204 protein-coding genes, 3 tRNA genes and 4 pseudogenes (2 of these 211 only partly in view) are annotated in these 225,477 nt (G+C 72.9%); 71 read left to right on the top strand and 140 right to left on the bottom strand.

Annotated features, from left to right (window positions below; translation table 11 throughout):
- Positions 1-325: the 3' portion of a YbjQ family protein gene (locus ABTY59_RS10150; RefSeq protein ID WP_352018519.1), read on the top strand. It extends 44 nt beyond the left edge of the window; only the last 325 of its 369 coding nucleotides appear in the window; its start codon lies beyond the left edge, outside the window; its stop codon occupies positions 323-325.
- Positions 326-327: 2 nt separating this feature from the next.
- On the opposite strand, the pseudogene ABTY59_RS10145 reads toward ABTY59_RS10150, so the two are convergent.
- Positions 328-522: pseudogene (locus ABTY59_RS10145) on the bottom strand (MerR family DNA-binding transcriptional regulator); the annotation flags it as partial.
- Between the two features lie 92 nt (positions 523-614).
- Between ABTY59_RS10145 and ABTY59_RS10140 the strand changes: the two are divergent.
- Positions 615-1,889: an ion channel protein gene (locus ABTY59_RS10140; RefSeq protein WP_352018425.1), complete on the top strand. Its 1,275-nt coding sequence runs from the start codon at positions 615-617 to the stop codon at positions 1,887-1,889.
- Between the two features lie 55 nt (positions 1,890-1,944).
- Here ABTY59_RS10140 and ABTY59_RS10135 read toward each other — a convergent pair whose 3' ends face one another.
- From ABTY59_RS10135 to ABTY59_RS10105, 7 genes are all read right to left on the bottom strand, one after another.
- Positions 1,945-3,210, bottom strand: a complete 1,266-nt coding sequence (locus tag ABTY59_RS10135; protein ID WP_352018424.1) for an exo-alpha-sialidase — start codon at positions 3,208-3,210, stop codon at positions 1,945-1,947.
- A 90-nt stretch (positions 3,211-3,300) separates the two neighbouring features.
- Entirely contained in the window at positions 3,301-4,065 is a 765-nt protein-coding gene (locus ABTY59_RS10130; RefSeq protein WP_352018423.1) for an ABC transporter permease, read from the bottom strand.
- The gene (locus ABTY59_RS10125) at positions 4,062-5,012 is read right to left on the bottom strand and encodes an ATP-binding cassette domain-containing protein (RefSeq protein ID WP_352018422.1); all 951 of its coding nucleotides are present in this window, start codon (positions 5,010-5,012) and stop codon (positions 4,062-4,064) included. The genes ABTY59_RS10130 and ABTY59_RS10125 overlap by 4 nt, the downstream gene beginning before the upstream one ends.
- A gap of 102 nt (positions 5,013-5,114) precedes the next feature.
- Complete coding sequence (locus tag ABTY59_RS10120) at positions 5,115-5,729, bottom strand: PadR family transcriptional regulator (protein ID WP_352018421.1); 615 nt, start codon at positions 5,727-5,729, stop codon at positions 5,115-5,117.
- A 23-nt stretch (positions 5,730-5,752) separates the two neighbouring features.
- The gene (locus tag ABTY59_RS10115) at positions 5,753-6,295 is read right to left on the bottom strand and encodes a DinB family protein (RefSeq protein WP_352018420.1); all 543 of its coding nucleotides are present in this window, start codon (positions 6,293-6,295) and stop codon (positions 5,753-5,755) included.
- Positions 6,296-6,389: 94 nt separating this feature from the next.
- Positions 6,390-7,847 carry an aldehyde dehydrogenase family protein gene (locus ABTY59_RS10110; RefSeq protein WP_352018419.1) on the bottom strand — a complete coding sequence of 486 codons (1,458 nt, stop codon included), beginning with the start codon at positions 7,845-7,847 and terminating at the stop codon, positions 6,390-6,392.
- 62 nt (positions 7,848-7,909) lie between these two features.
- Entirely contained in the window at positions 7,910-8,782 is an 873-nt protein-coding gene (locus ABTY59_RS10105) for a Sco1979 family transcriptional regulator (RefSeq protein ID WP_352018418.1), read from the bottom strand.
- 340 nt (positions 8,783-9,122) lie between these two features.
- Here ABTY59_RS10105 and ABTY59_RS10100 point away from each other — a divergent pair, with 340 nt between their 5' ends.
- Complete coding sequence (locus ABTY59_RS10100) at positions 9,123-9,620, top strand: ATP-binding protein (protein ID WP_352018417.1); 498 nt, start codon at positions 9,123-9,125, stop codon at positions 9,618-9,620.
- Positions 9,621-9,698: 78 nt separating this feature from the next.
- Here the strand turns inward: ABTY59_RS10100 and ABTY59_RS10095 are convergent, their stop codons facing one another.
- The 7 genes from ABTY59_RS10095 to ABTY59_RS10065 all read right to left on the bottom strand — a co-directional run bounded on the left by ABTY59_RS10095 (position 9,699) and on the right by ABTY59_RS10065 (position 15,729).
- Entirely contained in the window at positions 9,699-9,911 is a 213-nt protein-coding gene (locus ABTY59_RS10095) for a DUF397 domain-containing protein (protein WP_352018518.1), read from the bottom strand.
- A gap of 229 nt (positions 9,912-10,140) precedes the next feature.
- Positions 10,141-10,305 (bottom strand): 50S ribosomal protein L33, encoded by a 165-nt coding sequence (gene rpmG, locus ABTY59_RS10090; RefSeq protein WP_352018416.1) that lies wholly within the window; start codon positions 10,303-10,305, stop codon positions 10,141-10,143.
- A gap of 71 nt (positions 10,306-10,376) precedes the next feature.
- Positions 10,377-11,090, bottom strand: a complete 714-nt coding sequence (locus tag ABTY59_RS10085) for a hypothetical protein (protein WP_352018415.1) — start codon at positions 11,088-11,090, stop codon at positions 10,377-10,379.
- Positions 11,087-11,665 (bottom strand): SigE family RNA polymerase sigma factor, encoded by a 579-nt coding sequence (locus ABTY59_RS10080; protein WP_403538523.1) that lies wholly within the window; start codon positions 11,663-11,665, stop codon positions 11,087-11,089. The genes ABTY59_RS10085 and ABTY59_RS10080 overlap by 4 nt, the downstream gene beginning before the upstream one ends.
- Positions 11,666-11,764: 99 nt before the next feature.
- Entirely contained in the window at positions 11,765-12,352 is a 588-nt protein-coding gene (locus ABTY59_RS10075; RefSeq protein ID WP_352018413.1) for a hypothetical protein, read from the bottom strand.
- A 104-nt stretch (positions 12,353-12,456) separates the two neighbouring features.
- Entirely contained in the window at positions 12,457-14,511 is a 2,055-nt protein-coding gene (locus ABTY59_RS10070; protein WP_352018412.1) for an FUSC family protein, read from the bottom strand.
- Positions 14,512-14,613: 102 nt separating this feature from the next.
- Entirely contained in the window at positions 14,614-15,729 is a 1,116-nt protein-coding gene (locus ABTY59_RS10065) for a DUF2786 domain-containing protein (RefSeq protein WP_352018411.1), read from the bottom strand.
- Between the two features lie 207 nt (positions 15,730-15,936).
- On the opposite strand from ABTY59_RS10065, the gene ABTY59_RS10060 reads away from it, so the two are divergent.
- Together ABTY59_RS10060 and ABTY59_RS10055 are read left to right on the top strand one after the other, a co-directional pair.
- Positions 15,937-16,686, top strand: coding sequence for an ABC transporter ATP-binding protein (locus ABTY59_RS10060; protein WP_352018410.1), 750 nt, complete (start codon positions 15,937-15,939; stop codon positions 16,684-16,686).
- Positions 16,680-18,779 carry an FtsX-like permease family protein gene (locus ABTY59_RS10055; RefSeq protein WP_352018409.1) on the top strand — a complete coding sequence of 700 codons (2,100 nt, stop codon included), beginning with the start codon at positions 16,680-16,682 and terminating at the stop codon, positions 18,777-18,779. Before ABTY59_RS10060 ends, ABTY59_RS10055 begins: the two co-directional genes overlap by 7 nt.
- A 179-nt stretch (positions 18,780-18,958) precedes the next feature.
- Here the strand turns inward: ABTY59_RS10055 and ABTY59_RS10050 are convergent, their stop codons facing one another.
- The gene (locus ABTY59_RS10050) at positions 18,959-19,516 is read right to left on the bottom strand and encodes a GNAT family N-acetyltransferase (protein ID WP_352018408.1); all 558 of its coding nucleotides are present in this window, start codon (positions 19,514-19,516) and stop codon (positions 18,959-18,961) included.
- A 34-nt stretch (positions 19,517-19,550) separates the two neighbouring features.
- Complete coding sequence (locus ABTY59_RS10045) at positions 19,551-20,477, bottom strand: NADP-dependent oxidoreductase (RefSeq protein WP_352018407.1); 927 nt, start codon at positions 20,475-20,477, stop codon at positions 19,551-19,553.
- A gap of 148 nt (positions 20,478-20,625) precedes the next feature.
- Here ABTY59_RS10045 and ABTY59_RS10040 point away from each other — a divergent pair, with 148 nt between their 5' ends.
- Positions 20,626-21,870, top strand: a complete 1,245-nt coding sequence (locus ABTY59_RS10040) for a LuxR C-terminal-related transcriptional regulator (protein WP_352018406.1) — start codon at positions 20,626-20,628, stop codon at positions 21,868-21,870.
- A gap of 158 nt (positions 21,871-22,028) precedes the next feature.
- Entirely contained in the window at positions 22,029-23,720 is a 1,692-nt protein-coding gene (locus tag ABTY59_RS10035; protein ID WP_352018405.1) for a bifunctional 3'-5' exonuclease/DNA polymerase, read from the top strand.
- Between the two features lie 46 nt (positions 23,721-23,766).
- Here the strand turns inward: ABTY59_RS10035 and ABTY59_RS10030 are convergent, their stop codons facing one another.
- The gene (locus tag ABTY59_RS10030) at positions 23,767-25,059 is read right to left on the bottom strand and encodes a hypothetical protein (RefSeq protein WP_352018404.1); all 1,293 of its coding nucleotides are present in this window, start codon (positions 25,057-25,059) and stop codon (positions 23,767-23,769) included.
- 48 nt (positions 25,060-25,107) lie between these two features.
- Positions 25,108-25,617, bottom strand: a complete 510-nt coding sequence (locus ABTY59_RS10025; protein WP_352018402.1) for a SigE family RNA polymerase sigma factor — start codon at positions 25,615-25,617, stop codon at positions 25,108-25,110.
- Positions 25,618-25,767: 150 nt separating this feature from the next.
- Here ABTY59_RS10025 and ABTY59_RS10020 point away from each other — a divergent pair, with 150 nt between their 5' ends.
- On the top strand, positions 25,768-26,151 hold the full coding sequence (locus ABTY59_RS10020) for a DUF6479 family protein (RefSeq protein WP_352018401.1): 384 nt from the start codon (positions 25,768-25,770) through the stop codon (positions 26,149-26,151).
- Between the two features lie 83 nt (positions 26,152-26,234).
- Here ABTY59_RS10020 and ABTY59_RS10015 read toward each other — a convergent pair whose 3' ends face one another.
- The 8 genes from ABTY59_RS10015 to ABTY59_RS09980 form a co-directional block, all read right to left on the bottom strand.
- Complete coding sequence (locus ABTY59_RS10015; RefSeq protein ID WP_352018400.1) at positions 26,235-26,939, bottom strand: pyridoxamine 5'-phosphate oxidase family protein; 705 nt, start codon at positions 26,937-26,939, stop codon at positions 26,235-26,237.
- 43 nt (positions 26,940-26,982) lie between these two features.
- Positions 26,983-28,323 (bottom strand): lysine N(6)-hydroxylase/L-ornithine N(5)-oxygenase family protein, encoded by a 1,341-nt coding sequence (locus ABTY59_RS10010; RefSeq protein ID WP_352018399.1) that lies wholly within the window; start codon positions 28,321-28,323, stop codon positions 26,983-26,985.
- Between the two features lie 28 nt (positions 28,324-28,351).
- Complete coding sequence (locus ABTY59_RS10005; RefSeq protein WP_352018398.1) at positions 28,352-29,599, bottom strand: APC family permease; 1,248 nt, start codon at positions 29,597-29,599, stop codon at positions 28,352-28,354.
- A gap of 78 nt (positions 29,600-29,677) precedes the next feature.
- Positions 29,678-31,942, bottom strand: coding sequence for an FAD-dependent oxidoreductase (locus ABTY59_RS10000; protein WP_352018397.1), 2,265 nt, complete (start codon positions 31,940-31,942; stop codon positions 29,678-29,680).
- The gene (locus tag ABTY59_RS09995; RefSeq protein WP_352018396.1) at positions 31,935-33,542 is read right to left on the bottom strand and encodes a class I tRNA ligase family protein; all 1,608 of its coding nucleotides are present in this window, start codon (positions 33,540-33,542) and stop codon (positions 31,935-31,937) included. Before ABTY59_RS09995 ends, ABTY59_RS10000 begins: the two co-directional genes overlap by 8 nt.
- Positions 33,539-33,919 carry a cupin domain-containing protein gene (locus tag ABTY59_RS09990; RefSeq protein ID WP_352018395.1) on the bottom strand — a complete coding sequence of 127 codons (381 nt, stop codon included), beginning with the start codon at positions 33,917-33,919 and terminating at the stop codon, positions 33,539-33,541. Before ABTY59_RS09990 ends, ABTY59_RS09995 begins: the two co-directional genes overlap by 4 nt.
- A gap of 152 nt (positions 33,920-34,071) precedes the next feature.
- Complete coding sequence (locus ABTY59_RS09985; RefSeq protein WP_352018394.1) at positions 34,072-34,968, bottom strand: hydroxymethylglutaryl-CoA lyase-like TIM-barrel protein; 897 nt, start codon at positions 34,966-34,968, stop codon at positions 34,072-34,074.
- 5 nt (positions 34,969-34,973) lie between these two features.
- Complete coding sequence (locus tag ABTY59_RS09980) at positions 34,974-35,174, bottom strand: hypothetical protein (protein ID WP_352018393.1); 201 nt, start codon at positions 35,172-35,174, stop codon at positions 34,974-34,976.
- 207 nt (positions 35,175-35,381) lie between these two features.
- On the opposite strand from ABTY59_RS09980, the gene ABTY59_RS09975 reads away from it, so the two are divergent.
- Complete coding sequence (locus tag ABTY59_RS09975; protein WP_352018392.1) at positions 35,382-36,647, top strand: LuxR C-terminal-related transcriptional regulator; 1,266 nt, start codon at positions 35,382-35,384, stop codon at positions 36,645-36,647.
- 110 nt (positions 36,648-36,757) lie between these two features.
- Positions 36,758-37,486 carry a signal peptidase I gene (lepB, locus tag ABTY59_RS09970; RefSeq protein ID WP_352018391.1) on the top strand — a complete coding sequence of 243 codons (729 nt, stop codon included), beginning with the start codon at positions 36,758-36,760 and terminating at the stop codon, positions 37,484-37,486.
- A 116-nt stretch (positions 37,487-37,602) separates the two neighbouring features.
- Here the strand turns inward: lepB and ABTY59_RS09965 are convergent.
- The 4 genes from ABTY59_RS09965 to ABTY59_RS09950 form a co-directional block, all read right to left on the bottom strand.
- Positions 37,603-37,676: transfer RNA gene (locus ABTY59_RS09965), tRNA-Thr, on the bottom strand.
- 79 nt (positions 37,677-37,755) lie between these two features.
- Positions 37,756-39,306: an alpha/beta hydrolase gene (locus ABTY59_RS09960; protein ID WP_352018390.1), complete on the bottom strand. Its 1,551-nt coding sequence runs from the start codon at positions 39,304-39,306 to the stop codon at positions 37,756-37,758.
- Positions 39,307-39,371: 65 nt separating this feature from the next.
- Positions 39,372-40,574, bottom strand: a complete 1,203-nt coding sequence (locus ABTY59_RS09955) for a DNA polymerase III subunit delta' (protein WP_352018389.1) — start codon at positions 40,572-40,574, stop codon at positions 39,372-39,374.
- Between the two features lie 56 nt (positions 40,575-40,630).
- The gene (locus ABTY59_RS09950; RefSeq protein ID WP_352018388.1) at positions 40,631-40,804 is read right to left on the bottom strand and encodes a hypothetical protein; all 174 of its coding nucleotides are present in this window, start codon (positions 40,802-40,804) and stop codon (positions 40,631-40,633) included.
- 164 nt (positions 40,805-40,968) lie between these two features.
- On the opposite strand from ABTY59_RS09950, the gene ABTY59_RS09945 reads away from it, so the two are divergent.
- Together ABTY59_RS09945 and ABTY59_RS09940 are read left to right on the top strand one after the other, a co-directional pair.
- Positions 40,969-42,153, top strand: coding sequence for a sensor histidine kinase (locus tag ABTY59_RS09945; RefSeq protein WP_352018387.1), 1,185 nt, complete (start codon positions 40,969-40,971; stop codon positions 42,151-42,153).
- The gene (locus tag ABTY59_RS09940) at positions 42,141-42,785 is read left to right on the top strand and encodes a response regulator (protein WP_352018386.1); all 645 of its coding nucleotides are present in this window, start codon (positions 42,141-42,143) and stop codon (positions 42,783-42,785) included. Before ABTY59_RS09945 ends, ABTY59_RS09940 begins: the two co-directional genes overlap by 13 nt.
- Here ABTY59_RS09940 and ABTY59_RS09935 read toward each other — a convergent pair.
- The 14 genes from ABTY59_RS09935 to ABTY59_RS09870 form a co-directional block, all read right to left on the bottom strand.
- Complete coding sequence (locus ABTY59_RS09935; RefSeq protein WP_352018385.1) at positions 42,775-45,192, bottom strand: FtsX-like permease family protein; 2,418 nt, start codon at positions 45,190-45,192, stop codon at positions 42,775-42,777. The genes ABTY59_RS09940 and ABTY59_RS09935 overlap by 11 nt on opposite strands.
- On the bottom strand, positions 45,189-46,076 hold the full coding sequence (locus ABTY59_RS09930) for an ABC transporter ATP-binding protein (protein ID WP_352018384.1): 888 nt from the start codon (positions 46,074-46,076) through the stop codon (positions 45,189-45,191). The genes ABTY59_RS09935 and ABTY59_RS09930 overlap by 4 nt, the downstream gene beginning before the upstream one ends.
- An 87-nt stretch (positions 46,077-46,163) precedes the next feature.
- The gene (gene tmk / locus ABTY59_RS09925; protein ID WP_352018383.1) at positions 46,164-49,613 is read right to left on the bottom strand and encodes a dTMP kinase; all 3,450 of its coding nucleotides are present in this window, start codon (positions 49,611-49,613) and stop codon (positions 46,164-46,166) included.
- Positions 49,614-49,716: 103 nt separating this feature from the next.
- On the bottom strand, positions 49,717-52,563 hold the full coding sequence (gene topA, locus ABTY59_RS09920; RefSeq protein ID WP_352018382.1) for a type I DNA topoisomerase: 2,847 nt from the start codon (positions 52,561-52,563) through the stop codon (positions 49,717-49,719).
- Positions 52,564-52,834: 271 nt separating this feature from the next.
- Positions 52,835-53,032 carry a hypothetical protein gene (locus ABTY59_RS09915; protein ID WP_352018381.1) on the bottom strand — a complete coding sequence of 66 codons (198 nt, stop codon included), beginning with the start codon at positions 53,030-53,032 and terminating at the stop codon, positions 52,835-52,837.
- A gap of 185 nt (positions 53,033-53,217) precedes the next feature.
- Complete coding sequence (locus ABTY59_RS09910) at positions 53,218-54,036, bottom strand: ABC transporter permease (RefSeq protein ID WP_352018380.1); 819 nt, start codon at positions 54,034-54,036, stop codon at positions 53,218-53,220.
- 13 nt (positions 54,037-54,049) lie between these two features.
- Complete coding sequence (locus ABTY59_RS09905) at positions 54,050-54,823, bottom strand: ABC transporter permease (RefSeq protein ID WP_352018379.1); 774 nt, start codon at positions 54,821-54,823, stop codon at positions 54,050-54,052.
- Positions 54,820-55,836, bottom strand: coding sequence for an ABC transporter ATP-binding protein (locus ABTY59_RS09900; RefSeq protein WP_352018378.1), 1,017 nt, complete (start codon positions 55,834-55,836; stop codon positions 54,820-54,822). Before ABTY59_RS09900 ends, ABTY59_RS09905 begins: the two co-directional genes overlap by 4 nt.
- Before the next feature lie 76 nt (positions 55,837-55,912).
- Positions 55,913-56,917, bottom strand: coding sequence for an ArsR/SmtB family transcription factor (locus ABTY59_RS09895; protein WP_352018377.1), 1,005 nt, complete (start codon positions 56,915-56,917; stop codon positions 55,913-55,915).
- Entirely contained in the window at positions 56,914-58,494 is a 1,581-nt protein-coding gene (locus ABTY59_RS09890; protein WP_352018376.1) for a DUF7059 domain-containing protein, read from the bottom strand. Before ABTY59_RS09890 ends, ABTY59_RS09895 begins: the two co-directional genes overlap by 4 nt.
- Before the next feature lie 176 nt (positions 58,495-58,670).
- Entirely contained in the window at positions 58,671-59,360 is a 690-nt protein-coding gene (locus ABTY59_RS09885; RefSeq protein WP_352018375.1) for a small secreted protein, read from the bottom strand.
- Between the two features lie 184 nt (positions 59,361-59,544).
- A complete protein-coding gene (locus tag ABTY59_RS09880; protein WP_352018374.1) occupies positions 59,545-61,863 on the bottom strand; it encodes a sodium-translocating pyrophosphatase in 2,319 nt (772 codons plus the stop codon).
- Between the two features lie 165 nt (positions 61,864-62,028).
- Positions 62,029-62,487, bottom strand: a complete 459-nt coding sequence (locus tag ABTY59_RS09875) for an ATP-binding protein (protein WP_352018373.1) — start codon at positions 62,485-62,487, stop codon at positions 62,029-62,031.
- Between the two features lie 15 nt (positions 62,488-62,502).
- Complete coding sequence (locus ABTY59_RS09870; RefSeq protein WP_015034520.1) at positions 62,503-62,856, bottom strand: STAS domain-containing protein; 354 nt, start codon at positions 62,854-62,856, stop codon at positions 62,503-62,505.
- Between the two features lie 80 nt (positions 62,857-62,936).
- Here ABTY59_RS09870 and ABTY59_RS09865 point away from each other — a divergent pair, with 80 nt between their 5' ends.
- Entirely contained in the window at positions 62,937-65,540 is a 2,604-nt protein-coding gene (locus ABTY59_RS09865; RefSeq protein ID WP_352018372.1) for a DEAD/DEAH box helicase, read from the top strand.
- A 40-nt stretch (positions 65,541-65,580) separates the two neighbouring features.
- Here ABTY59_RS09865 and ABTY59_RS09860 read toward each other — a convergent pair.
- From ABTY59_RS09860 to ssd, 7 genes and pseudogenes are all read right to left on the bottom strand, one after another.
- Positions 65,581-65,961: pseudogene (locus tag ABTY59_RS09860) on the bottom strand (Rv3654c family TadE-like protein); the annotation flags it as partial.
- Positions 65,958-66,314 carry a TadE family type IV pilus minor pilin gene (locus ABTY59_RS09855; protein ID WP_352018371.1) on the bottom strand — a complete coding sequence of 119 codons (357 nt, stop codon included), beginning with the start codon at positions 66,312-66,314 and terminating at the stop codon, positions 65,958-65,960. The gene ABTY59_RS09855 and the pseudogene ABTY59_RS09860, both read right to left, overlap by 4 nt.
- The gene (locus ABTY59_RS09850; protein ID WP_329855048.1) at positions 66,301-66,438 is read right to left on the bottom strand and encodes a DUF4244 domain-containing protein; all 138 of its coding nucleotides are present in this window, start codon (positions 66,436-66,438) and stop codon (positions 66,301-66,303) included. Before ABTY59_RS09850 ends, ABTY59_RS09855 begins: the two co-directional genes overlap by 14 nt.
- Before the next feature lie 244 nt (positions 66,439-66,682).
- Complete coding sequence (locus ABTY59_RS09845; RefSeq protein ID WP_352018370.1) at positions 66,683-67,474, bottom strand: type II secretion system F family protein; 792 nt, start codon at positions 67,472-67,474, stop codon at positions 66,683-66,685.
- A complete protein-coding gene (locus ABTY59_RS09840; protein WP_352018369.1) occupies positions 67,471-68,349 on the bottom strand; it encodes a type II secretion system F family protein in 879 nt (292 codons plus the stop codon). Before ABTY59_RS09840 ends, ABTY59_RS09845 begins: the two co-directional genes overlap by 4 nt.
- 29 nt (positions 68,350-68,378) lie before the next feature.
- The gene (locus ABTY59_RS09835) at positions 68,379-69,566 is read right to left on the bottom strand and encodes a TadA family conjugal transfer-associated ATPase (RefSeq protein ID WP_352018368.1); all 1,188 of its coding nucleotides are present in this window, start codon (positions 69,564-69,566) and stop codon (positions 68,379-68,381) included.
- Complete coding sequence (gene ssd / locus ABTY59_RS09830; protein WP_502995348.1) at positions 69,563-70,708, bottom strand: septum site-determining protein Ssd; 1,146 nt, start codon at positions 70,706-70,708, stop codon at positions 69,563-69,565. Before ssd ends, ABTY59_RS09835 begins: the two co-directional genes overlap by 4 nt.
- 555 nt (positions 70,709-71,263) lie before the next feature.
- Here ssd and ABTY59_RS09825 point away from each other — a divergent pair.
- Entirely contained in the window at positions 71,264-72,130 is an 867-nt protein-coding gene (locus ABTY59_RS09825; RefSeq protein WP_352018367.1) for an HAD family hydrolase, read from the top strand.
- Between the two features lie 621 nt (positions 72,131-72,751).
- Here the strand turns inward: ABTY59_RS09825 and ABTY59_RS09820 are convergent.
- Entirely contained in the window at positions 72,752-73,594 is an 843-nt protein-coding gene (locus tag ABTY59_RS09820; RefSeq protein ID WP_352018366.1) for a Fic family protein, read from the bottom strand.
- 102 nt (positions 73,595-73,696) lie between these two features.
- Between ABTY59_RS09820 and ABTY59_RS09815 the strand changes: the two genes are divergently transcribed.
- A complete protein-coding gene (locus ABTY59_RS09815; protein WP_352018365.1) occupies positions 73,697-74,683 on the top strand; it encodes an ATP-binding protein in 987 nt (328 codons plus the stop codon).
- 168 nt (positions 74,684-74,851) lie between these two features.
- Here the strand turns inward: ABTY59_RS09815 and ABTY59_RS09810 are convergent, their stop codons facing one another.
- Entirely contained in the window at positions 74,852-76,150 is a 1,299-nt protein-coding gene (locus ABTY59_RS09810) for a polysaccharide deacetylase family protein (RefSeq protein ID WP_352018364.1), read from the bottom strand.
- A 294-nt stretch (positions 76,151-76,444) separates the two neighbouring features.
- Here ABTY59_RS09810 and ABTY59_RS09805 point away from each other — a divergent pair, with 294 nt between their 5' ends.
- From ABTY59_RS09805 to ABTY59_RS09780, 6 genes are all read left to right on the top strand, one after another.
- Positions 76,445-78,868, top strand: a complete 2,424-nt coding sequence (locus tag ABTY59_RS09805) for a SulP family inorganic anion transporter (protein WP_352018363.1) — start codon at positions 76,445-76,447, stop codon at positions 78,866-78,868.
- Between the two features lie 193 nt (positions 78,869-79,061).
- Positions 79,062-81,017 carry an acetate--CoA ligase gene (acs, locus tag ABTY59_RS09800; RefSeq protein WP_403538510.1) on the top strand — a complete coding sequence of 652 codons (1,956 nt, stop codon included), beginning with the start codon at positions 79,062-79,064 and terminating at the stop codon, positions 81,015-81,017.
- 232 nt (positions 81,018-81,249) lie between these two features.
- Positions 81,250-82,638 (top strand): Na+/H+ antiporter NhaA, encoded by a 1,389-nt coding sequence (gene nhaA / locus ABTY59_RS09795; RefSeq protein WP_352018361.1) that lies wholly within the window; start codon positions 81,250-81,252, stop codon positions 82,636-82,638.
- Between the two features lie 38 nt (positions 82,639-82,676).
- A complete protein-coding gene (locus ABTY59_RS09790) occupies positions 82,677-83,162 on the top strand; it encodes a phage holin family protein (RefSeq protein WP_352018360.1) in 486 nt (161 codons plus the stop codon).
- Positions 83,159-84,094: an alpha/beta fold hydrolase gene (locus tag ABTY59_RS09785; RefSeq protein WP_352018359.1), complete on the top strand. Its 936-nt coding sequence runs from the start codon at positions 83,159-83,161 to the stop codon at positions 84,092-84,094. Before ABTY59_RS09790 ends, ABTY59_RS09785 begins: the two co-directional genes overlap by 4 nt.
- 131 nt (positions 84,095-84,225) lie before the next feature.
- On the top strand, positions 84,226-84,411 hold the full coding sequence (locus ABTY59_RS09780) for a hypothetical protein (RefSeq protein ID WP_352018358.1): 186 nt from the start codon (positions 84,226-84,228) through the stop codon (positions 84,409-84,411).
- Between the two features lie 181 nt (positions 84,412-84,592).
- Here ABTY59_RS09780 and ABTY59_RS09775 read toward each other — a convergent pair whose 3' ends face one another.
- The 3 genes from ABTY59_RS09775 to nth form a co-directional block, all read right to left on the bottom strand.
- Entirely contained in the window at positions 84,593-85,792 is a 1,200-nt protein-coding gene (locus tag ABTY59_RS09775) for a MarP family serine protease (RefSeq protein WP_352018357.1), read from the bottom strand.
- A 79-nt stretch (positions 85,793-85,871) separates the two neighbouring features.
- Positions 85,872-86,576, bottom strand: coding sequence for an NUDIX hydrolase (locus tag ABTY59_RS09770; protein ID WP_352018356.1), 705 nt, complete (start codon positions 86,574-86,576; stop codon positions 85,872-85,874).
- 174 nt (positions 86,577-86,750) lie between these two features.
- Positions 86,751-87,599 (bottom strand): endonuclease III, encoded by an 849-nt coding sequence (gene nth / locus ABTY59_RS09765; RefSeq protein ID WP_502995347.1) that lies wholly within the window; start codon positions 87,597-87,599, stop codon positions 86,751-86,753.
- Between the two features lie 230 nt (positions 87,600-87,829).
- Between nth and ABTY59_RS09760 the strand changes: the two genes are divergently transcribed.
- A complete protein-coding gene (locus ABTY59_RS09760) occupies positions 87,830-88,504 on the top strand; it encodes a Crp/Fnr family transcriptional regulator (protein WP_015034542.1) in 675 nt (224 codons plus the stop codon).
- A 122-nt stretch (positions 88,505-88,626) separates the two neighbouring features.
- Here the strand turns inward: ABTY59_RS09760 and ABTY59_RS09755 are convergent, their stop codons facing one another.
- The 5 genes from ABTY59_RS09755 to sp36 form a co-directional block, all read right to left on the bottom strand.
- Positions 88,627-89,511 (bottom strand): prohibitin family protein, encoded by an 885-nt coding sequence (locus ABTY59_RS09755; protein ID WP_352018354.1) that lies wholly within the window; start codon positions 89,509-89,511, stop codon positions 88,627-88,629.
- Positions 89,512-89,650: 139 nt separating this feature from the next.
- Positions 89,651-90,481, bottom strand: coding sequence for an MBL fold metallo-hydrolase (locus tag ABTY59_RS09750; RefSeq protein ID WP_352018353.1), 831 nt, complete (start codon positions 90,479-90,481; stop codon positions 89,651-89,653).
- Entirely contained in the window at positions 90,478-91,374 is an 897-nt protein-coding gene (locus tag ABTY59_RS09745) for an NUDIX hydrolase (protein ID WP_352018352.1), read from the bottom strand. The genes ABTY59_RS09750 and ABTY59_RS09745 overlap by 4 nt, the downstream gene beginning before the upstream one ends.
- Before the next feature lie 88 nt (positions 91,375-91,462).
- Complete coding sequence (locus ABTY59_RS09740) at positions 91,463-91,933, bottom strand: RidA family protein (protein ID WP_352018351.1); 471 nt, start codon at positions 91,931-91,933, stop codon at positions 91,463-91,465.
- Complete coding sequence (sp36, locus tag ABTY59_RS09735; protein ID WP_015034547.1) at positions 91,930-92,088, bottom strand: Sp36 family protein; 159 nt, start codon at positions 92,086-92,088, stop codon at positions 91,930-91,932. Before sp36 ends, ABTY59_RS09740 begins: the two co-directional genes overlap by 4 nt.
- A gap of 122 nt (positions 92,089-92,210) precedes the next feature.
- On the opposite strand from sp36, the gene bagA reads away from it, so the two are divergent.
- Both bagA and bagB read left to right on the top strand, forming a co-directional pair.
- Complete coding sequence (gene bagA, locus ABTY59_RS09730; RefSeq protein ID WP_352018350.1) at positions 92,211-93,173, top strand: ATPase BagA; 963 nt, start codon at positions 92,211-92,213, stop codon at positions 93,171-93,173.
- A 257-nt stretch (positions 93,174-93,430) separates the two neighbouring features.
- The gene (gene bagB / locus ABTY59_RS09725; RefSeq protein ID WP_352018516.1) at positions 93,431-94,777 is read left to right on the top strand and encodes an ATPase BagB; all 1,347 of its coding nucleotides are present in this window, start codon (positions 93,431-93,433) and stop codon (positions 94,775-94,777) included.
- 63 nt (positions 94,778-94,840) lie between these two features.
- On the opposite strand, the gene ABTY59_RS09720 is transcribed toward bagB, so the two are convergent.
- The gene (locus tag ABTY59_RS09720; protein WP_181924596.1) at positions 94,841-95,185 is read right to left on the bottom strand and encodes a WhiB family transcriptional regulator; all 345 of its coding nucleotides are present in this window, start codon (positions 95,183-95,185) and stop codon (positions 94,841-94,843) included.
- Between the two features lie 517 nt (positions 95,186-95,702).
- Here ABTY59_RS09720 and ABTY59_RS09715 point away from each other — a divergent pair.
- Positions 95,703-97,946: a transglycosylase domain-containing protein gene (locus ABTY59_RS09715; RefSeq protein WP_352018349.1), complete on the top strand. Its 2,244-nt coding sequence runs from the start codon at positions 95,703-95,705 to the stop codon at positions 97,944-97,946.
- Positions 97,947-98,120: 174 nt separating this feature from the next.
- On the opposite strand, the gene ABTY59_RS09710 is transcribed toward ABTY59_RS09715, so the two are convergent.
- Entirely contained in the window at positions 98,121-98,585 is a 465-nt protein-coding gene (locus tag ABTY59_RS09710) for a GatB/YqeY domain-containing protein (protein ID WP_352018348.1), read from the bottom strand.
- A gap of 74 nt (positions 98,586-98,659) precedes the next feature.
- Between ABTY59_RS09710 and ABTY59_RS09705 the strand changes: the two genes are divergently transcribed.
- The 3 genes from ABTY59_RS09705 (at position 98,660) to ABTY59_RS09695 (ending at position 100,614) form a co-directional block, all read left to right on the top strand.
- Positions 98,660-99,598 carry a metallophosphoesterase gene (locus ABTY59_RS09705; protein ID WP_352018347.1) on the top strand — a complete coding sequence of 313 codons (939 nt, stop codon included), beginning with the start codon at positions 98,660-98,662 and terminating at the stop codon, positions 99,596-99,598.
- A 196-nt stretch (positions 99,599-99,794) separates the two neighbouring features.
- Positions 99,795-99,868, top strand: a tRNA-Pro gene (locus tag ABTY59_RS09700).
- A 212-nt stretch (positions 99,869-100,080) separates the two neighbouring features.
- The gene (locus ABTY59_RS09695; RefSeq protein WP_352018346.1) at positions 100,081-100,614 is read left to right on the top strand and encodes an EF-hand domain-containing protein; all 534 of its coding nucleotides are present in this window, start codon (positions 100,081-100,083) and stop codon (positions 100,612-100,614) included.
- Positions 100,615-100,623: 9 nt separating this feature from the next.
- Here ABTY59_RS09695 and ABTY59_RS09690 read toward each other — a convergent pair whose 3' ends face one another.
- Entirely contained in the window at positions 100,624-101,502 is an 879-nt protein-coding gene (locus ABTY59_RS09690; RefSeq protein ID WP_352018345.1) for a glycosyltransferase family 2 protein, read from the bottom strand.
- 202 nt (positions 101,503-101,704) lie between these two features.
- Between ABTY59_RS09690 and ABTY59_RS09685 the strand changes: the two genes are divergently transcribed.
- Positions 101,705-102,838: a serine/threonine-protein kinase gene (locus tag ABTY59_RS09685; protein WP_352018344.1), complete on the top strand. Its 1,134-nt coding sequence runs from the start codon at positions 101,705-101,707 to the stop codon at positions 102,836-102,838.
- A gap of 168 nt (positions 102,839-103,006) precedes the next feature.
- On the opposite strand, the gene ABTY59_RS09680 is transcribed toward ABTY59_RS09685, so the two are convergent.
- The gene (locus ABTY59_RS09680; protein WP_352018343.1) at positions 103,007-103,288 is read right to left on the bottom strand and encodes a hypothetical protein; all 282 of its coding nucleotides are present in this window, start codon (positions 103,286-103,288) and stop codon (positions 103,007-103,009) included.
- 171 nt (positions 103,289-103,459) lie between these two features.
- Here ABTY59_RS09680 and ABTY59_RS09675 point away from each other — a divergent pair, with 171 nt between their 5' ends.
- On the top strand, positions 103,460-105,298 hold the full coding sequence (locus ABTY59_RS09675; RefSeq protein ID WP_352018342.1) for an alkyl/aryl-sulfatase: 1,839 nt from the start codon (positions 103,460-103,462) through the stop codon (positions 105,296-105,298).
- 12 nt (positions 105,299-105,310) lie between these two features.
- Here the strand turns inward: ABTY59_RS09675 and ABTY59_RS09670 are convergent, their stop codons facing one another.
- Complete coding sequence (locus ABTY59_RS09670; protein WP_352018341.1) at positions 105,311-106,318, bottom strand: YdcF family protein; 1,008 nt, start codon at positions 106,316-106,318, stop codon at positions 105,311-105,313.
- 74 nt (positions 106,319-106,392) lie between these two features.
- The gene (locus ABTY59_RS09665; RefSeq protein ID WP_352018340.1) at positions 106,393-107,784 is read right to left on the bottom strand and encodes a tetratricopeptide repeat protein; all 1,392 of its coding nucleotides are present in this window, start codon (positions 107,782-107,784) and stop codon (positions 106,393-106,395) included.
- 166 nt (positions 107,785-107,950) lie between these two features.
- Here ABTY59_RS09665 and ABTY59_RS09660 point away from each other — a divergent pair, with 166 nt between their 5' ends.
- Both ABTY59_RS09660 and ABTY59_RS09655 read left to right on the top strand, forming a co-directional pair.
- Entirely contained in the window at positions 107,951-109,018 is a 1,068-nt protein-coding gene (locus ABTY59_RS09660) for an Lrp/AsnC family transcriptional regulator (RefSeq protein WP_352018339.1), read from the top strand.
- 42 nt (positions 109,019-109,060) lie between these two features.
- On the top strand, positions 109,061-109,360 hold the full coding sequence (locus tag ABTY59_RS09655; RefSeq protein ID WP_352018338.1) for a DUF6191 domain-containing protein: 300 nt from the start codon (positions 109,061-109,063) through the stop codon (positions 109,358-109,360).
- Here ABTY59_RS09655 and ABTY59_RS09650 read toward each other — a convergent pair.
- Positions 109,338-110,168, bottom strand: coding sequence for a class I SAM-dependent methyltransferase (locus ABTY59_RS09650; RefSeq protein ID WP_352018337.1), 831 nt, complete (start codon positions 110,166-110,168; stop codon positions 109,338-109,340). The genes ABTY59_RS09655 and ABTY59_RS09650 overlap by 23 nt on opposite strands.
- Before the next feature lie 62 nt (positions 110,169-110,230).
- Here ABTY59_RS09650 and ABTY59_RS09645 point away from each other — a divergent pair, with 62 nt between their 5' ends.
- Together ABTY59_RS09645 and ABTY59_RS09640 are read left to right on the top strand one after the other, a co-directional pair.
- Positions 110,231-112,057, top strand: coding sequence for a S9 family peptidase (locus ABTY59_RS09645; protein ID WP_502995346.1), 1,827 nt, complete (start codon positions 110,231-110,233; stop codon positions 112,055-112,057).
- Between the two features lie 23 nt (positions 112,058-112,080).
- On the top strand, positions 112,081-112,821 hold the full coding sequence (locus ABTY59_RS09640) for an SURF1 family protein (protein ID WP_352018335.1): 741 nt from the start codon (positions 112,081-112,083) through the stop codon (positions 112,819-112,821).
- 269 nt (positions 112,822-113,090) lie between these two features.
- On the opposite strand, the gene ABTY59_RS09635 is transcribed toward ABTY59_RS09640, so the two are convergent.
- The 7 genes from ABTY59_RS09635 to ABTY59_RS09605 all read right to left on the bottom strand — a co-directional run bounded on the left by ABTY59_RS09635 (position 113,091) and on the right by ABTY59_RS09605 (position 119,551).
- Positions 113,091-114,332, bottom strand: coding sequence for a hypothetical protein (locus ABTY59_RS09635; protein WP_352018334.1), 1,242 nt, complete (start codon positions 114,330-114,332; stop codon positions 113,091-113,093).
- Entirely contained in the window at positions 114,329-115,057 is a 729-nt protein-coding gene (locus ABTY59_RS09630) for a SigE family RNA polymerase sigma factor (protein ID WP_352018333.1), read from the bottom strand. Before ABTY59_RS09630 ends, ABTY59_RS09635 begins: the two co-directional genes overlap by 4 nt.
- A 252-nt stretch (positions 115,058-115,309) precedes the next feature.
- Positions 115,310-116,377 carry an aspartate-semialdehyde dehydrogenase gene (locus ABTY59_RS09625; protein WP_352018332.1) on the bottom strand — a complete coding sequence of 356 codons (1,068 nt, stop codon included), beginning with the start codon at positions 116,375-116,377 and terminating at the stop codon, positions 115,310-115,312.
- Positions 116,374-117,645 carry an aspartate kinase gene (locus tag ABTY59_RS09620; RefSeq protein ID WP_352018331.1) on the bottom strand — a complete coding sequence of 424 codons (1,272 nt, stop codon included), beginning with the start codon at positions 117,643-117,645 and terminating at the stop codon, positions 116,374-116,376. The genes ABTY59_RS09625 and ABTY59_RS09620 overlap by 4 nt, the downstream gene beginning before the upstream one ends.
- 194 nt (positions 117,646-117,839) lie before the next feature.
- The gene (locus ABTY59_RS09615; protein ID WP_352018330.1) at positions 117,840-118,502 is read right to left on the bottom strand and encodes a DUF5063 domain-containing protein; all 663 of its coding nucleotides are present in this window, start codon (positions 118,500-118,502) and stop codon (positions 117,840-117,842) included.
- Positions 118,503-118,537: 35 nt separating this feature from the next.
- Positions 118,538-119,137, bottom strand: a complete 600-nt coding sequence (gene recR, locus ABTY59_RS09610; protein WP_030747474.1) for a recombination mediator RecR — start codon at positions 119,135-119,137, stop codon at positions 118,538-118,540.
- A 78-nt stretch (positions 119,138-119,215) separates the two neighbouring features.
- The gene (locus ABTY59_RS09605) at positions 119,216-119,551 is read right to left on the bottom strand and encodes a YbaB/EbfC family nucleoid-associated protein (protein WP_352018515.1); all 336 of its coding nucleotides are present in this window, start codon (positions 119,549-119,551) and stop codon (positions 119,216-119,218) included.
- Between the two features lie 293 nt (positions 119,552-119,844).
- Here ABTY59_RS09605 and ABTY59_RS09600 point away from each other — a divergent pair, with 293 nt between their 5' ends.
- Positions 119,845-120,549 carry an SLATT domain-containing protein gene (locus ABTY59_RS09600; protein ID WP_352018514.1) on the top strand — a complete coding sequence of 235 codons (705 nt, stop codon included), beginning with the start codon at positions 119,845-119,847 and terminating at the stop codon, positions 120,547-120,549.
- 24 nt (positions 120,550-120,573) lie between these two features.
- Here the strand turns inward: ABTY59_RS09600 and ABTY59_RS09595 are convergent, their stop codons facing one another.
- The 3 genes from ABTY59_RS09595 to ABTY59_RS09585 all read right to left on the bottom strand — a co-directional run bounded on the left by ABTY59_RS09595 (position 120,574) and on the right by ABTY59_RS09585 (position 123,464).
- A complete protein-coding gene (locus ABTY59_RS09595) occupies positions 120,574-121,224 on the bottom strand; it encodes a putative DNA-mimic protein (RefSeq protein ID WP_352018329.1) in 651 nt (216 codons plus the stop codon).
- Positions 121,225-121,336: 112 nt separating this feature from the next.
- Positions 121,337-122,035 carry a GntR family transcriptional regulator gene (locus ABTY59_RS09590; protein WP_352018328.1) on the bottom strand — a complete coding sequence of 233 codons (699 nt, stop codon included), beginning with the start codon at positions 122,033-122,035 and terminating at the stop codon, positions 121,337-121,339.
- 67 nt (positions 122,036-122,102) lie between these two features.
- The gene (locus ABTY59_RS09585; RefSeq protein WP_352018327.1) at positions 122,103-123,464 is read right to left on the bottom strand and encodes an aspartate aminotransferase family protein; all 1,362 of its coding nucleotides are present in this window, start codon (positions 123,462-123,464) and stop codon (positions 122,103-122,105) included.
- Positions 123,465-123,606: 142 nt separating this feature from the next.
- On the opposite strand from ABTY59_RS09585, the gene ABTY59_RS09580 reads away from it, so the two are divergent.
- Genes ABTY59_RS09580 through ABTY59_RS09570 form a run of 3 tightly spaced genes read left to right on the top strand, consistent with a single transcriptional unit; the run spans position 123,607 to position 125,606 of the window.
- Positions 123,607-124,212 (top strand): DJ-1/PfpI family protein, encoded by a 606-nt coding sequence (locus tag ABTY59_RS09580; protein WP_352018326.1) that lies wholly within the window; start codon positions 123,607-123,609, stop codon positions 124,210-124,212.
- Positions 124,209-124,685: a MarR family winged helix-turn-helix transcriptional regulator gene (locus ABTY59_RS09575; RefSeq protein WP_352018325.1), complete on the top strand. Its 477-nt coding sequence runs from the start codon at positions 124,209-124,211 to the stop codon at positions 124,683-124,685. Before ABTY59_RS09580 ends, ABTY59_RS09575 begins: the two co-directional genes overlap by 4 nt.
- A 24-nt stretch (positions 124,686-124,709) precedes the next feature.
- A complete protein-coding gene (locus ABTY59_RS09570) occupies positions 124,710-125,606 on the top strand; it encodes a hypothetical protein (protein ID WP_352018324.1) in 897 nt (298 codons plus the stop codon).
- On the opposite strand, the gene ABTY59_RS09565 is transcribed toward ABTY59_RS09570, so the two are convergent.
- A complete protein-coding gene (locus ABTY59_RS09565; protein WP_352018323.1) occupies positions 125,593-126,006 on the bottom strand; it encodes a hypothetical protein in 414 nt (137 codons plus the stop codon). The genes ABTY59_RS09570 and ABTY59_RS09565 overlap by 14 nt on opposite strands.
- A 157-nt stretch (positions 126,007-126,163) precedes the next feature.
- Here ABTY59_RS09565 and ABTY59_RS09560 point away from each other — a divergent pair, with 157 nt between their 5' ends.
- Positions 126,164-127,000, top strand: a complete 837-nt coding sequence (locus tag ABTY59_RS09560) for a helix-turn-helix domain-containing protein (RefSeq protein WP_352018322.1) — start codon at positions 126,164-126,166, stop codon at positions 126,998-127,000.
- Positions 126,997-127,173 carry a DUF397 domain-containing protein gene (locus ABTY59_RS09555; protein ID WP_352018321.1) on the top strand — a complete coding sequence of 59 codons (177 nt, stop codon included), beginning with the start codon at positions 126,997-126,999 and terminating at the stop codon, positions 127,171-127,173. Before ABTY59_RS09560 ends, ABTY59_RS09555 begins: the two co-directional genes overlap by 4 nt.
- Before the next feature lie 3 nt (positions 127,174-127,176).
- Here ABTY59_RS09555 and ABTY59_RS09550 read toward each other — a convergent pair whose 3' ends face one another.
- The 3 genes from ABTY59_RS09550 to ABTY59_RS09540 form a co-directional block, all read right to left on the bottom strand.
- Positions 127,177-128,088, bottom strand: a complete 912-nt coding sequence (locus ABTY59_RS09550) for a glycoside hydrolase family 19 protein (protein WP_352018320.1) — start codon at positions 128,086-128,088, stop codon at positions 127,177-127,179.
- A 143-nt stretch (positions 128,089-128,231) separates the two neighbouring features.
- Positions 128,232-128,882: an FMN-dependent NADH-azoreductase gene (locus tag ABTY59_RS09545; RefSeq protein WP_352018319.1), complete on the bottom strand. Its 651-nt coding sequence runs from the start codon at positions 128,880-128,882 to the stop codon at positions 128,232-128,234.
- Between the two features lie 135 nt (positions 128,883-129,017).
- Positions 129,018-129,959, bottom strand: coding sequence for an NADP-dependent oxidoreductase (locus ABTY59_RS09540; RefSeq protein WP_352018318.1), 942 nt, complete (start codon positions 129,957-129,959; stop codon positions 129,018-129,020).
- A 158-nt stretch (positions 129,960-130,117) separates the two neighbouring features.
- Between ABTY59_RS09540 and ABTY59_RS09535 the strand changes: the two genes are divergently transcribed.
- Both ABTY59_RS09535 and ABTY59_RS09530 read left to right on the top strand, forming a co-directional pair.
- On the top strand, positions 130,118-131,653 hold the full coding sequence (locus ABTY59_RS09535) for a substrate-binding domain-containing protein (RefSeq protein ID WP_352018317.1): 1,536 nt from the start codon (positions 130,118-130,120) through the stop codon (positions 131,651-131,653).
- A 34-nt stretch (positions 131,654-131,687) separates the two neighbouring features.
- Entirely contained in the window at positions 131,688-133,583 is a 1,896-nt protein-coding gene (locus ABTY59_RS09530) for a serine/threonine-protein kinase (protein WP_352018316.1), read from the top strand.
- A gap of 5 nt (positions 133,584-133,588) precedes the next feature.
- Here the strand turns inward: ABTY59_RS09530 and ABTY59_RS09525 are convergent, their stop codons facing one another.
- The 3 genes from ABTY59_RS09525 to ABTY59_RS09515 all read right to left on the bottom strand — a co-directional run bounded on the left by ABTY59_RS09525 (position 133,589) and on the right by ABTY59_RS09515 (position 135,500).
- On the bottom strand, positions 133,589-133,906 hold the full coding sequence (locus tag ABTY59_RS09525; RefSeq protein ID WP_352018315.1) for a hypothetical protein: 318 nt from the start codon (positions 133,904-133,906) through the stop codon (positions 133,589-133,591).
- Complete coding sequence (locus tag ABTY59_RS09520; RefSeq protein ID WP_352018314.1) at positions 133,903-134,523, bottom strand: DUF6232 family protein; 621 nt, start codon at positions 134,521-134,523, stop codon at positions 133,903-133,905. The genes ABTY59_RS09525 and ABTY59_RS09520 overlap by 4 nt, the downstream gene beginning before the upstream one ends.
- A gap of 74 nt (positions 134,524-134,597) precedes the next feature.
- Positions 134,598-135,500, bottom strand: a complete 903-nt coding sequence (locus tag ABTY59_RS09515) for a LysR family transcriptional regulator (RefSeq protein ID WP_352018313.1) — start codon at positions 135,498-135,500, stop codon at positions 134,598-134,600.
- 108 nt (positions 135,501-135,608) lie between these two features.
- Between ABTY59_RS09515 and ABTY59_RS09510 the strand changes: the two genes are divergently transcribed.
- Positions 135,609-136,439, top strand: a complete 831-nt coding sequence (locus ABTY59_RS09510) for an oxidoreductase (protein WP_352018312.1) — start codon at positions 135,609-135,611, stop codon at positions 136,437-136,439.
- 59 nt (positions 136,440-136,498) lie between these two features.
- Here ABTY59_RS09510 and ABTY59_RS09505 read toward each other — a convergent pair whose 3' ends face one another.
- Positions 136,499-137,782 (bottom strand): adenylosuccinate synthase, encoded by a 1,284-nt coding sequence (locus ABTY59_RS09505; RefSeq protein WP_352018311.1) that lies wholly within the window; start codon positions 137,780-137,782, stop codon positions 136,499-136,501.
- A gap of 110 nt (positions 137,783-137,892) precedes the next feature.
- On the opposite strand from ABTY59_RS09505, the gene ABTY59_RS09500 reads away from it, so the two are divergent.
- The gene (locus tag ABTY59_RS09500; RefSeq protein WP_352018310.1) at positions 137,893-138,717 is read left to right on the top strand and encodes a diacylglycerol kinase family protein; all 825 of its coding nucleotides are present in this window, start codon (positions 137,893-137,895) and stop codon (positions 138,715-138,717) included.
- A gap of 67 nt (positions 138,718-138,784) precedes the next feature.
- Positions 138,785-140,305, top strand: a complete 1,521-nt coding sequence (locus tag ABTY59_RS09495; RefSeq protein WP_352018309.1) for a hypothetical protein — start codon at positions 138,785-138,787, stop codon at positions 140,303-140,305.
- Between the two features lie 41 nt (positions 140,306-140,346).
- Here the strand turns inward: ABTY59_RS09495 and ABTY59_RS09490 are convergent, their stop codons facing one another.
- On the bottom strand, positions 140,347-140,853 hold the full coding sequence (locus tag ABTY59_RS09490; protein WP_352018308.1) for a GbsR/MarR family transcriptional regulator: 507 nt from the start codon (positions 140,851-140,853) through the stop codon (positions 140,347-140,349).
- A 62-nt stretch (positions 140,854-140,915) separates the two neighbouring features.
- Here ABTY59_RS09490 and ABTY59_RS09485 point away from each other — a divergent pair, with 62 nt between their 5' ends.
- Both ABTY59_RS09485 and ABTY59_RS09480 read left to right on the top strand, forming a co-directional pair.
- Positions 140,916-141,815, top strand: coding sequence for an ABC transporter ATP-binding protein (locus tag ABTY59_RS09485; RefSeq protein ID WP_352018307.1), 900 nt, complete (start codon positions 140,916-140,918; stop codon positions 141,813-141,815).
- Positions 141,812-143,410: an ABC transporter permease gene (locus ABTY59_RS09480; protein ID WP_352018306.1), complete on the top strand. Its 1,599-nt coding sequence runs from the start codon at positions 141,812-141,814 to the stop codon at positions 143,408-143,410. The genes ABTY59_RS09485 and ABTY59_RS09480 overlap by 4 nt, the downstream gene beginning before the upstream one ends.
- A gap of 186 nt (positions 143,411-143,596) precedes the next feature.
- Here ABTY59_RS09480 and ABTY59_RS09475 read toward each other — a convergent pair whose 3' ends face one another.
- Positions 143,597-144,049: a MarR family winged helix-turn-helix transcriptional regulator gene (locus ABTY59_RS09475; protein WP_352018305.1), complete on the bottom strand. Its 453-nt coding sequence runs from the start codon at positions 144,047-144,049 to the stop codon at positions 143,597-143,599.
- Positions 144,050-144,174: 125 nt separating this feature from the next.
- Here ABTY59_RS09475 and ABTY59_RS09470 point away from each other — a divergent pair, with 125 nt between their 5' ends.
- On the top strand, positions 144,175-145,038 hold the full coding sequence (locus tag ABTY59_RS09470) for an alpha/beta fold hydrolase (RefSeq protein WP_352018304.1): 864 nt from the start codon (positions 144,175-144,177) through the stop codon (positions 145,036-145,038).
- A 14-nt stretch (positions 145,039-145,052) separates the two neighbouring features.
- On the opposite strand, the pseudogene ABTY59_RS09465 reads toward ABTY59_RS09470, so the two are convergent.
- From ABTY59_RS09465 to ABTY59_RS09380, 18 genes and pseudogenes are all read right to left on the bottom strand, one after another.
- Positions 145,053-146,249: pseudogene (locus ABTY59_RS09465) on the bottom strand (cytochrome P450).
- A 221-nt stretch (positions 146,250-146,470) separates the two neighbouring features.
- Positions 146,471-147,133: a response regulator gene (locus tag ABTY59_RS09460; protein ID WP_352018303.1), complete on the bottom strand. Its 663-nt coding sequence runs from the start codon at positions 147,131-147,133 to the stop codon at positions 146,471-146,473.
- The gene (locus ABTY59_RS09455) at positions 147,130-148,443 is read right to left on the bottom strand and encodes a sensor histidine kinase (RefSeq protein WP_352018302.1); all 1,314 of its coding nucleotides are present in this window, start codon (positions 148,441-148,443) and stop codon (positions 147,130-147,132) included. The genes ABTY59_RS09460 and ABTY59_RS09455 overlap by 4 nt, the downstream gene beginning before the upstream one ends.
- A gap of 85 nt (positions 148,444-148,528) precedes the next feature.
- Positions 148,529-150,760, bottom strand: coding sequence for an FG-GAP repeat domain-containing protein (locus ABTY59_RS09450; RefSeq protein ID WP_352018301.1), 2,232 nt, complete (start codon positions 150,758-150,760; stop codon positions 148,529-148,531).
- Positions 150,761-150,860: 100 nt separating this feature from the next.
- Complete coding sequence (locus tag ABTY59_RS09445) at positions 150,861-151,730, bottom strand: alpha/beta hydrolase (RefSeq protein ID WP_352018300.1); 870 nt, start codon at positions 151,728-151,730, stop codon at positions 150,861-150,863.
- 94 nt (positions 151,731-151,824) lie between these two features.
- Positions 151,825-153,015, bottom strand: a complete 1,191-nt coding sequence (gene kynU, locus ABTY59_RS09440) for a kynureninase (protein WP_352018299.1) — start codon at positions 153,013-153,015, stop codon at positions 151,825-151,827.
- Positions 153,008-153,865: a tryptophan 2,3-dioxygenase family protein gene (locus ABTY59_RS09435; RefSeq protein ID WP_352018298.1), complete on the bottom strand. Its 858-nt coding sequence runs from the start codon at positions 153,863-153,865 to the stop codon at positions 153,008-153,010. The genes kynU and ABTY59_RS09435 overlap by 8 nt, the downstream gene beginning before the upstream one ends.
- A gap of 197 nt (positions 153,866-154,062) precedes the next feature.
- Positions 154,063-154,476: a DUF3151 domain-containing protein gene (locus ABTY59_RS09430; RefSeq protein WP_352018297.1), complete on the bottom strand. Its 414-nt coding sequence runs from the start codon at positions 154,474-154,476 to the stop codon at positions 154,063-154,065.
- Between the two features lie 15 nt (positions 154,477-154,491).
- Positions 154,492-156,039, bottom strand: a complete 1,548-nt coding sequence (locus ABTY59_RS09425; protein ID WP_352018296.1) for an MFS transporter — start codon at positions 156,037-156,039, stop codon at positions 154,492-154,494.
- A 175-nt stretch (positions 156,040-156,214) separates the two neighbouring features.
- Positions 156,215-157,372 (bottom strand): MalY/PatB family protein, encoded by a 1,158-nt coding sequence (locus tag ABTY59_RS09420; RefSeq protein WP_352018295.1) that lies wholly within the window; start codon positions 157,370-157,372, stop codon positions 156,215-156,217.
- Positions 157,373-157,436: 64 nt separating this feature from the next.
- Positions 157,437-158,459, bottom strand: a complete 1,023-nt coding sequence (fbaA, locus tag ABTY59_RS09415) for a class II fructose-bisphosphate aldolase (RefSeq protein WP_352018294.1) — start codon at positions 158,457-158,459, stop codon at positions 157,437-157,439.
- A gap of 222 nt (positions 158,460-158,681) precedes the next feature.
- Positions 158,682-159,221, bottom strand: a complete 540-nt coding sequence (gene pyrE, locus ABTY59_RS09410; protein ID WP_352018293.1) for an orotate phosphoribosyltransferase — start codon at positions 159,219-159,221, stop codon at positions 158,682-158,684.
- Positions 159,222-159,231: 10 nt separating this feature from the next.
- Positions 159,232-160,017, bottom strand: coding sequence for an aldose epimerase family protein (locus ABTY59_RS09405; RefSeq protein WP_352018513.1), 786 nt, complete (start codon positions 160,015-160,017; stop codon positions 159,232-159,234).
- A gap of 34 nt (positions 160,018-160,051) precedes the next feature.
- The gene (locus ABTY59_RS09400) at positions 160,052-160,912 is read right to left on the bottom strand and encodes an SRPBCC family protein (protein ID WP_352018292.1); all 861 of its coding nucleotides are present in this window, start codon (positions 160,910-160,912) and stop codon (positions 160,052-160,054) included.
- 59 nt (positions 160,913-160,971) lie between these two features.
- Entirely contained in the window at positions 160,972-162,696 is a 1,725-nt protein-coding gene (locus tag ABTY59_RS09395) for a spermidine synthase (RefSeq protein WP_352018291.1), read from the bottom strand.
- A gap of 75 nt (positions 162,697-162,771) precedes the next feature.
- Positions 162,772-163,290 carry a DUF2617 family protein gene (locus ABTY59_RS09390; protein ID WP_189803144.1) on the bottom strand — a complete coding sequence of 173 codons (519 nt, stop codon included), beginning with the start codon at positions 163,288-163,290 and terminating at the stop codon, positions 162,772-162,774.
- A gap of 217 nt (positions 163,291-163,507) precedes the next feature.
- The gene (locus tag ABTY59_RS09385; RefSeq protein WP_352018290.1) at positions 163,508-163,726 is read right to left on the bottom strand and encodes a hypothetical protein; all 219 of its coding nucleotides are present in this window, start codon (positions 163,724-163,726) and stop codon (positions 163,508-163,510) included.
- A 52-nt stretch (positions 163,727-163,778) separates the two neighbouring features.
- A complete protein-coding gene (locus ABTY59_RS09380; protein ID WP_352018289.1) occupies positions 163,779-163,946 on the bottom strand; it encodes a hypothetical protein in 168 nt (55 codons plus the stop codon).
- A gap of 187 nt (positions 163,947-164,133) precedes the next feature.
- Between ABTY59_RS09380 and ABTY59_RS09375 the strand changes: the two genes are divergently transcribed.
- On the top strand, positions 164,134-165,312 hold the full coding sequence (locus ABTY59_RS09375) for a pyridoxal phosphate-dependent aminotransferase (RefSeq protein ID WP_469531323.1): 1,179 nt from the start codon (positions 164,134-164,136) through the stop codon (positions 165,310-165,312).
- A 70-nt stretch (positions 165,313-165,382) separates the two neighbouring features.
- On the opposite strand, the gene ABTY59_RS09370 is transcribed toward ABTY59_RS09375, so the two are convergent.
- Positions 165,383-165,919, bottom strand: a complete 537-nt coding sequence (locus ABTY59_RS09370; protein WP_352018287.1) for a YbjN domain-containing protein — start codon at positions 165,917-165,919, stop codon at positions 165,383-165,385.
- A gap of 116 nt (positions 165,920-166,035) precedes the next feature.
- Between ABTY59_RS09370 and ABTY59_RS09365 the strand changes: the two genes are divergently transcribed.
- A complete protein-coding gene (locus ABTY59_RS09365; RefSeq protein WP_352018286.1) occupies positions 166,036-166,461 on the top strand; it encodes a hypothetical protein in 426 nt (141 codons plus the stop codon).
- Here the strand turns inward: ABTY59_RS09365 and clpB are convergent.
- Positions 166,451-169,045, bottom strand: a complete 2,595-nt coding sequence (gene clpB / locus ABTY59_RS09360) for an ATP-dependent chaperone ClpB (RefSeq protein ID WP_352018285.1) — start codon at positions 169,043-169,045, stop codon at positions 166,451-166,453. The genes ABTY59_RS09365 and clpB overlap by 11 nt on opposite strands.
- A gap of 122 nt (positions 169,046-169,167) precedes the next feature.
- Between clpB and ABTY59_RS09355 the strand changes: the two genes are divergently transcribed.
- Complete coding sequence (locus ABTY59_RS09355) at positions 169,168-169,572, top strand: pyridoxamine 5'-phosphate oxidase family protein (protein ID WP_352018284.1); 405 nt, start codon at positions 169,168-169,170, stop codon at positions 169,570-169,572.
- A gap of 104 nt (positions 169,573-169,676) precedes the next feature.
- On the opposite strand, the gene ABTY59_RS09350 is transcribed toward ABTY59_RS09355, so the two are convergent.
- Positions 169,677-169,997 carry a Rieske (2Fe-2S) protein gene (locus ABTY59_RS09350; RefSeq protein ID WP_030206166.1) on the bottom strand — a complete coding sequence of 107 codons (321 nt, stop codon included), beginning with the start codon at positions 169,995-169,997 and terminating at the stop codon, positions 169,677-169,679.
- Positions 169,998-170,322: 325 nt separating this feature from the next.
- Here ABTY59_RS09350 and ABTY59_RS09345 point away from each other — a divergent pair, with 325 nt between their 5' ends.
- Positions 170,323-171,306 carry a helix-turn-helix transcriptional regulator gene (locus tag ABTY59_RS09345; RefSeq protein WP_352018283.1) on the top strand — a complete coding sequence of 328 codons (984 nt, stop codon included), beginning with the start codon at positions 170,323-170,325 and terminating at the stop codon, positions 171,304-171,306.
- Between the two features lie 85 nt (positions 171,307-171,391).
- Here ABTY59_RS09345 and ABTY59_RS09340 read toward each other — a convergent pair whose 3' ends face one another.
- Genes ABTY59_RS09340 through dnaK form a run of 4 tightly spaced genes read right to left on the bottom strand, consistent with a single transcriptional unit; the run spans position 171,392 to position 175,510 of the window.
- Positions 171,392-171,826 (bottom strand): heat shock protein transcriptional repressor HspR, encoded by a 435-nt coding sequence (locus tag ABTY59_RS09340; RefSeq protein WP_086825514.1) that lies wholly within the window; start codon positions 171,824-171,826, stop codon positions 171,392-171,394.
- Positions 171,827-171,830: 4 nt separating this feature from the next.
- On the bottom strand, positions 171,831-173,003 hold the full coding sequence (gene dnaJ, locus ABTY59_RS09335; protein ID WP_352018282.1) for a molecular chaperone DnaJ: 1,173 nt from the start codon (positions 173,001-173,003) through the stop codon (positions 171,831-171,833).
- Between the two features lie 33 nt (positions 173,004-173,036).
- Entirely contained in the window at positions 173,037-173,669 is a 633-nt protein-coding gene (grpE, locus tag ABTY59_RS09330) for a nucleotide exchange factor GrpE (protein WP_352018281.1), read from the bottom strand.
- Positions 173,666-175,510: a molecular chaperone DnaK gene (gene dnaK, locus ABTY59_RS09325; RefSeq protein ID WP_352018280.1), complete on the bottom strand. Its 1,845-nt coding sequence runs from the start codon at positions 175,508-175,510 to the stop codon at positions 173,666-173,668. Before dnaK ends, grpE begins: the two co-directional genes overlap by 4 nt.
- 236 nt (positions 175,511-175,746) lie before the next feature.
- Between dnaK and ABTY59_RS09320 the strand changes: the two genes are divergently transcribed.
- Together ABTY59_RS09320 and ABTY59_RS09315 are read left to right on the top strand one after the other, a co-directional pair.
- The gene (locus ABTY59_RS09320; protein ID WP_352018279.1) at positions 175,747-176,226 is read left to right on the top strand and encodes a sugar transferase; all 480 of its coding nucleotides are present in this window, start codon (positions 175,747-175,749) and stop codon (positions 176,224-176,226) included.
- Positions 176,227-176,333: 107 nt separating this feature from the next.
- Positions 176,334-178,592, top strand: coding sequence for a (Fe-S)-binding protein (locus ABTY59_RS09315; protein ID WP_352018278.1), 2,259 nt, complete (start codon positions 176,334-176,336; stop codon positions 178,590-178,592).
- 70 nt (positions 178,593-178,662) lie between these two features.
- Here ABTY59_RS09315 and ABTY59_RS09310 read toward each other — a convergent pair whose 3' ends face one another.
- Positions 178,663-179,508 (bottom strand): hypothetical protein, encoded by an 846-nt coding sequence (locus ABTY59_RS09310; protein ID WP_352018277.1) that lies wholly within the window; start codon positions 179,506-179,508, stop codon positions 178,663-178,665.
- Positions 179,509-179,716: 208 nt separating this feature from the next.
- Between ABTY59_RS09310 and ABTY59_RS09305 the strand changes: the two genes are divergently transcribed.
- A complete protein-coding gene (locus ABTY59_RS09305; RefSeq protein ID WP_352018276.1) occupies positions 179,717-180,547 on the top strand; it encodes a Yip1 family protein in 831 nt (276 codons plus the stop codon).
- 65 nt (positions 180,548-180,612) lie between these two features.
- Here the strand turns inward: ABTY59_RS09305 and ABTY59_RS09300 are convergent, their stop codons facing one another.
- Together ABTY59_RS09300 and dcd are read right to left on the bottom strand one after the other, a co-directional pair.
- Positions 180,613-181,110 carry a phosphoribosyltransferase gene (locus ABTY59_RS09300; protein ID WP_024755952.1) on the bottom strand — a complete coding sequence of 166 codons (498 nt, stop codon included), beginning with the start codon at positions 181,108-181,110 and terminating at the stop codon, positions 180,613-180,615.
- A gap of 13 nt (positions 181,111-181,123) precedes the next feature.
- Positions 181,124-181,699: a dCTP deaminase gene (gene dcd / locus ABTY59_RS09295; protein WP_030690788.1), complete on the bottom strand. Its 576-nt coding sequence runs from the start codon at positions 181,697-181,699 to the stop codon at positions 181,124-181,126.
- 416 nt (positions 181,700-182,115) lie between these two features.
- Here dcd and ABTY59_RS09290 point away from each other — a divergent pair.
- Positions 182,116-182,186: transfer RNA gene (locus ABTY59_RS09290), tRNA-Gly, on the top strand.
- Positions 182,187-182,310: 124 nt separating this feature from the next.
- On the opposite strand, the gene ABTY59_RS09285 is transcribed toward ABTY59_RS09290, so the two are convergent.
- The 4 genes from ABTY59_RS09285 to ABTY59_RS09270 all read right to left on the bottom strand — a co-directional run bounded on the left by ABTY59_RS09285 (position 182,311) and on the right by ABTY59_RS09270 (position 190,278).
- Positions 182,311-183,084 (bottom strand): hypothetical protein, encoded by a 774-nt coding sequence (locus tag ABTY59_RS09285; protein ID WP_352018275.1) that lies wholly within the window; start codon positions 183,082-183,084, stop codon positions 182,311-182,313.
- On the bottom strand, positions 183,081-183,821 hold the full coding sequence (locus ABTY59_RS09280) for a helix-turn-helix domain-containing protein (RefSeq protein WP_352018274.1): 741 nt from the start codon (positions 183,819-183,821) through the stop codon (positions 183,081-183,083). The genes ABTY59_RS09285 and ABTY59_RS09280 overlap by 4 nt, the downstream gene beginning before the upstream one ends.
- A 503-nt stretch (positions 183,822-184,324) precedes the next feature.
- Positions 184,325-187,570 (bottom strand): FG-GAP-like repeat-containing protein, encoded by a 3,246-nt coding sequence (locus ABTY59_RS09275; RefSeq protein WP_352018273.1) that lies wholly within the window; start codon positions 187,568-187,570, stop codon positions 184,325-184,327.
- 509 nt (positions 187,571-188,079) lie between these two features.
- Entirely contained in the window at positions 188,080-190,278 is a 2,199-nt protein-coding gene (locus ABTY59_RS09270) for an FG-GAP repeat domain-containing protein (protein ID WP_352018272.1), read from the bottom strand.
- Positions 190,279-190,953: 675 nt separating this feature from the next.
- Between ABTY59_RS09270 and ABTY59_RS09265 the strand changes: the two genes are divergently transcribed.
- Positions 190,954-192,246, top strand: a complete 1,293-nt coding sequence (locus ABTY59_RS09265; RefSeq protein WP_352018271.1) for a serine hydrolase domain-containing protein — start codon at positions 190,954-190,956, stop codon at positions 192,244-192,246.
- A 57-nt stretch (positions 192,247-192,303) separates the two neighbouring features.
- Here the strand turns inward: ABTY59_RS09265 and ABTY59_RS09260 are convergent, their stop codons facing one another.
- Positions 192,304-193,155 (bottom strand): MOSC domain-containing protein, encoded by an 852-nt coding sequence (locus ABTY59_RS09260; RefSeq protein WP_352018270.1) that lies wholly within the window; start codon positions 193,153-193,155, stop codon positions 192,304-192,306.
- A gap of 165 nt (positions 193,156-193,320) precedes the next feature.
- On the opposite strand from ABTY59_RS09260, the gene ABTY59_RS09255 reads away from it, so the two are divergent.
- The 5 genes from ABTY59_RS09255 to ABTY59_RS09235 all read left to right on the top strand — a co-directional run bounded on the left by ABTY59_RS09255 (position 193,321) and on the right by ABTY59_RS09235 (position 202,177).
- A complete protein-coding gene (locus tag ABTY59_RS09255; RefSeq protein WP_352018269.1) occupies positions 193,321-196,284 on the top strand; it encodes an AfsR/SARP family transcriptional regulator in 2,964 nt (987 codons plus the stop codon).
- A gap of 435 nt (positions 196,285-196,719) precedes the next feature.
- Positions 196,720-197,385 carry a two-component system response regulator CseB gene (cseB, locus tag ABTY59_RS09250; protein ID WP_352018512.1) on the top strand — a complete coding sequence of 222 codons (666 nt, stop codon included), beginning with the start codon at positions 196,720-196,722 and terminating at the stop codon, positions 197,383-197,385.
- Positions 197,382-198,653 carry an ATP-binding protein gene (locus tag ABTY59_RS09245; RefSeq protein WP_352018268.1) on the top strand — a complete coding sequence of 424 codons (1,272 nt, stop codon included), beginning with the start codon at positions 197,382-197,384 and terminating at the stop codon, positions 198,651-198,653. Before cseB ends, ABTY59_RS09245 begins: the two co-directional genes overlap by 4 nt.
- 117 nt (positions 198,654-198,770) lie before the next feature.
- The gene (locus tag ABTY59_RS09240) at positions 198,771-199,544 is read left to right on the top strand and encodes an ABC transporter ATP-binding protein (protein WP_352018267.1); all 774 of its coding nucleotides are present in this window, start codon (positions 198,771-198,773) and stop codon (positions 199,542-199,544) included.
- Between the two features lie 71 nt (positions 199,545-199,615).
- Positions 199,616-202,177 (top strand): ABC transporter permease, encoded by a 2,562-nt coding sequence (locus tag ABTY59_RS09235; protein ID WP_352018266.1) that lies wholly within the window; start codon positions 199,616-199,618, stop codon positions 202,175-202,177.
- Between the two features lie 92 nt (positions 202,178-202,269).
- On the opposite strand, the gene ABTY59_RS09230 is transcribed toward ABTY59_RS09235, so the two are convergent.
- Together ABTY59_RS09230 and ABTY59_RS09225 are read right to left on the bottom strand one after the other, a co-directional pair.
- Complete coding sequence (locus ABTY59_RS09230; protein ID WP_352018265.1) at positions 202,270-203,571, bottom strand: erythromycin esterase family protein; 1,302 nt, start codon at positions 203,569-203,571, stop codon at positions 202,270-202,272.
- Positions 203,572-203,619: 48 nt separating this feature from the next.
- On the bottom strand, positions 203,620-204,228 hold the full coding sequence (locus ABTY59_RS09225; RefSeq protein WP_352018511.1) for a CatB-related O-acetyltransferase: 609 nt from the start codon (positions 204,226-204,228) through the stop codon (positions 203,620-203,622).
- A 155-nt stretch (positions 204,229-204,383) separates the two neighbouring features.
- Between ABTY59_RS09225 and ABTY59_RS09220 the strand changes: the two genes are divergently transcribed.
- On the top strand, positions 204,384-205,268 hold the full coding sequence (locus tag ABTY59_RS09220; RefSeq protein WP_352018264.1) for a LysR family transcriptional regulator: 885 nt from the start codon (positions 204,384-204,386) through the stop codon (positions 205,266-205,268).
- Between the two features lie 126 nt (positions 205,269-205,394).
- Here the strand turns inward: ABTY59_RS09220 and ABTY59_RS09215 are convergent, their stop codons facing one another.
- Together ABTY59_RS09215 and ABTY59_RS09210 are read right to left on the bottom strand one after the other, a co-directional pair.
- Positions 205,395-206,678, bottom strand: a complete 1,284-nt coding sequence (locus tag ABTY59_RS09215; protein ID WP_352018263.1) for a M23 family metallopeptidase — start codon at positions 206,676-206,678, stop codon at positions 205,395-205,397.
- 190 nt (positions 206,679-206,868) lie between these two features.
- Positions 206,869-207,741: an aldo/keto reductase gene (locus ABTY59_RS09210; protein ID WP_352018262.1), complete on the bottom strand. Its 873-nt coding sequence runs from the start codon at positions 207,739-207,741 to the stop codon at positions 206,869-206,871.
- Between the two features lie 56 nt (positions 207,742-207,797).
- On the opposite strand from ABTY59_RS09210, the gene ABTY59_RS09205 reads away from it, so the two are divergent.
- The gene (locus ABTY59_RS09205; RefSeq protein ID WP_352018261.1) at positions 207,798-208,457 is read left to right on the top strand and encodes a helix-turn-helix transcriptional regulator; all 660 of its coding nucleotides are present in this window, start codon (positions 207,798-207,800) and stop codon (positions 208,455-208,457) included.
- On the opposite strand, the gene ABTY59_RS09200 is transcribed toward ABTY59_RS09205, so the two are convergent.
- From ABTY59_RS09200 to ABTY59_RS09180, 5 genes are all read right to left on the bottom strand, one after another.
- Positions 208,458-208,670, bottom strand: a complete 213-nt coding sequence (locus ABTY59_RS09200) for a DUF4287 domain-containing protein (RefSeq protein ID WP_352018260.1) — start codon at positions 208,668-208,670, stop codon at positions 208,458-208,460.
- Positions 208,671-208,829: 159 nt separating this feature from the next.
- Positions 208,830-209,486, bottom strand: a complete 657-nt coding sequence (locus ABTY59_RS09195; protein ID WP_352018259.1) for a DUF998 domain-containing protein — start codon at positions 209,484-209,486, stop codon at positions 208,830-208,832.
- Positions 209,487-209,612: 126 nt separating this feature from the next.
- Positions 209,613-210,383: a GNAT family N-acetyltransferase gene (locus ABTY59_RS09190; protein ID WP_352018258.1), complete on the bottom strand. Its 771-nt coding sequence runs from the start codon at positions 210,381-210,383 to the stop codon at positions 209,613-209,615.
- A gap of 91 nt (positions 210,384-210,474) precedes the next feature.
- On the bottom strand, positions 210,475-210,894 hold the full coding sequence (locus tag ABTY59_RS09185; protein WP_352018257.1) for a hypothetical protein: 420 nt from the start codon (positions 210,892-210,894) through the stop codon (positions 210,475-210,477).
- Between the two features lie 236 nt (positions 210,895-211,130).
- Positions 211,131-211,577 (bottom strand): anthrone oxygenase family protein, encoded by a 447-nt coding sequence (locus tag ABTY59_RS09180; RefSeq protein WP_352018256.1) that lies wholly within the window; start codon positions 211,575-211,577, stop codon positions 211,131-211,133.
- 91 nt (positions 211,578-211,668) lie between these two features.
- Between ABTY59_RS09180 and ABTY59_RS09175 the strand changes: the two genes are divergently transcribed.
- Positions 211,669-212,247, top strand: a complete 579-nt coding sequence (locus tag ABTY59_RS09175) for a TetR/AcrR family transcriptional regulator (protein WP_352018255.1) — start codon at positions 211,669-211,671, stop codon at positions 212,245-212,247.
- 52 nt (positions 212,248-212,299) lie between these two features.
- Here the strand turns inward: ABTY59_RS09175 and ABTY59_RS09170 are convergent, their stop codons facing one another.
- Positions 212,300-213,178, bottom strand: coding sequence for a LysR family transcriptional regulator (locus ABTY59_RS09170; RefSeq protein ID WP_352018254.1), 879 nt, complete (start codon positions 213,176-213,178; stop codon positions 212,300-212,302).
- Positions 213,179-213,332: 154 nt separating this feature from the next.
- Between ABTY59_RS09170 and ABTY59_RS09165 the strand changes: the two genes are divergently transcribed.
- On the top strand, positions 213,333-214,424 hold the full coding sequence (locus ABTY59_RS09165) for an alkene reductase (RefSeq protein WP_352018253.1): 1,092 nt from the start codon (positions 213,333-213,335) through the stop codon (positions 214,422-214,424).
- Between the two features lie 37 nt (positions 214,425-214,461).
- On the opposite strand, the gene ABTY59_RS09160 is transcribed toward ABTY59_RS09165, so the two are convergent.
- The 4 genes from ABTY59_RS09160 to gad all read right to left on the bottom strand — a co-directional run bounded on the left by ABTY59_RS09160 (position 214,462) and on the right by gad (position 217,067).
- Positions 214,462-214,899 (bottom strand): iron chaperone, encoded by a 438-nt coding sequence (locus ABTY59_RS09160; RefSeq protein ID WP_352018252.1) that lies wholly within the window; start codon positions 214,897-214,899, stop codon positions 214,462-214,464.
- Between the two features lie 29 nt (positions 214,900-214,928).
- Positions 214,929-215,192 (bottom strand): hypothetical protein, encoded by a 264-nt coding sequence (locus ABTY59_RS09155; protein ID WP_352018251.1) that lies wholly within the window; start codon positions 215,190-215,192, stop codon positions 214,929-214,931.
- Entirely contained in the window at positions 215,193-215,603 is a 411-nt protein-coding gene (locus ABTY59_RS09150) for a VOC family protein (protein WP_352018250.1), read from the bottom strand.
- 66 nt (positions 215,604-215,669) lie between these two features.
- The gene (gad, locus tag ABTY59_RS09145; RefSeq protein WP_403540145.1) at positions 215,670-217,067 is read right to left on the bottom strand and encodes a glutamate decarboxylase; all 1,398 of its coding nucleotides are present in this window, start codon (positions 217,065-217,067) and stop codon (positions 215,670-215,672) included.
- A gap of 187 nt (positions 217,068-217,254) precedes the next feature.
- Here gad and ABTY59_RS09140 point away from each other — a divergent pair, with 187 nt between their 5' ends.
- Complete coding sequence (locus tag ABTY59_RS09140; protein ID WP_352018249.1) at positions 217,255-218,016, top strand: class I SAM-dependent methyltransferase; 762 nt, start codon at positions 217,255-217,257, stop codon at positions 218,014-218,016.
- Between the two features lie 3 nt (positions 218,017-218,019).
- On the opposite strand, the gene ABTY59_RS09135 is transcribed toward ABTY59_RS09140, so the two are convergent.
- Positions 218,020-218,379, bottom strand: coding sequence for a hypothetical protein (locus tag ABTY59_RS09135; protein ID WP_352018248.1), 360 nt, complete (start codon positions 218,377-218,379; stop codon positions 218,020-218,022).
- A 201-nt stretch (positions 218,380-218,580) separates the two neighbouring features.
- On the opposite strand from ABTY59_RS09135, the gene gadC reads away from it, so the two are divergent.
- Positions 218,581-220,047: a glutamate/gamma-aminobutyrate antiporter GadC gene (gene gadC, locus ABTY59_RS09130; protein WP_352018247.1), complete on the top strand. Its 1,467-nt coding sequence runs from the start codon at positions 218,581-218,583 to the stop codon at positions 220,045-220,047.
- Positions 220,044-220,481 (top strand): hypothetical protein, encoded by a 438-nt coding sequence (locus ABTY59_RS09125; protein ID WP_352018246.1) that lies wholly within the window; start codon positions 220,044-220,046, stop codon positions 220,479-220,481. Before gadC ends, ABTY59_RS09125 begins: the two co-directional genes overlap by 4 nt.
- Before the next feature lie 490 nt (positions 220,482-220,971).
- Here ABTY59_RS09125 and ABTY59_RS09120 read toward each other — a convergent pair whose 3' ends face one another.
- The gene (locus tag ABTY59_RS09120) at positions 220,972-222,285 is read right to left on the bottom strand and encodes a hypothetical protein (RefSeq protein WP_352018245.1); all 1,314 of its coding nucleotides are present in this window, start codon (positions 222,283-222,285) and stop codon (positions 220,972-220,974) included.
- 102 nt (positions 222,286-222,387) lie between these two features.
- Here ABTY59_RS09120 and ABTY59_RS09115 point away from each other — a divergent pair, with 102 nt between their 5' ends.
- Positions 222,388-223,347 carry a D-2-hydroxyacid dehydrogenase family protein gene (locus ABTY59_RS09115; RefSeq protein WP_352018244.1) on the top strand — a complete coding sequence of 320 codons (960 nt, stop codon included), beginning with the start codon at positions 222,388-222,390 and terminating at the stop codon, positions 223,345-223,347.
- Positions 223,348-223,409: 62 nt separating this feature from the next.
- Here ABTY59_RS09115 and ABTY59_RS09110 read toward each other — a convergent pair.
- A pseudogene (locus ABTY59_RS09110) lies at positions 223,410-223,763 on the bottom strand (GntR family transcriptional regulator); the annotation flags it as partial.
- A gap of 2 nt (positions 223,764-223,765) precedes the next feature.
- Positions 223,766-224,710, bottom strand: a complete 945-nt coding sequence (locus tag ABTY59_RS09105; protein ID WP_352018243.1) for a DUF1648 domain-containing protein — start codon at positions 224,708-224,710, stop codon at positions 223,766-223,768.
- Between the two features lie 121 nt (positions 224,711-224,831).
- On the opposite strand from ABTY59_RS09105, the gene ABTY59_RS09100 reads away from it, so the two are divergent.
- Positions 224,832-225,477 carry the 5' portion of a S8 family serine peptidase gene (locus ABTY59_RS09100; protein WP_352018242.1) on the top strand. It continues 344 nt past the right edge of the window, so the window shows 646 of its 990 coding nt (coding positions 1-646); its start codon is at positions 224,832-224,834; the stop codon falls past the right edge of the window.

Here is a 225,477-nt window from a genome sequence, read left to right as displayed (position 1 = left end):
GGTGCTGGTCGTGACGACGAACGACGTGCCGGGCTACCAGGTCAGGCAGGTGATCGGTGAGGTCTTCGGGCTCACCGTCCGCTCCCGCCACCTGGGCAGCCAGATCGGCGCGGGTCTGAAGTCGATGATCGGCGGTGAGCTGAAGGGCCTGACGAAGACCCTCGTGGAGACCCGGAACCAGGCGATGGAACGCCTGGTGGAGCAGGCGAAGGCACGCGGCGCGAACGCCGTGCTGATGTTCCGCTTCGACGTGACGGAAGCGGCGGACGTCGGCACGGAGGTGTGCGCGTACGGCACGGCGGTGGTGATCGAGCCGCGCACCTGAGGCTCGTCGTAACGGCGGCGCCCCGCCGTGCTGCGGCCGACCGGCGAGAGCAGGCCGATCGCGTCGTAGTGGTGCAGGGTGCGCAGCGTGACCCCGGCGAAGCCGGCCACCCGTCCCACGGAGCAGCCCATCGGCCCTCCGCCCCTTCTCTGTCGGTACGCCGTCCGGCCTGGGTCCTGACGCGACGTGAGGTGCAAGCCCCGGCAGGCGCGTTGCCCCCGGGGCCCCGCGGCCGCGCCACTGCCCCGCTCGGGGTGTTATGTCGCTTTTGCTCCCCTATGGTGGGGCGGTGGCCACCGATCATGCTCCGCCTCCCCCGGAGGCGTCCGCCCGCGCCCTGCTCCCGCTGATCCTTCCCGCCCTCATCGTCGGTGTCGGGGCGAGCCTGCTGTTCCTCGGCGTCAGCACCCTCGCCGAGGAGTTCGAGCACGTCCTCTGGAACGACCTGCCGGACGCGCTCGGCATCGGCGACTACTCCTCGCTCTGGATCATCACCGTGCTCACGACGACGGGCATCGTCGTGGGCCTCATCGTGTGGAAGACCCCCGGACACGCCGGACCGGACCCCGCCGAGGGCGGGCTGGGCGGGCCGGCCCAGCCCCCGGGCGTGGTGCCGAGCCTGCTGCTCGCGACCTTCTTCGTGCTGGCCGGCGGCGTCAGCCTCGGCCCCGAGTTCCCGATCATCGCCTCCAACATCGCCCTCTTCTACTGGCTCGGCCGCAAGGCCGCGCCCGCCGTGCCGGGGGCGGCCTGGATCGCGCTCGCCTCCGCCGCCACCATCGGCGCCCTCTTCGGCACGCCGGTGGCCGCCGCCCTCGTGCTCTCCGAGGCCCTCACCCACCAGCCGGGCCCCGGCTCCCTCTGGGACCGGCTCTTCGCCCCGCTGGTCGCCGCCGGCACGGGAGCGCTGACCACCCAGCTCATCTCCGAGCCCAGCTTCGACGTCGGCCTCCCGCCACTGACCGACCCCGGCTACGGCGACCTCCTCGCGGCGATGGTGATCGCCTCCCTCGCGGCCGTCCTCGGCCTCGTCGCCGGCTACCTCTTCCCCTACGTCCACACGGCCTTCCGGCGGCTGAAGCACCCCCTGGTGATGCTCCCGGTCGGCGGCCTCGCCCTCGGCCTGCTGGGCGTGCTCGGCGGGCAGCTGACCCTCTTCAAGGGGCTGACCGAGACCAAGGAGCTCACCGCCTCCGTCGGCAGCTGGTCCTCGGGCGAACTGATGAAGCTGGCCCTGGTCAAGGTCCTCGCCCTGCTCGTCGCCTCCTCCTGCGGCTTCCCGGGAGGCCGGATCTTCCCCGCCGTCTTCATCGGCACCGCCTTCGGCCTGTCCGCCCAGGCCCTCGTCCCCGAGGTCCACCCGGCCGTCGCCGTCTCCGCCGCCGTCCTCGGCATCCTGCTCGCCACCACCCGGCAGGGCTGGATCAGCCTCTTCACCGGCGCCGCCCTCGCCTCCTCCCCCGCGATACTCGCCGTGCTCTGCCTCGCCTCCCTCCCGGCCTGGCTGATCGTCACCGGCCGCCCCATGCTCGAACTCGACCACGAGGGCCACTCCCTGCGCTGACTCCCGGCCCGGCGCCCAGGGGGTGCCCGGAGAGTCCCGCCCGGCTCGGCGTTCCTCACAGGCCCCCGGACACGGCCTGGGACTCCTCCTCCTCCCCGCACGCCAGCCGGAACTCCGACCACCGCACCCCGTCCGCCGTCAGCGCGTACCGACAGCGGGACCCCTCGCGCAGCAGCCCCAGCGGGGTGCGGCGGACATGGTGCGTGCCGTCCTTCCGGTCCACGAACGTGCGGCCCCCGTCCGCGCTTCCGTACCCCGACAGCTCCCCGGCGATCTCCACCCGGCCCCCGGGTCCCGGCACCGGCAGCCCCATCAGCGTGCGCGGCTCCGCCACCGGCCCCGTGGTCCACATCCGGCGCCAGCTCCGGCCCCCGTCCACCGAACGGTGCAGCGCCCGCATCCCGTTCTTCACGGGGGCGCCGCCCGTCAACTCCCCCATCTCCGCCGCGTACACCGCGTCCGGGCCCACCGCCACCGCCGTGTACCGCCCGGGGCCGGCCGCGGTGCTCGGCAGCAGCCCCACCGTCCAGCCGCGGCCCCCTTCCCTGGACACGGCGAGCGCCGGCCGGCCGGAGAGCGGGTCCGTGCCCGAGACCCACCAGGACCCGTCGGGCTCCGGCTGCTCCGCCGGCCGGGGGTGCGCCCCGAGCAGCGGCGACCGGGCCAGCGCCCGGCGTCGCCCGTCCTCCGGTGAGACCACCACGAGCCGCTCCCGCGCGCACGCGTCGGGCAGGGCCCCCGCCGGGGCGGCGCAGTCCGTGCCGAGCACCGCCCCCTCGGGTATCCCGGGGACCGTCCCCACCGTGCGCCGGTCGCCCGCCCGCCAGGTCCGGCCGCCGTCCCGGGTGAACCAGGTCCGTCCGCCCGGCCCCACGGCGCCGTCCTCGATCAGCGCCCGGCCGGGGCCGAGCACCAGCAGGTTCGCGGAGACGCCCTCCGTCGCCGGTGTCTCGGGCAGCGGGGAACGCCGCAGCACCCACTCCTCCGCCCCGGCGTCCCGCACCGCGACGTGCTGCCGGCAGAAGCCGCTCTCCGGCGCGGACGGTTCGCTCACGCACGCGGCGAGCAGCGCGAATCCGCTGCCGTCCCGCGCGAAGCCCAGACCGGCCACCCAGCCGGGCAGCCCCGGCGCGGACGGCACCCGGGGCGCCGCCCCGAAGACCCCCGGTCCGGCGGAACCCGCACGCGAACCGCTCCGGTCCGGCCCCGCACCCCCACCGCCCCGGTCCGGACCGGCGCCCGCCCCCGGTCCCGTACACCCGCTCAGTACCGCCCACATCAGCGCCACGACGGCGCCGGCCGCTCCCGCGAGCCTCCGCATCGCCTGATCCCCCTTGCCCTCGGGCGGTCCGCGGTGAACCGCTGCTTTCAATACACCGCTCGCCGCCCCCGGGTTCCCACCTCCGCGCCGCTATTTCCCGAGCCGCCCGAACTTCCGTACCGCCAGCGGGAAGAAGGCCGCCAGCAGCACCAGCGGCCACACCACCGCCGCCGTCACGTGCCCCGGCTCCCCGCCCGGACCGCCGAAGAGATCGCGCACCGCCGTCGCCGTCGCCGACATCGGGTTCCACTCCACGAACGTGCCGAGCCAGCCCGGCATCGAGTCCGGCGAGGCGAACGCGTTGGAGAGGAAGCCGACCGGCCAGACCAGGATCTGCACCGCCTGCACCAGCTCCGCCCGCCCCGCGACGAGGGCCAGGAAGATCCCGATCCACAGCATCGCGAAGCGCAGCAGGAGCAGCAGCGCCAGCGCCCCGAGGGCGGCGCCGAGGCCCCGCTCCGCCCGCCAGCCGATCGCGTACCCCACGCCGACCATCACGAGGAGCCCCACCGCCGACTGGAGCATGTCGGCGGCGGCCCGCCCCACGAGCACCGCCCCGTCGGTCATCGGCATCGACCGGAACCGGTCGATCACGCCCTTGTCCAGGTCCCGCGTCACCGCCGTCATCGTGCCTTCGAGGCCGAAGACCATCGTCAGGGTGAGCATTCCGGGCACCAGGTAGTCGACGTAGTCGCCGTCGACGGTCCGCCCGCCGCCGACCAGATAGCCGAACATGAGCAGCATCATCACCGGGAAGACGAGCCCGACGAGTACCTGCACCGGCCGGCGCGCCCAGTGCGCGAGTTCGCGCCGGGTCATGGTCCAGCAGTCGCTCACCACGTACGCGGCGCTCATGCCGCCACCTCCTTCGCGTGCGCCGTCAGGCGCAGGAACACCTCGTCCAGCGTCGGCCGCCGCAGGGCGATGTCCTCCGCCTCGATCCCGGCCGCCCCGAGCGCCCGGACGGTCTCGGCGAGCGTGGCCATCCGGTCCTCCGCCGGAGCGCTGAGCCGCCGCCGGTCGGCGTCGACGCCCACCTCCGCGCGGTCGACCGGCAGCAGCCCGGCCGCCTCGTCGAGCCGCGCCGCGTCGCGGACGACCACGTCGATGCGGTCGGCCCCCACGCGCGCCTTGAGCTGGTCGGGCGTGCCGTCCGCGACGACCCTCCCCCGGTCCACGACCGAGATCCGGTCGGCGAGCCGGTCGGCCTCCTCCAGGTACTGCGTGGTGAGCAGGACGGTGGTGCCTCCGCCGACGAGCGAGCGGACCGAGTCCCAGACCTCCATGCGCCCGCGTGGATCGAGTCCGGTGGTCGGTTCGTCGAGGAAGAGCACCTCGGGCGCGGTGATCAGCGAGGCGGCGAGGTCGAGCCGGCGGCGCATGCCACCGCTGTACTGCCGGACGGGCTTGCGTCCGGTGCCGGCGAGGCCGAAGCGCTCCAGGAGCTCGTCGGCGCGTGCGCCGGCGCGCCGGGCGCCGAGGTGGTGGAGCCTGCCGAACATCTCCAGGTTCTGCCGGCCGCCCAGCTCCTCGTCGAGGGCCGCGTGCTGGCCGAGCAGCCCGATCCGCCGCCGTACCTCCCGGGCCCCCGTCCGCACGTCGTGGCCCGCGACCCGCACGAGGCCCTCGTCGTGCCGGAGCAGGGTGGCCAGGATCCGTACCGTCGTGGTCTTGCCCGCGCCGTTGGGGCCGAGCAGGCCGTGGACGGTGCCCCGCCCGACGGCGAGGTCGAGCCCGTCCAGGGCGTGCTTCTCCCCGTACCGCTTCCGTGCGCCCTCCACGAGGACCGCTTCCGAAGTCATCCGAATTCCTCCCGAGACTGCGTAGTCAAGTTTGACTAGAACGCGACGACGGAGCACGGTATGCCCTTCCGGAGCGTTAATCAAACTTGATTAGTACGCGGATCAGCTCGCGTACGGGTTCTCCTCGCCCTCCGCGAGCACCCCCACGAAGGGGTCGCCCTCGCCCGAGAACACATACGCCCCGCCCTCGATGCGCTCGATCAGACCGAGCGTCCACGCCTTGCCGGCGTCCGCCGAGTGGACCCACATGTGCATGATCTCGCCGATGTGGCCGAGCTGCTCCGGGCCACCCTCCGGCGTGTAGTACTCCGTGACCGCGACCCGCCACTCGTCGAGCGCCCGCACCCGTCGGCGCAGCAGCTCTGCGGCCTCCTCGCGCGGCAGGTCCACCATGAAGCCGATGGCCGCCGACAGGACGTCCACCTTCTGGTCGTACGTGGTCAGCGCCTCGCGCAGCAGCGCGAAGTACTCCTCCGTGCCGCTCTCCGTCAGCTCGTACTCGACGCGCGGCGGCCCGCCCACGGCGCTCGGCGCGACCTCGTGCGCGTGCAGCAGTCCCTGCTTCGCCATCTGCTTCAGCGCGTGGTAGATCGAGCCGGGCTTGGCGTGGGACCACTCGTGCGCGCCCCAGTACTCCAGGTCGTTGCGCACCTGGTAGCCGTGGGCGCGGCCGTGCTGCTTGACCGCGCCCAGGACGAGAAGTCGGATCGCTGACATGCCTCGATGTTAGTCAACCTTGACTAAACGAGGGCCTTCTCCTCCGCGATCAGCTCGAAGGAACCCTTCCCGTCCAGGGACTCGCGGATCACGTCCGCGTGGCCGGCGTGCCGCCCCATCTCCTGCACCAGGTGCAGCAGCATCCAGCGGACCGACACCCGCCCGTCCTCCGGGAACCAGGGCGCGGGCGGCAGCGGGAAGGTGTCGTCCAGGCTCGGCACCGAGCGGACGAAGACCTCGGTCTCCTTCACCACATCGTCCCAGAACGCGAGGACGTCAGGGATCGTCTCCCCGTCCACGAGCCGGAAGGCCTCGCCCCAGGTCTCCTCCGTGCGCTGCCGCTCGTTCGGCTGCTCCTGGGCCAGCCGCAGCCAGCCGAGCTCCACCTCCGCGACGTGCTTGGCCAGCCCGGAGAGGCTGAGCTCACTGGCGCTGGGGCGGCTCGCCGCCTGCTCCTCGGTGAGCCCGAGGAGCGAGCGGCGGACCGCGGCGCGCTGGGCCTCGATGAAGTTCAGGAACGCGCCGCGCTCGTCGCCGTGGGCCTCCGTGGGAACAAGGGCAACCATGATCTCCGCCTTTCGTGGGTGCGGCTTCTTCGACAACCCCCACGCTACGGACCCTTGCGGACAGTTCCGGTCCTCAAGCAGAAACCGAAGCGGATCAGAACGGGAAGCGGCTGCGGCCGTGCTGGATCGAGATCCACTTCTGGGTGGTGAAGGACTCCACCATCGCCTCGCCGTTGAGCCGCCCCACGCCCGAGTGCTTCTCGCCGCCGAAGGGCACGATCGGCTCGTCGTGCACGGTGCCGTCGTTGATGTGGATCATGCCGGTGTGGATGCGCTTGGCGACCCGCACGCCCCGCTCGACGTCCCCGGTGTGGACGGCGCCGCTGAGCCCGTACGGGGTGTCGTTGGCGATCCGTACGGCCTCCGCCTCGCCGTCGAAGGGGACGATCAGCGCGACCGGGCCGAAGATCTCCTGGCTCAGGACCGGGGAGTCGGCGGCGATCCCGGTGAGGACGGACGGGGAGACGAGGTTGCCGTCGACCGTGCCGTGCAGCAGCGCCGTCGCGCCCGCCGCGACCGTCTGGTCGACGATCGCCGAGACGGACTCCGCCTGCTGGGAGTTGATGAGCGGACCGATGTGGGTGGCGGGGTCGGCCGGGTCGCCGACGCGCAGGGTCTTCACCTTCGCCACGAACTTCTCGGTGAACTCCTCCTCCAGGGTGCGGTCGACGAGGATGCGGTTGGCGGCCATGCAGACCTGACCCTGGTGCACGAAGCGGCTGAAGACGGCCGCGTCCACCGCGTAGTCGACGTCGGCGTCGTCGAGGACGATCAGGGCGCTGTTGCCGCCCAGTTCGAGGACGGCGTGCTTGAAGTTCTGCGCGCAGACCGTGGCGACGTGCCGGCCGACCTTGTCGGAACCGGTGAAGGAGATGACCTTCGGGACCGGGTGGGTCAGGAGCGCGTCGCCGATCTCGGCGATGTCGGTGACGACGACGTTCAGCAGACCGGCCGGCAGACCGGCCTCCTCCAGGACCTTCGCGACCAGCGTGCCGCCGCAGATCGGGGTGTTCTGGTGCGGCTTGAGGACGACGGCGTTGCCGAGCGCGAGCGCGGGCGCGACCGACTTGAGGGAGAGGAGGAAGGGGAAGTTGAAGGGGGAGATGACGCCCACGACGCCGACGGGGACGCGGTAGACGCGGTTCTCCTTGCCGTCCACCGGCGAGGGCAGGATGCGCCCCTCGGGGCGCAGCGCCAGCTGGACCGCCTCGCGCAGGAACTCCTTGGCGAGGTGCAGCTCGAAGGCCGCCTTGAGGCGGGTGCCGCCGAGCTCGGCGACGATCGTCTCGGCGATCTCCTCCTCGCGGTCCTCGACGATCCGGAGGGCGCGCTCGAAGACGAGCCGGCGCGTGTAGGGGTTGGTCTCCGCCCACGCGGTCTGGGCACGCTCGGCGGCCCGGTAGGCGCGGTCGACCTCACCGGCGGTGGCGACGGTGATCGAGGCGAGCTTCTCGCCGGTGTACGGGTTGAAGTCGATGATGTCCCACGAACCGCTGCCGGGCTTCCACTCGCCGTCGATGTACTGGTGGGCCAGGTCGGTGAAGTGCGACATGGTGGAGACCCCTCTACCCGCTACCTGCAGTGCGACTGATGTGGCGTCATCGTACTGATGTATCAGGAGAGTTGAAGGAGGCCTCGGAGAAGGTCACGACTTTCGGCCGGATCCGGCCCGTCCTGCTGGAGCTTCTCCATCACGCGCTGGTACTGGGCGACCTCCTCGCGCTTGTCGAGGTAGAGGGCGCTGGTGAGCTGTTCGAGGTAGACGATGTCGGAGAGGTCGGACTCGGGGAAGCTCAGCATCGTGAAGGCGCCGCTCTCGCCGGCATGACCTCCGAAGCTGAAGGGCATGATCTGGAGCGTGACGCCGGGATGCTCGGAGATCTCGATGAGGTGCCGCAACTGCCCCCGCATGACGGACCGGTCGCCGTAGGGGCGACGCAGCGCCGCCTCGTCGAGGACGGCGTGGAACTGCGGGGCGCGTTCGGAGACGAGGACCTTCTGGCGCTCCAGGCGCAGGGCGACCCGGCGGTCGATCTCGGCGCGCGGGGCGTCGGGCATGCCCCGGGTGACGACGGCCTGGGCGTAGGCCTCGGTCTGCAACAGGCCGTGGACGAACTGCACTTCGTAGACGCGGATGAGGGAGGCGGCGCCCTCCAGGCCGATGTACGTCTGGAACCAGCCGGGGAGGACGTCCCCGAAGCTGTGCCACCAGCCGGCGACGTTGGCCTCGCGGGCGAGACCGAGGAGCGCACCGCGCTCGGCCTCGTCCCCGACGCCGTAGAGGGTGAGCAGATCCTCGACGTCCCTGGCCTTGAAGCTCACCCGGCCCAACTCCATACGACTGATCTTGGATTCGGACGCGCGGATCGAATACCCGGCCGCCTCGCGGGTGATCCCGCGCGACTCGCGCAGCCGCCTCAGCTGGGAGCCCAGCAGGATGCGCCGCACCACGCTCCCGCTCGCTCCGCTCGATTCGCCTGCGGTCACGGCTCTTCGCCTCCCCTATACGGTGTCGAGCCCCCGTCGAGCCCCGGATTCTGCCATCAAACGCTTCAGCGCGTACACATTCGATTACGGAAAGGGGACGACTTCCGGGCATAGGGGCGCACACCACGGGCACAGTGCGTGCGGATCCGGGAAAGTTCCCCTCATCGTGTGGACGACTTATGCACAGATTCGGCACGTGGGCGGACAGGTCCGGCGCGTGCACGTGCATCTGCCCTTGCATCCAGTGGGCGCATTCGGAACCATGGAGCCCGCGCAGACGCGTACTCGTTCGTGTTGTCGTGTTGTCGCACCACAGTCGCGATTCCCGGGAGTGCCTCGCATGGGGACGAATGGATCGACCGTGCTCGAGCCGTTACGGCAGGGCCTTCCGCCGATCGATCCCGGCGCCGTCTCCACCTCCGCCTCCTGCGCCCTGCCCGCCAAGTACGAAGCCGTGCGCGGGGCCCGCAAGTTCACCAGCGCCACGCTCGACCGCTGGGAACTGTCGGAGCGCTTCGACGACGTGGCCCTGGTCGTCTCCGAGCTCGTCACCAACGCGCTGCGTCACGCGGTGCCGTCCGACGCGCCCCAGGAAGAAGGCCAGAACCCACCGGTCCGGCTGCATCTGATGCGCTGGGCCTCGCGCCTGGTGTGCGCCGTGCGCGACCCCAGCCGCGAGAGCCCGGAGGCGCGCGGCGGCGAGGAGGACTTCGCCGCCGAGTCGGGGCGGGGTCTGTTCCTGGTGGACTCGTTCAGCGACAGCTGGGGATGGCACCCGCTCGCCGGCACGCTCCAGGGCAAGGTGGTGTGGGCGCTGTTCCGGATCGGACCGGAATAGCGCGACGGGCAAGACGAAAAGACAAGGGGAAGGGCCCCGACGGAAACCGTCGGGGCCCTTCTCGCGTCTCATCGGGTGTCACACCAGGTGGTCGAACTCGCCGTCCTTGACGCCCAGCAGCAGGGCCTCGATCTCGGCGGGCGTGTAGACGAGCGCCGGCCCGTCGGGGTGGCGCGAGTTCCGCACGGCGACCTCACCCCCGGGCAGCTTCGCGAACTCGACACAGGACCCCTGGGAGTTGCTGTGCCGGCTCTTCTGCCACACGACTCCTCGCAGCTCCGTGGCCGCCATGCCGTTGTACGCGTGATGCGCATGATGCACTGGTAGCTCCCCGAGTTGCTTGGTGCAGGTGTCAACTTCCTCGGATCATAGCTGTGTTCATATGCGGATGCATGAGCAGATGCACGTGCACAAGGGGTGGCGTAGCGACTACGCGACAGAGCGTGCTACCGGTGGGTAAGCGTCCGCCTGACAGGGCTTCAGCAGAGGTCAGGCGTCCGGGCGGCACCGCTTGTGCGGGTCAGCGCTCCTCTCGGAAGTCGACGTGCCGGCCGGCGACCGGGTCGAACTTGCGCAGGGCGAGGCGGTCGGGGTCGTTGCGCCGGCTCTTGCGGGTGACGTAGGTGAATCCGGTGCCGGCGGTGGACCGGAGCTTGACGACGGGGCGGAGCTCATTGCGTGCCATGCCGTGCATGGTAAACGAAAATGAATCCCATTGCCAGTAATCTGTTCGGAGACGGGTCCAGGACAGGTCCTTCAGTCGCCCAGGACGGCCAGGCGGGTGCCCGCGCGGTCGTAGAGCGTGACGGTGGTCGCCGCGAACGTGACCCCCGCGCCGGTGTGCGCGTACCAGACGCCCCAGCCAGGGCGGCCGGGCAGTTCGACCAGGGTGGCGAGGACCCGGCGTCCCCCGGGCGCGGTCAGCTCGACCCGGCCCGCCGCCCTCGTCCCGTAGTACAGCCCCGAGTGGAAGGCTCCCTCCGGACCGCCCTCGCTCTGATGACTCACGCCCGGCCGCGAACCGTCGAGGTTGCCGTCGGACACGCTCCGGAAGTTCTCCAGGCCGTCCGGGCCCGCCCAGTGCTTGCCGTCCGCCGTCAGCCACACCCTGAACCCCTTCCCGGCGTCCACGCGCTCACCGAGACGGACGGTACGGACCGGGGTCGGGGCCTGCGTGGGCCGGACGACGGGCGACGGCGCCGCCACGCGCGCGGGTGCCGGCGGGGACGGCCGCACGGGGACGAGGGCGACGACCGCCGCCACGGCCGCGGCCGTCCCCAGCACCGAGAGCGCCGACAGGCCCGCCGTCCGGCGCCGCCTTCGCGCCCGGCCCGCGCGCCGCACGGCCTCCAGGGGCAGCGGCCCCGGGGTGACGTCGAGCGCCACGCGCGCGAAGACGGCGCGGACGTCGCCGTCCACGTGCGAAGACGGGGACGGGTCGCCGGGGTCCGGCAGGGGAGTGGGGTTCATCGTCGCGCTCCGGAAGAGACGGGGAGGGGAAGGGCTGAGGCGACCGGCCCGGCGGCGCCGTCGGCGGGCGCGGCGGCGAGTCGCGGGTGGGCACGCAGCGCCGCCAGGCCACGCCGGGCGTGCGACTTGACCGTGCCGAGCGAACAGCCCAGCACGCTCGCGATCTGCTGCTCCGTCAGGTCCTCCCAGTAGCGGAGCACCATCACGGCACGCTGCCGGGCGGTGAGGTCCGCCAGGGCGGCGAGCAGCGCCGCGCGTTCCTCGACCGCCTCCGCGTGGCCCGCCGAGGTGTGGCGGAGCGACTCCGGCAGCACCGGCGTCAGGAGGTGGACGACCCGTTTCCTGCGGAGCCTGCTCAGGTTGTTGTTGATCAGCGCGCGGCGCACGTAGAGGTCGATCTCGGCGCGGGGGACCCGCCGCCAGCGTCCGTACACCTTGGCCAGCGTCGTCTGCACCAGGTCCTCGGCCTCGTGGAAGTCCCCGGTCAGGAGCTGGGCCGTGCGGACCAGCCGGGGCCAGGCGGCGACGGCGAACTCGGCGAAGCCGTCGTCCTCGGTGGCGGACTCCTGCGGCACGGTGGGCGGCACGGTGTCGGACCTCGCGATCTGTCGGTGGGGGGGTGGCGTGGGGCCCGCCCCGTGCCGGGCCCCACGCCGTGGCGTCCGTACGCCGGGTCAGTGCGTCCAGGCCGGCAGGTCGGCCAGGAGCCTGCCGGCACGGTCGTACAGCGCCACGGCAGGACTGTCCTTGGACGGCCCGGTGTGGGCGTACCAGACGCCCCAGTCCGAGTGTCCCGGCAGCGCGACGAGCGTGGCGACGGTCTTGTGGCCCCCGGCGTCGGTGAGTTCGACGCGGCCCGCCTTCTTCGTCCCGTAGTAGAGGCCCGAGTGGAACACGCCGGCCCCGTCGCCCTCGCTCTGGTGGCTGACGCCGGGCCGCGAGCGGTCGATGTTGCCGTCGACGACGCTGCGGAAGTTCTCGAAGCCGTCCGGTCCCGCCCAGTGCTTGCCGTCCTCGGTGAGCCACACCGTGTACCCGCGCCCGGCGTCGACGCGCTCGCCGGAACGGACGGTGCGGATCCGGCTGGGTGTGGCGGTCCCGGCCGGCGCGGCGGACTTCGCCGCGGCCGTGGTCCCCGCCGGGGCGGGCGCGGCGGCGGCCGGCGCGGTGCGGGCCTCCGCGGACGCCGCTCCCACCGCCGACGGGGCCGCGATCACCGCCGCGGCCACGACACCGGCGGCCGCGAGCAGATACCTCTTCATCCGGTTGCTCCTGGGGATCTCATGGGGATCGCGCCCCTTCGCGCGTCCCTCCTCACCCCTTTCAACTCCGCCGTCCGCACCGCCGGATGACGTGCCGCCGGAACTCAGTGGTGCCGCCTCGACTCCGTCAGGGCCGTCGTGAGCTCCTCCAGGCACTCCAGGAGCAGCGCCGCCCCCTTGTCGAGGAGGAAGTGGTCCGGCGGTACGGCGGACCAGGCGGTGACGGTCTCGCGCAGGTCCTCCCAGTGCGGCTCCCCGCGCTCCCGCACCTCCTTCGCGCCCCGCTCCGTCGACCGGCGCAGGGCCTCGGCGAGGGTCGCGGCGGCCGGCAGGGGCGGGGCGCCGCGCTCCGGCAGGTGCGCCTCCAGGAGCATCGCCACCCGGCCGAACTCCGCGAGCGCGTGCTCGGCCTGCTCCACCGCCGCGTGCGAGAGCCCCCGGTGCCGCACCGGTTCGTGGGTCGCCCGGTCCACCGCCTCCTGCCAGGCCACCCGGGCCGCGCGGGTCCGCAGCAGCGCCTCCCGCACGTCGGGGCTTGCCGGTCCGGCCGGGTCCGCGTACCGGGCGGTGACGACGGCCGCGTACGCGCCGACCGACGCCAGCCAGTCCGCGAGCCGGCCGCGCAGCCGGGGCGTCTCCCAGGCCGGGTAGACGGCGTACGACAGCATCGCGAGGAGCCCGCCGAGCAGGGTCAGCAGGACCCGGTCCCGTACCGTCTGGGTCAGGCCGGCGCCCTCCATGCCGAGCAGGAAGACGACGTACGCGGAGACGCAGACCTGGGCGACCGCGTACCCCGTCCGCATCAGCAGGTACATCCCGAAGGCGCACACCACCGCGAGCGCGGCGGACAGGTACGTGCCGGGGTGCGCCGACCGCACGACCGCCGTCGCGAGCGCCACGCCGACGAGGGTGCCGCCGAACCGCGCAACCGAGCGGGCGTACGTCTGCGTGAAGTCCGGGCGCATCACCATCACCGAGGCCATCGGCGCCCAGTAGCCGTGCCCGAAGGGCAGCCACGCGCCCAGCAGATAGCCCGCGGCCGTGACCGCCGAGACGCGGACCGCGTGCCGCAGGACCGGGGAGTCGGGACGCAGTTCGGCGCGCGCCTTCGCCACCGCGAGGGGCGCGAGACCGAAGAGGGTCGGGCGGGTCCTCAGGGCGTCCGACGTCTCCGTGCGCGGTTCCGCCGTCTCGACGACGTCGCCGAGCAGCGCCGCCAGACGCCCGGCCGCCCGGCGGGAGGGGCCCTTGAGGATCGCGCCCGTGTCCGGGGTGCGGAGGGCGGCGAGCGCCGGCGGGGGCAGGGTGACCGGTTCGCCGTGCCGGATCGCGTGCGCGGCGGCGTCCAGGACGTCGGCGGCCGCGCCGAGCAGTTCCCGCACCCGGGCCCGCTGCGGCCCCTCCTCCGGCACGCCGACCGCCGGGTCCGCCAGCGAGGCCAGGACGGGACGGATGCGCTCCGCGAGCCCGCGCGCGCCGTGCAGCTCGGCCGGGCGGGTGCGGGCCTGGCGGGGCGTCACGGCGGCGGCGTTGCGGGCGGTCATGAGCGGTACGGGGTCGAACGGGGCGACCGGGTCGTGGCGGAGCCGGCGGGCGTAGTCCGCCTCGGCGGCCAGCGCGTCCGCGAGGGCGTCGCGCTGGGCGCCCCAGCGGCGGACCGGCAGCAGGACGACCAGGGCGGCCTGGACGACCCCGCCCGCGAAGATCACGGCGGCGTGGCCCGCGGCGGTGGCGACGGAGGTCGGGAGGGTGACCGTCACCAGCATGATCGCCACGTTGGAGGAGGCGATGATCCCGGCGGTCGGGCCCGCGGCCCAGGCGAGCCCGGACAGGAACGTCCACAGGACGAGCAGGGCGAGGAAGAGGCCCGTGTGGGCACCGGTCAGATAGCCGAGGAACGTCGACACGGCGAGGCTGGCGCCGGAGGCGAGGGCGAGGGTGGGGCGGGGGTGCCAGGAGCGCTGGAAGGTGGCGATGGCCGCCTGGAAGGCGCCGAAGGCCGAGGAGGCGGCGACGGCGGGGCCGAACAGGGCGAGCGAGAACCCGACGACCAGGGCCAGGCCGAGGGCGCCGCGGGCCGCGATGACCGGTTCGAGCCGCCGCCGCTCCACGCTGAGCCCGGAACGGGCGGTCTGCTTCAGGGCCCGGAACCAGCTCATGCGCAGAGCGTATCGACGAACTCGGACTTAACGGGCATTAGACCGGGGCGCCCCCAGGCGGTGTCCTGGCGAGCGAGCGCGGCCTGATCACCGAGGCGCCCCCTACGGCAGACGGGGGCGGTTCGGGTGGAGGCCCGCCCGGTCCGCGGCCGTGGAGCCGTCCGTCCAGCCCGCCTCGTCCCACGCCGCGCGGACCCGGGTCGTGCGGGTCTCCGGGAAGAGTTCGTCCGTCCGCGCGCCCACCGCCACGTCCCGGGAGGCCAGCGCGGGCAGCAGCGTCGGCGCCTCGGCCGCGACCCGGCGGGACGTCGCCGAGAGGCGGGCGCCCAGCCGGTTCGCGTAGGCGAGGAGGAAGGACTGCCGGAAGGACTTCGTGCGCTTCCGGCCGCCCGCCCGCTGCTCCGCCTCCGCCCGTGTCATCGCCGCCGTGCCCTGCACGAGCAGCGAGGTGTAGAGCAGCTCCACCGGATCCAGGTCCGCCTCGAAGCCGACGACCGTCGAGAAGCCGTACGCCTCGTTCCACACGGCCCGGCAGTGGTTCGCCGTCGCCACCGCGTCGAGCAGGATCGCCTTCGCCTGCTCGTACGGCGGCTCCACCCCGATCCGGATCGCGCCCGGCGTCTCCGGGCTCGGCGCGCCGGCCGCGAGCGTGGCCTCGTCCAGACTGTGCCGGGCCATCAGCTCCTGCGCCTTGGCCGTCAGCGCCTCGGCCTCCTCCGGGTACCCGGTCGCCTCCGCCTTCGCGAGCAGCGCCCTGATCCGCCCGAGCATCCGGGGCTCGCCCGCCGCCGCCGGCGGCAGGACCTCCCCCGGCACCGGGCCGACCGCGTCGAGCCGCGGCAGCCGGACCAGCAGCCGGTACAGCTCCAGGACGGCCGTCGCCCGCGCGAAGCGGTCCGTCGGGCGGAGGGCGCCGGCGTCCAGGTCGTCCAGCTGGGCCTGCCAGCGGTGCGGGAGGCGCGCATAGCCGGCCGTCTCCGACCTGATCAGCCCCGCCAGGAGCCGTACGTGCTCGTCGGGGAGCTCGCGCCGCGCCACGCGCGCCAGGTCGGCCGGCTGCCAGCCCCGACCCCACAGGGTCCGCACGAACTCCTCGCCCCGCCGCGTCAGTTCCGCGTCCGCGCCCGGGGCGGCGGCCAGGATCGACGCCGCCGTGTCGAGGGAGCCGTCGTCGCTCGCGTACAGCGCCTCGAAGGCCTTCTCGACGGTGGCGTTCACGCCGCTCCCCTCGCGTCCCGCTCCTCGCGCGACCGCCGGAGCTCCACGTGCCCCTTTGACATCAATGTGCCTCCTTACGCACTCCCCCGCCTCCGCACACGATGGTCTCAGCCCTCTCGACCCGAGCCGGAGGGTAGGGCCAGGCCTACCCTCGGGACGCCCGCTGGTGGTCGTGAACGCGGACGGACGAAACGGTTCGCTTGAGCCATGACCACGACCGCCGCCGTACGGCTCCGCCGGCTCACCCGGCACCACCGCGACGTCCGCGCCCTCGACGGCGTCGACCTCGACTTCCGCACCGGGACGTTCACCGCCGTCATGGGCCCGTCCGGCTCCGGCAAGTCCACGCTCCTCCAGTGCGCCGCCGGACTCGACCGGCCCACCTCCGGGACGGTGGAGGTCGGCGGCACCGCCCTGGAGGGTCTGAGCGAGCGGCGTCTGACGCTGCTGCGGCGGGACCGGATCGGCTTCGTCTTCCAGTCCTTCAACCTGCTGCCCTCCCTGACCGCCGCGCAGAACGTCGCCCTGCCGCTCCGGCTCGCCGGCCGCCGCCCCTCCCGCACGGAGATCCGGGAGGCACTCGCGCGCGTGGGTCTGGCGGGGCGGGAACGGCACCGGCCCGGCGAACTCTCCGGCGGCCAGCAGCAACGGGTGGCGATCGCCCGCGCGCTGATCACCCGGCCGGCCGTCCTCTTCGGCGACGAACCGACCGGCGCGCTCGATTCGACGACGAGCCGCGAGGTCCTCGACATGCTGCGGGACCTCGTCGACCGGGACGGCCAGACGATCGTCATGGTCACCCACGACCCGGTCGCCGCCTCCCGCGCGGACCGTGTCGTCTTCCTGGTCGACGGAAGGGTCGCGGACGAACTGACGCACCCGGCGGTCGAGACGGTCACGGCACGGATGGCCACCCTGGAGACGGCGGGCGTCCCCGTGGGAGGTGCGGCGTGCTGACCGTCGTCCTCTCCGGGCTCCGCGACCGCTGGGCCTCCTTCCTCGGCGGGTTCGTCGCGCTCGCGCTCGGCGTCGGGCTGCTCACCACCATGGGGCTCGGCCTCTCCGCCACCTCGCACGCGCCCGAGCGTCCTCCCCAGCGGTTCGCGTCCTCGCCCGTCGTCGTCCAGGGCCAGGACCGGCTGACCCTGGACGTGCGGCGCGGGCCCGGGACCGCACCCGTGGAGCAGCGGCTCGACCGTCCACAGCCTGTGGACGGCCGGGTGCTCCGCGCACTCCGCGCCCGCTGGACCGTCACCACCTCCGGCGGCCCCGACGCCGTCGGCGTCGACGCCCCCGCCGCCGAGGTCCGCGCGCTCGTCGGCGACCGCGCCCGGGTCCTCACCGGCGACGCGCGCGCCCAGGCCGACCCCGACCCCGAGCGGGACGCACGCGCCCTCGTCGGCCTGGGCGCGCTCCTCGGCACCGCAGGCGGCGTCACCACCTTCGTCTCCGTCTTCGTCGTCGCCTCCACCTTCGCCTTCGCCGTCGCCCTGCGCCGGCGCGAGTTCGGGCTCCTGCGCACCGCCGGGGCCACCCCCGCCCAGATCCGGCGGCTCCTCCTCACCGAGGCGGCGGTGCTCGGCACACTCGCCTCCGCCGCCGGCTGCGCGCTCGGCGCCCTCGGCGGGCCCCTCCTCGCCCGGACCCTCGTCGACGGCGGCCTCGCGCCCGCGTGGTTCACGATCGGCGCCCCCTCCTGGCCCTCCTGGCCCTTCCACGCGGCCTTCTGGACCGGGGTCGCCGTCGCCCTCGCCGGGTCCGCCGCCGCGTCCCGGCGCGCCGGGAAGGTCGGCCCGACGGCCGCGCTGCGCGAGGCGGACGTCGACACCGACGTCCTGCCCCTCGGCCGGGCCGTCCTCGGCACCGGCCTGCTCCTGGCCGGGATCGGGCTCCTCGCCTGGACCTGCGCCACCGACCCGTCCGCGCTGCTCAAGCGGAAGACGTACACGACCCTCCCGATGCTCCTGATCACCGGCGTCGCGCTGCTCTCCCCGCTCCTCGTCCGGCCGGCCGCCCGGCTGGCCCGGTCACGCGGGGCGGTGGGGACGCTCGTACGGGAGAACAGCGCGGCCGCCGTCCGCCGCACCGCCGCCGTCGCCGCGCCCGTCCTCGTGACCGTGGCGCTCGCCGGGAGCCTGTTCGGCTCGGCGGCGAGCGTCACGCGCGCGAAGGAGGCCGAGAGCCGGGAGCAGACGGCCGCCGAGTACGTCGTGAGCGGCGAGGACCTGCGGCCGGTGACGGCACCGCCCGGGGCCCTGCTGTCCCCCACCGGGGCGACCTCCGTCTTCGTACGGGACGGGGACTCGGCCGTCGTGAAGTACGGGGCGCGGGCGGTCGCCGACCCGGCCGCCTTCGCGGAGCTGGCACGGCTGCCGGTGACCGCCGGGGACCTGAGGGACCTGGACGACACGTCGATCGTCGTGAACGAGGAGTTCGAGCGGCACCGGGTCGGCGAGACGGTCGAGGTGTGGCGGGCCGACGGGAGCGGTCCCGTACGGCTCCGGGTCGTGGCCGTCCTCGCGCTCGGGACCGGCGACAACGGGCCGTACGTCACCCGGGCCAACGCGCCGGGCGCCGGCGTCGACCGGATCGACGCGCGCGGCGGCGGGGCGGCGACGGCACGGGCCCTGGAGGCGAGCGGAGGAACGGCCCCCGCGCGCGTGGGGCACGGCACGCGCGAGGCCCGCCTGGGCATGGCCCTGGTCCTGGGCATCGCCCTCGTCTACACGGTCATCGCCCTCGCCAACACGCTCCTCATGGCGACCTCCGTACGGGGCGGGGAACTGGCCTCGCTCCGCCTCGCCGGCGCCACCCGGGCCCAGATCCTGCGGGTCGTGACGGGCGAGGCGACCCTGGCGGTCGTGATCGGCGCGCTCCTGGGCCTCGCGGTGACGGCGGTGGTCCTGGGCACGCTGGGAGCGGCCCTGGCGACCCTGTCGGCGCCGGTGGCGCTGGTCCTGCCGTGGGGGACGGTCGGCGCGGCGGCGGCCGTGTGCGGGACGGTCGCGGTCGCCGCCTCGGCCGTCCCCGCGTGGCGGCTCACGCGATGAGCGGCGATGGTGGGACGACGGGGCGGTGACCGGGGTCGGAGCCGGGTCACCGCCCCGCCCGCGGCGCACGGCCGGCCCACCCCCGTGGGACCGGCAGCGCGCCGGCTCGCACCCCGTGTGGGCAGGCGTCCGGCATGGGGCCCCGCCCTGGGGCCGCGCGGGCATACGGGACGGCACGGTCACCGCGTCGCGGCGCCGCGCCAGTCCGGGGCCAGGACCGACCAGATCTCCTCGTCGTGCCGAACCCCCCGGTACGGGTAGCTCTCCCGCAGCACCCCGTCCCGCGTCATCCCCAGCCGTCGCGCCACCGCGATGCTCGGCTCGTTGTCCGAGGAGACCACCCACTCCACCCGGTGGATCCCCCGCACCTCGACGGCCCAGTCGATCAGCGCCCGGGCCGCCCGGGTCACCAGGCCCTTGCCGACGCCCGCCGGCTCCAGCCAGCAGCCCGCCTCCGCCGTGCCGTCGGCCGCGTCGAACCTGCGGAGGATCACCGCGCCGACGAGCGTGCCCTCCGACCAGATGCCGTGGATGCGTCCGGTGTCGGCCGCCGCCCTCTCGGCGTACGCCCGCAGGAACGCCCGGCTCGACTCCAGGTCCGTCACGACGTCGGGGAGCCCGTTCCGGGCGCCGATGAACTCCCGTCCCCGGTCCATGTGCGCGAGGAACTCCTCCGCCTGCCACGGTTCGAGCGGGCGCAGCTCCGCGCCGTCGTCGCCCAGGGACATCGCGTACATCGGCATCGCTTCCTCACGTCACGGTGGCACGGTCCTACGGGATCAGGACGATCTTCCCCCGTACGTGACCCGACTCGCTCAGCTCCTGCGCCCTCGTCGCCTCCTTCAGCGGCAGCGTCTCCGCCACGCGGACCGTGAGCGCGCCCTCGGCCGCCAGGCGGGCCTGGGCGGTGAGCCCGGCCCGTACGGCCTCCGGCTCCCCCGTGACGCCCGAGAACACGATGCCGTGCTCCGCCGCGTCCGTCGCCGCGATCGTCACGATCCGCTCCTTCGCCGCGTCGCCGCCGCCGAGCAGCTCGATGGCGACCGGCAGGACACCGTGCCCCGCCGCGTCGAAGACCGCGTCGACGCCCTGCGGGGCGGCGGCGCGGACCCGGTCGGCGAGCCCCTCCCCGTACACGACGGGGATCGCGCCGAGCTCCCGCAGGTACGCGTGGTTGGACTCCGAGGCGCTGCCGATCACCGTGATCCCGGCCGCGACCGCGATCTGGACGGCCACCGAGCCGACGACGCCCGCCGCACCGTGCAGGAACAGCGTCTCGCCCGCCCGCACCCGGAGCAGGTCCAGGACGCGCTGCGCGGTCTCGCCGGCCACCGGCAGGCTCGCGGCCGCCTCCCAGGACAGCCCGGCGGGCTTGGGGGCGACGGTGCCGGCGATGGCGTACTCGGCGTAGGCTCCGGTCTTCGTCCAGCCGAGGACCTCGTCACCGACGGCCAGGCCGGTGACGCCCTCGCCGAGCGCGTCGACGGTACCGGCGAACTCCAGGCCCGGGACGGCGGGGAAGGTCGTCGGGTAGAACTCCTCGACCCAGCCGTACTGCCGCTTCCAGTCCACCGGGTTGAGCCCGACCGCCGCCACCTTGACCCGCACCTCGCCGGGGCCGGGCTCCGGCTTCTCGACGCCGGTCTCGTGGCGCAGCACCTGGGGGCCGCCGAACTCCTCGTACACGATCGCTTCCATCTCAGCCTCCGCTGCTGCCCGTTCCCGTTCGGTCTTCGATGCCCCAAGCCTGCGCCTCGCGCCCCCTTCTCCCCGCCCTCCCAACGGCCAGTCCCACCTGGCCGGAAGACGGGCCGTCAGCCGGCCGCCCCTGATTAGGCTGAGCCGCATGGACGCGCTCACCCTGACCACCGCGTACGAGATCATCCGGCAGCCGCTCGGCGAGATCCTCCCCAAGGTCTCCGCCGCCCTCGAACCACTGGTCCCCCACCTGGACGCGGCCGAACTCTCCACCCACTGCGCCCACTCCCCCTTCAAGACCCTGGGCGGCACGGAGCTGATGACCGCCGCCGAACTGACCCCGCTGCTCGCTGCGGGCGTCCCCGGCGCGCCCTGGCAGGGACGCGCCACGATCGGCGGCCGGGAGCGCGAGGTCGTCGCCGTCACCAGCCACGCCACCCGGCGCGGGGCGGTCCTCGTGCTCGTACGGGAGGACGGCGCCGCCCCCGCCGACGCGGCCGCGCTCACCGTCGCGCAGGCCCTGTGGGACCTGGTCACCGGCCACTTCGACCGCTTCGCGACGGAGGCGATGCCGGGGGCCCTCGCCCGGTCGCGGGCCGCCGCCGACACACGCGCGCGCGTGATCGCGGAACTCACCGCCTCGCACGCGGCGGCGCTCTCCGGAGTCCTCGGGGTGCTCCGCAGCCGGGCCCTCGACGACACGACGGCCCGGACCACCGCCACCGACCTCGCCGCGTCCGCGCTGATCGAGATGCGGGCCGAACAGCGGCGGGACCGGGCGCTCGCGGAGGAGCCCGCCGAGGACGCGTTCGAGCGGCTCGCGGGCGAACTCCGGCCCATGATGCGGCACAGCAAGGTCCGGCTCGACCTGGGCGCCCCCGACTCCGACCGGTCCCTCGCGGCCGACGTCGCGCACAGCGCGCGGGCCATCGTCCGCTCCCTGCTCCTCATCGTCCTGGAGCAGGAGTCCGTGCGGCGGGTCCACGTCGGCTGGCAGCTCACCGAACACGAACTGCGCGCCTCCGTACGCGACGACGGCGCGGGCGCCCTCGCCCCCTGCGACCTCGGCGCCGGCACCATCCGGGACCGGCTCGACGTGCTCGGCGGGCGGCTCGACATGGACGCGGTCCCGGGCTGGGGCACCACGATCACGGCCGTCGTCCCGCTGGCGACCCCGGAGGCCCCGGTCGAGGCCGCCCACCCGCTGACCGGGCTCGGCGAACGGGAGGTGGAGGTCCTGCGGCACCTGGCACTCGGACACCGCAACCGGCGGATCGCGGAGCAGTTGCACATCAGCGAGTCGACGGTGAAGTTCCACGTGGCGAACATCCTGAACAAGCTCGGCGTCGACTCGCGCGGCGAGGCGGCGGCCCTCTTCCACGCGGCGGCGTAGCCGGCGGCGGGGGCCGGTTCCGTCGCGGCGGCCGGCGCCCGTTCCGTCGCGGCGGAGGGGGCCCGTTCCGTCGCCGCGCCGGGGCCCGTTCCCTTGCGGCGGCGGGGCCCGGGCGCGCCCGGCCGGTGTTGTCAGTGGCGGGTGCCAGACTCGCACCCGTGAGCGAAAGGTGGGCGCTGGGCGTCGAGGACCAAGGGGACGGAGCACTGCTCGTGCCCCTCGGTCCTGAAGGCCTGCCCGCCGGCCCCGTGCGGCGCGAGCCGGACCTGGTGGCGGCCGTGCGGTCGCGGCCCGAGGTGGCCCGCTGGGTGTGGCGGTCGACGGCCGAGGTCTACCCGCGGCTCCTCGCCGCCGGCGTGCGCGTCGAGCGGTGCTACGACATCGAGGACGCCGAGCAGCTCCTCCTCGGGCACGAGGGCCGGCTCGGCGAGCCGCGCAGCGCCGCCGCCGCGTGGGCGCGCCTGCGGAACGCGCCGGTGCCGCCCGACCCGCCCCTCCGCGCCACCGAGCCCGGTTCGCAGGACTCGCTCTTCGAGCCCCGCCCCACCGCTTCCGTGCCCTTCGACGGACTCCTCGCGGTCTACGCGGAGCAGCTGCGCCGCCATGACCGGGCCGAGCACCCCGGTCGGATGCGGCTGCTGACGGCCGCCGAGTCGGCGGGGATGCTGGTGGCGGCCGAGATGCACCGGGCCGGGCTGCCGTGGCGGGCGGACGTGCACCGGGACCTGCTGAACGAGCTGCTCGGCGAGCGGTACGCGGGCGGTGGCGAGCCCCGCCGGCTCGCGGAGCTCGCGGACGAGGTGTCGGCCGCGTTCGGCCGCCGGGTCCGGCCGGACCTGCCCGCGGACGTGGTGAAGGCCTTCGCGCAGGCGGGGATCCGGATCCGGTCGACGCGCCGCTGGGAGCTCGCCGAGATCGACCACCCGGCCGTGGAGCCGCTCATCGCGTACAAGAAGCTGTACCGGATCTGGACGGCGCACGGCTGGTCGTGGCTGGCCGACTGGGTGCGGGACGGCCGTTTCCGTCCGGAGTACCTGCCCGGCGGCACGGTGAGCGGGCGTTGGACGACCAACGGCGGCGGAGCCCTGCAGATCCCGAAGGTGATCCGGCGGGCGGTCGTCGCCGACGGGGGCTGGCGGCTCGTCGTGGCCGACGCCGACCAGATGGAGCCGCGCGTGCTCGCCGCGATCTCCCGCGACCCGGGTCTGATGGAGGTCGCGGGGCACCCCGACGACCTGTACACCCGGCTGTCCGACCGGGCGTTCTCCGGCGACCGCGACCACGCCAAGATCGCGCTGCTCGGCGCGATCTACGGGCAGACCAGCGGCGACGGCCTGAAGAACCTGGCGGCGCTGCGCCGCCGCTTCCCCCGGGCCGTGGCCTACGTCGACGAGGCGGCGAAGGCGGGCGAGGAGGGCCGGCTCGTACGGACCTGGCTGGGCCGCACCAGCCCGCGCGCGGTCGGCTCGGGCGAGGACGACGAGGCGGGGCTGCCGCAGGAGGCGGGCGAACCGGTGCCGGAGAGCACCGAGTTCGTCCCCGGGTACGCCTCGGGGAACGCGCGGGCCCGCGGCCGCTTCACCCGTAACTTCGTCGTGCAGGGCAGCGCAGCCGACTGGGCGCTGCTGATGCTGGCGGCGCTGCGCCGCTCGCTCTCCGGGATGCGGGCGGAGCTGGTGTTCTTCCAGCACGACGAGGTGATCGTGCACTGCCCGGAGGGGGAGGCGGAGGCGGTGACGGAGGCGATCCGGGCGGCCGGGGACGAGGCGGGGCGGATCGCGTTCGGGGACACCCCGGTCCGGTTCCCGTTCACGACGGCGACGGTCGAGCGGTACGCGGACGCGAAGTAGCCGGTGGTACGGAGCTCCCCGTACCACCGGCGGTCTTCGTGCCCCGCTACTTCACGGGCACCGTCCGCCACGTGGGGCTCAGCGCGAGCGCCTTCAGCTGCTCCATCGTGAGCGCGGGCTCGGGGCGGGTGGCGGACTCGTACTGGGCGCCCGCGTTGAAGGCGGAGACGACGACCCGGAAGCCCTGCGGGCTCAGCGTGTCGACGTTCCACCAGACGACGCCGGCGCCGCCCTTCTCCCCGGGCTTCCGGACGGCCTTGACCTGGGTGCCGTCGGGCAGGGTGGTGACGCCCTCGCCGGTGAAGAGGTCGGCGACGGCCTTCCCCGCGGAGGGCTGGACGTCGACCCCGACGAGGCTCTTGCCCTTCCCGTCGTCGACGACGACGTAACCGTGACCGCCCTGGCCGCCCCGGGACACCACGGTGAGGCCCTGCGGCAGCAGCGAGCGCAGGGTGGCCTGGACGGCGGCGGAGTTCGGCGTCGGAGCCGGAGCCAGCCGGTCGAACGGCTGCTCGGCGTCCTGGCCCAGCTTCTTGAGCAGCGGCCGCCACCCCTCCGCCGTGACGAGGTTCTTCAGCTGGGAGCCGCTGAAGGGCGGGTTCTCGCGGGTGATCGAGGCGCCCTTCTCGGCGGCGGCGTTGTACTCGCTCGCGTCGATGAGGAAGCCGTCCTTGGTGAGCAGGACCGCCCGCCAGTTCTTGGTCTCCACGTGCTTGTCGGGGTACACGTACCCCTGGAAGACCATGAGCCGGTCGCCGCCGGGCAGCTTCGTGCTGGTGCACCTGTCGTAGGGCACGACCACCTTGTCGGGGCAGGTGACCTGGTCCTTGCCGGCCTCGCCGGTCGTGCCGGCGCGGTAGAGGCCGACGGTGACGCCCGCTTCGCCCTTGCCGTCGTCGTAGACGCCCGCGACCGAGTGTCCCGTGCCCCCGAGGTTGTCGATCCGCCACTGTCCGGCCGGGGTGTTGGCCTTGAGGACGGCGGCGAGGTCCTTGACCGGGAGCGTCGGGACGAACGTCGGCTTCGACTCCCCGCCGTTGGAGGCGCCCGTCTGCGGCGGCGCCGCCACCGAGGTGGTCGTGGGCTTCCCGGCGGGGCCGAGCAGCGAGCCGCCGTACACGCCGCCGACGCCGATCGCGGCGAGGGCGAGGACGCCGCCGCCCACCGCGAGGCGGCGGCGCACCAGGCGGCGCCGGCCGCGCTGGAGACCGCCCGCGACCAGCTCGCGCCGGTCGTCGGTGGAGAAGCCGTCGCCGGTGCTGCGCAGGATCGCGCCGAGCTGCTCCTCGAACGGCTCGTGGGGTGCGCCGCCGTGCGGGGTTCCTTCGTTCTGTGGCATGCCGAGATCACCGTCTCCGGTCGTGGGGAAAGCGGGAAAGGTACGTGGTCAGCGGGTGGCGAACGCGGCGACGCTGCCGCCGAGCCGTTCCCGCAGCTTGGCGAGCGCCCGTACCGACCGGGTACGGACGGCGGCGGAGCTGACGTGCAGCGCGTCGGCGGTCTCCTCGATGCTGCGGTCCTCCCAGTACCGCAGGACGACGACCGCCCGGTCCTTCGGGGCGAGCCCGGCCAGCGCGTCGAGCAGGGCGATCCTCAGGGCGGGGTCCTCGCCGTGCTCGGAAGCCCGGTCGGGCAGCTCGCCGAGGGGGCGCTCGGTGGCCGAGCGGCGGCGCTGATGGCTCAGGAACGTGCGGACGAGCACGGTCTGGGCGTATGCGGCGGGGTTCCCGATCCGGGCCATGCGGCCCCAGTGGGCGTACATCCGGCCGAGCGTCTCCTGCGTGAGGTCCTCGGCGAGATGGGTGTCGCCGCTGGTCAGCAGGCAGGCCGAGCGGAACAGGTGCCCGCCGCGTGCGGAGGCGAACTCCAGGAACTCGTCCGCGCGGGACTTTCTCATGCCCCTCCTTCCCTCGCGGTCACGTGGTGTGGTCGCCGTACACCTCATTGACGCGATGGGCCCGCGGATATGTTTCAGCCGGATCCACGGAATCGGAGAGGATTCCCGCTCGACGTATCCGATGAAGCGGAATCGGGTAATCCTGTTGGTATGAACACTCTCAGCGCAGCAGAGAACCTGGCCGCTGGGGTTTGGCAGTCAGGTCTGGCCCAGGTCGTCGGCGGACTCGTCGTCGTCTTCGTACTCATCGGCGCCGTCATACTCGGCTTCCGGCTCAGCGACCGCGAGTCCAAGACGCCGAAGCCGGAAGAGCAACCCCACCGGCCCGACACCGGGGCACTGCCCGGCGAGACGTCCGAGTACCGCAGGCCGGCCGAGATGCCGCAGACCGACGGCGAGCACCGGCTCATGCCCTACCAGCTCAAGGAATCCGGCACGGAGACCTCACCCGACCCGCCGACCGAGGAGAAGCGCAAGTGGGGCGGCATCTCCAGCGGCGGCTTCGGCAGCGGAGGCACCGGACACGGCGACTGAAGCCCCTCACCCCGCCCTGTCACGGGCCCCGTCACGGGAAGAGCCCAGCCGTCATCGGCTGGGCTCGGTCCCGCGCGGAACGGTCACCGGCCGGCGGGGCGCTCCCCCGGCACCAGCCCCGCGCGCGAGGCGATGTGGGCCGGCGGGGCGAAGTCGGCGGGGAGGACCGGGTCCGTGACCGGCGCGCCGAAGGTGGTCACCACCGGAAGCACCCCCGCCCACAGGCCGAGTGCCGCGTCCTCGGACTCGCCGTCGTCCGGCGGGCCGTCGGCGGTCTTCACGGAGGCCTCGGTCAGGTCCAGCGCGACCAGCGCGGTCGCGGCCAGCTCCTTGCGGCTCGGCTGTCGCGCGTACTCCCACTGGCCCGGGGAGCTCTGCTCGGTCAGGGCCCGCAGGCCGCGGAGCTTCTCCTCCGGGTCGGTGACGATCTCGGGGACGCCGTAGATCATCGCGCAGCGGTAGTTGACCCCGTGCTCGAAGACGGAGCGGGCGAGGACGAGGCCGTCGACGTGCGTGACGGTGACGCACACGGTGGTGTCGGGGGCCTGGACCAGGCTGCGGCTGGCGACCGAGCCGTGCAGATAGAGCCGGTCGCCGTCCACTCCGTACGCGGTGGGCACCACCATCGTCGTGCCGTCGACGGTGACGCCGAGGTGGCAGAGGAAGCCCGCGGCGAGGACCGCGTCCAGGTCGGCCCGCCGGTGGCTGCCCTTGTGACGCATCCGGCGCAGCCGGGTCCGCTCGGTGACGGCCAGCTCGTCGCCCGGCCCGGTGGTGGTGCTGCTCATGATGACCTCTCGTCGCGTGCGGGTGTACGTGTTGTACGGGGGATCAGCCCGTCACCGCCACCGGCGCCCGCCTGTCGGAACGGCGCCCCGCCACCAGGGAGTCGCAGATCTCGCCGGCCCGGACGGCGGCCATCGACAGCAGGTTCGCCGTGATGCCGTGCGAGTGCTCGGTGCCGCCCATCAGGTAGATCCCCGCCTCCACGTCGGGCGCGGTCTCCACCCGGTAGTCGCGGCGCACCCGCAGCCGGCCGTCCTCGTCGCGCGCGCAGGCGGCGTCGAGCTCGCCGAGCAGCCGCGCCGGGTCGGGCTCGGAGTAGCCGGTGGCGTACACGACGGCGTCCGCGTCCATCGTCTCCGTCTCCCCGGTGGCGAGGTTCCGCACCTGGACGCGGACCCCGTCGGGGCCCTCCTCGACGTCGGTGAGCCGGGTGACGCCGAGGATCCGCAGCCGCTGCTCGCCGCGGACCTTCTCCTGGTACGAGCGGCGGTACAGCTCCTCGATGAGGTCCATGTCGACGACGCCGTAGTTGGTGTTGCGGTGGTAGTCCATGAGCGTCCGGCGGACGGACGGCTCGGCCCCGTGGTAGAGGTCGACGGCCTCCGGGTCGAAGATCCGGTTCGCGTACGGGCTGTCGTCGGCCGGGCTGTAGCCGTAGCGGGTGTGGACGGCGACGACCTCGGCCCCCTCGTACTCCCGGTGGAGGTGGTCGGCGATCTCGGCGGCGCTCTGCCCCGCCCCGGCGACGACGAAGCGGCGCGGGCTCTCCGTGGGCAGCGCGGCGAGCCGGTGCAGGAACTCGCTGCTGTGCCAGAGGCGTTCGGAGGAGGTGACGCCCTCGGGGAGCCGCGGCACGAGCCCGGTGCCGATGACGAGGTTCCGCGCCCGGTAGGTGGCGGCCTCCCCCTCGCCGGCCGCGGCGACGTCGACCTCGACGACGGGCCCGGTGGTTCCCGCCGGGCGGATGGCGGTGACCTCAAGGCCGTAACGGACCATGTGGTCCACGCCGTTGGCGGCCCACTGGAGGTAGTCGTGGAACTCCTCGCGGGTCGGGAACAGCATCTTGTGGTTGATGAAGTCGACCAGTCGGCCGCGGTCGTGGAGGTACGGCACGAAGCCGAAGCGGCTGCGCGGATTGCGCATCGTGGCCAGGTCCTTCAGGAACGAGACCTGCATGGTGGCGTCCGGCAGGAGCATGCCCCGGTGCCAGCCGAAGGCCTGCTGCTTCTCCAGGAAGACGGCCGTGAGCCGCTCGTCGGGCGCGGCCTGCTCGTTGTACTCCTCGATGGCGATCGCGAGGGCGAGGTTGGCGGGTCCGAAGCCGACACCGACGACGTCGTAGACGGGAGTGGTCTCGTGCACGCGCTCGTTCACGGTCTCGTTCATGGCGAAGCACCTTTCGGCAGGGAGGGGTTCAGGACGTTCGGGTGCGGGCGGTGACGGCCGCGCAGCCGGCGGCGAGGAGCAGGGCGAACAGCAGCCCCGTACCGGCGAAGGAGAGGAAGACGGCCGCGATCAGCAGGGTCACGGCGGCGGTCGCGCGCAGGGCGCGGCCGGTGCCGCGGGCCCGCAGCGCGGCCGCGGCGGCCGCCACGTACAGCAGCAGGAACGCGCTGCTGGTGACGACGAGCACCAGCTCCTCACCGGTACCGGTGAGGGTGAGGGTGCCGAGGACGGCCGCGTAGGCGAGGGCCAGGGCGACGGTCGCGGAGACCGGGCGGTCGGACAGGACGCGCGGCAGGATCCGCTCGCGGGCGGCGGCCCGGACGACCCGGGTGGCGCCCAGCACCCAGGCGTTGGTGGCGACCACCGCGAGCCCGAGGGCGAGGAGATCGCCGGCGACGGCGCCACCGTCGCCGAGCGAGGCGCCGAGGAGTGCCGTGATGACGACGGGCTCGTCTCCGGGCACGGCCAGGTAGGCGGCCGTCACCGCCGCGTACAGCAGCCCGACGATGGGCACTGCCCAGCGGATCGCCCGCCGGTAGCTGCGGGCCGGGTCGTCGACCTGCTCGGCGAGGGTGGAGACGTTCTCCCAGCCGAGGAAGGAGAAGAAGGCCGTGACGACGGCGATGCCGACGCCGCCCCAGCCATGCGTGAGGAACGGGGTGTACGCGCCCGCGTCGAACCGCGGCACCGCGAGCACCACCGCCCCGCCGAGGCCGAGCAGCAGCACGACCAGGGCCGCGGCCTGCACCCGGGCACCGGCCGTGAGACCGAGCAGGGTGAACGCGGCGGACAGCGCCATGAAGCCGATCGCGATCGGGTACACGGGACCGTCGGGCTGGCCGAGCAGCCCCAGCAGACAGCGGGCCGACACGATGCCCATCACCGGATTCCCGATGACGTACGTGGCGACCAGCAGCAGCGCCGCCGCGCGCCCCGGACGGCGCCCGAACCCGGCCTCCACCATCGCGGCCAGACCGGAGGCGTCGGGGCGCCACGCGGACATCTCCGCGAAGAACCGGGCGAAGGGGTACGAGCTGAGGGCCAGCGCCAGCCACGCGAGGAGCGCGGCGGGCCCCGCCTGCCGCTCGGTCAGCCCCGGCACCAGGAGGATGCCGGTCCCGACGAGGCTGCTGACGTAGAACACGACGAGCGCGCGGACGCCCAGGGCGGTGCGGGGTGGGGCGACGGCGTCGGGCCGCCGCAGCAGATCGGTCATGGTGTCACCTCCGGTGAAGTAGGTCGTGAGCGGCGCCTCCGACGCGGGGGCACGCCGCCCGGCGGGGCACGAGCTCCGTCACGCGCCGGACAGGACGTCCAGCGCCTCCGCCGCAGCGAGTTCCGCCGCCGCCGGTGCCGTCTTGAAGCCCGCCCCCGACCAGCCCGTCGCGAGAACGATCCGGCTGCCGGCCCGCTCGCGCCCGAGGTGCGGGCGGGAGTGCGGGGTGTAGAGGTCGACGCCCTGGCGTCCGCCGAGGAAGCGGGTGGCGGGGTCGGCGAGCCAGGGCCAGCGCGCGGCCGCCCCTTCGCGGATGTACGCCACGTGCGCGTCGGTCAGCGTGGGCTCGCCGCCCGTGGGGACGTCCCACTCGTCGACGGGCCGCCCGGCCATGTAGCCGCCGGCCGCCTCCCCGCTGAGCTGGGGCCGCCCCCAGACACCGCTCACCATGTCGACGACGGTCGGCAGTCCGGCCGTGGCGGGGTGGTGGAAGAAGCCGTACCGGATGCTCTTGGTGCGTCCGGCGTCCGCGCCGCTCAGCCGGTGTCCGGCGATCTCCCCGGTGCCGCCGCCTGCGGCGAGGACGACGGCGAAGGCCTCGACGGGGCCGCCCGGTTCGAGGAGGACGCGGACCCGGTCGGCCCCGGGCGGCGCGTCCAGTTCCCGTACCCGCGCGGGCAGCAGCCGGGCGCCGTGGGCGAGCGCCCGGTCGCGGTAGACGCGCGCGGTGCGGGGCGGGTCGGCGTATCCGGCCTCGGGTTCCCAGACGGCGGCGGTGACGCCGTCGACGGAGAGCCCGGGGAAGCGGTCCCCGAGCACTCCGGGATCCAGCAGTTCGGCGGGCACTCCGGCCCCGTTGAGTTCGGCGACGCCCTTCTCGGCCTGCTCCAGGTCGGCGTCGCCGCACAGGACGAGCGACCCGGTGGTCATGAAGCCGTAGGGTCCCGGCGCGAGCGCGGCGGGCCCCCAGGCGAGGTGGTGGCTGCGGAGGGCGAGCCCGCGCAGGTACGGATCGGCCTCGAAGGACCGGACGAGCCCGCCGGACCAGGCGGTGGCGTGGTCCTGGCGTCCGTCCATGGGGGCGACGAGTGCGACCCGGGCGCCGTGGCGGGCGAGGGCGGAGGCGGTGGCTGCGCCGACGACCCCGGCGCCGACGACGATGACGTCGTAGGCCCGCCCGTGCCGGCCGGCGGCACGGGGAGGTCCGGCCGAACGGGGGCGATCGGTGGTGCGGAGGCGGTCGGTGGCAGAAGGGCGGTCGGTGGCAGAAGGGCGGTCGGTGGCAGAGGGGCCTTCGGTGGGAGAGGGGCCTTCGCCTTCGGTGGCAGAGGGACCTTCGGTGGCAGCGGGATCTTCGGCGGCAGCGGCGCCTTCGGCGGGTGCCGCGGGCACCGGCACGAAGTCCCAGCCCACGCTCCCCGGCTCGGGTTCGCCGAGCGCGGTGAACCCCCGGTCGGCGTGGGCCCGGACGGCGGCCAGGAGGGTGCGTCCGGTGCGCTCCGGGTCCTCGGCGAGCGCGCGGGTGACCGCCGCGAAGGCCGCGTCCACGTGGGCCTCGGGCCCGCCGCGCATCCGGGCCACGGAGGCGGAGCCGGCGGCCGGGCCGAGCAGCTCCGCGAACTCGTCGACCGCGCAGTCGTCGGTGAACCAGAACGCGCCGGCGAACCCGTCCGCCCGCCGCTCCCGGCCCGCCCGCGCGGCCCCGACGTGGGTCCCGCAGACGACGAGCGCGGTGACGTCCTGCCCTCCGGGACCGTCGAGAACCTCCAGGCAGGGAGCTTCGGCGAGGGCGGCCGGGACGGGCACCGCGCCCGTCGCGGGCCCGCTGCCGTCGGAGACCACGGCGCCCGACGGCAGCCCGGGACGCGCGCGCGTGGACGCCTCCCGTACGAGCAGGGCGAGCCGCTCCCCGTACGCGCTGCCGTCGTGCGTGACCGCGATCCGGGTGTGGCCCGCGGCCCGAGCGGCGGCCAGCAGGTCGGCCGCCTGGGCCCGGTCGTCCGGACACCAGCGCAGGATCGTGCCGGCGCCGTCGGCGAGGAGGCCGGGCGTGGTGGCCAGCGGAAGGAGGACGGGGAGCCCGGCCGCCCGGTAGACGGGGAGGGCCGCGGCCGCTCCCGCGCTGTTGAAGTGCCCGACGACGAGCGCGTGCCGGCCCTCGGCGACGACGGCCTCGGCGATCTGCCGGGCCGTCTCGGCCTCGCCCCGGTCGTCGTACAGCTCCCAGCTCACGGCGGCGCCGTACCGCTCGGCCGCCCGCTCCAGGTGCTCGCCCCAGGCGGCCCGCGGCCCGGAGAAGGGCCCGACGACGGCGCCGCGTGGCAGGCCCGCCGTCTCAGGCACTGAAGACCGCCCCGGGCCAGGCCGCCACCGGGGTCCCCGGGGCGAGCCGCGCGAGGGCCCCGGCGTCGACGCGGCGCGGTTCCGGTGCGAGGCCGAGGAGCGCGGCGAGCCGGGCGGAGCCGTACGGCAGGGCGGGCGCGGCCCAGGCGGACAGGGCGGCGGCGACGGCGAGCTGCGCGGAGAGCGCGGAGCGGTACGCGGAGGCTCCGTCCGGACGCTCGCCCTCGAAGCCGTTCACGTGGCCGAAGTCCTCGGCGAGGCAGATCACTTCGTCGAGGAGGACGATCGCGCGCCGCGCGTCGTACCCCTCGACGCCGTACGCCTCCCGCAGCTGCCCGACGGTCTCGGTGAGCCGACCGCGCAGCCGCTCCCAGGCCGGGCCCTGCGGCGCCTCGACGGGTGCCGCGCCCCCGGCGGACTCGGCGACGGCCGTGAGGAGCCGGCCGAGCCAGCCGTCCCAGCGCTCGGCGAGCCGCTCCCGGCTGAGGGCGAGGGCGGACGAACTGAAGCTGGTCTGGCGGCCGTTGGGGCGGTCGGACAGGACGTGGTAGCGCAGGACGTCCGCACCGGTCCGGGCGAGTTCCTCGTGCGCCCAGATGGCGTGGCGCCGGCTGGTGGAGAACTTGAGCCCTTCGAGCCGGTAGAACTCGTTGACGACGAAGGCCCGGGGCAGCGCGATCTCGGGGTCGTACGCCCGGAAGGCGGCGGGGAACAGCAGGGCGTGGAAGTAGCCGTTGTCGAAGCCGAAGAACTGGACGGGCGCGGGGGCCGGTCCGGTCTCGCCGGCACCGCTCCACTCCAGGAGGTAGCCGGGGGCCATCTCGAACCAGACGTAGATCCGCTGGTCGGTGAAGCCCGCGACGGGCACCGGCACGCCCCACTCGGAGGGGTGGCTGACGGCGATCTCGGGGAGGCCCGCGGCGCGCATCCGCTCACAGAGGGAGCGCAGGTGCGGCGGCATGTCGACCTGGTCCCAGAAGGCGGCGAGCTGCTCTTCCCAGGGGGCGAGGGGGAAGTAGAGCCGCTCGCAGTCGCGGAGTTCGGGGGTGGCGCCGCAGCCGGTGCAGACGGGGTCGGTCAGGTCGGCGCAGTCGTTGGGGCGGCCGCAGGGCTCGCAGGCGTTGCCGTTGGAGCCGGAGCCGCAGTGCGGGCAGTCGCCCTTGAGGTAGGCCTCGTAGAGCCAGCGCTCGCAGTCGGCGCAGTAGGGCAGCGGTCGCGTGCGGGCGACGATGTGCCCGGCGTCGTACAGGCGGCCGAAGAACTCCTGGACGGCCGCCTGGTAGCCGACGTCGCGGCGCGGGCGGACGATCGCGTCGAAGTCGGCGCCGGCCCGCTGCCACACGGACTCTATGGAGGCTCCGTAGCCGTCGGCGACCTCTTCGCCCTTGCGGCCGCCGTCGTTGATGCCGCGGACGGGCACGTAGCTCTGGTGGTCGTCGAGCCCGGTGGTGTAGCGGACGGTGCCGGTGCCCTCGGCGGCGAGGAAGCGGCGCAGGACGTCACCGGCGAGGTAGGGCCCGGCGAGGTGACCGATGTGGAGGTCGCCGTTGGGCGTGGGCGGGGTGGCGGTGATCCAGTGGGCGGACACGTCGGCGCTCATGCGGCGACCTCCTCGTTCTCGGTACGGACGGCGGGCTCGCGCAGCGGCCAGTAGAGGGAGACCCAGCTCAGCTCGGCGTCGCCGGTGTTGTGGACGACGTGCTCCCGGTTCCGGGGCAGGACGACGACGTCGCCCGTGCGGAACGGCGGCTCCGGACGGCCGTCGAGGGTCACGCTGCCGCTGCCGGACAGGATGATCATGACTTCGTCCTGGTTGTGGCAGTCGGGGTCGGAGTCCCCGCCGGGCTCCAGGAAGCAGGCCATCGCGCCGACGGGCGGCTCGGCGTCACCGCCGGGCCAGGGGATCAGCCGCTGGCAGGCGAGCCCGAACTCCTCGGTGGCGGCGCTGCGGTCGATGCGGAAGCGACGGTCGGACATGGGGGCGGCTCCGGGGTTCGGATTCGGGGGGAGATCGCGGTACGGCGTGGGGGCGGGGGCCGCTTCGCCGGGCGGCAGGATGGGCGAGGTGAAGGGCATGGGGGTCTCCTGGAAGGGCGGGGGTCCGACCCCCGGCGGACGGGCGGGTGGCCTCAGGGCGTCGTGCTGCTCGGCTCCAGACCCGTCACCGAAGCGAGCGGGATCCGCGCCAGGCCGGCCATCACCTGACGGGGCCCGGCCCCCCACCCGTACCGGCGTTTGAGCGGTGCGACATGGGTGGCGATGAGGGCGAGGAGGGGCGCGAGGTCGGTGGGCGTGGCCCCGAGGAGGGCCAGCAATTGCTCGGTACGGGTCAGGCCGGCGCCCGGGCCGATCCCGTGCACGGCGGCGTCCTGCCAGGTGGCGCCCGCGCTGCCGGCGACGACGGTGTTGTGCAGGGCGAAGCCCTGGTTGTCGTGGGCGTGGATGCCGACGGGCGCGGAGACCGCGCCACGGGTGGACTGGACGAGTTCGATGACGCGCTCGGGGCGGAGCGAGCCGAGCGAGTCGACCAGGCAGACGGCGTCGAGCGGGCCGAGCGCCGCGCTCTCGCCGAGGCAGCGGTCGAGCTCCGGGTAGGAGGCGAGGTCGATGTGGGTGAGGAAGAGGCAGACGCCGAAGCCGGCTTCGCGCAGGCGGTGCAGGGGGGCGGCGGCCCGCGCCACCCGGTCGTACCGGACGGCGAGGCGGACCAGGCCGACGGAGACGGGGGCGGTGGCCAGGGCGTCGGCGATCCGCCCGGCGGAGGCCGCGGCGGCGGCGTCCGTGGCGGGCAGTTCGGCGGTGTCGAGGAGGACGGAGAAGCGGGGGCCGTAGCGCTCGGGGAGCGGGACCGGCAGCAGTGCGCCGCCGGGGGCGGAGCGGTCGGCGGGATCGTGGACGCTGCCCAGCTCGATGACGTCGATGCCGAGCCGCGCGCAGACCGCGAGGTAGTCGGCGGCCAGCGCGGGGGGTACGGCTCCGCCGGTGAGCCGTCCGCCGGTGCGCAGGGTGCAGTCGAGCAGGGTCATCCGGGTCACCCCCAGCCGGTGTCGTTCGTGCCGGTGCCGACGGCCGGCGCGCCCCAGCCGGTGTCGTAGGCGCCGGTGAGGACGGCCGCGCCCCAGCCGGTGTCGTCGGTGCCCGCGCCGGCGATCCGGTCGGCGGTGACGGTGCCGAGGCCCGCGAGGCCGACGACGAGGGTGGTGAGGAGGGTGGTGCGGATCCGCCGCTTCATGTCGAGTGCTCTCTTTCCGCTTCCGCGAGGAGTAAGTCGTGGGTTTCCGTGGTGGTTTGCGCGGTTCGCGGGCTGTGCGAGCTTGATGCGCTTTGACCTTGTGGGCGGTGGTACGAACGTATCGACGGGGGCATGCCTATGGGGCGGAGCGCATGGCTCATTAGGCTGCATGGCAGCAAGAGGACGCCGTCGCAAACGGGGGAAAAGATGGCGATAACAGACATAGGGCGGGCCGGAAGCGAACCGGATCCGGCACACCAGGGCAAGCCGGCGGGCAAGCCGGGCACCCCCACGCACATCGCAACCGGCACCGGCACCAGCACCAGCACCGGCACCGGCACCAACGCCGACACCGACACCGACACCGACACACCGTCGGCGATCCCCGCTCCGGACACGACGGCCCTGGCGGCGATCGGCGCGGCGGGCCCGTCCGTCCCGGCGCCGCCCTCCACGGATCCCGCCGACCCCGAGAGCCCCGACGACCCCCTGACCCGGGTCTACACCTGCCTCCTGGCCCGGGACCCGGGCCGACCGCCGGCGCACCCGGCCGACCTCGCGGCAGAGCTGGAACTGCCGTCGGCCCGGGTGGAGTCGGCCGTCTCGGCCCTCCTCGACATGGGCCTGCTGCGCCGGACGCCGGAGCGGGCGGTGCTCCCCGTGGCACCTGACGAGGCCGTGCAGCGCACGCTGGGGCCGCTGGAGCGCGAGATGCGCGCCCGCCGCCAGCACATGGAGCGCACCCGCGGACAGCTGATGGCCTTCATGCCGCTGTACGAGTCGCACCTCCTGCGACTGACGCACCTGCGGCAGGCGGAGTACGTGGAGCTGCTCACCGACCTGCGCGCGGTGCGGGAGGCCATCACCGAACTGGGCCGCACCTGCGAGCGCGAGGTGATGACGGCACAGCCGGGCGGCGGCCGGCGCGCCGAGGTCCTGGAGGAGGCGGTGGCCCGCGACGAGGAGCTCCTGCGCCGGGGCGTCCGGATGCGGGTCCTGTACCAGCACACGGCCCGTTTCTCGTCGGGCACGTGCGCGTACGTGGAGCGGGTGGGCCGCCTGGGGGCCCAGGTCCGCACCCTGGACGACGAGTTCCCCAGGATGCTGGTCTTCGACCGCGCGACGGCGGTGATCCCGGTGCCGGACGACCCGCACGCGGCGGTCCTGATCCGGGAGCCGCACGTGGTCGCGTTCATGGTGGGCGCGTACGAACGGCTGTGGCTGGAGGCGCTGCCGTTCGAGACGGAGTGGGACCGGCAGACGATCATGGACATCTCCGACGAGCTGAAGCAGACCATCGTCCGTCTGCTCACCGAGGGCCTCACGGACGCGGCGATCGCCCGCCGGCTCGGCCTGTCCGTGCGCAGCTGCCGGCGGCACGTCGCGGACGTGATGGCCGCGCTGGGGGCGGAGAGCCGCTTCCAGGCGGGCTACCTCCTGGCGCAGCAGGAGCGCGAGCCGTCGGTGCCCTGAGGACCGGGGGTCACCCGTACGTGGTGAAGGGGCTCGGCGACGACCGTCCCGGGCGCCCCGGGGCATAGGGTCCGTGCAGACAGCAGGCACACGACGAAGTCAGGGTGGACATGAGCGACTTGGCGACCGAGGCGCGAGCCGACCAGGAGGAACCGGAGGGCGGGGCGGCGAAACGGCGCCGCCCCTTCTGGGTCGAACTGCCGATGCTCGCGGGGATCGCGCTGGTACTGGCCTTCCTGATCAAGACGTTCCTGCTGCAGGCGTTCCTGATCCCCTCGGGTTCGATGCAGAACACCCTGCAGGTCGACGACCGGGTCCTGGTCGACAAGCTCACGCCGTGGTTCGGCTCGGAGCCGGAGCGGGGCGAGGTCGTCGTCTTCCGCGACCCGGGCGCCTGGCTCGCGGGACGGCCGGTGAAGGCACCCACGACGGTCCAGAAGGCGCTGGGCTTCGTGGGCCTGATGCCGGCGGCCGGGGAACAGCACCTCATCAAGCGCGTGATCGGCGTGGCGGGCGACACGGTCGAGTGCGAGGGCACGGGCCCCCTGAAGGTGAACGGCAAGCCCCTGACGGAGCCGTACGTCTTCCAGGGCAACACCGCCTGCAGCACGGACCCGGGCGGCCAGTTCAAGGTCACGGTGCCGAGCGGCAGCCTCTGGGTGATGGGCGACCACCGCCAGGCCTCACAGGACTCCCGCTACCACCAGGACGACGCCCACGGCGGCATGGTGCCGGTACGGGACGTGGTGGGCCGCGCGGTCGTCGTCGCCTGGCCGATCTCCCACTGGTCGACCCTCCCGGTCCCGCCCACCTTCGACCAGCCGGACCTCACCCACTGAGCCCCCGGGGGCGGCAGCCCACACGGCCACCCGCCCCCGGGCCCGGGCCCCTAACGAAGGCCCCCCGGGCAACAGAAAGGGCCAGGTCGGACGATGTCCGGCCTGGCCCTTCTCTGAGCCGCCTTCGGGATTCGAACCCGAGACCTACGCATTACGAGTGCGTTGCTCTGGCCAACTGAGCTAAGGCGGCGTGCTGTGTGGACCCATCGTGGGTGCAGCAGCGTCGCCAAGTCTACACAGTTTCCGGAGGTGCTCCGACCACCCCCGGATCAGGCCCCCGAGCAGCGCTTTCCGTCCGTGGGCGGGGTGCCTTCGAGGAGGTAGGTGTTGATCGCCGTGTCGATGCAGTCGCTGCCCCGGCCGTACGCCGTGTGGCCGTCGCCCTCGTAGGTCAGCAGGGTGCCCGAGGAGAGCTGCTCGGCGAGGGACCGGGCCCAGTGGTACGGGGTCGCCGGGTCGCGGGTGGTGCCGACGACGAGGATCGGCGCGGCGCCCTCCGCGGTGATGCGGTGCGGCCGGCCGGTGGGCGGGGTGGGCCAGTAGGTGCAGTTGAGGGCGGCCCAGGCGAGGCCCGCGCCGAAGACCGGGGAGGCCTTCTCGAAGGACGGGACGGCCTTCTGCGCGTCGGCGGGGCTCTTGTAGGCGGCCGGCAGGTCCAGGCAGTTCACGGCGGCGTTCGCGGACATGAGGTTGGCGTACGTGCCGTCCGGCTCGCGCTCGTAGTAGCTGTCGGCCAGGGTGAGGAGGCCCGAGCCGTCGCCGTCCATCGCCCGGGCGAGCGCCTCGCGCAGCTGGGGCCAGGCGCCCTCGTCGTACATCGCGGCGATCACACCGGTCGTGGCGAGGGACTCGCCCAGGTCCCGGCTCTCGCCCGTGGGCACCGGCTTGGCGTCCACGTCGCGGAAGAACTTCTTCATCGCCTCGCCGGCCGCCGCGACGGACCCGGTGCCCAGGGGGCAGTCCGGCTTGCTCACGCAGTCGGCGGCGAAGGCGCGGAAGGCGGTCTCGAAGCCGCCCGTCTGGTCGCGGTTGAGGTCGAGGGCCGGGAGCGAGGGGTCCATCGCGCCGTCGAGGACGAGGCGGCCGACCCGCTCGGGGAACAACTCGGCGTACGTGGCGCCGAGGAAGGTCCCGTACGACGCCCCCACGTAGGTGAGCTTCTCGTCGCCGAGCACCGCCCGCAGGATGTCCATGTCGCGGGCCGTCTCCACGGTGGAGACATGGGGCAGGACCTGCCCCGACTTCTTCGCGCAGCCGGCCGCGAAGTCCTTGAAGGCCGCGCTGAGCGCGTTGATCTCCGCCGTGTCGTCGGGCGTCTGGTCGACCTGCGTGTACGTGTCCATCTGCGGGCCCGTCAGACACTCCACGGGCTCGCTGCGGGCGACGCCGCGCGGGTCGACGGCCACCATGTCGTAGCGGGCGCGGACGGGCGCGGGGTAGCCGATGCCCGCGTACCCCTGGAGGTAGCCGACGGCGGAGCCCCCGGGGCCGCCCGGGTTGACCAGGAGCGAGCCGAGGCGCTTCCCGGGGCCGGTGGCACGGACCCGGGAGACCGCGAGCTCGACCTCCTCCCCGTCCGGCTTCGCGTAGTCGAGCGGGGCGCGCAGGGTCGCGCACTGGAAGCCCTCGACGCCGCAGTCGCGCCACTTCAGCTTCTGGTCGTAGTACTTCTTCAGCTTCGGCGCCCCGGACGAGGCGGCGGGCGCCGGCGCGGTCGTCCGGGACGCGGCGGCGTCGCTTCCGCCCGAGCAGCCGGAGAGGATCAGCCCGGCGGCCGCGAGGGCCGTGGCGGACGTACGGAGCAAGCGCCTGGAATCCATCCCCGGAGCGTATCCGGACCGGTACGGACCGTGTCCAATCGCTTCCCGGAGCCGGAACACCGTGCTCAGCCCCGCAGGGCCATCGTCATCGCCTCCACGGCGAGCAGCGGCGCCACGTTCCGGTCGAGGGCCTCGCGGCAGGCGAGGACGGCCTCGATGCGGCGGAGGGTGCGCTCCGGGCTGCTGTCGCGGGCGATCCGCTCCAGGGCGTCCCGCACGTCCGTGTTCGCCAGGGCCGTGGACGAGCGGAGCTGGAGCGCCAGGACGTCGCGGTAGAAGCCGGTCAGGTCGGTGAGCGCGAGGTCCAGGCTGTCGCGCTGGGTGCGTGTCCTGCGCCGCTTCTGCCGGTCCTCCAGCTCCTTCATCGCGCCGGCCGTGCCGCGGGGCATCCGCCCGCCCTGCGCCGCGCCGAGGGCCGCCTTCAGCTCCTCGGTCTCCTTGACGTCGATCTCCTCCGCGACCTGCTTGGCGTCCTCGGCGGCCGCGTCGACCAGCTCCTGCGCGGCCTTCAGGCAGCCGCCGACGTCCTCGACCCGCAGCGGCAGCTTCAGGACGACCGACCGGCGCGCGCGGGCCCGCTCGTCGGTGGCGAGCCGCCGGGCGCGGTCGATGTGCCCCTGGGTCGCGCGCGCGGCGGCCTGCGCCGCCTCCGGCTCGATGCCGTCGCGCCGCACGAGCACGTCGGCGACGGCCTCCACGGACGGGGTGCGCAGGGTCAGGTGGCGGCAGCGGGAGCGGATCGTGGGCAGCACGTCCTCCAGGGACGGCGCGCAGAGCAGCCAGACCGTGCGCGGGGCGGGCTCCTCGACGGCTTTCAGGAGCACGTTCCCCGCGCCCTCGGTGAGGCGGTCGGCGTCCTCCAGGACGATGACCTGCCAGCGTCCGCCCGCCGGGGACAGCTGGGCGCGCCGGACCAGGTCGCGGGTCTCCTTCACGCCGATGGACAGCAGGTCCGTACGGACGATCTCGACGTCCGCGTGCGTGCCGACGAGGGTGGTGTGGCAGCCGTCGCAGAAGCCGCAGCCCGGGGCGCCGCCGAGCGCCCGGTCGGGGCTCACGCACTGCAGCGCGGCGGCGAAGGCGCGCGCCGCGGTCGCCCGGCCGGACCCGGGAGGACCGGTGAAGAGCCAGGCGTGGGTCATCTTGGAGGCCTCGGGGGCCGGCGCTCCGGCGGCGTGGGCGGTCACGAGGGCGTCGGCGTCGCGCGCGGCGGCGGCGAGCTGCTCCTCGACCCGGGTCTGTCCGACCAGGTCGTCCCATACGGCCATGTCTGCCCCTCCTCAGGTACGTCCTCCATTGTGGGGCAGCGCTCTGACAACCCCGGTCAGCCCTCGCTGTGGGGCCGGGTCAGCCACAGGCCGACGGCCGAGCCGAGCAGGAGCGTTCCGCTGCACAGGCTCCCGACGAGCTGGAGGGTGCCGCTCCAGCCGGCGAAGGTGCTGACGTACACGTTGCCGAGGACGCTCGCGGCGAGCAGCAGCCAGAGAAGGACGCGCATGGGATGCCTCCGGGGGTGGGTGACGGGGCGGGTCTCCCCGGGGCGGTCCCGGGGACTCTTCGATCCTGGTCCGCGCCGCGTCCGCGCACAGCCCTGCCCGCCCCCGGAGCGGGGGTGTAGCCCGCTCCACCGTCTCCGCTTCCACCGCCGCCTACCCTGACTCCATGCGCGAGGTGATCAGACAGGCGGCCCGGGCGTGGCTCCACCTCACGATCGGGGCCGCGGTCTCGCTGCTGTGCCACCTGATGGCGGGCGTCGTCCTGTTCACCGGCCTCCTCACCCTCACGGTCATCGGCGCCGGTGTGCTCCCCGAGAGCGTGCTGCTGCTGCGCCGCCTCGCCGCCTGGGAGCGACGCCGTGCGGCCGCGTGGACGGGGACGCCGGTCCCCGAGGCGTACCTGCCGCTCGAAGGCCCCCTCCCCGCGCGCGTGCGGACCGCGGTCGGCGACCCGAGCACCCGGCAGGACCTGCTCTGGGCCGCCGCGCAGCTGCTGTACGGCCTGCTGCTCTGGTACCTGTCGCTGATCCTGTGGGCGCCCGCCCTGCTCGTCGACGGCGTCCTCACCGGGCTCGCGGGGCGCCCGCCGGTGGCCCTGCCCCTCATCGGGCGGCTCGCCGGCCTGGGGGCGGTGTGGTCGCGCGCGCTGCTCACCCCGGCCCCGTCGGCGGCCCGGGACGCCGCCCTCGCCGCCCGGATCGAGCAGCTGACGGCCACTCGGGCGGGCGCGATCGCCGCGCACGGCGCCGAGCTGCGCCGGATCGAGCGCGACCTCCACGACGGGGCGCAGGCCCACCTGGTGGCGCTGTCCATGCGGATCGGTCTCGCGCGCAGGGCGTACGACTCCGATCCCGCGACCGCGCGCAAGCTCCTCGACGACGCCCAGGCGCAGGCGGAGGAGGCGCTGGCCGAACTGCGGCACGTGGTGCGCGGCATCCACCCGCCGATCCTCACCGACCGGGGCCTGACCGGAGCGGTGCGGGCCCTCGCCGCGAGCAGCGGCCTGGAGGCGGCGGTCGCGGTGGACGGCCTCGCCGACCAGGCGCGGGAAGGCCCGCGCGCCCCGGCCGCCGTCGAGGCCGCCGCGTACTTCGTGGTCGCCGAGGCGCTCACGAACGCGGCCAAGCACAGCGGGGCGGCCCGCGCCTCCGTCTCCCTGTCCCGTGAAACGGCCGCTCTCCGCGTGCGCGTGCGGGACGAGGGCCGCGGCGGGGCCGAGGCGGGCGAGAGCGCCGGCTCCGGCCTGACGGGCATGCGGCGGCGGGTCGCCGCGCTCGACGGAACCGTACGACTGACCAGCCCCGCGGGGGGCCCGACCGTGATCGAAGTGGAGCTTCCGTGCGTGTGGTGATCGCCGAGGACAACGCCCTCCTGAGGGAGGGCCTGGTGCTGCTGCTGACCTCGTCCGGTCACGAGATCGCAGGGGTCGCGGCCACCGGCCCCGAGATCCTGCCGCTGCTCCTGGAGCACCGGCCGGACGTGGCCGTCCTCGACGTGCGGCTGCCGCCCGCCTTCCGCGACGAGGGCCTGCGGGCGGCGCTCGCGGCCCGCGAACAGCTCCCGGAGCTGCCGGTGCTGGTGCTCTCCCAGTACGTGGAGGAGACGTACGCGGCCGAGCTCCTGGGCGGCGGCGCGCGGGGGGTCGGCTATCTCCTGAAGGACCGGGTGGGCCGGGTGGACGAGTTCCTGGACGCCCTGGAACGGGTCGCGTCCGGCGGTACGGCCCTGGACCCGGAGGTCGTCACCGAGCTGATGGCCCGCCGCCGCGACGACCCGCTGGACTCGCTCACGCCCCGCGAGCGCGAGGTCCTCGCACTGATGGCCCAGGGTCATGACAACGGCACGATCGCCCGCTCGATGGTGGTCACCGAGCGGGCCGTGCACAAGCACATCGGGAACGTCTTCCTGAAGCTGGGCCTGCCGCCGACCGACAGCGGCGGCCACCGCCGGGTCCTCGCCGTGCTGGCCTACCTCAACGCGTGAGCCCCTTCTGGGCGACCGGGAGGAACACCCCCGCCACCACGGTGACCAGGACGACGCCCGCGATCGCGCCGGCCTGCGCGGGCGGCAGGTAGGGCAGTCCGCCGGTGAGGGCCCAGGCGAAGGCGGTCAGCGGCAGCGCGCCCACCACGAGCCCGACGAGGAGGCCCGTCGCGGTGAGGAACCCGGCCTCCAGGCCGAGCATCCGGCGCAGCTGACCCGCCGATGCGCCGACCTGGCGCAGGAGTTCCAGCTCGCCGCGCCGCCCGGCACCGATCAGGGCCAGGGTGCTCAGCACCGAGAGGACGGTGAGCCCGCCGATCGCGGCGACGATCCCGGCGGACACGATCCCGTTCAGTTCGGCCCCGGGGGCCGTCACCGCCTCGGGGGCGACGGGCGAGGCGCCCCCGGCTCCGGCCGCCAGTACGCGCGCGGGGTACGGATCGCTCATGTGCGGGGCCAGTTCGGCCTTGGGCAGCAGGAACTCGCCGAGGGCGAGCGACCGTTCGTACACCGCGACGACCGTGAGGCGCCTCGGTGTCCCGTCGCCGAGCCGCAGCTCCACCGTCGAACCGGGCTTCACCTCAAGGGACTCGGCCATGGTCGCGCCGACCGCGACCGTGCCCGCCCGGCCGAGGCCCGCGAGGTCTCCGGCGACGACGCCCGGGTCGAGCGTGCCCGCGAGGCCGTCGGCGTCCACGCCGAGGACCGGGAGCCGGTCGAGGCGCGGCGTGCCCGCCTCCGTGCGGGCCAGGACCACCGACGAACGCAGCACGTCCGTGGCCGTCTCGACCCCGGGAAGCTTGCGCACCCGTTCCGCCGTCGTGCCGGTGAACGCGAGGTCGGCGGTGGTCGCGGCCCGTGCCTGAGCCGCCGCGGACCGCTCCATGGTGGCGCCCGCCGAGAGCTGGACCAGCGCGAAGGAGGTGACGAGGACGACGGGGACGAGCGCGGCCCCGAGCCGGCGCGAGTGGGCGGCGGCCCCGGCGGCCGTGATCCGTCCCGACGGGCCGCCGAGCCACCGGATCGGCCGGTCCAGGACCGCCATCGCGGCCCCCGCGATCCACGGCCCGAGCAGCGCGCACCCGGCGACCAGCGTCACCGTGGCCGCGCCGGCGGCGGTGGCGGCCGCGTTGCCGCCCTGGACCGTGGCCGCACCGGCGGAGCCCGCGCCGAGGACGAGCAGCACCAGGCCGGCGACCCGGCGCGCGCCGCCCTTCCCCGGGCGTCCCGGGCGGCGGGCCGCGAGCAGGACCACGAGCCGGGTGAGGCCCACCACGAGGGCGGCGACGAGGGACACGCCTGCGAACAGCCAGGGCGGAGAGGGCAGTTCGAGGCCCTCGGGTACGACTCCGGTACGGGCCCGCAGCGCCGACCACAGCACCAGGAACGCCGGTACGGACACGAGCGCGCCGAGCAGTGCCGCCGCACCCGCCACCCGGGTCACCTCCCGCCCCGCGGCGGCCCGCACCTGACGGGGCGACGCGCCGACGGACAGCAGCAGCTCCCGTTCGGCGGCGCGCTGCCCGAGGGCCTGCGCGACGAGCGAGGCGAGGACGAGGACGGCGACCAGGACGACGGTCCCGGAGACGGCGGCGAGGAGCTGGAGGAGCTCCGTCCGCGCGGGCGGCGCGCCGAGGTGCTCCGCCGCGCCCCGGCCGTTCCCGGTGAGGGCCCGCAGCGGCTGCCCCGCGGCGGTGTCCTCGATCCCGGCGTCGTCGAGGGCGGCCCGTACGCGCGCGTGGAGGGTGTCGACGGGGACGCCGGGCTCGGCGAGGACCCCGACGGCGTCGACGGAGCCGGGGTGCCCGGCGAGCCGCCGCGCCTCGCCCGCCGTGACGTACAGCGCTCCAGGGCCGTCGGCGACACCGACGACCTTCCGGCCGGCCAGGGTGTCCCCGACGCGGGCGCCGAGGCCGGCCCCCGCGACGGTCTCCCCGTCCTGCCGGGGCTCCCGCCCGTCGGTCAGCCGGTACGGGGCGAGCCGGGCCGCCTCCCAGGAACGCCCGGGGTACGCGCGCGTGCCGGCGGGGCCTTCGGCCTCCTCCCGTACGACGAAGACGTCGTCCGGCACCGCCGCACGGACGCCGGGGACGGCCCGCAGGACGTCGACGGCCCTCGCGGGGACCCGTACCCGCTCGGTGAGGCCCGCCGTCTCGGTCTGCGGCTCGCTGCCCCAGGGCCTGGCTGTCCAGCGGACCTCATGGTCACCGGCGACGACGACGGACGCGGCGGCGTACCGCTCCACGCGCGCGTGGCCGAGTCCGGCGGAGCCGAGCGCCAGGGCGAGTGCGCCGAGCAGCGCGGTGGTGACGGCGACGGCCGCGAACACGGCGGCCCACGCCTTGCGGTGGGCCCGCAGCGACCGGGCGGCGAGCAGCCGCACGGCCGGATTCCCGATCCGGCTCACCGCGCCACCGCCGAACCCGCCGGCACCCAGGCCCCGACCCGACGGCTCTCGACGAGGCCGTGCACGCCTAGACGGCTCTCGATGCCACGGCCCTCGACGCGGCGGCTCCCGGATCGGCCGCTCCCCCCGCCGCCGCTCTCGACGCCGGCCCCGAGCGCCTCCCGCACGCCCTTCTCGTCCGGGCGGTCGAGACGCGCGGTGATCCGGCCCCGGTCCAGGAACACGGCCTCGTCCGTCCAGGTGGCGGCGACCGGGTCGTGGGTGACGAGGACGACCGTGCGCCCCCGCTCGTCGACCGCGCGCCGCAGCAGGGCGAGGACCCCGGCCGCCGTGACGGGGTCGAGGGCGGCGGTCGGCTCGTCGGCGAAGACCACCTCGGGTTCGTTGACCAGGGCGCGGGCGATCGCCACCCGCTGCCGCTGGCCGCCGGAGAGGCTCTCGGGCCGGTCCTCGGCCCGGTCGGCGAGCCCCACGGCGTCGAGACCGGCGAGGGCGCGGGCGTCGAGCGCACGGCCCTCGCGGGCCCCGGCGAGGAGCAGCGGCAGGGTGACGTTCTCCCGGACGTTCAGGGCGGAGACGAGGTTGAGGGACTGGAACACGAAGCCGATCCGGTCGCGCCGGAGCCGGGTCAGGCCGGCGGCCTTGAGCGTGGCGAGGTCGGTGCCGCCGATCCGTACCCGCCCGGCCGTCGGCCGTTCGAGTCCGGCCGCGCAGCGCAGCAGGGTGGACTTGCCGGAGCCGGACCGGCCCATCACGGCCAGGAACCGCCCGCGGGGCACGACCAGGTCGACCCCGTCGAGCGCGGGCGCCCCGCCTCCGTACGCGCGGGTCACCCCGTCCAGGGCGAGGGCGGCGCCGTTCTCCGTCACTGCTGTCGTCGTCATGGCTGCAACGTTAGAAAGCCGCAGGTCACGACGGTATGGGGCTGGCTTCCGGAGTGGGGGTGGAGCCAGCTCCACCCCCCGCGTGCCTCAGCGGCGGCGGCCGTCGTCCTCGTGCGGGCCGAACAGCTCGTCCGCGAGGGTCGGCAGGTCGTCGAGCGGGGTCTCCTCGGCCCAGTCGGAGCGGCGGCGGGGACGGCCGTTCTCGTCGAGCTGGGGCAGCTCACGGGTCCGGTCGTTCGCGCCCTGCGGCTCGCTGCGCTCGTTCCGCCCGCCCGCCTCGTCGCGGAAGATGCCCTGCGGCACCCGGTCGGCGGGGTCGGAGCCCCGGTGATCCCGTACGGGGGGCAGCACGGCGGTCTCGTCGGCGTCCCGCGGGTCGCGGATCTGCGGCAGGACGGCGGTCTCCGCCTCGGGCCTCTCGGCCGGAGCCGCCTGGGGCTTCCCGGCCCGCGCGGTCCCGGGCTTCACGACCGGCGTCTCGACCGTGACCTCGTCGGGCCTCCCGGCCGCCGCATTCCCGGGCTTCACGACCGGCGTCTCGACGGTGATCTCGTCCGGCGACACGGTCGGCGCGTCGGGCTTCACGACCGGGGTCGCGACGGTGACCTCGTTCGGCGACACCTCGGCCGAGCGAGCGGCACCCGCGGCGCCGGCCCGTCCGGAGGAAGCCCGCTCGGCGGCGGCGGCCTCGGCAGCGGCCCGCTCCGCGGAAGCACGCGCGGCGGCCGCGCGCTCGGCGGCAGCCGTCCGCTCGGCGGCGGCCTTCTCCGCGGCCTCCCGCTCCCGGGCGGCCTTCTCACGGGCCGCCTTCGCCGTCTCGGCACGCTGGGCGGCGGCGATCTCCGCCGCGGCGCGCTCGGCGGCCGCCCGCTCCGCCGCCGCCTTCGCGACGGCCTCGGCGGCGACCTTCTCCGCGGCGGCCTTGGCGGCTGCCTCCTCCGCGGCCTTCGCGGCCGCGGCGGCCTCCGCCATCCGGCGGGCCTCCTCGGCGCGGAGCAGGGCCTCCTCGGCCTTGCGCTGCTTCTCCAGGCGGCGCTCCTCGGCCTCGGCGCGCAGCCGGGCCTCCTCCTCGGCCTCCTTGCGGAGCCGCTCCTCCTCCTCGCGGCGGGCCTTCTCCTCGGCCTCGCGGCGACGCGCCTCCTCCTCGGCGGCGATGCGCGCCTCCTCGGCCCGGCGGCGGGCCTCCTCCGCCTGCCGCTCGGCCTCCAGACGGCGCGCTTCCTCCTCCTCGCGGCGCTTGCGCTCCTCCTCCTCGGCACGGAGCCGGGCGAGCTGCTCCTGGCGCTCGCGCTCCAGGCGCTCCTCCTCGGCCTTGCGGGCGGCCTCTTCCTCGGCGAGGCGTCGGGCCTCCTCCTCGGCCTTCCGGCGGGCCTCCTCCGCGGCCTTCACCTCGGCCTCGGAGAGCGGCAGCATCCGGTCGAGCCGGTGGCGTACGACGGTGGTGACGGCGTCCGGCTCCTGGCCGGCGTCGACGACGAGGTAGCGGCCGGGGTCGGCGGCGGCGAGGGCGAGGAAACCGGCCCGTACGCGCGCGTGGAACTCCGGCGGCTCGGACTCCAGCCGGTCGGGCGCCTCGGTGAACCGTTCCCTCGCGGTCTCCGGGGAGACGTCGAGGACCACGGTCAGGTGCGGCACGAGGCCGTCGGTGGCCCAGCGCGAGATGCGGGCGATCTCGGTCGGGGACAGGTCGCGGCCCGCGCCCTGGTAGGCCACGGACGAGTCGATGTACCGGTCGGAGAGGACGATCGCGCCCCGCTCCAGGGCCGGGCGGACCAGGGAGTCGACGTGCTCGGCGCGGTCGGCCGCGTACAGCAGGGCCTCGGCGCGGTTCGAGAGCCCCGCCGACGACACGTCGAGGAGGATCGAGCGGAGCCGCTTGCCGATCGGGGTGGCGCCCGGTTCGCGGGTGACGACGACCTCGTGGCCCTTGGCGCGGATCCACTCGGCGAGCGCCTGGACCTGCGTGGACTTCCCGGCGCCGTCGCCGCCCTCCAGGGCGATGAAGAAGCCGGTCGGGGAGGGCGCCTGGACCGGGTCGGAGCCGCGCAGCGCGTCGCGCAGGTCGCGGCGGAGCGGGACGCCCGCCCGGTCGTCGGTCTTCGCGAGGATCAGTGCGGCGACCGGGAGCAGGAGCGCGCCGACGAGGGCGAGCGTGAAGGCGGCGCCGCCGTGCGCGAAGACGAACTCCCCGGAGGCGAGCCGGTGCGGCCCGATGGCGGCGGCGAGCAGCGGGGCGGCGAGCGCGCCGAGGCCCATGGCGACGCGGGCGGTGGCCTGGAGGTGCTCGGTGGTGCGGGCCCGGCGGGGCTCCTCGGTCTCCTGGTCGATCAGGGTGTGGCCGGTGTTCGCGGCGACCCCGGCCGCGTATCCGGCGAGGACGGCGAGGAACAGCACGGTGGCCGTGTCCGGGACCAGGCCCATCGCGATCAGGGCGACGCCGGTGACGGCGATCGCGAGGGCGAGAAGCCGGCGCCGGGACAGGACGGGCAGGACGGAGCCGGCGGTGCGGATGCCGACGGCGGTGCCGCCGCTGAGCGCCAGGATCAGGAGGGCGTACGTGACGGGGCCGCCGCCCAGGTCGTAGGCGTGGAGCACGGCGACGGACGCGGCGGCGGCGATGGCCCCGGCGACGGTCGCGGTGGCGAGGACGAGGAGCGGCAGGGCGCCGGTGCGGCCCTTGCCCTCGTCGGAGCCGGTCTTCCCGGCCGTCGGGCGGCGCAGGCCTTCCAGGGGCGAGCGGGGCCGGGGCGTCTCCCCGCCGGGCAGGGCCATCGCGTACAGGACGGTGACGGACGCGGCGAACAGCCCGGCGGCGACGTACGAGCCGAGGGCGGCCTGGTGCAGCGTGAACCAGTCGATCCCGGCGCCCAGCAGGTTGCCGACGAGGGTGGCGACGAGCAGGACGGCGGCCGCGGCGGGAACGGCGAGGAAGCCGGTGCGCAGGGACAGCCGGCGCAGTGCGCCGAGGTGGTCGGGCAGCGGGCGCACGGCGGCGCCCTCCACGGGCGGCGCGGGCAGCAGCGCGGGGGCGGCGCCCTCGCGGCCGATGGTCCACAGGCGCTCGGCCGCGCCGGTGACGAAGACGGTGCCGAGCAGGTACCAGAGGGCGCTGCCGGGGGTCCAGTCGATCCACAGCGGGGCGATGACGAGCAGCGCGATCCGCACCCCGTCGGCGCCGATCATGGTCCAGCGCCGGTCGAGCGGACCGGACGGCCCGGTGAGGGCGGTCAGCGGTCCGAGGAGGACGGCCCCGAAGAGGACCGAGGCCAGCAGGCGGGCGCCGACGACGGTGGCCACGGCGAGCGCGGCTCCCCGGTAGCCGCCTCCGAGCGCGCCCTCGGCGACCGCGGCCTGCAGGCCGAGGAGGACGAGGACGAGGAGGGCGAGGGCGTCACCGGTGCTGCCGACCAGCTGGGCGCTCCACAGCCGGCGCAGCGGCTGATGGCGCAAGAGGGCCCGTACGGCACGCTCCCGGGAATCCGCGACGAGTGCGGCGTCGGATTCGCCGAGGCGGTCTGGCTGCTCTGCTCGCGTCATCCGTCCACCCTATCCGGACGGCCCTGCTCCCGGCGGCCGCGCCCGAACAAACGTGGGAGGGCGGGAGCACCGCTCCCGCCCTCCCACGACACCGCTTCGGGTCCTACTCCGGCTTGGCCGCCGCCGTCTTCTTGGCGGCGGTCTTCTTCGCCGTGGCCGTCTTGGCCGTCGTCGTCTTCTTCGCGGCGGTCTTCTTCGCCGTGGCCGTGGTCTTCTTCGCCGCCGTCTTGGTGGCCGTCTTCTTCGCCGCGGTCTTCTTCGCCGGGGCCTTCTTGGCGGCCTTCTTCGCCGGTCCCTTGGCCCGCTTCTCGGCGAGCAGCTCGTAGCCGCGCTCCGGCGTGATCGTCTCCACGCTGTCGCCGGTGCGCAGGGTGGCGTTGGTCTCGCCGTCCGTCACGTACGGGCCGAACCGCCCGTCCTTGACGACCACGGGCTTCTCGCTGACCGGGTCGGTGCCCAGCTCCTTCAGCGGGGGCTTGGCCGCGGCCCGGCCCCGCTGCTTCGGCTGGGCGTAGATCGCGAGGGCCTCGTCGAGCGTGATGGTGAAGAGCTGCTCCTCGTCCGTCAGCGACCGCGAGTCCGTGCCCTTCTTCAGGTACGGGCCGTAGCGGCCGTTCTGCGCGGTGATCTCGACGCCCTCGGCGTCGGCGCCGACGACCCGGGGCAGGGACATCAGCCGGAGCGCGTCCTCCAGGGTGACGGTGTCGAGGGCCATCGACTTGAAGAGGGAGGCCGTGCGCGGCTTCACCGCGTTCTTGCCGGTCTTCGGGGTGCCCTCGGGCAGGATCTCGGTGACGTACGGGCCGTAGCGGCCGTCCTTGGCGACGATCTGGTGGCCGCTGACCGGGTCGGTGCCCAGCTCGAAGTCTCCGCTCGGCTTGGCGAGCAGCTCCTCGGCGAGCTCGACGGTCAGCTCGTCGGGCGCGAGGTCTTCGGGGACGTCGGCCCGCTGGTGGCCCTCCTGCTCCTTCTCGCCGCGCTCGACGTAGGGGCCGTAGCGGCCGACGCGGAGCACGATGTCGTTGCCGACGGGGAAGGAGGAGATCTCGCGCGCGTCGATCGCGCCGAGGTCGGTGACGAGTTCCTTGAGGCCGCCGAGGTGGTCGCCGTCGCCGTTCCCGGCGTCCGCCGCGCCGCCCGTTCCGCCGGACTCGCCCTCACCGAAGTAGAAACGCTTCAGCCACGGCACGGACTGGGCCTCGCCGCGTGCGATGCGGTCGAGGTCGTCCTCCATCTTGGCGGTGAAGTCGTAGTCGACGAGCCGCCCGAAGTGCTTCTCCAGGAGGTTGACGACGGCGAAGCTCAGGAAGGACGGGACGAGCGCCGTGCCCTTCTTGAAGACGTAGCCGCGGTCGAGGATGGTGCCGATGATCGAGGCGTACGTCGACGGGCGGCCGATCTCGCGCTCTTCCAGCTCCTTGACCAGCGAGGCCTCGGTGTAGCGGGCCGGCGGCTTGGTGGCGTGGCCGTCCGCCGTGATCTCCTCGGCGCTCAGCGGGTCGCCCTGGGCGACCTGCGGGAGGCGCCGCTCGCGGTCGTCGAGCTCCGCGTTCGGGTCGTCGGCCCCCTCCACGTACGCCTTCATGAAGCCGTGGAAGGTGATCGTCTTGCCGGAGGCGCTGAACTCGGCGTCACGGCCGTCGGCGGCCGTGCCGCCGATCTTCACGGTGACCGAGTTGCCCGTCGCGTCCTTCATCTGGGAGGCGACGGTCCGCTTCCAGATCAGCTCGTACAGCTTGAACTGGTCGCCGGTGAGGCCGGTCTCCGCCGGAGTGCGGAAACGATCACCCGAAGGCCGGATCGCCTCGTGCGCCTCCTGCGCGTTCTTGACCTTGCCCGCGTAGACGCGCGGCTTCTCCGGCAGGTAGTCGGCGCCGTACAGCTGCGTGACCTGCGCCCGGGCCGCCGTGACGGCGGTGTCGGAGAGGGTCGTGGAGTCCGTACGCATGTAGGTGATGAAGCCGTTCTCGTACAGCTTCTGCGCCACCTGCATGGTCGCCTTCGCACCGAAGCCCAGCTTGCGGCTCGCCTCCTGCTGGAGGGTGGTGGTCCGGAAGGGGGCGTACGGCGAGCGGCGGTACGGCTTCGACTCGACCGAGCGCACCGAGAACGACGTCTCGGCGAGCGCGGCGGCGAGCGCCCGCGCGTTCTCCTCGTTCAGGTGGAGCACGCTCTCGGTCTTCAGCCGGCCGTCGGCGCCGAAGTCACGGCCCTGCGCGACGCGCTTGCCGTCGACCGTGGCGAGGCGCGCGACCAGCGAGGACGGGTCGGAGGCGTCACCGGAGCGGCCGGTGCCGAAGGTGCCGGTGAGGTCCCAGTACTCGGCGGAGCGGAAGGCGATGCGCTCGCGCTCCCGCTCGACGACGAGGCGGGTGGCGACGGACTGGACACGGCCGGCCGAGAGGCGCGGCATGACCTTCTTCCACAGGACCGGCGAGACCTCGTAGCCGTAGAGCCGGTCGAGGATGCGGCGGGTCTCCTGGGCGTCGACCATGCGCTGGTTCAGCTCGCGCGGGTTGGCGACGGCCTCGCGGATCGCGTCCTTGGTGATCTCGTGGAAGACCATCCGGTGGACCGGGACCTTGGGCTTCAGGACTTCCTGGAGGTGCCACGCGATGGCCTCGCCCTCGCGGTCCTCATCGGTGGCGAGGAAGAGTTCGTCGGACTCGGCGAGGAGCTCCTTGAGCTTCCTGACCTGCGCCTTCTTGTCGGCGTTGACGACGTAGATCGGCTGGAAGTCGTGCTCGACGTCGACCCCGAGGCGGCGCACCTCGCCGGTGTACTTCTCCGGCACCTCGGCGGCGCCGGAGGGGAGGTCACGGATGTGCCCGACGCTCGCCTCGACGACGTAGCCGGGGCCGAGGTAGCCCTTGATCGTCTTCGCCTTGGCAGGCGACTCGACGATGACGAGTCGGCGGCCGCCGTGTGCGGTCTCGCTGGTCGGGGACAACTTCGCTCTTCTCTCCGGATCGACACTCTCTGGCACGTACGGCACTGGCACGTACGACAGCGGCACGGACGGTGACGCTCCCGTCGCTGCGGAGTGTGACGGTACAACCCGCCCCCGTGTCAAACGGCGAAAGCCCGCAACGGCCACTCGAACGGTAACCCGAGTCCTGGCATTCCTGCCGCCCGGACTCCCGGTCCGGCGGGGCGGGCGTCCCCCCGGGTGCCGTCACCGACGGGGTCGCGGGCGGGGAGCGCGGGGTGGGCCGGAGGGATCAGAGCCGGGCGAAGCACCAGAGGCCGAGGGCCAGGAAGGCGGCGCCTGAGAGGCTCGTCAGCGCCACCGCGGTGCGGGGGGCGACCCCGTGCGCCACGGGCTCACGGTGCAGTGTCCGCACGGCGGTCCACAGCAGCAGCGCGCCTCCGAACAGCGTGAACGCCGCTCCCGCGAAGATCGCCGGCCCGCTCTCCATGCCCGTACCCCGTTCCGTCCCCGTGCGGTGTTCGCCCCTCGCGGCCGAGGCTGACACCCCCGGGCATCGTGGGCACGAACTCCGGGTGAACGGAGCGGACCACATCGGGCGGTTTCACGAAGATGGCCGGTAGTGACCCACTCCTCATCCCCTCCCTTCTCTTCCGTCACATGCGGACGCGCCGGTCACAGGGTGTCGAGCGTGGCGCGCCGCCTGCTCCCCCGCTCGAAGACGGCGAGGAGGACGACGGCGAGCAGCCCCCAGCCCACGCCGGCCGCCAGTTCGGCGCCGAGCAGCCCCAGGTCCAGGCCCCCGCCGGCGGTCAGCCGACGCGCCGCGTCCGTCGCGTGCGTGAGCGGCAGCAGCTCGCCGACGGCCCGCATCCCCGCGGGCAGCGTCTCCCGGGGCACGGCGGCGCCGGTCAGGAGCAGCAGCCCGGAACTCGCCACGTTCGACACGAGGAACACGTCCCGGAAGCGCAGCCCGAGGGCCCCGAGCGCGAGCCCGAACGCCGCACAGGCACCCGCCGCGACGAGCAGCACCAGTCCGAGGCCGGGCAGCGCCCCGGCGGGCACGGGCAGCCCGAGGACGAGCGCGGCGGCGGTGAGCACGAAGGCGCTGACGAACAGCCCGTTGAGGACGTACGGGAGGGCTCGCCCGAGCCAGAGCGGGACCCGCCGCCGGGGCGAGAGCAGGACGGCCCCGAGGGTGCCGTACCGGCGCTCGTTGGCGACGGCCATCGTGCCGCCGTACACGCAGGAGGCGGAAGCTGCGAGGACGGCGTTGCCCACGAGAGGGAAACGATCGTCGGCGATGCCCAGTTCCCGGCTGAGGAAGACGAAGAAGAAGACCTGGAGAAGCGGTCCGACCAGCAGTGTTCCGATGAACATCGGCGGGCTGGTCCAGTTGAAGAGGGCGCGGTACGAGAGGGCGCCGCCGACCACGAGCAGCCGGGCGGAGGCCTGGAAGCGGAAGCCGAGGAGTCGGCACCGGAAGCGGAACATCCGACGGAGCCTTTCAGGCGAGGGCGAGGGTGGCGGCGGCGCGGGCCCGGCGCTCCACCCGGCCGAGGACGAGGACGGCGGCGAGGGCGTACGCGGCGCCGAGCGCGACGGCGGCGAGCAGTGGGGGGACGACGTCCCCGCCGGAGGTCGCCGCGTGCACGGCCCGCGCGCCCCAGGTCGTGGGCAGCGCCCAGGAGACCGGGTGGGTCCAGGCGGGCAGCACGGAGACGGGCACGAGCAGCCCGGACAGCAGCCAGACGGGCGTGTCGAGCGGGTTGGCCAGGGCGTTGGCGTTGCGCAGCAGGACGAACGTCGCGGCAAGGAGGAGCCCCATCATGCCGAGCGCGAGGACGCACACCGGGACGGCGACGAGGAAGAGCAGCGGGTGTGCGAAGTCGAGCGGCACGTCGAAGAGCAGTACGCCCCACAGGACGGTCGCGCCCATCGCGTACGTGCCGATGACGGCCGTCGCGAGGGTGATCGGGAGCAGCACGAGCGCGAGCGGGGTCGGCGCGGCGACCAGGGTCTCCAGGGTGCCGAGCCAGCGCTGGTTCTGCACCGCTCCGCCCGAACCGAAGAGCACCGAGCCCCAGATGCCCATGAGTCCGGCCCCGACGGAGGCGGTGAGCAGCCGGTCCGGGTCACCGGCGGCCCGGAACAGGTAGACGGCGAGGGTCGCGTAGACGAGCGGGACGAGGACGGCGAAGGTGATCTCGATCGGGGAGCGCGACATGTACGAGACGTGGGTGCGGACCCCGACCCCGATCAGGCGCAGGACGCGGATCACGCGGGCACCCCGTCCGGTTCGGCGGACGCCGTCGGCCGGCCGTCCGTCGCCTCCTCCACGATCGCGATGTAGGCGTCCTCCAGCGAGGGTTCACGGCTGACGACCCGTCCGATCCGCACGCCGTCGAGCGCGGCCAGGACCGGCGCGTGCAGCTCCGCGCCCCGGTCCGTCTGCACGCTCAGGGACTGCACCGCGCCCCGGTCCTCGGCGGACACCCCCCGCACCCCGGGGACCCGCCGCACCCGGTCGAGGACCTCCTCGCCCGCCCCGTACGCCTCGATGTCGAGGACGTCCCGGTCCCCGACCCGCGACTTGAGGCTCTCGGGGGTGCCGAGGGCGCGGATCCGGCCGCCCGCGATGACGGCGATCCGGTCGCAGAGCTCGTCGGCCTCGGCCATGTAGTGGGTGGTGAGGAGGACGGTGGTGCCGGCGGCGGCCAGGTCGGCGACCGTGCGGCGCAGATCGCGGGCGGCGACGGGGTCGACGCCGATGGACGGTTCGTCGAGGAAGAGGACGTCGGGGCGGTGCAGCAGCCCGCGGGCGATGTGGAGGCGCTGCCGCATGCCGCGCGAGTACCCCTCGACGCGCTCCCTCTCCCGCCCCACCAGGCCGACGAGGTCGAGGAGTTCGGCGATGCGCCGCTTCTGCTCGCGGGCGGGGACGCCGTACAGCTCGGCGAAGTAGCGGAGGTTGTCGAGGGCGGAGAGCCGGTCGTACAGGCCCCGGTCGCCACCGAACACGTACCCGATCCTGCGGCGCACGGCGACGGGGTCGCGGGCCACGTCGTGACCGCACACCCGCGCCGCGCCGGAGGTCGGCAGGAGCAGGGTGTTGAGCATCTTGATGGTGGTGGTCTTCCCGGCGCCGTTGGGCCCGAGCAGGCCGAACAGCTCCCCCGGCGCCACCTCGAAGGTGACCCCGCGCACGGCCTCGGTCTCGGTCCGCCGGGACCTCGGCCACCCGGTCCTGCTGGTGTAGGTGCGGCGCAGCGCGTCCGCCTCGATTGCGAGCATGCGCCGGACGGTAGGAGCCGCGGGGCGGCCCGGGCCATCGATTCGGGAGGCCCCGAATCGTCCTCGGCCGCGGGCCTCAGGCCACCGCCGTGAGCACGTCCTCCCCGACGAGCAGCGCGAGCAGCGAACGGCCCGTGTCCGTCAGCTGGTAGTACACCGAACGCCCCACCCGGTGCCGGGTCACGACACCCGCCTCCGCGAGGACCGACAGGTGCTCGGAGACCGTACTGGGCGCGAGGCCCAGCCGGTCGGCGAGGCCCGCCGTGGTCAGCGGCCCGCCCAGCTCGCGCAGGACCGCCGCCCGGCCCCGGCCGAGCATCAGCCCGAGCCGGTCGTCGGCGACGGGCTCGGCCGGTTCGCGCAGGGCGGCGGCTCCCCGGGCCTGGAAGCTGACCGCGAAGACCTCGGGGTCGTCGGTCGAGTAGAGCCGGCAGCCCTCCGCGAAGACCAGCGGCACGAGGACGAGGCGCCGCTCGCCCGGCGCGTACTCCGCGTCGATGTGCTTGGTCAGTTCGAGCACGGGCGGCTGCCACCGGGCCCGCGTCTCCAGGCCCGCGAACAGCGCGTCGACGCCCTCCGTAGCGAACGTCCTGGCCCGGACGAGCACTTCGTCCTCGACGAGCCGGCGCATCGTCGGCCAGTACGGCTCGATCGCGCCCTCCCAATAGGCGGCGTACGCGTCGGCGAGCGCCGCGCAGGCGGCCTCCGGGTCCTTCAGATAGGGCTGGACGAACGGCGCACCGGTCATGCCGGGATAGCACTCGGCCACCTGGGCGCGGACGAACTCCGGGTCGGTGGCCCGCAGCGCGGCCAGCTCCTCGTGGACGTGGACCGTGCCGAACGGCCGGGGCAGCAGGAAGTCGGAGACGTCGCACCGCCCCTCGGCGAACAGGTCCCACAGCGGGCGGAGCCGGTCGTCCTCGCGCCACACCTCGCGCGCCTGCCCCACCCACTCCTGGTAGGGCCAGGAGGGGTGGCGGTGCGGCAGCGCGAGGTGCATCGCGCAGAACGCGTCGCGCAGCGGACTGATCGCGATCCGGGTCGCCCCGAGCGAGGCCTCGTCCAGCTCGATCCGTATCAAGCACCGCTCCCGCCGGCCGCGGACGGCCCGCCCGCGGCCTCGTCCGTCGCGGACTCGGTGACGGGCAGCAGGAAGCCCTCCTCGACGAGCAGCCGGATCGCCTGCGGGGTGCGGTCCCGCAGGACGACCGGGTCCTCACCCATCAGCTGCCCGATCGCGTCGAGGATGCGGCCCGCGCTGAGCGTCCCGTCGCACACCCCGGCGAACCCCGCGCCGACGTGGTCGACCCTGGTGGCGCGGCGCATCCCCCGGTTCTGCCGGAGCACCACGTGCTCCGGGTCCTCGGCGCCGGGCAGCCCGACCTGCTCCTGCACCACCTCGGGCGCGAGGGTGAACCGGTCGGCGAGGAGCGCGGCGTCGTCGTGGCCGCGCAGGTAGTCCTGGCGCTCGAAGTGGGCGCGGACGGTGGGGCCGAGCGGCTGCTCGACGGGGTGCGGCCACTCCTCGACGACGATCGAGGGCTCGACCGCCCCCGAGGCCACCGCGTCGTTCCGCCGGATCGTGATCCAGCCGAAGCCCACCGCGCGGGTCTTGCCGGCCTCGAACTCGTCGAGCCAGCGGTCGTACGCCGCCCGGTAGGCGTCCGGGTCGCCGCGGTGGTCGCCGCTGTCGCGCAGCCACAGCTCCGTGTACTGCGTGATGTCCTGGACCTCCCGCTGCACGATCCAGGCGTCGCAGCCGCGCGGCACCCAGGACCGCAGCCGCTCCTGCCACTCCTCGCCCTCGACGTGCCGCCAGTTGGCGAGGAACTGCGCGTACCCGCCGTCGTTGAGCCGCTCCCCGGCCTGCTGCACGAGCGTGCGGCACAGGTCGTCGCCGCTCATCCCGCCGTCCCGGTAAGTGAGTCCGGCGCCGGGAGAGATCACGAACGGCGGGTTGGAGACGATCAGGTCGTACGTGTCGCCGTCGACGGGCTCGAACAGCGAGCCGGTCAGCAGCTCGGCCTCGCGGGCCCCGGAGAGGGCGAGGGTGAGCCGGGTGAAGTCCAGGGCGCGCGGGTTGAGGTCGGTGGCGGTGACCAGGGTGGAGTGCTGGGCGGCGTGCAGCGCCTGGATGCCGGAACCGGTGCCCAGGTCGAGCGCCGAGGAGACCGGCGTACGGATCGTGATGCCGGCGAGGGTGGTGGAGGCGCCGCCGACGCCCAGGACGACCCCTTCGTCCTTCTTCCCGATGCCGCCCGCGCCGCCGACGGCGCAGCCCAGGTCCGAGACGATGAACCAGTCCTCGCCGTCCGGTCCGCCGTACGGCCGGACGTCGACCGTGGCGAGGACGGTGCCGTCCTCGCGGACCGCCCAGCCGTCGGCGAGGGCCTCGTCGAGCGGCAGCGCGGCGGCGGCCCGGTCGGCCGTGACGGGCTCCTGGAGCAGGAAGAGCCGGACGAGGGTCTCCAGCGGGGAGTCGCCGCGGGTGGCGCGCAGGGCGGGCACGGTCTCGCTGCGGGCGAGCGCCGCGTAGGCCGGGGCGCCGAGCAGGTCGAGCAGGCCGTCGGCGGTGAAGTCGGCGGCGAGCAGCGCCTCGCGCAGACGGGCGGCGTGCGCGGGCACCGGGAGGCGGGGGGGCAGGCTGGTCGTACTCACCGCTCCATTGTGACGGCCGCCACCGACATCCGGGCCGCCGACCCGGCGGATGCGGCGGATCACCGCCACCGCCGGGCCGATCGGCCTCGGGTCCATTCCCCGGTCTCTCGGGGCTACTCCCCGGTCTCTCCGGTCTGCTCCCCGGTCTCTCGGGTCTACTCCCCGGTCTCTCGGGTCTACTCCCCGGTCTTGGGGGACGCGGACTTCTTGGTCGCCGTGGCGGACGGCTTCTTGCTCGGCTTCGAGGAACCGGAATCCGCGTCCGAGTCCGCGTCCGAGGTGGTTCCGGGCTGCGGGGAGGCGGTGGTCTTCGGCGGGACCGAGGCCGTGGGCTTCTGGCAGCCGGGCTGCTTGGCCATCGCCTGGCCCAGCTCGCCCTCCTCCAGCTTGGACAGGGCGTTCTGGTCCATCTTCTCGATCTTGGTCAGACCGTCGGCGACGCCCTGGAGACCGTCCGCGAACTTCTGCTGGTTCGTCGGGTCCAGCGCGTCGACCTGCCTCTTGAGCCCCTCGTAGGCCACGGCGGTGGCGTTGAGCTCCTTGATCGCGTCCTGCTGGACCTTCTCGCCGTTCTCGACGGGCGGGGCGCCCGCGGCCTCGACGGCCTTGGCGAGCGCGCGGTCGGCGTTCGCGATGTCCTGGAACGCCTTCGAGTCGGCGGCCTGGATCTCGGCCGGCTTGCTGTCGGCGGCGGTCGAGATGATGATCTGGTGGGCGTCGGCCCGCTTCTGGATCTGGGGCTTGGCCTGGTCGCAGAACGTCTTGGCCCAGTCACCCACCTTGTCGCCCTCGTCGTCGCTGCAACCGGACAGCGCGAGCACCAGTACCGCGCCGCCGGACAGTGCGGCCGCAAGCTTCTTGTTCAACGGATCGGTCCCTTCCAAGGCTCTCGGCCCCGGAACATACACGCCGAACGGGCTACTTCCACCTTTCGTGCGATGAATTCGTCCCACATTGCAACCTTTTGAACCAAGCTATGTGCGACCCGAACGACACGGAAACACCCGGGAATGAGACGGACACCACGTCGGATCAGACACGGACATCACGTCAGGACACCGCCACCGAACGCCTCTTGGACGCCCTGACCGCACCGACCACCACGAGCAGCGCGACCGCCGCGACCGCCGCCCGCAGACCGGGACTCTCGTCGTCGCCGTAGCTGAACCGTACGACCGCCGGCGCGATGAGCAGCGCGACCAGGTTCATCACCTTCAGGAGCGGGTTGATCGCCGGGCCCGCCGTGTCCTTGAACGGGTCGCCGACCGTGTCCCCGATGACGGTCGCCTCGTGCGCCTCGCTGCCCTTGCCGCCGTGGTTCCCGTCCTCGACCAGCTTCTTCGCGTTGTCCCAGGCGCCACCGGAGTTGGCGAGGAAGACCGCCATCAGCGCGCCCGTGCCGATCGCGCCGGCGAGGTACGCGCCGAGCGGGCCCACACCGAGCGCGAAGCCGACCGCGATCGGGGCCATCACGGCGAGCAGCCCGGGCGTGGTGAGTTCCCGCAGCGCGTCCTTGGTGCAGATGTCGACGACCCGCCCGTACTCCGGCTTCTCGGTGAACCCCATGATCCCGGGGTGCTCGCGGAACTGCCGCCGCACCTCGTAGACCACCGATCCGGCCGAGCGGGACACGGCGTTGATCGCGAGCCCGGAGAAGAGGAAGACGACCGCGGCGCCGAGGATCAGCCCGAACAGGTTGTTGGGCTGCGAGATGTCCATGGAGAGCGTCAGCTCGCCCGCCTTCACCCCGAACTCCCCGACGTCGGCGACGGAGGTCGCGATCGCGTCCCGGTACGAGCCGAACAGCGCCGAGGCCGCGAGGACGGCGGTGGCGATCGCGATGCCCTTGGTGATGGCCTTCGTGGTGTTGCCGACGGCGTCGAGGTCGGTGAGGACCCGCGCGCCCGCCCCCGTGACGTCCCCGGACATCTCCGCGATGCCCTGCGCGTTGTCGGCGACCGGACCGAAGGTGTCCATCGCGACGATGACGCCGACGGTGGTCAGCAGCCCCGTCCCGGCCAGGGCCACCGCGAACAGCGCCAGCATGATCGAGGCGCCGCCGAGCAGGAACGCCCCGTAGACGGTCAGCCCGATCAGCAGGGCCGTGTAGACGGCGGACTCCATGCCGAGCGCCACGCCCGCGAGGACGACGGTCGCGGGGCCGGTGAGGGAGGACTTGCCGATGTCCCTGACCGGCCGCCGGCTCGTCTCCGTGAAGTAGCCGGTCAGCTGCTGGATGAGCGCGGCGAGGACGATGCCGAGGGCGACCGCGACAAGCGCGAGGACCCGCGGATCGCCGCCGTGCTCGCGGATGCCCGGCTCGGTGACGCCTTCGAGCTCGGCGTACGTGGACGGCAGATAGGCGAAGGCGGCGACCGCGACGAGCGCCAGCGAGATCACCGCCGAGACCAGGAACCCGCGGTTGATGGCGCTCATCCCGCCGCGGTCGGCGCGGCGCGGGGCGACGGTGAGGATGCCGATCACGGCGGTCATCACGCCGATCGCCGGGACCATCAGGGGGAACGCGAGCCCGTGGTCGCCGAAGGCCGCCTTGCCCAGGATGAGCGCCGCCACCAGGGTCACGGCGTACGACTCGAAGAGGTCGGCCGCCATGCCGGCGCAGTCGCCGACGTTGTCCCCGACGTTGTCGGCGATGGTGGCGGCGTTGCGCGGGTCGTCCTCGGGGATGCCCTGCTCGACCTTGCCGACGAGGTCGGCGCCGACGTCGGCGGCCTTGGTGAAGATCCCACCGCCCACCCTCATGAACATCGCGATGAGCGCGGCGCCGAGTCCGAATCCCTCCAGCACCTTGGGCGCGTCGGCGGCGTAGACGAGCACGACGCAGGCGGCCCCGAGCAACCCGAGACCGACCGTGCACATGCCGACGACCCCGCCGGTGCGGAAAGCGATCCGCATGGCCCGGTGGGCGACCTCGTTCAGGTCCTTCTCGGGCTCCCCCGGCGCCGGGGTGGCCTCCCTGGCCGCGGCCGCGACCCGCACGTTGGCCCGTACGGCGAGCCGCATGCCGATGTAGCCGGTGACCGCCGAGAAGAGCGCCCCGACCAGGAAGAACAGGGAACGCCCGGCACGCTGCGACCAGTTGTCCGCGGGCAGCAGCATCAGCAGGAAGAACACGGCGGCCGCGAAGACGGCGAGGGTGCGCAGCTGCCGCGCGAGGTAGGCGTTGGCGCCCTCCTGCACGGCGGCGGCGATCTCCTTCATCCTCTCGGTGCCCTCACCGGCCGCGAGCACCTGGCGGACGAAGAGCCGGGCGACGACCAGCGCGGCGAGGGCGATGGCCGCGACGACGACCACGATCGTCCTGTTCCCGCTCGTGAGCACCGCCGCGGCGAGAGATGTGGGGTACATGGGGACGGATCATAGGGAGACGAACCGGTACAGACGGGGACCCCGGAGAGGCCCCGCGCGGATGCACCAATCCGGGGACGCCGACACCGGGAAAAGCGAAGGGGCCCTGCGTCGCAGGGCCCCTTCGCTTCGCACATGTGCGTGCACGGCGTGCACGCGTACGGGTCAGGACAGGACGTCCGCCGAGGTAACCGGCCAGCTCATCCGGATGGTGCCGCCGTCCTCGCCGGCGCTCACCTCGACGTCGTCGACGAGCCCGCGAATCACCGCGAGGCCCATCTCGTCCTCGCCGTCGGCGTCGTCGAAGTCCTCGGCCGGGGCCGAGGCCCGCGCGCCGGGGACACCGGCCGCGTCGGCCGCCGCCACCCCCGCACCCGGCACCTCGTCGCCGACCTCGATGGAGAACGTCTTCTCCTCCTCGGTCAGGACGACCCGGATGGGGGTCGTGACGTCGTTGCTGCGGTGCAGCCCGACCGCACGGGAACAGGCCTCACCGACAGCGAGACGCACTTCGTCGAGGACCGCCTCGTCCACACCCGCCCGGCGCGCGACCGCGGCCGCCACCAGACGGGCCGTACGGACGTGCTCCGGTTGAGCACTGAAGCGGAGTTCAACGGTGGCCATGCGAACCCCCTGGGCTCAGTCGACGGCGTTGACGGCCTCGTCGACCGAGGTGTGGATCGGGAACACCTTGGTGAGACCCGTGATCCGGAAAATCTTGAGAATGCGCTCCTGGTTGCACACCAGGCGCAGCGAGCCCTCGTGGGCACGAACGCGCTTCAGGCCGCCGACGAGCACACCGAGGCCGGTGGAGTCGAGGAAGTCCACGCCCTCCATGTCGACGACCAGGTGGTAGCTGCCGTCGTTCACCAACTCGACCAACTGCTCGCGCAGCTTGGGCGCGGTATACACATCAATCTCGCCACCGACCTCGACGACCGTACGGTCACCGCCAGCGCCGGACACATTGCGAGTCGACAGGGACAGGTCCACGGATCCTCCAGCACCTTGCTATCGGGCGATCGTCCCCTCGGGTCTCCGGGGCGGAGCCGAGGAACGAAACGCCAGCCGCGATGGCATTCAATCACTTACCAGCAGCCATGCACGACGCCTTGGAAGCATTGTCCGTCATGGCAGTGACACACTCGGTGCCGATGGCCAAGAATCAGCGCCCCCGTCGTCCCGCCGGGGACACGGGCAACCGCCCCTCTCCCGGCATGGTCCTCGACCGGCTCTCCTCGGGCGAGAGCCGGGCCGCGCGCATCACTCATACGGAGCACATGCCCGCCCGGGAGGGTCGCCATGCCGTCTGGCCGCACCGCATCCGCCCGGAGGTGATCGCGGCGATCGAAACGGCCGGGATCGAGCACCCCTGGGCGCACCAGGCGGAGGCCGCCGAGCACGCCCTGGACGGCGAATCCGTGGTGATCGCCACCGGCACCGCCTCGGGCAAGTCGCTCGCCTACCTCGCCCCGGTCCTCAGCACCCTCCTGGACGGCTCGGAGGCCCCGAACGGCCGCGGCGCCACCGCGCTCTACCTGGCGCCCACCAAGGCCCTCGCCGCCGACCAGCGACGCGCCGTACGGGAGCTGGCCGCCCCGCTCGGCAACCGGATCCGCCCCGCCGTCTACGACGGCGACACGCCGGTCGAGGAGCGCGAATGGGTCCGCCAGTACGCGAACTACGTGCTCACCAACCCCGACATGCTGCACCGGGGCATACTCCCCTCCCACCCCAGGTGGTCCTCCTTCCTGCGCTCCCTGCGCTACGTAGTGATCGACGAGTGCCACACCTACCGGGGCGTCTTCGGCTCCCACGTCGCCCAGGTACTGCGCCGCCTCCGCCGGATCTGCGCCCGGTACGGCTCCGAACCGGTCTTCCTCCTCGCCTCGGCCACCTCCGCCGAGCCCGCCCTCGCCGCCCGCCGCCTCACCGGCCTGCCGGTCACCGAGGTCTCCGACGACGCCTCCCCGCGCGGCGAGCTGGTCTTCGCCCTCTGGGAGCCGCCGCTCACCGAGCTGCACGGCGAGCGCGGCGCGCCCGTGCGCCGCACCGCCACGGCCGAGACCGCCGACCTGCTGACCGACCTGACCCGGCAGGGCGTCCGCTCGGTCGCCTTCGTCCGGTCCCGGCGCGGCGCCGAACTGATCTCGGTGATCGCCCAGGAACGCCTCGCCGAGACCGACCGCGCGCTCGCCCGGCGCGTCGCCGCCTACCGCGGCGGCTACCTGCCCGAGGAGCGGCGCGCCCTGGAGCGGGCCCTGCACTCGGGCGAGCTCCTCGGCCTGGCCGCCACGACCGCCCTGGAGCTGGGCGTGGACGTCTCCGGCCTGGACGCCGTCGTGATCGCCGGCTACCCGGGCACCCGGGCCTCCCTGTGGCAGCAGGCGGGCCGCGCCGGCCGCTCGGGCGAGGGCGCCCTGGCGATCCTGGTCGCCCGGGACGACCCGCTGGACACCTTCCTCGTCCACCACCCGGAGGCGATCTTCGAGCAGCCCGTCGAGACGACCGTCCTCGACCCCGACAACCCCTACGTCCTCGCCCCCCATCTGTGCGCCGCCGCCGCGGAGCTCCCCCTCACCGAACCGGACCTGGCCCTCTTCGGCCCGGCCGTGCCCGACCTGCTGCCCCAGCTGGAAGGGGCCGGACTGCTGCGCCGCCGCTCCACCGGCTGGTACTGGACCAGACGCGAGCGCGCCGCCGACCTCACCGACATCCGGGGCGGCGGCGGCAGCCCCGTCCGGATCGTGGAGGCCGGCACCGGCCGCCTCCTCGGCACGGTCGACGAGGCCGCCTCCCACACCGCCGTCCACGAGGGCGCCGTCCACCTCCACCAGGGCCGGACCTATCTGGTGCGGGAGCTCGACCTCAAGGACTCCGTGGCCCTCGTGGAGGAGGCCGTCCCGCCGTACTCCACCACCGCCCGCGACACCACCTCCATCTCCGTCCTCGAAACCGACACCGAGATCCCCTGGGGAGCCGGCCGCCTCTGCTACGGCTCCGTCGAGGTCACCAACCAGGTCGTCTCCTTCCTCCGCCGCCGTCTGATCACCGGCGAGGTGCTCGGCGAGACCAAGCTCGACCTGCCGCCCCGCACCCTGCGCACCCGGGCCGTGTGGTGGACGGTCACCGAGGACCAGCTCGACGCCGCCCGGATCACCCCGGAGATCCTCGGCGGCGCCCTGCACGCCGCCGAGCACGCCTCCATCGGCATGCTGCCGCTCTTCGCCACGTGCGACCGCTGGGACATCGGCGGCGTCTCCGTGCCGCTCCATCCCGACACCCTGCTGCCCACCGTCTTCGTGTACGACGGACACCCGGGCGGCGCGGGCTTCGCCGAGCGCGCCTTCCACACCGCCCGCGCCTGGCTGACGGCCACCCGGGAGGCCATCGCCTCCTGCGAGTGCGAGGCGGGCTGCCCCTCCTGCATCCAGTCCCCGAAGTGCGGCAACGGCAACGACCCGCTCCACAAGCGCGGCGCCGTCCGCCTCCTCACGGAACTCCTCCGAGCGGCCCCGGAGCCGCCCCGGACCCCTGCGCCCCCGGCCCCGGCAGCGCCCCCGGCCCCGGCCCCGGCCCCCGCGGCGGAGCCGCCCCGGACGCCCCTTGCGAACCCGGAGCCGCCCCGGACGCCCCCTGAGACGGCGGAGTCCCCGGAGGGCCCGCCCGGGACCTGACCTCCGGCCGGTAGGGACCGCGAACGACCCGGGCGGTCACCTCCGAGACCCCGTCCCGGACCGCGCACCGCACCAGCTCGGCGCCCTGCGCGGCGGCCACCCGCGAGGCGGCGGCGCACGCCTCGGTCTCGCCCCACAGCGCCCGGTCGGCGGCGGCGAGGGCGGCCAGGTCGGCGGCCCCGCCCGCCCGGTGCCGAGCCGCCACCGCCTGCCCGAGCGCAAGCACCACCCCGAACACCACGCACAGCACACACGCCGCGAACGCCCCCCACACGGTCGCGACCCCCCGATCACCGCCCTGCCGGAACCGCCACCCCGCCACGGCGCTCCCCCGGCCGAACCGGCTTCCTGCCACGGCGCTTCCTCGCCCGGACCAGCGCCCCGCCACGGCGCTCCCCCACCCGGACCATCGCCCGGTCATGGCGCGCCCCCGGCCGCCGTGTCCTCCGCGAGGGCCGCCGCACCGGCTCTCAGGGTGACGCCCATGCCTCCGGGGCCCGGGGCGGCCGCCTCCACCGTCACCCGCCACAGCTCGCCCTCCCGCGCCACCGACACCCGGGCTCCCTCGGGGGCGGCGGCCCGGGCAGCCGCCTCGGCCGAGGCCACCGGTTCCGAGCGGGCCGCCGCCCGCGCCCCCGCCCGCGCCGCGTCCACGCACCGGATCTGCGCGGCGGCCGCGGCCAGCGCCCAGAGCAGCGTCACCGTGAACAGCGCCAGGACGGGCAGGACCAGCGCCGCCTCCACGGTCACGAAGCCCCGGTCAGAACGGCGCATCGAGGGCCTTCCCGATCACCGACTCCAGCGCTCCCGAGACGGCCCCGCTGGTCACGATCTTGTAGAGCACGGCAGCGAACGCCGCCGCGGCGATCGTCCCGACCGCGTACTCGGACGTGGTCATGCCCTCGTCGCAGCTCGCCGCCGCCCGCCGTGCCCGCCACCAGCCCGCCAGCCGCGCCCCAAGCCCCACGCCGACCTCCTCGTCCGGTCCCGCCGCGCCCGGTCCCGCCGCGCCTTGCCGGGCCCGGGCCTGCCGTACCTCGCCGTTCGTCGCCATCGCGCCGTACTTCGTCATGTCGTCGCCTCTCGTCGTGCCTCGTCGTGCCGTGTCCGGCGTGGTCGTGTCGTCTCGTCGCTTGTCTCGGTCATCCGTCCAGCAGCCCCGTCGCGAGGCCGATCACCACGGGGGCCACCCCCACCGCCAGGAAGGCAGGCAGGAAACAGAGCCCCACGGGCGCGCTGATCAGCACCTGCGCCCGACGCGCCCCGGCCGCCGCCGCGCGGGCGCGGCCGGCGCGCAGGGCGGCCGCGTGCCGGGCGACGGCATCCGCCGCCGGCGCCCCCGAGGAACCGGCCCGCTCCATACAGCGGGCCAGCCCTTCGGCGCCCGGTATCGCGCCGAACCTCCCCCACACCTCGGCCGGTTCACCGCCGAGCCGCAGCTCGGCGGCCGTACGGGTCAGACGCTCGCCGAGCGGACCGCCCAGCGACCTCCCCACCGCGTCCGCGGCCTCGCCGGGGCCGGCACCGGAGGCGGCGCAGGCCGCCAACAGATCTGCGGCCAGCGGAAGATGACGAGCCGCCTCCTCGTCACCCGCCGCCGGTGAGGCCCGCCTCCCCGCCCACCGCTTCCGCCCGGCGACCACCAGGGCCCCGGCGCACAGCGCCCCGACCTCGCCGAACAGCACCCAGCCGCACCCGGCCCCGACGAGCGGCGGCAGCCAGAGCCCCACCCACGCCGGCAGCCGGTCCAAGGCCTTCCGGGGACTCGGCTCCGGTCCTGCCGGGAGGAGGGCCCCCGCTCTGCGCCGGGTCCGACGCGCCCGCAGTCCGCCCAGCACCTCCGTCACGCCCAGCGCGCCCAGGGCAGGGGCCAGGAGCAGGAGGACCGCCACCCGAACGCCGTGCGACGTCTGCGGGATCCATTCCGCGATCACGCCCGCTCCCCTCCCCGTACGATCCGCGCGGCCCACCACAGTCCGGCCGCCTCCAGTGCGCCGCCCACGGCCAGACAGCCCAGCCCGGCCGGTGTGTGCAGCAGCACCCGCAGCGGCTCGGCGCCCAGCGCGGCACCGAGGGCGAGCCCCGCCACCGGAAGGAGCGCGAGGACCGTCACCGTGGCCCAGGCGCCGGCCAGTTCGGCCCGCAGGCGGTCGCGCTGCTCGCGGTGGTCCCGCAGAGCGGCCTCCAGCCGTTCCAGCCCGGCGGCCAGGCCCGCGCCCCCGTCCACGGCCACCTGCCAGCAGGCCGCCATGCCCGCGAGCCCGTCGGCGCCGTCCTGCCGGGCCGCCCGGCGCAGCGCCTCGGGCACGTCGCCGCCGAACCGGGCCGCCGCCAGCACCGGTGCCTCCGCGACCCCCAGCGCGCCCGTCTCCCGGGCGGCGAAGGACAGCGCCTGCCCGGGCTGCCATCCGGCCCTCAACTCCCCGACGACCGCCCCGCACAGGGCCACCACCCGCTCGGCCCGCGCCTCCCGTTCCCTGCCGCTCTCGACTGCCCGCAGCCGCCGGGCCACCAGGGGCACCGCGAGCGCCCCGGCGACCAGAGGCAGCGGCGACGCGCCCAGGAGGGCGAGCACTCCCGCCGCCGGCAGGCACAGCCACGCGCGACGGCCTCTCAGCACGGCCCACCACCGCGCGGCGGCCTCCGGCCACACCCAGCCACCCCGCCCGTCTGCGGGTCCACCGGCCAGCACCGCCTTGGCGCGCCCCGCGCCCCGTCGCCGCTCGACCACCCACGCCAGGGCGAGGACCGCGCAGAGCAGCGCCAACCCCTGTGCGGCGCTCCGCACCGGCAGAAGTTCCGCCGTCATCACGCTCCCCACCGAAGGAAGTTCCGCCGTCATCGCGCTCCCCCTCCGATCAGCGAGCCGAGCCGCTCCCAGCCCCGCTCCCGCTCGAACCCGGACGGGCTCCACCGCAGCGCGGGGACCGTCCGCACCAGACCGTCCCGGTCCCGCTCCAGGACGTGCACCTCGGCGATGCGCCGTCGGCCGTCCCGGTCCCGTACGACGTGCAGCACCACCGACAGGCCGGCGCCCAGCTGGCTGTGCAGGGCGGCCCGGTCGAGACCGGCCGCCGTCCCCAGGGCTTCGAGCCGCGCCGGGACGTCCGCCGCCGTGTTGGCGTGGACCGTTCCGCAGCCGCCTTCGTGGCCTGTGTTGAGAGCGGCGAGCAGGTCGACCGCCTCGCCGCCCCTGACCTCGCCGACGACCAGTCGGTCGGGGCGCATCCGCAGCGCCTGGCGGACGAGGTCCCGGAGGGTGACGAGCCCGGCGCCCTCCTGGTTGGCCGGCCGTGCCTCCAGGCGCACCACGTGCGGATGGTCCGGCCTCAGCTCGGCCGAGTCCTCGGCGAGCACGATCCGCTCCCGCTCCCCCACGAGTCCGAGGAGCGACGCGAGGAGGGTGGTCTTGCCCGTCCCGGTGCCGCCGCTGACCAGGTAGGACACGCGGGCTTCGATCAGGGCCCGCAGCACCGGCGCGCCACCCGGGGGCACGGTGCCCGCCGCGGCCAGCTCCTCCAGGGAGAAGGCACGCGGGCGGACGACCCGCAGGGACAGGCAGGTCGAGCCGACCGCGACCGGCGGCAGGACCGCGTGCATCCGGGTGCCGTCGGGGAGCCGCGCGTCCACCCAGGGCCGGGCGTCGTCGAGCCTCCGGCCGGCCACGGCCGCGAGCCGCTGCGCGAGGCGACGGACGGCGGCGGCGTCGGGGAAGGACACCGGGGCCCGTTCGAGCCCGGCGCCCCGGTCCACCCACACCCGGTCGGGCGCGGAGACCAGGACATCGGTGACCGCCGGATCGGCGAGCAGCGGCTCCAGCGGCCCGGTGCCGATCAGCTCGCACCTCAACGCCTCCGCCGCACCGAGCACTTCCGCGTCCCCGAGCAGCCTCCCCTGCGCCCGGAGCGCCGCCGCCACGCGCGCCGGGGTCGGCTCGGCACCACTCGCCGCGAGCCGCTGGCGCACGGCGTCGAGGAGCCCCGCACCGTCCCGCGCGCCCCAGGTCGCCGCCCCTGCCCCGGTCACGCCGTGCCTCCGGGCACGAGGGCGTGCTCCCAGAACGCGGCGCAGAACCGGCCGAGGGGCCCACGGGGCTCGGCGCCCGGCGGCATTCCCGCGTCCTGATCGGCCACGATCCCCGGGTCGTAGGGGAGTTCACCGGTGAGCGGCAACCGGAGCGCGTCGGCGACCCACCGCTCGTCGATCCCGACCGCGTACGGCCCCCGGACGACGGCCCGCAGGTCGCGCACGGCCGGTCCGATCGTCGAGACCATCCGGTGCGCGGCCGCGACGGCCCTCAACTCCCCCGGTACGACGAGAAGTCCGAGGTCCAGCTGCGCCAGCGCCTCGCCGGCCGGCGGGTCGGTCCCGCGCGGAAGGTCGACCACGACGACCCCGCCCCGCCGTCGCGCGGCGGCGAGCACGGACCGCACGGCCTCCGGTGGCACCGGCACCGCCGGCTCCCTGCCCCAGCTGAGCACCCGGACTCCGCGCACGGACGGCAGGGACTCCTCCAGGGCGCCGCCGGCCAGGCGCCCCTTCGACCCGGCGAAGTCGGGCCATCGCCTGCCCTCCTCACGCTCTCCGCCGAGCAGCACGTCGAGCCCTCCCCCCAGCGGATCGCCGTCGACGAGCAGCGTGCGGTGTCCGGCCCTCGCGGCCGCCAGCGCGAGACCGCAGGCCAGGGTGGAGGCCCCGGCACCGCCCCGGCCGCCGACGACGCCGACGGTCAGCGCCGGCCGGTCCGCCCCCTCGGCCGCGTCGGCGAGGCGGTCGACGAGGAGGCTCTCGGCTCCCGGGAGGCTGAGCACGCTCTCCGCGCCGATCTCGACGGCCAGCCGCCACAGCCCCGGATCGCCCTGGTCCCGACCGATCAGCAGGGTCCCGGGTCGGCGCACCGCTCCCCGGCAGCGGGCGGCGACGTCGTCGCCGACCAGGACGAGCGGCGGGTCGGTCCAGCTCGCCCTCCGCTCGGGCACCCGGTGGTGCACGTCGGGCTCGACCCCGGCGGCGGCGCACAGTCGCAGCAGGTCATCGAGGAGCCCCAGGTCCTCGGTGACGATCAGCGGGCCGGCCCGGCGCGGCCCCTCCGCCCCGGGCGCGCCCTTCCCCGGCGCTCCCCTCCCCGGCGCTCCCCTATCCGTCGCGTCCGCACCCGCCGGGTCCACTGCCGGCGAGCCCGATCCGGGCGCCTCCGGCCCCCGCGGGCCCCGCCCCCACGATGTCGAACCGCGTGTCGTACCCCTGGTCCCGGAAGTCCTGGATGTCTCCACGACGCACTCCCCTCTCGTGATTCCTGCCGTCCGCGAACTTCGCGACAGGAATCACCGTGGGGCCGTCCCGGAAATCGTGCCGATCTCACCGAAAAACTGTGGATAAGCGAGGGGCTGTGAATAACTTCGCCACTCCCGCGGGGACTACCCGGAACGCAGCCCCATGATTACTGTGAGTGATGAACCAGGGGTCGGGCGGGGCCTCGGGCGACTCGTGAGCGATGAACGGAAGGAAGGGAGCACACGATGGCAGGCAGCGCCGAAACGGCTCCGGACATGCGACGACCCCCGCCGGGGGGGAGAGCGGGGGTCGTCTCTCCGGCCGACTCGGGGGGGGAGGAGCCGGACCGGGTTAGCACGGTCGCGAACGATCCGTGACTTCCATGGTGTACCCGAGAGCCTTCTCAGGCAAACCCACGCGCCCCAGCGTACGCCGAATGGCGGGCACCTATGCTCGGGCTTGTGGAAAACCACTCCTTGCCGCGCACAGCCGCCTTCTTTGACCTGGACAAGACGGTCATTGCGAAGTCATCGACGCTGACCTTCAGCAAGTCCTTCTACCGGGGCGGACTGATCAGCCGCCGCGCCGCCCTGCGGACGGCCTACATCCAGTTCGTCTTCCTGGCGGGCGGAGCCGATCACGACCAGATGGAGCGGATGCGTGAATATCTTTCCGCGCTCTGCAAAGGCTGGAACGTCGCCCAGGTGAAGGAGCTCGTCGCCGAGACCCTTCACGATCTGATCGACCCGATCATCTACGACGAAGCGGCCTCCCTCATCGAGGAGCACCACGCCGCCGGCCGCGACGTCGTGATCGTCTCGACCTCCGGTGCCGAGGTCGTCGAGCCGATCGGCGAGATGCTCGGCGCCGACCGGGTCGTCGCCACCCGGATGGTGGTCGGCGAGGACGGGTGCTTCACCGGGGAGGTGGAGTACTACGCCTACGGTCCGACGAAGGCCGAGGCGGTCCGGGAGCTCGCGGAGTCGGAGGGCTACGACCTCGCACGCTGCTACGCGTACAGCGATTCGGCGACCGACATCCCCATGCTGGAGGCCGTCGGCCACCCGTACGCGGTCAATCCCGACCGGACCCTGCGCCGGGAGGCAGCGGCACGGAAGTGGCCGGTGCTCGCCTTCGAGAAGCCGGTGCGCCTCAAGCAGCGGCTGCCCGAGTTCCGGATGCCGCCCCGCCCCACGCTCGTCGCCGCGGCGGCGGTGGGAGCGGCAGCCGTGGGGGCCGGACTCGTCTGGTACGCGGCCAGGCGCCGACAGGCCACCCTCGCCCAGCGGCTCGCCGGTGACTTTGCCCGAATTTGAGCAATCGGCAGAGAAGTGGAGCCAGCACTTTCGCTTCCCCCCGGACAGGAGTAGAAAGGAATCAGGCCCGCGAGACCGAGGACATCCGAGAGGATCACCTGTTGAGCATGAAGGCCCCACGGACCTAGCACCGAAACCGGGCACCCACGCGACGTCGACCCGTCGATTACGGGCCAGCCGCACCAGGCCACGGGCAAAGTTCCCGGCCTGATGGGCACATATCGAGGACGCTTGGTAACTGGGTGGAAGTGCCAGCGGCGGTACCAGGACTGGTGCCGCCGCAACCCATGTCGGGCCCTTCCCGCACGCGGCCCCGCCTCGGAGCCTCCGGCGCTAACCGCCCTCGGAAACCCGTACAGGCCGCCGGAGCCGCAAGCAGTCGGCCCGGGCCGCACGCAGGCCGTCCCCTCAGAGCGCCGCACAGGTCAGCCCCTCGCAACGCCGAACAGGCCACCCCCGCCCGGAAGCCCCGAACAGGCCGCCCCTCACCCGGAAGCCCCGAACAGGCCGCCCCTCACCCGGAGCGCCGCACAGGCCGCCTCGCCCGGAGCGCCGCACAGGTCCCCCGGAGCCCCGTACACGCCGGCCCCTTTCGGAACCCCCCGCGTCGAGCCGCAGGGCTCAGGCGGCGCCGCGCTGGAGGGCCTCGCAGACGGCCGTCGACTCGCGGACGCCCAGCTCGACCGAGCGTCCGCAGTGGGCGATCCAGGCCCCCACACCGTCCGGGGTCCCCGACAGGTACCCCTCGAACGCGGCGAGGTAGGCGGCCCGCCCCTGCTCCGCGTGGCCGACCTCGGCCGGGCAGATGGCCTTCGGGTCGAGACCGCTGCCGATCAGCGCGATCCGCTCGGCCGCGCGGGCGACCAGGCCGTTGTACGAGGTGAAGGGGCGCAGCGCGAGCAGCTCGCCGTGGACCACGGCGGCCGTCACGAGCGCCGGGGCCTCGCTGCCCGCGACGATCAGCTCGGCGAGGCCGTCGAGCCGGCCGGCGACCTCGGCGGGGGTCGGCAGCGGGGCGTCGACGAGCGGTTCGTCGACCGTCTCGCCGTCCAGGCGGGGGCGGCCGACGGAGTCACCGGGGCCGGTGCCGCCCGGGATGCCCGCGTCGCCCGCGGCGACGAGGTGGAGTCGGGCCAGGACGCGCAGGGGCGACTGGCGCCAGATGGAGAGCAGCTGCCCGGCCTCGGCGCCCAGGCGCAGTGCGGCACCGACCGTGCGGGCCTCGGCGTCGGCGCTGAAGTCGGTGCGCCGGCGGACCTCTTCCAGGGCCCAGTCGGCCCCGGACAGGGCGGCGGAGCCGCGGGCGCCGCGCAGGGCCGCCTCGGAGGAGATCTCGTTGCTGCGGCGGCGCATCACGCGGTGGCCGTAGACCCGGTCGACGGCCTTGCGTACGGAGTCCACCGCTTCGGCGACGCCCGGCAGGGAGCCGAGGGCGGCCAAGGGGTCAGAGGCGTGCGTACTCATAAGTAGGGAGGCTACGCGCCCCGGAGGCCCGCCCCACGATGGAGTGGTCTTCTTCACGCGACTTGACCACGGGCCGCGATCGTGCGGCTACCCTAGGTGAACATGAAGATCGCTTTCGTGGGGAAGGGCGGCAGCGGCAAGACCACGCTGTCCTCGCTCTTCATCCGCCACCTCGCCGCCAACGAAGCGCCGGTCGTCGCCGTCGACGCCGACATCAACCAGCACCTGGGGGCCGCGCTCGGCCTGCCCGAGGCGGAGGCCGCCGCGCTGCCCGCGATGGGTGCGCACCTGCCGCTCATCAAGGAGTACCTGCGGGGCACCAACCCCCGGATCGCCTCCGCCGACACGATGATCAAGACGACGCCGCCGGGAGGGGGTTCGCGGCTGCTGCGGGTCCGCGAGGACAACCCGGTGTACGAGGCGTGCGCGCGCCCGGTCCGGCTGGACGACGGCGAGATCCGGCTGATGGCGACCGGCCCGTTCACGGAGTCGGACCTCGGGGTGTCCTGCTACCACTCGAAGGTCGGGGCGGTGGAGCTCTGCCTCAACCACCTGGTCGACGGGGTGGACGAGTACGTGGTCGTCGACATGACGGCGGGCTCGGACTCGTTCGCGTCGGGGCTCTTCACCCGCTTCGACATGACCTTCCTGGTCGCCGAGCCGACCCGGAAGGGCGTCTCGGTCTACCGCCAGTACAAGGAGTACGCGCGGGACTTCGGCGTGGCGCTCAAGGTCGTCGGCAACAAGGTGCAGGGCCAGGACGACCTGGACTTCCTGCGCGAGGAGGTCGGCGAGGACCTGCTCGTGACGGTGGGCCACTCGGACTGGGTCCGCGCGATGGAGAAGGGCCGCCCGCCGCGGTTCGAACTGCTTGAGGCGGAGAACCGCATGGCGCTCCAGGCCCTCCAGGACGCGGCGGACGACTCGTACGCCCACCGCGACTGGGAGCGCTACACGCGCCAGATGGTCCACTTCCACCTGCGCAACGCGGAGAGCTGGGGCAATGCGAAGACCGGGGAGGACCTGGCGGCGCAGGTCGACCCCGGGTTCGTCCTCGACGAGGCACTCGCGGTGCCGCAGTTCGGCTGACCGGCCCGCCCGGCGACCGACCGGAAGCCGCCGGCCGGCAGGGGCGGGGGGTGGGGCCGGCGGCAACCGGTGCCCGACAGCGGCGACCGATGGCCGATGACCGCGGCCGGTGACCGACCGGCGACCGAGAGCCGGCGGGCGGCGACCGGAAGCCGGCGGGCGGCGGGCTCAGTGCCGCGCCGCCGCCTTGGCGGCCGGGGCGCCCGCCGGGGCGGCCGGGGGCTGGGCCGCCAGGAAGGCCTGCCAGCCGCCCTGCGGCGCCTCGCCGACCTTCAGGGTGCGCATCTTGGCGATGACGTCGGGGTCCTGGGCGTCGAGCCAGTCGGCGAGCTGGCGGAAGGAGACGCACTTGACGTCCTTCTGCACGCAGACGGTGGCGATGGTCTCCTCGACGGCCCGCATGTACGTGCCGCCGTTCCAGGACTCGAAGTGGTTGCCGATGATCAGCGGCGCGCGGTTGCCCCGGTAGGAACGCTCGAAGGCCTGCACCAGGCCGTCGCGCATCTGATCGCCCCAGTAGCGGTGCTGGGAGGGGTCGCCCTGGGTCGTCCCGGACTGGTTCACCAGGAAGTTGTAGTCCATGGAGAGCGTCTGGAACGCGCGGCCGGGGACGGGCACGAGCTGCATCGACAGGTCCCAGAGGCCCAGGTCCTTCTTGGGCCAGATCTGGTCGTTGACGCCGCTGGTGTCGTAGCGGAAGCCCATCTGCGACGCCGCCTGGACGAAGTTCGTCCGGCCCTCGAGGCAGGGGGTGCGGGCGCCGACGAGCTCCTTGTCGTAGTCGAAGGGCAGCGGCTGCTCGGCGCGCAGTCCGGCGTTCGTCTTCCAGTTCTTGACGAAGGACTTGGCCTGGTCGATCTCGCTCTTCCACTCCTCGACCGACCAGTTGCCGACACCGCCCTCCTTCCCGCAGAAGTGGCCGTTGAAGTGGGTGCCGATCTCGTTGCCCTCCTGCCACGCGCCGCGCAGTTCACGGACGGTGGCGCGGATGCCCTCGACGTCGTTGAAGCCGATGTCGGAGCTGCCGGCGTTGTGCTGCGGCGGGTCGTAGAGCTCGCGCTTGTCCTCCGGCAGCAGGTACACGCCGCTGAGGAAGTACGTCATCGTGGCGTCGTACTTCTTGCCCACGGAGCGGAAGTGGGAGAACAGCTTCTGGCTGTCCTCGCCCGCGCCGTCCCAGGAGAAGACCACGAACTGCGGCGGCGTCTCGCCCGGCTTGAGCTTGTGCCAGACGGGCTGGTGGGGCTGGGTGCCGGTGAACGCGGTCGATCCGTCGCCGATGAGCCGGGGCGCGCTCTGCGGTGCGGCGGCCGGGCCCTTCTTGGCGCCGGCGCCGCCCGGTGAGCCCTTGGTGGCGGCGTCGTCGGAGCCCGAGCAGCCGGCGAGGCCGGTGGCGAGGGCGAGGGTGACGGCGCCGACGGCGAGCGCCTTCTTCCGGACGGTGGTCGTTCTGCGGGCGGCTGACATCCGCGCACCTCTCCTCGGATCCTCGGATTTCCCTACAAGCGATTTCCGTACAAGCGGCGTCAACGTCGCACCAGGAGGGCCGAGGAGCGTCAACGACAAGCGGCATGTGCACGTTCTGTCACCGGAACCGGTGAATCATTGCCCTGTTTGCCCCGAAAATAATGCCGCAGTCTTTACTCTCCATTACGATCCATTTACCGAGCGTTGATGCCCCTGTCGGGGAACCACTCGCCGGAATCCCGCCGCTGCACCCCGCACGAGCCGCGACCGCGCTGCCCCGGAGGAGACGGGAACATGACCCTCTGCACCCCTGCCCGCACGACCAACCGGCCCCGGATCCAGCGGCCCCACAGCCCGCCGGAGGGGCCCCGCCGCTTCCGCGTCGCCGGCGCCGACGTCTCCGCGTCCGTCGCCGTCTTCCTGATCGCGCTGCCGCTCTCGCTCGGCATCGCGCTCGCCACCGGAGCCCCGCTCCAGGCCGGCCTGGTGGCCGCCGCCGTCGGCGGCCTCGTCGCCGGCCGGTTCGGCGGTTCCCCGCTCCAGGTGAGCGGCCCCGCCGCCGGACTCACCGTCGTGACCGCCGAGCTCATCCAGCGGTACGGCTGGCGCACCACCTGCGCCATCACCGTCCTCGCCGGCCTCACCCAAGTGGCCCTGTCCGCACTGCGCGTGGCCCGGTCGGCGCTCGCCGTCTCGCCCGCGATCGTGCACGGCATGCTGGCCGGCATCGGCGTCACCATCGCCCTCGCCCAGCTGCACATCGTCCTCGGCGCCACTCCCCAGAGCTCCGCCGTGGACAACGCGCTCGGCCTCCCCGCCCAGTTGGCGCACGCCCAGCCGGCCGCGCTCGCCATCAGCGCCCTCACCGTCGCGGCGCTGCTGTGCTGGCCCCGGCTGCCCGGCCGGGCGGGCCGGCTCGCGCGCAAGGTCCCGGCGGCGCTCGTCGCGGTCGCGGGAGCGACGGCGGTGGCCGCGCTCGCCGGACTCGCCGTGCCGCGGGTGGACCTGCCGTCCTGGAGCAGCCACGCGCTGCCCGGTCTGCCCGAGGGCCCGGTCCTCGGCATCGCGGCCGGCGTGCTCACGATCACCCTGGTCACCAGCGTGCAGTCGCTGCTCTCGGCCGTCGCGGTCGACAAGCTGGTCGCCGCCCGCGCGGACCGCGGCCGGGGCGTCCCCCGCTCCGACCTCGACCGCGAGCTCGCCGGACAGGGAGCGGCCAACATCCTCTCCGGAGCGCTCGGCGGCCTCCCGGTGGCCGGGGTCGCGGTCCGCAGCGTCGCCAACGTCTCGGCGGGCGCCGTGAGTCGGGCCTCGACGATGCTGCACGGCCTGTGGATCGTGCTGGCGGCCCTGCTGCTCGTGCCGGTGCTCGACCTGATCCCGCTGCCCGCGCTCGCCGCGCTGGTCATGGTGGTCGGCATCCAGATGGTGAGCATCACCCACATCCGTACGGTCACGCGTCATCGCGAGGTCGTCGTCTACGCGGTGACGCTGTCCGGCGTCGTCCTCGTGGGCATCCTGGAGGGCGTCGCCCTCGGCATCGCCGTGGCCATCGCGGTCGCCCTGCACCGCCTGGCCCGCACCCGCATCACCCGTGAGGAGCGGGACGGGCGCCATCTGCTGCACGTCCGGGGTCAGCTGACCTTCCTCGCCGTGCCCCGGCTCAGCCGGGCCCTTCACCAGCTGCCGAGAGGATCCGACGTGGTGGTCGAGCTGGACGGGTCCTTCATGGACCACGCCGCCTTCGAGACGCTGAGCGACTGGACCGCCGGACACCTCGCCCACGGCGGGACGGTCGAGACGACGGGCCCCTCCGGCGCCCGGATCGCCGAGCCCACGCCCGTCGCCGCCTCCACCGCGCACCCCTGCTGCCGCCCCTGGACGCCCTGGCACAACCACCAGTGCGGAGAGACGCCCACCGGAACGCCCGGGGCCCCCGGGACCACCACACCCACCGGGACCGCCGAGGCGGAGGCCACCGGGACCGCCGACGGGACCGCGCCCACCAGGGCGGCGAGGACACCGGGGCTGCACCTCGCCAGCGGCATCGGCAAGTTCCAGCGGAACACCGCCCCGCTCGTGCGGGACGAGCTGGCGCGGCTCGCCCGGGAGGGGCAGCGCCCCTCGCAGCTCTTCCTGACCTGCGCCGACTCCCGGCTCGTCACCAGCATGATCACCTCAAGCGGCCCGGGTGACCTCTTCACCGTGCGCAACGTCGGCAATCTCGTCCCGCTCCCCGGCGAGGAGAGCGGGGACGACTCGGTGGCGGCGGCGATCGAGTACGCCGTGGAGGTGCTGCGGGTCGAGTCGATCACCGTGTGCGGCCACTCGGGCTGCGGGGCGATGCAGGCCCTCCTCAACGGCGGCCCGGACGACCCGGCGACCCCGCTGCGCCGCTGGCTGCGGCACGGTCTGCCGAGCCTGGAGCGGATGGCGAGCCGACGCCACGCCTGGGCCCGGATCTCCGGCCGCCTGCCGGCCGACGCGGTCGAGCAGCTCTGCCTGACCAATGTCGTGCAGCAGCTGGAGCACCTGCGGGCGTACGAGCCGGTGGCGCGCCGGCTGGCCGAGGGCACGCTGACGCTGCACGGCGTGTACTTCCACGTGGGCGAGGCGCAGGCGTACCTCCTCTCCGGGACGGACGAGGTGCACAGCTACGACGACGTCTTCACCCAGGTCATGCCGACGGACCATCTGGAACCGGCGCGCGCGTCCTGAACCTTCCGGCGCTCCCCGCCGTGAGACTGTGTGGCCCCTTCTCCCACCGCTCGGGACGGAGGGGCCACCGCACGTCAAGCCACTCACAGGTCTAAACCAATTCCCTGGAGGCTCTTGTCACCCGGGCCTCTGACTGATGAGCTATGACGCGGGACACATACGCACAGAGGACGCCCTGGGAAAGGGAGATGTCGTGAGCAACGAATCCTTGGCCAACCTGCTCAAGGAAGAGCGGCGGTTCGCGCCGCCCACCGAGCTGGCCGCGGACGCCAATGTGACGGCGGAGGCGTACGAGCAGGCCAAGGCGGACAGGCTGGGCTTCTGGGCCGAGCAGGCGAGGCGCCTCAGCTGGGCCACCGAGCCGACCGAGACCCTCGACTGGTCGAACCCCCCGTTCGCCAAGTGGTTCGCCGACGGCGAGCTGAACGTGGCGTACAACTGCGTCGACCGGCACGTCGAGGCCGGGCACGGCGACCGGGTCGCCATCCACTTCGAGGGCGAGCCCGGCGACAGCCGCGCGATCACCTACGCCGAGCTCAAGGACGAGGTCTCCAAGGCCGCCAACGCCCTGACCGAGCTGGGCGTCCGCAAGGGCGACCGGGTGGCCGTCTACCTGCCGATGATCCCCGAGGCGGCCATCACGATGCTGGCCTGCGCCCGGGTCGGCGCCGCCCACTCGGTGGTCTTCGGCGGCTTCTCCGCCGACGCCGTCGCCTCCCGCATCCAGGACGCCGACGCCAAGCTGGTCGTCACCGCCGACGGCGGCTACCGCCGCGGCAAGCCGAGCGCCCTCAAGCCGGCCATCGACGAGGCCGTCGCCAAGTGCCCGCAGGTCGAGCACGTCCTCGTGGTCCGCCGTACGGGCCAGGACACCGCCTTCACCGAGGGCCGGGACGTCTGGTGGGACGACATCGTCGCCCGTCAGTCCGCCGAGCACACCCCGGAGGCGTTCCCGGCGGAGCACCCGCTCTTCATCCTCTACACCTCGGGCACCACGGGGAAGCCGAAGGGCATCCTGCACACCTCCGGCGGCTACCTCACGCAGGCCGCCTACACCCATCACGCCGTCTTCGACCTGAAGCCGGAGACCGACGTCTACTGGTGCACCGCCGACATCGGCTGGGTCACCGGGCACTCGTACATCGTCTACGGCCCGCTGGCCAACGGCGCGACGCAGGTCATGTACGAGGGCACGCCGGACACCCCGCACCAGGGCCGGTTCTGGGAGATCGTGCAGAAGTACGGCGTCACGATCCTCTACACGGCGCCCACCGCGATCCGCACGTTCATGAAGTGGGGGGACGACATCCCCGCGAAGTTCGACCTGTCCAGCCTGCGCGTGCTGGGCTCGGTCGGCGAGCCGATCAACCCCGAGGCCTGGGTCTGGTACCGCGAGCACATCGGCGCGAACAGGACCCCGATCGTGGACACCTGGTGGCAGACCGAGACCGGCGCGATGATGATCTCGCCGCTGCCGGGCGTCACCGAGACCAAGCCGGGCTCCGCCCAGCGCCCGCTGCCGGGCATCTCCGCCACCGTCGTGGACGACGAGGCGAACGAGGTCCCGAACGGCGGCGGCGGATACCTGGTCCTCACCGAGCCGTGGCCGTCGATGCTCCGCACCATCTGGGGCGACGACCAGCGCTACATCGACACGTACTGGTCCCGCTTCGAGGGCAAGTACTTCGCCGGTGACGGCGCCAAGAGGGACGACGACGGCGACATCTGGCTGCTCGGCCGGGTCGACGACGTCATGCTCGTCTCGGGCCACAACATCTCGACGACCGAGGTCGAGTCGGCCCTCGTCTCGCACCCGTCGGTCGCCGAGGCGGCCGTCGTCGGCGCCGCCGACGAGACGACCGGCCAGGCGATCGTCGCGTTCGTCATCCTGCGCGGCACGGCCAGCCAGGACGAGAACCTGGTCGCCGAGCTGCGCAACCACGTGGGCGCGACCCTGGGCCCGATCGCCAAGCCGAAGCGGATCCTGCCGGTGGCGGAGCTGCCGAAGACCCGTTCGGGCAAGATCATGCGCCGTCTGCTGCGCGACGTCGCGGAGAACCGTGAGCTGGGTGACGTCACCACCCTGACCGACTCCTCGGTCATGTCGCTCATCCAGACCCAGCTGCCGGCCACGTCCAGCGAGGACTGACCGGCCCGTACGCACCGTGAACGCCCGCCCCGAGCCACCGGGGCGGGCGTTCTCATGCCCGCCCCGAAGGGACGAAAGCCCCAGATCTCCCTAAAGTGAATCTCGCCGGACACCACTCGCGCTCGTTAGGTAAAGTAAGGACCGCGTCAGGAACGCGACAGAAAGACCTAGGTGAGCCGGGAAGTCTGGTCGGCATGTGCTTCGCCCTGCCTGCCCGACGGAGGTCTCCCCCGTGTCCGTACCCACCGACCGCAAGTTCCTCGGCCGCCTCTCGCTGCCCGAGCGGCGGTACATCGCCGACGCGCTGCGCGCCGAGACCGTCGGCGGAGTCCTGCTGCTCCTCGCCGCCGTCGCCGCCCTCATCTGGGCCAACACCTTCGGCGGCAGCTACGAGGCCGTGAGCGACTTCCACCTGGGCCCCGCCGCCCTCGGTCTCGACCTGTCGATCCAGCACTGGGCCGCCGACGGCCTGCTCGCGATCTTCTTCTTCGTCGCCGGCATCGAGCTCAAGCGCGAGCTCGTCGCGGGCGAGCTGCGCGACCCCAGGGCCGCCGCGCTCCCCGTCGTCGCCGCGCTCTGCGGCATGGCGGCCCCCGCCCTCGTCTACACCCTGGTGAACACGGTCGGCAACGGCTCCCTGGACGGCTGGGCCGTGCCCACCGCGACCGACATCGCGTTCGCGCTCGCCGTCCTCGCCGTCATCGGGACCTCGCTGCCGTCCGCGCTCCGCGCCTTCCTGCTCACGCTCGCCGTCGTCGACGACCTGTTCGCGATCCTGATCATCGCGATCTTCTTCACCAGCGACCTGAACTTCGCCGCGCTCGGCGGCGCCGTCGCCGGGCTCGCCGTCTTCTGGGTACTGCTCCGCAAGAACGTCCGCGGCTGGTACGTGTACGTGCCGCTGGCCCTGGTCATCTGGGGCCTGATGTACAACAGCGGCGTCCACGCCACCATCGCCGGCGTCGCCATGGGCCTGATGCTCCGCTGCACCACCCGGGAGGGCGAGGAGCAGTCCCCCGGCGAGCACATCGAGCACCTGGTCCGGCCGCTCTCGGCGGGGCTCGCCGTGCCGCTCTTCGCGCTCTTCTCCGCCGGCGTCAGCGTCTCCGGCGGGGCGATCCACGACGTGTTCACCCAGCCGGTCACCCTCGGCGTGGTCCTCGGTCTCGTCGTCGGCAAGGCGATCGGCATCTTCGGCGGCACCTGGCTCGCCGCCCGCTTCACTCGGGCCGAACTCAACCCGGACCTGGCCTGGCCGGACGTGTTCGCGGTCGCGACCCTCGCCGGGATCGGCTTCACCGTCTCGCTCCTCATCGGCGAACTCGCCTTCGCCGGCGACGCCGACCTCACCGACGAGGTGAAGGCCGCCGTCCTGGTCGGCTCGCTCGTCGCGGCCGTCCTCGCCTCCGTCCTGCTGAAGCTGCGGGTCCGGAAGTACCAGGCCCTCGTCTCCGACGAGGAGCGCGACGACGACGAGGACGGCATCCCCGACATCTACGAACAGGACAACCCGGAGTACCACCTGCGGATGGCCGAGATCTACGAGCGGAAGGCCGCGGAACACCGCGAGCGCGCCCAAGTGGCGGGGGCATCGCGCGATGGGGCCGACCGTCCGGCATGATCTGATTCGGACCGTAGACACAAGGAGAGGGAGCAGCGATGAGCGACCCGTTCGACGGCACCGAGCGCAGCCTCGGCCAGCTGGTCGCCTCGGCGACCGCCGAGATGTCCGCGCTGGTGCACGATGAGATCGCCCTGGCCAAGGCCGAGATCCGACAGGACGTCAAGCGCGGCGCGATCGGAAGCGTGGCGGGCATCGCCGCCGCCGTCGTGCTGCTGTTCTCGCTGCCGATGCTGAGCTTCGCACTCGCGTACGCCATCAACACCTGGACCGGTGGGCACAACGGCAACGGGGGCTGGAACCTCGTCTGGTGCTTCCTGCTGTCCTTCGCCTTCAACGTGCTGGTCGCGGGGCTCCTCGGCCTGATCGCGTACGCCAAGTTCAAGAAGGTCAAGCCGCCGGAGAAGTCCATCGCCTCCGCCAAGCAGACGGCGGCGATCATGCAGAACGCGAAGCCGCACCCCCGTCCCGAGCAGCGCCCGGCCCTTGAGAAGGCCTCCGCTGTGGCACGCTCGTCCGTATGACCCTCCCCGAGAGCAGCAACGGCAACGGCGGGCCCGTACGGCTCGACGGGCCGTGGACCCACCGTGACGTGGCCGCCAACGGCGCCCGCTTCCACATCGCCGAGATGGGTGACGGCCCGCTGGTGCTGCTCCTGCACGGCTTCCCGCAGTTCTGGTGGACCTGGCGCCACCAGCTGCCGGCCCTGGCCGAGGCCGGGTTCCGGGCGGTCGCGATGGACCTGCGCGGGGTGGGCGGCAGCGACCGCACGCCACGGGGTTACGACCCCGCCAACCTGGCCCTCGACATCACGGGCGTCGTCCGGTCGCTGGGCGAGCCGGACGCGGCGCTCGTCGGGCACGACCTGGGCGGCTACCTCGCCTGGACGGCCGCCGTGATGCGGCCCAAGCTGGTGCGCCGGCTGGTGGTCTCGTCGATGCCGCACCCGCGCCGCTGGCGCTCGGCGATGCTCTCCGACTTCGCGCAGTCGCGGGCCGGCTCGCACGTGTGGGGCTTCCAGCGGCCGTGGGTGCCGGAGCGTCAGCTCGTCGCGGACGACGGGGCGCTGGTGGGCGAGCTGATCCGGGACTGGTCCGGGCCGAAGCCCGTCGACGAGGCGGCCGTCGAGGTGTACCGGCGGGCGATGTGCGTGCCGTCGACGGCGCACTGCTCGATCGAGCCGTACCGCTGGATGGTGCGGTCGCTGGCCCGCCCTGACGGCATCCAGTTCAACCGGCGGATGAAGCGGCCGGTCCGGGTGCCGACGCTGCATCTGCACGGCTCCCTCGACCCGGTGATGCGGACCCGCAGCGCAGCGGGGTCCGGCGAGTACGTGGAGGCGCCGTACCGCTGGCGGCTCTTCGACGGTCTCGGGCACTTCCCGCACGAGGAGGACCCGGTGGCCTTCACCACGGAGCTCGTCAGCTGGTTGAAGGACCCCGAGCCCGACCGCTGAGTCCCCGTCACGGGACGGGAGCCCGGACAAGGCGTACGGGTGTCCCTCGAACGGCCATGTGCCTCGCGCATACTCCAATTGGCGGGCCCGGGTGAGGTTACCGACCTTGGCCCCCGGGCAGACGTCGAGGTATGGGCTGGACGCACGACTACGGTGACACGACAGCACGCCGCTCGGCCACGGGGCCGGGCTCCCGCGAGAGGGGTGGCCCGCCGGACCAGGGCCACGCGGCGCAAGGGGTGGGGATCTCGCGCATCCTGCGCCGCCGGGCCCGCTGGGTCTCGGCCCGGCTCCGGCACCCCAGAGACACCGCCTAGTGCTGTGGCCGGAAAGGTTTGCCGGGTCGCGGCGTCCGGTGCGGTGCATCGCAAGGCGGAGGGCCTCGGCTCGTACTGGACGTACTCGCGAGGGCCGACAACGCGGCGAGGTGCCGTGCCGGGCGTCGCGACCCGGTGAACCTTTCCGGTCACAGCACTAGCCGCCCCGCGGGGCGGGGGATCAGAGGGCGCAGCCCTGGGTGTCGACCTGCTGGTCGGCGGTCCTGCCGCGCTCGATGTCCTCGCGGATCTCGTCGGCCGTCAGGGCGTATCCGGTGTTCGCGTCGTCGAGGGAGCGGGCGAAGATCACTCCGTACACCTCGCCGTCCTCGGTGAGGAGCGGACCTCCGGAGTTGCCCTGGCGGACCGTCGCGTAGAGCGAGTAGACGTCCCTGCGGACCTCGTCGCGGTGGTAGATGTCGGGACCCTTGGCACTGATGCGTCCGCGCACGCGGGCGGAGCGGACGTCGTACGAGCCGTTCTCGGGGAATCCGGCGACGATCGCGTCGTCGCCGCTGCGGGCGCCCTCGTCGGTGAAGTCCAGCGGCGTGGCCTTGAGGTCCGGCACGTCGAGGACGGCGATGTCACGCCGCCAGTCGTAGAGGACGACCTTGGCGTCGTAGAGCTTGCCCTCGCCGCCTATCTGGACGGTCGGTTCGTCCACGCCGCCGACGACGTGGGCGTTGGTCATGATGCGGCGGTCGGCGAAGACGAAGCCGGTGCCTTCGAGGACCTTGCCGCAGCTCTGCGCGGTGCCGACGACCTTCACGATGGAGCGCTGCGCGCGGGCGGCCACGGGGCTGTCGGCGAGCGCCGGGTCGGGCGGCAGGACGGGGGTGATCGGCTCGTTCGCGAAGGGGCTGAAGACCTGGGGGAAGCCGCTGCGGGCCAGGGTGGAGCTGAAGTCGTCGAACCAGCCGGAGGCCTGAGTCGGCATCACCTGCTCGACCCCGAGCAGCACCTTGGAGTTCCGGACCTCCTTGCCCAGGGTGGGCAGCGAGGTGCGGGCGAGGGCGGAGCCGATCAGCCATGCCACGAGCAGCATCGCGACGACGTTGACGAGAGCGCCGCCGGTGGCGTCCAGGGCGCGGGCCGGTGACCAGGTGATGTGACGGCGCAGCTTGTTGCCCAGGTGGGTGGTGAACGCCTGGCCGACGGAGGCGCAGACGATGACCACCATCACGAAGACGACGGTGGCCGTGGTCGAGACCTCGCTGTTGTCGGTGAGCTGGTCCCAGAGGATCGGGAGCAGCAGGACGGCGACGAGACCGCCGCCCAGGAAGCCGATCACGGAGAGGATTCCGACCACGAATCCCTGGCGGTAACCGATGATCGCGAACCACACGGCGGCGAGCAGCAACAGGATGTCCAGCACGTTCACCGTCAATAGCCTCGCAGATTCGTTTCCGGTCACCCGGGGCCGGCCGGCCCCACGGCCGGCGCGCCCGGGGGTCAGCCTGTCATGAGCGCCAGTCGAGTGGGACCTGCTTGGACCGGTCCCAGGCGCGCTCCCAGCCGGCGTAGTGGAACAGCCGGTCGATGACCCCGGCCGTAAAACCCCAGACCAGGGCGGATTCGACGAGGAACGCGGGGCCCTGGTGGCCGCTCGGGTGCACGGTCGTCGCGCGGTTCCCGGGGTCCGTGAGATCCGCCACGGGCACGGTGAAGACGCGGGCGGTCTCGCCGGGGTCGACGACGCCGACCGGGCTGGGGTCGCGCCACCAGCCGAGGACGGGGGTGACGACGAAGCGGCTGACCGGGATGTAGAGCCGGGGCAGGACGCCGAAGAGCTGGACGCCCCGGGGGTCGAGGCCGGTCTCCTCCTCGGCCTCGCGCAGGGCGGCGCGCAGGAGTCCGCCGTCCGCCGGGTCGCCGTCCTCGGGGTCGAGGGCGCCGCCGGGGAAGGAGGGCTGTCCCGCGTGCGAGCGGAGGCTGCCGGACCGCTCCATGAGGAGCAGCTCGGGTCCGCGCTCGCCCTCGCCGAAGAGGACGAGGACGGCGGACTGGCGGCCCGCGCCGGTCTCGGGCGGCAGGAAGCGGCTCAGCTGCTCGGGCCGGATCGTGCGGGCGGCCCGGTCGACGGGCTCGAGCCAGTCGGGCAGCCCGTCGCGGCTGAGCAGGTCGGCCGCGCCGGGCCCGTGGATCTCTTCGTCAGTGCGCGTCATGGGCACCCCCGTGGTTCTCAACGCGATCGATGGACGGGTTCGTTCCCGGTGGGGTCGCCCCGGGAGCCGGTTCGGGCGTCCGGGAAGCCGGTTCGGGCGCCTCGGGAGCCGGTTCGGGCGTCCGGGAACGCCCCGGAGCCGGTTCGGGCGCCTGAGGTCGCCCCGGGAGCCGGTTCAGGCGTCGCCGCCCAGCGGGGGCGCCGGGCGGCCCGGGTAGCCGGCGGGCGGGTTGAGCCGCTGGCCGGGGAAGCCTCCCATCTCGTACTTGAGCAGCTTCCTCGCCTTCTCGGGGTCGGTCTCGCCCTCGCCGTACGCCGGGCAGAGGTGGGTGATGGGGCAGGCGCCGCAGGCCGGCTTGCGGGCGTGGCAGATCCGGCGGCCGTGGAAGATCACCCGGTGCGAGAGCATCGTCCACTCGCTCTTCGGGAAGATCGTGGCGACCTCGGCCTCGATCTTCACCGGGTCGTCGGACTCGGTCCACCGCCAGCGCCGGGCGAGGCGCATGAAGTGGGTGTCGACGGTGATACCGGGGACTCCGAAGGCGTTGCCGAGGACGACGAAGGCGGTCTTGCGGCCGACGCCGGGCAGCTTGACGAGGTCCTCCAGGCGGCCGGGGACCTGTCCGTCGAAGTCGTCCCTGAGGGCGGCGGCGAGCCCCATGATCGACTTGGTCTTTGCGCGGAAGAAGCCGGTGGGCCGGATCAGCTCCTCGACCTCCTCGGGGACGGCCGCGGCGAGGTCCTCGGGCGTGGGGTACTTCGCGAAGAGGGCGGGGGTCGTCTGGTTCACCCGCAGGTCGGTGGTCTGCGCCGAGAGGACCGTGGCGACGAGCAGCTCGAAGGGGTTGCGGAAGTCGAGCTCCGGGTGGGCGTACGGATAGACCTCGGCCAGTTCGCGGTTGATCCGGCGCGCCCGGCGGACCATCGCGAGCCGCGTCTCCGGCTTCGCAGCCTTCCGATTCGCGGCTTTCGCCCGTTTCGACACGCCGTGTTCGCCCACAGCGGAATCACCTTCGCCCGACACTCTTTCAGCCCCCTTGGCCTGCGCTCTCACCGGCGAGTTGGACACCCGGCCAGCCTAGGCGCCGACACCGACATCCGCCCCGGGCGTGGCCGATCAGAGCCCAATCGGGCCCCTGACGTACGGATGGGCGGCTCGGTACGTCAAACTTGTTGTGATTGATCGCACTGTTTTGTGCGTCCGGCATCATGGGACCCAGGTCCTTTGAGCAGGTCGACAGTAGGAGAGAACTCGTGGACGACGTTCTGCGGCGCGCCCCGCTCTTCGCGGCGCTCGATGACGAGCAGGCTGCCGAGCTGCGCGCCTCGATGAGTGAGGCGACGCTCGCCCGTGGCGACGCGCTCTTCCACGAGGGCGACCCCGGCGACCGCCTGTACGTGGTGACCGAGGGCAAGGTGAAGCTGCACCGCACCTCCCCCGACGGCCGCGAGAACATGCTGGCCGTCCTCGGCCCCGGCGAGCTCATCGGCGAGCTGTCCCTCTTCGACCCGGGCCCGCGCACCGCCACCGCCACCGCGCTGACCGAGGTCAAGCTCCTCGGCCTGGGCCACGGCGACCTCCAGCCCTGGCTGAACGCCCGCCCCGAGGTGGCCACCGCGCTGCTGCGCGCCGTCGCACGCCGGCTGCGCAAGACCAACGACCAGATGTCCGACCTGGTCTTCTCCGACGTGCCGGGCCGTGTCGCCCGTGCGCTCCTCGACCTGTCGCGCCGCTTCGGCGTGCAGTCGGAGGAGGGCATCCACGTCGTCCACGACCTCACCCAGGAGGAGCTGGCCCAGCTGGTCGGCGCCTCCCGCGAGACGGTCAACAAGGCGCTCGCCGACTTCGCCCAGCGCGGCTGGCTGCGCCTGGAGGCCCGTGCCGTGATCCTGCTGGACGTGGAGCGCCTCGCGAAGCGCTCGCGCTGAGCACCTCCGTACACGCGAAGAAGGCCGCCCCGGTCCGAGGACCGGGGCGGCCTTCCGCGTCCCCGGGGCCGTCCGGCACCCCGCGCGCCGGGCGCGGCTCTCCGGACGGCCCCGCGGGGCGGTCAGCGCTTGGAACCGTCCACGATCACCGGGGCGGAGCCGGCGTTCCCGCAGGGCACCGCGTAGACCGGGTTCTTCGTCGCGGCCTCCTTGTACGCCTCGATGCACTGGTTCATCAGGACCTTGTCCGTCAGCGAGTCGTTGAGGATCTTGTTGGCGCGGGCGATGCCCTCCGCCTCGATGCGACGGCGGTCGGCCTCGGCCTTGGCGGTACGGGAGGCCTCCGTGGCCCGCTCGGTGGCCTGCTGCTGCTGGATCTTGCGGTCGATCTGGGCCTGGAGGGAGTCCGACGGCTTCACGTTGCGCAGGTTGACCGTGGTCACGTCGATGCCGCGCGGCGCGAGACGCTCCGTGATCAGGCGGCCGATCTCGGCGTTGATCTTCTCGCGCTCGGAGGCGTAGCCCTGCTCGCTCGTGTAGTGCGCGAAGACGTTGCGGACGATCTCGCGGCTGTCCGGGTAGACGAGCCGCTGCTGGATGGCGTCCTCGCTGCCCGCGAGCTTGTACAGCTCGACGGACTTGGCCTGGTCGACCGACCACTTCACCGTGACCTCGGCGTACATGACGCCGCCCTGCGAGGAGCGGACCTCGACCACGTCCTTGTCGGAGAGGTTGAGGTCGACCGGGCGGGTGGAGAAGGTCGTGACGTCCGTGAACGGCGACTTGACGTGCATGCCCGAGGTCATGGGCGAGCCCACCTTGCCGAAGGCGACCGGCACGCCCACCTCGTACGCGCTGATCACGTACGTCATGCTCACGATCAGCGAGAAGAGGCCGGCCAGGACGGCACCGAGGGCGCCGAACTTCAGCCCGGTGGAGTCGTTGGCGCGGCCGACGAAAAAGAGCACCACTGCGGCTATGACCAGCAGGATGGCGATGACGAACACGGGCGTTCCCCCCGAAAGCTACGGCCAGAAGTAAGCGGAGCGTAAAACACGGGTCAGGGGCGTCAAAAGGCCGGGGGGCGCCTCGGGACAGGATCGTGACGACAGCTCCGAGCCCCCTCGGAGCTGTCGGCGCGCGGTCCTACACCAGACCCCGCTCCCTCAGGTACTCCAGCTGCGCCCGCACGGACAGCTCGGCCGCCGGCCACAGCGAGCGGTCCACGTCCGCGTACACACGGGCGACGACCTCCGCCGCCGTCCGGTGCCCCTCCTCGACCGCCGTCTCGACCTGTGCGAGCCGGTTCGCCCGGTGAGCCAGGTAGAACTCCACCGCGCCCTGCGCGTCCTCCAGGACCGGCCCGTGCCCCGGCAGGACCGTGTGCACCCCGTCGTCGACGGTCAGCGACCGCAGCCGCCGCAACGAGTCCAGATAGTCCCCGAGCCGCCCGTCCGGGTGCGCGACCATCGTCGTCCCGCGCCCCAGGATCGTGTCGCCCGTCAGCACCGCCCGGTCGGCCGGCAGATGGAAGGAGAGCGAGTCCGAGGTGTGCCCGGGCGTCGGGACGACCCGCAGCTCCAGGCCGCCGACCGTCACCACGTCCCCCGCGCCGAGCCCCTCGTCGCCGAGGCGCAGCGCCGGATCCAGGGCCCGCACGGCCGTCCCGGTGAGCTCGGCGAAGCGGCCGGCGCCCTCCGCGTGGTCCGGGTGGCCATGGGTCAGCAGGGTCAGCGCGACCCGCTTGCCGAGCTTCTCGGCGGTGTCGATCACCTGCCGGAGATGACCGTCGTCGAGCGGCCCCGGGTCGACGACCACGGCCAGTCCGGAGCCCGGCTCGGAGAGCAGCCAGGTGTTGGTGCCGTCGAGGGTCATCGCGGACGGGTTCGGCGCCAGGACGTTCACGGCGCGGTCCGTCGCGGGCCCGGAGACCACCAGTCCGCGCGGCTGCCCCGGCAGGGCGGCGGCGTCGCTCATCGCGCACCCCCCGTGGGGATGACCTTGGTGAACTCCTCGTGCCCCGGCCAGCTCAGGACCAGCTCGTCGCCCTCCAGACGGGCCTGCGCGAGGACGGGGGCCATGTCCTGCTCCCCGGCCGCCGCGAGCGCCTCGGCGGCCGTCCCGTACGGCTCCAGGGCGCGCAGGGTCGAGATCGTCGGCGGCATCATCGTCAGCTCGCCCCGGTCGTAGCCCGCGGCGGCCTCCGCCGGGCGGATCCAGACCGTGCGGTCGGCCTCCCCCGAGACGTCCCGGGTGCGCTGGCCGGGCGGCAGCGCCGCCACGAAGAACCAGGTGTCGAACCGCCGCTGTTCGAACTCCGGGGTGATCCAGCGGGCCCAGGCGCCCAGCAGGTCCGAGCGCAGGACGAGCCCGCGCCGGTCCAGGAAGTCCGCGAAGGACAGCTCCCGGGCGACCAGCGCCGCCCGGTCCCGCTCCCAGTCCTCGCCGGTCGTGTCGCCGACGACGCCGTCCTCGGTCTCCCCGGCGAGCAGCACGCCCGCCTCCTCGAACGTCTCGCGCACGGCGGCGCAGACCACGGCCTGGGCCTGCGCCGCGTCGTCGAGGCCGAGCCGGGCCGCCCACGTCTCCAGGGACGGACCCGCCCAGCGCACCGGCTGCTCGTCGCGCGGGTCGACGCCGCCGCCGGGGTAGGCGTACGCGCCGCCCGCGAAGGCCATCGAGGTGCGGCGGCGCAGCATGTGGACGTCGGGCCCGGCGGCCCCGTCCCGCAGCAGCAGGACGGTGGCGGCGCGCCGGGGCGCCACCGGGGTGAGCTCGCCGGCGGCGAGGGCGCGGATGCGGTCGGGCCACTCCGCCGGATACCACTGACCGTTCGACTGCTTCGGCTGCTTCGGCTGACCATTCGACATGGCCGGATGCTATGCGCAAGCATCGGAATGCACGAGAGCCGGTTTCCTCCCGAGGGAGAAAACCGGCTCCACGCGTGCGTACGGGCGATCAGGCCTCGACGAGCTCGACCTGGACCTCGACCTCGACCGGCGCGTCGAGCGGCAGCACGGCGACGCCGACGGCGCTGCGCGCGTGCACGCCCTTCTCGCCGAGGATGTCGCCGAGCAGCTCGCTGGCGCCGTTGATGACGGCGGGCTGACCGGTGAAGTCGGCGGCGGAGGCGACGAAGCCCACGACCTTCACGACGCGCTTGATGCGGTCGAGGTCACCGGCGACCGACTTCACGGCCGCGAGCGCGTTGAGCGCGCAGGTGGCGGCGAGCGCCTTGGCCTCCTCGGCCGTGACCTCGGCACCGACCTTGCCGGTCAGCTGGAGCTTGCCCGCCACCATCGGGAGCTGGCCCGAGGTGTAGACGTACACGCCGGACTGCACGGCCGGCTGGTAGGAGGCGATCGGGGGCACGACCTCGGGCAGGGTCAGGCCGAGCTCGGCGATCCGCGCCTCGACGGCCCCGCTCACGACTTGGCCCGCTTCAGGTAGGCCACGAGCTGCTCGGGGTTGTTCGGCCCGGGCACGACCTGGACGAGCTCCCAGCCGTCCTCGCCCCAGGTGTCCAGAATCTGCTTGGTCGCGTGCACCAGAAGCGGCACCGTGACGTACTCCCACTTGGTCATGGGGCCGACTGTATCCGCTGCCGTCCCGGCTCCCGCCCCGGCTCCCCCGAGGCTCCCCCTAGGTGGCTTCTCCGGGGCGGCCTGCTGATTGCGCGCGGCCGCCAGTGGTTAGGCTCGAGATCGTGAGCAGGCTCCAGGTCGTCAGCGGCAAGGGCGGTACCGGTAAGACGACGGTCGCCGCCGCCCTCGCCCTCGCCCTCGCGACGGAGGGGAAGCGCACCCTCCTCGTCGAGGTCGAAGGCAGGCAGGGCATCGCACAGCTCTTCGAGACGGAAGCCCTTCCGTACGAGGAGCGCAAGATCGCCGTCGCGCCGGGCGGCGGCGAGGTGTACGCGCTGGCGATCGACGCCGAGCGCGCGCTCCTCGACTACCTCCAGATGTTCTACAAGCTGGGCGGTGCCGGACGGGCCCTGAAGAAGCTCGGCGCGATCGACTTCGCGACGACGATAGCGCCGGGCGTCCGGGACGTGCTGCTGACCGGGAAGGCCTGCGAGGCGGTCCGGCGGCGCGAGAAGGACGGCCGCCCGGTCTACGACCACGTGGTCATGGACGCGCCGCCCACCGGCCGGATCACCCGCTTCCTCAACGTGAACGACGAGGTCGCGGGCCTGGCCAGGATCGGCCCGATACACAATCAGGCGCAGGCCGTCATGCGGGTCCTCAAGTCCCCCGAGACCGCCGTGCACCTGGTGACCCTCCTGGAGGAGATGCCGGTCCAGGAGACCGCTGACGGCATCGCGGAGCTGCGGGCCGCCGAGCTGCCGGTGGGCAGGGTCGTGGTGAACATGGTCCGCCCGCACGTCCTGGACGAGGCGGCGGTACGGGCGGCCTCCGGCGACCACCGGGACGCGATCGCGCGGACGCTGGCCGCCGCCGGCGTCACGGGCGGCGCGCGCCTGGTCGAGCCGCTCCTGGACCAGGCGGCCGAGCACGCGCGACGGGTGGAGCTGGAGCGGACGCAGCGCTCGGCCCTGGACGGCGTCGGCGTCCCCTCGTACGAACTCCCCTTCCTCGGGGACGGAGCGGACATCGCCGGGCTCTACCGGCTGGCGAAGGAACTGCGGAAGCAAGGGGTGGGCGCGTGACGGAGAAGGCGGGCGCCGAGACGACGGCCGCGGGGGCGACCGACGACACGGGTACAGGGGGCGACGAGGGCTCCGGGCGGGACGCGGGGACGAGGCGGGACGACGGCCACGGGCGAGACGGGGCGACCGGGCACGACGACGGCCACGGGCGGGACTCGGGGACCGGGCACGACCACGGCCACGGGCGAGACGGGGCGACCGGGCACGACGACGGCCACGGGCGGGACTCGGGGACCGAGCACGACGACGGGTCCGGGATCGATCGCGCGCCCCGGCTCGACCTGGATCCGCTGCTCGACGACCGGGGCACCCGCATCATCGTCTGCTGCGGCGCCGGCGGGGTCGGGAAGACGACCACGGCGGCGGCCCTCGGCGTGCGGGCGGCGGAGCGCGGCCGGCGGGTCGTCGTCCTCACCATCGACCCGGCGCGCCGGCTCGCCCAGTCCATGGGCATCGACTCCCTCGACAACACGCCCCGCAAGGTCGACGGCATCAAGGGCTCCGACGGCGGAGAACTGCACGCCATGATGCTCGACATGAAGCGGACCTTCGACGAGATCGTCGAGGCGCACGCGGACCCCGAGCGGGCGCGGGCGATCCTGGAGAACCCCTTCTACCAGTCCCTGTCCGCCGGCTTCGCCGGTACGCAGGAGTACATGGCGATGGAGAAGCTGGGCCAGCTCCGGGCCCGCGACGAGTGGGACCTGATCGTCGTCGACACCCCGCCGTCCCGGTCCGCGCTCGACTTCCTGGACGCGCCGAAGCGGCTCGGGTCCTTCCTCGACGGGAAGTTCATCAAGCTGCTGATGGCCCCGGCGAAGGTGGGCGGCCGGGCCGGGATGAAGTTCCTCAACGTCGGCATGTCGATGATGACGGGGACCCTGGGAAAGCTGCTCGGGGGTCAGTTCCTCAAGGACGTGCAGACGTTCGTGGCCGCGATGGACACGATGTTCGGCGGTTTCCGGACCCGCGCGGACGCCACGTACAAGCTGCTCCAGGCCCCGGGCACGGCCTTCCTCGTGGTCGCCACACCGGAGCGGGACGCGCTGCGCGAGGCCGCGTACTTCGTGGAGCGGCTGGCCGCCGAGGACATGCCGCTGGCCGGGCTCGTCCTCAACCGAGTCCACGGCAGCGGCGCCGCGCGTCTTTCGGCCGAGCGGGCGCGGGCCGCCGCGGAAAATCTTGACGAGGGGCGCATTGTGGATCAGGGCGACGGGAAGGCTGGACACGGTGGCTCCCCGGCCACCGGAACCGAGCGCCAGCCCGAGCCCGATCCCGAGCACGAGCCGAACGATCTCGCCACCGCCGCCGCACTGTCCGTATCCGAGGCTGCCCCCACAGCCGACCCGGCACAGGAAACACCGGCACAACCCACAGACGCATCGGACGTCGACGTGCGTCATCTCACCGCGGGACTTCTGCGCCTGCATGCCGAGCGCATGCGGGTGCTCGCGCGTGAGCAGCGCACGCGCGACCGCTTCACCGCGCTCCACCCCGAGGTGGCGGTGACCGAAGTGGCCGCCCTGCCCGGCGATGTGCACGACCTCGCCGGGCTGCGGGCCATCGGTGACCGGCTCACGGCGGGGCGGACGCCCTCGGCCTGAGCCGTCTCGCGTACGAGTACCCGTATCCGTACTCGTACCCGCGTCTTCTCGTACGGGTCGGGGCTAGCCGACCGCGGCGTACGCCTCGTACGTGGCGTCGTCGTCGATCGCGACGGGCAGCAGGCCCGCGCCGCGCTCGTACTCGGTGCGCGCGGTCTCCAGGAGCCGGCGCCACGAGGTGACGGTCGGCCTGCGGCGCAGCAGGGCACGGCGCTCGCGCTCCGTCATGCCGCCCCACACACCGAATTCCACGCGGTTGTCGAGGGCGTCGGCGAGACACTCGGTCCGCACCGGGCATCCGGTGCACACCGCCTTTGCCCTGTTCTGTGCCGCTCCCTGCACGAAAAGTTCATCCGGATCGGTAGTGCGGCAGGCCGCCTGCGCACTCCAGTCAGCTACCCAGCCCATACCGGCGCCGTCCTCTCCCGAATCGAGGCTCCCCCACGGCGGCAGCGGCATATTCACCGCTGCCAGTTGGGACGTTACGGAAGGTGGGCACAGCGCAACACCCCCTTCGGGCCCAATCTTGAATGGCCCGAACGGACTATGCGTGCGCGTCAGATCACCCAGGGGAGTGATCGAAGGACATGCGTGTGATACGGGACATACCGGACGGATATGCCCTTCCTCGGCGGGGTCGCTTCGGACACCGCGTGACGCATGAGCCGGAATCGGACACGAGCTTCCCGTGTTTCGGGGTCACGGGAATTCATACCGATGTCACGCACGGGTCTTGATGCACGACCACACTGCTGTGACAGTTGGGAGCAGCTTAGGCCAAGGCATACACGTGTGTCCGGCGAATGCGAACGTAGGCCGTCGACGCCCGGGGCCCACCGCCCGGATGTCACGGTCTGGTACGCGAACGCTCCGGGAAGCCCCTGCTCACCCTGATCGCACAGCTCTACGGATTAGGCTGCCCCTCATGGCAAAGAAGCGCTCGGGCGGTGGTCTGACCGGGACCCAGCAGGCCGCCAAGTTCCTCGGTGTCAGTGTGCTCGCCGGAGCCGTGCTGGCGGGCATCGCCCTGCCCGCGGCCGGGGCACTCGGACTGGCCGCGAAGGGCACGGTGGAGGGGTTCGACGAGATCCCCTCCAACCTGAAGACCCCACCGCTGAGTCAGCGCACCACGATCCTGGACGCCGAGGGCGGTCTGATCGCCACGGTGTACTCGCGGGACCGGCAGGTCGTACCGATCGACAAGATCTCCCCGTACATGCAGAAGGCGATCGTCGCGATCGAGGACGGTCGTTTCTACGAGCACGGGGCGATCGACCTCAAGGGCGTGCTGCGCGCCATCAACCGCAACGCGCAGTCGGGCGGGGTCGCGCAGGGCGCGTCCACGCTGACCCAGCAGTACGTGAAGAACGTCTTCGTCGAGGAGGCCGGTGACGACCCCGAGAAGGTCGCGCAGGCCACCCAGCAGACCATCGGCCGCAAGGTCCGCGAGCTGAAGTTCGCGATCCAGGTCGAGGAGGAGCTGGGCAAGAAGAAGATCCTGGAGAACTACCTCAACATCACGTTCTTCGGCCAGCAGGCCTATGGCATCGAGGCCGCCTCCCAGCGGTACTTCTCCAAGCACGCCGCCGACCTCGACCTGGGCGAGGCGGCGATGATGGCCGGACTCGTCCAGTCGCCGAGCCGCTACGACCCGATCAACGACATCCAGGAAGCCACGAAGCGCCGCAACGTGGTCCTCCAGCGGATGGCCGACGTGAAGGACATCAGCCAGGCCGAGGCGGACAAGGCGAAGGCCACCCCCCTGAAGCTGAAGGTCAAGACGCCGAAGAACGGCTGCATCACCGCCGTCGACGGCGCCGGCTTCTTCTGCGACTACGTCCGCAAGACGATCCTCAACGACGCGACCTTCGGCAAGACGGCCGAGGAGCGGCAGAAGCTGTGGAACCTGGGTGGTCTCACCATCAGGACCACGCTCGACCCGCGCGCCCAGGCCGCCGCCAACGAGGCCGCCGTAGCGAAGATCAACAAGGACGACCCGGTCGCCGCCTCGGTGGTCCAGGTCCAGCCCAAGACCGGCCGCATCCTGGCGATGGGTCAGTCCCGCCCGTACGGCCTCGACCAGAAGCAGCACCAGACGACCCTGAACCTCGCCGTCGGCAGCAAGATGGGCGGCACGACGTACGGCTTCCAGGTCGGTTCGACGTTCAAGCCGATCACGGCGGCGGCGGCGCTCGAGAAGGGCATCAGCCCGGCCCAGAGCTTCAACGACCCGGCGCAGATCAACATCGGCGAGAACGAGTACACGCGCTGCGACGGCAAGCCCTCCGGTTACGCGAACTGGGAGGTGAACAACGAGACCAAGTCCGAGAAGGGCGTCTATGACATGACCAGCGCCCTCGGCAAGTCCATCAACACCTACTTCGCCCGCCTGGAGCAGATGGCCGGTCTCTGCGAGACGCTGACCATGGCGAAGAACGTCGGCTACGAGCGCGAGCTGGGCAAGCCCATCAAGCAGAGCCCGTCCGTCACCCTCGGCAGCATCGAGAGCACCCCGCTCGACATGGCGTCCGTCTACGCGACCTTCGCCAACCGCGGCATCTACTGCACCCCGGTCGCCATCGAGTCGATCAAGGCCGCCAACGGCGACAAGCTGAACGTGCCGCAGACCAAGTGCACCCGGGCCATGAGCGACCGGACCGCCGACACCGTCAACCAGATGCTGAAGGGCGTCGTCGAGGACGGCACCGGTACGAAGGCCGGTCTCAGCGACCGCGACAACGCGGGCAAGACCGGTACGACCAACGACCGCAAGGACGCCTGGTTCGTCGGCTACACCCCGAACCTGTCCACCGCCGTCTGGGTCGGCGACGACGTCGGCGAGAAGAAGTCGATGTACGACATCACCATCGGCGGCGAGTACTACGAAAAGGTCTGCGGTGGCTGCCTCCCCGGCCCCATCTGGAAGATCGCGATGACGGGCGCCCTGGACGCGGGCCAGACCCCGGGCTTCGTGCCCGTCGCCGTGCCTCGGGCCCAGCAGCCCAAGGACCCGGAGAAGGAGGGCGACGAGGGCCCGAACAAGCCCCGGAAGCCCGGCAACAACAAGCCCGGCGACAAGCCGACCGACCCGATCGGCGGGATCACGCTCCCGCCGGATCTGATCGGCGGCGGGGACGGACGCGGCAACGGCCGCGGCGGAAACCGCTGACGCGCCACTGATACGAGGAGGGGCGCCCCACCGGCCGGTGGGGCGCCCCTCCTCGTACGTGCTCCGCGGATCGGTCCGCCGGCCGGATCAGCCCGCGAGGTCGATCAGGTCCGCGAGGTCGATCAGGTCCGCGAGGTCGATCCGTCCGCGAGGTCGATCGGTCCGCGAGCCGGATCAGCCCGCGAGGAGCTTCTTCACCGCGGCGGCGACGCGGCCGCCCTCGGCCTGGCCCGCCACCTTCGGGTTCACGATCTTCATGACGGCGCCCATGGCACGCGGCCCCTCGGCACCGCCCGCCTTCGCCTCCTCGACGGCCGCCGCGACGATCCCGTCGAGCTCCTCGTCGCTGAGCTGCTTCGGCAGGTACGCGTCGAGGAGGACGCCCTCGGCCTGCTCGCGCTCGGCCGACTCGGGGCGACCGCCCTTGGCGAAGGCGTCCGCGGCCTCGCGGCGCTTCTTCGCCTCCTTCGCGATCACCTTCAGCACCTCGTCGTCGGAGAGTTCGCGCTTGCTGGTGCCCGCGACCTCCTCCTTCGTGATCGCGGTGATGGTGAGCCGCAGGGTCGAGGAGCGCAGTTCGTCGCGCTCCCGGATCGCGGCGTTGAGGTCGTCCTGGAGCTTCGCCTTGAGCGTGGTCATGGGGTCAAGTGTGGCAGGTGCGCCGCCCCCACCGCCCGCGCATTTCGGGTCGGCGGGTCTGCGACGATGGTGCGATGCGCGCACGGTACGGGATCCCCCTGAAGATCACGGCAGGCCTCACGGCGACGGCAGCGGCCGGAGTCGTCTACGCGGCGGGCTTCGAAGCCCGCTCCTTCCGGCTCCGCCGGGTGACGGTCCCGGTCCTCCCGCGCGGCATGCGCGACCTGCGGGTCCTCCAGGTCTCCGACATCCACATGGTGACCGGACAGCGCAAGAAGCGGGCCTGGCTGCAGTCCCTCGCCGGGCTCCGCCCCGACTTCGTCGTCAACACCGGCGACAACCTCTCCGACACGGAGGCCGTGCCGGAGGTGCTCGACGCGCTCGGGCCGCTCATGGAGTTCCCCGGCGTGTACGTCTTCGGCTCCAACGACTACTACGGCCCCATGCTGCGCAACCCGGCCCGCTACCTCCTGGAGAAGGTGCAGGGGAAGCACGGCCTCAACGGCAACCCGCCGGTCGTCGGCGCCGTGCACAACCCGTGGGAGGACCTGCGGGACGCCTTCGACGCGGCCGGCTGGGTCAACCTGACCAACACCCGCGGCCGGCTGAAGCTGCCGCAGGCCGAGCTCGCCTTCACCGGCCTCGACGACCCGCACATCAAGCGCGACCGGTACGAGCGGGTGGCCGGCGGCCCCGACGAGTCGGCCGACTTCACGGTGGGCGTCGTGCACGCCCCGTACCTGCGGGCGCTCGACGCGTTCACGGCCGACGGGTACGAGCTGGTCCTCGCCGGGCACACCCACGGCGGCCAGCTGTGCATCCCCTTCTACGGGGCGCTGGTCACCAACTGCGACCTGGACACGGACCGGGTGAAGGGCCTCTCCACGCACACCGTCGCCGACCGGACCTCGTACCTCCACGTCTCGGCGGGCTGCGGCACCAACCGCTTCACCCCCGTCCGCTTCGCCTGCCCGCCCGAGGTCACCCTGCTCACCCTGACGGCGCGCGCCTGACCACCCGCGGTGGGGGCACGCTCCCGCCCCACACCGCGGCCGTGCCGGCCTCGGCCGTGATGCCGCCCGCCGCGGCCGTCGGCCTGGACCGCATCCGACCTGCGCCGAGGTCCCCCGAATACCGGATTTCGTCTGAGCGCGCGCGTGGGCTAAAGTAATCGATGTCGCCGCGACGTGAAGAACAAAGCAGCGACATCGGGGTGTAGCGCAGCTTGGCAGCGCGCTTCGTTCGGGACGAAGAGGTCGTGGGTTCAAATCCCGCCACCCCGACAGCCGTAAGACCAGTTCAGGGGCCTGATCCGCGCAAGCGGGTCGGGCCCCTGAGTGGTTTCCGGGGACGTCCTGAGCCCCGCCCGCCCGCTCCCCTGACTCCTGGGGGTGATCCTTGGCCGTCGGCTGGCGGGTCTCCCGCCCACGGAGGGCGTTCCTGTCGATCATCCGGTACGTACCCGCACGCGGCTCCACGTGAAGGAAGCTCCGGAATGGCGATCCCCCAGACCACGGCACATGTGTCCCCTGCCGAACGCGCGACCCCGAAGGCCCGCATCTACGCGATGCTCGACACCGACGGGGACGGAGTGGCGTCGAAGCACGACTACTTCGTCCGGATCGACCGCGCCCAGCGGGCGACCGGGCGCAGCGACGACGACCCCCTGGTCGTCGCCGCACGCGCCACCGGTGAAAGGGCCTGGGCCGCGATGGACGCCAACGGCGACGGCGTGATGACGTACGAGGAGTACATCGCCTGGGTGGACGCGGAGAAGTTCGACACCATCTGCCAGTACGCCCTGGGCGCGCTGTTCGACCTCGCCGACGCCGACCGGGACGGCGCACTGGACCGCGCCCAGTTCACGATGCTTCGCCAGGCCCTCGGCAACCCGGCCGACAACGCCGGGACCGCCTTCGACGCGCTGGACAGCGACGGCGACGGGCGCGTCGGGCGCGTCGAGTACCTGGCCTCGATCCGCGCGTACGTCACGGGCGAGGACTCCCCCATGGGCGACGCGCTGTACTGACCGGCCCGGTCAGATCACCGGGGGGCGGCCCAGGCGGGTCATGTGGAGGACCGTGGTCCAGCGCATCGGGCTGCGGGGGCCGCAGGAGCGGCGGACGCCCTCGGCGAAACCGCCGAACCAGGCCTTGAGGCCCGGCAGGGAGCGGGTGCGGGCCAGGGTCAGCAGCGTCCACACGCCCAGGTAGACGGGGACGAGCAGGACCGGCAGGTTGCGCTTGGCCAGCCAGACGCGGTTGCGGGCTGTCATCCGGTAGTAGACGGCGTGCCGGGCCGGGCTGGTCTTCGGGTGCTGGAGGAGGAGCTCGGGGGCGTACAGGACCTTCCAGCCCGCGTCGAGGGCACGCCAGGCGAGGTCGGTCTCCTCGTGGGTGAAGAAGAAGTCCTCCGGCCAGCCGCCGATCCGGTCGAGCATCGCCATCGAGAGGCCGTGGCCGCCGCCGAGGAAGGTGGTGACCTCGCCGCCGCGCAGCGGGTCCTTCGCCCCGAGCCGGGGGACATGCCGGCGCTGGGTCTCGCCGGTCTCGTCGGCGATGCGGAACGAGACGATGCCGAGTCGCGGGTCCGCCTCGTACAGGTCCGCGAGGCGGCGGAAGACGTCCTCGTCGACGAGGAGCCCGTCGTCGTCGAGGTCCACGACGATGTCGACGTCGCCGAACGCGCGGAGCGTCTCGATCGCGACGTTGCGCCCGCCCGAGACACCCCGGTTCTCCGGGAGTTCGATGCCGGTGACGCCCTCGGGCAGGGCCGGGAGCGACCCGGTGCCGTTGCCGACGACGACGATCCGGGCGGCGGGCTCGTCCTGCCCCGCCACGGCGTCGAGCAGCGCCCGCAGCTCGGCCGGGCGCGTGCCCATCGTCAGTACGGCCACACCTACACGCGGTCGCGCCACGCCCCACTCCGTCCATGTCCGCCGGAACTCGCTCCGGGCCGCGATGCTAACCGGCCGACGACACCTTCCGTTCACCCGGACCACGGGTGTCGTGCACCGGCTGTGGGCGTGGAGGGGGGAGCGCGGCGAGAGGCGGGAGCGGGCGGCTCTACGCTGGTTCTCTTCCGTCAGGTTGATCGATCGTCGAAAGGGTGGTCTCCAGGTGCTGGTCGCGGACCGATATCGGCTTCATGTGTGTATCGGCCGGGGCGGCATGGGCGAGGTGTGGCAGGCCACCGACGAGGTCCTCGGCCGGTCCGTGGCCGTGAAGCTGATGCTGGCCCAGGCGACCGACCCGTCCGCCGGTGACCGCTTCCGCCTGGAGGCGCAGACCGCCGCACGGCTGAGTCACCCGCACGTGGTGGGCGTCTTCGACTTCGGTACATGGGACGGAAAGCTGTTCCTGGTCATGGAGTTGGTGGAGGGCGACAGCCTTCAGGGCAGCCCGACCGATCCGCTGATCATGCCGGCCGAGCGGGTCGCGGTCGTCGCCGCGCACGCCGCCGCCGGGCTCGCGGCCGCGCACCGGCAGGGTGTCGTGCACCGCGACATCAAGCCGGGCAACCTCCTCGTCGACGCCGAAGGCACCGTCAAGCTGGCCGACTTCGGCATCGCCCGGTTCGTCGACGACCCCTCGGCCGCACTCACGACGACGGGTCAGATCGTGGGCACGGGGCTCTACCTCGCGCCCGAGCGGGCCCTCGGGCAGCCCGCGTCCCCGGCCTCCGACGTGTACTCGCTGGGCTGTGTGCTGTACCAACTGCTCACGGGAAGACCCCCGTTCCGCGCCGACACCGCGACGGCCCTGCTCTACCAGCACATCGACACCGCTCCGGTGCCGCCGAGCCGGCTCGGGGCCGGGCTGCCGCCCGCCTTCGAGACGTATCTGCTGAGCCTGCTCGCGAAGCAGCCGGAGCAGCGGCCCTCGGCCCAGGCGATCGCGGACTGGTTCTCGTCCGGCGCCTGGCGCTCCTACCCCGGTGCCGTGATCCCGGGTCCGGCCCAGGCGCCCCATCAGCCCCCGCACACCCCCGGCCGGGCCGCCGCGGCCCCGAGGTCCGGCGGGCCCGCGCCGCTGCCCATGCCGGCGCCGGCGCACACGCCCGCGCCGACCCCGCCGCCGGTGAACCGGCCGCCCGTGACCCGGAGCGCGTCCGCCGCCCGGCGCCGCCCCGGCCCGGCGAGCAGCGGCGGGCTCGCGGAGCTGTCCCGGCGCCGTCCCCGCAAGACGGCAGCGGTCGCCGGGGCCATCGCCTTCGTGGTCTTCCTGATCATCGGGATGGCCTGGCTGTCATAGCCAGGTCTACCTGATCACCGGACGGCCCGGCTGTCATAGCCACGTCTTCCTGATCACCGGACGGCCCGGCTGTCATAGCCACGTCTTCCTGATCACCGGACGGCCCGGCTGTCATAGCCACGTCTTCCTGATCACCGGGACGGCCCGGCTGTCCCCGCCCCCGGCCGCTCAGTACGGTCTCGGCGCCATCACGTGCGCCTCCCCGTCCGTCTCCGCGAGCAGCAGGCAGCGCGGTACGCCGGGGCCCGGGGTCGCGCGGACGGTCACCGGTGTCGGCGGGTCGGTCGGCAGCTCGATGACGACGGTGACCGGCCGGTCGGAGCGGGTCGTCGCGTGGCCGGTCTCCTTGCCGTCGACGAGCACCTCGACGACGGGCGTGTGCCCGGTCTGCACGGTCGCGGAGACCGAGTGCCCGAGGTAGTCGATGTGGAAGTGGTGGCGTGCCCTCATGGGCCACCTCCGAACCGCCGGAATGGGGCACGCGCCGCCGGAACGGGGCGCGTACCTCCAGCGTAGGCACGGTCCGCCGGTCCCGCCGCTCCGAAGTGCGGTCGTAGTGGCCCGGTGTTCAGATGGACCGGTACGCAGATCAGCGCCCGCCCGGAACGGAGCATCTGGCCCATGAGCGACGCCCTGCCCTCCTTCGGGGACACCACCGACTTCGACAGCGCCGACCGGGGCTTCGTCGGCACCCTCGTCCCCGGGGTCGTGAAGGCCGGAGACGGCCGGGTGATCTGGGACAACGACGCCTACGCCTTCCTCAAGGGCGACTGCCCGGACACCGCTCATCCCAGTCTGTGGCGGCAGGGGCAGCTCGCGGCGCGCCAGGGCCTGTACGAGGTCACGGGGGGCGTCTACCAGGTCCGCGGCCTGGACCTCTCCAACATGACACTCGTCGAGGGCGAGCGCGGGGTGATCGTCATCGACCCGCTGATCTCCGTGGAGACGGCGGCCGCCGCCCTCGCGCTCTACCGGGAGCACCGGGGCGAGCGGCCCGTGACAGGAGTGATCTACACCCACTCGCACGGTGACCACTTCGGCGGGGTCCGCGGTGTCCTCCCGCACGGCAGCGAGGACGGCGTCCCGATCCTGGCCCCCGCCGGCTTCCTGGAGCACGCGGTCAGCGAGAACGTGTACGCGGGCGCGGCGATGACCCGCCGGGCGAGCTACATGTACGGCGTCGGGCTCCCGAAGGCGCCGGACGGCCAGATCGGCGTGGGCCTCGGCCAGGGCGCCTCCACCGGCACCATCAGTCTGATCCCGCCGACCGTGGACATCACGGAGACCGGGCAGCGGGAGACGGTCGACGGCGTGCGGATCGTCTTCCAGCTGACGCCGGGCACCGAGGCCCCGTCCGAGATGAACTTCCTCTTCCCCGACCACCGGGCCCTGTGCCTGGCGGAGAACGCCACGCACAACATGCACAACGTGCTCACCCTGCGCGGGGCGGTCGTCCGGGACTCCCGGATCTGGGCCCGCTACCTGGACGAGGCGATCGAGTACTTCCACGGCCAGTACGACGTGGGCTTCGCGTCGCACCACTGGCCGACCTGGGGACACGACAACGTGGTGCGGTTCCTGGCCGAGCAGCGCGACCTGTACGCGTACATGCACGACCAGACCCTCCGCCTGCTCAACGAGGGATGGACGGGCGCCGAGATCGCCGAGCGGATCGAGCTGCCGCCGGCCCTGGCGAAGGCCTGGCACGCCCGCGGCTACTACGGCTCGCTGAGCCACAACGCCAAGGCGGTCTACCAGCGGTACCTCGGCTGGTACGACGGCAACCCGGCGCACCTGTGGGAGCACCCGCCGGTGGAGCTCGCGCGGCGCTACGTGGACGTGGCGGGCGGCCCCGCAGAGGCGCTCGCCAAGGCCCGCGCGTACGCCGAGGGCGGCGACCTCCGGTTCGCCGCGACCCTGCTCGGCCACGTGGTGTTCGCCGACCCCGGGAACGAGGAGGCGAAGGGGGCCCTCGCCGGGGTGTACGAGAAGCTCGGGTACGGCGCCGAGAACGCCACCTGGCGGAACTTCTACCTGCGCGGCGCCCAGGAGCTGCGGCAGGGCGTCACGGGCGACATGGTCGACACGACGAACCCCGAGATGGCGATGGCCCTGACCGTCCCCATGCTGATCGACTCGATCGCGATCGCCGTCGACGGGCCGCGCGCCTGGGACGAGGACCTGACCATCGACCTGGTCCTGCTGGACGGCCCGACGGACGCGGGCGAGCGGCACCGCCTCACCCTGCAGCACGGCGCCCTGACCCACCGCGTGGTCGCCGAGCCCCGGACGCCCGCCGGCCTCGTCCTCACGCTCGGGAAGGCCCAACTGCTGGGGCTGCTCGACGGAAAGGGCCTTCAGGAGCTCGGGGTCGGGGTGGAGGGCGATCCGGGCCTGCTCGCCCGGCTCTTCTCGTACGTGACGAAGCCCGACGCCCAGTTCCCCATCGTCACCCCCTGACCGGCGGAGGAGTCACCGGATGAGCCACGCCAGGACGCCCAGCAGGATCAGCGTCAGACAGATCCCGAGGTTGACCACCTTGTACTGGAGGAAGACCGCGACGAACTCGCGGATCGTCGCCGAGGGCCAGAAGTAGGCGGCGGTCGGCGAGCCGACCACCTGTCCGTCGATCCCCGCTCTCCGCGCCATCAGGGCGGCCCGGAAGGCGTGGAAGTTGTTGGTGACGATCACGCAGGAGGAGCCCGGCCGGTCCCGCTCCATCAGCTCCTTGCTGAAGAGCATGTTCTCCTCGGTGGTGCGCGAGCGGTCCTCGCGCAGCACCGCCCCGGCCGGGAAGCCGCCGTCGATCAGGTAGTCGGCCATCGCGTGGGACTCGGGCAGCTCCTCGTCGGGGCCCTGTCCGCCGGAGGTGATGAGGACGGGCGCGTCCCCGCCGCGGGCGGCGAGCATCTCGAACACCTCCCGGCCCCGGTCCAGGCGGCTCGCGAGGAGCGGCGGCACCCGGCGACCCCCGATCAGTCCGGAGCCGAGGACCACCACGTAGTCGGCGTCGCGGCGGAGCCTCAACCGGCCGTACAGGTAGGCGTAGCCGACGAAGCACACGAACAGGAACGAGACGTAGCCGAGGAGCAGGAGGCTGGTCCCCGTGATCAGGCCCAGGACCGGGGAGCCGGTGGCCGCGGTCACCCCCGTCAGGGCCATGACCCCGAAGATGGCGAGTCCGGCGAGGAGCGCGAGCAGGTTGGCCGGGCTCCTGCCCTCTCTGCGGAGCATCTTCACGCCGTTGGCGCACAGCAGCCCGGCGAGGACGGCGGGGCCCAGGCCCAGCACGAGCACCAGGACGACCATCACGGTCTCGGCGAGCCCGGGAGGGGCGTCGTCGATCCCGGAGAGCAGGCCGATGCCGAGGAAGGTGACGGCGAGGCCCAGGTACACGGCGTTGCCGAAGCGACGCCGGTCGCGCAGGACGCCGACCATGGCGAGCAGGAGGCAGACGGCGGCCACGACGAAGGCGAACATGCCGACATCGTAGGCACCGGGACCGACGGCGGGGCGGGTGAACTCCGCGCCCTGTGGACAACCCGGTGCCGGACCTAGACCTCGCCCGACAGCGCGAACAGCCCCCGCCGCGCGCCCTCTTCGTACGCGCTCCGCAGCTCCGGGTCGAAGAGCAGCGCCCCGAGGGCCTCCTCGCCCCGGATGCGCGTGACCACGCAGTACTCCGCCGGACGGTACGAGGAGTCGAAGACCGAGTTCCGCAACAGGTCCACGGCCCCCAGGAGATGGGCCGCCGCGTCGTGCTGCCCCTCCATCGCCCGCATCTGTGCCAGGAGTTCCGCCGCGCAGGCCGCGCCCACCGCGGAACCGAGCCGCAGATGCTCGCGCAGCGCCCGCCGGGCGTACTCCGAAGCCCGCTCCCGGTCCCCGTCCCAGGCGCCGAGTTCGGCCCGTACGTGATAGGCCCAGGCCTCCGCGAACACGTCACGGCCCACCCAGGCCCGACGGCTCTCGCGGTCCAGGTCGCCCTGGTCGAGCGCCTCCTGCGCGCCCTCCGGGTCGGAGCGGCAGAGGGAGAGCGCGAGCCCGACCCAGCAGGCCCGCCGGGTCGGGCCGAACTCCGGGTGCTCCTCCATCAGGGCGAGGGCCTCCCGGAACTCGGCCGCCGCCGCGCGCGTGCGTCCCTGGTAGAGCGCGGTCGCTCCGCGCAGATGGGCCAGGAGCGACAGACATCGCTCGTCGCCGTCCCGTACGGCCGCGGCCCAGGCCTGGGCGAGGAGCGGATCGGCGTCCTCGGGGCGGCCCGACTCCAGCTCCAGGAAGGCGGCGAGCCACAGGGCGCGGGCGGGCGGCGGTCCCGGGTGCAGGCTGAGGGCGTGGCGCAGCCGGGTGCGGCCCTCGGCGATCCGCCCGCAGGCCACCCACAGGAACCACAGGGAGACCGCGATCTCGACGGACGTCTCGGCCTCGGCGCTCGGCGAGAGCGGCGCGGTCGTCGGGTCCATGGCGGCCGCCAGGTCGGGCAGTTCGCGCAGCGCGAGGTCCCGGGCGTCGATCTGCCGGCCCCGCTGCCACCAGTCGGCGGCGCGCCGGGCCACCTTCACGCACCACCTGCGGTGGTGCAGGAGGACGGCCCAGCGGTCACCGCGCGCGGTGAGCCGGCGGGCGCCGACGGCGCGCATCGGGTGCGGCATCCAGTAGCGGGGCAGGCCGTCCTCGCCGTCGAAGAGGTCGTCGACGGGGAGGAGGGCGAGGGGCGCGAGCCGGTCCAGGACGGCCTGTATCCGCCCTGCGGGCAGCGTGCCCGAGGCACAGACCTCGCGGACGGCCTCGCGGCCGAAGGCGCCCTCGAAGACGGACAGGCGTTCCCAGAGGAGCCGTTCGGCCGGTCCGCAGCTCTCGTACCCGCGCTCGGCGACGGCGACCTGGTCGAGACCGACGGGTTCGCCCCACAGGAGTGCGGTCTCCGGTGGTTCTCCTGCCCACATGTGCTTCCAGCCCCCGTGTCACGTCTCCGCCCCTTCTTCATGTGACTTAGGACGGATTTAATGGAAATCGGCCAGCGTCGCGGCTTGAATGCATTTGCCCCGGTCACATCCTGGGGCCTTCCCGTGCCCACACCCAGGGTTTCCCCGGGATCGACCAAGGAGGCACATGCATACCAGGGAATCCGTCCTGGGGGAGGCGGATCTGGCGCTGATCCACGCACTGCAGATCGCACCGCGCGCCAGCTGGACCCAGCTGTCCGCGGTGCTGTCCGTGAGCCCGGACACCCTGGCCCGGCGCTGGGAGACCCTCAGCGCGGGGGGATACGCGTGGAGTTCGCTGCTCACGGCGCGGCGGGGCACGGAAGGCACCCTCTACGCGTGGGTGGAGCTGGAGTGCGTCGCGGGCGACACCGAGGCGACCGCGATCGAGCTCGCCGAGGATCCGTACACCCTCGGCGTCCATCAGGTCACCGGCGACGCCGATCTGATGCTGCTCGTCAACTGCCCCGACCTGTACGCCCTCGACGGCTACCTCGCGGGCCGGGTGCGGCTCCTCCCCGGGGTGCTCAGGGCCCGCACCCAGGTCGTCACCCAACTCCACAACCGCCCCTACCGCTCGCGCATCGAACAGCTCACCCCGGTGCAGGCCCAGCACCTCCACGAGGTCACCGGCGGCGACCGCCGGGGCAGGATCCCCGCGCGCGCGTACCCGCCCGTCACGGAGCTCGACGAGCGGATCGTCGCCGAGCTGGCGGGCGACGCACGGCGCAGCGCCGCCGAACTGGCGCGCCAGTGCGGCACGAGCGAATCGACCGTACGGCGGCGGCTCGAAGCCCTCGGGGCGGCCGGCGTCCTGCACCACCACTGCCTGCCGGCCCCGCGCTTCTCCGGGCGGCCCGTGTGGGCGCTGGTCACGGCGCTCGTGCCGCCCCTGGACGTCGCCGAGTCCGTGGCCTCGCTGGCCCGGCTGCGCCAGACCCGGGTGGTCACCTCGGTCACCGGTCCGCACAACCTGGCCCTCGCCATGTGGCTCCGCACGGTCGAAGAGCTCCACGACGTGACGGCGGGTCTCGTACGGGCCGCGCCCGCGCTGCGGATCACGGGCACGGCGGTGTCCCTGCGCACGCACAAGATCGGCGCGCAGGTCATCGGCGCGGACGGGCGGCGCACCCATCACGTCCGGCCCGTGACAGGCGCGCGGACGGGCGGCGCACCCATCACGTCCGGCCCGTGACGGGCTCCTGACACGGCGGGCGGGACGTGTTCTGATGGCCGCATGGAGTTCGCCGTGTTCGTGACGCTGCCCGGTCTGGTCATCCTGCTGACCGCGGTCGCCTTCGCCGACCAGATCCTCCGCATGACGGGGCGCGGCAAGCGGACCGGCCAGGTCTCCTCGACGGGCTTCGAGCAGCTGCACGCCACCTTCTCGCAGGGCAAGCAGAACGAGCTCAAGGAGCGGCAGAGCGCCCTGGTGCTGCGCGACGACGAGGAGGACGGCGCCCCGCCGCGCCACTCGACGGTCGACCTCGGCGGCGGGCGGGCCGTGATCAGGATCAGGCCGGGCGCGACGCCTTGACCGAGTACATCAGGGGGATCCGGGGGCGGTCCGCGGGGAAGCGGTAGTAGCCGTCCTCGTGGCGCTGCAGGGCCCCGTAGCGGGGGAAGAGCGACGCCTCGTGCTCGTGCAGGAAGTCGATCCGCAGGCCCGCCCGCGCGAGCGCCGTGACGACCTCGCCGACCGGGTGCACCCACTCCACGCTGCGGTTGTTCACGGTGACCGCGTCGAGGTCGGCGTAGGTCCCGGGGCTGGTGTCCACCCACGGCTCGCGGACGAAGTAGTCGTGCACGACCCGGCTGCCGGTCTCGTCGTCGAGGGAGTCGGTCAGCGGGTGGAACTCCGCCACGTAGAGGAAGCCGCCCGGGGCGACGAGCGAGGCCGCGGTCTCCGCCCAGCGCTCGATGTCGGGCAGCCAGCACAGCGCCCCGCTGCCGGTGTACACGATGTCGTACGACCGGTCCGGGACGGCCTCGGCGGCGTCGTACACGTCGGCGGCGACGAAGGCGGCCCGCTCCTGCGGGAGGCCCAGGTCCGCGGCGAGCGAGCGGGCGGTCTCGACGGCCGGCTCGGAGAAGTCGAGGCCGACGACGTGGGAGGCGCCGTGCCGGGCCCAGGACAGGGTGTCCAGGCCGATGTGGCACTGGAGGTGGAGCAGGGAGCGTCCGGTGACGTCACCGACCTCCGCGAGCTCGAAGTCCCGCAGCGCGTCCCGCCCCTCGCGGAAGGCGTCGAGGTCGTAGAAGTCGCTGGCCGCATGGATCGGGACGCGCTCGTCCCAGCGTGCGCGATTGGCCTCGCGCCAGTCCTCGGGCGTCGGAGAGTACATGCCGGCGAGGTTATCCACAGGCTGCGGACGACGCGACCCGATTGTCCGTCGCGCGGAGCATGATGGATGCCATGACTACCGAGAGCAAGCACAGCGACACCCCCCTCTGGGAGCAGCGCTTCCGCGCGCCGCGGGTCTCCCTGCCCGAGTGGGCCGAGGAGGCCCCGGACCGCTCACTGTTCGTGTCCAACGCGACCGGGACGTACGAGCTGTACGCCTGGGACCGGGCGAGCGGCGGGCAGCGGCAGGTGACGGACCGGCCGAACGGGACGACGGACGGCACGCTGTCGCCGGACGGCGCCTCGATCTGGTGGTTCGCGGACACCGACGGGGACGAGTTCGGGGTGTGGATGCGCCAGCCGTTCGCGGGCGGGCCGGACGAGCCGGCGGTGCCCGGCCTCGCCGCCTCCTACCCGGCGGGACTCGCCATCGGCCGGGAGGGCACGCTCGTGGTGGGCCGCTCCACCGACGAGGACGGCTCGACGGTCCATCTCGTACGGCCCGGGGCCGCCGCCCCGGTCGAGATCTACCGGCACCGGGAGTCGGCCGGCGTCGGCGACCTCTCGTACGACGGCTCGCTGATCGCGATCGAGCACACCGAGCACGGCGACGCGATGCACTCCTCGCTGCGGGTGCTGCGCGCCTCCGACGCGGGCGTGGTGGCCGAGCTCGACGACACCAAGGGGGGCACGGAGGAGCTGGGCCTGACCGTCCTCGGCTTCGCCCCGCTGGCCGGGGACACCCGGCTGCTCGTCGGGCACCAGCGGCGCGGCCGCTGGGAGCCGATGCTGTGGGACGTGGCGACGGGCACCGAGACCGACCTCCGGCTCGACCTGCCGGGCGACGTGTCGGCGGAGTGGTACCCGGACGGCTCGGGGCTGCTGATCGTGCACGGCTTCGAGGCCCGCAGCGAGCTGTGGCGGTACGAGATCGCGACCGGGGCGCTGGTCCGGGTGGAGACCCCGGCCGGTTCGGTGTCGAGCGCGACGGCCCGGCCCGACGGCTCCGTGGAGTACCTGTGGTCCTCGGCCGCCGAGCCGCCGCTGGTGCGCTCCACGGCCGGCGGGGTCGTCCTGGACCCGCCCGGCCCCAAGGCGCCCCCGTCGGTGCCCGTGGAGGACGTGTGGGTGGACGGGCCCGGCGGCAGGGTCCACGCGCTGGTGCAGCGACCGGCACAGGGCGAGGGGCCCTTCCCGACGGTCTTCGAGGTGCACGGCGGTCCCGCCTGGCACGACAGCGACGCCTTCGCCTCGGGCCCGGCGGCCTGGGTGGACCACGGGTACGCGGTGGTGCGGGTCAACTACCGGGGCTCCACGGGGTACGGCCGGGAGTGGACGGACGCGCTCAAGCACCGGGTCGGGCTGATCGAGCTGGAGGACATCGCGGCGGTCCGCGCCTGGGCGGTGGCGAGCGGGCTCGCCGACGCGGAGCGGCTCGTGCTCGCCGGCGGCTCCTGGGGCGGCTATCTGACACTGCTCGGTCTCGGCACCCAGCCGGACGACTGGGCGGTCGGTCTCGCGGCCGTGCCCGTCGCGGACTACGTCACGGCGTACGAGGACGAGATGGAGGCCCTGAAGGCGCTGGACCGGACGCTCCTGGGCGGCTCGCCCGAGGAGGTGCCCGAGCGGTACGCGGCCTCGTCGCCGCTGACGTACGTGGACGCGGTGAAGGCCCCGGTGCACGTGTCGGCGGGCGTCAACGACCCGCGGTGCCCGATCCGCCAGATCGACAACTACGTCGACCGGCTCGCCGCGCGGGGCGCGGTCCACGAGGTGTACCGGTACGACGCGGGCCACGGCTCCCTGGTGGTGGAGGAGAGGATCAAGCAGGTCGCCCTGGACCTGGACTTCGCCGCGAGACACCTGGGGACCCGGCCGTCGGGGCGCTGAGCGGGCTTGCGTACCGTGGGAGCGTGTACCGGTTCCTGAGAACGCCCCGCTGGTGGGGGATCAACGTCTTCGTCCTCCTCGCGATCCCGTTCTGCCTGTTCATGGGGACTTGGCAGCTGGGCAAGTTCGAGGACCGTGTCGACACCCATCGGGAGGCCGAGCAGCGGCCCGCCGCGAGCTCGCTGAAGGCCGAGCCGCTGGACGATCTGCTGCCGGTGGACACGGAGACCTCGGGCCGCTCGGCGCGGGCCAGCGGCCGGTTCGGGGAGCAGTTCCTCGTGCCGGACCGCGATCTGGGCGGCCGGACCGGCGCGTACGTCCTGACGCTGCTGAAGACCGACGGGGGCCGTTCGCTGCCGGTGGTCCGGGGCTGGCTCCCCACGGGCGCGAAGGCCCCCGCCCCGCCGTCCGGCGAGGTCACGGTGGTGGGTGCGCTCCAGGCCTCGGAGAACCCGGGCACGAAGGGCGTCCACGCGGCGGGCGGGCTGCCGGAGGGGCAGCTCGGCATGATCAGCGCGGCGTCCCTGGTGAACGTGGTCACGGACGACGTCTACGACGCCTGGATCACCCTCGCGGACTCCCCCACCGGGCTCACGCCGGTCCCGGCGGTGGCCGCGGCGGGCACGAGCCTGGACGCGAAGGCCTTCCAGAACCTCGGGTACACGGCGGAGTGGTTCGTCTTCGCGGGCTTCGTCGTCTTCATGTGGTACCGCCTCCTCCGCCGCGAGGCGGAGGCCTCACGCGACGCGGCGCTGGGCCTGTAGGCCTCACGCGACGCGGGCTGGGCCTGTGGGCCTCGCGCGACGCGGGCTGGGCCTGTGGACCTCGCGCGAGGGGCGCTGGGCCGGTAGGCCCGGCCGTCCGCTGCCAGCCCAGGCCGGGCCTCAGCCCAGGCCGGGCCTCAGCCCAGACCCGGCCCAGCCCCGGCCGGGCCTCAGCCCAGACCCTGCCCAGACCCTTCCCAGCCCCGGCCCAGCCCCGGCCGGGCCTGCGCCTCAGCCCAGGCCCGGGCCTCGCGTCACCGGGTCGGGCCTCAGGAGGACAGGAGGCCCGTGCGGTAGACGGTGCCGGCGCAGGCGTTCGGGATGACGGCCGAGGCCACGGGGCCGCCCGGCTCCGCGGTGTGGCTGACCACGACGCTGCCGTCCTCCGTGCCGCCCTCCGCACGGAGCAACTGGGGCGCCGCGCCGGCACCGGCGCCCGCGCCCGCCTCCGAGCCCGATCCGTCGGCGCCGCCGGCGCCGCTCGTCGGGTCGTCCGTCGGGGTCGGCGGGGGCGTCGTCGGCGGGGGCGTCGTGACGGGCGGTTCGGTCGGGGGCGTCTGCGTGGGGGTCGGGGTGGTGGTCGTCGGGCAGGTCTCGCTGGGCACCCAGACGAACTTGACCTCGTAGCTGCCGCCCGGCTTCAGGACGAGCGCGGAGGACTCCTGCGAGGGGTCGGGCAGTCCGCCGCCGCCGTCTCCCGAGGTGTGCCGGGCGACCGCGATCAGCCCGGGGTCCGCCGCGCCGCGGGCCTCGATGCCGACGAGACCGGCGCCGTCGACCAGGCATGCCTGGCCGGAGACGTTGGAGATCCGGAACGTGCCGAACACCCGGCCGTCGCCCTCGGGGCCGCCGGCTCCGGCCGAGCCGACGCCGAGCTGGTCCGAGGTGCAGCGCGGGGCGGAGCCGGAGTCGCCGCCGAGCGTGGCCCGCGGGCCGTTGCCGGTGGCTCCGGTTCCGGGGCGCGGCGGCTTGCCCGAGGTGCCGTCGGTCTCGTCGGGGGCGGGCGAGACGCTGCTCGCGGGCGCCTTGGTGTTCTGGCCGCCCTCGACGCCGGTCTCGGTGCCGGTGCCGCCCTGGGACTGCTCGCCGTGGCCGGCGTTCACCGGGTTGGCGGCTGAGAGGCCGCCCGAAGCGGCGACGTGGACGAACGCGGGTACGGCCGTGCCGATGAGGACCGCGGCGGCCGCGGCGCCGACGATGGCCTGGCGCTTGCGGGCGCGGCGGGCGGGCACGGCGCGGCGCAGGTGCTCCAGGGAGCCCAGCGAGGGCTCCAGGCCGCCCACGGCTCCCTGGAACAGCCGCCGCAGCGCCAGCTCGTCGTCGCCCTCGTCGTGCCCGGGCTCGATCTTCACCATGCGCTGTCCACTCAGCTCGTCACGTACATCCAGGGCGTCGGGCTCTTCCGAGACCGCGCCGTTCCCGCTCGTCGTCCGGGCGGCATGGCTCTCGGGGACGTCGTCGCCGTCACGGTTCTCGTGGGCCACGCCGTCCCCGCCGGGTGCCTCGCTCATGTCGTCGCTCCCATCGCGACGCGCAGCGCCGCGATGCCCCGCGATCCGTACGCCTTCACCGAGCCCAGGGATATCCCCAGCGTCTCGGCGACCTGAACCTCGGTCATGTCGGAGAAGTACCGCAGGGCGAGCACCTCGCGCTGGCGCCGCTGGAGGCCGCGCATCGCCTTGATGAGGTCCTCGCGCTCCAGCTGCTCGTACGCCCCCTCCTCCGCGCTGGCCATGTCCGGCATCGGCTTGGACAGCAGCTTGAGGCCGAGGATGCGGCGGCGCAGCGCGGACCGGGAGAGGTTCACGACGGTCTGGCGCAGATAGGCGAGGGTCTTCTCCGGCTCACGGACCCGCTTGCGGGCCGAGTGGACGCGGATGAAGGCCTCCTGGACGACGTCCTCGCAGGAGGCCGTGTCGTCGAGGAGCAGCGCCGCGAGACCGAGCAGCGACCGGTAGTGGGCGCGGTAGGTCTCGGTCAGGTGGTCGACGGTGGTGCCGGCGGCCGGGACGGCCTCGGCGCTCTTGCGGGGCGACGGGATGCCGTCCACCCCGCCGGCACGGGATCCGGTGGGCACGGGAGCGATCACCGGCATGCCGCCGAGCCCGCGCGTGCGCCGGGGCGGACGGACCGCTGAGCCGCGCACGGCGATGCCGGCGCCGCTCCGCACGGGGAGCACCGCCGTGCCCCCGCCGCGCAGCGGGGCGATGGTCGCGATGTCGAGTACCTCTGCCACGCCTGTTGGACACGCTTCCCCCCGGCAGGGTTGTACGCGTACGCCACCCTTTTTGACGGTGAGCTGTTCGTCCTCATGCGTAACCGTTCTCCCCCGATGCCCCGTTTCCAGCGTGTCCCGCGCCACACGGTCGTGGGTGCACGCAGAGACGCGCCCCGCCCAACTCTGGTTGCAGAACGGGGGAAGTGCATCGTCAGCCACGGCATCGCCGCAGTTCAAGAGGTATCTGACGCCTTTTTGCTCACAGCTCGTTCACAGATCCCACAAATCAGTGACAAGCGCTTCCGCGATCTGAAGCGCGTTCAGGGCCGCGCCCTTGCGGAGGTTGTCGGCGCAGACGAAGAAGTCGAGCGCCCGCTCGTCGTCGAGGGAGCGCCGGACCCGGCCGACCCAGGCGGGGTCGGTGCCGACGACGTCGGCGGGGGTGGGGAAGTCGCCCGCGGCCGGGTCGTCGTAGAGGACGACCCCGGGCGAGGTGGCGAGGACCTCGTGGGCGCGCGCGACGGGGACGGGGTGCTCGAAGCGCGCGTGGACGGAGACGGAGTGGCCGGTCACGACGGGGACGCGCACGCAGGTGGCGGCGATCCGGAGGCGCGGCAGGCCGAGGATGCGGCGGGTCTCGTCGCGGACGTGCTCCTCCTCGGAGGAGGCGCCGTCGGCGCCGGGGGTGCCGGACCAGGGCAGCACGTTGAGGGCGAGGGGGCCGGGGAAGGGGCCGGTGTTCTCGCCGACGGCCCGTCGTACGTCTCCGGGGTGGGTGCCCAGGTCGTCGTCGGCGGCGACCAGGCCGAGCTGGGCGCGGAGCGCTTCGACGCCGGCCTGTCCGGCGCCCGCGCCGCTGGCGGCCTGCTGGGCGGTGACGACGAGCTCGGCGATCCCGAACTCGGCGTGCAGGGAGCCCACGGCGACGATCAGCGCGAGGGTGGTGGAGCCGGGTCCGGCGACGATGCCCCGGGGGCGGACCCGGGCGGCGTGCCCGTTGAGCTCGGGGACGACGAGCGGCACGTCGGGGTCGGCCCGGAAGGCGGCGGAGGTGTCCACGACGACGGCGCCCTTGGAGACGGCGACGGGCGCCCAGCGGGCGGCAACGTCCTCGGGCACCAGGAAGAGGGCCAGGTCGACGCCGTCGAAGGCCTCCTCGCCCAGCGCGAGGACCTCGCACTCCTCCCCGCGCACGGAGGCCTTGCGGCCGGCCGAACGCGGGGAGGCGACGAGGCGTATCTCGCCCCAGACGTCCGCGTGGTGCGTGAGCATCTGGAGCATCACCGAGCCGACCGCTCCGGTCGCTCCCACGACCGCGAGCGTCGGCTTCGGGGTCATCGGCCGGTGCCTCCGTAGACGACGGCCTCGTCCGAGTCGCTGTCCAGACCGAAGGCGGTGTGGACGGCGCGCACGGCCTCGTTGACGTCGTCGGCGCGGGTGACGACCGAGATGCGGATCTCGGAGGTGGAGATCAGCTCGATGTTCACGCCCGCGTCGGAGAGCGCGCGGAAGAAGTCCGCGGTGACGCCCGGGTTCGTCTTCATGCCGGCGCCGACCAGGGAGATCTTGCCGATCTGGTCGTCGTAGCGGAGCGAGTCGAAGCCGATCGCGGTCTTCGCCTTCTCCAGGGCGTCGATGGCCTTGCGGCCCTCGGCCTTGGGGAGGGTGAAGGAGATGTCCGTGAGGCCGGTGGCGGCGGCGGACACGTTCTGCACGATCATGTCGATGTTGATCTCGGCGTCCGCGACGGCACGGAAGATGGCCGCGGCCTCGCCCGGCTTGTCCGGCACGCCGACGACGGTGATCTTCGCCTCGGAGGTGTCGTGGGCGACGCCCGAGATGATGGCCTGCTCCACCTTGCGGTCCCCTTGCGGCTCGTTGCTGACCCACGTGCCCTGCAGACCCGAGAAGGACGAGCGGACGTGGATCGGGATGTTGTAACGGCGTGCGTACTCGACGCAGCGGTGCAGCAGCACCTTGGAGCCGGAGGCGGCGAGCTCCAGCATGTCCTCGAAGGAGATCCAGTCGATCTTCTTCGCCTTCTTCACGACGCGCGGGTCGGCCGTGAAGACACCGTCGACGTCGGTGTAGATCTCGCAGACCTCGGCGTCGAGCGCCGCGGCGAGTGCCACGGCGGTGGTGTCGGAACCGCCGCGGCCCAGCGTGGTGATGTCCTTCTTGTCCTGGGACACACCCTGGAAGCCGGCGACGATGGCGATGTTGCCCTCGTCGAGGGCGGTGCGGATCCGGCCCGGCGTGACATCGATGATGCGCGCTTTGTTGTGAACCGAGTCGGTGATGACACCGGCCTGGCTGCCCGTGAACGACTGGGCCTCGTGGCCCAGGTTTTTGATCGCCATGGCCAGCAGGGCCATGGAGATCCGCTCTCCGGCGGTCAGCAGCATGTCGAACTCACGCCCGGCAGGGATCGGGGATACCTGCTCGGCGAGATCGATCAACTCGTCCGTCGTGTCGCCCATCGCGGAAACCACGACGACCACCTGGTGGCCGTTCTTCTTGGCGTCCACGATCCGCTTGGCGACGCGCTTGATGCCTTCGGCATCGGCAACGGAGGAGCCTCCGTACTTCTGCACGACAAGGCCCACGTGCGCTCCTCGCTCAGTCTGTGCCGCAGCCGGCGCTGCGATCGGCTCAGTCTAACGAGGGACCCGGAAACGCCAGGGTGATATCGCATGGTGAGACGCGCTGCTCGCGGAGTGATCACGGGGCGGTTCCACGAGGGCCCGGACCCGCACCCGGGCCGTCAGGCACGCTCGCCGGAGCCCGCACCCGGGGCCTCTCAGGCGCGCTCGCCGCGCAGGCCCAGGGGGGCGCCGATCTCCTCCAGCATCACGCGGCCCGCCTCCTCGGCGAGGTCGTCCTCGGTGAGGTCCTCGTCTGTGTCGAGGCCGTCGAGGGCCGCGAGGGGCTGGTCGAGGCGGACGTGGGCGACGAGGGACTGCAGGGCGCGGAGGGTGGCCGAGGCGGTCGGGCCCCAGTTGGAGAAGTACGAGAACTGCCACCACCACAGCGCTTCGCTGGTGCGGCCCGCGCGGTAGTGGGCGAGGCCGTGCCGCAGGTCGGTGACGATGTCCGCGAGGTTGTCGGAGATCCGGGCCGGCACCGGGGCCTTGCGCGGCTCGTACGGGTCGAAGACCTCGGAGAAGACGTCGACCGGATCGAGCATCACGGCGAACCGCTCCCGCAGCTCGTCGACGTCCGGCTCCGGGCCCGTGTCCGGCTCGTACCGCTCGTCCGGGACGATGTCCTCGTGCGCGCCCAGCCGGCCGCCCGCGAGGAGCAGCTGGGAGATCTCCAGGAGCAGGAAGGGCACCGCGCTGTCCGGCTCGTCGCCCTTGGCGACCTCGGTCGTCGCGACGATGAAGCTCTCGATCGAGTCGGCGATCTGGACCGCGAAGTCGTCCGGGTCCTGCGTGACAGAGTGCAGTGTGGCGTCAGACATCGAGCAGCCTCCCTGAGAGCGCGCCGGCCCTGTCGTCATACATCTAGCAGCCTCCGCCCCTCGAAGGCACGGCCGAGGGTCACCTCGTCGGCGTACTCGAGGTCGCCGCCGACCGGGAGCCCGCTCGCGAGCCGTGTCACCTTGAGCCCCATGGGCTTGATCATCCGCGCCAGGTACGTCGCGGTGGCCTCGCCCTCCAGGTTCGGGTCGGTCGCGAGGATCAGCTCGGTGACGGTGCCGTCCGCGAGCCGCGCGAGCAGCTCGCGGATGCGCAGGTCGTCGGGGCCGACGCCCTCGATCGGGCTGATCGCGCCGCCGAGGACGTGGTACCGCCCGCGGAACTCGCGGGTCCGCTCGATCGCCACGACGTCCTTGGGCTCCTCGACCACGCAGATGACGGTCAGGTCGCGGCGGGGGTCGCGGCAGATGTTGCACTGCTCCTGCTGCGCCACGTTCCCGCAGACCGCGCAGAACCTGACCTTCTCCTTGACCTCCAGGAGGGCGTGCGCGAGGCGGCGGACGTCCGTGGGCTCCGCCTGGAGGACGTGGAAGGCGATCCGCTGCGCGCTCTTGGGACCGACGCCAGGCAGCCTGCCCAGTTCGTCGATGAGGTCCTGAACCACGCCTTCGTACACGCCGGCGCCCTTCTCGGGAGTGCTTGATTCTTACGGTAGTGGCTGGAAGCGAGCCTTAGAAGAGGCTCTCGGCCGGGTTCAGAAACCCAGGCCCGGCATGCCGCCCATGCCCTGCGCCAGCGGGCCCAGCTTGGCCTGCTGGAGCTGCTGCGCGTTCTCGTTGGCGGCCTGGACGGCGGCGACGATCAGGTCGGCCAGCGTCTCGGTGTCCTCCGGGTCGACGGCCTTGGGGTCGATGACCAGGCCGCGCAGCTCGCCGGAGCCGGTGACGGTGGCCTTGACGAGGCCGCCGCCGGCCTGGCCGTCCACCTCGGTCGCGGCGAGTTCCGCCTGGGCGCGGGCGAGGTCCTGCTGCATCTTCTGCGCCTGCTGGAGGAGCTGCTGCATGTTGGGCTGGCCACCACCGGGGATCACGGTCACTCACTCCTGCTGGTCGGAACGCCTGGTCCGGCGTCCGGGGCTGTCGAACGTCGGTATGCCGAGCCTACGTGCTCCTCGACCGGGGTGCCGACGCAACTCTTTCGAGTGAGAAACTGCGGGCTCCTCTACCTGATCAAGACCCTCTTGCGGGCGGAAATCCCGGGATTCCGGGCCCGCCGCCCACCATTCGGCGGTAGGAAGGGCAGGCACCACGTGCACCGCACGTCACAGAAGGACACGCGCGCTGAGCTGAACAGAGGAGTCCCCCGGTGAGCCAGCAGCCGGAGATGCAGCCGCCGGGGCCCCCCGGGGGAGACGTCACCCGCGATCTGACCGGTACGCCGTTCCCCCTGGGCGACTGGGGCGAGCCGGCCGAACGGCTCGACGAGCTGTACCGCTGGGTCGAGTCGAACGCCCTGCGCACCGCCGAGTGGTACCTCTCCGACCGCGTCTGGAAGCGCCGCTGCGCCCGGCTCCTGCGGATGGGCACGGCCGCCGGGGTGATCGCCGGCGCCGCGCTCCCGCTGCTCGACCTGACCGGGGTCGCCGAGGGCGCCGCGGGCTGGGGCTATCTGTCGCTGCTGCTCGGCGCCGCGTGTCTGGCCTGCGACCGGTACTTCGGGCTGACGTCCGGCTGGATAAGGGACGTGGCGACCGCGCAGGCCGTGCAGCGCCGTCTCCAGGCGCTCCAGTTCGACTGGGCCTCGGAGAGCGTCCGGGAGGTCCTGGGGCCCACCGAGGGCACCGCCAGTGAGGCCGCGGAGCGCTGTCTCGGGGTGCTGCGCCGCTTCTCGGAGGACGTGACGGAGCTGGTGCGGGCGGAGACCGCCGACTGGATGGTCGAGTTCCGCTCGGGTCCGGCGCCGCTGGCGCTCCAGTCGGTCGGGGTGGTCCCGGCGAGGCCGGAGAGTTCCCACCCCTCGGGCCGTCTTCCGCTGCCGCCGGGCACCCGGCCGAACATGCCGCGCCAGCGGCCCCCGGAGGCCCGCTAGGCGGGTCCCCGGGGCGCGGAGGAGTCAGCTCAGGATGATCATCGAGCCCTGGGCCAGGCTCCGGGTCGCCGCCGCGTGCAGCCCGAGCCACACGTGCCGCTCCCGGGCGAAGGGGTGGTCGTCGTAGGGCACGGCCGTGGCCGGTTCCTCCAGGGTGGTGGGCCGGTCCGGGGGCTGCGGGGCCGCCGGCGGGTTCGCCGGGTCGATGCCGAGGGAGGGCGCCACGAACTCCAGCTCCCGCAGCAGCCCGTACGAGGAGCCGAGCGGGCCGCCGCCCTCCAGGAGCTCGTCGCTGGCGAGCGGCACCGGGAAGTCCACCGGCACGTACGCGCCGGCGTGGTCGTAGTGCCAGACCAGGTGGGACTGCTGGGCGGTCGCCTCGAACATCTCCAGGAGCTGTTCGTAGTCTCCGCCGAGCTCGCCCACCGGCTCGACCGGCAGTCCGCACATCTGGAGCAGGAAGGCGCGGCGCAGGAAGTGCAGGGCCTCGTAGTCGAAGCCGGCGACGGGGGCGACGTCGCCGGAGAGACCCGGCATGTACGCGTAGACGGGCACGGTCGGCTGGCCCGAGGCGGTCAGCACGGCGTCGTAGGCGGCTATCTCTTCGGCGAAGGGGTTGTCGGGGCTGTGGCACAGCACGTCGACGAGGGGGACCAGCCACAGGTCACAGGCCAAGGGAGGCTCGCTCTCCGTCAGTTGCAGGGACGGCCAGGGTAGTCGGCTCGGCCGACGACGCCCACCCGTTGACCACCTGCCCCCGGAGCCCCCGCCTCAACCCGGCTGCGGCTCAGCTCAGGGCCCGGGCCTCCAGGCGCTCGGCCCATTCCAGCGAGTGCGTGTTGTACTCCCGTACGACCTGGACGGCGGCTTCCGCGTCCCCCCGGGTGATGGCGTCGACCAGGTCGACGTGTCCGCTCCACAGCCAGCCGAGGACGTCCCGCTCGGAGCGCAGGTAGGGCACGGAGAAGACCCAGGCCTGGACGCGGAGCCGGTGCAGGAAGTCGGCGATGTAGTCGTTGGCGGAGACCAGCCGGCCCAGCTCGCGCCAGTAGCGGATGTCGTAGCCGATGAGGATGTCCAGGTCCCCGGCGCGGGCGGCGCGGGCGGCGGCCTCGCCGCGGCGCCGTATGGAGACGAGGGTGACGCCGAGGCCGTGGTCGGGCTCCGGGGGCACGGTCGCGGGGGCGTGGCGGCGGAAGATGCCGTCGACGACGAGCATGCGGGCCTCGACCATGCCCCGGTAGTCGGCGATCGAGTACTGGTGGACGCGGAAGCCGCGGTGCTGGTCGGAGTCGAGGAGGCCCTGGGCGCAGAGGTCGACGAGGGCTTCGCGGACGGGCGTCGCGGAGACGCCGTACTGCTCGGCGATCTGTTTGACCGTGAATTCCTCGCCCGGCTGGAGACGGCCCGCGAGCACTTCGTCACGGAGCGCGTCCGCGATCTGCTGTCGCAAGGTGTTGCGAGTGACAGCTCCGCTCGCGGGCATGGGTCGGCCCCCTCCGTCCGGCTCCGGACACCCTAGTCCAGACGGAGAGGACCTCCCCGTTTCGCTGTTACGCGGTGTGTTCGTCGGCGACCGAGAGGGCCGCGTCCAGGGCCGCCAGGCCCTCCTTGACCTCCGCCTCGGAGACGTTGCAGGCGGGAACGGCGTGGGTGCGGTTCATGTTCACGAAGGGCCACAGGCCCTGCTTCTTCGCCGCGGCGCCGAAGGCGGCCATCGGGGCGTTGGCCTCGCCGGCCGCGTTGTACGGGACGAGCGGCTCGCGGGTCTCCCGGTTCTTGACCAGGTCGAGCGCCCAGAAGACGCCCATGCCGCGGACCTCGCCGACGGACGGGTGGCGCTCGGCGAGCTCGCGCAGGCCGGGGCCGAGGACGTTCTCGCCGATGTGGGCGGCGTTCTCGACGACCTTCTCGTCCTCCATCACCTCGATGGTGGCGACGGCGGCGGCGCAGGCCAGCGGGTGACCGGAGTAGGTCAGGCCGCCGGGGTAGGGGCGCTTGTCGAAGGTGGCGGCGATCTCGGCGTTGATGGCGACGCCGCCGAGCGGCACGTAGCCCGAGTTCACGCCCTTGGCGAAGGTCATCAGGTCGGGCACGACGTCGAAGTGCTCGGCGGCGAACCACTTGCCGGTGCGGCCGAAGCCGGCCATGACCTCGTCGAGGACGAAGACGATGCCGTACTTGTCGCAGATCTCGCGGACGCCGGCGAGGTAGCCGGGCGGCGGGGTCATGATGCCGGCGGTGCCGGGGACGGTCTCCAGGATGATCGCGGCGATCGTCGCCGGACCCTCGAAGGCGATCGTGTCCTCCAGGTGCTGGAGGGCCCGCGCGCACTCCTCCGCCTCGGTGGTGGCGTAGAAGGGCGAGCGGTACAGGAACGGCGCCCAGAAGCGCACGACGCCCGCGGAGCCGGTGTCGGAGGCCCAGCGGCGCGGGTCGCCGGTCAGGTTGATCGCGGTGGAGGTCGCGCCGTGGTACGAGCGGTAGGCCGAGAGCACCTTGTGGCGGCCCGTGTGCAGACGGGCCATGCGGACGGCGTTCTCGACGGCCTCGGCGCCGCCGTTGGTGAAGAAGATCTTGTCCAGGTCGCCCGGGGTGCGCTCGGCGATGAGGCGTGCGGCCTCGGAGCGGACGTCCACGGCGAAGGCGGGCGCGAAGGTCGCGAGCTTCCCGGCCTGCTCCTGGATCGCGGCGACGACCTTGGGGTGCTGGTAGCCGATGTTCGTGTAGACGAGACCGCTGGTGAAGTCGAGGTAGCGGTTGCCGTCGTAGTCCCAGAAGTACGAACCCTCCGCGCCGGCGACGGCGAGCGGGTCGATCAGTCCCTGTGCGGACCAGGAGTGGAAGACGTGCGCGCGGTCGGCGGCCTTGACGGCCGCGCCGGCCTGGGGATCGGGTTCGACATGAGGGGTCATGGGTCGAGGGTAAGGAACCGCAGGTGGGACGGGCCATGGCCATCTTGTCCACCGAGACCGTGGCGGACGCGACACGTTGCTCTCCCCGCCCTCCCCCTCACGGAGCATTGACAGCATGCTGTCTAAATGACAGTCTTCTGTCATGGGAACCGAGACTGACACCACGACCGTCCATCTCGCCGTCTACGACACCCTCGCCGACTGGGAGACCGGCCACGCCACGGCCTGGCTCGCCCGCGCCGGCTACACGATCCGCACCGTCGGACCGGTCGCCGGGGAGCCCGTCACGACCATCGCCGGCATCCGGATCGTCCCCGACCTCGCCCTCTCCGACCTCGACCCCGAGGACAGCGCCCTGCTGATCCTCCCGGGCGCCGAGAAGTACGACGAGGGCGACGAACTCGCCCCGTTCGCCGCGAAGGCCCGCGCCTTCCTCGACGCCGGGGTCCCGGTCGCCGCGATCTGCGGCGCCACGGCCGGGCTCGCCAAGGAGGGCCTGCTCGACGACCGCCCCCACACCAGCGCGGCCTCCTTCTACCTCGCGGCCACCGGATACAAGGGCGGCGAGCACTACGCCGACATGGACGCGCTGACGGCCGGAAACCTGATCACGGCGGGCCCGACGGACCCGGTCGCGTTCGCGCGCGAGATCTTCGCCCTGCTCGGCGCCTACGAAGGAAAGCGGGACGCCTGGTACCGCCTCTTCGAGTTCTCGGACCCGGCCGCCTTCCACGAGCTGAACGCGTGAGCCGCGCGCAGCAGGACGCACTCTCCCGCACGGCCCTCGGCGTCTTCCGTCTCAACGGCCAGTTCCTCGCCGTCTCCGAGAAGCTGGCCGAACCGGCGGGCCTCACCGCCGCCTGGTGGCAGGTCCTCGGAGCCGTACTCCCCCGGCCCCTCCCCGTCGCCGGGATCGCGCGCGTCATGGGCATCACCCGGCAGAGCGTCCAGCGCGTCGCCGACCTCCTCGTACGGGACGGGCTGGCCGCCTACGAGCCGAACCCGGCCCACCGGCGCGCCAAGCTCCTCGCCCCCACGGAGGCCGGACGGGCGGCCGTCCGCCGCATCGACCCGGGCCACGCGGAGCTCGCCGCCCTCCTCGCACGGGAACTGGGCGGCCAGGAGGCCTTCGACGAGACGGTGCGCGTCCTGGAGCGGCTGTCGGCGGCCCTGGAGACGGCGGGCGAGAGCTACCGGACACCGCCCCCGCCGGGGGACTGAACGGGGCGGCCTAAGCTGCGCGCCATGAGCACGCCAGCGCGCGGCACGGCCGTCACGTTCACCGGCTGGGGCATGGTCCTCAGCGGGGCGGCGGCCGTCGTCGCCGCCCTCTGGGGGACCTCCCCGTACCCCCCGCTCGTGCCCGAACTCGCCCTCGCCGGCCTGTCCGTGGCCTTCGCGGCGACGTGGGTGGCCGCCTCCTGCCGGGCCGAGGCCCGGTCCCGCGACCCGCTGAGCAAGCCCCGCACCGACACCCGGCGGCCGAACCCCGTCCTGCGGTACGTGCTCTGCTTCGGCGTCCCGCTCGCCACCTTCGCCGCCCTCCTGACGGCCTTCGACGTCAGCGGCGCCTACGGCCGCGAGACCGAGCGACTGGAGCGCGCCGGGTACGACGAGTACGCCGTCACCGTCGTCCGCCTCGCGAGCGAGCCCGCGCCGCACCGGGGCGGCGAGGACAACGACCCGTACTACCTCACCGATCTCACCCTGCGCATCCCGTACGAGGCGGGCCCCCGCGACGTCACCGTCCGGGGTGTGTACACCCGCTTCAAGGCGCCGAAGCCCGGCACCGAGGTCGACGTGTACTTCGCGCCTCGCGATCCCGGGACCCCCGTCGTCGAGAACGGCCGGCGCTCCACCGTCCGTCTCTTCCTCGTCGCCTTCCTCGGGCTCTGGATCTGGCCCCTGATCCTGGTCGCAGGCTTCACCCTGAAGGCGATGGCCGAAGCGGAAGCCGTGCACCGGCTGCGCCGCTTCGAGGCGGGCGTCCACCTGCCGGCGCTCGGCATCCTCCTGACCGGCCTGCTGCTGCTCCTGCCGAAGGCCCTGGACTTCCAGGTGGCGGGCCACGACCAGGCGTTCGCCCTCGCCTCCTGCCTGGCCCCCGCGCTGGCCCTGACCTGGGTGGTCAAGAGGTCGTGAACAGCTCGGCGACCACGCTCCGCAGCAGCAGCGGGTGGACGAAGCGGTCCGGGCAGGTCGGCGGGAACCGCCACGACAGCGGCCAGGTCCCGCCCGTCAGCGCCGGGACCGGCACGTAGCTCACATGGGCCGGCCCCGCGTTGAAGCGCGTCACCCCGCGCGGCCACGCCCGGCGGGCCGTCGAGCCGGGCGGCACGAGGAAGTAGACACCCCGCCGGCCGTTCGCCTCGATGACGACGGGCCCGGGGTCGCCCCCCGTCAGCGCCTCCATCCAGTCGGCGAGCCGGCGCCCTTCGTCACCGTCGACTCGAACGGCGTCGAATTGTACGCCCGCCTTACGGAGTTGGAATCCGGAAACAGGAATCCAACCGGCAATTACTTCCCGATTCTCTGCATTCACAGGGCCATGCTCCCGCGTCGGCGCTAGCGTTTTCCACGACTGCGGCGGGCGCGTCGGCAACCCCTTGACCTGCGCCAACACACCGCCTGCGCAGTCGAATTCGGCGGGGAGCAGTTGAGACCGGTTGAGATCGGTTGAGTCCGAATGGGGAGCGCGAATGGCGCGAGCGGAGAACAGGGAAACGGTCGGCCCTGCGGCCAGGATGGCGGCCGCGGTGGCGAAGAGATTGCGACAGAAGAAGGGGTGGACGCAGGAGTATCTGGGAAGCCAGACGGGCTTCACGGGCGCGGCGATCAGCGCGATGGAACGCCACGTCCACCCGGTGAGCGACGACATGCTCGTCCAGCTGGAGCGGGGTCTGGGCGGCGGCACGGGCATCTTCGAGGAGATGCGGGAGCTCGTACGGCTGGAGAAGCTGCCGGAGCTGTTCCGTGATTACGCACCGATCGAGCAGAAGGCGGTGGCGTTGTGGTTGTACGCCAACCACGTCGTCCACGGGCTGTTCCAGACGGATGCGTATGCACGGGCGTTGATCGCGGGTGGCCACCCCGAGCCGACTCCGGAGCGGGTCGAGGAGCTGGTCGTGGGCCGGATGGCCCGGAAGAAGCTGTTCGACCGGAAGCAGGTGTGCGAGATCGAGTTGATCCTCGACGAGTCGGTCCTGAGGCGACCGATCGGCGGCGAGGAGATCATGCGGGAACAGCTCCTGCACTTGGCAGAGTGCGCCCGAAGGAGCAACGTGAACCTTCAGGTGCTCCCGCTGGACGCGGGGCTGGGAGGCAAATACGCGGGCGACCGGGGCGATCTGAACATCGTCGAGACCCCGGAGCATGACCACGTGACCTACCTGGAGATCCAGGGGGAGAGCCTGCTGATCACCGACCGGGCGAAGGTCAGTGTCCACCGGCAGAGGTATGCGAAGATCCGGGCACAGGCCCTGGATCCGCGCAGGTCGCTGGGCGTCATCGAGGAGTTGGCGGGAGTACGGAGATGAACGAGACCCTGCACTGGTTCAAGTCCAGCTACAGCGACAGTGGCGGCGGTAACTGTGTAGAAGTCGCCACCACCGCCCACACCGTCCACCTCCGGGACTCCAAGATGCAGGACGGCCCCACGTTCACCGTGGAGCCGTCCTCGTGGAGCGCGTTCCTGGACTGGCAGGACTGACCGTCAGCAGGACAGGTTCGACCCCGCGGGCACGCCCAGGATCTGGGTGAACTGCTGGTACTTGGTGACCCGGCTCTGGACCTGGGCCGGGTTGCCGCCGTTGCACTCCAGGCTGCCGTTGATCGCCCAGATGGTCTGACCGAAGCCCGCGCCGTTGACCATCGCGTTGTGCGCGGTCATCGTGCCGGGGCCGTTCTGGGTGTTCCAGTACCAGAGGCCCGTCTGCATGGCGACGGCCGGATCCTGCTCGACCTTCCAGGGGTTGTTCAGCAGGTCGATGCCGAGGGCGTCACCGGCGGCCTTGTAGTTGAAGTTCCAGGACAGCTGGATCGGGCCGCGGCCGTAGTACGCGGCCTGGCCGGCCGGGCAGCCGTAGGGCTTCGACGTGTCGCAGTAGTGGGGGTAGTTGGCGGTGTTCTGCTCGACGATGTAGTAGAGCCCGCCCGTCTCGTGGGAGACGTTCGCGAGGAAGGCCGCGGCCTCCTGCTTCTTCACCGTGTCGCTGCCGGTGGTGGCGAAGCCCGGGTACGACTTCAGGGCCGCGACGAGGCCCGCGTACGTGTAGAAGGGGTTCCGGCTCGGGAACATCTGGTTGAACTGGGCCTCGGAGACGACGAATCCACCGCTCGGCGGCGGGGTGGTGGGCGGGGTGGTGCCACCGCCGCCGCACACGCCCTGGTCGGCCCAGACGCCCCACTCGCCGGTCGTGCCGGGGGTCTCGTTCTGGGTCCACCACTTGGCCTGCCAGTTGTGGCCGTTGTGCGAGGCCGTCATCCCGCCGGTGTAGACGGCGGAGGAGTTCCACGCGGCGGCGCAGGCCGCGGCCGCGCCGGCGGAGGCGGTGGGGAGCAGGAGGACGGCGAGTCCGACGGCCGTACAGAGCGCGGCCAGTGAGGTGACCAACTTGCGCAGCATGCGTACTTCCTTCCGGGTGGGGGCCGGGTGGAGCCGGATGGGAAAGCACAGCGAAGCGCGATTGGTCTGAACCTGTCAAGGTCTAGACCAGAAAGAAGGCGCTCCGGTCCACAGAGCGCCTTCTCTCCGGACGGCGGCGTCCGCTACGCGACCAACCGCACCGCCAGTTCCTTCGCCAGGGACTCGGCCGTGGCGAGCGAATCGGCGCGGGAGGCCTCGAAGAGAGGGACGAGCCCGGCCATCGCCGGGACGTGCGGGGCGAAGGTCAGCTCGGGGGTGATGAAGCTGACGTCCATGCCGAAGACGTCGGCGAGGATCAGCCGCAGGTAGTTCTCGACGTAGTCGTTGCCGAACTGGGGCGTGCCCTCGCGGTAGGAGCCGCCGCGGCTGGCGACGACGACGGCCCGCTTGCCGGCGAGCGAGGGGTGCTCGGCGATCGCGGTGCGGCCCACCAGGAAGACCTGGTCCAGCCAGGCCTTCAGGGTGGACGGGATCGAGTAGTTGTACATCGGCGCGCCGATCAGGATCACGTCCGCCCGCTCGGCCTCGTCGATCAGCCCGCCGCGCGACGCGAACGCCGCCCGCTGCTCCGGCGACCGGTCGGCCGCCGCGGTGCCCCCCGCGTCGACCGCGGACGCGTCCAGGTGGGCGACGGGATCCGCGTCGAGGTCGCGGTGGATCACCGTCCCCTCGGGGTGCTCGGCCTCCCAGGCCGCGCGGAAGGCGGCGGTGACGGCGCGGGAGTGGGAGTTCTCGCCGTTGAAGGACGTGTCGATGTGCAGCAGCGTGGCCATGGGGATCGTCTCCTGGGTCGCGGTTCCCGCCGGCTCGTGTCCTCCTGGCCGGCTGAGAAGAAGCCTGCTTCCTCAACCAAGGTCGAGGTCCAGCCCCTGTGACTCAGATCACGATCGCCATGGCCCGCCGTCCGCTCAGATCATCAGGATGATCCGGCCCGGCCGGTGTCCCTCCTCCGCCCTGCGGTGCGCCTCGGCGACCTCCTCCAGGGGCATCACGTCGGCCACCCGGGTGATCAGCTCCCGGTCGGCCACCTTCCGCAGGTTCTCCGCGAGCCGCACGGCGTCCGGCTTGGCCCGTACGGCCTCGACACGGATGCCCCGCTCGGCGGCCGGGACCCGGTCGGGCGCGATCGCGGCGAAGACACCGCCGTCCTTGAGCGCCGGGAGGAGGGCGGGGCCGATGATCCCGCCGTCGAAGACCCCGTCCACCCCGTCCGGCTCGGCCGCCAGCACCTTCGCGACCACGTCCTCGGGAGTACCGCGCACGACGACCTGGTCCGCTCCGAGCACCCTCAGTTCGGGCTCGTCACCCTCGTGGGCCACGGCCACGACCCGCAGTCCGGCGGCCTGCGCGAGCTGGACCGCCACCCGGCCCACCACCGCGCTCCCGCCGGTCACGAGCACCGTCGACCCCGCCGGGAGGGCGAGCCGGTCGAGGCCCTGCTGGGCGGTGGCCGAGGCCAGCGGGAGGGACGCGGCCACGGTGAAGTCCACCTCGTCGGGGATCACGGCCAGCCACTCCGGATCGGCCCAGATGGTCTCGGCGTACGTGCCGTCGCCCGTCAGCATCTCGAACCAGGGCACGAAACCGCCCACGCGGGTTCCCACGGGCAGGCCGGGCGCGGCATCGAGCAGCTTCCCCGCGAAGTCCGTCCCCAGCACGAACGGAGGCTTGAGCAGGCCGACCGAGTCGGCGTACCGGCCGGCGCGGATCCGCAGGTCCGCCTGGTTCACTCCGGCCGCCTTCAGGCGCACCCGGACCTTCCCCGGCTCGGCCCCGGCCTCCGGCTCCGGCCGGCGGGCCATCCTGAGGACCTCGGGTCCGCCGTAGGCGGTCACTTCGACGACACGCATGGGGTACTCCTCAGACGGAAGGCCCCCTCGTCGCCATTACACCCACGCTCCACAGCCCCGGGCAACCCCTGTCGGTCCACCTGAAGGAACGGCGAAGTCCAGGTGACCGCCCGCTACGCCACCCCCGGGCTCGTACACGCGTCCGTACCGTCCTGGCCATGGAGTGGATAACCGCAGAGAACGTCATCGCGGTGGGGACGGCCCTCATCGGTGTCCTGGTCACGCTCGCCGTCGTCTGGATCGACCGGTTCTCGCCCCAGCGCAAGCGGCTCGGCTACCGCGTGCAGCTGAACACCCCGCTCCACCGCGAGGAGAACCAGGACAGCGAGGTCACCACCGTGCGGGAGGGCCAGGTCGTGGGCATGGCCCCGCCCGCCGACGGGTCCACGCTCGTCCTCCTCCGCATCGAGAACGACCGCGAGCTCGACATCAGCTCCGACGACTACGGCGCCGCCGCCGAACCCCACGGCCTGCGGATCACCTTCGCCGAGCGGACCGTCCAGGGCGTCGTCGCCACCATCCCGGCCGCCTGGGACTCCGTACGGGAGGACCTGGAGCGCTCCCCCAAGCTCGGCAGGAACGGCAGTGCGGTCCTCGTCCCCAAGGTCGCCCTCGAACGCGGCCAGTACTTCAAGCTGCTCGTCCAGCTCTCCGGCGGCGTCGCCGACAAGGACATCAAGATCGACGGCAGCCTCCAGGGCGGCTCCATCCGGCGCAACCGGAGCACCACCCCCGACGAGAAGCCCGCCCGGTTCAGCCCGACCGCCCGGACCGTCACCGTCGTCCTCACCGTCTGCGTCATGGCCCTCGCCGCGATCATCGTCCGCGAGCAGACCCCGCCGCCCATCGGCTGCGCCCGCGGCACCCTCACCGTCACCGGCTCGACGGCCTTCGCACCCGCCCTGCGCGAGGCGGCGAAGCGGTACGAGGAGGACTGCGAGGGCTCCACCGTGGCCGTCGACCCGCACGGCTCGACCGCCGGGATCCGGGAGCTGGCCGAGGCCGGCACGAAGGCGGGCAAGGGGTCGCCGGCCGTCATCGCGCTCTCCGACGGACACAAGCCGGACGGCTTCCCCGAGCTGCGGGAGAGCATGATCGCCGTCTCCCTCTTCACCCTCGTCCTCAACGACGGCATCCCCGTCGACGACCTCACCGTGGACCAGATCCAGCGGATCTACCGGGGCGACATCCGCTACTGGAACGAGGTCGGCGGCCCCGACCTGCCGATCCTCCTCGTCAGCCGGGACGCCAACTCGGGCACCCGCGAGGTGTTCCAGCGCCGGGTCCTCGGCCACAACGAACCCGCCAACTCCTCCCGGGACTGCCGGCACCTCGACGACCCCGCCTCGAAGGTGATCCGCTGCGAACTCGACTCGACGGAACAGGTCCTGTCCACCGTCGCCCGCGTCCCCGGGGCCATCGGCTACACCGAACTCCGCGCCAGCGACGGCCGGAAGGGCCTCCACCGGGTCTCCGTCGAAGGCCGGGGACCCGCCGTCGACGAACTGGGCGCCTCCCCCTACCCGTACCGGGAGATCGAGTACGCCTACACCTGGGGCCTGCCCCGGACCGACTCCCTGACCTCCAGCTTCCTCACCTACCTGCGGTCCGGACGCGGCCAGGACGTCATCAGCGCCCACGGACACCTGCCCTGCGCCACCCCGAAGGGGCTGAAGGTCTGCGGAGAGGGCTGATCGCCGAACTCCCCGTCTGGCATGCTCTGGCGACGTGGAGTCATTGAACGCGGAAGATCCGGTCAGCGTCGGCCCGTTCCGTCTGATCGGCCGCCTCGGGGTCGGCGGGATGGGCCGGGTGTTCCTGGCGCGCTCCGCCGGCGGGCGGACCGTCGCGGTCAAGGTGGTGCACGCCGAGCTGGCCGCCCAGGACGAGTTCCGCCGCCGCTTCGCCCGCGAGGTCGCCGCCCTGGAACGGGTCGGCGGCACCGGCACCGCGCCCGTCCTCGGCTCGGACACCACCGCCGACTCCCCGTGGGTCGCGATCGGCTACGTACCGGGCCCCTCCCTGCGGACCGTCGTCGGCGACGAGTTCGGGCCGCTGCCGCCCGCGACCGTACGGGCCCTGGCCTCCGGGCTCGCCCGCGCCCTCGACCACATCCACGACGCCGGACTCGTCCACCGCGACCTCAAGCCCTCCAACGTGCTGCTGACCGTCGACGGGCCGCGCATCATCGACTTCGGCATCGCCCGCGCCGTCGACCACGTCTCCGACGGCGGCAACCTGACCACCACCGGGGCCGTCGTCGGCTCCCCCGGCTTCATGTCGCCCGAGCAGGTCCGCGGCGACCAGGTCTCACCCGCCTCGGACGTCTTCTGCCTCGGCTCCGTGCTCGTGTACGCGGCGACCGGCCGCGCCCCCTTCGGCACCGCCGACAGCGGCGTCCACGCCACCATGTTCCGCATCGCCCACGACGAGCCCGACCTGACGGATCTCCCGCCCGAGCTCTCCGGACTCATCCGGGCCTGCCTCGCGAAGGACCCGGCGGCCCGGCCCACCGCCACCGAGATCGTCGACACCCTCCCGGTGGCCGACCCCTGGCTCCCCGCGGACGTCCTCGCCCGGCTCGGACGGCACGCGGCACGGCTCCTGGAGGCGGAGGGCAGCTCCCAGGAATCCGACACTCCCCCGCCGGCCCCGGGGCCGTCCACCGGCGGGGCGAAGGCGGCGACCGGGACGGCCGGGACCGCCCCCGCCCCCGCGCCCCGGCGGCGCGGGCGCACCGCCCTGCTCGCCGCCGTCACGGCCCTCGCCGTCGCGGCGGCGGCCGGCGTCGCGTACACGTACTGGCCCCGGGACGGCGGCACCGGTGGCACCGGCGCCGGCGGCCGGAAGAACGGCTCCACGGACGCCACCCGCCCCGCCCCCGGGATCGTCCCGGCCGCCTTCCTCGGCGCCTGGGAGGGCGTCCTCAAGGGCAAGCCGGACGCCCCCTACGAGACCAGCCGGATCGAGATCACCCAGGGCCCCGCCGGAGCCAGGGCCGCCGTCTACACCCACGTCACCGGCGAACAGCTCTGCATGGGCCGGGCCACCCTGATCTCCGCCACCGAAGGCGAACTCGTCCTCGGCGAGGCGGAGATCACCGCGAGCGTCCCCGCCCAGCGCTGCACCCCGGCCGCCCGCCAGACCCTCACCCTGCGCTCGACCGACGTCGTCGAATGGGGCTCCGGCGTCGCGAAGAGCACCTTCCGCCGGGTCAAGGCCGGCACCGACGTCGTCCCCGCCGCGTACGTCGGCACCTGGAAGCAGGCACCGGACACGGTGCTCCAGCCCCAGCCCGACCGCTGGTCCTACCGGGTCACCGTCACCCAGGGCCCGGTCGGAGCACCGCTCGTCCGCTTCGAGCAGTCGTACCCGCGCATGGACGACGAGGGCAACCTGCTCGCCGACGACATCGACTGCGCCTCCACGGCCGTCGTCGGCAGCGCGGGCACCCTGCTCGTCATCGGCCCGGAGACCCGCGACCCGGACACCTGGGACCCGGACTGCGCCGAGAACGGCTCCAGCAACCTCCGCATCGTCCAGTGGCAGGGCAAGGACCGGCTCCAGGTCTACGGGATGTCGGCGGACGGGGAACCGGCCGAGTTCGTCCGGGACAAGCCCTAGGCGGGCTACCGGGCGAGGAGTTCGAGGGCGGCGCGCACCGCGTCCAGGAGGGGCTGGCCGACGCCGCCGACCGTGGCGGCGACCGCCTGGAGGACCTGGAGCGCACCACCCCGCCGGTCCGGCACGGCGAGGTCGGTCGCGGCGCCGTCGACGGACTCCAGGGCCCCGGCCGGGAGGCTGCCCCGCAGCTCCTCGACGCGCTGGAGCACCGCTGTCAGGGCCCGTTCGAGTTCGGGTGAGCCGTGGTGGTGGACGATGCCCTGATTGCCCTGGCCGCCGTGCATGTTCACGACGTCGCCGTAGTAGTTGTCCCCGCCGGTCACTTCGAGACCCCCGTGTTGCCGCTGCCGCCGTAGATGTTCACGGCGTCGCCGAAGTAGTAGTTGCTGGGGTTGCTGATCGTCAGCGCCCCCACGGTGACCGTGAGCTCCGCGTCCGGCTCGTCGATCGCGGACGCGATGCGCCCGACGAGTTCGTTCAGATAGCGGCGGTCTCCGGAGACCATCGCGGTCGAACGGCCGTTCGTCTCGATGGCCAGCACGTCGTGCGCGGACGCGGTGACGACAGCCAGCATGTCCACCAGCGCCCAGATCAGCGCGCCGATGACGCCCAGGAAGGAGATCTGGTAGAGGAAGCCGACGAACGCCGACGGCTCCCGGCCCGAGCTGAATCCGTTGGCCAGGAAGGCGAAGAGGCCGATTCCCAGCGCCACGAGCAGCGTGAGCACCACCCGCTTCACGAACACGCGGAACGCCTCGGCCTTACGAGGCCGGAGGACGAACGTGTAGACGCGGACGATGTTCTCCAGCGGATAGGCCGCGCCGCTCACCCAGAGCAGTCGCTTGCTGATGACCAGCGGAAGGGCCGCCGGCCCGACGACCCCGGAGCGCGGCGGATGGGACGGCGGCGGCGGCGTGGCCGGTGACTCTGGCGTGCCCATGCTTCCCCCTGTGCCTGGACGAGTTGAAACGGAGCCCCATTAAGCGCTCGACTACCCTTCCGCACAAGGCGAGTTCAGGACTCCCGCCGTACGACGTCGGCCGCCGCCCGGGCGTAGTCCCGGATCAGCGGGCGGGAGTCGGCGGCGCGCCAGGCGAGCGCGAAGCTGGTCGGGGACACGCCGTCGACCGGGCGGACGACGACCCCGCCGCGGGTGAGCAGGGGCGCGTTGCCCTCGGCGACCAGACAGATGCCGAGGCCGTCGACGAGCGCTTCGTACGTCTCGTCGGTGGAACCGATCTCGGCGCCGATCCGGGCCGGGCGGCCGTCCCGCGCGTCCAGGGCCAGCCAGTGGTCACGGAGTTCGGGGGCGACGGCCCCGGGCAGCGCGAGGAACGGCTCGTCGAGGAGGTCGGCGAAGTCGATCCGCTCACGGGCCGCGAGCGGATGCCGCTCGGACAGGGCGATCAGGCGCGGCTCGGTGGCGACGACCAGCCAGCGGTACCGCTCGGCGTCCACCAGTGGGAGCCAGACGAACGCCAGGTCACTGGCGCCGTCGGCGAGCCCGGCGGTCGGGTCGTCCCAGCCGACCTGGCGCAGCCGGAGCCGGGCCGCCGGGTGCTCCGACGTGAAGCGGGAGCGGATCGCGGGCAGCAGACCGCCCCGGCCGGGGCTCGTCGACATGCCGACGACGAGGGTGGCCTCCCGCGCGGCCCGCGCGGCGTGCACCGCGCCCTCCCCCTCCGCCCATGCCGCGAGCACCGCGCGCGCGTGCGGCAGCAGCGCCGTACCGGCCTCGGTGAGGCGGACGCCCTGTCGGTCGCGGTCGAAGAGCGGGGCTCCGAGCTGGCGCTCCAGGGCCCGGATCTGCTTGCTGAGCGCGGGCTGCGAGACGTACAGGCTCTCGGCGGCCCGAGTGAAGTGGAGCTCCTCGGCGACCGCGAGGAAGTACCGCAGTTCCCGCCCGTGCACATCCATGCCCTCTGGCTATCACGGCGGATCTTGGACAGACAACGTCCCATCGTCCCAAGCTTGTTGGGACAAGGAGAGACCGAGACAGCCCGAAACAGCAGGGGGAACACGCACATGAGCAAGGTCTGGCTGATCACCGGCGCCAACAGCGGATTCGGGCGCGCCTTCGCGGAGGCCGCGATCGCCGCCGGAGACGTCGTCGTCGCCGCGGCCCGCCGCACCGAGACCCTGGACGACCTGGTCGCCGCCCATCCCGACCAGGTCGACCCGGTCGCCCTGGACGTCACCGACGCGGCCGCGATCGACCGGGTCGTCGCCGAGGTCGTCGACCGCCACGGACGCGTCGACGTCCTCGTCAACAACGCGGGCCGCACCCACGTCGGCTCGGTCGAGGAGACCGCCGACGAGGAGCTGCGCTCGCTGTTCGACGTGCACGTCTTCGGCCCCGCCGCCCTCACCCGCGCCGTCCTGCCCCACATGCGGGCCCGCCGCTCGGGCGCGATCGTGCAGCTCAGCAGCGTCGGCGGGCAGATGTCGATGGCCGGCTTCGGGGCGTACAGCGCGACCAAGTTCGCCCTGGAGGGTCTGTCCGAGGCGCTCGCCGCCGAGGTCGGACCGCTCGGCGTGAAGGTCCTCATCGTCGAGCCCGGCGCCTTCCGCACCGGCCTCTTCGGCAACCACAGCCTCAGCGGTGACGGCATCGCCGACTACGCCGACACCGTCGGCGCCACCCGCGGCTTCGTGGAGACCGGCGGCGGCACCCAGGCCGGCGACCCGGCGAAGGCCGCGGCGGCCGTCATCGCCGCGTTGAACGCCGACGAGACGCCGCTCCGCCTCGCCCTCGGCGACGACTCGATCGACACGATCCTGGGCCACCTGGACCAGGTCCGCTCGGACCTCACGACCTGGGAGAAGGTCGGCCGGGACACCAAGCTCGACGCCTGAGCCCAGGAAGAAGGGCCCGCACCCCGGTCCTGCCGGGGTGCGGGCCCTTCGTCACGCTCCTACAGGAAGGAGTTGATCTCGATCGTCTCGGTGCGGCCGGGGCCGACGCCGATCGCGGAGATCGGTGCGCCCGACATCTCCTCCAGGGCCTTCACGTACGCCTGCGCGTTCTTCGGAAGGTCCGCGAAGGTCTTGGCCTTCGTGATGTCCTCGGACCAGCCCGGCAGCATCTCGTAGATCGGCTTCGCGTGGTGGAAGTCGGTCTGCGAGTACGGCAGCTCCTCGACGCGCTTGCCGTCGATCTCGTACGCGACACAGACCGGGATCTGCTCCCAGCCCGTCAGCACGTCGAGCTTGGTGAGGAAGAAGTCCGTCAGGCCGTTGACCCGGGTCGCGTAGCGCGCGATGACCGCGTCGAACCAGCCGCAGCGGCGGTCACGGCCGGTGGTGACACCGCGCTCGCCACCGATGCGCCGCAGCGCCTCGCCGTCCTCGTCGAACAGCTCCGTCGGGAACGGGCCCGCGCCGACGCGGGTCGTGTACGCCTTCAGGATGCCGATGACGCGGGAGATCTTCGTCGGGCCCACGCCCGCACCCGTGCAGGCGCCGCCCGCGGTCGGGTTCGAGGAGGTGACGAAGGGGTACGTGCCGTGGTCGACGTCGAGCAGGGTGCCCTGGCCGCCCTCGAAGAGCACGACCTTGTCCTCGTCGAGCGCCTTGTTGAGGATCAGCGTGGTGTCCGCGACGAACGGCTTGATCTGCTCCGCGTACTGGAGCATCTCCTCGACGATCTGCTCCGCCTCGATCGCGCGGCGGTTGTACAGCTTGGCGAGGAGCTGGTTCTTGCCCTCCAGCGCCGCCTCGACCTTCTGCGAGAGGATCGACTCGTCGTACAGGTCCTGGACCCGGATGCCGACGCGGTTGATCTTGTCGGCGTAGGTCGGGCCGATGCCGCGACCCGTCGTGCCGATCTTGCGCTTGCCGAGGAACCGTTCCGTCACCTTGTCGAGGGTGACGTTGTACGGGGTGATCAGGTGCGCGTTGCCGCTGATCAGGAGCTTCGACGTGTCGACGCCGCGCTCGTTCAGCCCGCTCAGCTCGGAGAGCAGGACCGCCGGGTCGACGACGACACCGTTTCCGATCACCGGGGTGCACCCCGGCGAGAGGATTCCGGAAGGGAGGAGGTGGAGCGCGTACTTCTGGTCGCCTACGACGACCGTGTGGCCGGCATTGTTGCCGCCCTGGTAACGCACCACGTAGTCCACGGATCCACCGAGCAGGTCGGTGGCCTTTCCCTTGCCCTCGTCACCCCACTGAGCACCGAGCAGCACAAGTGCGGGCACAGGCGTACACCCCTTCCGGGTGGGGCATGTCCAAGGTCAGGGGGCGTACGCCGCCTCACCGGTGTGCCCCGGAATAGACGAAGCCCCTGGCGCAATAGCGCAAGGGGCTCTTGCACAAAGATGCTACCCGAGGAAGGACCGAGGTGTCGGATCACGACCAGCTGCTGGTCATCGTCGACCCGGTCGCCCGCCGAAGTGACGGCGAGTCCGTACGGATCGCGAAGGATGTACTGTCCGCGGGCGCGGAGGCGAAGATCTGCCTGCCGGACGGCCCCGAGGAATTCTCCCGGGCCCTGGCCCGGCGCGGCTCCCGGCGCCCCGTGGTGCTCGGCGACGACCGCGCGCTGCTCCGCACGGTGGCCCAGCTGCACCGCGAGCGGGAGCTCGCCGACGGGGTCCTCTCGCTCGTCCCGATCGGCTCCCCGGACGCCCTGGAAGTGGCCCACGCGCTCGGCGTGCCGCGCTCCACACCGGCCGCCGCCCGGGTGGCCCTGCACGGGGCCGTGCGCCGCCTCGACCTGCTCGTCGACGACAGCGACGGCGTCGTCCTCGGCGATCTGTGGGTCCCGGGCACGCCCGCCGTCGTCCCCGCGGCGCCCTCCGTCTGGGGCACCTGCCGCTCCCTCGTCCGCACCCTGGTCCGCCCGGCGCCCGCGCCCGCGACCCGGCTGCGGGTGGAGGCCGACGGGGTGCTGCTCGCCGACGTCGACGCCCCCGTGGAGGGCCTGACCGTCCGCGCCGCGGGCGGTACGGCCGAGGTGACCGTCCGCCCCGCCGCCGCCCCGGCCCGGCGTGCGACCGCCCGCACCATCACCGTCTCGGGCCCCGATTTCCGCTACCGCGCGGACGGACGCCTGACCGGACCGGTACGGCGCCGGACCTGGACCGTACGGGCGGGGGCCTGGGGGCTGACGCTGCCGGGGGAAGTGGCGTGACGACACGGGCGGTGACCGTCTAGCGTCTCGGTCGGGGCAAGGGGCCCATGAGGCGGGGGGACGTGCGATGACGTGTGCGCTGGACGTCGAGGAGACGGCGCGGGCGCTGTACCGGTACCGGAGCAAGAACTTCGGGCTGCTCTTCGCGGGAGTGGTGATGCCCCTCCTGGCCCTCGCCGCCGGACTGCTGCTCGGTGAGCCGTGGGGCGGCCAGGTCGCGTCCGCGTTCGCCGCGATCGGCATCCTCTCGCTCGGCGCCGGGATCGGATCGGCGGTCCTCGCCCGGCGGATGCGGCGGACCCTCGGCTCGGGCACCTGGTCGGCGCACCCCGCCGTCGCGATCGGCCGCGGCCGGACCGCGACGACCGTCGTCCTGCGGTCCCCCGACCGCTCCGAGGTGTGGCCGCTGACCGTGATCGCGACCCGCCAGCGCTACGAGCTGCTGCGGCCGGGACCCGACGGAGTGCTGTGGTGGTGCGGCGACCCGCGGAAGGGCGGGGTGCTCGCGCCGCCCGGCGGCGGGGAGCTGATCTGGGCGAAGCCGCTCCGCGGCGGCAGCGTGCGGCGCCGGGTCGTGGCACGCGCGGAGGCGGAGGGGCTGCTGCACCGGGCGGACGTGCGGCAGCCGCCGACCGCGCCTGGGCGTGGGCCTGTGTCTGGGTCTGCGTCTGCGTCTGGGCCTGTGTCTGGGTCTGCGTCTGGGTCTGCGTCTGCGTCTGGGTCTGCGTCTGGGCCTGAGTCTGCGTCTGCGTCTGCGTCTGCGTCTGGGTCTGCGTCTGCGTCTGCGTCTGCGTCTGTCACGGCGTACGCCCCGTATGACGACCCGTACGACAACCCGGACGCCGACCCGGAGGCCGACCTCTCCGAGGACGGCCTCGGCGACGGCCCCGGCGACGCTCCCGCGCCGTCCGGGCCCACCTACGCCGAGCTCGTCGCGCACGCCCGGCGGCAGGCCGAGCCGCAGGTGCGGGCGGCCCGCCCCGAGGCGGACGCGCGCGAGGTGGCGTGGTGGCGGGTGCGGAGCCTGCGGCGGATCTCCGGGGCGACCCGGGTGCTGGTCGCGCTCGGGTTCTGCGCGGCCGTGGGCGCCGCCGCGCTGACCGGGCCGCCGAAGGAGGACCTGCTGAAGCTGGGCGCCGTGGGCGTGCTGGTCCTGGGTGCGCTCGTGTACTCCTGCCACCGGCTGCTGACCGTCGGCAGGCCCGCCGTGCGGGCGATGGTCCGGGCCCTGACCGGCTCCGTCCACGTGCGGCGCCGGTACGCCCTGCTCTTCGACCCGCGGGGCGGCATGCCCGTCCTGGTCCTCTTCCCGATGTACGGCGGCCTGGACGCCAGGCCCGAGGCGGTGCTCCGGCTGGTTCCGCCCGGTCCGCCGAAGGCGCCGCGCCGCGGCCTGCCGGCCAAGCCCGCCGGCAGCGTCGAGCTGCACGGCTGGCGGGACTTCACCGAGGACGGCCGGCCGTTCGTCGTGGCGTGGATCGACGGGCGCCCCCTGTGGCCGGCGGGGGCGTACGAGGAGACGAACGGGCGCGACTTCACCACGCTCCTCGAACGGCTCGCGCCGCCCCTGGAGACCCGGACCTCCTGAGGCCACGGGCCTTGAGGTGCGGGCTTCCTGGGCCCTGAGGCTCAGACCTCCTGGGGCCTCGACGCCTTGTGGGCGCGCCAGCGGTCCATGATTCCGAACATCTCGCCGTGCAGGAAGGCGAAGAACTCGGCCGTCTCGGCCGTCCGGCGCCCGGCCGCCGTGTCGCGCCCGAGCGTCTCCGCGCCCTCCTGCAGGACCTGCTCCCACCGCACCAGCACCTGGTCGCGGCGGGTGAAGGTCTCGTACCAGAGCTCGTTGTGGAGGACGTACCGGTCGCGGCGCGTGCCGGGGTCGCGCTCGCGGCTGACCATGCCGACCTGCGTGAGGTAGCCGATCGCTCCGGAGACGGCGGCCGGGCTGATCCGGAGCTGTTCGGCCAGCTCGGCGGAGGTCATCGAGGCCGTCTCGGACGCGAGCAGGGCCGCGAAGACCCGGCTCGCCATGCGCTGCATCCCGGCGGCGGTCATCTCGGCGGCGAAGCGCTCGACGAAGCGGGACACCCCGTCGTCGCCGGTCCCGTCGGCCCTCGTCATGTCGCTCTCACCCATCCCCTGACTTTATACGGTTCCTTAACTTCACAAATTTGTGAAACTACCGTACGTTCAGAAGCATGACGAAGGCAATCAGCGTCGTCGGACTCCACAAGTCCTTCGGGCGCACCCACGCGCTCGACGGCCTCGACCTCACCGTCGAGACCGGCGAGGTCCACGGCTTCCTCGGCCCCAACGGAGCCGGGAAGTCCACCACCATCCGGGTCCTCCTGGGCCTCCTCCGCGCCGACTCCGGCGCCGCGCAGCTCCTCGGCCGCGACCCCTGGAGGGACGCCGTCGAGCTGCACCGCCGGCTCGCGTACGTCCCCGGCGACGTGACCCTCTGGCGCAACCTGTCCGGCGGCGAGGTCATCGACCTGTACGGCAGGCTGCGCGGCGGCGCGGCACCGGACCGGGCCCGGCGCGCCGAGCTCATCGAGCGCTTCGAGCTCGACCCCACCAAGAAGGGCCGCACCTACTCCAAGGGCAACCGCCAGAAGGTCGCCCTGGTCGCCGCCTTCGCCGCCGACGTCGACCTGCTCGTCCTCGACGAGCCGACCAGCGGTCTCGACCCGCTGATGGAGGAGGTCTTCCAGGACTGCGTGCGGGAAGCCGGCCGGCAGGGCCGCACGGTGCTCCTGTCCTCGCACATCCTCAGCGAGGTCGAGGCGCTCTGCGACCGGGTCAGCATCGTCCGCAAGGGCCGGACCGTCGAGTCGGGCTCGCTCACGGAGCTGCGGCACCTGACCCGTACCAGCGTCACCGCCGAACTCGCCGGACCGCCGAACGGCCTCGCCCACCTCCCCGGAGTGCACGGCCTCGACGTACGGGGCGACCGCGTGAAGCTCCAGGTCGACACCGACAAGCTCGACGGCGTCCTGCGCTCCCTGACCGCGTCCGGCGTACGGAGCCTGGCCTCCACCCCGCCGACCCTGGAGGAGCTCTTCCTCCGGCACTACACGGACGAGGCCGCCCGATGACCGGCACCGGCGTCCTCAACGGACGAGGCCGTCCGACGACCGGCACCGGCGTCCTCACACGGCTCGCGCTGCGCCGCGACCGGCTGACGCTCCCCCTCTGGGCGCTCGTCACCGGCGGCATGGTCGCGAGCGGCGCCGGCTCCCTGGAGGGGCTGTACGGCACGGCCGCCGAGCGCGCCGAGGCCGCCGCCTCGATGACCGCCAACAGCTCGATGCGCGCCCTGTACGGACCGGTCTTCGGCGACTCCCTCGGCGGGCTCGTCGCCTGGCGCTTCGGCACCTTCGGCGCGGTCCTCGCCGCCGTCGCGAGCCTGATCGTGGTGGTGCGGCACACCCGAGAGGAGGAGGAGACGGGCCGTCAGGAGATGCTGTCCGCCGGGGCCGTGGGCCGCCGGGCGCCCCTGACGGCGGCGCTCCTCGCGGCGCTCGCCCTCAACACGGCCATCGCCCTCCTCATCGCCGCCGGCCTCGCCGCACAGGGCGCGGCGGGGGCGCTCGCCCTCGGTCTGGCGATCGGCGGCACCGGCATGGTCTTCGCGACCGCGGCCGCGCTCGCCGCCCAGTTCACGGAGAGCGCCCGGCTCGCCAAGGGCCTGTCGGCGGCCGTCCTCGGCCTGGCGTTCGTGCTGCGGGCGGCGGGGGACGCCGGGTCCGCGGACGGTTCGTCCGCCCTGACCTGGCTCTCGCCGATCGGGTGGGCCGAACAGGTCCGCGCCTTCGCCGGCGAACGCTGGTGGGTGCTGCTCCTGATCGCCGGGGCCGTCCTGGTCCAGACGGCCGCGGCATACGCGCTCACCGCCCGCCGGGACGTCGGCGCGAGCTTCCTCGCGACCCGGCCCGGCCCGGCCGAGGGCCGTCTCGCCACCGCCGGGGCGCTCGCCTGGCGGCTCCAGCGCGGCACGCTCCTCGGCTGGTCGCTCGGCTTCCTGCTCGGCGGACTCGTCTTCGGCGGGATGGTCGAGGGCGCGGCCGACCTCGTCGGCGACAACGAACGGGCCCGGGAGATCTTCGAGCGGATGGGCGGACAGAGCGCGCTGACCGACGCCTTCCTCGCCACGATGGTCTCCCTCCTCGGGATGCTCGCGGCGCTGTACGCGGTCGGGTCGGTGCTGCGGGCGTACGGCGAGGAGACCTCGGGGCGCGCCGAGCCGCTCCTCGCGGGCGCCCTCGGCCGCCTCCGCTGGGCCGCCGGGCACCTCGTCATCGCCTTCGGCGGCTCCGTGCTGATCCTGGCCCTCGCCGGGCTCGGCCTGGCCCTCTCGTACGGGCACGACCTCGGCCCGGTCATGGGCGCCGCGCTCGTCCAGCTCCCCGGCGTCTGGACGCTCGCCGGACTCGCCGTCCTGCTCTGGGGCGCCGCCCCGAAGGCCGCGAACGCCGCATGGGGCGTGGCCGGGCTGTGCCTGGCCCTGGGGTGGATCGGCCCGGCGCTCGGACTGCCGCAGGCCGTCCTAGACCTCTCCCCCTTCGGGCACCTGCCGAAGCTGCCGGGCCCGGAGATGGCGTGGGGCCCGGTCCTGCTCCTCACCGGCCTCGCAGCGGCCCTGACGGCGGGGGGCCTGGCGGCGCTGCGTCGACGGGACGTGGCGGGCTGAGGTTCGGCGGGAGCTCGGGACCGGGCGGGGCTCCGGCCGGCTCGGGACCGGGCCGGGGACTCCGGCCGGCTCGGGACCGGGCCGGGGACTCCGGCCGGTTCAGGAGCGGGCCGGGGACTCCGGCCGGCTCAGGAGCGGGCCGGGGACTCCGGCCGGCTCGGGACCGGGCCGGGGACTCCGGCCGGTTCAGGAGCGGGCCGGGGACTCCGGCATGAGCGTGCGGGCCAGTACCTCCAGGGCGTCGGTGACCTCGCGCAGGCGCTGCGGGTCGTCGGACCCGAGGGCCGCCGCGAGCGCGCCCTCGATGCGGGTGGCCCGCACCTCCGCGACACGCTCGGACGCGTCCGCGGCGGGGCGCACCAGCACGCGACGCCGGTCGGCGGGGTCCGGCACGGTCCGCACCGAACCGGCCTCCTTCAACCGGGCCACGGCGGTGGAGACCTGGCTCTGCGGCAGACCGGTCCGGGCGGCGATCTCGCCGACGGCGCTGTCGGGGTGGGCGGCGACGTCGCCGGCGACGACGAGCACCAGCCGGGCGCTGCCGGCGTAGCGGCTCTCGCCGCCGGGGGGCTCGGGCAGCGCGTCCTCGCCGATCTTCATCAGGACGCGGCCCAGGAGAAACAGTTCGGCTCCGTTCACTCCGTCAAGGTACATCCAACTCGATTCATCCATCTTGATGCATCGGGATTGATGTATCGAGTTCGATGGAATAACGTGGAGGAGACGGAGGGCGCGGGGCCCGCCGCACACGAAGGGGGAGCATCATGAGCACGGACGCCACCACGACCACCGCCACCGCCACGATCACGGGCACGCTCGACGTGCCGGGCGCGGTGCTGCACTACCAGGTCAGGGGCACGGGTCCGGCGCTCCTCATCTCGCAGAGCGGGGAGGGCGACGCCGACCGCAGCACCGACCTCGTCGACCGGCTCGCCGACTCCTACCGCGTGATCACCTACGACCGCCGCGGCCTCTCCCGCAGCCTGCTCGACGCCCCGGAGCGGGGGGCGACGCTCGTGGAGCACGCCGACGACGTCCACCGCCTGCTCACCGCGCTGACCGACGCCCCCGTCCTCATGCTCGGCTGCAGCCTGGGGGCCGTCATCGGGCTGCACGCGGCCGTGCGCCACCCGGGCCTCATCCACACGCTCGTCGCCCACGAGCCCGTGGCCCCGCGCCTGCTGCCCGACGGGGAGCGCGACCACCACGAGCGGGAGCTCACCGCCCTCCAGGAGCTGTACACCCAGGGAGGCCTCGCCGCCGCGCTGCCGGAGATCGCCCGGACCCTGGGCATAGACCCCACCCGCGCGGACGCCGAGCCCGGCCTCACGCCCCAGCCGATGGACGCGCGACGGATCGCCAACTTCGACCACTTCATCCGCCACGACTTCGGCGCGATCGTCCACGACTCGCTCGACCCGGCCGCTCTGGCGCACACCGGCACGCGCATCGTCCCCGCCGCCGGCCGCACCACCCCGCGCACCGTCTTCGACTACCGGTGCGCGACCTCGCTGGCCGAGCTCGTCGGCGAGGAGCTCGTCGAGTTCCCCGGCGGCCACAACGGCAACACCAGCCACCCGGAGGCGTACGCGGCCCGCCTCCGCGAGGTCCTGGAGGGCACGTGCTGAGCCGAGGGCCCGGGTCACAGCTCCACGAGCAGCTCCTCGAAGCCCCGGATGACGTAGCCCGGCTTCCACACCGGCTCCGCCGCGAGCCGCATCTCCGGAGCCTGCCTGAGCAACTCACCGAACACCGAGGCGAGTTCGAGGCGGGCGAGCGGGGCGCCGAGACAGTAGTGGATGCCGGCGCCGAAGGTGATGTGCGGGTTGTCGGCCCGTTCCAGGTCGAGGACGTCGGCGGTGGGGCCGAAGCGGGCGGGGTCGCGGTTGGCGGAGCCGAAGAGGAGGGCGACCTCGGAGCCTCGCGGGATGGTGACGCCGCCGATCTCGATGTCGTCGAGGACCCAGCGCTCGAACATCTGGAGCGGGGTGTCGTAGCGCAGAAGTTCTTCCACAGCTGTGGACAACTTTTCGGGGCGGGGACGGACGTCCTGCTTGAGCAGGGTCCACCAGCCGTTGACCGTGGTGTTCACCGTGGCCTCGTGGCCCGCGTTGAGGAGCAGGACGCAGGTGGAGATCATCTCCTGTTCCGTCAGTTCCTCGACCGCGATCAGGGACGAGATCAGGTCCTCCCCCGGGCTCTTCCGCCGCCGGGCGATCAGCTCCCGCAGATAGTCCGAGAACTCGACGGAGGCCTGGACCGCCCGCCGGGCCGTCTCCTCCGAGGGGTTCAGCTCGAACATCCCGCAGATCGCCGCCTACCAGGGCCGCAGCCGTCCGCGCTCCTCGTCCTCGGCCGGGACGCCCAGCATCTCGGCGATCACCGCGACCGGCAGCGGCTCGGCGACGGCGGACAGCAGATCGCCGCCGCCCGCCGCCACCAGCTCACCCACGAGCCCGGCGGCCAGCCTCCGTACGGTCGGCGCCAGGTTCTCCACGGTCCTCGGCGTGAACGCCTTGGAGACCAGCCGGCGGATCCGGCCGTGGTCGGCCGCCTCCAGATCGAGCAGCCCGTGGTCGTTGAGCGTGTGGAACGGCTCGTGCGCCGCGTCCGGAGGCGTGCGCCCGAACTCCTCGTGCGTGAAGCGATGGGTGTACGTGCGCCCCAGGCGCCGGTCCCGCAGCAGCGCCGACACGTCCTCGTGGTGCGGGATCAGCCACTGCCGGGTGGGACCGTGCCAGTGGGCGCGGCCGGCGGCGCGGAGCCGGGCGTAGGCGGGATACGGATCGGCGATGAACTCCGCCGACCAGGGGTCGTACACAGCGTCCACAGTGTCCATGCCCGGACGCTACCCCCGGACCCGCGCACCGGCCCCGGACACGGGTCCAACCGACAGGGGTCCAACCGACGCGGGTCGGTCCGATCCGGGTCTGACCGGCGCGGGCCTGACCGACCCGGGTCTGACCGGCGCGGGCCTGACCGACGCGGGCCTGACCGCCGCGGGTCAGGCCTCGGGGGCGCGGACGCGGGCGGGGGCGGAGGCGGGGGCGCGGGCGGGGGTCAGCCTCCGACGCGGACCAGGCCCGCCTCGTACGCGAAGACGGCCGCCTGGGTGCGGTCGCGGAGGCCCAGCTTCACCAGGATCCGGCTGACGTGGGTCTTGATCGTCGACTCGGCCACGACGAGGTGGTCGGCGATCTCGGCGTTCGACAGGCCCTGGGCGATGAGGACCAGGACCTCCGTCTCCCGCTCCGTCAGCTCCCCGATCTGCGCCATCGCGGGCGGGCGGGGAGACACCCCCGGCGCCTTCGCGAACTCGGTGATCAGCCGGCGCGTGACGGTCGGCGCGAGCAGCGCCTCGCCGGCCGCCACGACCCGCACGCCGTCGGCGAGCTGCCGGGCCGAGGCGTCCTTGAGGAGGAAGCCGGAGGCCCCGGCGCGCAGCGCCTGGTACACGTACTCGTCGAGGTCGAAGGTCGTCAGGACCAGCACCTTCGCGTCCGCGTCGGCGGCGACGATCTCCCGGGTGGCGTCGATGCCGTTCAGCTCGGGCATCCGGATGTCCATCAGGACCACGTCGGGGCGGAGGGCGGCGACCTGCGCGATCGCCTCCCGGCCGTTGACCGCCTCGCCGACGACCTCGATGTCCGGCATCGCGCCGAGCAGCACGGAGAAGCCCTCGCGGACCATCATCTGGTCGTCGACGATCAGTACGCGGATCACTGCTCGGCCTCCTCGCGGCTCACGGGGACGAAGGCCGCCACCTCGTAGCCACCGTCCTCGGTCGCCGCGGCCGTCATCTCCCCGCCGAGCATCGTCACACGTTCCCGCATCCCGGTGATGCCGTGCCCCGCCCCCGGGGACGGCTTGACCAGTCCGCGCGCCGGCCCGTTGGCGATGCGCAGCCCGAGACCGCCCAGGACATAGCTGACCTCGACCTTCGCCGCCGCGCCCGGCGCGTGGCGGAGCACGTTCGACAGGGCCTCCTGGACGATCCGGTACGCGGAGAGCTCCACGCCCTGCGGCAGCTCGCGCACCGCGCCGGTCACCGTCTTGTCCACGTCGAGCCCGGCCTCGCGCACATTGGCGACGAGGGCGTCCAGGTCGCCGAGGGTGGGCTGCGGGGCGTCGGGAGCCTCGTAGTCCTCGGCCCGTACGACGCCGAGGATGCGGCGCAGCTCGGTCAGCGCGGCGACGGCGTTCTCCCGGATGGTGAGGAAGGCCTGCTCCAGCTCCGGCGGCGGGTTCTCCACCCGGTACGGGGCGGCCTCGGCCTGGATGGCGACCACCGACATGTGGTGGGCGACGACGTCGTGCAGCTCCCGCGCGATGGTCGTCCGCTCCTCCAGGAGGGTCCGCCGGGACCGTTCCTGCGCGGTGACGGTCTGCTGGGCGGAGACCTCGCGGTCGGCCTGGCGGCGGACCTGGAAGACGGTGACGGTGAGGAGGACGAGGGCCGCGACGAAGAGCATCGGGATCGAGTCGGTGCCGTGCCCGACGCCGAGGAACATCTCGCAGAAGAGGCAGTAGCCGGCGGTCACGAGCCACATCCACGCGGCCGTCCGGGGCCGGGTGCGGGCGGCGACGACGGCGAGGACCACCAGGTGCGCGGCGAGCGAGTTCGCGGCCCAGGGCCAGCCGCCGTCGTATCCGGCGATGTACCCGATGAAGGGGGCCGAGCCGAGCGAGGCCCAGAAGGCGAGCACCGGCCGGACCAGGGTGAGCAGCACGATCACGGCCGGGGCGGCGGTGGTCACGAACGCCAGGACACCGAAGGAGTAGTAGATGCGCTCGTACCCCACGGCGAAGACGATCACCGCGCAGAACGCCACGAACGCGTGCGGAAGGAGCCCCGCGTAGGTCCGTATCCGTGCGGGCAGGAAGCGCGTCGGACCGCTGTTCACGTCCATGCGGGGCAGCGGCCGGTAGGCGAAGGCGTCGTGGAAGAGGTCGGCGCGCAGACCGCCGAGCGCGTCCTGCGCCAGGCGGAACTCGGGGCTCCGACTCGTCTCGGTGGTCTGTGTCTGGGTCACACCGAAACGGTACGTGGGGCGGGGGACCCGGTCGTCCCGCTGGATGCGGATCCTTCCGGGTCCCCCTTGAGGACTAGAGCGAGGTTCAGGCGACGATGCCGACGTTGAGCCCGTTGTGCGTGAACAGGTCGGTCGCCTGGCGGCCGACGAACGGCGCGGTGGCGTTGCCCGTCGAGCGGTAGACGAACGCGCCGCCCGTCCCGTACGCGATCAGGTCGGGGCGCCCGTTGTTGTTGAGGTCGTCGGCGCCGATGAGCTGGGAGTAGGTGTTCCAGCCGGGGCCGACCTTCACGCGGGTGGAGAAGCCGCCCTTGCCGTTGCCCTGGTACAGCCAGAGGACGCCGCCGGCGTCGCGGGCGACCATGTCACCGGCGGCCGTGCCCGCGATGTTCCCGACGGCGGTGATCTGGTTGTAGATCTGCCAGCTGCCGCCGAGGCTCACGCGGGTCCCGAACGGCTTCGCGTAGTTGCCCGTGCCCTTGTAGAACCACAGGGTGCCGGCGGTGTCCGTGGCCACCAGGTCGGCACGGCCGTCGCCGTCGAGGTCCGAGCCGCCGGCGATCTTGGGGTAGATCTGCCATCCGGTGCCGATCTTCACCCGGTTGGCGAAGGTGCCGTCGCCCTTGCCGAGGTAGAGCCACTGCACGCCCGAGCCGTCGACCGTGATCAGGTCGCCGGTGGTGGCGCCGCCGACGTTCCCGACGGCCTCGATCTGCTTGTAGATCCCCCAGCCCGTGCCGATGCGGCTGGCACGGGTGGTCCTGACGTCGCCGTAGAGGGGCGTGTGGTCCCGCAGGTCCTCGCGCCACATGCCGCCCTGGGGGTCCCTGAAGAGGACGTCGGTGGACCCGTTGTCGTTGTAGTCGTGCGGGTTGTACGTCCGGGTGAGGTTCAGGACCGAACTCCGGTGGGCGGGTTCGCCGCTGCCGTCGAGCAGCGTCGCCTCGGCCTCGACGGCGTACTGGCCGTTCGGCGCGTCCACGGTCCCGTCCACTTCGTCGAACTGGCCGTGCCAGACGAAGGAGAACCTGGTGCCGCTCGCGGGCGCGGTCAGCCGCGTCGTGAACTTCCTGCCGGTGGCGAGGTGCGTGAGCGTGACGTCCAGGGTGGCGTCGGCACGCGACAGCGTCCAGGCCAGGGTCGTATAGCCGCCGGTCTTGTCGAGGTTCACCACGTCGGGCACGTCGACCTCGTCGATCGTCACCGGCAGCGAGGGCGTGCCCGTGACCGCCACCTTGGTGACCGTCGGGGTGCCGTCCTGCGCCGCCGCGACGCGGAACAGCCCGTCGCCGTCCCCGTCCCGGCTGCCGCGCAGCACCACGCTGCCGTCGGCGGCGGATGCCGAGGAGGACGCCGAGACGCCCAGCTCGCGAGTCTCGCCGCTGGTCAGGGAGACCGCCTTGGCGGGCGTGCCGGGCGCGCCGTACACCAGCCATTCGCCCATGAGCGCACTGTGCCACTCGTCGAGGTGGGGACCGAGGACGGTCTGCTTCTGCTCGCCCGTCGTGCGGTCGACGGAGGTGATGAAGTCGCCGACACCGGACTTGTAGTTGAACCAGGTGACGTGGGAGTCGGAGAAGTTCAGGCCGCCGTAGCCGTACCCGGACTCTTCGGAGGCGTACGTCGCCGTCACCGTCGCGGCCGCCACGTCGACCAGGGCCCGGCCGCCGGTCCGTGCGTCCATCGGTCCCGTCGCGTACGCGACGAGCACCGAACCGTCGTGGAGCGGCGAGCCGAAGAACTCGGTGGCGTCGGCGGGCAGGCCCGAGACTTTGCGGCTGGTCGTCGTGGTGCCGGTCTTGGTCACGACGTGCAGTTCCGCCTCGTCGTCCGCGTTGATCACCTGCGCGAGGACGCTCGTCGGGCTCAGCACGGCCACGAAGGTGCCCTGCAGCGCGCCGAGGTCGATGTCGACGCCCGGGGCGGAGGGCGTGGCCATGTTCCGCAGGGTGATCGAGCGGAACTCGGCGGACCAGCTGTCGTCGCCGAGGACGACCACGTCGCCGGCACCCATGGCCCAGCCTGCGGGCGTCTTGAGCCGGGTCGGGTTGCCGCCGCCGTACGGCGTCCACAGCAGCTGCCGGTTCCGGTCGGCGTCGAAGGAGTAGCTGAGGAAGCCGGTGCTGCCCGCGCCTCCGAAGGAGCTGCCCTCCGGGAAGACGGCGAGGCCGTCGATCGTCTGGGCGGCGGAGGCCGTGGTGGAGGCGGCCGCGAGGGCGGTCGGGGCGGTGGCCAGCGTGCCGGCGCCCAGAGCCGTGACGGCGAGGACGGCCGTGACGGCCAGGGCGAGCCGGGAGCCGGTGGAGCGGAGCTGCAAGGTGAAACCCCCACGAGGATGATCGGGTACGGGAGAGCCGCGCCCGATCAGACTCGCGATCCCTTCGAAGGGTTGTACGAGGGATCAAGGAACTCCGAGGTCACCAGGCCAGCTGCGCGATCTCCTCCGCCACCACCGCGCACGCGTCCGCCGCCGGGTCGATCAGGGGGAAGTGGCCGATGCCCTCCAGGAGCGTCAGGCCGACCTCCTCGCCCGCCTTCGCCGCCGCCTCCGCGTACGCCTCGGCCACCGCGTACGGGACGACGACGTCCTCGCGGCCCTGCACGACGGTCGTCGCGATGCCGGTCGGGAGGAGCACCGACGGGTCCGTGGCCGCCGAGCGGGCCGCGTACTCCCGCTCGCCGCCGAGCAGCTCGGTGACCGCGCCGCCGCACACCCCCAGCTCCACCGCCCGCCCGAAGTGGGCGATCGGGGCCAGGGCGACGACCCCGCGCAGCTCCGGCGGGGCGGGCAGCCGCCACGGGGAGCCGGCGGGCAGGACGTGCCGGGCGGCGGCCCACAGCGCGAGGTGGCCGCCCGCCGAGTGGCCGGTGAGGACGGTGCGGCGCGGATCGGCCTGCGGCAGGTGGGCGGCGGCGAGGTCCGGCACCGCGTCGAGCGCGGCGGCCACGTCGTCGAAGGTCTCCGGCCAGCGTCCCGCGACCGGGGCCGTGCCGCCCTGGTGCGGGAGGCCGGGGCCGCGCCGGTACTCGACGCTCGCCACGGCGAAGCCCCGGCGCGCCAGGAAGTCCACGAAAGGGGTCAGGTGCTGCCGGTCGTAGGGTGCCCGCCAGGCGCCGCCGTGCAGGGCGACGACGAGCGGGGCCCTGGTGCGTCCGTCGCGCGGGGCGTAGAAGTCGACCACCTGGTCCGGGTGGTCGCCGTACGCGGCGGTGGCGTCCGGGGCGACGGCCGGGTGCGAGAAGGCCGACGCCTCTTCGGCGGCATCGCGCGCGGCGGGGTCCGGCATGCTGTTCCAACCTCTCGGGTACGCGGCCGAATTGGCCTGACCTGCGGGGACGGTACCAGCCCCGGAGCCCCCGCAGATCAGGCGATCATCCGACCTACCGAAGAACCTCCGCGAGGATCCGCGCCGCCCGCTCCGCGTCCGCGAAGCCCACGTACAGCGGGGTGAAACCGAACCGCAGGACGTCCGGACGGCGCAGGTCGCCGACCACCCCGCGCTTGATCAGCTCCGGCATCACGGCGGCCGCGTCCGCGCAGCGCAGCGCCACCTGGCTGCCGCGCTCGGCGTGCGCTGCGGGGGTCACGGAGGTGACGCGGCCCTCGGGGACGTACGCCTCGACGCACTCCAGGAAGAAGTCCGTCAGGGCCAGGGACTTGGCCCGCACGTCCTCGATGCCGACCCCGTCCCAGACGTCGAGCGCCGCTTCGAGGGCCAGCATGGAGAGGATGTCGGGCGTGCCGACCCGGCCCCGGAGCGCGCCGGTCGCCGCCTCGTAGCCGGGGGTCATGCCGAAGGGGTCGGCGTGCGAGTTCCAGCCGGGCAGCGGCGAGTCGAAGGCGGCCTGGTGGCGCTCGGCGACGTACAGGTACGCGGGCGAACCGGGGCCGCCGTTCAGGTACTTGTAGGTGCAGCCGACGGCCAGGTCGACCCCGTGGGCGTCCAGGCCGACGGGCAGGGCGCCCGCGCTGTGGCACAGGTCCCAGACGGCGAGCGCGCCCGCCGCGTGGAGCGCCGCGGTGAGTCCGGGCAGGTCCTGGAGCCGGCCCGTGCGGTAGTCGACGTGGTTGACGAGCGCGAGGGCCGTGCGGTCGCTCACCGCGGCCGCCATGTCGGCGGGGTCGCAGGCCACGATCGCGTGACCCGTCATGCGCGCGGCGGACCGTGCGATGTACCCGTCCGTGGGAAAGGTCGTCGCGTCGACGAGGATCTCCGTCCGGTCGCCACCGCTCAGCCGGGCGGCGGCGACGACCGCCTTGAAGACGTTCACGCTCGTCGAGTCGCCCACCACGATCCGCCCCGGGGCGGCCCCGACGATCGGGGCGATCCGGTCGCCGATCCGCTCGGGCGCGGTCCACCAGCCGGACTCGTCCCAGGAGCGGATGCGCAGCTCGCCCCACTCACGGGTGATGACGTCGGCCATGCGGGCCGGGACGTGCGCGGGCAGCGCGCCCAGCGAGTTGCCGTCGAGGTAGACGGTCCCCTCGTCGAGGGCGAACTTCGCGCGGTGTCCGGCCAGTGCGTCGGCCGCGTCGAGGCGGGCGGCCTTCTCCTCGGGGGTCTCAGACATGGCTGCGGGCCGTCCAGAGCTCGGGGAACACGTTCTTCTGGGCCCGCTTCTCCAGCCAGGCCACGCCGGCGGAGCCGCCGGTGCCGGTCTTCGCGCCCATCGCGCGCCGGGTCGCCACCAGGTGGTCGTTGCGCCAGCGCCAGACCAGTTCGGCGACGTCGCTCAGCGCCTCGCCGAGCCGGACGAGCTCGGCGTTCTGGTCGGCGTCCGCGTATATCCCGGCCCAGACGGTCTCGACCTCGGGCGAGGGCTCGTACCGCTGCGCCAGGTCACGGCCGAGCACCGACGCCGGCACGGGCAGGCCGCGCCGGGCGAGGAGCCCGAGGACCTCGTCGTACAGGCTGGGCTCGTGGAGCGCCTTCTCCAGCTCGGCGTGGACGCGGGGCGCGCCCCGGTGCGGGACGAGCATCGACGCGGACTTCTCGCCGAGCAGGAACTCCATCCGGCGGTACATCGCCGACTGGAATCCGGAGCCCTCGCCGAGCGCCGCCCGGTAGGCGTTGAACTGGCCGGGGGTGAGCTGGGCGAGCGGACGCCAGGAGTGGTTGAGCGCCTCCAGCTCGCGCACGGAGCGCTTGAGCGCGTCCATCGCGACGGGCACGCGGTCCTCGCGCAGGGCCCGGCTCGCGGTCTCCCACTCGTGGACGATCACCGTGAACCACAGCTCCATGACCTGGGTGGTGACCAGGAAGACCATCTCGCCGGGGTCGTCCGAGCGCAGGTGCTGGAGGTGGGTGAGGACGTCCGCCTGGACGTAGTCCTCGTAGGGCGTCGTGCCCGCGAAGTCGAGGTTCGGGTCGTCGACGACCGATCCGGCTCCGGAGGCATCGGGAGAGGGGAAGGCTGACATTTCTGTCTCCTCGATACGTGCTACCGGGTAGCGGTCCGCTCCACCGTGTGCGCCACGGGAGCTCCGGTCCCCTCGGGAGGCGGGCTTCTTCGCGCGCGTCCCAAGCGCATCATGACACGAATCGGAGTTCGATCAACAGGGACGCCCCCTCCCCCGTACGAGGGGGGAGAGGGCGTGTCCGGACGGGCGGCGGGCCGTCAGCCGAGCGTCTCCGCGGCGGTCTGGGAGGAGTCCCGCAGGAAGGTCGTGCAGCGCTCGTACTCGTCCTTCTCGCCGATCTCGCCGGCCGCCCGCGCGAGGGCGTGCAGCGCGCGCAGGAAGCCGCGGTTCGGCTCGTGCTCCCACGGCACCGGGCCGTGGCCCTTCCAGCCGCTGCGGCGCAGCGCGTCCAGGCCGCGGTGGTAGCCGGTACGGGCATAGGCGTACGACTCGACGACCGCGCCGCGCTCGTAGGCGTCGTCGGCGAGCCGGGCCCAGGCGAGCGAGGACGTCGGGTACTTCGCGGCGACGTCCGCCGGCGCCGTACCGTTCGCGAGCAGCTCGCGCGGTCCCGGGTCGTCGGGCAGGTGGGTGGGGGCCGGTCCCCCCAGGAGGTTCTCGTGGATGGCCATGGGCCCCAGTCTGCCTCAGGAGCCCGCCCCGCCGTCCCCTTCCCTGGCAGGGGCGTCCCGGCCGGCGTCCCCGTCCCCGGCGGGGCCCGCCTGCTTCGTGCGGGCGTCCTGCCGCCCCGGGTCGAGCGGCGGGGAGGTCACCCCGCAGTGGACCTTGCACTCCGGGTGACAGTCCGCGGGCTCGGCCGGGGTCCGCATCGTCGTCCAGGCGAGGGCCGCGCCCAGCACCAGGATCCCCGCGCACATGGGCATCGCCCGCCGGAAGGTCTCCCCGAACTCCTCCGCCGAGCGGTACGCCTCCGGACCCATCCCGGCGAGCAGCGGCAGCGCGGCCACCGCGATCAGCCCCGCCGCGCGGGCCGCCGCGTTGTTGATGCCGCTCGCGAGGCCCGCCCGGGACACGTCCACCGAGGCGAGGACCGTCGCGGTCAGCGGGGCGACCAGGGCCGTCATGCCGAGCCCGAGCACCAGCATGGCCGGCAGCACGTCCCGTACGTACGAGGCGTCCTCGCCGACCCGCAGCATCAGCAGCATCCCCGCCGCGCACATCAGCGGCCCCACGGTGAGCGGGATCCGGGGCCCGATCCGCTCCCCCAGCTCCCCGGACCGCGCGGAGAGCAGCAGCATCAGCACGGTCGTCGGCAGCATGGCCATGCCCGCGCCGAGCGCCGAGTAGCCGGCGACCACCTGCAGCTGGAGGGCGGCCAGGAAGAAGAAGCCGCCGAACGCCGCGTACACGCACAGGGTGACGAGGTTGACCGCGGTGAACAGGCGCGAGCGGAAGATCGACGGGGGCACCATCGCCCGCTCCCCGCGCCGCCGCTCCACCGCGACGAACCAGGCCCCGACCGCGACCCCGGCCACCCCGGCCCACCAGGCCGCGCCGATCAGGGCGTACGTGACGAGTGCGAGCCCGGCCGCGCCCAGGACGGCGCCGAGCACGTCGAAGCGGCCGTGCGCGGTCTCGTCCCGCGACTCCGGCACGTGACGGAGGGCGACGGGGACGCAGACGGCGGCGAGCGGCACGTTCAGCAGGAACACCCACCGCCAGCCCGGACCGTCCACCAGCCAGCCGCCCACGAACGGGCCGATCGCCGCGCCGACCCCGCCGAAGCCCGACCAGAGGCCGACGGCGCGCGCCCGGTCGTCCTCGTGGAAGCTGGCCTGGATCAGGGCGAGGGAGCCGGGGGTGAGCAGCGCCCCGCCGACGCCCTGGAGGGCGCGGGCGGCGATCAGCACCCCGGCGTTCGGGGCGAGCCCGCACAGCAGGGACGCGAGGGCGAACCACACCACGCCGACGACGAAGACCTTCCGTCGGCCGAAGCGGTCGCCGAGGGAGCCGCCGAGCAGGATCAGCCCTGCCAGGGTCAGCATGTAGGCGTTGACCGTCCACTGGAGGACGGCGAGGTCGGCGCCCAGGTCCTCGCCGATGTGCGGCAGGGCGACGTTGACGACGGTCGAGTCGAGCAGGGCCATCCCGGACCCGAGGACGGTGGTGAACACGATCCACCGGCCGGTCCCGGAGGCCATCCGCACGTCCCGCACGCCCGTACCCACACCCATGTCTGCATGGTCCCGCGAAGCGGGACCCGCCGCGCGCGCAGGTCCTCCCCCAGCGCCTCCGCCGCCCCGACCCGGACCCCGGGCTCAGGCCGCCCCGAGCGCCTCCGCCGCCCGGACCCGGACCCGGGCGCAGGCCGCCGCCAGCGCCTCCGCCGCCCCGACCCGGACCCCGGGCTCAGGCCGTCCGGAGTCGGTCCGCCGCGCGGACCAGCGCGGCCACGCCCCGCTCGGCCTTGCTCCGGGTGCAGCCGACGTTCAGCCGGACGAAGCCGGGCGTGCCGTACACCCCGCCCGGCATGATCGCGACCTTCTCCACCGCCACCAGCTCCTCCTGGAGCCGGGTCTCCTCGATCCCGAGCGGCCGGAGGTCGATCCAGGCCAGATACCCGGCCTGCGGAGGCGTCCAGTCCACGCCCGGCAGCTCCGCCAGCCGCTCCCGGACCAGGCCCATCGTGCCCGCGACGTAGCCGCGCAGTGCGTCCAGCCAGGCCGCGCCCTGCCGGTAGGCGGCGATGTGGGCGGTCAGCGAGAGCACCGCGGGCGAGGCGAGCCCCTCGCCCGTCTCCATGCGCCGGACGAACGCCTCCCGCTCGTCGGGGTCGCCGATCACGCCGTACGAGCCGGAGAGCGCCGGGAAGTTGAAGGCCTTCGTGCCGGAGGTGACCAGGGCCCAGCGGCGGCCCCGTCCCCTCTCCGCGATCCGGGTCCAGGGGACGTGCCGGTGGCCGTCGGTCGTCAGGTCGGCGTGGATCTCGTCGCTGACGACGGCCGCTCCGTGCCGCTCGGCCAGCGCGGCGAAGCCCTTGAGCTCCTCCTCCGTCCACACCCGGCCGGTCGGGTTGTGCGGGGAGCAGAGCAGCAGCATCCGGCTGTCCGGGCGGGCGAGCTCCCGTTCCAGGGCCTCCGGGTCGTCGAGCGGGACGCCCCGCAGCTCGCGCCCGAGCCCGGTGACCGCCTTGCGGAAGCCGTCGTACGTGGGGGTGTGGACGACCACCCCGTCGCCGGGGGCGGTCCACATCTGGAGGAGCTGCGAGAGCTGGGAGAGCACGGAGGGCGCGTACACCAGGGTGTCGGGGTCGATCTCGGCGTCGTACCGGCTCGCGTACCAGTGGCGGATCGCCTCGCGGAACTCCCCGAGCCGCCAGTCCGTGTAGCCGAAGACCCCGTGGTCGACGCGCTCGCGCAGGGCGGCGAGGACCTCGGGCGGGGAGGCGAAGTCCATGTCGGAGATGGTGAAGGGCAGCAGGTCGGGGACGCCGAAGCGGTCCGCGATGCCGTCCCACTGGACCGACCAGGTCCCGTGCCGGTCTATCTCCCGGTCGAAGTCGTACATCGGTCCTCCCTGGACGCACGAGGGCCCGGCACCTCGGGAGGTACCGGGCCCGTCGTTCACCTGACTACTTCAGCTTCGTGCCGGCCGAGCGCAGCGCGACGCAGGCCTCGCCGACGCGCTTGGCCATGCCGGCCTCGGCCAGCTTGCCCCAGGTGCGCGGGTCGTAGGTGGACTTCTTGCCGACCTCGCCGTCGACCTTCAGGACACCGTCGTAGTTGCGGAACATGTGGTCCACGACCGGACGGGTGAAGGCGTACTGGGTGTCGGTGTCGAGGTTCATCTTCACGACGCCGTTCTCCAGCGCGGTGGCGATCTCCTCGGCCGTGGAGCCCGAGCCGCCGTGGAAGACGAAGTCGAACGGGTCGGCCTTGCCGAACTTGGCGGCGACACCGGCCTGGAGGTCCTTGAGGAGCTCGGGGCGGAGCACCACGTTGCCCGGCTTGTAGACGCCGTGGACGTTGCCGAACGAGGCGGCGAGCAGGTAGCGGCCCTTCTCGCCCAGGCCGAGGGCCTCGGCCGTGCGGATCGCGTCGTCGACGGTGGTGTACAGCTCGTCGTTGATCTCGTGGCTGACGCCGTCCTCCTCGCCGCCGGTCGGGGTGATCTCGACCTCAAGGATGATCTTGGCGGCGGCGGCCTTCGCGAGCAGCTCCTGGCCGATGGCCAGGTTGTCGGCGAGGGTCTCGGCCGAGCCGTCCCACATGTGCGACTGGAACAGCGGGTTCAGGCCCTTGGCGACACGCTCGGCGGAGACGTCGAGCAGCGGGCGGACGTAGCCGTCCAGCTTGTCCTTCGGGCAGTGGTCGGTGTGCAGGGCGACCGTGATGTCGTACTTCGCGGCGACGATGTGCGCGAACTCGGCCAGGGCAACGGCGCCCGTGACCATGTCCTTGCTGTGCTGACCGCCCAGGAACTCGGCACCGCCGGTCGAGATCTGGATGATGCCGTCGCTCTCGGCCTCCGCGAAGCCGCGCAGCGCAGCGTGCAGGGTCTGGGACGAGGTCACGTTGATGGCCGGGTAGGCGAACTTGCCTGCCTTCGCCCGGTCGAGCATCTCGTTGTAGACCTCGGGGGTTGCGATGGGCATTCGTCCGCTCCTTGTGATGTGCGGGGTGTGTGCGTTGCTGTCCCTGACCTAGGGGCGACGTCATCGTCGCCGCCCATCTTTCCAGACTCTTGTGCGGGCTCCCACGGGCACGGCACGACGAGGGGCGGGGTGTTTCACGTGAAACACCCCGCCCCTCGGCAAAAACGCAGGTCAGAACCGCCCTGGCGGGGGTCGAGGACCTAAGTCACGACTTCGCGGCGGTTACGCCAGGCCAAGATCCCCGAGCTGGTAGCGCGTGAGGTACGGGAGACCCGCCTCGGCGATGGCTCCGGCGGCGCCCCGGTCCACGATCGTGGCGACGGCGACGACCTCGCCGCCCGCCTCGCGGACGGCCTCGACGGCGGTCAGCGGCGAGCCGCCGGTGGTCGAGGTGTCCTCGACCACGAGGCAGCGACGGCCCTTGACGTCCGTGCCCTCGATACGGCGCTGCATGCCGTGCGCCTTCTGCGCCTTGCGGACGACGAAGGCGTCCAGGCGCTGTCCGCGCGCGGCGGAGGCGTGCAGCATCGAGGTCGCGACCGGGTCGGCGCCCAGCGTGAGCCCACCGACGCAGTCGAAGTCCAGGTCGGCAGCGAGGTCGAGCATGACCTGACCGACCATCGGCGCGGCCTCGCCGTCCAGCGTGATGCGACGCAGGTCGATGTAGTAGTCGGCTTCCAGACCCGAGGAGAGGGTCACCTTGCCGTGCACCACGGCCTTGTCCTTGATCTGCTGGAGCAGCTCAGCGCGTACGTCAGTCATGCCCCTGAGCTTAAAGCCGCCGCCAGCTCCAGGTGCTCTCGACCTCCAGGGGGTCGATCGGGGTGACCAGACGCGGGAGGGTGTTGAGGCCGTTCGGCGGGCCGGACTGCGGCTCGACGCAGACCGCCTCCTCGGGCTCGTCGTAGATCACGACCCACTCGGCGCGGCTCGCGACCTTCAGCTCCAGCTCCTCCGGCCAGGTGAGGGTGACGTCGACGCCGCCGGGCATGCCGAAGCAGTCGTCCCAGGGTCCGGGGAGCGGGTCGATGCGGCGGCCGGTGGGGAGGTGGTTCCCGCCGCGCTCCTCCTGCCAGGCGGGCGTGAAGTCGAGCCGTACGTCCTGACCGCCCCGGCCCAGGTTCCGCAGGAACCACGGGTGCCAGCCTGCCTGCGCCGGGAAGGAGACCTCGTGGGTCTCGACGCCGAAGCGCAGGGTGAGGGAGTCCTCGGACAGCTCGAAGACCTGGGTGACCCGGCCCTTGTACGGCCACGGGTCGTCGAGCTCGCAGGTGAACACGGCCTCGGTCTCCGAGCTCCGGGCGAGCGTCCAGACGCGGTCGCGGACGGTGCCGTGGATGGCGTGCGGGGCGGCGTTGACCGGCAGCTGGTGCGTGGTGGCGCCGTTGCGGAAGAGACCGTTCTCGGTCCGCCCGCACCAGGGCGCCATGGGGAAGCACCCGTACCGCTCGCCTTGGCGCAGCACCTCGGTGCCGCCGATGCGCAGGCTCTCGATCCGGCAGCCGTGTTCGGGGTTGATGGTCAACTCGGCGTCGCCCGCCGTCAGTCGCGTCTGCATGCTCACGCCCCGACCCTAGCCGTGATGGGGCCGTTCAGCGGCGGCGGCGCAGCGCCCGGCCGACGACGACGGCCGAGGCGAGCGCGAGGGCCGCGGCCGGGGCGATCCAGCGCAGGGTGGCGCCGGCGCTCGACGTCTCGGGGGCGGGCACGGGGGCGTACCGGCCGCGCGGCGGGGCGTGGTCGACCTCCTCGGCGCTCCGCCCGATCATGGTCCGGCGGGCGTGGGCGGCCTCGGCGGCGGGCTGCGGGGCGGGGAACTCGATCGGCGCGTCTCCCGGGCCTTCGCCCAGCCCCTCGCCCGGCCCCTCGGCGAAGTCCTCGTCGAGGAGCGGTTCGAGGGAGGACGGCGGGACCGGTGCGTCGAGGACGCCGTGCCGGTGGGGCTCCTCGACGCCGTCGTCGACCCCGTCGTCGTCGACGGCCTCCTCGGTGGCCTCCTCGGTGGTCTCCTCCGGCTTCTCCGGCTCCTCCGCCAGAGCGGCCAGCGCCTCCACGAACCTGTCGAGGAGCTTGGCGCCCGCCGTGGAGCGCGCCTCGTCCGTGGCGTCGGCGAGCCGGCCGGCCGCCGTGAGGGCCCCGGTGAAGCTCAGGCTGGTCCCCTCGGCCACCGGGGTGAGGACGACGGTGAGGGACACCTCGGCCGAGCCCTTGCCGCGGGCCTCGGTGCCCTCGCCCTCGTAGGTGATGGCACCGTCCCGCTCGACGACCCGCAGGGCGCCCCGGTAGGTGATGGTGTTGCCGCCGACCCGGACCTTGAGCCGGCCCGTGAGGGGTCCGGCCGCCGCGTCGGCGTCCCGCTGGAGACCGGGCACGCAGCGCACGACGCGGGCCGGGTCCGTGAGCGTCGCGCGCAGGGCCTCGGCCGGGACGGGAACGAACACCTCATGCTCCATGAAAGCCGAGCCTACTCAGGGCGGGGCGCGGCGTCGCCTGTTTGCACCCGGCGAACGGGTCAGGCCACGTACCGCGGGTGCACCAGGGTCGAGGGCGGCTGCTCGGCGCCGCGGGTCCGCTCGGCGCGGCGCGCCGCGCCCTCCAGGCTTCCCGCGCCGAGCGAGCGCAGCCGGGGCGCGTCGGGGGCGAGACCGAGGACGGGCGGCCGGCCGCCCCGTACGGCCAGGAGGAAGCCCCAGTCCCCCGGCCCCCGCTCCGTACCGCCGGTGCGGTCGGCGCGGTCGGGTCCCGCGGCGAACCCGGGCGTGCGGCCGGTCGCGCTGTACGGGCGGGTCGCGAAGCCGGCGGCGCGCAGGGTGGCGTCGACGGTCCAGAAGGTGCGGGGCCGGTCGGTGACCGATCCGGCGTGCACGGCGAACCGGCCGGTCTCGCCGAGCACCCGGGCCACCAGTCCGTAGAACTCCTCCGAGTAGAGCTTGGTGCTGGGGGTGATCCCGGGGTCCGGCAGATCGGAGATCACCACGTCGTACCGTTCCTGCAGACGATCGGCGGCGCCCCTGAGCCAGCGGAACGCGTCCGCGTAGACCACGTGGACGCGCGGGTCGCGGAAGGCCTGGGCGTTGAGCGCGGCGAGCGACGGGTCCGTACGGGCGAGGCGGACGACCCCCGGGTCGAGCTCGACGACGGTGACGGAGCGGACCCCGTCGTAGCGCAGGGTCTCCCTGGCGGCCATCCCGTCGCCGCCGCCGACGATCAGCACGCGCGCGTGCGCGCCGTTCATCGCCGGGTGCACGAGCGCCTCGTGGTAGCGGTACTCGTCGCGGCCGGCCACCCGGAGGCGCCCGTCGAGGAACAGGTCGGGCGGCTCCGTGCGGCCCCCGGTCACCACGACCTCCTGGAGGTCGGTGTGGACGGCGACCCGCACCGACTCCCCGTACACGGCGCGGCGCGCGGCCTGTTCGAAGTCGTCGACGAGGACCGTCGCGGTGGCGAGGACGGTCAGGACGCACAGGTTCACGGCCAGGAGCAGGGCCCGGGAGCGGCGGGTGAGGTCGCGCCGGAAGACCCACAGGACGAGGCCACCGCCCGCGACGGCGTTGACCGCGCCGGTGACGAGCGCACCGGTGAGCTGGCCGAGCCAGGGCAGCAGCAGGAACGGGAAGGCGAGGCCGCCGACCAGCGCGCCCACGTAGTCGGCGGCGAAGAGGTCGGCGACGGTCCCGGCGGCGTCGTCCTGCTCCCGCTCGGCCCGCCCCGCCCGGCCCGCGCGCCCGGAGGGGCCGGCCGTCGCCGTCTCGGCCGGGGAGCCGGGCACACCGGCGCGACCCGCCCGCTGTATGAGCGACATCAGGAGCGGGATCTCGGCCCCGATGAGCACCCCGATCGCGAGCGAGAACGCCACCAGCACGTACCGCGATTCGCCGAGCCAGGCGAAGGACGCGTACAGCACCATCGCCGAGCAGCCGCCGATCAGCGCGAGCCCGGCCTCGACGAGGCCGAAGCCGACGGCGGCGCGGCAGCGCAGCCGCTTGGCGAGGAGCGAGCCCACGCCCATCGCGAAGACCATCACGGAGAGCACGACGGAGGCCTGGGTGACCGAGTCGCCGATCAAGTAGGAGGCGAGGGCGACCAGTTCGAGCTCGTAGACCAGGCCGCAGGCGGCGCAGACGAAGACGACCGCGAGGACCGGGAAACGCACCGCCTCGCGCGGCGGCCGCACGGACCGCCGCGGGGGCGGCCGGCGCACCCTCGTGGGTGGCATGGTCACGGTCGGCTCGATCATGTCCGTAACGCTACGTCACGACTGACGCACCCCTTGTCACCCACACGAGTGCACATGGAGCCCTGGGAGGGCGCATCAGAGCGTTGCGGGCATACGTGCGCCGATACGGGTCCTGGTCACCACCAACTGCCCTTCCTGCGGGTAGGCGTGCCAGGTGCGCCAGCGCACCTGGCCCTCGTGACGCTGCGCCAGCATCGCCGTGAAGGCGTGCGGGGAGCCGGGGAAGGTCCCCGCGAGTCCATTGGGATGGTCGGCGACGAGCGCGAGCAACTCCTGCGCACGGCCCGCGAAGGAGCCGTGCGAGAGCGTCTCGACGCGCGCCGCGAATTCGTACTCCCATTCGCCGACGCGCTTGGAGACGCCGAGCGGGAGCGGGGTGCTGCTGCCGGGCATGCAGGCCACGGTCTCCGAGCAGTGGCGCCCCTCCTCCTCCAGGAGGACCTGATGGGAGGCGCCGAGCAGCCTCAACTGGAGCTTGGCTCCGGAGAGTTCGAGGTCGAGCACGGCGAGCGCGGGCAGCGGCTCGCGCCCGAGGGCCCAGGCCAGGTCTGCCGCGCGCGTATCGGTGTAGGAGGTCTTCAAGGTGGTGAGCATGGGTCGGCTCCGCAAACACGGTTTGACGGGTGGGCCGGGGGCGCCCCGGAGAAGGGTTCTGCGGGAGTGGGGAATCGCCGGCTCGGGTCCACACACGGTCCGAGGGCTGTCTCTGTCAGGAGCGAGAGAACCACGTACGTCGGGCGACTCGCAGCGTTTTTACCCAACTTGCCGTGTTTTCCAACCCCTTCGGGGACCCAACAGTTCACTTGTTCACTCAGCTGCCGCCACCGCAGCCGCCCCCGCCACAGCCGGACCCGCAGGAGCTCCCCGACCCGCAGGAGCTGCCCCCGCCACAGCCGCCCCCGCCACCGTCGGCCCAGTTGCTCCCGCTCCGGCCCTTGCGCCCGCCGCGCCGCCTGCTCCCGCCCTTGCGGGTGCCGGAGAAGAGTCCGATCACCACGAGCGCGAAGACGATGAAGATCACGAATTCCATCAGTACTACCCCCGTTCTTCTGTGCGAGGGGGATGCCCGGTCCGGCACCCCGTCAAAGCCGACTTGAGCGAGTCCAGAGCTTCAGCTGCACGAGGAGCCGGAGCACGAGGACGAGGAGCAGGACGAGCTGGAACACGACGACGAGGAGCAGGAGAAGGAGGAGGACGAGGAGCAGGAGGAGGACGACGAGGACGAGGAGGAGGACGACGATCCGGCCCACCAGCTGTCGCTTCCGCCGCTCCGCCCCGTCCCGCTCGTCCCCCTCATCCCGCTCGCGACGAGCCCTACCCCGAAGGCGATCACGGCCGTGATCCCGAGGATGAAGAATGCGATGTCCATGCCAGGGCGATCCCCGCTCCGACGCGCGGTCAAAGCGCACTTGAGCAAGTCCAGAGCTTGGCCCCAGGATGGCCGTCATGACACGACCGCTGCTCAATCGCCGCCTCGCCGAGTTCGGGACGACGATCTTCGCCGAGATGTCCGCGCTCGCCGCCAGGACCGGGTCGATCAACCTCGGTCAGGGCTTCCCCGACACCGACGGCCCGGAGGAGATCCGGGAGGCGGCGGTCCGCGCGCTGCGCGCGGGCCACGGCAACCAGTACCCGCCCGGCCCCGGCGTCCCGGAGCTGCGGTCCGCGATCGCCGACCACCAGCGGGAGCGGTACGGCCTCGGCTACGACCCCGACACCGAGGTCCTCGTCACGGCGGGCGCCACCGAGGCGATCGCGGCGGCCCTGCTGGCCCTCGTCGAGCCGGGCGACGAGGTGATCGCCCTGGAGCCGTACTACGACTCGTACGCGGCCTGCATCGCGATGGCCGGCGGCACCCGGGTGCCGGTCACCCTCCGGCCCCACGAAGGGCGCTACGTCCTCGACCTGGACGAACTGCGGGCCGCCGTCACCGACCGCACCCGGCTGATCCTCCTGAACACCCCGCACAACCCCACCGGCACGGTCCTCACCCGGGCCGAGCTGACCGCCGTCGCCGAGCTGGCGATCGAGCGGGACCTGCTCGTCGTCACGGACGAGGTGTACGAGCACCTGGTGTTCGACGGGGCCGAGCACCTGCCGGTCGCGAGCCTCCCCGGGATGCGGGAGCGCACGGTCACCATCGGCTCGGCCGGCAAGACCTTCTCCTTCACCGGCTGGAAGGTCGGCTGGATCACCGCGAGCCCCGAACTGACCTCGGCCGTCCGCTCGGCCAAGCAGTTCCTCACCTACGTCTCCTCGGGCCCCTTCCAGTACGCGGTCGCCGAGGCCCTCCGCCTCCCCGCCACGTACTTCGACGCCCTCCGCGCCGACCTGCGCGCCAAGCGGGACCTGCTCAGCGAGGGCCTCGCGCAGGCGGGCTTCGAGGTCTACCGCCCGGCCGGCACCTACTTCGTCACCACCGACATCCGGCCCCTCGGCGCCACCGACGGCTTCGCGTTCTGCCGCTCCCTGCCGGAGCGCGCCGGCGTCGTCGCCATCCCCAACGCCGTCTTCTACGACCACCGCGAGGCCGGCGCCCCCTTCGTCCGGTTCGCCTTCTGCAAGCGGACCGAGGTCCTGGAGGAGGCCGTCTCCCGCCTCAAGCGCCTCGCCTGAGGCCCGCGGCCACGCGAAAGGAGCCCGGCCTCACGGCCGGGCTCCCTGTCGTGTGCGGGGGTGCGGGGGCTCACGCCTCCTCGTCGCCCGCGGCCTTCTCCTCGGAGGACTCCAGGCCGAACTGCTCGACGATCCACTTGTCGAACTCGATGGAGGCGCGGACCCAGCTGACCGTGGAGGACACGAAGTGCTCCAGGGCGACGCCGGTGCCGATCAGCATCTGCGCCTCGCCGATCAGGCGGAGGGTGGCGGAGCCGTCCTCCTCCTCGTGCAGGTGCGTGTACACCTTCGGCCACAGGGTGCGGCGGTTCCAGTCGTCGATCGCGTCGAGGATCTTCGCGCGGTCGTCGGCGGCGTGCGGGCGGTCGTAGAACGTCCGCACCGAGAAGACCTGCTGCTCGCCCTCGCCGCGGAACATGAAGTACGTGCGGAACTCCTCCCACGGCGCCGCGAGGTCACCCTCGTCGTCGACGACGTACTTGAGTTCCATCTGCTCGAGGAGCTGCTTGACGAGGTCCTGGTCGGGGACGACGGGGCCCGCCGGTCCTGCGGCCTGAGGCTGGGGCTGGCCCCCGAAATTCGGAATCGAGGACGGGTCGATGCTCACCGTTATTTCCCTTCGTACGGATGCTCGCCATCCTCCCCCATCCCGGGCGGTACGTGGCAAGCCCCGCTGGTCCGGAAGCGGCAAGATCCGCTGCCAGCTGACATGATCTCGGACCCATGGGGGTCGCGAAGAGGAAAACGCGGTGGTGGGTCTGGCTCGTCGTGGCGCTGGTCGCGCTCTGCGGTCTGCCGGTCACGCTGCTGATGTGGGGTGCCTACTCGTTCAGCCAGGCGGGGAAGCCGCAGCCGGTGGACTGCGCCGCGGCGATGCAGTTCGCGCACGGCCGGCTTCCGGCGGACGCCGAGGAGGCCCGGTGCACCGAGGCCCACTGGCAGGACTCCTTCGTCACCGTGGACTTCCGCCTGCCGCGCGCCGGGGTCGCCGACTGGCTGGAAACCACCTACCCGGGCGCCAAGGCCCCCGCCTCGTGCGACGGGGACCTGTGCCGGGACACGGACTTCGGCCAGGCGCTCTACGTGAGCGTCGAGGTGGCGTACGAGGGTGACGCCGCCCTCGTCCACCTCACCGCCTTCAACGTGTAGCCGCGCCCACGATCAGACCGTCCTCGAAGCGGTCCACCCGGACCGTGTCGCCGTCCACGACCTCGCCCGCGAGGATCTCCCTGGCCAGCCGGTCGCCGATCGCCGTCTGGATCAGACGGCGCAGCGGCCGCGCACCGTACGCCGGGTCGTTGCCCTCCTCGGCGAGCCACTCCAGGGCCTCCGGGGTGACGTCCAGGGTGAGGCGCCGCTCCGCGAGCCGCTTGGCCAGCCGGTCGATCTGGAGCCGCGCGATCCGGCCCAGCTCGGCCCGGTCGAGCGCCGAGAAGACCACCAGGTCGTCCAGACGGTTGAGGAACTCGGGCTTGAAGCTCGCCCGCACGACGTCCAGGACCTGCTGCTTCTTCACGTCCTCCGAGGTCAGGGGCTCGACCAGGTACTGACTGCCCAGGTTCGACGTCAGGATCAGGATCGTGTTGCGGAAGTCCACCGTCCGGCCCTGCCCGTCGGTCAGGCGTCCGTCGTCCAGGACCTGGAGCAGGACGTCGAAGACCTCCGGGTGGGCCTTCTCCACCTCGTCGAGCAGCACCACGCTGTACGGGCGGCGGCGGACCGCCTCCGTGAGCTGGCCGCCCTCCTCGTAGCCGACGTAGCCGGGGGGCGCGCCGACGAGCCGGGCGACGGAGTGCTTCTCGCCGTACTCCGACATGTCGATGCGGATCATGGCCCGCTCGTCGTCGAAGAGGAAGTCCGCGAGCGCCTTCGCCAGCTCCGTCTTGCCGACGCCGGTCGGGCCGAGGAACAGGAAGGAGCCGGTGGGCCGGTCGGGGTCGGCGATCCCCGCGCGGGTGCGGCGCACCGCGTCGGAGACGGCCCGCACGGCCTCGGACTGGCCGATCAGCCGCTTGCCCAGCTCGTCCTCCATGCGGAGCAGCTTCTGCGTCTCGCCCTCCAGGAGGCGGCCGGCGGGGATGCCGGTCCAGGAGCCGACCACGTCCGCGATGTCGTCGGGGCCGACCTCCTCCTTGACCATGGTGTCCTTCGACGATTCCTGCTGGGCCTCGGCCTCGGAGGCCTCCTCCAGCTCCCGCTCCAGGCCCGGGATCTCCCCGTACAGCAGCTGGGAGGCGGTGTCGAAGTCGCCGTCGCGCTGGGCGCGCTCGGCGCGGCCGCGGGTCTCGTCGAGGCGCTCCTTCAGCTCGCCGACCCGGTTGAGGGACTGCTTCTCCTTCTCCCAGCGGGCGGTGAGGCCGCGCAGCTCCTCCTCGCGGTCGGCGAGGTCGCGCCGCAGCTTCTCCAGGCGCTGCTTGCTCGCCGCGTCCGTCTCGTTCTTCAGCGCCAGCTCCTCCATGCGGAGCCGGTCCACGGAGCGCTGGAGCTCGTCGATCTCGACGGGCGAGGAGTCGATCTCCATGCGGAGCCGGGAGGCGGCCTCGTCGACGAGGTCGATGGCCTTGTCGGGCAGGAAGCGGGAGGTGATGTACCGGTCGGAGAGGGTCGCGGCGGCCACCAGGGCGGAGTCGTTGATCTGCACCTTGTGGTGGGCCTCGTACCGGCCCTTGAGGCCGCGGAGGATCGCGATGGTGTCCTCGACGGTCGGCTCGGCGACCAGGACCTGCTGGAAGCGGCGCTCCAGGGCGGGGTCCTTCTCGATCCGCTCGCGGTACTCGTCGAGGGTGGTCGCGCCGACCATCCGCAGCTCGCCGCGGGCCAGCATCGGCTTCAGCATGTTCCCGGCGTCCATGGCGGAGTCACCGCCGGCGCCCGCGCCGACGACCGTGTGCAGCTCGTCGATGAAGGTGATGATCTGGCCGTCGCTCGCCTTGATCTCGGAGAGGACGGTCTTCAGGCGCTCCTCGAACTCGCCGCGGTACTTCGCGCCGGCGACCATCGCGCCGAGGTCGAGGGAGACCAGCCGCTTGTTCTTCAGGGACTCCGGGACGTCGCCCTTCACGATCCGCTGGGCGAGGCCCTCGACGACGGCGGTCTTGCCGACGCCGGGCTCGCCGATGAGGACCGGGTTGTTCTTGGTGCGGCGGGACAGCACCTGGACCACGCGGCGGATCTCGTGGTCGCGGCCGATGACCGGGTCCAGCTTGCCCTCGCGCGCGGCGGCGGTGAAGTCCGTGCCGAACTTCTCCAGCGCCTTGTACTGCCCCTCCGGGTCGGGTGTGGTCACCCGGCGTCCTCCCCTGCTCTTCTCGAACGCGTCGAGCAGCTTCGATGCGCTCGCGCCCTGCGCGTCGAGGATCTCACCGGTCGGGCCGCCCTTGGCCGCGATCGCGACGAGCAGGTGCTCGGTCGACAGGAAGTCGTCGCCGAGCTCCTTGGCGCGCTTGTCGGCGTCGGCGATGACGGCGAGGAAGTCGCGGCTGGGCTGCGGGGGCGCGACCGTGGATCCGGTGACGCTCGGCAGGCCGCCGAGCAGCCGCTCCGCGCCGGCGCGGACGACGGCCTGGTCGGCGCCGACGGCGGCGAGCAGGTCGGTGATGTTCTCGTTGTCCTGACCGGCCAGGAGGGCGAGCAGGAGGTGGGCGGGGGTCAGGTCGGCGTGTCCCTCGGACACGGCGCGGCTGCTCGCCGCGTTGATCGCGTCCCGGCTCCTGTTGGTCAGTTCGGCGTCCACGTGCGGTGCTCCTCCTCGAACGTCGTGGGTCCACTGTCTCTATGACCCTTCCAACGTACACAAAGTTGAGCCTATTCCGCTCAAGGTATCGGAGGGAGTTCCGTCACGGGTAGTTTCCGGGCATGGCCACAGACCCCAGGAACCCGTCCGACTCGTACCTGAGCTTCTGGCGCGAGTACCACATGTGCACCCTGACCACCCCGCGCCCCGACGGCACGCCGCACGTCGTCGCGGTCGGCGTCACGTACGACCCCGAGGGCGGGTACGCGCGCGTGATCACCAACAAGAACAGCCGGAAGGTCGCCCACGTCCTGGCGGCGGGCGCGGACGGCGCGCGGGTCGCGGTCTGCCAGGTCGACAAGGGGCGCTGGGCCACCCTGGAGGGCGTCGCCCGCATCCGCACGGAGGCCGAGACGGTCGCGGACGCCGTCGCCCGCTACGCCGAGCGCTACGGCCGCACGCCGGCCCCGAACCCGGACCGGGTCGTCATCGAGATCGCCCTCACCCGGGCGATGGGCCGCGCCTGACCATCCGTACGGGAACGCACAGCGGCGCCATCGCGTTTCAGGTCCGCGATGGCGCCGCTGTGTGGGGGAAGTGCCGGAGCGATCTACAACGACGGGGGAATCGCTCAGGCACTGCGGGGGGTGGCGGTGATGGTCTCGGGCTCGATCAGCTGGTGGTCCCGCTGGTCGAGATTGACGAAGATCATGCCGTACCGGATGGCACAGCGGATGGGCTGTGGAGCGCCTCGGGGGCGGCGCAGACAGCGGTACGCTCGGACGTCCTCGTCCTGCTCACGGGCGACGACGATCGGCTCTCCGAAGAGAGTGACCTTCAGCGAGTCGCCACGGTGGGGGATGGCCGTGGCGAGATCGACGAAGTGCCAGCCGGAGCGATAGGCCGAGGCCATCTCCCGGCGGAACCGGCGATCGTCGGGCGGGACGCTCACGCCCCCGCACCTGCCTGGATGGAATCCCACGTCGGCTCCGAGACTCCCGTCGGCGTGAAGTCCCACGTCGGCTCGCCGGGGGAAGCGACGACGTGGTGCGCGGGAGCGATGTCCCACGTCGGCTCACCGACGGCAAGGACGCCGAGAGTAGCCGCGGCAGCGAAAGCTATGCCGCCAAGTGCACGAACCATCCTGGTCATGGCCGATCTCCACCTCTTTTAATCATTACCTCCCCCGCGTAGAAGACGATGGCCCACTCCGACCCCTTCCACCAGCAGTGCCAGGCATCATGTTCCTGTAATTCAGGACCCTGAGGGGGGTGCAAATGGAGCCAAAGCGCTGCGAATCGGGCGCGGAGCACGGCCCCGACAAGCTGTGCGACGCCGGAAAACTGCTGTATGCCGCCGCGCTCCGGGCCGGCCGCATCGCCCGGTCCGAGGCCGAGCCGACACCCTGCCTGATCGGTCTCGCGCTGCTGCACCCGGACCCGGACGACAGTCAGTGGCTTCGCCCCGTGCCTCCGTCCATCGCGCTCAACAAGCTGATCCACCCCATCGAGAAGGAGATCCAGCAGCGCCGGCAACAGGCCATATCGCTCGCCGACACCTTCGAGCCATTCCTGTCGATCCACGCGCCCGACCCGTCGGCGACCCAGGCCATCACGGTCCTCGAAGGCCTCAGCCTGATCAACGCCGCCCTGGACCGGGTCATCAACGAGTGCACCGAGGAGCTCCTCACCATCCAGCCCGGCAGCGGCCGCAAACCCGAGGTCGTCCAGGCCGGTCTGCGCCGCGTGGAGCCCCTCCTGGAACGCGGCGTGCGGATGCGCACGCTCTACCAGCACACCGCCCGGCACCACTCCGCGACCATGGGGTACGTCGAGCGTATCGGGCCCTACGGCCTTGAGGTCCGCACTCTCGAAGAGATCATCGACCGACTGATCGTCGTCGACCGGAAGGTCGCCTTCATCCCCGCCCGCACGGACCGCAGGGTCGCCCTCGAACTCCGCCACGAGGGCCTCGTCCAGTACCTGGCCGGCGTCTTCGACCAGTTCTGGCTCCACGGCGTGCCCTGGGAGGAGGAGGTGCCGTACAGCCCGTCCGCGGACGGCATCGGCGGCGTCCAGCGCTCCATCGCCAAGCTCCTCGTCGAGGGGCACGTCGACGAGGCCATCGCCCGCCGGCTCGGGATGAACGTGCGGACCTGCCGGGCGCACATCGCCAAGCTCGCCGCGGCCCTCGGCAGCGGGAGCCGGGCCCAGCTCGGCTATCTGATCGCCCAGTCCGGCATCCTCGAACGGGACGACTGAGCCGTCCGGAACGACGGAGGGCCCTCGCCCACGAGAAAGGCCCCCTCCCGTGCAGGGAGGGGGCCTTTCCGTCGCGCCTGAAGGGCTACTCGCCGCGCTTCGGGCGCCACACCACGAGGGCGCTCGCCTGCTGCACGTCGGTGTACGGCACCAGGTCCCGGCGGTACGAGGCGTGCACCTGCGCCTCCCGCTGGCGCAGCGTCGCCGCCGCGCCCTCGACGGCCGCCGACAGCTCGGAGACCCGGGCCTGGAGCGCCGCGACCTGGTTCTCCAGTTCGATGATCCGCTTGATCCCGGCCAGGTTGATGCCCTCGTCCTGCGACAGCTGCTGCACCTGCCGGAGCAGCTCGATGTCACGGGCCGAGTAGCGCCGCCCGCGGCCCGCCGTGCGGTCCGGGGAGACCAGGCCGAGCCGGTCGTACTGCCGGAGGGTCTGCGGGTGCAGACCGGAGAGCTGGGCCGCCACCGAGATGACGTACACGGGGCTCTCGTCGGTCAGTTCGTACGGATTGCGTCTCACCGGGTCACGCTCCCTTCGCCGCCTGGAACAGCTCGGCCCTCGGGTCCTCGGAGGCGGTCGCCTCGCGGAAGGTCTCCAGGGCCTCGCGTGCCTTGTCGTCCAGATCCTTCGGCACCGCCACCTCGACCGTCACGAGGAGGTCGCCGCGCGTGCCGTCCTTGCGGACCGCGCCCTTGCCCCGGGCGCGCATGGTCCGGCCGTTCGGAGTGCCCGCGGGCAGCTTGAGGGTGACCGCGGGGCCGCCGAGGGTCGGCACCTTGATCTCGCCGCCGAGCGCCGCCTCCGCGAAGGAGACCGGCACCGTGACGGTGAGGTTGTCGTCCTTGCGGCCGAAGACCGGGTGCTCGTCGACGTGCACGACGACGTACAGGTCGCCGTTCTGCCCGCCGCGCTCGCCCGGCGCCCCCTTGCCGCGGAGGCGGATCTTCTGGTTGTCGCTGACGCCCGCGGGGATGCGGACCTGCATGGTGCGGGAGGACTTGGCCCGGCCGCTGCCCTTGCAGACCTCGCAGGGGTTCTCGGCGATCAGACCGCGGCCCTTGCAGTCCACACAGGGGTCGGTGAGCGAGAACGAGCCGGTGCCGCCGCGCGAGACCTGCCCGGTGCCGACGCAGGTCGGGCACACCCGGGGCGTGCCGTTCTTGTCGCCGGTGCCCGAGCAGGCCGTGCACGGCTGCTGGCTGGACATCCGCAGCGGGACGGTCGCGCCCTCGATGGCCTCGGTGAAGCTGAGCGTCACCTCGGACTCGATGTCCTGGCCGCGCCGCGGCTGGGTGCGGGGGCCGCCCCCGCCGCGGTTGAACAGGCCGCCGAAGACGTCCCCGATCCCGCCGCCGCCCCCGAAGCCGCCGCCCGCCCCGCCCTGCGCGCCTCCGAAGAGGTCGCCCAGGTCGAAGTTGAACGAGCCGCCGCCGGGGCCGCCGGCCCGGAAGCCGCCGTTCCCGAAGAGGGCGCGGGCGTCGTCGTACTCCTTGCGCTTCTTGGGGTCGCCGATGACGTCGTTCGCCTCGGAGATCTCCTTGAAGCGCGCCTCGGCGCTCGCGTCACCCTTGTTGGCGTCCGGATGGTTCTCGCGGGCGAGCTTCCGGTACGCCTTCTTGATCTCGGCCTCGGTGGCGTCCTTGGGGACGCCGAGAACCTTGTAGTAGTCCTTCTCGACGAAGTCCTTCGTGTTCATCGACGTCCCTCCTCCCGCGTACGGGTACGGCTGTTACTCGCTGTCCTGCTCCGACGTGTCGGAGTCTTCCGACTCCTCGGCCTTGCCCTGGGCCCCCGGCTGGGGCTCGGCGACGGCCACGCGGGCGGGCCGGATGGTCCGCTCGCCGATCCGGTACCCCGGCTGCAGGATCGCCACGCAGGTCGTCTCGGTGACGTCCGGCGCGTACGAGTGCATCAGGGCCTCGTGGATCGTCGGGTCGAAGGGCTCGCCCTCCTTGCCGAACTGCTGCAGACCCATCTTGGCGACGACGGTCTCCAGCGATTCGGCCACCGACTTGAACCCGCCCACGAGCTCGCCGTGGTCCCGGGCCCGGCCGACGTCGTCGAGCACGGGAAGGAGCTCGGACAGGAGGCTCGCGACGGCGATCTCCTTGACCGTGACCCGGTCCCGCTCCACGCGGCGGCGGTAGTTCTGATACTCGGCCTGGAGCCGCTGGAGGTCCGCGGTGCGCTCGGAGAGAGCCGTGCGGGCCTGGTCCAGCTGCGCCAGGAGGGCTACGTCCGTAGCGTCCCCGGCCGGGGCCGTCGCGTCCTCGTCGGACTCGACGGCCTCGGCGGCGTCGTCAGCGGTGGCGCCGGAGGGGACGTCGGGCTCCTCCTCGAAGCCCGGGGTCTCCTCGGTCACGCCTGGCCGCCCTTCGGCTTGTCCTCGTCGACGATCTCGGCGTCGACGACGTCGTCGTCGGCCTGGGCCTGCGGGCCGCCCTCGGCGCCACCGGCGGCCTGGGCACCCTGGGCGTCGGCGTACAGCGCCTGGCCGAGCTTCTGCGAGACGGCCGCGACCTTCTCGGTGGCGGTGCGGATCTCGGCGGTGTCCTCGCCCTTGAGCTTCTCCTTCAGCTCGACGAGCGCGGCCTCGACCTCGGCCTTGACGTCACCGGGGAGCTTGTCCTCGTTGTCCTTGATGAACTTCTCCGTCTGGTAGACGAGCTGCTCACCCTGGTTGCGGGACTCGGCGGCCTCGCGGCGACGGTGGTCCTCGTCCGCGTACTGCTCGGCCTCCTGGCGCATGCGGTCGACCTCGTCCTTCGGCAGCGAGGAGCCGCCGGTGACGGTCATCTTCTGCTCCTTGCCCGTGCCCAGGTCCTTCGCGGTCACGTGCATGATGCCGTTGGCGTCGATGTCGAAGGCGACCTCGATCTGCGGGACGCCACGCGGGGCCGGCGGCAGACCGGTCAGCTCGAACATGCCGAGCTTCTTGTTGTACGCCGCGATCTCGCGCTCGCCCTGGTAGACCTGGATCTGCACGGACGGCTGGTTGTCCTCGGCCGTCGTGAAGATCTCGGACCGCTTGGTCGGGATCGTGGTGTTGCGCTCGATGAGCTTGGTCATGATGCCGCCCTTGGTCTCGATGCCGAGGGACAGCGGGGTCACGTCGAGGAGCAGGACGTCCTTGACCTCACCCTTGAGGACACCGGCCTGGAGCGCGGCGCCGATGGCGACGACCTCGTCCGGGTTGACGCCCTTGTTGGCGTCCTGACCGCCGGTCAGCTCCTTGACGAGCTCGGCGACGGCCGGCATACGGGTCGAGCCACCGACGAGGACGACGTGGTCGATCTCGGAGAGCTGGATGCCCGCGTCCTTGATGACGTTGTGGAACGGCACCTTGCAGCGGTCGAGCAGGTCCGAGGTGAGCTGCTGGAACTGGGCGCGCGTGAGCTTCTCGTCCAGGTGCAGCGGGCCCTCGGCAGAGGCCGTGATGTAGGGCAGGTTGATCGTGGTCTCGGTCGAGGACGAGAGCTCGATCTTCGCCTTCTCCGCGGCCTCGCGGAGACGCTGGAGAGCCATCTTGTCCTTGGCCAGGTCCACGCCGTGGCCGTTCTGGAACTGCGTCACCAGGTAGTCGACGACGCGCTGGTCCCAGTCGTCACCACCGAGGTGGTTGTCACCGTTGGTGGCCTTCACCTCGACGACGCCGTCGCCGATCTCCAGGAGCGACACGTCGAAGGTGCCGCCACCGAGGTCGAAGACGAGGATCGTCTGGTCGTCCTTGTCCAGGCCGTACGCCAGGGCGGCCGCGGTCGGCTCGTTGACGATGCGCAGGACGTTGAGGCCCGCGATCTCACCGGCCTCCTTGGTGGCCTGACGCTCGGAGTCGTTGAAGTACGCCGGGACGGTGATGACCGCGTCGACGACCTTCTCGCCCAGGTAGGCCTCGGCGTCGCGCTTGAGCTTCTGCAGGATGAAGGCGCTCATCTGCTGCGGGTTGAAGCTCTTGCCGTCGATGTCGATCTTCCAGTCGGTGCCCATGTGGCGCTTGACCGACCGGATGGTCCTGTCGACGTTGGTGACGGCCTGACGCTTGGCCACCTCGCCGACGAGCACCTCGCCGTTCTTCGCGAAGGCGACGACGGACGGCGTGGTCCTGGCGCCCTCGGCGTTGGTGATGACGGTGGGCTCGCCGCCTTCCAGAACGCTGACGACGGAGTTAGTCGTGCCCAGGTCGATGCCGACCGCACGTGCCATTTCGATTCCTCCAGCTGACTGACTTGAGTGGAACTGACTCAAGGATGCACGAGGAACCTGATTGCGTCAACAGACCTGAGCGGAGTCGACTCAACTCTTCGCCGAGCCCGTCACTCAAAGAGCGTGCCGCTCCCCCGTTTGACCGGGTTCGCATGAGAGGGTCCGGACATAGTCAGGACATATCCCTCTCCAGCCCCCTCCCAGGGTCCAGGATTCCCGCCGAAGGATGTGAGCGCATGACGGCGAAGCGCGCGTTCGACGTGGCGGGCGGGCTCGCCCTGCTCCTCGCCCTCGCACCCCTGATCGCCTGGACCGCCCTGTCCGTCACCCTCGGCGGCAGCGGCACGGTGCTGCGCCGCCGGACGGTGGCCGGCCTCGGGGGGCGGCCCTTCACGATGCTGACCTTCCGCACCAGGAGCCCGCTCGCGGCGCTCCCCCTCCTTCTGCACGTGGTCGCGGGCCGGATGTCACTGGTCGGACCGTGCCCGCTGACCCCGGCCCACCGCGAGTGCGCGGGCGAGGGCCGCCGCCGGCTCTCCGTACGTCCGGGGCTCACGGGGCCGTGGCAGATCAGCGGCCGCTCGGACCTGCCGTGGGAGGAGCGCGAACTGCTCGATCTCCACTATGTGGACCACCATTGGCTGGGGATGGATCTGCTGATCCTTGCGCGTACGCTTCCAGCAGTCCGCAGGCGTCGCGCGGCAAGGTTTGCCTGAGCGACACACATCACCGCGAGCGCCGCTACAGCGCGGCGCCGCGACCGGGTAATCTCAGCAGGAACTCAATAAGTTACCGCTTAGTAGGCCCGCCCGAGGAGCCCGTCATGCAACTCGCCGCGATCATCGTGTCGATCGCCATCACGGTGGTGGCCGTCGCGCTGTTCGGCCGCGCCACCGTGCAGATCTACCGCTTCGTGCGGCTCGGTCAGCCGGTCCCCGCCGGCACGCGCACCGGTGACCCCAAGCAGCGCACCATCACGCTGGTCAAGGAGTTCCTCGGCCACACGCGCATGAACCGCTGGGGCATCGTCGGCTTCGCGCACTGGTTCGTCGCGGTGGGCTTCTTCTCGCTGCTCCTCACGATCGTCAACGCCTTCGGCCAGCTCTTCCAGGCCGACTGGCTGATCCCGATCATCGGCGACTGGCTGCCGTACGAGATCTTCACCGAGTTCCTCGGCCTGATGACGGTCCTCGGCATCGTCACCCTCATCGTGATCCGCCAGCTCAGCAAGCCCACCAAGGCGGGCCGCAAGTCCCGCTTCGCCGGCTCCAAGACCGGCCAGGCGTACTTCGTCGAGGCCGTCATCCTGATCGTCGGCGTCTGCATCATGACGCTCCGCGCCCTGGAGGGCGTCCAGCACCACGTGACGAGCTGGGAGCCGGGCTTCTTCGCCTCGTACCCGCTGATCGCGCTGCTCGACGGCCTGGACCTGAGCACGATCCAGTACCTCACCTACTTCTTCGCGTGCCTCAAGATCGTCACGTCCTTCACCTGGATGATCACGGTCTCGCTCAACACCAACATGGGCGTCGCCTGGCACCGCTTCCTCGGCTTCCCGAACATCTGGTTCAAGCGCAACGCCGACGGCTCCACCGCCCTCGGCGCGCTCCAGCCGATGACCACCGGCGGCAAGGAGATCGACTGGGAGGACCCGGCCGAGGACGCCGTCTTCGGCGTCTCCCAGGTCGAGCAGTTCTCCTGGAAGGGCATCCTCGACTTCTCCACCTGCACCGAGTGCGGCCGCTGCCAGTCGCAGTGCCCCGCCTGGAACACCGGCAAGCCGCTCTCCCCGAAGCTCCTCATCATGTCGCTGCGCGACCACGCGCACGCCAAGGCGCCCTACCTGCTCGCCGGCGGCGGCAAGGACATGGAGGGCAACGAGAAGGCCTCCGAGGAGCAGCTCAAGGACGTCCCCGCCTCGGCGATCGCCGAGGCCGAGCGCCCCCTCATCGGCACCGCCGAGGAGAACGGCGTCATCGACCCCGACGTCCTGTGGTCCTGCACCACCTGCGGCGCCTGCGTCGAGCAGTGCCCGGTCGACATCGAGCACATCGACCACATCGTCGACATGCGCCGCTACCAGGTGATGATCGAGTCCGCGTTCCCGTCCGAGGCGGGCACGATGCTCAAGAACCTGGAGAAGAAGGGCAACCCCTGGGGCCTGGCGAAGAAGCAGCGCGTCGAGTGGACCAAGGAGGTCGACTTCGAGGTCCCGATCATCGGGAAGGACGCGGAGGACCTCTCCGAGTTCGACTACCTCTACTGGGTCGGCTGCGCCGGCGCCCTGGAGGACCGCGCCAAGAAGACCACCAAGGCCTTCGCGGAGCTCCTCAACATCGCGGGCGTCAAGTTCGCGATCATGGGCGGCGACGAGAAGTGCACCGGTGACTCCCCCCGCCGCCTGGGCAACGAGCCGCTGTTCCAGCAGCTCGCCGCGGAGAACGTCGCGATGCTGAACATGGCGTTCGGCGAGGACGACGAGGACGAGTCGACGAAGAAGCCGAAGTCGGCGAAGAAGATCGTCTCGACCTGCCCGCACTGCTTCAACACCATCGCCAACGAGTACCCGCAGCTCGGCGGCGAGTACGAGGTCATCCACCACACCCAGCTGCTCCAGCACCTCATCGACGAGGGCAAGCTGGTCCCGGTGACCCCGGTCGAGGGCCTCATCACCTACCACGACCCCTGCTACCTGGGCCGGCACAACAAGGTCTACACGCCGCCGCGCGAGATCATGTCCGCCGTCCCCGGCCTGCGCCAGCAGGAGATGCACCGCCACAAGGAGCGCGGCTTCTGCTGCGGCGCCGGCGGCGCGCGGATGTGGATGGAGGAGCGGATCGGCAAGCGCATCAACAACGAGCGCGTCGACGAGGCCCTGTCCCTCAACCCGGACATCGTCTCCACCGCCTGCCCGTTCTGCCTGGTCATGCTCACGGACTCGGTGAACGGCAAGAAGAACGAGGGCAAGGCCAAGGAGTCCGTCACCGTCGTGGACGTGGCCCAGCTGCTCCTCGACTCGGTGAAGACCCCGGTCGACCCCGAGCCGGAGGCCGCGGCGGAGGAGCCGGAACCGGCCGTCTGATCCCGGACACGTGGAAGGGCCGCCCCGCGCATCTCGCGCGGGGCGGCCCTTCTTCACGTCCCGGACCGGGTCAGGCGGTCTTCTGGGCGGTGTACTTCGCGATCAGCCGCCCCTGGAAGTCGTAGACCCAGCTGTCGGCGCCCTGCTTCGGAGTGTCGATGGCGGCGAGCTTGTAGTGGCGCTTGCCGGCGTCGACGAGCTTGTACGTCCAGCCGTGGTGCGCGGCGGTCGGGTGCTTCAGGTCGAGGGTGCCGACGGCCTTGCCGTTGGACCGGGTGATCTCGACGCGGGGCCAGCCCTTGCCCGAGTGGAAGCGGGCGGTGTTGCCGTCGGGCAGCGTGACCTTGGCGGAGGCCTGACGCGGGGCGGGCTTGGGCACGGGCTTGTGCGCGGGCTTCGGGGTCGGCTTGGGGGTGGGCTTCGGGGTGGGCTTGGGGGTCGGCTCGGGCTCCGGCTTCGGGCCGCCGTCGAGCCAGGAGGAGACGGTGCCGTCGGGCCGGAGGACGACGTGGAGCCCGTTGTTCTCCCCGTGGGCCGGCTTGCCGTCCGTGCTGACCAGGGTGTCGATCAGGGCGCCGCCGGCGTAGATCTGGGCGGAGAAGCGGCCGGGCCCGTCCTGGTAGACCTTGGCGAGGGAGCCGTCGGCGAGGTCCACGTTCCGCCAGAAGACCGACTGGTCGCCCACGGTCAGGTCGCCCGCGGCCTGGTCGCTTCCGGTCTGGTCGCTTCCGGTCTGGTCGCTTCCGGCCCGGTCGCTTCCGGTCTGGTCGCTTCCGGCCCGGTCGCTTCCGGCCTGGTCGCTTCCGGTCGGCGCCGGCCCCTCGGCGGCGAAGGCCCCGGCGGCCGGGAGGAGGAGGGCGGCGGCGGCCCCGGTGGCGACGGCGGCGGTACGGACGGAACGACGGGTGACACGCATCGGAAGAGCTCCTTGCTCGGGTCTCTGGCATCTGCACCTCCGAAGCTACGAGTACGACATTGAGGTGATACGTCGGTTTTGTAACACCCCTCCGGCGCCTCCCCCACGGCCACGTCACGACCCGGGCACCCCTAGGGGATGTCACAGCTCAGTGGCAAGGCCCTGCCTGAGGAGCGCCCACCCGGCATGAGCGGGTACGTTCGACGACGTGGCTGGATTCAGGAACGGACGCGGCCGGGACAACCGCCCCCCGCAGCATCAACCGCAGCAGGCGCCGTACGGGTACAACGCGGCCCCGCCGCCGCACCCTCAGCAGCAGTGGCAGCAGCCGCCGCAGCAGCAGGGACATCAGCAGCAGGCGTACGGGGAGCCGGAGTACTTCGGCGACCCCTACGGCCGGCAGGGGCACCAGCAGCACGCGGCGGCGAACAACCCGGGCCACACCCAGATGTTCAGCGTCGACGACCCGTACGCCCAGGGCGGACCGGCCCCCGCGCCCGTCCCGACGGGCCCGCGCCTCCCCTGGCAGCAGCTCCTGAGCGGCATCGTGCTCCGCCCGGCGGACACCTTCCTGCGGATGCGGGACCACGCCGTCTGGGGTCCGGCGCTGATCGTCACGTTCCTCTACGGGCTCCTCGCGATCTTCGGCTTCGAGAAGGCCGGCGCGGAGACGCTCGACCCGACGGTCTCGGCCGCCCTGATCACGGGCCTCGCCTTCGTGTTCGGCGGCCTGATCCTGGGCGCCGTCACCCACACCCTCGCGCGCCAGCTGGGCGGCGACGGGGCCTGGCAGCCCACCGTCGGCCTCTCGATGCTGATCATGTCGATCACGGACGCCCCGCGCCTGGTCTTCGCCGCCTTCCTGGGCGGCGACAACGGCCTGGTGCAGGTCCTCGGCTGGGCGACCTGGCTGGCGGCGGGCGCGCTGTTCACGGTGATGGTGAGCCGCTCGCACGACCTCCCGTGGCCGAAGGCGCTGGGCGCGTCGGCGATCCAGCTGGTGGCGCTGCTGAGCCTGATCAAGCTGGGCACGCTGTAGCGCCGTACATCCACGGAGAAGGCCCCCACCGCACGCGCTGGGGGCCTTCTCTCACGACCGGGGGCTCAGGCGTCGAGGACCTGGCCCTCGCGCTTCACGACGGGCGGTTCGACGGACCAGGGGAAGTTGATCCACTCGTCGGTCTTCTTCCACACGTACTCGCACTTCACGAGGGAGTGGGACTTCTCGTAGATGACGGCGGAGCGGACCTCGGCGACGTGGTCGACGCAGAAGTCGTGGACGAGCTTGAGCGTCTTGCCGGTGTCGGCGACGTCGTCGGTGATGAGCACCTTCTTGTCGCTGAAGTCGATCGCGTCCGGCACGGGCGCCAGCATGACCGGCATCTCCAGGGTGGTGCCGACGCCGGTGTAGAACTCCACGTTCACGAGGTGGATGTTCTTGCAGTCCAGGGCGTAGGCCAGACCGCCGGCGACGAAGACGCCGCCGCGGGCGATGGACAGCACGATGTCGGGCTCGTAGCCGTCGTCGGCGATGGTCTGCGCCAGCTCGCGGACGGCGGTCCCGAAGCCCTCGTACGTCAGGTTCTCGCGTACTTCACTCATGCCTGCGACCGCCTCACACCTGGGTCCGATGGAAGTTCATGTAGGAGCGGGAGGCCGTCGGCCCCCGCTGGCCCTGGTACCGCGAGCCGTACCGCTCGCTCCCGTACGGGAACTCGGCGGGCGAGCTCAGCCGGAACATGCACAGCTGGCCGATCTTCATCCCCGGCCAGAGCTTGATCGGCAGGGTGGCGAGGTTCGACAGCTCCAGGGTCACGTGCCCCGAGAAACCGGGGTCGATGAACCCGGCGGTCGAGTGCGTGACGAGCCCCAGCCGCCCGAGGGAACTCTTCCCCTCCAGCCGCGAGGCGATGTCGTCCGGCAGGGTGATGACCTCGTAGGTCGAGGCGAGCACGAACTCGCCCGGGTGCAGGATGAACGCCTCGTCGCCCTCCGGCTCGACCTCACGCGTCAGGTCGAGCTGCTCGACGGCGGGGTCGATGTGCGGGTAGCGGTGGTTCTCGAACACCCGGAAGAAGCGGTCAAGCCTCACGTCGATGCTCGAGGGCTGCACCATGGATTCGTCGTACGGGTCGATGCGCACCCGTCCGGCATCGATCTCGGCCCGGATGTCCTTGTCTGAGAGAAGCACGCCCCCACGATACGCACGATACGCAGAGGGCGCGGACCTGCCCCGATCGGCAGGCGCCCGCGCCCCGGCACCTCACGGCTCAGCGCCGCCCGGCCTCCACCGGCACCGCGTGACGCAACCGCGCGCACCGCGGACACCGGATGAGCCGCCCGGGCCCGATCCGCCCGGCACCGAGCTGCTGAAGCGGGAACGAGGCGGTACTGAACACATGCCCTTCGGCACAACGGACGACGGTGCGCTCCATCGAAGCCATCAAGTCCCTTCCCCTACACATGTGGTGGACGATCAGCCACATTAGGGGATGAAGGGGGCACCCTCCACGCGGCACTCCGCACACGCCGAACGCGTGAACTTCGCCTCAAGTGGCGCATGGGGTACAGTGTGCAACGATGCGGCACGGATCACCCGGCCGCTGCGCGGATGTAGTTTAATGGTAGAACATGAGCTTCCCAAGCTTATAGCGCGGGTTCGATTCCCGTCATCCGCTCAACGGCAAAGCCCCAGGTCAGCGACCTGGGGCTTTATCGTTGCCTTGACCTATTCAGGAGTCCCGCACCACTTGCGCACCACCTCGACGGCGACGAGGTCACGGGCGCTCGGCCGCCCTCACGTCACACAGGCGGAGACAAGAATGCGTACATGGCCCGGCCGTCAGCCCTCTCAGCCTCGTCGGGTAGTTGACGCCACGCGGCATGCTGCGGATCGTGCAGAGCTTTCGCGAACGCGAGCTTCTTACGGTCGCCCTTGTCGAGTTGATCTCTGAGTTGCAACGGATTTGCGGGCAACGAGAGCAAGAACGCCAGATCGCGGTAGTGGCGCTCCGGTGAAGCGGTCTTGATGCTCACGGCTGCAGCCTTCGCCACGATCGCCCCCAACAGGCTGGGGCGACGGATCCGGCCGGTCCGGAGGCCCAGTTGCACACTCACAGCCTCAGTTCTCTGTGCAGCCTGCCGGCCGCCCGGCACCTCCAGCGTGCGGCCGGGCGGCGTCGTTGTGAGGTCTGCACGGGGGCCGAGGTTGTCGGGCGCCAGCAGATCCACCACCAACCGCTGCGGCTCCACACCCCGCTGATAGCGGTGCAACAGGTTGCCCTGCGGCGACATGCCGGCGGGGGAGAACCCGAGCCGTTCCAGCGCCGCAACCAAACGGCGCAAGCTCTGCTGGTCCGACTGCACGTCAGCCAGGACATCCAGGTCGGCGCTCGCCGCCGGTGGGGTCCGACCGGACTCCAGGCCGTGCAGGAGCACCATCTGCCCACCGATCAGCGACCAGGCATCCGGCACCTGCTCCGAAAGGTCGAGCAGCACGCCCCACAACTGCACCAGCGGACCGGTGAACAAGTCGGACTCCAGTCGCACGTCGGGCGATTTAGCCGCCATGATCACGCCCTCCGAGGCTGTGCGTAGCGAGTCAGCAGAGGCTCAAGCAACGCAGCTGCGGCAGCGTCGGCTCGGCTCTCGTGGCGGTCCAGCAAGTCGGCTGCCACCGCTGAGGCGGGGGCGTCGTGGCCCTGCCCAGCCGTTTCAGACCTTGAGGTCAGGAACGACCACATCTCCGCCGGGGGAATTCGGACCGAGACATTGCCCCGCTCTTCATCACGGACCATGCCGAACTCAGCTTCCAGCTTGTCGACCCTGTCGGGATGTACGTAGATCTCCGCACGACCGAGAGCGATGTAGTCCGCCCCCGCCTGCGCCGCGGCGCTCACTCCCCCCCTCACCACATCCGGAGCGGCGAGCAGAACCGGCAGTACGCCTGAATGAACGCGGTACGAACGAAGCTCAGCACGGACGGCAAGAAGCTCCTGGAGCACGGCCGGAGCTAGTTGCCCGTGGGCAAGGAGATTTCGCAACCGCATCCTCAGCCGGGACTTCTCGGCATCGGACAGACTCACCGGCTGATGGCCGTCCAGCAACGCCAGGACTCCCCATGCGTTGCGGGCCGACAGCGGCCTCCGTGAACGAGGGCCCCGGTCCTTGCGATCCCGGACACTGTCCCCGGCAACCAGCCAACGACCACCGACTCGCTGCCCTTGAAGCTTCCCGTCATGCAGCAACTGACGGACACGGGAATCATCCACCCCGAGCAGGGCCGCAGCCTCTTTCACCGACAGCAGTTCCATGACCATCTCCTTGCGCCTCCCCTCACGAAGTCAGGAGGTAACACGCAAGCAGTCTCCTACCCACACCACCTTGCGTCAAGGCTCACGCTTTCGGGAGGCAAGGCGCAACCGCCGAGGTGGGGATGTGCCGCACGACTCCAGACCAACGGACGCGTGCCCTATCCGTGCCCTTCGGAGCGGCGAACAGCGGTCAATACGGGTACGGGCGGACCGTTGCGACAGCTCTTTCGGCAGACTGTTTCCGCAGGTCATATGTCATCTGGGCGCCCTGTGCGCCGTAGATTCCCAAGTTTATGGCGCGGGTTCGATTCCCGTCATCCGCTCTTGAGTGAAGGCCCAGGTCTCTGACCTGGGCCTTCTTCATGCTCCGGTGCTGGCAGTTACGGAGCGCCTCTGGCTGTTCGGCCGGTGAGACACACAGGCCACCCCGCCCCCAGGCTGCATGTCCTGGGGGCGCTGGGCCACGGGCCTGAATCGGGTCGCCGCGGCCCTCACATCACGGGTCAGGACAGCGTCTTGTACATCTGCCAGCCGCCACCGATCTTCACCCGCGCGGAGAACGTGCCCACGCCGGTGCCGTTGTAGCGCCACAGCACTCCAGCCGTGTCCCGGGCGACCAGGTCCGCTCTGCCGTCGCCGGTGATGTCACCGACGCCCGTGAGCGCGTTGTAGATCTGCCAGCCGCTGCCGACCTTCACGCGGCCGCCCAGCGTGCCCTTGCCGTTGCCGTAGTACCGCCACAGGACACCGGCGGCGTCGCGGGCCAGCAGGTCACCGGTCTTGTCGCCGTTCAGATCGCCGGTGCCGACGATCGAGTTGTAGATCTGCCAGCCACCGCCCAGCTTCACGCGTCCCTTGAACTTCCCCGAACCGTCGGCGGCGTACATCCACAGCTCACCGGCCGGGGTCCGTGCGAGGAGATCCGTTCGGCCGTCGCCGGTCAGATCGCCGGGTGCGGTCAGCATGTTGTACGTCTGCCAGCCCGACCCGATCGTCAGCCGGGGCCCGCCGGTCGAGAAGGCCTTCCCGCAGCTTCCGTTGTATCGGGTCAGCACACCCGTGGAACTGCGCACGAGCACGTCGTTGCACCGGTCGCCCGACAGGTCCCCGAACGGCACGACCATCGACGTCGCCGGCCATCCGGTCGCCGAGGCCCCCGTCCCGAGCTCACCGGTCCCCGTACCCGTGCGCACGGTCAGTGCCCCGGCCGAGGTCAGCGCGAGCAGGTCGCCCTTGCCGTCACCGCTGAAATCACGCCATGCGGGAAGCGGCTTGGGTGCCGGAGCGCCACCGGTCACGGTCACCGAACCGCTCACCGTCAGATCGGCGCCGACCCCGTCGGCAGGCTTCGCGGTCAGGGTCCAGGTGTATGAACCGTTGCGCCCGACCTGCCCGGAGGCGTTCTTGCCGTCCCAAGCGGCATTGATGCGGCCGCGCGCCTCGGCGCCGGAGACGGTGCGGACCACGGTCCCGGTGGCGGACTCCTTCAGCGACAGGTTCCATGCACCGGTGGGCTTGGAGGTCCACCAGGTGCCCGACCAGCGCGGGGCCTGGGCGGCCAGGTCGAGCGTTGTGCCGCTGACGACGGAGTCGATCACGTTGACGGCCGGGGCGGGAATCCCTGTGCCGACGATACGGACGCGCTGATCGTCGCCGGCGTAGGCGACGTGGCCGCCGAAGCGGTCCACGGTCCAGCCCCCGCCGGGCCAGTTGTTCGGCCCGAGGTCAGCGGCGCTCACCAGAATGCGCTGTGGCACGGTGGAGCCGGTGGCGGGAAGCCCGGCGTGCAGGTCGTAGAGCCGCAGGCCCTCGTCCTTGACCTGCCGGACGAGGTAGCCGTCACCGAGCAGGACGTTGCGGATGTTGCGTCCTGGTATGGGCATGGTCCGCTTGGTCAGGCGGTCGTAGACGCCCGACCCCTTCTCAGGGCCCCACTCGCTGTCCTCGCAGGACCAGTAAACCCAGCGTCCCGCAGCCTGGAGGCTGGTCGGCACGCACGCGTTGGGGGTGGTGAAGGACGCGCCGGCGGCACCAGACGGCAGCGTCTTCGACGTGATCTTCGGGCTGTCCTTGGTGACGCTCCACAGGGTGGAACCCCACAGCGCGGCCAGAGCGTAGTCAGTCCGTTCCAGGACGCTCCCGCCCCCGGGCTCCTTGAACTCCACGACGGACGGCGAGTCACTGGGGACGCCACTGACGACCACGCCGAACCGGCCGGAGAGGTCGTTCAGCCGTTCCCTGCCCGCGTCGACGCGCGGGCCCCAGCCGCTCTCGCCGTTCTTGTAGAGCAGCGCGTACCCCTGGTCGGTGACATCCATCTGTCCGTGGAAGCCGTCACCACTCGCCCACATCCGCACACAACGCTGTGCGGAATCCATGTCGCAGCCCCCGCCGCCGATACTCAGCAGCCCGTCCACGGTCGTGCGGACCGGCTGCGGCTGCCCGGCGGAGCTCAGCCAGGTACTCCGGTAGACGCCGTAGTAGCCGCTGGGCTGGAAGTAGGTGCTGTTCTCGGCCGTGGTGAGGATGCCGCTGCCCAGGGAGAGGCCGTAGATGCGGGCGGGCATGGGGTCGACGGTCCGGAGGCGGCGCGCCTCCACCCCGCCGTCCGCGGTCGGTACGAGCCGGTGCACGGCCCAGTCGATGTCGCCCTTCCAGTCCGCTGTCTTCGCTCCGGCGACGAGTGCGGTGCCGTCGGGCGCGAGGACGACCTGCGCGTAGGCCTGTTGCAGCACGGGCTGGGTCAGGCCCTCGTCCTCTCCCGGAAGGCTCCATAGCTCCGAACCCCGGTATTCGCCGTCGCCGGGGTTCTGCGGCCGGACCGCCAAGACTGCCGTGCCGACAGGGACGATGGTCGCGTTGTACGAGACGACGCCGGGGTTGACGGTACGGATCACGGTGTCCGGAGCGGCACGGTCCAGGAGGTCGCTCCCACTCCGCAGGATCGTCCCGGCGCCGAGCCGGAAGCCGTCCACCCTCCACGGCTGGTCGGGAACCGGACGATCGGGGAGCGGCTTCGCCACCCCGTCCGCAAGGTCCACGATCCTCCAGCGCGCCCATCCGTCCTTAGCTGGCTCCGAGTACCGGAGGATGAGCGACTTCGCGTCGGCGTCCTCCACCCTGCTCAGCACAGACCCCTCGGGGAAGCCGGTGACCGGCGTGTCCGTCACCTTGCCGGCCTCGTAGCGCAGCAGGTGGTATCCGGTCGGCGCGTCCGCCTCCCCCGTGCGGGTCAGGACGGTGTCGCCGAACGTTCCGACGTACGACTGCCCCTCGGGCAGCACCACGTCGGCGAACACGGCGCCCGCGCCCTTCTGGAGCGTCACGTGCGGTACGGGTGTGGCGGAGTAGAGGGCGACGGTGTCCGAGCCGTCGCCGTAGTAGCCGCCGCCCCCGAGGGGCAGCTGCTGGCGGTAGTCCCAGTAGCCGTTCTCGAAGTTGTAGCGCGGCTTTTCGGGCAGAGTGACGGCGAGAGGTGTCGCCGAGCCCGTCGCGTAGTCGATCCACAGCAGGCGGTCGTCGTCTTCCTGCGCCAGCAGGTAGCCGGTCTCCCCCGCGTTGAGGATCGAGGTGGCGCGAGGCGAGAAGCGCGGGGCCGCCGGCAGGACGGTCACGTCCGAGGCCGAGTCGGCGAACGCCCACGGTGCGGTGATTCCCGATGCCGACACCGTCAGCGTCGCCAGCGCCAACGCGAGAGCGGCACGGGTGCGGCCGTTTCCACGCAGCCGGGCATTGCTCGTACGAGCCAAAGTGAGGTCCCTCCCCAGGGCATAAGGCAGGAGGCGCACGGCGTCGGCTCATCCAGCCACGCGAGTACGAACGAAAGGCCCCCCAGCCGTACCGCCTCATGCAAACGCCGCGATGCTAACAGCAGAGCCGAGCAGTGCCCGGAGGGCATCCGCAGGGCGCGCGAAGGCTCATTTGAAGGCCCTGGCCCGCGCTCCTTGTGGGCGCGATCGCAACGACCCGGTGGGCAGCGGGGGGGGCAGGGATGGTCGTCGGCACCTCGTGCCCCAACCGTGCCCTTCAGGACGGACAACAGCGGTCGACACGGGTGCCCACGAGCCTGCGGAATGAGCGCCGCCTGAGCATGTTCTCGCAGGTCAGAGACAGGATAGCCCTGCCGGGCAACGGTGATTCCCAAGCTTATAGCGCGGGTTCGATTCCCGTCATCCGCTCTTCACACGAAGCCCCAGGTCAGCGACCTGGGGCTTCGTCGTTGTCCGGACCTGCTACCTCCGGTGTGCCATTCGGCTGGTCAGAGGAGCGGGCCCAACCCGGTCATGTGGGCACCAGGGGGCTCGGTGGTGGGAAACGGGGTCTTCCACTGGCCCGTGCCGTAATAGAACCTCACGTACGTGAGGGAGCTGGAGCTGTCGGTATCGGGGGCGGTGACCAGATCGCTCCAACCGTCGCCGTCGAGGTCCCCCGGGCCGGTGATCTGGTACCCGGCCCAGCCGTCACCGACCCGTACTCGGGGCGCGAACGTGCCGTCGCCCTTCCCCAGGTAGAGCCACAACACGCCGGATCTGTCACGGGCGACGAGGTCACCGGCCGGGGCGCCGGCAAGGTTGCCAGTGGCGGTCAGCTGGTTGTAGACGCCCCAGCCGCCGCCGACTCTCTTGCGCACGACGAAGGTACCGTCGCCCTTGCCGGGGTAGAGCCACAGCACACCGGCCTTGTCCGTGGCGAGTAGGTCGTTTCGGCCGTCGCCAGTCAGATCGGAGCCGCTGGTGAGCTTGTCGTAGATGTTCCAGCCGCCGCCGACGCGCTTGCGGGGAGTGAGGGTACCGCTGCCCTTACCCTCGTACGACCAGAGGACGCCGTACTTGTCGCGGGCGACGAGACCAGTGGTGGCGGGGACGATCCGGTCGTACACGTTCCAGCCGCCGCCGATCCCAGTTCGGCGCGGCGTCTCGTTGTACGTCATGCGTCGGAGCTGGCCGACGTCGTACAGGGACAGGACACCGGTCGAGGAGCGGCTGAAGATGTCCGGTGAGCCGTTGCCGTCGAAGTCGTGCGGGCGGGGCGCCCGGGTGACGGTGAACGAGCCGGTACGCTCGACGGCCGGACCGATGCCGTTGGTGGGCTCGGCCCTCATCGCCCATGTGTACGCGCCCCGGTACGCCGGGAACTTGTCGAGGAAGCCGTCCCAGTCCAGGCGGAAGTCCGTCGTGCCCGTTACGGGCGCCCAGGCCGTGACAGTGCCGGACATGCCCGTGGCTGTGTGGACCAGCTTCAAGGTGACCCGTGCGTTGGAGCGGCTGAGCGTCCAGGCGGCCGGCACCTTCCCGCCGACCTGGTCGAGGTCGATCACGCCGGACGGTGCCAGAGGCTCGGACACGGCGGTGAGGACGGTGGGGACTCCGGTGGTCGCCAGGACGGACACGGTCGGCCGGCCGTCGTTCGCGTCAGGTGTGATCCGGTACAGCCCCTCGCCATGCTCGATCGTGCCGCCGGTCGCGATCAGACCGCCGTCGGCGGTCGGGACGACGGAAGTGGCGTGCGCGAGGAGCTGGACGGTCTCGCCCGTCGTCAGCGATTGGGCGGTCAGCCCTGCCAGGCTGGACGGGCGCAGAGCAGTGAGGGCATCGGGGTCGCTGTACACGGCCCAGTCCCCCGCGAGACCGAGCGTCAGCGTGGTCTCATTCGCCCTCTCCACCCACTTGCTGCGGCTGATCTCCTGAGAGCCTCGCCGTGCCATGGCCAGGATGGCCTTCCCCTCGGCATCCCGCTCCTGCCAGACAACGTGCGTCCGCGACCCGCTGACGGGACGGACGACATTCTTGTTGTTCTGGATGTCGTACGTCGCCCTCACCGAGGCCGAGGCGAGGTCCACGACGGCCAGCCGCTGCTCCCATATCCCGTCCGTGAACTTGAAACCACGGAGCAGCAACACATCCGGGTCCGAGTTCTCCGCGGCCCGCCACACCATGCCCTCCGGCAGTCCGGTCACCGTCCGGTCCATGACCCGGCCCTGGTCGTCCTTGTCGAGCAGGTGCAGCTCCTGCCAGTTGTCCACGCGCTTCGAGGCGACGAGCGTGGTCCCCTGATACCGGAGGGCGCCGTAGACGCTGCCGAGGTCGTAGGAGACCAGCTCCTCGCCCGTGGCCATGTCGAGGAAGGTGCGTGTGGTGCCGTCGGTCCGGACGACGGTGTCCGTGCCCGGGTTCGCCTCGTACGACCCGCCGGGCAGCGGGGTCCGGGTGCCGTCGTACCGCGTCCACATGTAGACGTCGGTCTCGCCCTCCTTGTGACGCGACAGGAAGCCCGTGCGGCCGCCGGAGAGGGCGACCGTGCCGGGCGGCACGGAGATCGCCTGCTGCTGGGTCGTGGCGGATGCCGAGACCGCCGGGCCGGCCGCGAGGGCCGGAGCGGTCAGGACGCCGGCCGTCACTGCGAGGGCCACGGCGGCGGCAACGGCGAGGCGCCGACCGGCGGGGCTGAGGTGGTTCAAGGGAGTCCTCCCTGGCACGTGGTCATGGCGACCTTCAGGTGCCACGACCACCGTGACTCACGACGGCCGTTCAAGGTTGTGCAGGCGTCCGGAAGTCAGAACCAAGTCCGTCAGGTCAGGTTCGGACCAAAGCGCCACGGTGCCGAGTCTCGACCTCGGCACACTCCAAGCACGTGTGCGGGGCGATCAGACTTCGATGGCACGGCCGAAGGCGGCGAGTCCGTTGTCGCCCGAGGTCGGGAGACGGTGGCAGGCCGATGAGGAGCTCGGTCTCCTCCGTCCACGTGACAGTGCCGCGTGCCACAACGTGCCAGTAGGAGCGGTGAACAGCGGTCAACACAGGAGCCGCCAGGACCAACCAACACAACTCGGCTGGGGATGTTTCCGCAGGTCAGAACCCATATGCAGGTCCAAGTACCGGGTGATTCCCAAGCTTATAGCGCGGGTTCGATTCCCGTCATCCGCTCTTCTTACGAAGCCCCAGGTCAGCGACCTGGGGCTTCGTCGTTGTCCAGAACGCCGCGGGCCGGCGCCGGTTCCTGATGCCGGGGCTTCGGCTGTCGCGGGCGTAGCGAAATGCGCAGACGCCACCGCAACAGTCTTCCGTCTTCAGTAGAGGCCTGGACCCAGCAGACCTGCAACGGTCGGTTCGCCGACCGGAAAAGGATCATGTTCATGGACTCGGATTCCGTACGTGGCGTCGACCGGCGGCAGTTGCTCGGATGGGGCGGGTTGGCGGTCACCGGCGCGGTGGCGGCCTGCGCGCCGCTCGTGGACACCCGACCCGGCCGTGCCGAAGCCGCCGGACAGGACCGTCCGGCCCCCACCGAACCCGACGTCCCACCGGATACCCGTCCCGGCGGAGCCTATGACCGGTACGTGACGGAGCTGGCCGCCGAGGGCAGGTTCTCCGGCGTGGTGCTGTTGTCGCACCGGGGCCGGACGGTGCTGTCCCGCAGCTACGGCATGGCCGACGAGGAGAAGGGGATCCGCAATCGCGAGGGCGTCGCGTTCAGCCTCGGCTCCGCGGGCAAGCCGTTCGGCGCGGTGGCCGTCCTGCAGTTGGCGCAGCAGGGCAGGGTGAGGCTGTCGGACACGGTCGGCACCCATCTGAAGGGCTTCGCCGAGGACATCGCCGAGCAGGTGACCATCCACCACCTGCTCTCCGGCACCTCCGGGCTGGCCGGCCCGGAGGACGACGTGCGGCGCGTCTTCCAGAGCCGGGACGAAGTGCACACGTACTACGAGCAGCGGGCCCGGCGGGCGAAGCCGGTGCGCGTCCCCGGCACCGCCGACACCGCTCACGCGGAGGCGGAGGTCACCCTTGCCGCGCTGATCGTGGAGGCCGTGTCCGGCACGACGTACTGGGACTACGTCGAGGAACACGTCTTCAGGCGCTGCGGCATGACGGGCGCGGCGTTCCGCACCAGGCCGCAGTGGCTCACCGAGAAGAACATCGCGCACCCGTACATGACGCTGGCCGACGGCAGCCGGGTGGACGCCGTTCGCGCCCTGGACAGGAGCAGCCCGTACCCGAACGTACTCGGCAGGAATCCGGGCCGCGCCTTCATCGATGCCCCGGGGGACGGTGGCTTCGCCACCGCGCCCGATCTGGTCCGGTTCGCGCGTGCGCTGGGCGACGGCACGCTCCTGGACCGTCCGTGGGCCGACGTGCTCACCGGGGCCAAGATCCCCCACGGACCGGCGTCGTTCGGCGCGTACGGGATTCCGGTCTCCATCGTCGACGGCCAGTGGAAGTACCAGCGCGCCGGGGGCAACCCCGGTGTCGCCGCCAACTGGACCGTCTACCCGGACACCGGATGGGTCGGCGTCATCCTCGGAAACATCGACGGCGTGCCGCTGCAGGACATGAGCGAGCGGGAGACACGGGCCATCACCGGGGCTACGCCCGGCGGCGGGTCCGGCGGCGGGTCCGGCGGCGGGTCCGGCGGCGGGTCCGGCGGCTGAGGTGATCCGGCGGCTGCCCCGATGAGAAGCCGTGTCGTCCGGCCTTGTCCTATCCGGTCACGTCGACGCCGCGCGGTCGGCGCGGAGTTCGGACGCTCCCCACGAGCCGACCGTCACGTCGTCGCCGACGGACAGGCGGCCGGGCCGGACCACGGCCAGCTTCACGCCGAAGGCGACGCCGCCCTCGGCGGCCCGCCGGTAGGTGGCGAGGGTGCGGATCGGTTCCCGCCCGCTCCGGCGCCCGGACCGCTGGTCGACCAGCGTGACGGAGCAGCGGATGGCCAGCTTCGCGTACGCCAGCTCCACCGAGCCGACGGTGACGCGGCGCACGAGGTCCTCGGTGTGGGGATCGTCCCATCCGTCGACGACGACGTTGGGGCGGAACCGGCTGATCGGCAGCGGTTCCGCGCCGTCGGAGACGAGGCGTTCGTTGAGGGCCGCCATGGACGAGCGGGAGACGACGTGCACCGCGCAGCTGTCGGCGTAGCCCGAGGTGCCCGCGACGAGTCCGTCGGTGACCCGGTCGTGCTCGGGCGGCACCCGCACGAGCCGGCTCGGCACGCCCGTCGCCGCGGAGAGCCAGGCCGCCGCCTCGTCGCCCTGGTCGATGCCGGTGAACGGAGCTCCGAACAGTTCCACCGGCCGTCGCTCGGATGACGAGTCCACCGGGACGGTGACGGTGCCGGAGCCCGGGGCCTCCAAGGTCAGACGCGTCCCGTCGGCGTCGATGCCCGGGCGTACCAGCGCCAGCCGGGGATCGCGCCGCTGGCTGCGGAAGACCCCCTTCTCGTCGACGACCATGAACGAGCGATCGTGCGGGAGTCCCGCCGGGGTCATGACGGCGTCCTGCACGGAGAGGCCCGCGCAGCCCTTGACCGGGTAATAGGTGAGTTCCACGACCTTGGCCACGGGGCCTCCTCGTTCCTCTCGGGTTCCGGATCCTTCTCGGCTCCGGTGCGTGTCGGTCTCCGGCGCCGAGTCTGCGGGACGGCGGCAATGGAACGTCAATGGCCCGATTCCGGCGCTGGCTATGATCAGCGCGGTGGTGTGCCGGGGGATCACGGAGCGGTGGGCATGAGGTTCGGTCTGCTGGGTCCGCTGACCGTCCATGACGCCGATGACAGGCCCCTCGCCGTTCCCACTCCGAAGAGCAGGGCCCTGCTGGCCGCGCTGCTCCTCGAACCGAACCGCCTCGTCTCCCGCGAGCGGCTCGCGGCCGCGCTGTGGGGCGAGGGCCCGCCCGCGACGGCCGCCGCCGCGCTGAGCAACTACGTGAGCCAGCTGCGGCGAACCCTGTCGGCCACCGGTGGCGAACGTCTCGTGGCCGTACCGACCGGCTACCGGCTCCTCGTCCACGACGGCGAGCTGGACACCGAGCGGTTCACCCTGCTCCTCGCCGAGGCGAAGTCGGCGCAAGCCCGGCAGGACTGGGTGTCCGTCAGCCGCCTGACCCAGGCCGCCGAACGGCTGTGGCGCGGTGCTCCGCTCGCCGACGCCCCCGTGTCCGAGACCCTGCGTCCCCAGATCACCCACTACGAGCAGGCGCGGGTGCAGGCCCGGGAGTGGCACTTCGCGGCCGAGCTCCGGCTGGGGCACCACCACGAGATCGTTCCCGAGGTCAGCCGGTGGACCGCCCGGTACCCGCTGCACGAGGCCTTCTGCGCCCAGCTGATCCTCGCCCTGTTCCGCAGCGGTCGCCAGGCCGAGGCGCTGCTCGCGTTCGAGCGCGTGCGCCGTGACCTGGCCGAGGAGCTGGGCACCGACCCGGGCCGCGCACTTCGCGATCTGCATCGGTCACTGCTGGTCGACGATCCCGCCCTACGGTGGACGGCCCCGGCTGTCACCACGACGGGCACGGCCGTCACCACGACGGGCCCGGCCGGCGCCGGCGCGTCCGCGCCCGCGTCCGACGACGCCCGCGTGCCCGACGCCCACCTGCCCGACGCGGCCGCTGACCCGCGTGCCGTCAGGACCTGGGCTCCGTCCCAGCTGCCCGCCGACGTCCCCGACTTCACCGGTCGCGAGGCCGAGGTCCGGACCCTGGTCGAGCTGCTCACCCCCCGGCCGGACGACCAGTGCCCCCGCATGGCGGTCGTCACCGGGATGAGCGGCGTCGGGAAGACCGCCCTGGCCGTCCACACCGCGCGCCTCCTGCGCGACCGCTTTCCGGGCGGCCAGATCTTCACGGACCTGCACGGCTTCGGGCTCGGCACCCGTCAGGACCCGCACGACCTGCTCGGGCGGTTCGTGAGCGATCTGTCCGACACTCCGGCCGGCCCCGGGCTGCCGATTCCCGGCGACACCGACGGGCGCGCCGCGCTGCTGCGCACCTGCCTGACGGACAGGGGCGTGCTGATGGTCCTCGACAACGCCCACGACGTCGAGCAGCTGCTCCCGCTCCTGCCGGGTTCGGCCGGCTGCTCGGTCCTGATCACGAGCAGGAACGCGCTGCCCGACCTGCCCATCGGAGCCCGGCTTCCCCTGGAGCCGCTCGACGAAGGCGACCAGCGGGCGATGCTCTCGGCGTTCTGCGGTGCCGACCGGGTCCTGGCGGAGTCCGGGGACGCGACGCGGATCCTGGCGGCCTGCGCCGGGCTGCCCCTGGCCCTGCGGATCGTCGGAGCGAAGGCGAGGGTCCGCCCCTCCTGGCCGCTGCGCACGATCGCGGAGCAACTGGAGGCCGGCGACGGCCGGCTGCGGGCCCTGTCGGCCGGCAGCCTGTCCGTCCACACCTCCTTCGCCTCCAGCTATCGGATGCTGCGGGACAGCCGTGAGCGCCACGAACGCGATGCGGCGCGTGCCTTCCGGCTGCTCAGCCTGTGGCGCGGCGACGGACTGAGCCTCGACGCCTGCGCCGCGCTCCTCGACCTTCCCGCGCGCAGGACCGCCGAGGTGCTCGGGCTTCTGGGGGACGTACATCTGCTGCAGAATCCGGAGCCCGGGCGCTACCGCTTCCACGACCTGGTCGGGGAGTACGCGGCCGAGCGCAGCGCCGCGGAGGAGTCCGGGCCCGCCCGGCGGGCGGCGCTGCTGAGGCTCCTGACCTGGTACACCGTCGCCACCGAGGCGGCCAGTGCGACGATCGCGCCCGGCATGCCCGCCGGCCCGAGGTTCGGGGAGGGCCCGGCGGGCCGGGCGCCGCGCTTCCACGACGCCGCCGCGGCGCTCGCGTGGTTCGTGCAGGAGCTGCCCGACCTGCGGGAAGCCGTCCAGGCGGCCGCGCTGTCCCCGCGCCCGGACCTGGCCTGGCGGCTGGCCCTCAACCTCTTCGGCTACGCCACCACGTACTGGTGGACCGGCGTGTGGGACACCTGCCTGCGGTCGGCGCTGGCCACGGCGAGGGCGCACGACGACCACGAGGGGCAGGCCTGGGTCCTGTTCCGCCTCGGGGTGGCACACCGCATGGCGCACCGGCACGACGCCAGTCTCGCCAGCCTGCTGGAATGCCTCCCCCACTTCGAGGCGAGCGGCGATCTCGAGTGCCGGGCGGGCGTCTACTCCAACCTTTCCAGGGCCTACAGCGGGACGCACCGCCCACGACAAGCCCTCGACCACGCCCGGCGGGCCATCGACCTCTTCAGGCGGTCGGGCAGCGGGCGCAGCGAGGCTCCGCTCCTGAGCGGGCTGGCGACGGCCCATCGCGCCGCCGGCGAACTCCGGGAGGCCGAGGCCGTGTACCGGCAGGTGCTGGCCATGTGCCGCGAGCTGGGGTACCTCACCAACATCGCCATCGCCCTGGAGGATCTCGGCGACACCCTGCGCGCACGCGGCCGGCGTGCGGAAGCGCTCGACGCCCTGACCGAGGCTCTGGCCCTGCGACGTCGGGTCGGCGACACCGGCGGCGCGACGGACACCCTGACGGCCATCGGGCGGGCCCACGCGCACTTCGGCGAAACCGCTGCGGCTCAGGCGTGCTTCGACGAGGCGGAAGAACTCAGGGGCAAGGACCAGTCGCCCCCGCGTCGGGCCGGAACGGGCGGGGGATCGGACCAGTCGCCCCTGCGGCGGGCCGGAACGGGCGGGGGATCGGAAGCGTGAGGACCCGCCGGGCCCGTGGGTACGGCGGCGGAGCCCCCCGCGTGTGTCCGGCCGTGTGTCCGGCCCTGAATCCGAAGTGTGTGTCCGGCCGTGTATCCGAACTGTGTCGGGCAGCGCTCGGGATCGCATCGGAGGGGAGCGGCGCGATGAGCGGCGCGCGGCCGGGGACGGGGCAGCCGCACGGGCTCCCACCTGGGACTTCTCAGGGGTTTCCGGAGAGGGCACCGCGGCCGGGGCGGCAGCGGGACCGGGGGCGCTGTCCGCTCTCTGCCGTATTGTTCCGCTCGGACGTGGACCGGCCGTCCGAGCGGACGCGGGCCGGCCGTCCGTCCGCCCGCCGCACGAACAGGAGCCGTCCTCTTGTCCTCGACCGACTCGTCGACCGACTCCTCCGCGTCCACCGCGCGCGTGCTGCTCGTCGAGGACGACGACCTGATGCGCCGCTCCTTCGCCGTCGCCCTGGAGCGGTACGGCTACGAGGTGCGGGCCGCCGCCGACGGCCTCACCGGGCTCGAACTCTTCCGCGCGGAGCAGTTCGACCTGCTGGTCCTCGACGTGATGCTGCCCGGTCTCGACGGGATCGGGCTGTGCCGCCGGGTCCGGGAGACCAGTCTGGTCCCGGTGCTGATGATGTCCGCCCGGGGTGACGGCCTCGACGTGGTCGCGGGCCTTGAGGCCGGCGCCGACGACTACGTCGTCAAGCCGGTGGAGACGTACGTCCTGGTGGCCCGGATGCGGTCGCTGCTGCGGCGCGCCACCTACTCGCCCGCGCCCCGGGGCGGCCCCGCCCACGCCGGGGACCGGCCGGGCGACGAGGACGTGCTGGAGTTCGGCGACCTGCGGATCGACACCGCCGGGATGGAGGTCTTCGTCGCCGGCCGCCCGGTCGCCCTCACCCCGACCGAACTCAAGCTCCTCCTGGAGTTCGCCGCCCGCCCCGGCGTCGTCCTGGAACGGCACACGCTCCTGCGGGACGTCTGGGAGTACGGCTGGGACGGCGACAGCCGGGTCGTCGACCTGTGCGTGCAGCGGCTGCGCCGGAAGGTGGGCCGGGACCGGATCGAGACGGTCCGGGGCTTCGGCTACAAGCTCCGGCGGTGACCGTGCCTCCCGCCCGCCGGACCCCGCGCCGCCGCACCACGCTGCGCTGGAAGATCGCCGCGCTCGCCGCCGCGACGGCCCTGCTCGTGGTGGCGGCGGTCGGCGTCCTGGTGCACCTGTGGACCGCCCAGGACATCCGGGGGCGCGGCGAGGCGCGGGCGTTCAACGCCGTGTACGCGGCCATGGACGTCTACCGGCGCACCGGCGTCCTCACCGACGGCGCCGGGCTCGACCCCGCCGGCCTGCCCGCCGCGCTGCGCGACCCGGACGACGCCGGCCGGCACACGGCCTACGACGCCCGTGTCGAGGGAAACGTCGGGCCGAGCGCCTGGGCCGCCCAGCGCACCGGCGGCCCGGGCAGCCCCGTCCTCGCCGTGCAGATCAACCTGGGCCCGGACCACGCCAACCTCTCCCGCCTCGACGCCGCCATGGCCGTCGCCTCGCTCCTCGCGCTCGCGGCGGCCACCCCCCTCGCCGTGTACGGCGCCGGGCTCCTCGCCCGACGGCTCGGCCGCGTCGCCGAGACGGCGGCCCGGATCTCCGCCGGCGACCTCGACGCCCGCTCGGGGCCCACCAGGGGCGACGACGAGGTCGCCGACATCGCCGCCACCGTCGACCGGATGGCCGACACCCTCGCGCAACGGCTGCGCACCGAGCGCCGGTTCACCGCCGACGTGGCCCATGAACTGCGCACTCCCGTCGGTGGTCTGCTGGCCGCAGCCGATCTCCTGCCGCCCGGCGAGACCGAGGACCTCCTGCGGGCCCGGATCCGGGACCTGCGCGCCCTCGTCGAGGACCTCCTGGAGATCTCCCGGCTGGACGCCGGTGCCGAACAGCCGGTGCACGCCCGGGTCCCGCTCGCCGCCGTGGTGGCCGAGGCCGTGGCCCGTACGGGCGTGGAGGCGGAGGTCACGGACACGGCCGACGAGGGCACCGCGGGGGCTGCGGAGAGCGTGGAGACCGACCCCCGCCGCCTGGAGCGGATCATCGGCAACCTCGTCGTCAACGCCCACCGGCACGGCGGCGCCCCCGTCCACGTCACCGTCGGCGGAGGGACGGTCGTCGTCCGCGACCACGGACCCGGCTTCCCGCCCGACCTGCTGGCCCACGGCCCGCGCCGCTTCCACACCGGCGCCCGGGAACGCGGCACGGGACACGGCCTCGGTCTCACCATCGCCTTCGGCCAGGCCCGCGTCCTCGGCGCCGAACTCCGGCTTTCCAACGCCCCGGACGGCGGCGCCGTCGCCACCCTGCGGCTGCCCCGGTGACGGACGGCCGCAGGGCCGGTACGCGGTGGAGCGGGCACTGATACACGGCCGCCCAGGTCCCGATACGTTGCCCCGACAGGCTTCTCGTGCGTCATTCCGTACGAGAAGAGGAGCACCATGTCCGCCGACCTCCTGTCGCTGCCCCCGATGACCGGCGTCGCGGCCGCCACCACCGACCTGTCGAAGGTCTACGGCAAGGGCGACACCCGGGTCGTCGCCCTGGACCGGGTCAGCATCGCCTTCCGGGAGGGCGAGTTCACCGCGATCATGGGACCGTCCGGCTGCGGCAAGTCGACCCTGATGCACTGCGCCGCCGGGCTCGACTCGCCCACCTCCGGCTCCGTCCGCATCGGGACCACCGAGCTGGGCGGTCTCGGGGACCGGCAGCTCACCCGACTGCGCAGGGACCGGATCGGGTTCGTCTTCCAGGCGTTCAACCTGCTGCCGACGCTGAGCGCGCTGGAGAACATCACGCTGCCCCTGGACATCGCGGGCCGGACGCCCGACCGGGAGTGGCTGGACCGCGTCGTCTCCATGGTCGGCCTCGCCGGGCGCCTGGCCCACCGGCCCGCCCAGCTGTCCGGGGGCCAGCAGCAGCGCGTCGCCGTGGCCCGCGCCCTGGCCTCCCGCCCGGCGATCGTCTTCGGCGACGAGCCCACCGGCAACCTCGACTCACGGGCCGGCGCCGACGTCCTCGGCTTCCTGCGGGACTCGGTGCGCGAGCTGGGCCAGACCGTCGTCATGGTCACCCACGACCCGGTCGCCGCCGGATACGCCGACCGCGTGGTGTTCCTGTCGGACGGGCGCCTCGTCGAGGAGATGGTCCGCCCCACCCCGGACCGGGTCCTGGACCTGATGAAGAACCTGGGCGCGCGGTCCCACGACGGCTGAACCGCGGCGGTCCCGGCCGCCGCAGCCCCGCATCCCGCCCCGGACACCCCCACAAGGCCCTGGAAGAACCCATGCTGAGAACGACCCTGCGCAACCTCCTGGCCCACAAGGCCCGGCTGGTCATGACCGTGCTCGCCGTCTGCCTGGGGGTCGCGTTCGTCAGCGGCACCCTCGTCTTCGCGGACACCACCGCCGCCGCCCACCGCGCCGCCTCGTCGAAGAGCTTCGCCGGGATCGCCGTCACCGTCACCGAGAAGGCCCCCGAGCCCGGCGCCCAGGACGGGCCGCCGGCGGCCGTGCTCGACGACGCGCTCGCCGCGAAGCTGGCCCGGGTGCCGGGCGTCGCCGCCGTACGGCCCTCGGTCGACGGCTCGGCGACCCTGAACGCGGCGGACGGCACCCCGCTGCGCGCCGGCCGCGCCTGGTCGAACCTGGCCGGCGCGTACCTCCCCGGCAAGGACGGCGAGGACGGCCGCCACCCGCTGGTCGAAGGCCGCGCCCCCGCCCGCGCGGGCGAGATCGCCGTCGACACCGGCACCGCCGACGCGGGCGGACTCCGCATCGGCGACACGGTCACCCTGGCCACGGACGGCCCGGTCATGACCGCGCGGCTCGTCGGCCTCGTCACCACCGACGACACCCGGGTCACGGCGGGCGGCACCCTCGTCCTGTTCGACCGGGCGACCGCGCAGAAGCTGTTCTCGACGCCCGGCCACTACACCGGCATCGACCTGTCCGCCGCGCCCGGCACCCGTGCGTACGAACTCGCCGACCGGGTCACGGCCGTCCTCCCCGCCGACCGCGCCGAGGCCACCACGGGCCAGGCGCAGGCCGCCCAGCAGGCGATCCTCGTGACCACGCTGACCCGCGGCTACGAGAAGATCCCGATGGTCTTCGCCGGGGTCTCGCTCGTCATCGGCTCCTTCCTCATCGTCAACACCTTCACCATGGCCGTGGCCCGCCGGAGCCGGGAGACGGCCCTGCTGCGGGCGATCGGCGCCTCCCGCCGTCAGGTGTCCCGCTCGGTCCTCCTGGAGGCGTTCGTGGTCGGCCTCGCCGCCTCGGCCGCCGGGTTCGTGCTCGGTCTCGGGATCGCGGCGGCCCTCCCCCACGTCCTCGGCTCCGACGGGAACGCGCTGCCCACCGGCCCGCTGGAGATCGGCCCGCGCCCGGTCGCGGCGGCGCTCGGCGTGGGCGTGGGCGTCACCGTCCTCGCCGCCTGGCTGCCCTCCCGCCGGGCCGCGAGGACCGCGCCCGTCGAGGCGATGCGCACGGCCGAACAGCCGCCCGCGGCGCAGCGGTTCCGCCTGCGCGGAGCCGTCGGGACCGGCCTCCTCGCGCTCGGCGCCGTCTGGCTGGTCTCGCTCAGCGGCGCGCGGGACGCCTCCGAGGAGAACCTGCGGAACGCGATGGCCGGCTGTGGTCTGCTCGTCGCCGGACTGATCGCGCTCGCGCCGCTGCTCGCGCCGCCGGTGATCCGGCTGACCGGGCGGCTGACCGGCCGCCTCGGCATCACCGGCCGCCTCGCCCGCGAGAACGCCCTGCGCGACCCGCGCCGCACCGCCGCCACCGCCGCCACCCTGCTCCTCAGCACCGGCCTCGTCACCGGGCTCGCCGTCATCGGCAACTCCACCGGGCAGGCCCTCGACCGGCAGGCGGCGGCCGGGCTCGGCGCGGACTACGTCGTCAGCACCCGCTCCACGACGACGGGCATCGACCCCGCCGCCGTGCGACGCCTCGCCGGCACCGACGGGGTGCGCACCGCCACCGCGATCACGGACTCCACCCTGTTCACCGGCACCGGCGTACGGGAGATCTCCGGCGTCGACCCCGCCACCGTCCGCGACACCATGAGGCTCGATTTCGTCTCCGGCTCCGCCGAGGGCCTCGCGCCCGGCCGGATCGCGCTCTCCAGCTCCCTCGCGGGGGAGCTGGGGGTGACGACCGGCGGACGGCTCACCGTGCGTCTCGGCCGCGAGGGCGAGTTCACCCCGTACGAGATCGTCGGCGTCTACCAGGACAACCCGGTCGCGCGCGACGCGCTCGGCGCCCGTGCGGAGGTCGCGGAGAACAGCTTCCTGCCCGGCTCGGTCCAGCGCGTCCTGCTGCGCACCGACGGCACGGGGTCCGCAGCCCTGGAGACCCGCCTGCGCACCGCCGTCGGCAACAACCCGCTCCTGACGGTGCAGGACCGCGACCAGCTCGTCCGGGAGGCCGCGGGCACCGTGGGCGACCTGCTGAACGTGATGTACGGGATGCTCGGCATCGGCGTCGTCATCAGCGGGCTCGGCATCGTCAACACCCTCGCCATGTCGGTCGCCGAACGCACCCGGGAGATCGGCGCGCTGCGCGCCCTGGGCATGGACCGCTCCGGCGTCCGCCGCGTGATCCGCCTGGAGGCCCTGACGGTGGCGGGCTTCGGCACCCTCCTCGGGCTGGCGGGCGGTCTGTTCGGCGCCTGGGCGGTCGGCTCCCTCGCCAACGGCGCGATCGACCAGTACGCCCTGGCCCTCCCCTGGGGGACCCTCCTCCTCGTCTGCCTCCTCTCCCTCGCCATCGGCACCCTCGCCGCCGCCGTCCCGGCCCGCCGGGCAGCGGCCCTGAGCCCCCTGGAGGCGGTCGCGGACGTGTGAGGGCCCGTCATCCGCCCGCCCGTGAACGAAGGGCCCTGGCCGCAGACCAGGGCCCTTCGTCGGCGTCCAGCCCCCTCGGGGAGGTCGCGGTGTCACGGTGACGGCGACTCCGCGCCGACGGCGTCGGCGACGGTGGCGGCCGGGGTGTGCAGGACGCCGTCGAACGCCTCCAGGACGGGGGTGTGCAGGAAGGTGCTCTGCAGCCGGATGCGGTCGGGGGCGGAGGCCGGTTCCGCGGTCGCCGTGCGTGCGGGACGCAGGCCGGCGACAGAGAGCCCGAGGCCGGCCGCGCCGCACGCGGCCTCGACGCTGCCCGGTTCGGGCGGCTGCAGGGCGATGTGCTCGACGGTGAAGCCCAGGCGCGCCCGCTCGTCGCGGACCATCTCCGCCACGTGCCCGCCGGAGCTGGTCAGGCCGAGGGCGAAGTAGTCGTCGCCGAGGGCGTCGCCCAGGTGCTGCCCCATCGGGAACCCGGTGAGGTGGCCGCCGAACGAGATCGGCGTTCTCTGGATGTGGGCGTTGTGGGCCGCCAGCACGACGCGGGTTCCGGGCTCGGTGCGGTCCAGATGCCACAGCACGGACTCGGCCATGTAGGCGTCCCGGGCCGAGGTGTCGGCGGTGAGCCCGTTCCCGGCGAACAGGCCTGCCATGGCGCGGAATCCGTGGTCGGCCCGGCAGGCCCCTTCAAGGCGGTGCAGCGCGATGTCATGGCTGTGCCGGTCGCTGCGGGAGACGTACAGGGACGAGACGGCGCGGAACCGGATGAGCAGGCGTGCCAGGGTCGCGGTGAGGGCGTCCTGGTCGGCGGCGGGCAGGCGGGTCCACGCGGGCGCGGCGGCGGCCGCGGAGGCCCCGGCGAACGATTCCGCGATCCGGATCGCGTTCCGGACGAGCGGGAGGGCTTCGGGGTCGACCTGGCGCAGGTAGTCGGCGACCGGGGTCAGGGCGGGCAGCAGAGATCCGCCGGCGGCCGGGACGTCGATGCCGGCGAAGCGCACCGGTACCGGGGCGGCGTGGTTGTGCCGGCGGATCCAGCGCAGCGGTCCGTCGACGCCCACCGGGACCGCCCCGGCGAGGTGCGCCCTCAGCTCGTCCTCCGTTCCTTCGCCCCGGCCCCAGGCGTCGAGGAGGAAGCCCTCGCTGAAGCCGTACTCGAAGGCCAGGACCGTGAAGCCGCAGCGCTCGACGAGGAATCGCACCAGGCGCTGTCGCAGCCGGACGAACTCGTCGACGAAGTGGGCGTGCTCGCCGACGGCGACGACCCGCGCGTCGCCGATGAGGTCGCGCAGCGGTTCCAGGTCGTCGAGGGGTGCCTCGGGATCGAGGTGGGTGAGCGGGACCGCATGGCTGCCGAGCCAGTCGGCGAACGAGTCGGAGGGGGGCGCGGCCTGCATGCTGACGGCTCGATTCTCGTATCGGTGGACGGGGGAGGGAGGAGGCCTCTACGGCCGTGCGGGGGCCGCTTCCTCCAGGTCGTCGACGCTGCCGGACATGAGGGTCCGGATGTGGTCGGTGATGTGGGCGGCGGGCCAGTCCCACCAGGCCACCGCCAGGAGTCGGGCGATGTCCTCGTCGTCGTAACGCGTACGGATGAGCCGGGCCGGGTTGCCGCCGACGACGCCGTAGTCGGGCACGTCGGAGGTGACCACGGAGCCCGCGGCGACGATCGCGCCGTGGCCGACGCGCACCCCGGGCATGACCGTCACGCCGTGGCCGATCCAGACGTCGTTGCCGACGACGGTGTCCCCGCGGTTCGGCAGGTCCGTCAGCAGGTCGAAGTGGTCGGCCCACGAGCCGCCCATGGTGGGGAAGGGGAACGTCGAGGGGCCGTCCATGCGGTGGTTGGCGCCGTTCATGAGGAACCGCACCCCCGTTCCCAGCGCGCAGAACCGGCCGATGACCAGCCTCTCCGGCCCGTAGTGGTAGAGCACGTTGCGCGTCTCGAACGCGGTCGGGTCGTCCGGGTCGTCGTAGTACGAGTACTCCCCGACGTCGATCAGCGGCGAGGTGACCAGCGGCTTCAGCTGGACCAGCCGCGGCTGGCCGGGCATGGGGTGCAGCACGGTCGGGTCTGCGGGAACGACTGCCTTCACTGAGGTCTCCTCCTCGATGGACCGCTGCCCAGCCTGGACGTGGGCGGGCACGGCGGCAACGGCGGTTCCGGTAAGGTGCGTTAACCCCTCGGTTAACGACGAAGGGAGTCGGCGTGGAGCTGCGCGACATCGAGATCTTCCTGACCTTGGCCGAGGAACTGCACTTCGGCCGGACAGCGGAGCGGTTGCACGTGACGCCCGCCCGCGTCAGCCAGGCGATCAAGAAGCAGGAACGCCGCATCGGCGCCGCCCTTTTCGAGCGCACCAGCCGGACGGTGACGATGACGCCGATCGGCCGGCAGCTCCACACGGACCTGCTGCCGGTCTACCGCGACCTGCACGAAGCCGTGGAGCGTGCCATCCGCTCCGCCGGCGGAGGAACCGAAGTGCTGCGCCTGGGCATGCTCTCCAGCAACGTCCAGGACTTCCGTCCGCTGCTCGACGCCTTCGCCGCCCGGCACCCCACGTGCGACGTCCAGATCCGCTACGTCGGATTCGGCGACCCGTTCGGGCCGCTGCGCTCCGGCGAGGTCGACGTCCAGATCGCGTGGCTGCCGGTCGAGGAGGCCGACCTCACCGTCGGGCCGGTCGTCAGGACCGAGCCCGTCGTCCTCGCCGTCGGAGCCGGGCACCGGCTGGCCAGGCGGGAGACCGTGTCGTACGAGGACCTGGCCGACGAGGTCGTCATCGGCGGAGCCGGCCCCCGCTACTGGAGCGAGGCCCTCACGCCCAGCCACACCCCCAGCGGGCGTCCGCTCCGGGTGGGCCCGACCGTCGCCACCGAGACCGCGATGCTCCCCATCCTGTCCCATGGCGAAGCCGTCGCGTTCGTGCACTCCCACGCCAGCCGGTACTACGCCCGAGCCGACCTCGTGTACGTCCCCGTCCGCGACGCTCCCCCCGCCCACTGGGCGCTGCTCTGGCGGACCGCCACCGAGACCGACCTGATCCGCTCCTTCGCACAGGTCGGCCGCCAGGTCGCACCGAGCGGCCCCTGACGGACCCCGCCGCGAGGCAGCGGGCGCGAGCCGCCCCGGCCTCGCGCGGGGCAGCCCCAGGCCGGTGACCTGGGGCTGCGTCGTTCCGCTCTCCCTGCGGAGAGCCGTGTCCGGACCGGCCGGACCCTAGGGCGCCGGGAACTCCAGTACCTCGCGGTCGAGCGGGTAGCGCGCGTGGTGGGGGCCGTCGTACGGCGAGGGGGTGATGGGCAGGACCCCGGTCGGCTGGATGCCCAGGTTGTCGTCCCAGAGCCGGGGCACGACGTGGCCGACGACGCGGAACTTCCGGAAGGTGAACGGCGGGCTGTCCGTCGGGAAGAACTCGGGCGTGGTCATCACCTGGAAGTGCAGGTGCGGCGTGGTCGAGTTGCCGCTGTTGCCGATCAGGCCGAGGACCCGGCCCGGTTCGACCCGGTCGCCCTCCCGGACCCTGAGCGAGCCCGGCGTCAGGTGGGCGTAGAGCAGGTAGCGGCCCGGCGCGACCTCCACGGTGACGTGGTTGCCGACGGTCTCGTCGATCGGCGGGACCGGCGGGGTGACGGGCGGCGTGTTGTCCGGGATCCCGTCCTGGACCTCCACCACCCGGCCGCCGGCCGCGGCGACGACCGGCTGGCGGAAGCTCAGGTAGCTGGTGAGCTTCGTGGGGTCGCCCTCCCAGGTCTGGCCCTGCCTGCCGACCTTGTACCAGTCGATCGCGAAGCGCTGCGGCACGTAGAAGCGGCCGTTGATCGGGCCGAGGCCACGCCGGTGGTGGGTGTTGCCGCAGCACGACTCGCTGGCGTACCAGGTGCCGGGGCGGACCGGCGCGTCCAGGTTCAGCGGCGCGGTGCGGCCGGTCGGGGTGAACTGGACCGTCTCCTCGAACGCGGAGGCGCCGGAGGCGGTGAGGACGGCACCCGACAGGTGGTGTTCGAGGACCTTGGGCACCCGCTCACCGCGGTCGAGGGTCAGGTCGAGCCAGACGATCCACTCCTGGGAGCCCGGGATGACGGTCGGTGTCGGACCCGGGGGCGCCGGGGTGTACCCGTCCGCACCCGGCAGGGGGTCGCCCACCGGGTTGGCGGCGTCCGCCAGCGCCTGCCCGCTCAGCGAGCCCACGACCCGGTGGGTGCGGGCGTCCCGGACCTCGACACGGTCGAGCCGCACCCGCGCGCTGGTGGACAGGGCGTTCGTGGTGAGGAGTTCGTACGAGAGGTGCGTCTTGCCGTCCGTGGCGACGAACGGCGTCGGTTCGGTCATCACCGCCGCCGTCAACGGCGTGAACTGCGGGCCGGGCGCCGGAGTGGCCGCGCCGGTCCCGTATCCGGGTGCCGTCGAGGCCGTCAGCAGGCCGGCTGCGAGCACCGCCGTGGCGAGCGCGCGACGTAGCGGGCTGCGGCCGGTGCGGTGGCGAGGGTCTCGCTCTGCCATGGTGCTCTTCCAGTCGTCGGGTCCGGAGCCGTGAAGGGCACCGGCACGCCCCGCGTCGAGGCGCAGCCACATGTAAATCCGCCGCCGCTCCCCTCCGGGCGGACGGCACCGGGACGGCCCCCGAACTACACCCGTCCAGCCCCACCGGCCCCCTTCGCCGCGGAGCCCGGGCGGGGACGTGACTCGTCGGTCAGGCCGGGAGACCGTCCAGGGCGGCGAGGTCCTCCGGGGTGAGGCGCAGGGCCGCCGCCGCGACGTTGGCTTCCACGTGAGCCGGTGAGGAGGTGCCGGGGATCGCGAGGACGGCCGGTGACCTGGCGAGGGTCCAGGCGAGCTTGATCTGCTGGGGGGAGGCCCCGTGCCGGGCGGCGATGCCGGCGAGGGGTTGGGCCGGTTCGGTGCGGCCCAGGGTCTCCAGGGAGAAGAACGGGACGAACGCGATGCCCTGTCGGGTGCACGCGTCGAGGACGTCCGGGTCGGGGCGGCGGAAGAGGCCGTACATGTTCTGCACCGCCGCCACGGGGGCGATCCGCTGCGCGCCGGCCAGCTGGGCGGTGGTCGCGTTGCTGACGCCGAGGTGCCGGATCAGGCCCTCCTCCCGCAGGGCGGCGAGTGCTCCGAAGCGCTCGGCGAGGGTGTCGTCGTCGTCCTCGTGGAGCCGCAGATAGACGAGGTCGAGGCGGTCCCGGCCGAGTTCCCGCAGGGTCCGGTGGACGCCGGAGACGAGTTGCCGGGGGCCCGCCGGTGCGCCCCAGCCGCCGTCGGGGTGCCGGACCGGGCCGACCTTGGCCGCCAGGACCAGGTCTTCGGGATAGGGGTGCAGGACGCGGCGGATCAGGCCGTTGGCCGAGAGCCCGCCGTGGAAGTAGAACCAGGCGGTGTCGATGTGGTTCACCCCGAGTTCGACGGCCCGCCGCAGCACGGCCGCCGACGTCTCCGGGTCGTTCGCGGGGCCCGCGATCTCCCGGGCCGGAAGTCGCATGGCACCGAAGCCCAGGCGGGCGACGGGAAGGTCTCCGCCGAGGAGGAAGGCGGACGACGGGTTCTCACGGGTCGTGGTCATGTCCCCGATCCTCGGGATGCCTCGTACCGAAGGCGAACGAGTGGCAGTTTGGTGCCATGACGACGGAAGGCATCGTGACGCTCCGGGGCGAGGCCGAGCTGGCGCGGCGGGCGGGCGCCCTGTTCGAGGGCGTGCGGCGGGAGTTCCTCTGCGCCGCCGGTGAGCCCGGCACGTGGTCGGCGGCCGCCGGGCGTGCGCCGCGCGCGCTGCCGTCCGGTCTCGTGGTCCGCAAGATGTACGGGCCCGGCGTCCTCCACGCGCCCGGTGGCGGGGAGTTGCTGGACCGGCTCGCCGAGGCCGGCGTGGAGGTCCGGATCTCGCCCGCGCCCCCGGCCCACGAGGCGATCGTGGTCGACCGGCGCCTCGCGGTCCTCGCGGCCCCGCGGTCCGTCCCCGGTGAACCCCGTACGTACAGCGTCGTCCGGGACCCGGGCGTGGTGGCGGGGGTGCGGGCGCTGTTCGAGACGGCCTGGGAGACCTCGGCGGACCTCGCCACGTACCGCCGGGCGCCCTTTCCCCGTCTCGGTGACGCCGAACGGGCCGTCCTGCGGGCCCTGGCCGCCGGCCATACGGACGAGGCCGCGTCCCGTCGGCTGGGGGTGTCCCTGCGGACCTACCGCCGTCGGGTCGCCGCCCTCATGGCCTCCCTGGGCGCGCGGTCGCGCTTCCAGGCCGGGCTGCGGGCCCGTGAGGCCCTCGGCCGGGCCCCGCGCTGATCACGTGCCGCTGCCCTCGGCGAGGGTGTGGGCGACGAGGGCGTTGGCGTGGCCGTGGCCGAGTCCGTGCTCGGTCTTGAGCCAGGAGACGAGCTCCATGTGCTTGGTCGCGGGGTGGGCGCGGATGAGGTCCTTCCACTCGGCGATCGGACGGCCGTACTTCTTCTCGATGGAGGGGAAGTAGCTCGCGGGGCCCTTCACGGTCTCGGTCATGGGTTCCTCGTCTCCTGTCGGAACGATCTTGTCGATGTCGCTGGTGTCCGCCGGAGCCGGTCGGCGGTCGGCGGACTGTGCGGTCGGCGCTGGATGTCGGCTCTAGGGGGTGTTTCGAAAGTCCTGTGCGGATGCTGTGCGGGACTTCCGAAACACCCCCTAGCGGGCGGCCAGGCGGGCCGTCACCGCGCTCAGCCACAGCAGACCGAGGCCGGCGCCGAGGGTGAACGCCAGGACCGAGGCGGCCGAGGCCATGAATCCGGCCAGGACGACCACGGGTACGACCCGGGCCGCGAAGGCCCAGCGGCGCAGGCCCCGGGCGGCGAGGGGACGGGCCAGGACGACGGACGCGGCGCACAGGGCGAGGTAGCCGGTCATCCCGGCGGCCATGTGGACGGCGCCGTGTCCGCTCATCACGGCCGCGTCGGGCGCCCCGGCGGGGAATCCCGCTCCGGCGTCGGCGGGGAAGGCCGCCGCGGCCCAGAAGGAGACGCCGAAGACGGCGACCAGGGCCGGACCCCACGTCCCGCCCCGCTCGCCGCGCAGCACCCGCCGCAATCCGGTCGCGCCGGCGATCAGCAGCGCACCGGTGAGCAGGAAGCTCACCGTCTGGACCCGGCCCGCCGCGCCGAGGGCGAGCTGGCTGATCGCGTTCCGGGTGAAGTCGAAGCCGTCCCGCGCGCAGCCCTGGGCGACTCCGGCCGCCAGGAACAGCGGGCCCGCCGTCACACCACCGGCGACGGCCCACGGGGCGGCGGACCGGGACCGGGAGGCGTCGGGAAGGACGCGGCGGGGCGCGGTGAGCGTGTCGGTCATGGCGGGGCCTTCCTCGCTTCGTCGTTGTCACCCTGATGACCGGCGATGCGTCGAGGAGTCATCGCTCCCACCGGTGTGCGCCGGGTCACATTCGGGCCGGGGCCCGCCCCGCGCTGCCGGCACCCGTCACGGGGTGGAGGCCCACCAGGTCGAGGGGGCCGCGACCGTGTAGCCCAGGGACTCGTACAGCGGCCTGCCCAGTTTCGACGCGGTGAGCGTGACCGGCAGGTCCGCCACCGGGGCGAGGGAGCCGAGCATGACGGCCCGGCCCACGCCACGGGAGCGGAAGGCGGTCGAGGTGGCGACCCAGTAGTGGCTGCCGACGCCCTCGTCCACGACGGTGACTCCGGCTCCCGCGGGCACGCCGTCGATCAGGGCGACGAACACGTCCACGCCCGGCTGCTCGATCAGCGCCGCCGGGAACAGCTCGCCGGGGCTGTAGGGCTGGAACCCGTCCAGTTCGAAGCCCTCGATCACGAGCCGCTCCGCCGCCTGGAGGTCCTCGGGGCGGCGGACCCGGATCACGTCGAGGGCGGGGGCGCCGACCGGGCCGGGCGGGCGCAGCATGACCGGCATCTGCCAGTTGCGCATGCCCAGGTGGCCGAGGTCGGTGGCGCCGAACGGGTCCTCGACGTTCACCGGGCCCGCGGCCCCGCGCACCAGCTCGCTCATCTCGGCCAGTTCGCCGGGGTCGAGGTCGGGCTCCTGGACCAGGACCCGCATGCCGGCGCGCTCGCCGCTGTCGACCGCGACGAATCCGCGCCGCCGGACGACCTCGTGGCCCCGGGCCCGCCCGGTCGCGATCCACAGGGCGGCGGAGTTGCGGGCCTGCCGCAGCGGCGCCTCGGCGAGGGTCACGGCCGCGGGCCGTTCGACCGAAGAAGATCTTGTCGTCATTGCGCCCACAGTAGTGCGCAATTGACCTCTCCTATAGGTCAATTGACCGGGTTTCGACGAGGGCCGCCGACCCGGGGCCGCCGCCTCTCGCTCAGCGCGTGTTGAGGTAGAGCTGCGGAGACCAGGCCGTGCACTTCGACGAGCCGAAGGTCGAGCGGTTGCACGCCTGGATCGTGAGGTTGTAGTCACCGTGACGCGGAGGCCACGACCACTGCCCTCCCGGACCCACCTCGCCCTGCTCCCACGGTCCGCCCGGCGCGACCCAGCGGACGTTGTAGTGCGTGGCGCGGTATCCGCCGTAGATGACGTAGACCCGATTGGCGCACCGGTCGTACCGCGCACCTATGTACGGCGAGTTGTCCCACTTGTACCTGTTCGGGGAGCCCCCGATGTTGATGCCGCCGCCAGGCGGGAAGGCATCCTCATAACACCCCCGCGCAGCCGCTTCGGTGACCGTCGGCGCCGTCACCACTCCGGCGGCGACGGCGCAAGAGGCGAGTACGACCGCCATCTTTCGCCATCTCGGCGCGGCCATTCTTCCCACCGTCCTTCCAGGTTCGAGGAGTTCGTCGGCGCTCCCGCGTCGGGACCGGTCCGCATGCCACGGGCGCACGCATCGAGCGGGCCCGCTGGTGACTCGGTTTCATCGCGCTGTCCCGTGGCCCTCAGGCCCTGACGCGCCGGGCCAGTATGTGACGGCCCTCACAGTCGGGTTCCCACCGTGGACCCCGTGTTGCACCTCGGGGCTCAGGCCAGGGCCGTGACCAGGAGGGTGAAGGCGCCGATGATGACCGCGACGCGGACGTAGTGGTAGCGGTCCCAGCGGTTCATCTGCTCCTTCCAGTCCTCCGGACGGTTCTCCGGGGTCCACGTCTTGCCGCGGTTGTTGATGGGGACCAGCAGCGCCAGCGACATGATCACGCTGAGGATCAGCAGTCCGGCGGCGGTGACGACGAGGCCGGTGCCCTCGCGGCCCCAGGCGGCCACGGCCCAGACCGCGCTCAGGACGAGCGAGCCGATGTACCAGAAGGGCATCAGGGCGCCCAGCATCCGGCCGCCGTGGGCGCGGGCCAGCTGGTCGCTGTCCTCCGGGAGGGCGCCGAAGATCCGGTTCATGACGAAGGCGACGGAGAACTCGACCCCCACCATCAGGCCGACGGCGACGGTGGTGAAGACCTCGAGCGCGTTGAGCATGACGACCCCTCCAGAGACCTAGCGTTGCTAGCTGTCGAGGCAACGCTAGTACTGCTGCCGCTCGATTGTCTAGCGGTGCTAGCATCGAGTCATGTCGGTACAGGAACGCAAACAGCGCGAACGGGCGGTCCGCGAGCGCCTCATCGTGGCGGCGGCCCGCGAACTCGCCGAGCAGCAGGGCTGGGACGCGGTCACCACCCGCCGGCTCGCCGAGCGCATCGAGTACAGCCAGCCCGTCCTCTACAGCCACTTCCGCGGCAAGCGCGAGATCATCGGCGCCGTCGCCCTCGAAGGCGCCTCGGAGATGGCCGCGGCACTGCGGGCCGCGACCTCCGCCGCGGACGGCCCGCGGGCCAGGGCCGCCGCCCTGGCCCGCGCCTACCTCGACTTCGCCGAGCGCCACCCGGCGGTCTACGACGCCCTGTTCCAGCTCGACGGCGGCCTGGCCTTCGCGCACGAGGACACCCCGGAGCCGCTGAAGGACGCCTTCGCCGCCCTGCTGGAGAGCCTCGGCGAGGTCGCCGGCGAGGGCGTCCACCCGGGGGTCTTCACCGAGACCTTCTGGGCGGCCCTGCACGGCCTCGCCACCCTGGCCCGCGCCGGACGGCTCCCGTCGGAGTACGCCGGACAGCGCGTGGAACTGCTGGTGGACCGGCTCGCCGTCATCTGACCCCCGCGACCGGACGGACGGCGGCTGCTGTGCGGGACTTCCGAAACACCCCCTAGATCCCGCTGACCGTGTCCACGAAGGCGCGGAGGCGGGCGTTCTCCGTCGTGGTCGGCCACATGAAGGAGTAGTCGACGGGCGGGGCGTCACGGAACGGGACCCAGACGACGTCCGGGCGGGTGTGGTAGCGCTCGGCGTCCTGGCTCGCCGGCGAGACGCCCCGGCCCAGACCCACCAGGTTCATGATCTCCGTCCAGTACGTGGCGGTCTGGCCGTGCGGGACCGGCACGCCCCCGGGGGTGCGGCGCGGGTAGTGGAAGTCCAGCCAGTGGCGCGGCACCGTCCCGGAGACCGCGATGAGCGTGGTCTCCGCCAGGTCCTCCAGCGACACGGAGGGCCGCCGCGCGAAGGGGTGGCCGGCCGGGACCATCAGGACCCGCGGCACGGACAGGACGGCCGGGCCGATCGTCAGGTCGGCTTCCTCCACGGGGAGTTCGGTGACCTGGAGGTCGACCCGCCCGCTCCTGATCGGCCCGAAGGGGTCGGAGAGCTGCACCTCGTGGATCTCGACCACGCAGTCCGGGTAGCGGTCGCGGAAGACCTCGGCCGCCTTCAGCAGGATCTCCGCGATCATCGGGCTGGAGTACCCGACGCGCAGCTCTCCCGTGATGCCCCGCCCCATCGCCACGGCCCGGTCCACGGCCCGCAGCAGCTGCTGCTGGACGGGGAGGAGGTCCTCGTGGAGCTGGCGTCCGGTCGGCGTGAGGGCCACGCGCCTGCTGGTGCGCTCGAACAGCGGGGTGCCGATGCGGCGTTCCAGCTTCTTGATGGTCTGGCTCACCCTGCCCTGCGCCAGGCCGAGCCGCTCCGACGTGCGCCGGAAGTGCAGCTCCTCGGCCAGCGCGAGGAAGACCTCGATCTCGTGTCGCTCCACTGCGGTGGCCCCCCAAGCCCTCGCGGCCCCCATCGGTGAGCCCGGGTCACCGATCGTAGATGAGATCGATCTTGTTCGGCCGGGGCGTCCGGCGGAGGGTGGAACCACCCCTCCTCCCCCACATCCATCCTCAGAACCGCAAGGGACGTTCCTCATGAGCAGCCTCTTCGACCCCGTACGCCTCGGCGGACTCGAACTCCCCAACCGCCTCGTGATGGCGCCGATGACCCGCAACCGCGCCGACGACGACGGCTCGGCCACCCCGCTGATGGCCGCCTACTACGCCCAGCGCGCCTCGGCGGGGCTGATCGTCGCCGAGGCGTCCACGCCGAGCGCGGTCGGGCAGACGTACCCGAACATCACCGCGCTGCACACCGACGCCCACGTCGCCGGATGGCGGCGCGTCACCGAGGCGGTCGGTGCGGCGGGCGGCCGGATGTTCGCCCAGCTCCAGCACGGCGGCCGGATCGGGCACCCCGACAACAGCGGTGGCCGCCACCCCCTCGCGCCCTCGCCGGTGGCGCTCCCGGAGACGATCTTCACGCCGTCGGGGCACCAGCCCGCCGTGGTGCCCGTCGAGATGACCGCCGACGACATCCGTACCACCGTCGCCGACTTCGCCGCCGCCGCGCGCCGGGCCGTCGACGCCGGGTTCGCCGGCGTGGAGGTGCACGCCGGGAACGGCTACCTCCTGCACCAGTTCCTGGCCTCCGGGACCAACCACCGCACCGACGGCTACGGCGGCTCGCCGGCCGCCCGCGTCCGCTTCGTGGTGGAGGTCGTGCGGGCCGTCGTGGAGGCCGTCGGCCCCGAGCGGACCGGTCTGCGCGTGGCGCCCGGCGTCACCGCCAACAGCATGCGCGAGGACGACGTCGAGACCGTCTACCCCGCGCTGGTCGACGCCCTCTCCGGCAGCGGCCTCGCCTATCTGCACGTCGTCTTCGCCGACCCCGACCAGCCGCTCTTCCAGCACCTGCGCAAGCACTGGGAGGGCACCCTGATCGCCAACCCCGTACTGCCGTGGCCCGGCCCGCTCCCCGCCGACGGCGGCCGCGCGGCGGGCGAGCGGCTCCTGGCCGCCGGAGCGGACCTCGTCGCGCTCGGCCGGGCCTTCCTCGCCAACCCCGACCTGGTGGAACGGCTGCGCAGGGGCGCGCCGCTCAACCCGCTGCGGGACAAGGGCCTGATGTACGTGGGCGGGGCGGAGGGCTACACCGACTATCCGTTCCTCACGGACGCCCCGTAGAGGGGCCTCAGCCGCCCGCCCGCCTCAACCGCCCGCCTCAGCCGGCCGCCCGCGTGAGGAGTTCCGCGATCCGCTTCTCCGTCGCCGGGTTCAGGGCCGTGAGGGCGTACGCGGTCGGCCACAGGGTGTCCTCGTCGAGGGCGGCCTGGTCGCTGAACCCCAGGGTGGCGTACCGGGACTTGAACTTCTGGGCGCTCTGGAAGAAGCAGACGACCTTGCCGTCCCGGGCGTAGGCGGGCATGCCGTACCAGAGCTTCGCGGTGAGTGCGGGGGCGTTCTCCTTCACCAGGGCGTGGACGCGCTCGGCGAGGGCGCGGTCCTCGTCGGGCATCTCGGCGATCTTCGCGAGCACGTCGGGCTCGGTGTCCGCCTTCGCCCCGCGCCGCTTCGTCGCCTTCAGCTCCTTGGCGTGCTCCTTCATCGCCTCCCGCTCGTCGTCGGTGAAACCGTCGTAGGACTTCTCGTTCGCGGCCATGGTGGGTTCCCCTCGTGGTCGTTCGGTGGTCAGGACTCGGCGCCGTGCAGCCGCAGCGTCCTCGCGCGTTCCGCGCGGCGGGTCAGCAGGTAGTCGTACGGCGCGGCTCCGTAGGCCAGGCGGAACTGGCGGGTGAGGAGCGCGGGGGGCAGGTCCGCCGTCCGGGCCAGGTCCAGGACGTCCAGCGGGCGGGCGTACTCCCGGTCGATGCGGTCGCGGACCCGGCGCAGCCGGGTGAAGTCCCGCAGGCGCCGGTCCGCGGCGCGCGCCTGCGCCCACCCCGGGCGGCACATCTAGCGGACTTCCTGGATGCGGATCAGGTTGCCCGCGGGGTCGCGGAAGGCGCAGTCGCGGATGCCGTACGGCTGCTCCGTCGGCTCCTGGACGACCTCGGCCTCCGCGGCCCGCACCTTCTCGAAGGTGGCGTCGAGGTCCCGGGTGGCCAGGAGGATCCAGCCGTACGTGCCCTTGGCCATCATCTCGGCGATGGTGCGGCGCTCGTCCTCGGTGATCCCGGGGTCGACGGCCGGCGGGGCGAGGAGGATCGACGTCCCGGGCTGCCCCGCGGGGCCGACGGTGATCCACCGCATCCTGCCCTGGCCGACGTCGCTGCGGACCTCGAAGCCGAGGGCGTCCCGGTAGAACGCCACGGAGGCGTCCGGGTCGTCGTGCGGGAGGGCCGTGGTGTGAATGGTGATGTCCATGGCCCTCACGCTAGTTGCGGGCCCCCGTACCGCGCTTCTCGAATCCTGATCCGTTCCCGGTGCGTCTCAGTGGTGGAAGCCGGAGCGGTCGGCGTCCGACGGCACGCCCTGCGTCAGGCGCTCCAGGGCGCGGTCCATGTCCTGCGCCAGCAGGTCGATCTCGTCGCGGCCGATGCCGTGACGGATCATGACGCGCTGGATGACGGTCTCCTGCCGGTCGGGGGGCAGCGGGTAGGAGGGGACCTGCCAGCCCCGCATCCGGAGCTGGTCGGAGAGGTCGTACAGGCTGAAGCCCGCGCCCTCGGGGTCGGTGAGGGTGTACGAGACGGCGGGCAGCGCGCCCTGCCCGTCGTAGAGCAGCGTGAACGGGCCCATCGCCTCGATCTTCCCGGCGAGGTACTGGGCGGTCAGCGCGCAGGCCTCCTGGACGCGCCGGTAGCCGGCCCGCCCCAGGCGCAGGAAGTTGTAGTACTGGGCGACGATCTCACCGCCGGGGCGGGAGAAGTTCAGGGCGAAGGTCGGCATGTCGCCGCCCAGGTAGCTCACCCGGAAGACGAGGTCCTCCGGCAGGTGCTCGGCGGTGCGCCAGACGGCCCAGCCCACGCCGAGGGGCGCGAGGCCGAACTTGTGGCCCGAGGCGTTGATGGAGGAGACCCTCGGCAGCCGGAAGTCCCAGACGAGGTCCCGGTGGAGGAACGGCGCGATGAAGCCGCCGCTCGCCGCGTCGACGTGGATGGGGACGTCGAGTCCCGACTCCTGCTGGATCCGGTCGAGTTCTGCGGAGAGCTCGGCGACCGGCTCGTAGTCGCAGGTGTAGGTGACGCCGAGGATCGCGACGACACCGATGGTGTTCTCGTCGACGTAGTCCTTCAGCTGGTGCGGGCGCAGGCCGGTGGCGCCCGGCTCGACCGGGACCTGGCGCAGTTCCACGTCGAAGTAGCGGGCGAACTTGTCCCAGCAGATCTGCACGGGCCCGCAGACGATGTTGGGCCGGTCGGTCGGCTTGCCCTCGGCGCGGCGCTTCTCCCTCCAGCGCCACTTCAGGGCGAGTCCGCCGAGCATGGCGGCCTCGCTGGAGCCGGTGGTGGAGCAGCCGAGGGCCGCGCCCTCGCCGTTCGCGCTGCCGGGTGCGTTCCACAGATCGGCCAGGATGTTCACGCACCGCGACTCGATCTCGGCGGTCTGCGGGTACTCGTCCTTGTCGATCATGTTCTTGTCGAGGCACTCGTTCATCAGCTTGCGGACCTCGTCGTCCGTCCACGTCGTGCAGAACGTGGCCAGGTTCTGCGACGCGTTGCCGTCGAGCAGCAGCTCGTTGTGGAGCATCGCGTACACCACGGACGGGAGATTCGACTCCTCCGGCATGCGGTGCTTCGGCAGGACCCGCTCGCTCAGGGCGGAAGCGAAGACGTCGGTCGCCGCGTCGGCCACGCTCTTCGGGGCCTTCATCTCATGGAGCGCCACAGTTTCCCCTTCGATCAGCGGTCTCGTCGACAGTCCTCTCATCAACCCACGGGGCCGGGCGGGGCGCCCGGCAGCGGCCGCGACCGTTGACCCACCCGGGTGAGGGGGCCGCCGAGGCCCTGTCCCGCGGCTCCCCCTGCCAGTACGTTCCGGACGAAGTGGATCATCAGCGGAAGGCCCCCACCCCATGACCCCTCGCACGACCCCCCGCCCGATCGACGGCACCGAGCAGCCGGACGCCGACGTCCTCGACTCGTACGACGACGTCCCCGAGCGCCTCATCGGCTACCCGGCCGTCTTCCACGCCCTCGGCGTCGGCTCCTCCGCCGTCCGCACGGTCCTGGACTACGGCTGCGGGCCGGGCAAGGTCGCCCTCCGCGTCGTCGAGGCGTCCGACGCGCGCGTCGTGGCCGTCGACCTCGCGCCCCGGATGCTGGAGCTCGCCCGGGAGCGGCGCCCGCACCCGAGGATCGAGTACCGGCTGACCGACGACGGCCGGCTGGGCTTCCTCGCCGACGGTGCCGTCGACGCCGCCATGGCCTGCTTCGTCTTCACCACCGCCGGGGAGATCGAGGTCCTGCACGAGATCGCCGCCGAAACCCACCGGGTGCTGCGCCCCGGCGGCCGGTTCGCCGTGCTGGACGCCAACCCGCGCACCACGGGCATCCGGTTCTCGACCTTCCGCAGCGGCGAGCCGGGCCGGGTCTACACCAAGGGCGAGCGGCGGCGGTCGCGCCTGGAGCGCCCGGCCGGAGGGGCGCCGCTGGAGCTCGTCGACCACCACTGGCCCTGCCAGACGTACCTCGACGTGCTCGGCAAGGCCGGGTTCACCGACCTCGACGTCCACGAGCCCGTGCTCACCCACCAGTCGGCGCTGCTCGGCGGTGATCCGGCGGAGGCGGGCCATCCGCCGTTCCTCGTGGTGTCCGGGGTCAAGCCGCGGACGTGACCGTCAGCTGTCGGAGTAGCTGAAGTCCCCCACGGTCCACGCACTGACGTCCGCGATGGCGACCCGGTACATGCCGCCGGTCTCGGGCATCCCCACCGTCCCCTGGAGGATCCGGGCGAGGTGGAAGTGGAGGTGGGTGGGGGGCGTGTCCCGCTGTCCCGCGGGGGCGAAGACGCCGGAGAACTCGGACAGCCTGGCCGAGTCCGTGAGGACCTCCGACACGCGCTGTCTCCACAGGCCTTCCGGGGCGAGCCGCCCGGTGATGACCACTCCCCCCGCGACGACGGTGAGGGACATCTGGTTGCTCCGCCCGGATTCCACGGTGGCGGCGACGTCGACGAGCAGCTCGTCAGGGATCGACATGGAAGCCGATTCTACGGGGGCGGGTCCCGGCGGCGGGGGTCCTCGGAGCGGCGCGGCCGGACCCGCCGCGCCCCCGACGGCCCGGAGGCGGGCCCGCGTCCGGGCCGCGCACGCGAATGACCCGTACGGCCGACCCCCGCTTGCCGCGCCCCATGCGCCGTCCGAGCGTGAGGTGATCGTCCGACGTACGGGAGGGCAACCTTGAGCAGCATCGACACACCGGCCGACGTCCCCAGGCCGCGGGCGGCCGCGACGCGGCCGGCGCCCACCACCCTCACCTGGGTGACCCTCGCCCTGATGACCACCGCGTCGGTGGCGAGCCTGCGAGCCGCGCCCACGATGGCCGTCTACGGCCTGGCCTGCGTGTTCCTCTACCTCGTCCCGGCGATCGTGTTCCTGCTGCCGACCGCCCTCGTCTCCGCGGAGCTGGCCTCCGGCTGGAACGGCGGCGTGTACCGCTGGGTCTCCGAGGGGCTCTCGAAACCGCTCGGATTCCTCGCCGTGTGGTGCCAGTTCGCGATGACGATCTTCTACTACCCGAGCCTGCTCGGGTTCGTCGCGTCGACCATCGCGTTCATCATCGATCCGGCCCTCGCCTCCAGCGGTCCGTACACCGCGATCGTCATCGTGGTCCTCTACTGGACGGGCGTCTGGGTCTCCTCGCGCGGCACCAAGGCACTGGCCGGGCTGGCCAGTTGGGGCCTGATCATCGGCACCCTGATCCCCGGCACCCTGCTGGTGGTCCTCGGCATGGTCTTCCTCGGCCAGGGCAACCCCTCCGCCGCCCCGATGACCGCGGACGCCCTGCTCCCGCAGTGGACGGGACTCGCCAGCCTCGTGCTGATCGTCAACAACTTCCTGTCGTACTCCGGCATGGAGATGAACGCCGTGCACGTCTCCTCGCTCAAGGACCCGGCGAAGGAGTACCCGAAGTCGATGTTCCTCGCGATGGGCCTGGTGCTGCTGATCTTCATCCTGCCGGCGCTCGCCATCAGCTGGGTCGTCCCCGCCGACCAGCTCAGCCTCACGGCCGGCGTGATGCAGGCGTTCGACGCCTTCTTCGAGTACTTCCACATCGGCTGGCTCACCCCGATCGCCGCCGTCGCCCTGGTCTCCGCCTCCCTCGGCGGCATGCTCACCTGGCTGGCCGGCCCCTCCAAGGGCCTCCTGGAGATCTCCCGCCAGGAGGGCTACCTGCCGCCGTTCCTGCAGAAGCTGAACAAGTACGGCGTCCAGCAGAACATCCTCGTCACCCAGGGCGTCGTCACCACGGTCATCGCCCTCGGGTACGCGCTGATCCCCAACGTCTCCAGCGTCTACTGGATCTTCTCGGTCATCACCACGCAGGTGTACCTGATCGTCTACCTGCTGATGTTCGCCGCGGCGATGCGCCTGCGGAAGACCCAGCCCGACCACCCCCGCGGCTACCGGGCCCCCGCGCTGGGCGTCCTGTGCGTCACCGGTCTGCTCGCCTCCCTGGCGGCGCTGTGCATCGGCTTCGTCCCCAGCTCCCAGTTCGGCAGCGGCAGCGTCTGGGCGTACATCGCCATCGTCGGCGGCGGCCTGGTCATCCTGGGCCTCCTGATCCCCTGGGCCTTCCTGAAGTTCCGCAAACCGAGCTGGCGCACCGCCGACGCCGGCGTCCCGAGCGAGGGAGACCGGGCATGAGTCCCACCCGCTTCGCCTCCGAGCACAAGTGGATCTACTGGGGCGCGATCGTGATCCTCGTCGGTCTCGTCATCACCGGCCTCATCCGCTACCAGGGCGTGACGACCAGCAACAAGAGCGCCGACAAGGCCAAGCAGCTCCAGGAGGAGCTGGTGCGGGCCGGATACCCCTCCCCCGACACCGACACCGTCGAGCAGCTGCTCGGCACCGACGGCGGGCCGGTCTGCGAGGACCCGGGCAGCGCCCTCAACACGGCGCTGTGGAAGATCCAGCAGGCCAACGGCGCCACGGGCCCCGGGATGCGGCCCGTCATCACCGACACCAAGGCCGTCGAGGTCGAGCGGATCATCCTCCAGGTCTACTGCCCGGACGAGCTGGAGGACTTCCAGGACTCGCTGGACGACCTCAAGACCGACGACACCGTCCGCCGGTGACGTACGCCGGTGACGTACGCCGGTGACGTACGCGGGGCCTGACCGGCCCCGCGCCGCCCGGCCCCGCGCCGCCCGGCCCCCGACGCCCTCCACGCCCTCCTCCGTGAACTGACGCGGCTCATGCCGCCGTCCGTCCGTGCGGGGGAGGGCGTGGGGGGCGTCGGGGGCGTCCACGGCCGTCGTCCGGGCGTCGCCGGAACCTTCCTGCGGCGGCCGGGGTGGGCGCCGGAACCCCCCTGCGGCGGCCGGGCCGAGTGCCGTGACCTGGGCGGCGGGCGGGGCGGTGGCGCCGATCCCGTACCGGTCGGCCGGCTGGTGGGCGCAAGCCCGACGGAGAGGACCCGGCGCCCACGGGACGTTCCAGGGCCCGTCCGGAACGTCCCGTCCGCCCGGAGGGCGCGGCGCACCCCGGCGGTCACGGGCAGCACGGCGCCGGTCCGCGAGCACGGGTTCTCGCCGTGCTCGCGGACCGGCGTCCGCGCCTCCGGAGCTACGAGGGCCGGCCCCCGGACGTCGTCTTCGGTGCCGGCTCCTCCGCCGGCTCCTCCGCCAGGAAGGCCACCACCGCGAGGACGAAGAGCAGGACGAGGACGACGCCCACGACGACCCAGGCGGTGGGGTAGGGCCAGAAGACGATGGCGGCCGCCGCCCCGGCGACGAGGATCCAGGTGATCCACGTGCGGTAGCGGCCGACGAACGGGCCCACCGGACCGAGACGCATGCCCGCGTGGTCGGCCGTGGAGCGGGTGGCGGTGAGGCCGGAGTGCCAGAGGCCGCGCACGAGGACGGCCGGGCGGCTCGGGCCGGAGAGCCAGGCGGCCAGGGCGAGCAGGATGCCGAGGGTCGCGTACACCCGGACCGAGGTGCGCAGGAAGCGGATCAGGGTGTCGTAGACGGAGCCGGCGGCGGCCGGGGAGACCTCGGCGGGCAGGGCGTTGAGATAGACCGTGCGGAAGACGGTGAGGGCGACGCCGAGGACGATCGCGGCGAAGGCGACGCCGAGGGCGGCGGCCACCAGGGTGCGGCGGCGGTGCACGGCCAGCAGCACACCGGCGACGACGAGCAGGACCGCGATCACCGGCAGCCAGACGCCCATCGCCTGGAGCAGCGCGAAGCCGGTCTTCACCTTGCCGATGTCGTCGGACTTGACCACCGTGAAGTCGGTGTGGATCTCGGGGATCTTGGCCGCGACGTCGAGCCCGGAGTCGACGAGGCGCTGTTTCACGCGGTCGATCACGGGCGCGAGGTCGATCGTGACCGTGTCCGTCTCGATCTTCACCGCGCCTTCGTCGTTGCCGGTCAGGGCGCGGTCGAGGGAGGTGTGGATCGCGCGGTTCGCGTCGGTCCAGATCGTCTGGAAGGCCGACGAGGCGACGACGTCCTGCGTCCGTTCGTGGACGAAGCTCTTGACCGCGCCCTCCAGGGAGCCGCCGAGCTTGCCGAGGGCCTTCGCCGCCAGGGGCCGCTGGTCGGGAGCGACGCCCTCCAGGAGGGACTCCAGGTCGATGTGCTCCATGACGGCGTTCGTCACCCGCGTGGCGACGGCCGCCTGGACGTCCGGGTCGTCGGCGAGCGGGGCGACGGTCTGCACGTACCGGTCGGTGTCCCCGACGATGTCCGAGGTCCAGGAGGCGACGATGCCCAGCGGGACGAGGACGCAGCCGATGACGATGAGCAGGGCGGCGAAGAAGGAGCGGACGCGGTGGTGGGGCGGTGGGGCCGCCGCCTTGTCCGCTTCCAGGGCGGCCACCCGGGCCCGGAGCACCGAGAGTTCGTCACCGCTGCCGCCGGCCGCTTCGCTCATGGCACCTACTCCTCAACAGGGGACAAGTCGTGATGATTCTCCGTAAAAGGTGTGTCACTGTCGCTCTGGGCGGTGCATGCGGGTGTACGCGATCATGCGGTCATGAAGCTGCGCTGTGCCGTACTCGACGACTACCAGGGCGTCGCCCTCGCCTCCGCCGACTGGAGCCCGCTCGCGGACCGCGTGGACGTCCGCGTGCTGCGCGAGCACCTGACGGACCGGGAGGAACTCGTCGCCGCCGTCCACGACTGCGAGATCCTCGTGGTGATGCGGGAGCGGACCCCGGTCGACGCGGAGCTCCTCGGCCGCCTCCCCCGGCTCCGGCTGATCGTCACCTCCGGCATGCGCAACGCCTCGATCGACGTCGCCGCGGCCCGCGCGCGCGGCGTGACGGTCTGCGGCACCGCCAGCAGCCCCGAACCGCCCACCGAACTGACCTGGGCGCTCCTCCTGGGCCTCGCGCGGCACGTACCGGCGGAGGCGCGGGCCGTGCGGGAGAACGGGCCCTGGCAGTCGACGGTCGGCGCGGACCTCGCGGGCCGTACGCTCGGCCTCGTCGGCCTCGGCAAGATCGGCGGCCGGGTGGCCCGGATCGGCCTCGCCTTCGGCATGGACGTGACCGCGTGGAGCCCGAACCTGACGGAGGAGCGGGCCGCCGAGCACGGCGTACGGCTCGCGAAGGACCGGCGGGACCTGCTCGCGGGCAGCGACTTCGTCTCCCTGCACCTGGTGCTCTCCGACCGCACCCGAGGCCTGATCGGGGAGCCCGAGCTGCGGGCGATGCGCCCCTCCGCGTACCTCGTCAACACCTCCCGTGCGGGTCTCGTCGACGGCGACGCGCTGCTGCGGGCGCTGCGGGAGGGGTGGATCGCGGGGGCGGGCCTGGACGTGTACGAGACGGAGCCGCTGCCCGGCGACGACCCGCTCAGAGCCCTCCCGAACGTCCTCGCGCTGCCCCATCTGGGCTACGTGACGGAGGGCAACTACGCTCGCTACTTCGGCGAGGCGGTCGAGGACGTCGAGGCGTTCCTGACGGGGACCCCGGTCCGGGAACTGGGCTGACGCCGGTCTCCGGCACGGGACGACTCCCGGGGCACCGGCGTCTCCGTCACGCCGCCCGACCATCCCAGGCTCGTGCGCGCCAGGTTCAGGAACTCCTCCTCCGTCAGGCCCAGCTCCCGGGCCTCCGCAGCCGCTTCCCGCAGGCGGGAGACCAGGCGGGCGCGGTCCGGGGCGGTGGCGCCCGGGACGATCAGGGCGCCGCGGCCCCGGCGGAGTTCGATCAGGCCCTCCTCGCGGAGCCGCTGGTAGCCGCGGAGCACGGTGTGGACGTTGACGCCGAGGGAGTCGGCGAGTTCCCGGGCGGCCGGGAGCCGCTCGCCGGGGGCGGCGGAGCCGTCGGCGAGGGCGCCCCGGACGCAGGCGGCGATCTGGTCGCCGAGGGGCACGGCGGAGGCCGGGTCGACACGGAAGAGCACGGTCAGACCTTCCCATGCCGTTCGGCGAGGGTGTTGAGGAGGGCGGCGGCGGTCCGCGCGTCGGGAACGGTGACGGCGAACTCGCGCCCGCCGGACCGCCGTACGACGAGCGCCTCGCCGGACCGCAGCACCACGCCCGTGCGGTGGGCCCGGACCCGGTAGCCCCAGCCGCCGAAGTCGCCCATGGCGTCGAGGTCCCGGACGCCGGCCTCCGCGACCTCGTCGAGCGGGACCCGGATGCGGGGCCGGGCGGCGAGGGCGGGGCGGACGGTGAGGCCGCGGCGGTCGACGGTGACCCGGACGCGGGCCAGGGCGAGTCCGGGCACGCCGACGACGAGGCCGAGCAGTCCGAGCAGGGCGCCCGGCCAGGGCGCGAGGAGCAGGACGGCCGGTGCGGCGACGAGGGCGAGCACCGCGAGGGCGGTGAGCGGCCGGGAGCCGGTGGAGCGGGTCCAGCCGGCGACCTCGCTCGCGCCGAGCGGGAGCCGGGGCACGGAGGCGGTGGGCGCCTCGGCGGGTGCCGGCGGGACGAGCCGGGTCAGGGCGAGGCCGGCGGCGGCGAAGAGGGCCGCGACGGCCGCCGCGAGGGTGAGGTTCGCGAGGGGCGAGGAGACCAGGGCCGCGTCGCCCGCGTCGAGGTTGTCCCGGACCAGGAGGACGAGGAGCGCGCCGGTGAAGCCGGCGGTCGCCCAGGCGCCCCACAGGGCGGTGCGGCGGACGAGGAGCGTCCAGCCGGCCCCGAGGCCGAGCAGCAGGGCCGTACTGATCACGGTGAACGCGGCGCGGCCGGTGAAGCCGTCGGCGCGGCCTCCGCCGCCGAAGTGGGTGGCGAGGGGGTCGGGGAGCCGGTCGTACCCGAGGGCGAGGACCAGCAGATGGGCGGTGAGCGCGAGGGCGAAGGGCAGCGCGGCGAGCGCGCGGAGACGAGGCGTGGCAGCACGGTTCATGAAAACCTCCCTTGTTCGCACTCTACTAGAACAATGCGGATTGACGGAGAGGATCTTCGAGATGCGGGGCGTGCGAACCGGCTGTTCACTGGGTCAAACGCAGACGAATGGGGAGATCTTCATGCGCCGCCGGTCCGTCACCCTTGCCGCCTTCACCGCGTTCACCGCCCTCACCGCCGGGCTCGTCACCGGCTGCGGCGACGACGACGAGCCGGACCCGCTGCGCGCCCAGCAGTGGGGCATCGACGCGCTGAAGCTGCCGGACGCCTGGAAGACGTCCACGGGCCAGGACACCGTCATCGCGGTCGTCGACACCGGCGTCGACCTCGACCACCCCGACCTCAAGGGCCGGCTCGTCGCCGGATACGACTTCGTGGACGGCGACGACCAGCCGAAGGACCTCAACGGGCACGGCACCCACGTCTCCGGCATCGCCGCCGCCCACACCGGCAACGGCATCGGGGGCGCGGGCGGGGCCGGCGGCGCCAAGATCATGCCGGTCCGGGTGCTCGGCGCCGACGGCAGCGGCAGCAACGAGAACATCACCAAGGGGATCGTCTGGGCCGCCGACCACGGCGCCGACGTCATCAACCTCTCCCTCGGCGAGTCCGGGCTGATGGCCCGGCTCCTCAAGGGCGGTGTCCTCAACCAGGCCATCACGCACGCCAACGGCAAGGGCGCGGTCGTCGTCGCCGCCGCGGGCAACGACTCCACCGCGCTCCAGCCGTACAAGGTCGACACCCCGGTCCTGGTGGTCAACGCCGCCG

It is taken from the genome of Streptomyces sp. NPDC096079 (assembly GCF_040303145.1).
Lineage (GTDB): Bacteria > Actinomycetota > Actinomycetes > Streptomycetales > Streptomycetaceae > Streptomyces.
Note: the sequence above shows the minus strand (reverse complement) of the source record. Positions and strands in the feature narration are given on the sequence as shown.

Bases quoted from the DNA above. Each gene is read 5' to 3' on its own strand.
- ABTY59_RS10135 (WP_352018424.1), bottom strand. From the start codon at position 3,210: ATGCGGAGGCTCGCGGGAGCGGCCGGCGCCGTCGTGGCGCTGATGTGG.
- ABTY59_RS10130 (WP_352018423.1), bottom strand. From the start codon at position 4,065: ATGAGCGCCGCGTACGTGGTGAGCGACTGCTGGACCATGACCCGGCGC.
- ABTY59_RS10125 (WP_352018422.1), bottom strand. From the start codon at position 5,012: ATGACTTCGGAAGCGGTCCTCGTGGAGGGCGCACGGAAGCGGTACGGG.
- ABTY59_RS10120 (WP_352018421.1), bottom strand. From the start codon at position 5,729: ATGTCAGCGATCCGACTTCTCGTCCTGGGCGCGGTCAAGCAGCACGGC.
- ABTY59_RS10115 (WP_352018420.1), bottom strand. From the start codon at position 6,295: ATGGTTGCCCTTGTTCCCACGGAGGCCCACGGCGACGAGCGCGGCGCG.
- ABTY59_RS10110 (WP_352018419.1), bottom strand. From the start codon at position 7,847: ATGTCGCACTTCACCGACCTGGCCCACCAGTACATCGACGGCGAGTGG.
- ABTY59_RS10100 (WP_352018417.1), top strand. From the start codon at position 9,123: ATGGGGACGAATGGATCGACCGTGCTCGAGCCGTTACGGCAGGGCCTT.
- ABTY59_RS10095 (WP_352018518.1), bottom strand. From the start codon at position 9,911: ATGGCGGCCACGGAGCTGCGAGGAGTCGTGTGGCAGAAGAGCCGGCAC.
- rpmG (WP_352018416.1), bottom strand. From the start codon at position 10,305: ATGGCACGCAATGAGCTCCGCCCCGTCGTCAAGCTCCGGTCCACCGCC.
- ABTY59_RS10085 (WP_352018415.1), bottom strand. From the start codon at position 11,090: ATGAACCCCACTCCCCTGCCGGACCCCGGCGACCCGTCCCCGTCTTCG.
- ABTY59_RS10075 (WP_352018413.1), bottom strand. From the start codon at position 12,352: ATGAAGAGGTATCTGCTCGCGGCCGCCGGTGTCGTGGCCGCGGCGGTG.
- ABTY59_RS10070 (WP_352018412.1), bottom strand. From the start codon at position 14,511: ATGAGCTGGTTCCGGGCCCTGAAGCAGACCGCCCGTTCCGGGCTCAGC.
- ABTY59_RS10060 (WP_352018410.1), top strand. From the start codon at position 15,937: ATGACCACGACCGCCGCCGTACGGCTCCGCCGGCTCACCCGGCACCAC.
- ABTY59_RS10050 (WP_352018408.1), bottom strand. From the start codon at position 19,516: ATGTACGCGATGTCCCTGGGCGACGACGGCGCGGAGCTGCGCCCGCTC.
- ABTY59_RS10045 (WP_352018407.1), bottom strand. From the start codon at position 20,477: ATGGAAGCGATCGTGTACGAGGAGTTCGGCGGCCCCCAGGTGCTGCGC.
- ABTY59_RS10040 (WP_352018406.1), top strand. From the start codon at position 20,626: ATGGACGCGCTCACCCTGACCACCGCGTACGAGATCATCCGGCAGCCG.
- ABTY59_RS10030 (WP_352018404.1), bottom strand. From the start codon at position 25,059: ATGCCACAGAACGAAGGAACCCCGCACGGCGGCGCACCCCACGAGCCG.
- ABTY59_RS10025 (WP_352018402.1), bottom strand. From the start codon at position 25,617: ATGAGAAAGTCCCGCGCGGACGAGTTCCTGGAGTTCGCCTCCGCACGC.
- ABTY59_RS10020 (WP_352018401.1), top strand. From the start codon at position 25,768: ATGAACACTCTCAGCGCAGCAGAGAACCTGGCCGCTGGGGTTTGGCAG.
- ABTY59_RS10015 (WP_352018400.1), bottom strand. From the start codon at position 26,939: ATGAGCAGCACCACCACCGGGCCGGGCGACGAGCTGGCCGTCACCGAG.
- ABTY59_RS10010 (WP_352018399.1), bottom strand. From the start codon at position 28,323: ATGAACGAGACCGTGAACGAGCGCGTGCACGAGACCACTCCCGTCTAC.
- ABTY59_RS10005 (WP_352018398.1), bottom strand. From the start codon at position 29,599: ATGACCGATCTGCTGCGGCGGCCCGACGCCGTCGCCCCACCCCGCACC.
- ABTY59_RS09995 (WP_352018396.1), bottom strand. From the start codon at position 33,542: ATGAGCGCCGACGTGTCCGCCCACTGGATCACCGCCACCCCGCCCACG.
- ABTY59_RS09990 (WP_352018395.1), bottom strand. From the start codon at position 33,919: ATGTCCGACCGTCGCTTCCGCATCGACCGCAGCGCCGCCACCGAGGAG.
- ABTY59_RS09985 (WP_352018394.1), bottom strand. From the start codon at position 34,968: ATGACCCTGCTCGACTGCACCCTGCGCACCGGCGGACGGCTCACCGGC.
- ABTY59_RS09980 (WP_352018393.1), bottom strand. From the start codon at position 35,174: ATGAAGCGGCGGATCCGCACCACCCTCCTCACCACCCTCGTCGTCGGC.
- ABTY59_RS09975 (WP_352018392.1), top strand. From the start codon at position 35,382: ATGGCGATAACAGACATAGGGCGGGCCGGAAGCGAACCGGATCCGGCA.
- lepB (WP_352018391.1), top strand. From the start codon at position 36,758: ATGAGCGACTTGGCGACCGAGGCGCGAGCCGACCAGGAGGAACCGGAG.
- ABTY59_RS09960 (WP_352018390.1), bottom strand. From the start codon at position 39,306: ATGGATTCCAGGCGCTTGCTCCGTACGTCCGCCACGGCCCTCGCGGCC.
- ABTY59_RS09955 (WP_352018389.1), bottom strand. From the start codon at position 40,574: ATGGCCGTATGGGACGACCTGGTCGGACAGACCCGGGTCGAGGAGCAG.
- ABTY59_RS09950 (WP_352018388.1), bottom strand. From the start codon at position 40,804: ATGCGCGTCCTTCTCTGGCTGCTGCTCGCCGCGAGCGTCCTCGGCAAC.
- ABTY59_RS09945 (WP_352018387.1), top strand. From the start codon at position 40,969: ATGCGCGAGGTGATCAGACAGGCGGCCCGGGCGTGGCTCCACCTCACG.
- ABTY59_RS09930 (WP_352018384.1), bottom strand. From the start codon at position 46,076: ATGACGACGACAGCAGTGACGGAGAACGGCGCCGCCCTCGCCCTGGAC.
- tmk (WP_352018383.1), bottom strand. From the start codon at position 49,613: ATGACGCGAGCAGAGCAGCCAGACCGCCTCGGCGAATCCGACGCCGCA.
- ABTY59_RS09915 (WP_352018381.1), bottom strand. From the start codon at position 53,032: ATGGAGAGCGGGCCGGCGATCTTCGCGGGAGCGGCGTTCACGCTGTTC.
- ABTY59_RS09910 (WP_352018380.1), bottom strand. From the start codon at position 54,036: ATGTTCCGCTTCCGGTGCCGACTCCTCGGCTTCCGCTTCCAGGCCTCC.
- ABTY59_RS09900 (WP_352018378.1), bottom strand. From the start codon at position 55,836: ATGCTCGCAATCGAGGCGGACGCGCTGCGCCGCACCTACACCAGCAGG.
- ABTY59_RS09880 (WP_352018374.1), bottom strand. From the start codon at position 61,863: ATGTACCCCACATCTCTCGCCGCGGCGGTGCTCACGAGCGGGAACAGG.
- ABTY59_RS09875 (WP_352018373.1), bottom strand. From the start codon at position 62,487: ATGGCCACCGTTGAACTCCGCTTCAGTGCTCAACCGGAGCACGTCCGT.
- ABTY59_RS09865 (WP_352018372.1), top strand. From the start codon at position 62,937: ATGGCATTCAATCACTTACCAGCAGCCATGCACGACGCCTTGGAAGCA.
- ABTY59_RS09855 (WP_352018371.1), bottom strand. From the start codon at position 66,314: ATGCGCCGTTCTGACCGGGGCTTCGTGACCGTGGAGGCGGCGCTGGTC.
- ABTY59_RS09850 (WP_329855048.1), bottom strand. From the start codon at position 66,438: ATGACCACGTCCGAGTACGCGGTCGGGACGATCGCCGCGGCGGCGTTC.
- ABTY59_RS09840 (WP_352018369.1), bottom strand. From the start codon at position 68,349: ATGACGGCGGAACTTCTGCCGGTGCGGAGCGCCGCACAGGGGTTGGCG.
- ABTY59_RS09825 (WP_352018367.1), top strand. From the start codon at position 71,264: ATGCTCGGGCTTGTGGAAAACCACTCCTTGCCGCGCACAGCCGCCTTC.
- ABTY59_RS09820 (WP_352018366.1), bottom strand. From the start codon at position 73,594: ATGAGTACGCACGCCTCTGACCCCTTGGCCGCCCTCGGCTCCCTGCCG.
- ABTY59_RS09815 (WP_352018365.1), top strand. From the start codon at position 73,697: ATGAAGATCGCTTTCGTGGGGAAGGGCGGCAGCGGCAAGACCACGCTG.
- ABTY59_RS09810 (WP_352018364.1), bottom strand. From the start codon at position 76,150: ATGTCAGCCGCCCGCAGAACGACCACCGTCCGGAAGAAGGCGCTCGCC.
- ABTY59_RS09805 (WP_352018363.1), top strand. From the start codon at position 76,445: ATGACCCTCTGCACCCCTGCCCGCACGACCAACCGGCCCCGGATCCAG.
- ABTY59_RS09790 (WP_352018360.1), top strand. From the start codon at position 82,677: ATGAGCGACCCGTTCGACGGCACCGAGCGCAGCCTCGGCCAGCTGGTC.
- ABTY59_RS09785 (WP_352018359.1), top strand. From the start codon at position 83,159: ATGACCCTCCCCGAGAGCAGCAACGGCAACGGCGGGCCCGTACGGCTC.
- ABTY59_RS09780 (WP_352018358.1), top strand. From the start codon at position 84,226: ATGGGCTGGACGCACGACTACGGTGACACGACAGCACGCCGCTCGGCC.
- ABTY59_RS09770 (WP_352018356.1), bottom strand. From the start codon at position 86,576: ATGACGCGCACTGACGAAGAGATCCACGGGCCCGGCGCGGCCGACCTG.
- ABTY59_RS09750 (WP_352018353.1), bottom strand. From the start codon at position 90,481: ATGAGCGACGCCGCCGCCCTGCCGGGGCAGCCGCGCGGACTGGTGGTC.
- ABTY59_RS09745 (WP_352018352.1), bottom strand. From the start codon at position 91,374: ATGTCGAATGGTCAGCCGAAGCAGCCGAAGCAGTCGAACGGTCAGTGG.
- sp36 (WP_015034547.1), bottom strand. From the start codon at position 92,088: ATGACCAAGTGGGAGTACGTCACGGTGCCGCTTCTGGTGCACGCGACC.
- ABTY59_RS09720 (WP_181924596.1), bottom strand. From the start codon at position 95,185: ATGGGCTGGGTAGCTGACTGGAGTGCGCAGGCGGCCTGCCGCACTACC.
- ABTY59_RS09715 (WP_352018349.1), top strand. From the start codon at position 95,703: ATGGCAAAGAAGCGCTCGGGCGGTGGTCTGACCGGGACCCAGCAGGCC.
- ABTY59_RS09710 (WP_352018348.1), bottom strand. From the start codon at position 98,585: ATGACCACGCTCAAGGCGAAGCTCCAGGACGACCTCAACGCCGCGATC.
- ABTY59_RS09705 (WP_352018347.1), top strand. From the start codon at position 98,660: ATGCGCGCACGGTACGGGATCCCCCTGAAGATCACGGCAGGCCTCACG.
- ABTY59_RS09695 (WP_352018346.1), top strand. From the start codon at position 100,081: ATGGCGATCCCCCAGACCACGGCACATGTGTCCCCTGCCGAACGCGCG.
- ABTY59_RS09680 (WP_352018343.1), bottom strand. From the start codon at position 103,288: ATGAGGGCACGCCACCACTTCCACATCGACTACCTCGGGCACTCGGTC.
- ABTY59_RS09675 (WP_352018342.1), top strand. From the start codon at position 103,460: ATGAGCGACGCCCTGCCCTCCTTCGGGGACACCACCGACTTCGACAGC.
- ABTY59_RS09670 (WP_352018341.1), bottom strand. From the start codon at position 106,318: ATGTTCGCCTTCGTCGTGGCCGCCGTCTGCCTCCTGCTCGCCATGGTC.
- ABTY59_RS09665 (WP_352018340.1), bottom strand. From the start codon at position 107,784: ATGTGGGCAGGAGAACCACCGGAGACCGCACTCCTGTGGGGCGAACCC.
- ABTY59_RS09660 (WP_352018339.1), top strand. From the start codon at position 107,951: ATGCATACCAGGGAATCCGTCCTGGGGGAGGCGGATCTGGCGCTGATC.
- ABTY59_RS09655 (WP_352018338.1), top strand. From the start codon at position 109,061: ATGGAGTTCGCCGTGTTCGTGACGCTGCCCGGTCTGGTCATCCTGCTG.
- ABTY59_RS09650 (WP_352018337.1), bottom strand. From the start codon at position 110,168: ATGTACTCTCCGACGCCCGAGGACTGGCGCGAGGCCAATCGCGCACGC.
- ABTY59_RS09645 (WP_502995346.1), top strand. From the start codon at position 110,231: ATGGATGCCATGACTACCGAGAGCAAGCACAGCGACACCCCCCTCTGG.
- ABTY59_RS09635 (WP_352018334.1), bottom strand. From the start codon at position 114,332: ATGAGCGAGGCACCCGGCGGGGACGGCGTGGCCCACGAGAACCGTGAC.
- ABTY59_RS09625 (WP_352018332.1), bottom strand. From the start codon at position 116,377: ATGACCCCGAAGCCGACGCTCGCGGTCGTGGGAGCGACCGGAGCGGTC.
- ABTY59_RS09615 (WP_352018330.1), bottom strand. From the start codon at position 118,502: ATGTCTGACGCCACACTGCACTCTGTCACGCAGGACCCGGACGACTTC.
- ABTY59_RS09600 (WP_352018514.1), top strand. From the start codon at position 119,845: ATGCAGCCGCCGGGGCCCCCCGGGGGAGACGTCACCCGCGATCTGACC.
- ABTY59_RS09590 (WP_352018328.1), bottom strand. From the start codon at position 122,035: ATGCCCGCGAGCGGAGCTGTCACTCGCAACACCTTGCGACAGCAGATC.
- ABTY59_RS09585 (WP_352018327.1), bottom strand. From the start codon at position 123,464: ATGACCCCTCATGTCGAACCCGATCCCCAGGCCGGCGCGGCCGTCAAG.
- ABTY59_RS09580 (WP_352018326.1), top strand. From the start codon at position 123,607: ATGGGAACCGAGACTGACACCACGACCGTCCATCTCGCCGTCTACGAC.
- ABTY59_RS09570 (WP_352018324.1), top strand. From the start codon at position 124,710: ATGAGCACGCCAGCGCGCGGCACGGCCGTCACGTTCACCGGCTGGGGC.
- ABTY59_RS09560 (WP_352018322.1), top strand. From the start codon at position 126,164: ATGGCGCGAGCGGAGAACAGGGAAACGGTCGGCCCTGCGGCCAGGATG.
- ABTY59_RS09555 (WP_352018321.1), top strand. From the start codon at position 126,997: ATGAACGAGACCCTGCACTGGTTCAAGTCCAGCTACAGCGACAGTGGC.
- ABTY59_RS09550 (WP_352018320.1), bottom strand. From the start codon at position 128,088: ATGCTGCGCAAGTTGGTCACCTCACTGGCCGCGCTCTGTACGGCCGTC.
- ABTY59_RS09545 (WP_352018319.1), bottom strand. From the start codon at position 128,882: ATGGCCACGCTGCTGCACATCGACACGTCCTTCAACGGCGAGAACTCC.
- ABTY59_RS09540 (WP_352018318.1), bottom strand. From the start codon at position 129,959: ATGCGTGTCGTCGAAGTGACCGCCTACGGCGGACCCGAGGTCCTCAGG.
- ABTY59_RS09535 (WP_352018317.1), top strand. From the start codon at position 130,118: ATGGAGTGGATAACCGCAGAGAACGTCATCGCGGTGGGGACGGCCCTC.
- ABTY59_RS09520 (WP_352018314.1), bottom strand. From the start codon at position 134,523: ATGGGCACGCCAGAGTCACCGGCCACGCCGCCGCCGCCGTCCCATCCG.
- ABTY59_RS09515 (WP_352018313.1), bottom strand. From the start codon at position 135,500: ATGGATGTGCACGGGCGGGAACTGCGGTACTTCCTCGCGGTCGCCGAG.
- ABTY59_RS09510 (WP_352018312.1), top strand. From the start codon at position 135,609: ATGAGCAAGGTCTGGCTGATCACCGGCGCCAACAGCGGATTCGGGCGC.
- ABTY59_RS09495 (WP_352018309.1), top strand. From the start codon at position 138,785: ATGACGTGTGCGCTGGACGTCGAGGAGACGGCGCGGGCGCTGTACCGG.
- ABTY59_RS09490 (WP_352018308.1), bottom strand. From the start codon at position 140,853: ATGGGTGAGAGCGACATGACGAGGGCCGACGGGACCGGCGACGACGGG.
- ABTY59_RS09485 (WP_352018307.1), top strand. From the start codon at position 140,916: ATGACGAAGGCAATCAGCGTCGTCGGACTCCACAAGTCCTTCGGGCGC.
- ABTY59_RS09480 (WP_352018306.1), top strand. From the start codon at position 141,812: ATGACCGGCACCGGCGTCCTCAACGGACGAGGCCGTCCGACGACCGGC.
- ABTY59_RS09470 (WP_352018304.1), top strand. From the start codon at position 144,175: ATGAGCACGGACGCCACCACGACCACCGCCACCGCCACGATCACGGGC.
- ABTY59_RS09445 (WP_352018300.1), bottom strand. From the start codon at position 151,730: ATGCCGGACCCCGCCGCGCGCGATGCCGCCGAAGAGGCGTCGGCCTTC.
- kynU (WP_352018299.1), bottom strand. From the start codon at position 153,015: ATGTCTGAGACCCCCGAGGAGAAGGCCGCCCGCCTCGACGCGGCCGAC.
- ABTY59_RS09435 (WP_352018298.1), bottom strand. From the start codon at position 153,865: ATGTCAGCCTTCCCCTCTCCCGATGCCTCCGGAGCCGGATCGGTCGTC.
- ABTY59_RS09430 (WP_352018297.1), bottom strand. From the start codon at position 154,476: ATGGCCATCCACGAGAACCTCCTGGGGGGACCGGCCCCCACCCACCTG.
- ABTY59_RS09425 (WP_352018296.1), bottom strand. From the start codon at position 156,039: ATGGGTGTGGGTACGGGCGTGCGGGACGTGCGGATGGCCTCCGGGACC.
- ABTY59_RS09420 (WP_352018295.1), bottom strand. From the start codon at position 157,372: ATGTACGACTTCGACCGGGAGATAGACCGGCACGGGACCTGGTCGGTC.
- fbaA (WP_352018294.1), bottom strand. From the start codon at position 158,459: ATGCCCATCGCAACCCCCGAGGTCTACAACGAGATGCTCGACCGGGCG.
- pyrE (WP_352018293.1), bottom strand. From the start codon at position 159,221: ATGACTGACGTACGCGCTGAGCTGCTCCAGCAGATCAAGGACAAGGCC.
- ABTY59_RS09405 (WP_352018513.1), bottom strand. From the start codon at position 160,017: ATGCAGACGCGACTGACGGCGGGCGACGCCGAGTTGACCATCAACCCC.
- ABTY59_RS09400 (WP_352018292.1), bottom strand. From the start codon at position 160,912: ATGGAGCATGAGGTGTTCGTTCCCGTCCCGGCCGAGGCCCTGCGCGCG.
- ABTY59_RS09395 (WP_352018291.1), bottom strand. From the start codon at position 162,696: ATGATCGAGCCGACCGTGACCATGCCACCCACGAGGGTGCGCCGGCCG.
- ABTY59_RS09390 (WP_189803144.1), bottom strand. From the start codon at position 163,290: ATGCTCACCACCTTGAAGACCTCCTACACCGATACGCGCGCGGCAGAC.
- ABTY59_RS09385 (WP_352018290.1), bottom strand. From the start codon at position 163,726: ATGGAATTCGTGATCTTCATCGTCTTCGCGCTCGTGGTGATCGGACTC.
- ABTY59_RS09375 (WP_469531323.1), top strand. From the start codon at position 164,134: ATGGCCGTCATGACACGACCGCTGCTCAATCGCCGCCTCGCCGAGTTC.
- ABTY59_RS09365 (WP_352018286.1), top strand. From the start codon at position 166,036: ATGGGGGTCGCGAAGAGGAAAACGCGGTGGTGGGTCTGGCTCGTCGTG.
- ABTY59_RS09355 (WP_352018284.1), top strand. From the start codon at position 169,168: ATGGCCACAGACCCCAGGAACCCGTCCGACTCGTACCTGAGCTTCTGG.
- ABTY59_RS09345 (WP_352018283.1), top strand. From the start codon at position 170,323: ATGGAGCCAAAGCGCTGCGAATCGGGCGCGGAGCACGGCCCCGACAAG.
- dnaJ (WP_352018282.1), bottom strand. From the start codon at position 173,003: ATGAACACGAAGGACTTCGTCGAGAAGGACTACTACAAGGTTCTCGGC.
- dnaK (WP_352018280.1), bottom strand. From the start codon at position 175,510: ATGGCACGTGCGGTCGGCATCGACCTGGGCACGACTAACTCCGTCGTC.
- ABTY59_RS09320 (WP_352018279.1), top strand. From the start codon at position 175,747: ATGACGGCGAAGCGCGCGTTCGACGTGGCGGGCGGGCTCGCCCTGCTC.
- ABTY59_RS09315 (WP_352018278.1), top strand. From the start codon at position 176,334: ATGCAACTCGCCGCGATCATCGTGTCGATCGCCATCACGGTGGTGGCC.
- ABTY59_RS09310 (WP_352018277.1), bottom strand. From the start codon at position 179,508: ATGCGTGTCACCCGTCGTTCCGTCCGTACCGCCGCCGTCGCCACCGGG.
- ABTY59_RS09300 (WP_024755952.1), bottom strand. From the start codon at position 181,110: ATGAGTGAAGTACGCGAGAACCTGACGTACGAGGGCTTCGGGACCGCC.
- ABTY59_RS09280 (WP_352018274.1), bottom strand. From the start codon at position 183,821: ATGGAACTGCTGTCGGTGAAAGAGGCTGCGGCCCTGCTCGGGGTGGAT.
- ABTY59_RS09265 (WP_352018271.1), top strand. From the start codon at position 190,954: ATGGACTCGGATTCCGTACGTGGCGTCGACCGGCGGCAGTTGCTCGGA.
- ABTY59_RS09255 (WP_352018269.1), top strand. From the start codon at position 193,321: ATGAGGTTCGGTCTGCTGGGTCCGCTGACCGTCCATGACGCCGATGAC.
- cseB (WP_352018512.1), top strand. From the start codon at position 196,720: ATGCGCCGCTCCTTCGCCGTCGCCCTGGAGCGGTACGGCTACGAGGTG.
- ABTY59_RS09240 (WP_352018267.1), top strand. From the start codon at position 198,771: ATGTCCGCCGACCTCCTGTCGCTGCCCCCGATGACCGGCGTCGCGGCC.
- ABTY59_RS09235 (WP_352018266.1), top strand. From the start codon at position 199,616: ATGCTGAGAACGACCCTGCGCAACCTCCTGGCCCACAAGGCCCGGCTG.
- ABTY59_RS09230 (WP_352018265.1), bottom strand. From the start codon at position 203,571: ATGCAGGCCGCGCCCCCCTCCGACTCGTTCGCCGACTGGCTCGGCAGC.
- ABTY59_RS09225 (WP_352018511.1), bottom strand. From the start codon at position 204,228: ATGCCCGGCCAGCCGCGGCTGGTCCAGCTGAAGCCGCTGGTCACCTCG.
- ABTY59_RS09215 (WP_352018263.1), bottom strand. From the start codon at position 206,678: ATGGCAGAGCGAGACCCTCGCCACCGCACCGGCCGCAGCCCGCTACGT.
- ABTY59_RS09210 (WP_352018262.1), bottom strand. From the start codon at position 207,741: ATGACCACGACCCGTGAGAACCCGTCGTCCGCCTTCCTCCTCGGCGGA.
- ABTY59_RS09205 (WP_352018261.1), top strand. From the start codon at position 207,798: ATGACGACGGAAGGCATCGTGACGCTCCGGGGCGAGGCCGAGCTGGCG.
- ABTY59_RS09200 (WP_352018260.1), bottom strand. From the start codon at position 208,670: ATGACCGAGACCGTGAAGGGCCCCGCGAGCTACTTCCCCTCCATCGAG.
- ABTY59_RS09195 (WP_352018259.1), bottom strand. From the start codon at position 209,486: ATGACCGACACGCTCACCGCGCCCCGCCGCGTCCTTCCCGACGCCTCC.
- ABTY59_RS09190 (WP_352018258.1), bottom strand. From the start codon at position 210,383: ATGACGACAAGATCTTCTTCGGTCGAACGGCCCGCGGCCGTGACCCTC.
- ABTY59_RS09185 (WP_352018257.1), bottom strand. From the start codon at position 210,894: ATGGCGGTCGTACTCGCCTCTTGCGCCGTCGCCGCCGGAGTGGTGACG.
- ABTY59_RS09180 (WP_352018256.1), bottom strand. From the start codon at position 211,577: ATGCTCAACGCGCTCGAGGTCTTCACCACCGTCGCCGTCGGCCTGATG.
- ABTY59_RS09175 (WP_352018255.1), top strand. From the start codon at position 211,669: ATGTCGGTACAGGAACGCAAACAGCGCGAACGGGCGGTCCGCGAGCGC.
- ABTY59_RS09165 (WP_352018253.1), top strand. From the start codon at position 213,333: ATGAGCAGCCTCTTCGACCCCGTACGCCTCGGCGGACTCGAACTCCCC.
- ABTY59_RS09160 (WP_352018252.1), bottom strand. From the start codon at position 214,899: ATGGCCGCGAACGAGAAGTCCTACGACGGTTTCACCGACGACGAGCGG.
- ABTY59_RS09155 (WP_352018251.1), bottom strand. From the start codon at position 215,192: ATGTGCCGCCCGGGGTGGGCGCAGGCGCGCGCCGCGGACCGGCGCCTG.
- ABTY59_RS09150 (WP_352018250.1), bottom strand. From the start codon at position 215,603: ATGGACATCACCATTCACACCACGGCCCTCCCGCACGACGACCCGGAC.
- ABTY59_RS09140 (WP_352018249.1), top strand. From the start codon at position 217,255: ATGACCCCTCGCACGACCCCCCGCCCGATCGACGGCACCGAGCAGCCG.
- ABTY59_RS09135 (WP_352018248.1), bottom strand. From the start codon at position 218,379: ATGTCGATCCCTGACGAGCTGCTCGTCGACGTCGCCGCCACCGTGGAA.
- ABTY59_RS09125 (WP_352018246.1), top strand. From the start codon at position 220,044: ATGAGTCCCACCCGCTTCGCCTCCGAGCACAAGTGGATCTACTGGGGC.
- ABTY59_RS09120 (WP_352018245.1), bottom strand. From the start codon at position 222,285: ATGAGCGAAGCGGCCGGCGGCAGCGGTGACGAACTCTCGGTGCTCCGG.
- ABTY59_RS09115 (WP_352018244.1), top strand. From the start codon at position 222,388: ATGAAGCTGCGCTGTGCCGTACTCGACGACTACCAGGGCGTCGCCCTC.
- ABTY59_RS09105 (WP_352018243.1), bottom strand. From the start codon at position 224,710: ATGAACCGTGCTGCCACGCCTCGTCTCCGCGCGCTCGCCGCGCTGCCC.